The 230,686-nt window shown below is 36.0% G+C and carries 215 protein-coding genes and 1 pseudogene (2 of these 216 running past the window's edge); 118 read left to right on the top strand and 98 right to left on the bottom strand.

All coding sequences use genetic code 11. The features are described from left to right. The 5 genes in view from AC5P2S_RS05690 to AC5P2S_RS05710 are tightly spaced (at most 57 nt apart) and all read right to left on the bottom strand, a layout consistent with a single transcriptional unit that may run on beyond the window. Positions 1-648: the 5' portion of an alanine dehydrogenase gene (locus tag AC5P2S_RS05690; protein ID WP_283417467.1), read on the bottom strand. Its footprint begins 549 nt before the window's first position; only the first 648 of its 1,197 coding nucleotides appear in the window; it begins with the start codon at positions 646-648; its stop codon lies off the left edge, out of view. 57 nt (positions 649-705) lie between these two features. Beyond that, positions 706-1,113: a tRNA (adenosine(37)-N6)-threonylcarbamoyltransferase complex ATPase subunit type 1 TsaE gene (tsaE, locus tag AC5P2S_RS05695; protein WP_494556567.1), complete on the bottom strand. Its 408-nt coding sequence runs from the start codon at positions 1,111-1,113 to the stop codon at positions 706-708. A gap of 53 nt (positions 1,114-1,166) precedes the next feature. Then, complete coding sequence (locus AC5P2S_RS05700) at positions 1,167-1,817, bottom strand: hypothetical protein (protein ID WP_494556568.1); 651 nt, start codon at positions 1,815-1,817, stop codon at positions 1,167-1,169. 1 nt (position 1,818) lies between these two features. Next, on the bottom strand, positions 1,819-2,502 hold the full coding sequence (locus AC5P2S_RS05705; RefSeq protein ID WP_494556569.1) for a hypothetical protein: 684 nt from the start codon (positions 2,500-2,502) through the stop codon (positions 1,819-1,821). Between the two features lie 3 nt (positions 2,503-2,505). Further along, positions 2,506-3,180, bottom strand: a complete 675-nt coding sequence (locus AC5P2S_RS05710; protein ID WP_283417463.1) for a hypothetical protein — start codon at positions 3,178-3,180, stop codon at positions 2,506-2,508. 162 nt (positions 3,181-3,342) lie between these two features. Here AC5P2S_RS05710 and dnaG point away from each other — a divergent pair, with 162 nt between their 5' ends. The 10 genes from dnaG to AC5P2S_RS05760 all read left to right on the top strand — a co-directional run bounded on the left by dnaG (position 3,343) and on the right by AC5P2S_RS05760 (position 13,860). After that, positions 3,343-5,271 carry a DNA primase gene (gene dnaG, locus AC5P2S_RS05715; RefSeq protein WP_494556570.1) on the top strand — a complete coding sequence of 643 codons (1,929 nt, stop codon included), beginning with the start codon at positions 3,343-3,345 and terminating at the stop codon, positions 5,269-5,271. Between the two features lie 72 nt (positions 5,272-5,343). After that, complete coding sequence (clpP, locus tag AC5P2S_RS05720; protein ID WP_283417461.1) at positions 5,344-6,021, top strand: ATP-dependent Clp endopeptidase proteolytic subunit ClpP; 678 nt, start codon at positions 5,344-5,346, stop codon at positions 6,019-6,021. Positions 6,022-6,350: 329 nt separating this feature from the next. After that, on the top strand, positions 6,351-6,605 hold the full coding sequence (locus AC5P2S_RS05725; protein WP_494556571.1) for a hypothetical protein: 255 nt from the start codon (positions 6,351-6,353) through the stop codon (positions 6,603-6,605). Positions 6,606-6,742: 137 nt separating this feature from the next. After that, positions 6,743-8,125: a dipeptidase gene (locus AC5P2S_RS05730; protein ID WP_494556572.1), complete on the top strand. Its 1,383-nt coding sequence runs from the start codon at positions 6,743-6,745 to the stop codon at positions 8,123-8,125. Positions 8,126-8,182: 57 nt separating this feature from the next. After that, positions 8,183-8,884, top strand: a complete 702-nt coding sequence (locus tag AC5P2S_RS05735; RefSeq protein WP_494556573.1) for an SDR family oxidoreductase — start codon at positions 8,183-8,185, stop codon at positions 8,882-8,884. 266 nt (positions 8,885-9,150) lie between these two features. Next, positions 9,151-9,897 carry an electron transfer flavoprotein subunit beta/FixA family protein gene (locus AC5P2S_RS05740; protein WP_283417457.1) on the top strand — a complete coding sequence of 249 codons (747 nt, stop codon included), beginning with the start codon at positions 9,151-9,153 and terminating at the stop codon, positions 9,895-9,897. A gap of 116 nt (positions 9,898-10,013) precedes the next feature. Beyond that, positions 10,014-10,961, top strand: coding sequence for an electron transfer flavoprotein subunit alpha/FixB family protein (locus AC5P2S_RS05745; RefSeq protein ID WP_494556574.1), 948 nt, complete (start codon positions 10,014-10,016; stop codon positions 10,959-10,961). Between the two features lie 277 nt (positions 10,962-11,238). Further along, positions 11,239-11,841: a bifunctional nuclease family protein gene (locus AC5P2S_RS05750; protein WP_494556575.1), complete on the top strand. Its 603-nt coding sequence runs from the start codon at positions 11,239-11,241 to the stop codon at positions 11,839-11,841. Between the two features lie 27 nt (positions 11,842-11,868). Next, positions 11,869-13,248, top strand: coding sequence for a nucleoside permease (locus tag AC5P2S_RS05755; RefSeq protein WP_283417454.1), 1,380 nt, complete (start codon positions 11,869-11,871; stop codon positions 13,246-13,248). Between the two features lie 42 nt (positions 13,249-13,290). Next, positions 13,291-13,860 carry a hypothetical protein gene (locus AC5P2S_RS05760; protein WP_283417453.1) on the top strand — a complete coding sequence of 190 codons (570 nt, stop codon included), beginning with the start codon at positions 13,291-13,293 and terminating at the stop codon, positions 13,858-13,860. Between the two features lie 29 nt (positions 13,861-13,889). Here AC5P2S_RS05760 and AC5P2S_RS05765 read toward each other — a convergent pair whose 3' ends face one another. The 7 genes from AC5P2S_RS05765 to AC5P2S_RS05795 form a co-directional block, all read right to left on the bottom strand. Then, positions 13,890-14,216, bottom strand: a complete 327-nt coding sequence (locus AC5P2S_RS05765) for a DUF6804 family protein (protein WP_494556576.1) — start codon at positions 14,214-14,216, stop codon at positions 13,890-13,892. Positions 14,217-14,304: 88 nt separating this feature from the next. Continuing rightward, a complete protein-coding gene (locus AC5P2S_RS05770; protein WP_494556577.1) occupies positions 14,305-15,282 on the bottom strand; it encodes a chorismate-binding protein in 978 nt (325 codons plus the stop codon). Between the two features lie 14 nt (positions 15,283-15,296). Next, positions 15,297-15,728: a hotdog fold thioesterase gene (locus tag AC5P2S_RS05775; RefSeq protein WP_283417450.1), complete on the bottom strand. Its 432-nt coding sequence runs from the start codon at positions 15,726-15,728 to the stop codon at positions 15,297-15,299. 56 nt (positions 15,729-15,784) lie between these two features. After that, the gene (locus AC5P2S_RS05780) at positions 15,785-16,360 is read right to left on the bottom strand and encodes a 1-acyl-sn-glycerol-3-phosphate acyltransferase (protein ID WP_494556578.1); all 576 of its coding nucleotides are present in this window, start codon (positions 16,358-16,360) and stop codon (positions 15,785-15,787) included. Between the two features lie 243 nt (positions 16,361-16,603). After that, entirely contained in the window at positions 16,604-17,437 is an 834-nt protein-coding gene (locus AC5P2S_RS05785; RefSeq protein ID WP_494556579.1) for a GLPGLI family protein, read from the bottom strand. 97 nt (positions 17,438-17,534) lie between these two features. Then, positions 17,535-19,262 carry a PspC domain-containing protein gene (locus AC5P2S_RS05790; protein ID WP_283417447.1) on the bottom strand — a complete coding sequence of 576 codons (1,728 nt, stop codon included), beginning with the start codon at positions 19,260-19,262 and terminating at the stop codon, positions 17,535-17,537. A 4-nt stretch (positions 19,263-19,266) separates the two neighbouring features. After that, on the bottom strand, positions 19,267-19,608 hold the full coding sequence (locus tag AC5P2S_RS05795) for a PadR family transcriptional regulator (RefSeq protein WP_283417446.1): 342 nt from the start codon (positions 19,606-19,608) through the stop codon (positions 19,267-19,269). A 325-nt stretch (positions 19,609-19,933) separates the two neighbouring features. On the opposite strand from AC5P2S_RS05795, the gene AC5P2S_RS05800 reads away from it, so the two are divergent. The 6 genes from AC5P2S_RS05800 to rpsO all read left to right on the top strand — a co-directional run bounded on the left by AC5P2S_RS05800 (position 19,934) and on the right by rpsO (position 27,268). Further along, positions 19,934-20,923 carry an SDR family NAD(P)-dependent oxidoreductase gene (locus AC5P2S_RS05800; RefSeq protein WP_494556580.1) on the top strand — a complete coding sequence of 330 codons (990 nt, stop codon included), beginning with the start codon at positions 19,934-19,936 and terminating at the stop codon, positions 20,921-20,923. 27 nt (positions 20,924-20,950) lie between these two features. Next, positions 20,951-21,763 (top strand): helix-turn-helix domain-containing protein, encoded by an 813-nt coding sequence (locus AC5P2S_RS05805; protein WP_494556581.1) that lies wholly within the window; start codon positions 20,951-20,953, stop codon positions 21,761-21,763. Between the two features lie 226 nt (positions 21,764-21,989). Beyond that, entirely contained in the window at positions 21,990-24,434 is a 2,445-nt protein-coding gene (thrA, locus tag AC5P2S_RS05810) for a bifunctional aspartate kinase/homoserine dehydrogenase I (protein WP_494556582.1), read from the top strand. 89 nt (positions 24,435-24,523) lie between these two features. Continuing rightward, positions 24,524-25,450, top strand: a complete 927-nt coding sequence (locus tag AC5P2S_RS05815) for a homoserine kinase (RefSeq protein WP_494556583.1) — start codon at positions 24,524-24,526, stop codon at positions 25,448-25,450. Positions 25,451-25,604: 154 nt separating this feature from the next. Next, entirely contained in the window at positions 25,605-26,912 is a 1,308-nt protein-coding gene (gene thrC, locus AC5P2S_RS05820) for a threonine synthase (RefSeq protein ID WP_494556584.1), read from the top strand. Between the two features lie 86 nt (positions 26,913-26,998). Beyond that, the gene (gene rpsO / locus AC5P2S_RS05825) at positions 26,999-27,268 is read left to right on the top strand and encodes a 30S ribosomal protein S15 (protein ID WP_120213055.1); all 270 of its coding nucleotides are present in this window, start codon (positions 26,999-27,001) and stop codon (positions 27,266-27,268) included. A gap of 83 nt (positions 27,269-27,351) precedes the next feature. On the opposite strand, the gene AC5P2S_RS05830 is transcribed toward rpsO, so the two are convergent. The 7 genes from AC5P2S_RS05830 to AC5P2S_RS05860 form a co-directional block, all read right to left on the bottom strand. Then, positions 27,352-27,762 carry an RDD family protein gene (locus tag AC5P2S_RS05830; RefSeq protein WP_494556585.1) on the bottom strand — a complete coding sequence of 137 codons (411 nt, stop codon included), beginning with the start codon at positions 27,760-27,762 and terminating at the stop codon, positions 27,352-27,354. A 21-nt stretch (positions 27,763-27,783) separates the two neighbouring features. Continuing rightward, on the bottom strand, positions 27,784-30,321 hold the full coding sequence (locus tag AC5P2S_RS05835) for a YfhO family protein (RefSeq protein ID WP_494556586.1): 2,538 nt from the start codon (positions 30,319-30,321) through the stop codon (positions 27,784-27,786). 102 nt (positions 30,322-30,423) lie between these two features. Then, positions 30,424-30,654 carry a hypothetical protein gene (locus tag AC5P2S_RS05840; RefSeq protein WP_494556587.1) on the bottom strand — a complete coding sequence of 77 codons (231 nt, stop codon included), beginning with the start codon at positions 30,652-30,654 and terminating at the stop codon, positions 30,424-30,426. Between the two features lie 9 nt (positions 30,655-30,663). After that, complete coding sequence (locus tag AC5P2S_RS05845; RefSeq protein WP_494556588.1) at positions 30,664-31,707, bottom strand: DUF6263 family protein; 1,044 nt, start codon at positions 31,705-31,707, stop codon at positions 30,664-30,666. Between the two features lie 226 nt (positions 31,708-31,933). Further along, complete coding sequence (rlmB, locus tag AC5P2S_RS05850; protein WP_494556589.1) at positions 31,934-32,680, bottom strand: 23S rRNA (guanosine(2251)-2'-O)-methyltransferase RlmB; 747 nt, start codon at positions 32,678-32,680, stop codon at positions 31,934-31,936. Between the two features lie 208 nt (positions 32,681-32,888). Continuing rightward, a complete protein-coding gene (locus tag AC5P2S_RS05855) occupies positions 32,889-33,287 on the bottom strand; it encodes a hypothetical protein (protein WP_494556590.1) in 399 nt (132 codons plus the stop codon). 52 nt (positions 33,288-33,339) lie between these two features. Continuing rightward, positions 33,340-33,819 (bottom strand): DinB family protein, encoded by a 480-nt coding sequence (locus AC5P2S_RS05860; RefSeq protein ID WP_494556591.1) that lies wholly within the window; start codon positions 33,817-33,819, stop codon positions 33,340-33,342. A gap of 199 nt (positions 33,820-34,018) precedes the next feature. On the opposite strand from AC5P2S_RS05860, the gene AC5P2S_RS05865 reads away from it, so the two are divergent. The 5 genes from AC5P2S_RS05865 (at position 34,019) to AC5P2S_RS05885 (ending at position 39,231) form a co-directional block, all read left to right on the top strand. After that, a complete protein-coding gene (locus tag AC5P2S_RS05865; RefSeq protein ID WP_494556592.1) occupies positions 34,019-35,023 on the top strand; it encodes an AAA family ATPase in 1,005 nt (334 codons plus the stop codon). 275 nt (positions 35,024-35,298) lie between these two features. Then, complete coding sequence (locus AC5P2S_RS05870; RefSeq protein WP_494556593.1) at positions 35,299-36,159, top strand: DUF58 domain-containing protein; 861 nt, start codon at positions 35,299-35,301, stop codon at positions 36,157-36,159. 78 nt (positions 36,160-36,237) lie between these two features. Further along, entirely contained in the window at positions 36,238-37,194 is a 957-nt protein-coding gene (locus AC5P2S_RS05875) for a BatD family protein (RefSeq protein ID WP_494556594.1), read from the top strand. 152 nt (positions 37,195-37,346) lie between these two features. After that, positions 37,347-38,216, top strand: coding sequence for a VWA domain-containing protein (locus tag AC5P2S_RS05880; RefSeq protein ID WP_283417430.1), 870 nt, complete (start codon positions 37,347-37,349; stop codon positions 38,214-38,216). Positions 38,217-38,220: 4 nt separating this feature from the next. Further along, positions 38,221-39,231 (top strand): VWA domain-containing protein, encoded by a 1,011-nt coding sequence (locus AC5P2S_RS05885; RefSeq protein WP_494556595.1) that lies wholly within the window; start codon positions 38,221-38,223, stop codon positions 39,229-39,231. 17 nt (positions 39,232-39,248) lie between these two features. Here the strand turns inward: AC5P2S_RS05885 and AC5P2S_RS05890 are convergent, their stop codons facing one another. Continuing rightward, positions 39,249-39,683: a type I restriction enzyme HsdR N-terminal domain-containing protein gene (locus AC5P2S_RS05890; protein WP_283417426.1), complete on the bottom strand. Its 435-nt coding sequence runs from the start codon at positions 39,681-39,683 to the stop codon at positions 39,249-39,251. An 8-nt stretch (positions 39,684-39,691) separates the two neighbouring features. On the opposite strand from AC5P2S_RS05890, the gene holA reads away from it, so the two are divergent. Together holA and trxB are read left to right on the top strand one after the other, a co-directional pair. Further along, positions 39,692-40,729, top strand: a complete 1,038-nt coding sequence (holA, locus tag AC5P2S_RS05895) for a DNA polymerase III subunit delta (RefSeq protein ID WP_494556596.1) — start codon at positions 39,692-39,694, stop codon at positions 40,727-40,729. Between the two features lie 225 nt (positions 40,730-40,954). Further along, positions 40,955-41,923 carry a thioredoxin-disulfide reductase gene (gene trxB, locus AC5P2S_RS05900; RefSeq protein ID WP_494556597.1) on the top strand — a complete coding sequence of 323 codons (969 nt, stop codon included), beginning with the start codon at positions 40,955-40,957 and terminating at the stop codon, positions 41,921-41,923. Positions 41,924-42,041: 118 nt separating this feature from the next. Here the strand turns inward: trxB and AC5P2S_RS05905 are convergent, their stop codons facing one another. The 4 genes from AC5P2S_RS05905 to AC5P2S_RS05920 all read right to left on the bottom strand — a co-directional run bounded on the left by AC5P2S_RS05905 (position 42,042) and on the right by AC5P2S_RS05920 (position 45,702). Beyond that, on the bottom strand, positions 42,042-42,890 hold the full coding sequence (locus AC5P2S_RS05905) for a YoaK family protein (RefSeq protein WP_283417423.1): 849 nt from the start codon (positions 42,888-42,890) through the stop codon (positions 42,042-42,044). Between the two features lie 45 nt (positions 42,891-42,935). Then, positions 42,936-43,427 carry a hypothetical protein gene (locus AC5P2S_RS05910; protein WP_494556598.1) on the bottom strand — a complete coding sequence of 164 codons (492 nt, stop codon included), beginning with the start codon at positions 43,425-43,427 and terminating at the stop codon, positions 42,936-42,938. A gap of 178 nt (positions 43,428-43,605) precedes the next feature. Next, a complete protein-coding gene (locus AC5P2S_RS05915) occupies positions 43,606-44,997 on the bottom strand; it encodes a sensor histidine kinase (protein ID WP_283417421.1) in 1,392 nt (463 codons plus the stop codon). A gap of 3 nt (positions 44,998-45,000) precedes the next feature. After that, the gene (locus tag AC5P2S_RS05920) at positions 45,001-45,702 is read right to left on the bottom strand and encodes a response regulator transcription factor (protein WP_494556599.1); all 702 of its coding nucleotides are present in this window, start codon (positions 45,700-45,702) and stop codon (positions 45,001-45,003) included. 186 nt (positions 45,703-45,888) lie between these two features. Here AC5P2S_RS05920 and AC5P2S_RS05925 point away from each other — a divergent pair, with 186 nt between their 5' ends. The 3 genes from AC5P2S_RS05925 to AC5P2S_RS05935 all read left to right on the top strand — a co-directional run bounded on the left by AC5P2S_RS05925 (position 45,889) and on the right by AC5P2S_RS05935 (position 52,819). Then, positions 45,889-46,425 (top strand): TetR/AcrR family transcriptional regulator, encoded by a 537-nt coding sequence (locus tag AC5P2S_RS05925; protein WP_283417419.1) that lies wholly within the window; start codon positions 45,889-45,891, stop codon positions 46,423-46,425. A 23-nt stretch (positions 46,426-46,448) separates the two neighbouring features. Continuing rightward, positions 46,449-47,300, top strand: coding sequence for a tail fiber domain-containing protein (locus AC5P2S_RS05930; protein ID WP_283417418.1), 852 nt, complete (start codon positions 46,449-46,451; stop codon positions 47,298-47,300). 89 nt (positions 47,301-47,389) lie between these two features. Beyond that, positions 47,390-52,819, top strand: a complete 5,430-nt coding sequence (locus tag AC5P2S_RS05935) for a hypothetical protein (RefSeq protein ID WP_494556600.1) — start codon at positions 47,390-47,392, stop codon at positions 52,817-52,819. An 837-nt stretch (positions 52,820-53,656) separates the two neighbouring features. On the opposite strand, the gene AC5P2S_RS05940 is transcribed toward AC5P2S_RS05935, so the two are convergent. From AC5P2S_RS05940 to AC5P2S_RS05950, 3 genes are read right to left on the bottom strand one after another with little or no spacing between them, the layout of a single operon-like run. Beyond that, the gene (locus tag AC5P2S_RS05940; RefSeq protein WP_494556601.1) at positions 53,657-53,935 is read right to left on the bottom strand and encodes a hypothetical protein; all 279 of its coding nucleotides are present in this window, start codon (positions 53,933-53,935) and stop codon (positions 53,657-53,659) included. After that, on the bottom strand, positions 53,898-54,701 hold the full coding sequence (locus AC5P2S_RS05945; protein ID WP_494556602.1) for a transcriptional regulator: 804 nt from the start codon (positions 54,699-54,701) through the stop codon (positions 53,898-53,900). The genes AC5P2S_RS05940 and AC5P2S_RS05945 overlap by 38 nt, the downstream gene beginning before the upstream one ends. A 6-nt stretch (positions 54,702-54,707) precedes the next feature. Then, a complete protein-coding gene (locus AC5P2S_RS05950) occupies positions 54,708-54,965 on the bottom strand; it encodes a helix-turn-helix domain-containing protein (RefSeq protein ID WP_494556603.1) in 258 nt (85 codons plus the stop codon). Between the two features lie 420 nt (positions 54,966-55,385). Here AC5P2S_RS05950 and AC5P2S_RS05955 point away from each other — a divergent pair, with 420 nt between their 5' ends. From AC5P2S_RS05955 to AC5P2S_RS05990, 8 genes are all read left to right on the top strand, one after another. Beyond that, the gene (locus AC5P2S_RS05955; protein ID WP_002996078.1) at positions 55,386-56,231 is read left to right on the top strand and encodes an RteC domain-containing protein; all 846 of its coding nucleotides are present in this window, start codon (positions 55,386-55,388) and stop codon (positions 56,229-56,231) included. A 248-nt stretch (positions 56,232-56,479) separates the two neighbouring features. Further along, complete coding sequence (locus AC5P2S_RS05960; RefSeq protein WP_002996076.1) at positions 56,480-56,833, top strand: helix-turn-helix domain-containing protein; 354 nt, start codon at positions 56,480-56,482, stop codon at positions 56,831-56,833. Between the two features lie 11 nt (positions 56,834-56,844). Then, complete coding sequence (locus tag AC5P2S_RS05965; RefSeq protein ID WP_002996071.1) at positions 56,845-57,153, top strand: helix-turn-helix domain-containing protein; 309 nt, start codon at positions 56,845-56,847, stop codon at positions 57,151-57,153. A gap of 85 nt (positions 57,154-57,238) precedes the next feature. Continuing rightward, positions 57,239-58,702 carry a DUF3945 domain-containing protein gene (locus AC5P2S_RS05970; protein WP_002996066.1) on the top strand — a complete coding sequence of 488 codons (1,464 nt, stop codon included), beginning with the start codon at positions 57,239-57,241 and terminating at the stop codon, positions 58,700-58,702. 6 nt (positions 58,703-58,708) lie between these two features. Next, positions 58,709-60,793, top strand: a complete 2,085-nt coding sequence (locus tag AC5P2S_RS05975) for a type IA DNA topoisomerase (RefSeq protein ID WP_002996062.1) — start codon at positions 58,709-58,711, stop codon at positions 60,791-60,793. Continuing rightward, entirely contained in the window at positions 60,793-61,671 is an 879-nt protein-coding gene (locus AC5P2S_RS05980; protein ID WP_002996058.1) for an ORF6N domain-containing protein, read from the top strand. The genes AC5P2S_RS05975 and AC5P2S_RS05980 overlap by 1 nt, the downstream gene beginning before the upstream one ends. Before the next feature lie 145 nt (positions 61,672-61,816). After that, positions 61,817-62,254 carry a DUF1896 domain-containing protein gene (locus AC5P2S_RS05985; protein ID WP_024567727.1) on the top strand — a complete coding sequence of 146 codons (438 nt, stop codon included), beginning with the start codon at positions 61,817-61,819 and terminating at the stop codon, positions 62,252-62,254. Then, positions 62,241-67,667 carry a helicase-like domain-containing protein gene (locus tag AC5P2S_RS05990; protein WP_024567728.1) on the top strand — a complete coding sequence of 1,809 codons (5,427 nt, stop codon included), beginning with the start codon at positions 62,241-62,243 and terminating at the stop codon, positions 67,665-67,667. The genes AC5P2S_RS05985 and AC5P2S_RS05990 overlap by 14 nt, the downstream gene beginning before the upstream one ends. Positions 67,668-67,713: 46 nt before the next feature. On the opposite strand, the gene AC5P2S_RS05995 is transcribed toward AC5P2S_RS05990, so the two are convergent. From AC5P2S_RS05995 to mobC, 17 genes are all read right to left on the bottom strand, one after another. Further along, positions 67,714-68,541, bottom strand: a complete 828-nt coding sequence (locus AC5P2S_RS05995) for an RteC domain-containing protein (RefSeq protein ID WP_024567729.1) — start codon at positions 68,539-68,541, stop codon at positions 67,714-67,716. 75 nt (positions 68,542-68,616) lie between these two features. Then, a complete protein-coding gene (locus tag AC5P2S_RS06000) occupies positions 68,617-69,864 on the bottom strand; it encodes an MFS transporter (RefSeq protein ID WP_024567730.1) in 1,248 nt (415 codons plus the stop codon). A gap of 83 nt (positions 69,865-69,947) precedes the next feature. After that, entirely contained in the window at positions 69,948-72,350 is a 2,403-nt protein-coding gene (locus AC5P2S_RS06005) for a TonB-dependent receptor (protein ID WP_024567731.1), read from the bottom strand. Positions 72,351-72,422: 72 nt separating this feature from the next. Continuing rightward, a complete protein-coding gene (locus AC5P2S_RS06010) occupies positions 72,423-72,791 on the bottom strand; it encodes a hypothetical protein (RefSeq protein WP_024567732.1) in 369 nt (122 codons plus the stop codon). 57 nt (positions 72,792-72,848) lie between these two features. Continuing rightward, positions 72,849-73,172 (bottom strand): DUF6122 family protein, encoded by a 324-nt coding sequence (locus AC5P2S_RS06015; protein ID WP_024567733.1) that lies wholly within the window; start codon positions 73,170-73,172, stop codon positions 72,849-72,851. Between the two features lie 140 nt (positions 73,173-73,312). Continuing rightward, positions 73,313-73,735: a hypothetical protein gene (locus tag AC5P2S_RS06020; protein ID WP_024567734.1), complete on the bottom strand. Its 423-nt coding sequence runs from the start codon at positions 73,733-73,735 to the stop codon at positions 73,313-73,315. Positions 73,736-73,769: 34 nt separating this feature from the next. After that, complete coding sequence (locus AC5P2S_RS06025) at positions 73,770-75,608, bottom strand: heavy metal translocating P-type ATPase (RefSeq protein WP_024567735.1); 1,839 nt, start codon at positions 75,606-75,608, stop codon at positions 73,770-73,772. A gap of 240 nt (positions 75,609-75,848) precedes the next feature. Then, the gene (locus AC5P2S_RS06030; protein WP_024567736.1) at positions 75,849-77,039 is read right to left on the bottom strand and encodes an efflux RND transporter periplasmic adaptor subunit; all 1,191 of its coding nucleotides are present in this window, start codon (positions 77,037-77,039) and stop codon (positions 75,849-75,851) included. Positions 77,040-77,060: 21 nt separating this feature from the next. After that, complete coding sequence (locus AC5P2S_RS06035; RefSeq protein ID WP_024567737.1) at positions 77,061-81,455, bottom strand: CusA/CzcA family heavy metal efflux RND transporter; 4,395 nt, start codon at positions 81,453-81,455, stop codon at positions 77,061-77,063. 21 nt (positions 81,456-81,476) lie between these two features. Continuing rightward, complete coding sequence (locus AC5P2S_RS06040) at positions 81,477-82,085, bottom strand: hypothetical protein (protein WP_024567738.1); 609 nt, start codon at positions 82,083-82,085, stop codon at positions 81,477-81,479. An 11-nt stretch (positions 82,086-82,096) separates the two neighbouring features. After that, complete coding sequence (locus tag AC5P2S_RS06045; RefSeq protein WP_228050508.1) at positions 82,097-82,813, bottom strand: HupE/UreJ family protein; 717 nt, start codon at positions 82,811-82,813, stop codon at positions 82,097-82,099. 91 nt (positions 82,814-82,904) lie between these two features. Next, positions 82,905-83,168, bottom strand: a complete 264-nt coding sequence (locus AC5P2S_RS06050; RefSeq protein ID WP_024567740.1) for a hypothetical protein — start codon at positions 83,166-83,168, stop codon at positions 82,905-82,907. Between the two features lie 86 nt (positions 83,169-83,254). Beyond that, positions 83,255-83,608: a hypothetical protein gene (locus AC5P2S_RS06055; protein WP_228050507.1), complete on the bottom strand. Its 354-nt coding sequence runs from the start codon at positions 83,606-83,608 to the stop codon at positions 83,255-83,257. Positions 83,609-83,772: 164 nt separating this feature from the next. After that, positions 83,773-84,651 carry a helix-turn-helix domain-containing protein gene (locus AC5P2S_RS06060; RefSeq protein ID WP_024567742.1) on the bottom strand — a complete coding sequence of 293 codons (879 nt, stop codon included), beginning with the start codon at positions 84,649-84,651 and terminating at the stop codon, positions 83,773-83,775. A 27-nt stretch (positions 84,652-84,678) separates the two neighbouring features. Then, a complete protein-coding gene (locus AC5P2S_RS06065) occupies positions 84,679-84,927 on the bottom strand; it encodes a hypothetical protein (RefSeq protein WP_133147453.1) in 249 nt (82 codons plus the stop codon). A 79-nt stretch (positions 84,928-85,006) separates the two neighbouring features. Then, on the bottom strand, positions 85,007-85,207 hold the full coding sequence (locus tag AC5P2S_RS06070) for a hypothetical protein (RefSeq protein ID WP_024567743.1): 201 nt from the start codon (positions 85,205-85,207) through the stop codon (positions 85,007-85,009). 159 nt (positions 85,208-85,366) lie between these two features. Then, entirely contained in the window at positions 85,367-87,367 is a 2,001-nt protein-coding gene (mobC, locus tag AC5P2S_RS06075) for a conjugal transfer protein MobC (protein WP_024567744.1), read from the bottom strand. Positions 87,368-87,580: 213 nt separating this feature from the next. Here mobC and AC5P2S_RS06080 point away from each other — a divergent pair, with 213 nt between their 5' ends. After that, complete coding sequence (locus AC5P2S_RS06080; protein WP_024567745.1) at positions 87,581-88,138, top strand: hypothetical protein; 558 nt, start codon at positions 87,581-87,583, stop codon at positions 88,136-88,138. An 18-nt stretch (positions 88,139-88,156) separates the two neighbouring features. On the opposite strand, the gene mobB is transcribed toward AC5P2S_RS06080, so the two are convergent. From mobB to AC5P2S_RS06095, 3 genes are read right to left on the bottom strand one after another with little or no spacing between them, the layout of a single operon-like run. Beyond that, positions 88,157-89,443 carry a conjugal transfer protein MobB gene (gene mobB, locus AC5P2S_RS06085; protein WP_024567746.1) on the bottom strand — a complete coding sequence of 429 codons (1,287 nt, stop codon included), beginning with the start codon at positions 89,441-89,443 and terminating at the stop codon, positions 88,157-88,159. Further along, positions 89,440-89,886, bottom strand: a complete 447-nt coding sequence (gene mobA, locus AC5P2S_RS06090; RefSeq protein WP_002996037.1) for a conjugal transfer protein MobA — start codon at positions 89,884-89,886, stop codon at positions 89,440-89,442. Before mobA ends, mobB begins: the two co-directional genes overlap by 4 nt. Then, positions 89,883-90,116: a hypothetical protein gene (locus tag AC5P2S_RS06095; protein WP_138944202.1), complete on the bottom strand. Its 234-nt coding sequence runs from the start codon at positions 90,114-90,116 to the stop codon at positions 89,883-89,885. The genes mobA and AC5P2S_RS06095 overlap by 4 nt, the downstream gene beginning before the upstream one ends. Positions 90,117-90,607: 491 nt before the next feature. On the opposite strand from AC5P2S_RS06095, the gene AC5P2S_RS06100 reads away from it, so the two are divergent. The 3 genes from AC5P2S_RS06100 to AC5P2S_RS06110 are packed head-to-tail and all read left to right on the top strand — an operon-like array spanning position 90,608 to position 92,461. Then, positions 90,608-91,375 (top strand): ParA family protein, encoded by a 768-nt coding sequence (locus AC5P2S_RS06100; RefSeq protein ID WP_024567747.1) that lies wholly within the window; start codon positions 90,608-90,610, stop codon positions 91,373-91,375. A 4-nt stretch (positions 91,376-91,379) separates the two neighbouring features. Then, positions 91,380-91,814: a DUF3408 domain-containing protein gene (locus AC5P2S_RS06105; RefSeq protein ID WP_002996029.1), complete on the top strand. Its 435-nt coding sequence runs from the start codon at positions 91,380-91,382 to the stop codon at positions 91,812-91,814. A 59-nt stretch (positions 91,815-91,873) separates the two neighbouring features. Continuing rightward, the gene (locus tag AC5P2S_RS06110) at positions 91,874-92,461 is read left to right on the top strand and encodes a conjugal transfer protein TraD (protein ID WP_458102464.1); all 588 of its coding nucleotides are present in this window, start codon (positions 91,874-91,876) and stop codon (positions 92,459-92,461) included. 16 nt (positions 92,462-92,477) lie between these two features. On the opposite strand, the gene AC5P2S_RS06115 is transcribed toward AC5P2S_RS06110, so the two are convergent. The 5 genes from AC5P2S_RS06115 to AC5P2S_RS06135 are packed head-to-tail and all read right to left on the bottom strand — an operon-like array spanning position 92,478 to position 96,603. Next, entirely contained in the window at positions 92,478-93,290 is an 813-nt protein-coding gene (locus tag AC5P2S_RS06115; protein ID WP_002996025.1) for a hypothetical protein, read from the bottom strand. Further along, the gene (locus AC5P2S_RS06120) at positions 93,291-95,066 is read right to left on the bottom strand and encodes a DUF2326 domain-containing protein (protein WP_002996024.1); all 1,776 of its coding nucleotides are present in this window, start codon (positions 95,064-95,066) and stop codon (positions 93,291-93,293) included. Next, positions 95,056-95,346 (bottom strand): hypothetical protein, encoded by a 291-nt coding sequence (locus AC5P2S_RS06125; protein WP_002996022.1) that lies wholly within the window; start codon positions 95,344-95,346, stop codon positions 95,056-95,058. Before AC5P2S_RS06125 ends, AC5P2S_RS06120 begins: the two co-directional genes overlap by 11 nt. Continuing rightward, positions 95,343-96,209, bottom strand: coding sequence for a hypothetical protein (locus AC5P2S_RS06130; RefSeq protein ID WP_198001572.1), 867 nt, complete (start codon positions 96,207-96,209; stop codon positions 95,343-95,345). Before AC5P2S_RS06130 ends, AC5P2S_RS06125 begins: the two co-directional genes overlap by 4 nt. Positions 96,210-96,246: 37 nt before the next feature. Beyond that, on the bottom strand, positions 96,247-96,603 hold the full coding sequence (locus tag AC5P2S_RS06135) for a helix-turn-helix domain-containing protein (RefSeq protein ID WP_227533391.1): 357 nt from the start codon (positions 96,601-96,603) through the stop codon (positions 96,247-96,249). Positions 96,604-96,719: 116 nt separating this feature from the next. Here AC5P2S_RS06135 and AC5P2S_RS06140 point away from each other — a divergent pair, with 116 nt between their 5' ends. The 17 genes from AC5P2S_RS06140 (at position 96,720) to AC5P2S_RS06220 (ending at position 109,085) form a co-directional block, all read left to right on the top strand. Next, positions 96,720-97,025, top strand: a complete 306-nt coding sequence (locus tag AC5P2S_RS06140; RefSeq protein ID WP_002979435.1) for a DUF4134 domain-containing protein — start codon at positions 96,720-96,722, stop codon at positions 97,023-97,025. Between the two features lie 10 nt (positions 97,026-97,035). Further along, positions 97,036-97,368, top strand: a complete 333-nt coding sequence (locus AC5P2S_RS06145; RefSeq protein WP_002996016.1) for a DUF4133 domain-containing protein — start codon at positions 97,036-97,038, stop codon at positions 97,366-97,368. Further along, positions 97,365-99,869, top strand: a complete 2,505-nt coding sequence (locus AC5P2S_RS06150) for a TraG family conjugative transposon ATPase (protein WP_024567749.1) — start codon at positions 97,365-97,367, stop codon at positions 99,867-99,869. The genes AC5P2S_RS06145 and AC5P2S_RS06150 overlap by 4 nt, the downstream gene beginning before the upstream one ends. Positions 99,870-99,896: 27 nt before the next feature. Continuing rightward, entirely contained in the window at positions 99,897-100,529 is a 633-nt protein-coding gene (locus tag AC5P2S_RS06155) for a DUF4141 domain-containing protein (RefSeq protein ID WP_002996013.1), read from the top strand. Between the two features lie 2 nt (positions 100,530-100,531). Then, complete coding sequence (traJ, locus tag AC5P2S_RS06160; RefSeq protein ID WP_002996010.1) at positions 100,532-101,527, top strand: conjugative transposon protein TraJ; 996 nt, start codon at positions 100,532-100,534, stop codon at positions 101,525-101,527. A gap of 25 nt (positions 101,528-101,552) precedes the next feature. After that, entirely contained in the window at positions 101,553-102,176 is a 624-nt protein-coding gene (gene traK / locus AC5P2S_RS06165; protein ID WP_002996009.1) for a conjugative transposon protein TraK, read from the top strand. A gap of 11 nt (positions 102,177-102,187) precedes the next feature. Next, positions 102,188-102,622 (top strand): hypothetical protein, encoded by a 435-nt coding sequence (locus tag AC5P2S_RS06170; protein ID WP_002996007.1) that lies wholly within the window; start codon positions 102,188-102,190, stop codon positions 102,620-102,622. Positions 102,623-102,639: 17 nt separating this feature from the next. Beyond that, positions 102,640-102,924: a hypothetical protein gene (locus AC5P2S_RS06175; RefSeq protein ID WP_002996005.1), complete on the top strand. Its 285-nt coding sequence runs from the start codon at positions 102,640-102,642 to the stop codon at positions 102,922-102,924. Beyond that, positions 102,911-104,251, top strand: a complete 1,341-nt coding sequence (gene traM / locus AC5P2S_RS06180) for a conjugative transposon protein TraM (RefSeq protein ID WP_002996003.1) — start codon at positions 102,911-102,913, stop codon at positions 104,249-104,251. Before AC5P2S_RS06175 ends, traM (AC5P2S_RS06180) begins: the two co-directional genes overlap by 14 nt. Positions 104,252-104,274: 23 nt before the next feature. Beyond that, positions 104,275-105,168 carry a conjugative transposon protein TraN gene (gene traN, locus AC5P2S_RS06185; RefSeq protein ID WP_002996001.1) on the top strand — a complete coding sequence of 298 codons (894 nt, stop codon included), beginning with the start codon at positions 104,275-104,277 and terminating at the stop codon, positions 105,166-105,168. Between the two features lie 27 nt (positions 105,169-105,195). Continuing rightward, positions 105,196-105,756 carry a conjugal transfer protein TraO gene (locus tag AC5P2S_RS06190; protein ID WP_002995999.1) on the top strand — a complete coding sequence of 187 codons (561 nt, stop codon included), beginning with the start codon at positions 105,196-105,198 and terminating at the stop codon, positions 105,754-105,756. A gap of 13 nt (positions 105,757-105,769) precedes the next feature. After that, a complete protein-coding gene (locus tag AC5P2S_RS06195; protein WP_002995997.1) occupies positions 105,770-106,219 on the top strand; it encodes a DUF3872 domain-containing protein in 450 nt (149 codons plus the stop codon). A 232-nt stretch (positions 106,220-106,451) separates the two neighbouring features. After that, positions 106,452-106,988 carry a GNAT family N-acetyltransferase gene (locus AC5P2S_RS06200; RefSeq protein ID WP_002995995.1) on the top strand — a complete coding sequence of 179 codons (537 nt, stop codon included), beginning with the start codon at positions 106,452-106,454 and terminating at the stop codon, positions 106,986-106,988. Between the two features lie 52 nt (positions 106,989-107,040). Continuing rightward, positions 107,041-107,322 (top strand): hypothetical protein, encoded by a 282-nt coding sequence (locus AC5P2S_RS06205; RefSeq protein ID WP_002995992.1) that lies wholly within the window; start codon positions 107,041-107,043, stop codon positions 107,320-107,322. 174 nt (positions 107,323-107,496) lie between these two features. Beyond that, positions 107,497-107,808, top strand: coding sequence for a helix-turn-helix domain-containing protein (locus AC5P2S_RS06210; protein ID WP_002995989.1), 312 nt, complete (start codon positions 107,497-107,499; stop codon positions 107,806-107,808). A 28-nt stretch (positions 107,809-107,836) separates the two neighbouring features. Then, positions 107,837-108,082 (top strand): helix-turn-helix domain-containing protein, encoded by a 246-nt coding sequence (locus tag AC5P2S_RS06215; RefSeq protein WP_430827366.1) that lies wholly within the window; start codon positions 107,837-107,839, stop codon positions 108,080-108,082. A gap of 280 nt (positions 108,083-108,362) precedes the next feature. Beyond that, on the top strand, positions 108,363-109,085 hold the full coding sequence (locus tag AC5P2S_RS06220; protein ID WP_002995984.1) for a response regulator: 723 nt from the start codon (positions 108,363-108,365) through the stop codon (positions 109,083-109,085). Positions 109,086-109,335: 250 nt separating this feature from the next. On the opposite strand, the gene AC5P2S_RS06225 is transcribed toward AC5P2S_RS06220, so the two are convergent. From AC5P2S_RS06225 to AC5P2S_RS06275, 11 genes are all read right to left on the bottom strand, one after another. After that, positions 109,336-109,668: a hypothetical protein gene (locus tag AC5P2S_RS06225; RefSeq protein WP_002995980.1), complete on the bottom strand. Its 333-nt coding sequence runs from the start codon at positions 109,666-109,668 to the stop codon at positions 109,336-109,338. 23 nt (positions 109,669-109,691) lie between these two features. Then, a complete protein-coding gene (locus AC5P2S_RS06230; RefSeq protein WP_002995976.1) occupies positions 109,692-110,129 on the bottom strand; it encodes a hypothetical protein in 438 nt (145 codons plus the stop codon). Between the two features lie 4 nt (positions 110,130-110,133). Further along, positions 110,134-110,622, bottom strand: coding sequence for a DUF1281 family ferredoxin-like fold protein (locus AC5P2S_RS06235; RefSeq protein WP_002995973.1), 489 nt, complete (start codon positions 110,620-110,622; stop codon positions 110,134-110,136). 2 nt (positions 110,623-110,624) lie between these two features. Then, positions 110,625-111,035, bottom strand: coding sequence for a hypothetical protein (locus AC5P2S_RS06240; RefSeq protein WP_002995970.1), 411 nt, complete (start codon positions 111,033-111,035; stop codon positions 110,625-110,627). Positions 111,036-111,087: 52 nt separating this feature from the next. Next, positions 111,088-112,161, bottom strand: a complete 1,074-nt coding sequence (locus AC5P2S_RS06245) for a DUF932 domain-containing protein (protein WP_002995967.1) — start codon at positions 112,159-112,161, stop codon at positions 111,088-111,090. 42 nt (positions 112,162-112,203) lie between these two features. After that, the gene (locus tag AC5P2S_RS06250; protein ID WP_002995963.1) at positions 112,204-112,596 is read right to left on the bottom strand and encodes a single-stranded DNA-binding protein; all 393 of its coding nucleotides are present in this window, start codon (positions 112,594-112,596) and stop codon (positions 112,204-112,206) included. Positions 112,597-113,010: 414 nt separating this feature from the next. Further along, positions 113,011-114,261 carry a site-specific integrase gene (locus AC5P2S_RS06255; protein WP_002995959.1) on the bottom strand — a complete coding sequence of 417 codons (1,251 nt, stop codon included), beginning with the start codon at positions 114,259-114,261 and terminating at the stop codon, positions 113,011-113,013. A 319-nt stretch (positions 114,262-114,580) separates the two neighbouring features. Then, the gene (locus AC5P2S_RS06260; protein ID WP_494556604.1) at positions 114,581-114,895 is read right to left on the bottom strand and encodes a DUF3892 domain-containing protein; all 315 of its coding nucleotides are present in this window, start codon (positions 114,893-114,895) and stop codon (positions 114,581-114,583) included. Between the two features lie 81 nt (positions 114,896-114,976). Beyond that, a complete protein-coding gene (locus AC5P2S_RS06265) occupies positions 114,977-115,822 on the bottom strand; it encodes an RteC domain-containing protein (RefSeq protein ID WP_494556605.1) in 846 nt (281 codons plus the stop codon). Between the two features lie 100 nt (positions 115,823-115,922). Next, positions 115,923-116,378 carry a nuclear transport factor 2 family protein gene (locus tag AC5P2S_RS06270; protein ID WP_494556606.1) on the bottom strand — a complete coding sequence of 152 codons (456 nt, stop codon included), beginning with the start codon at positions 116,376-116,378 and terminating at the stop codon, positions 115,923-115,925. A gap of 20 nt (positions 116,379-116,398) precedes the next feature. Further along, the gene (locus tag AC5P2S_RS06275) at positions 116,399-117,295 is read right to left on the bottom strand and encodes an NmrA family NAD(P)-binding protein (protein ID WP_494556607.1); all 897 of its coding nucleotides are present in this window, start codon (positions 117,293-117,295) and stop codon (positions 116,399-116,401) included. A 96-nt stretch (positions 117,296-117,391) separates the two neighbouring features. On the opposite strand from AC5P2S_RS06275, the gene AC5P2S_RS06280 reads away from it, so the two are divergent. Next, positions 117,392-117,742: a winged helix-turn-helix transcriptional regulator gene (locus AC5P2S_RS06280; protein ID WP_494556608.1), complete on the top strand. Its 351-nt coding sequence runs from the start codon at positions 117,392-117,394 to the stop codon at positions 117,740-117,742. A 35-nt stretch (positions 117,743-117,777) separates the two neighbouring features. On the opposite strand, the gene AC5P2S_RS06285 is transcribed toward AC5P2S_RS06280, so the two are convergent. Next, on the bottom strand, positions 117,778-118,983 hold the full coding sequence (locus tag AC5P2S_RS06285; RefSeq protein WP_494556609.1) for a site-specific integrase: 1,206 nt from the start codon (positions 118,981-118,983) through the stop codon (positions 117,778-117,780). A gap of 773 nt (positions 118,984-119,756) precedes the next feature. Here AC5P2S_RS06285 and AC5P2S_RS06290 point away from each other — a divergent pair. Further along, positions 119,757-124,304: an AAA family ATPase gene (locus AC5P2S_RS06290; RefSeq protein WP_494556610.1), complete on the top strand. Its 4,548-nt coding sequence runs from the start codon at positions 119,757-119,759 to the stop codon at positions 124,302-124,304. Between the two features lie 141 nt (positions 124,305-124,445). On the opposite strand, the gene AC5P2S_RS06295 is transcribed toward AC5P2S_RS06290, so the two are convergent. The 3 genes from AC5P2S_RS06295 to AC5P2S_RS06305 all read right to left on the bottom strand — a co-directional run bounded on the left by AC5P2S_RS06295 (position 124,446) and on the right by AC5P2S_RS06305 (position 126,427). Further along, on the bottom strand, positions 124,446-125,024 hold the full coding sequence (locus tag AC5P2S_RS06295; protein ID WP_494556611.1) for a hypothetical protein: 579 nt from the start codon (positions 125,022-125,024) through the stop codon (positions 124,446-124,448). A gap of 121 nt (positions 125,025-125,145) precedes the next feature. Then, positions 125,146-125,760 (bottom strand): hypothetical protein, encoded by a 615-nt coding sequence (locus AC5P2S_RS06300; protein ID WP_494556612.1) that lies wholly within the window; start codon positions 125,758-125,760, stop codon positions 125,146-125,148. Next, entirely contained in the window at positions 125,750-126,427 is a 678-nt protein-coding gene (locus AC5P2S_RS06305) for a DNA-processing protein DprA (protein WP_494556613.1), read from the bottom strand. Before AC5P2S_RS06305 ends, AC5P2S_RS06300 begins: the two co-directional genes overlap by 11 nt. Before the next feature lie 795 nt (positions 126,428-127,222). Here AC5P2S_RS06305 and AC5P2S_RS06310 point away from each other — a divergent pair. After that, complete coding sequence (locus AC5P2S_RS06310; protein WP_494556614.1) at positions 127,223-129,859, top strand: KAP family P-loop NTPase fold protein; 2,637 nt, start codon at positions 127,223-127,225, stop codon at positions 129,857-129,859. Positions 129,860-130,153: 294 nt separating this feature from the next. Here AC5P2S_RS06310 and AC5P2S_RS06315 read toward each other — a convergent pair whose 3' ends face one another. Both AC5P2S_RS06315 and dinB read right to left on the bottom strand, forming a co-directional pair. After that, on the bottom strand, positions 130,154-133,234 hold the full coding sequence (locus AC5P2S_RS06315) for a DNA polymerase III subunit alpha (RefSeq protein WP_494556615.1): 3,081 nt from the start codon (positions 133,232-133,234) through the stop codon (positions 130,154-130,156). Positions 133,235-133,243: 9 nt separating this feature from the next. Then, the gene (gene dinB, locus AC5P2S_RS06320) at positions 133,244-134,386 is read right to left on the bottom strand and encodes a DNA polymerase IV (RefSeq protein ID WP_494556616.1); all 1,143 of its coding nucleotides are present in this window, start codon (positions 134,384-134,386) and stop codon (positions 133,244-133,246) included. A gap of 61 nt (positions 134,387-134,447) precedes the next feature. Here dinB and AC5P2S_RS06325 point away from each other — a divergent pair, with 61 nt between their 5' ends. Next, positions 134,448-135,224: an XRE family transcriptional regulator gene (locus AC5P2S_RS06325; protein WP_494556617.1), complete on the top strand. Its 777-nt coding sequence runs from the start codon at positions 134,448-134,450 to the stop codon at positions 135,222-135,224. A gap of 2 nt (positions 135,225-135,226) precedes the next feature. Here AC5P2S_RS06325 and AC5P2S_RS06330 read toward each other — a convergent pair whose 3' ends face one another. From AC5P2S_RS06330 to AC5P2S_RS06355, 6 genes are all read right to left on the bottom strand, one after another. Beyond that, positions 135,227-135,544 carry a T9SS type A sorting domain-containing protein gene (locus AC5P2S_RS06330; protein WP_494557009.1) on the bottom strand — a complete coding sequence of 106 codons (318 nt, stop codon included), beginning with the start codon at positions 135,542-135,544 and terminating at the stop codon, positions 135,227-135,229. Next, a complete protein-coding gene (locus AC5P2S_RS06335) occupies positions 135,505-136,896 on the bottom strand; it encodes a fibronectin type III domain-containing protein (RefSeq protein ID WP_494556618.1) in 1,392 nt (463 codons plus the stop codon). Before AC5P2S_RS06335 ends, AC5P2S_RS06330 begins: the two co-directional genes overlap by 40 nt. Positions 136,897-137,720: 824 nt before the next feature. After that, positions 137,721-138,026 (bottom strand): hypothetical protein, encoded by a 306-nt coding sequence (locus AC5P2S_RS06340; RefSeq protein ID WP_494556619.1) that lies wholly within the window; start codon positions 138,024-138,026, stop codon positions 137,721-137,723. Positions 138,027-138,076: 50 nt separating this feature from the next. Continuing rightward, positions 138,077-139,096, bottom strand: coding sequence for a S41 family peptidase (locus tag AC5P2S_RS06345; RefSeq protein WP_494556620.1), 1,020 nt, complete (start codon positions 139,094-139,096; stop codon positions 138,077-138,079). A gap of 95 nt (positions 139,097-139,191) precedes the next feature. Next, entirely contained in the window at positions 139,192-140,112 is a 921-nt protein-coding gene (locus AC5P2S_RS06350; protein WP_494556621.1) for a helix-turn-helix domain-containing protein, read from the bottom strand. 53 nt (positions 140,113-140,165) lie between these two features. Continuing rightward, positions 140,166-140,939, bottom strand: coding sequence for an SDR family NAD(P)-dependent oxidoreductase (locus tag AC5P2S_RS06355; RefSeq protein ID WP_494556622.1), 774 nt, complete (start codon positions 140,937-140,939; stop codon positions 140,166-140,168). A 248-nt stretch (positions 140,940-141,187) separates the two neighbouring features. Here AC5P2S_RS06355 and AC5P2S_RS06360 point away from each other — a divergent pair, with 248 nt between their 5' ends. Beyond that, entirely contained in the window at positions 141,188-144,130 is a 2,943-nt protein-coding gene (locus tag AC5P2S_RS06360) for a T9SS type A sorting domain-containing protein (protein WP_494556623.1), read from the top strand. 117 nt (positions 144,131-144,247) lie between these two features. Here the strand turns inward: AC5P2S_RS06360 and AC5P2S_RS06365 are convergent, their stop codons facing one another. Beyond that, a complete protein-coding gene (locus tag AC5P2S_RS06365) occupies positions 144,248-145,564 on the bottom strand; it encodes a T9SS type A sorting domain-containing protein (protein WP_494556624.1) in 1,317 nt (438 codons plus the stop codon). Between the two features lie 953 nt (positions 145,565-146,517). On the opposite strand from AC5P2S_RS06365, the gene AC5P2S_RS06370 reads away from it, so the two are divergent. The 3 genes from AC5P2S_RS06370 to AC5P2S_RS06380 all read left to right on the top strand — a co-directional run bounded on the left by AC5P2S_RS06370 (position 146,518) and on the right by AC5P2S_RS06380 (position 149,134). After that, positions 146,518-146,946: a JAB domain-containing protein gene (locus AC5P2S_RS06370; RefSeq protein WP_494556625.1), complete on the top strand. Its 429-nt coding sequence runs from the start codon at positions 146,518-146,520 to the stop codon at positions 146,944-146,946. A gap of 184 nt (positions 146,947-147,130) precedes the next feature. Next, positions 147,131-147,577, top strand: a complete 447-nt coding sequence (locus AC5P2S_RS06375; protein WP_494556626.1) for a hypothetical protein — start codon at positions 147,131-147,133, stop codon at positions 147,575-147,577. A gap of 276 nt (positions 147,578-147,853) precedes the next feature. Then, entirely contained in the window at positions 147,854-149,134 is a 1,281-nt protein-coding gene (locus tag AC5P2S_RS06380; protein ID WP_494556627.1) for a DUF3945 domain-containing protein, read from the top strand. 331 nt (positions 149,135-149,465) lie between these two features. Here the strand turns inward: AC5P2S_RS06380 and AC5P2S_RS06385 are convergent, their stop codons facing one another. The 6 genes from AC5P2S_RS06385 to AC5P2S_RS06410 all read right to left on the bottom strand — a co-directional run bounded on the left by AC5P2S_RS06385 (position 149,466) and on the right by AC5P2S_RS06410 (position 155,309). After that, positions 149,466-150,464 carry a nucleotidyl transferase AbiEii/AbiGii toxin family protein gene (locus AC5P2S_RS06385; RefSeq protein WP_494556628.1) on the bottom strand — a complete coding sequence of 333 codons (999 nt, stop codon included), beginning with the start codon at positions 150,462-150,464 and terminating at the stop codon, positions 149,466-149,468. Beyond that, complete coding sequence (locus AC5P2S_RS06390) at positions 150,449-151,174, bottom strand: DUF6088 family protein (RefSeq protein ID WP_494556629.1); 726 nt, start codon at positions 151,172-151,174, stop codon at positions 150,449-150,451. The genes AC5P2S_RS06385 and AC5P2S_RS06390 overlap by 16 nt, the downstream gene beginning before the upstream one ends. 335 nt (positions 151,175-151,509) lie before the next feature. Then, entirely contained in the window at positions 151,510-151,920 is a 411-nt protein-coding gene (locus AC5P2S_RS06395; RefSeq protein ID WP_494556630.1) for a hypothetical protein, read from the bottom strand. A 39-nt stretch (positions 151,921-151,959) separates the two neighbouring features. Beyond that, on the bottom strand, positions 151,960-152,376 hold the full coding sequence (locus tag AC5P2S_RS06400) for a group I intron-associated PD-(D/E)XK endonuclease (protein ID WP_494556631.1): 417 nt from the start codon (positions 152,374-152,376) through the stop codon (positions 151,960-151,962). 16 nt (positions 152,377-152,392) lie between these two features. Further along, positions 152,393-154,480, bottom strand: coding sequence for an ATP-binding protein (locus tag AC5P2S_RS06405; RefSeq protein ID WP_494556632.1), 2,088 nt, complete (start codon positions 154,478-154,480; stop codon positions 152,393-152,395). A 55-nt stretch (positions 154,481-154,535) separates the two neighbouring features. Then, complete coding sequence (locus AC5P2S_RS06410; RefSeq protein ID WP_494556633.1) at positions 154,536-155,309, bottom strand: DUF1883 domain-containing protein; 774 nt, start codon at positions 155,307-155,309, stop codon at positions 154,536-154,538. A gap of 381 nt (positions 155,310-155,690) precedes the next feature. On the opposite strand from AC5P2S_RS06410, the gene AC5P2S_RS06415 reads away from it, so the two are divergent. Together AC5P2S_RS06415 and AC5P2S_RS06420 are read left to right on the top strand one after the other, a co-directional pair. Next, on the top strand, positions 155,691-156,458 hold the full coding sequence (locus AC5P2S_RS06415; RefSeq protein WP_494556634.1) for a hypothetical protein: 768 nt from the start codon (positions 155,691-155,693) through the stop codon (positions 156,456-156,458). Positions 156,459-156,547: 89 nt separating this feature from the next. Then, positions 156,548-157,369 carry a hypothetical protein gene (locus tag AC5P2S_RS06420; protein ID WP_494556635.1) on the top strand — a complete coding sequence of 274 codons (822 nt, stop codon included), beginning with the start codon at positions 156,548-156,550 and terminating at the stop codon, positions 157,367-157,369. Between the two features lie 179 nt (positions 157,370-157,548). Here the strand turns inward: AC5P2S_RS06420 and AC5P2S_RS06425 are convergent, their stop codons facing one another. The 4 genes from AC5P2S_RS06425 to AC5P2S_RS06440 all read right to left on the bottom strand — a co-directional run bounded on the left by AC5P2S_RS06425 (position 157,549) and on the right by AC5P2S_RS06440 (position 160,785). Continuing rightward, positions 157,549-157,941 (bottom strand): hypothetical protein, encoded by a 393-nt coding sequence (locus AC5P2S_RS06425; protein WP_494556636.1) that lies wholly within the window; start codon positions 157,939-157,941, stop codon positions 157,549-157,551. A 6-nt stretch (positions 157,942-157,947) separates the two neighbouring features. Continuing rightward, complete coding sequence (locus AC5P2S_RS06430; protein WP_494556637.1) at positions 157,948-159,225, bottom strand: hypothetical protein; 1,278 nt, start codon at positions 159,223-159,225, stop codon at positions 157,948-157,950. A gap of 194 nt (positions 159,226-159,419) precedes the next feature. Next, the gene (locus AC5P2S_RS06435) at positions 159,420-160,004 is read right to left on the bottom strand and encodes a PM0109 family protein (RefSeq protein WP_494556638.1); all 585 of its coding nucleotides are present in this window, start codon (positions 160,002-160,004) and stop codon (positions 159,420-159,422) included. Positions 160,005-160,014: 10 nt separating this feature from the next. After that, positions 160,015-160,785, bottom strand: a complete 771-nt coding sequence (locus AC5P2S_RS06440; protein ID WP_494556639.1) for a hypothetical protein — start codon at positions 160,783-160,785, stop codon at positions 160,015-160,017. 248 nt (positions 160,786-161,033) lie between these two features. On the opposite strand from AC5P2S_RS06440, the gene AC5P2S_RS06445 reads away from it, so the two are divergent. From AC5P2S_RS06445 to AC5P2S_RS06470, 6 genes and pseudogenes are all read left to right on the top strand, one after another. Continuing rightward, complete coding sequence (locus AC5P2S_RS06445; protein WP_494556640.1) at positions 161,034-161,825, top strand: type I restriction endonuclease; 792 nt, start codon at positions 161,034-161,036, stop codon at positions 161,823-161,825. Between the two features lie 15 nt (positions 161,826-161,840). Next, a pseudogene (locus AC5P2S_RS06450) lies at positions 161,841-163,151 on the top strand (HsdR family type I site-specific deoxyribonuclease); the annotation flags it as partial. Positions 163,152-163,184: 33 nt separating this feature from the next. Then, on the top strand, positions 163,185-164,036 hold the full coding sequence (locus AC5P2S_RS06455; RefSeq protein WP_494557010.1) for a type I restriction endonuclease subunit R, EcoR124 family: 852 nt from the start codon (positions 163,185-163,187) through the stop codon (positions 164,034-164,036). Continuing rightward, positions 164,029-165,234 carry a restriction endonuclease subunit S gene (locus tag AC5P2S_RS06460; protein ID WP_494556641.1) on the top strand — a complete coding sequence of 402 codons (1,206 nt, stop codon included), beginning with the start codon at positions 164,029-164,031 and terminating at the stop codon, positions 165,232-165,234. Before AC5P2S_RS06455 ends, AC5P2S_RS06460 begins: the two co-directional genes overlap by 8 nt. A 3-nt stretch (positions 165,235-165,237) precedes the next feature. Continuing rightward, on the top strand, positions 165,238-166,308 hold the full coding sequence (locus AC5P2S_RS06465; protein WP_494556642.1) for an AAA family ATPase: 1,071 nt from the start codon (positions 165,238-165,240) through the stop codon (positions 166,306-166,308). 3 nt (positions 166,309-166,311) lie between these two features. Then, on the top strand, positions 166,312-167,934 hold the full coding sequence (locus AC5P2S_RS06470) for a type I restriction-modification system subunit M (protein ID WP_494556643.1): 1,623 nt from the start codon (positions 166,312-166,314) through the stop codon (positions 167,932-167,934). 18 nt (positions 167,935-167,952) lie between these two features. Here the strand turns inward: AC5P2S_RS06470 and AC5P2S_RS06475 are convergent, their stop codons facing one another. Continuing rightward, positions 167,953-168,444, bottom strand: a complete 492-nt coding sequence (locus tag AC5P2S_RS06475) for a hypothetical protein (protein WP_494556644.1) — start codon at positions 168,442-168,444, stop codon at positions 167,953-167,955. A 254-nt stretch (positions 168,445-168,698) separates the two neighbouring features. After that, on the bottom strand, positions 168,699-169,034 hold the full coding sequence (locus tag AC5P2S_RS06480) for a hypothetical protein (RefSeq protein WP_494556645.1): 336 nt from the start codon (positions 169,032-169,034) through the stop codon (positions 168,699-168,701). Positions 169,035-169,669: 635 nt separating this feature from the next. On the opposite strand from AC5P2S_RS06480, the gene AC5P2S_RS06485 reads away from it, so the two are divergent. From AC5P2S_RS06485 to AC5P2S_RS06495, 3 genes are all read left to right on the top strand, one after another. Beyond that, entirely contained in the window at positions 169,670-172,690 is a 3,021-nt protein-coding gene (locus tag AC5P2S_RS06485; RefSeq protein WP_494556646.1) for a SusC/RagA family TonB-linked outer membrane protein, read from the top strand. A 24-nt stretch (positions 172,691-172,714) separates the two neighbouring features. Next, positions 172,715-174,085: a RagB/SusD family nutrient uptake outer membrane protein gene (locus AC5P2S_RS06490; RefSeq protein ID WP_494556647.1), complete on the top strand. Its 1,371-nt coding sequence runs from the start codon at positions 172,715-172,717 to the stop codon at positions 174,083-174,085. Positions 174,086-174,200: 115 nt separating this feature from the next. Then, positions 174,201-176,567, top strand: a complete 2,367-nt coding sequence (locus AC5P2S_RS06495; protein WP_494556648.1) for an alpha/beta hydrolase family protein — start codon at positions 174,201-174,203, stop codon at positions 176,565-176,567. Between the two features lie 33 nt (positions 176,568-176,600). Here the strand turns inward: AC5P2S_RS06495 and AC5P2S_RS06500 are convergent, their stop codons facing one another. The 4 genes from AC5P2S_RS06500 to AC5P2S_RS06515 form a co-directional block, all read right to left on the bottom strand. Continuing rightward, positions 176,601-176,882 (bottom strand): DUF6520 family protein, encoded by a 282-nt coding sequence (locus AC5P2S_RS06500; protein WP_494556649.1) that lies wholly within the window; start codon positions 176,880-176,882, stop codon positions 176,601-176,603. Between the two features lie 75 nt (positions 176,883-176,957). After that, positions 176,958-178,409: a DoxX family protein gene (locus AC5P2S_RS06505; protein ID WP_494556650.1), complete on the bottom strand. Its 1,452-nt coding sequence runs from the start codon at positions 178,407-178,409 to the stop codon at positions 176,958-176,960. A gap of 19 nt (positions 178,410-178,428) precedes the next feature. Further along, positions 178,429-178,596 (bottom strand): hypothetical protein, encoded by a 168-nt coding sequence (locus AC5P2S_RS06510; RefSeq protein ID WP_494556651.1) that lies wholly within the window; start codon positions 178,594-178,596, stop codon positions 178,429-178,431. A gap of 23 nt (positions 178,597-178,619) precedes the next feature. Beyond that, entirely contained in the window at positions 178,620-178,835 is a 216-nt protein-coding gene (locus AC5P2S_RS06515; RefSeq protein WP_494556652.1) for a hypothetical protein, read from the bottom strand. A gap of 277 nt (positions 178,836-179,112) precedes the next feature. Here AC5P2S_RS06515 and AC5P2S_RS06520 point away from each other — a divergent pair, with 277 nt between their 5' ends. From AC5P2S_RS06520 to AC5P2S_RS06555, 8 genes are all read left to right on the top strand, one after another. Further along, the gene (locus tag AC5P2S_RS06520; protein ID WP_494556653.1) at positions 179,113-180,816 is read left to right on the top strand and encodes a helix-turn-helix domain-containing protein; all 1,704 of its coding nucleotides are present in this window, start codon (positions 179,113-179,115) and stop codon (positions 180,814-180,816) included. A gap of 45 nt (positions 180,817-180,861) precedes the next feature. Beyond that, the gene (locus tag AC5P2S_RS06525; RefSeq protein WP_494556654.1) at positions 180,862-181,713 is read left to right on the top strand and encodes an RteC domain-containing protein; all 852 of its coding nucleotides are present in this window, start codon (positions 180,862-180,864) and stop codon (positions 181,711-181,713) included. Between the two features lie 143 nt (positions 181,714-181,856). Continuing rightward, a complete protein-coding gene (locus AC5P2S_RS06530) occupies positions 181,857-182,120 on the top strand; it encodes a helix-turn-helix domain-containing protein (protein ID WP_494556655.1) in 264 nt (87 codons plus the stop codon). A gap of 10 nt (positions 182,121-182,130) precedes the next feature. Beyond that, a complete protein-coding gene (locus tag AC5P2S_RS06535; RefSeq protein WP_494556656.1) occupies positions 182,131-182,673 on the top strand; it encodes a hypothetical protein in 543 nt (180 codons plus the stop codon). Beyond that, a complete protein-coding gene (locus AC5P2S_RS06540) occupies positions 182,670-182,921 on the top strand; it encodes a DUF3853 family protein (RefSeq protein ID WP_494556657.1) in 252 nt (83 codons plus the stop codon). The genes AC5P2S_RS06535 and AC5P2S_RS06540 overlap by 4 nt, the downstream gene beginning before the upstream one ends. A gap of 1 nt (position 182,922) precedes the next feature. Beyond that, positions 182,923-183,534 carry a hypothetical protein gene (locus AC5P2S_RS06545; protein WP_494556658.1) on the top strand — a complete coding sequence of 204 codons (612 nt, stop codon included), beginning with the start codon at positions 182,923-182,925 and terminating at the stop codon, positions 183,532-183,534. 62 nt (positions 183,535-183,596) lie between these two features. Beyond that, a complete protein-coding gene (locus AC5P2S_RS06550) occupies positions 183,597-184,679 on the top strand; it encodes a hypothetical protein (RefSeq protein ID WP_494556659.1) in 1,083 nt (360 codons plus the stop codon). Between the two features lie 10 nt (positions 184,680-184,689). Beyond that, positions 184,690-185,538 (top strand): DUF8464 domain-containing protein, encoded by an 849-nt coding sequence (locus AC5P2S_RS06555; RefSeq protein WP_494556660.1) that lies wholly within the window; start codon positions 184,690-184,692, stop codon positions 185,536-185,538. 87 nt (positions 185,539-185,625) lie between these two features. On the opposite strand, the gene AC5P2S_RS06560 is transcribed toward AC5P2S_RS06555, so the two are convergent. Further along, entirely contained in the window at positions 185,626-187,146 is a 1,521-nt protein-coding gene (locus AC5P2S_RS06560; protein WP_494556661.1) for a hypothetical protein, read from the bottom strand. 28 nt (positions 187,147-187,174) lie between these two features. Continuing rightward, the gene (locus AC5P2S_RS06565; protein WP_494556662.1) at positions 187,175-187,468 is read right to left on the bottom strand and encodes a hypothetical protein; all 294 of its coding nucleotides are present in this window, start codon (positions 187,466-187,468) and stop codon (positions 187,175-187,177) included. A 1,038-nt stretch (positions 187,469-188,506) separates the two neighbouring features. Between AC5P2S_RS06565 and AC5P2S_RS06570 the strand changes: the two genes are divergently transcribed. The 33 genes from AC5P2S_RS06570 (at position 188,507) to AC5P2S_RS06730 (ending at position 219,867) form a co-directional block, all read left to right on the top strand. Next, positions 188,507-188,905: a single-stranded DNA-binding protein gene (locus AC5P2S_RS06570; RefSeq protein ID WP_494556663.1), complete on the top strand. Its 399-nt coding sequence runs from the start codon at positions 188,507-188,509 to the stop codon at positions 188,903-188,905. 41 nt (positions 188,906-188,946) lie between these two features. Next, complete coding sequence (locus tag AC5P2S_RS06575) at positions 188,947-190,020, top strand: DUF932 domain-containing protein (protein ID WP_494556664.1); 1,074 nt, start codon at positions 188,947-188,949, stop codon at positions 190,018-190,020. Positions 190,021-190,071: 51 nt separating this feature from the next. Continuing rightward, positions 190,072-190,521 (top strand): hypothetical protein, encoded by a 450-nt coding sequence (locus AC5P2S_RS06580; protein WP_494556665.1) that lies wholly within the window; start codon positions 190,072-190,074, stop codon positions 190,519-190,521. Continuing rightward, entirely contained in the window at positions 190,502-191,053 is a 552-nt protein-coding gene (locus tag AC5P2S_RS06585) for a PRTRC system protein E (RefSeq protein WP_494556666.1), read from the top strand. The genes AC5P2S_RS06580 and AC5P2S_RS06585 overlap by 20 nt, the downstream gene beginning before the upstream one ends. Before the next feature lie 12 nt (positions 191,054-191,065). Continuing rightward, a complete protein-coding gene (locus AC5P2S_RS06590) occupies positions 191,066-191,284 on the top strand; it encodes a PRTRC system protein C (RefSeq protein WP_494556667.1) in 219 nt (72 codons plus the stop codon). 54 nt (positions 191,285-191,338) lie between these two features. Next, a complete protein-coding gene (locus AC5P2S_RS06595) occupies positions 191,339-192,493 on the top strand; it encodes a hypothetical protein (protein WP_494556668.1) in 1,155 nt (384 codons plus the stop codon). Between the two features lie 17 nt (positions 192,494-192,510). Further along, positions 192,511-193,233: a PRTRC system protein B gene (locus AC5P2S_RS06600; RefSeq protein ID WP_494556669.1), complete on the top strand. Its 723-nt coding sequence runs from the start codon at positions 192,511-192,513 to the stop codon at positions 193,231-193,233. Beyond that, on the top strand, positions 193,230-194,039 hold the full coding sequence (locus AC5P2S_RS06605) for a PRTRC system ThiF family protein (RefSeq protein WP_494556670.1): 810 nt from the start codon (positions 193,230-193,232) through the stop codon (positions 194,037-194,039). The genes AC5P2S_RS06600 and AC5P2S_RS06605 overlap by 4 nt, the downstream gene beginning before the upstream one ends. Before the next feature lie 1,825 nt (positions 194,040-195,864). Continuing rightward, complete coding sequence (locus tag AC5P2S_RS06610) at positions 195,865-196,953, top strand: phage tail-like protein (protein WP_494556671.1); 1,089 nt, start codon at positions 195,865-195,867, stop codon at positions 196,951-196,953. Between the two features lie 22 nt (positions 196,954-196,975). Then, on the top strand, positions 196,976-197,299 hold the full coding sequence (locus tag AC5P2S_RS06615; protein WP_494556672.1) for a bacteriophage spanin2 family protein: 324 nt from the start codon (positions 196,976-196,978) through the stop codon (positions 197,297-197,299). Further along, positions 197,299-197,664, top strand: coding sequence for a hypothetical protein (locus tag AC5P2S_RS06620; RefSeq protein WP_494556673.1), 366 nt, complete (start codon positions 197,299-197,301; stop codon positions 197,662-197,664). Before AC5P2S_RS06615 ends, AC5P2S_RS06620 begins: the two co-directional genes overlap by 1 nt. Further along, on the top strand, positions 197,661-199,124 hold the full coding sequence (locus tag AC5P2S_RS06625; protein ID WP_494556674.1) for a relaxase/mobilization nuclease domain-containing protein: 1,464 nt from the start codon (positions 197,661-197,663) through the stop codon (positions 199,122-199,124). Before AC5P2S_RS06620 ends, AC5P2S_RS06625 begins: the two co-directional genes overlap by 4 nt. A 42-nt stretch (positions 199,125-199,166) precedes the next feature. Next, complete coding sequence (locus tag AC5P2S_RS06630) at positions 199,167-199,817, top strand: ParA family protein (RefSeq protein ID WP_494556675.1); 651 nt, start codon at positions 199,167-199,169, stop codon at positions 199,815-199,817. A 27-nt stretch (positions 199,818-199,844) separates the two neighbouring features. Continuing rightward, the gene (locus AC5P2S_RS06635) at positions 199,845-200,393 is read left to right on the top strand and encodes a hypothetical protein (RefSeq protein WP_494556676.1); all 549 of its coding nucleotides are present in this window, start codon (positions 199,845-199,847) and stop codon (positions 200,391-200,393) included. 119 nt (positions 200,394-200,512) lie between these two features. Beyond that, positions 200,513-200,833 carry a DUF4134 domain-containing protein gene (locus AC5P2S_RS06640; protein WP_494556677.1) on the top strand — a complete coding sequence of 107 codons (321 nt, stop codon included), beginning with the start codon at positions 200,513-200,515 and terminating at the stop codon, positions 200,831-200,833. Position 200,834: 1 nt separating this feature from the next. Continuing rightward, positions 200,835-201,149, top strand: a complete 315-nt coding sequence (locus AC5P2S_RS06645; RefSeq protein WP_494556678.1) for a DUF4133 domain-containing protein — start codon at positions 200,835-200,837, stop codon at positions 201,147-201,149. Further along, positions 201,121-204,192, top strand: coding sequence for a TraG family conjugative transposon ATPase (locus AC5P2S_RS06650; RefSeq protein ID WP_494556679.1), 3,072 nt, complete (start codon positions 201,121-201,123; stop codon positions 204,190-204,192). Before AC5P2S_RS06645 ends, AC5P2S_RS06650 begins: the two co-directional genes overlap by 29 nt. Then, complete coding sequence (locus AC5P2S_RS06655) at positions 204,179-204,832, top strand: hypothetical protein (RefSeq protein WP_494556680.1); 654 nt, start codon at positions 204,179-204,181, stop codon at positions 204,830-204,832. The genes AC5P2S_RS06650 and AC5P2S_RS06655 overlap by 14 nt, the downstream gene beginning before the upstream one ends. Before the next feature lie 10 nt (positions 204,833-204,842). Continuing rightward, positions 204,843-205,523, top strand: a complete 681-nt coding sequence (locus AC5P2S_RS06660) for a hypothetical protein (RefSeq protein WP_494556681.1) — start codon at positions 204,843-204,845, stop codon at positions 205,521-205,523. 1 nt (position 205,524) lies between these two features. Then, the gene (locus tag AC5P2S_RS06665) at positions 205,525-206,190 is read left to right on the top strand and encodes a hypothetical protein (RefSeq protein ID WP_494556682.1); all 666 of its coding nucleotides are present in this window, start codon (positions 205,525-205,527) and stop codon (positions 206,188-206,190) included. Positions 206,191-206,194: 4 nt separating this feature from the next. Further along, positions 206,195-207,025, top strand: a complete 831-nt coding sequence (locus tag AC5P2S_RS06670; protein WP_494556683.1) for a hypothetical protein — start codon at positions 206,195-206,197, stop codon at positions 207,023-207,025. Position 207,026: 1 nt separating this feature from the next. Beyond that, entirely contained in the window at positions 207,027-208,262 is a 1,236-nt protein-coding gene (locus AC5P2S_RS06675; RefSeq protein ID WP_494556684.1) for a TraJ family protein, read from the top strand. Between the two features lie 22 nt (positions 208,263-208,284). Further along, a complete protein-coding gene (gene traK / locus AC5P2S_RS06680; RefSeq protein ID WP_494556685.1) occupies positions 208,285-208,899 on the top strand; it encodes a conjugative transposon protein TraK in 615 nt (204 codons plus the stop codon). A gap of 1 nt (position 208,900) precedes the next feature. Then, complete coding sequence (locus AC5P2S_RS06685; RefSeq protein WP_494556686.1) at positions 208,901-209,254, top strand: hypothetical protein; 354 nt, start codon at positions 208,901-208,903, stop codon at positions 209,252-209,254. After that, the gene (traM, locus tag AC5P2S_RS06690) at positions 209,244-210,455 is read left to right on the top strand and encodes a conjugative transposon protein TraM (protein ID WP_494556687.1); all 1,212 of its coding nucleotides are present in this window, start codon (positions 209,244-209,246) and stop codon (positions 210,453-210,455) included. Before AC5P2S_RS06685 ends, traM (AC5P2S_RS06690) begins: the two co-directional genes overlap by 11 nt. A 5-nt stretch (positions 210,456-210,460) precedes the next feature. After that, positions 210,461-211,327 carry a conjugative transposon protein TraN gene (gene traN, locus AC5P2S_RS06695; RefSeq protein WP_494556688.1) on the top strand — a complete coding sequence of 289 codons (867 nt, stop codon included), beginning with the start codon at positions 210,461-210,463 and terminating at the stop codon, positions 211,325-211,327. A gap of 49 nt (positions 211,328-211,376) precedes the next feature. After that, the gene (locus AC5P2S_RS06700; protein ID WP_494556689.1) at positions 211,377-213,365 is read left to right on the top strand and encodes a type IV secretion system DNA-binding domain-containing protein; all 1,989 of its coding nucleotides are present in this window, start codon (positions 211,377-211,379) and stop codon (positions 213,363-213,365) included. A gap of 4 nt (positions 213,366-213,369) precedes the next feature. Further along, positions 213,370-214,239, top strand: coding sequence for a M23 family metallopeptidase (locus tag AC5P2S_RS06705; RefSeq protein ID WP_494556690.1), 870 nt, complete (start codon positions 213,370-213,372; stop codon positions 214,237-214,239). A gap of 13 nt (positions 214,240-214,252) precedes the next feature. Further along, positions 214,253-214,951 carry a hypothetical protein gene (locus AC5P2S_RS06710; protein ID WP_494556691.1) on the top strand — a complete coding sequence of 233 codons (699 nt, stop codon included), beginning with the start codon at positions 214,253-214,255 and terminating at the stop codon, positions 214,949-214,951. 38 nt (positions 214,952-214,989) lie between these two features. After that, positions 214,990-215,745, top strand: coding sequence for a hypothetical protein (locus AC5P2S_RS06715; RefSeq protein ID WP_494556692.1), 756 nt, complete (start codon positions 214,990-214,992; stop codon positions 215,743-215,745). Between the two features lie 79 nt (positions 215,746-215,824). After that, positions 215,825-216,505, top strand: coding sequence for a hypothetical protein (locus AC5P2S_RS06720; RefSeq protein WP_494556693.1), 681 nt, complete (start codon positions 215,825-215,827; stop codon positions 216,503-216,505). Positions 216,506-216,763: 258 nt separating this feature from the next. Further along, entirely contained in the window at positions 216,764-218,701 is a 1,938-nt protein-coding gene (locus AC5P2S_RS06725; protein ID WP_494556694.1) for a S9 family peptidase, read from the top strand. A gap of 140 nt (positions 218,702-218,841) precedes the next feature. Beyond that, complete coding sequence (locus tag AC5P2S_RS06730) at positions 218,842-219,867, top strand: NAD(P)-dependent alcohol dehydrogenase (protein ID WP_494556695.1); 1,026 nt, start codon at positions 218,842-218,844, stop codon at positions 219,865-219,867. Between the two features lie 135 nt (positions 219,868-220,002). On the opposite strand, the gene AC5P2S_RS06735 is transcribed toward AC5P2S_RS06730, so the two are convergent. From AC5P2S_RS06735 to AC5P2S_RS06750, 4 genes are all read right to left on the bottom strand, one after another. Then, complete coding sequence (locus tag AC5P2S_RS06735) at positions 220,003-220,269, bottom strand: hypothetical protein (protein WP_494556696.1); 267 nt, start codon at positions 220,267-220,269, stop codon at positions 220,003-220,005. A gap of 223 nt (positions 220,270-220,492) precedes the next feature. Then, positions 220,493-221,524, bottom strand: a complete 1,032-nt coding sequence (locus AC5P2S_RS06740; protein WP_494556697.1) for a serine hydrolase domain-containing protein — start codon at positions 221,522-221,524, stop codon at positions 220,493-220,495. Between the two features lie 165 nt (positions 221,525-221,689). After that, positions 221,690-223,081 (bottom strand): sensor histidine kinase, encoded by a 1,392-nt coding sequence (locus AC5P2S_RS06745; protein WP_494556698.1) that lies wholly within the window; start codon positions 223,079-223,081, stop codon positions 221,690-221,692. 2 nt (positions 223,082-223,083) lie between these two features. After that, the gene (locus AC5P2S_RS06750; protein ID WP_494556699.1) at positions 223,084-223,752 is read right to left on the bottom strand and encodes a response regulator transcription factor; all 669 of its coding nucleotides are present in this window, start codon (positions 223,750-223,752) and stop codon (positions 223,084-223,086) included. Positions 223,753-224,441: 689 nt separating this feature from the next. Here AC5P2S_RS06750 and AC5P2S_RS06755 point away from each other — a divergent pair. The 3 genes from AC5P2S_RS06755 to AC5P2S_RS06765 form a co-directional block, all read left to right on the top strand. Further along, entirely contained in the window at positions 224,442-224,780 is a 339-nt protein-coding gene (locus AC5P2S_RS06755) for a DUF6660 family protein (protein WP_494557011.1), read from the top strand. 155 nt (positions 224,781-224,935) lie between these two features. Beyond that, positions 224,936-229,300 carry a CusA/CzcA family heavy metal efflux RND transporter gene (locus tag AC5P2S_RS06760; protein WP_494556700.1) on the top strand — a complete coding sequence of 1,455 codons (4,365 nt, stop codon included), beginning with the start codon at positions 224,936-224,938 and terminating at the stop codon, positions 229,298-229,300. Positions 229,301-229,371: 71 nt separating this feature from the next. Further along, positions 229,372-230,686, top strand: partial view of an efflux RND transporter periplasmic adaptor subunit gene (locus AC5P2S_RS06765; RefSeq protein WP_494556701.1) — the 5' portion only. The gene runs 5 nt beyond the window's last position; only the first 1,315 of its 1,320 coding nucleotides appear in the window; the start codon lies at positions 229,372-229,374; its stop codon lies beyond the right edge, outside the window.

Raw genomic sequence — 230,686 nt, forward strand, 5'->3', positions numbered from 1 at the left:
AATCGCTGCTTTTGTTGCAAATTCGCCCACGATTCCTGCTCCCAATATTACTACTTCCGTTGGACGCACACCGGTAATCCCACCAAGCATCAATCCGTTGGACATGGCCAAAAGTTCTGATGCATAAAGAATGGAAACGGTACCTGCAATCTCGCCAATCAATCTTACCAAAGACAATTGTTTGTACTCATCCATTATGAATTCAAACGCAATAGCGTTGACTTTTTTAGCCGCTAATTTGATGAAATAATCTTTGTCCCTGAGATTGATTTGCAGAGCAGAAATCAGATATGTCATAGGTCTCAGGTACTCGATTTCTTCTTCTGTCGGTGGGTTGATTTTAAGCACCAAATCTTGAGAAAACGCCACTTTTGGATCGTTGGTAATTTCCGCTCCGGCTTCTGAATAAAGCAAATCTGAGAAGTGTGAGCCTTCGCCGGCGCCACTTTCTATAATCACTTTATGACCGTTATTGACCAATATCTGAACAGCATCAGGAATCAGACATGTTCTTTTCTCACTCAGACAAGTTTCCTTAGGAACACCAATGCTGAAGGTTTTTCCTTTTTTTACTACTTCTAACTTTTCTTCCTTGGGAATCAGTTCTTCTTCAGAAAAAGGCGTAAATATGGTTGACGTGCTGCTCATAAAATCAAAACATTAATCAAAAATATTAGGCAAAGATAACACAAATTACAGTATCTGTTAATTAAATTCGATTTCTCTTCCGGATTCGGTATTTTCTATGGTCATTTCGTGAAAATCATAGCCTTCCAGCTCATCCATATAGATTTCCGGCCATTCAATAATAGAAAGAAATCCGTTGTCCAGATATTCCTCAATCCCGAAATCATAGGCTTCGGTTACATCTTTCAGTCGGTACAAATCAAAATGATAAACTTTTCCTTTTGGCGTGTCATATTCGTTGATAATAGAGTAGGTTGGCGACGAAATCTCATCATCGCTCCCAAATTCTTTCAGTAAGTATTGAGTAAAAGTTGTTTTTCCAGCGCCAAGATTGCCTTTAAGCAAGAGAATGTTATGCTGAAGATTCGGAATGATTTGATTGACTACATCTTTCCATTCCGGAAGTGTATTGATTTGAAATACCATTTTTATTTTTCGCAAAATTAAAATATTTATTTCTACAAATCCGGAATTTGAAACTAGAATTTTTCACAGATCATCGTATAGAAATACTGAGTTGCTGAGCTGTTTCTGGCAAGAAAAGTTACTCTGTATAGGTTGTTATCACCGGGGTAAGTTATGTAAAGTTCATCCAATCCGTTGTTTGCATAAGTTGCATCCAGAGTTTGCCAACCGGTTGTACTGTTGTTTCCTGTTCCACTTCCAATGGTTACTGACTGTCCGGAAGCTAAGGTATTAGTTCCGCTAAAGCTGTCGGTAGATTTGTTGACTCTGTGGATGATCGTATAATATATTGTAGTTGAGTTTCCTGAGACAAGCTTGATTTGAGGAACGGGACCTGTATTAAACCTGAAGCTGAATTTTCCGCAATCTACGGTATTGCCAATGTTCGGAGAGTTGGAAACATAAGTCAGTTTTTTGTTTTCTACAGCTAATGTCTGGATTGTTGAAAGTAAACTGGCTTTGTCCCATTTATCAAATTCGCCGTTGGTATTTGCGACAATGACATTGTTGTAAGCTGCATCTGTACTTTTATCTGTTAAGGTTCTTACTCTGAGATCTCCGTTAACATCAAGGGCTCTGGTTGGTGAATTGGTATTAATGCCAACATTTTGACCATAAATGGATGTTGAAAAAAACACAATCGAAATAAATATAATCTTTCCCATATTATAAAGTTTGCATATAGAACCTTTCACAAACCAGAGCATATGCATAGGTTGTCGTGTTGTTGTTATTCGTTCTCGATAATGTAAGTCTGTATAGATGATTCTGTTTTGGCGGAATAATAGTATATATCCTTACCGTATTGCCGGCAGCATCATTTGTTGTAGGAAAAGCTGTGGCGTCGAGAGTCTGATAAGTTGCATAATTTGCTGTTGTGAATGTAACTGTTCTGTTAGCATAGCTGTACGCATTGTTTGACCAGCGTTTTATTCCGTAACCTAGATCAAATGTGGTGATGTTATTATTTGTAGCAAATATCGTTGTCGAATTCAGTTTGAATTCCGGCGTGTTGTTATTGTTGATCCTAAAAGTGATGTCACCGCAGTTACATTCGTTGGCAGTTACAGCTCCGGTTGCAAGATAAACCGAACGCTTTACTTCTACGTTATTGGTTGATGTCTGGAAAATAGCAGGAATGGTAATGTAATCTACATCACCTGTAGAATTATTGGCCGTAACTATTCTGTCATATGCAGAATTGTTAGTAACAATAGTTCCTGTTGTCACTCTCAGATCTCCATTAACATCCAGTTTTCTTGTAGGCGCATTGGTGTCTATTCCAACATTTGTATTCTGCGAGTATGCAAGACCGGAAATTAGAATCGTAGCAAAAAAATATTTTTTCATATTCTAGAATTTTTCGCAAACTGCTGCAAAGTCATAATTGGTTGTTCCTGTTCTTTGAAGAGCCCGGTAGATTGTTAATCTGTAAAAATCTGCATCACCGGGATATTGGAAGTGCATCACGTTTTGTTCAAAATCGGCAACATTAGCCTGGGCAAATTGTTGATAAGTATTCCAGTTATTGGCATCAAACGTAAATGCTACCGTTGCATCGTCCGAAGAAGCCTTGCCCTGATAAAACTGATATCCGTTGCCATCCCAGTTTTGTTCCATGCTCATATAAACACTTACGGCAGCTCCAGGATTTTGAGATAACTTGAATCTGATGTTAGAAGAAGCGCCTGTATCAAAAGAGAAACTGAATTTTCCGCAGGTTAGGGCTTTGTTTGGATCTCCACTTTCTGTTGTCATGTTATAAATCTGGCTGTAGCTTTCTTTATTGGAAGTTCCTGGTTGTGGAGTCGGCTGCAGGCTCGCTTTTGTTGTATAATCGATATTACCATTAGCATCGGTTACCAATATATTGCTGTATGCGGCAGATTCTGATTTATTGATTGTTCCCCGTACTCTCATAGAACCAGAAACGTGAAGTTTTCTTGTAGGTGATGCTGTATTAATTCCAACTTGAGCAAAGGATAAATTATAAATTAAAAGAGCAAATAGAATTGTCTGTAATTTCATAGAATTTAAATAATAATGTAAGCAAAAGGCCGTAAAATTAATGATATTTTTATTAATGATTCAGTCATAACAATTTATGTGCCTAATTATATTTAATAATAAATTGTTATGTGTGGAAAATTTGTTTTTTTTAAATTTCTATTTTTTGATTAGATTTACATTGTGATTACCAAAGAGACTATTGATAAAATATTTTCTACAATACGAGTAGAAGAGATTGTCGGCGAATATGTTCAGTTGAAAAGAGCGGGCTCTAACTTTAAGGGTTTGAGTCCTTTTCATGAGGAAAAATCGCCAAGTTTTGTGGTTTCCCCAAGTAAACAGATTTGGAAAGATTTCTCGACCGGGAAAGGCGGAACAGCCATTTCTTTCCTAATGGAAATTGAGAATTTTACTTATCCGGAAGCACTTCGCCATGCTGCGAAAAAATATGGAATTGAGATAGAGGAAAATGTCCGCGAATATTCTGAAGAGGAAAAGCAATCTCAGACAGAGCGCGATCTGCTTTACAAAATTCACGAAGTTGCCAATGATTTTTTCCAGGAGCAGCTTTGGGAATCGGAAGAAGGCAAAATGATCGGGTTTTCTTATTTCAAAGAAAGAGAACTTCGGGATGATATTATTAAGAAATTTCAGTTGGGATATTCGCCCGAAAAGAAAAATGCGTTTACGGAATTCGCGCTTGAAAAAGCATATTCAAAAGAAATATTAGAAAAATCTGGCTTATCCATTTTTCCGGAAAATACACCTTCAGGAATTGACAGATTCCGTGACAGGGTTATTTTTCCGATTCATAGTTTTTCGGGAAGAGTGCTTGGATTTGGAGCAAGGATTCTCAAGAATAATGTCAAAACGGCGAAATATCTCAATTCTCCGGAAACCGAAATCTATCATAAGTCCAATGTTCTTTACGGACTTAATCAAAGCAAACAATCCATTTCCAGGAAGAATCTTTGCCTTTTGGTGGAAGGTTATATGGATGTTGTGTCGCTACACCAATCCGGAATAGAGAATGTTGTGGCGAGTTCCGGAACTTCTTTGACAACCGAACAGATCAAACTCATCAAAAGATTAACGGAAAACGTCACGATTCTTTTTGATGGTGATAATGCAGGAATCAAAGCCAGTTTCCGAAGCATCGATATGTTGTTGTCAGAAGGAATGAATATCCGTGTTCTTCTTTTTCCGGACGGAGACGATCCCGATTCTTTTGCCAGAAAACATCCGCAGGAATTTGTTGAGAATTTTATTGACAAAGAAGCGAAAGATTTTATTGATTTCAAAGCAGAGATTTTACTCAGAGATGCTGGAAATGATCCAATCAGAAAAGCTGAATCAATCCGTGATATAGTAAAATCGGTTGCCTTTGTTCAAAATGCGTTAAAGCGTGAAGTTTATCTGAAAGAAGTCTCGAATAAATTCGGGTTGAGTGAACAAAGTTTATTCAATGAACTTCAGATTCAGACGAATGTAACACAGCAGCAGCAGGAATCAAAACCTAGATTTGAAGAAAAAAAAGCAGCACCAAAACTAGAAATCGTTCAGGAAGCTGGTTTTTCTGTTAATCCATTGTTGGTTCAGGAAGAAAAGCTGGTGGATCTGATGTTGAAATACGGCGACTTTGTTCTTGATAGAAAAGATGCTGAAGGTAATGATTATAGAATCACGGTTATCGAAGAAATCCTCAATCACCTGGACGAAGACGATTTCGAAATCCAATTGGATATCAATAAAAAAATCGTTTCCGAAATCAAAGAAGGCATTCTCCAGAACGAATTACGATCAGGTAATTTTTTCTTCGATTTTATGGATGAAGAAGTTTCCGGAAAATTGGCCAGTGCACTCATAGAAAACTATCACACAAGTAACTGGAACAAGTATAATATCTATTTCAGTTCAGAGGAAGAAGTGGTCCCTAAGTTAGTTTCTGACATCGTGTTAAGACATAAAAGAGAATATATTGTCAAATTAATTAATGACCTCAAAAATTCTCTTAGTAATGAAAATGATAATACAGAGATCTACCAAAAAATAATTCTTCTGACACAACTCAAAAACAAATTGGACAGCGAATTATTTCGTATTTTGTGACAGAAAGTCTTACTTTAGCAAAGGAACAGAAATTGCAAACTCAAACAAGATTTAAAAATAACCAAATATAATATGGACATTAAAAAAGAATTCAGAGATTTCTCAGTTAAGCATATGGGAAACAACGGTTTGGTAACCGATCAATATATGGGAATGTTCAACCCGACCAATCTGACACCTTATATTATGGAGGAAAGAAGAATGAACGTTGCACAGATGGACGTTTTTTCCAGATTGATGATGGACAGGATTATTTTCCTTGGAACAGGGATTGACGATCAGGTCGCGAATATCGTAACAGCGCAGTTGTTGTTCCTGGAAAGTTCAGATCCTAGCAAAGACATTCAGATCTATATCAATTCTCCTGGTGGTAGCGTTTATGCAGGTTTGGGGATTTATGACACGATGCAGATTATCAAGCCGGACGTAGCAACAATCTGCACCGGGATGGCTGCATCTATGGGCGCCGTGCTTTTGGTTGCGGGTGAAAAAGGAAAACGTTCTGCCTTGAAGCACTCCAGAGTTATGATTCACCAGCCAAGCGGTGGTGCACAAGGTGTAGCTTCTGATATGGAGATCAACCTGAGAGAGATGTTGAAACTGAAAAAAGAATTATACGATATCATTTCCAACCATTCCGGTCAAACTTACGAATGGGTAGAAAAAGCGTCGGACAGAGATTATTGGATGACATCAGAAGAAGCGAAAAGTTTCGGAATGGTGGACGAAGTTCTCGAAAGAAAAAAATAGATCACAAAACCTGATTCACCCGAATCAGGTTTTTTTATTGACCTAAATTCTCCAACTCTGTAACTTTCCAACTCACTAACTCAATAATTTGGGCGCCTTTATCCGTCTCCAGCTCCCGCTCTTTTTGCTCGGCATAGCCTCTCGCAAAAAGGAGCTCCGCCTACGCCGGGGCGCGCTTCGCGAATGAGAAACATTGGTTGAGTTAGCTGGTTTAGAAAAATCTGGACTAGGATAACTATGTAAATATGACATGTTGCGTACACTTTGCAAAAAAACATTTTGCAGAAAATCTCAATTTTTACTACTTTTGACACGTTAAATTATAAAAAATGAAAAAATCTGTTATATTGTTGGCTTCTGCTATTTTAGTTGTGTCTTGTGATCTTCCTGCAGGTGGGAACAAAAGAGTATTGAAAAAAACAGACGAAGTTATTGCATACGATGATCCGAATGCACCTCATGGTACATACAAACCTAAGGCAGATTCCGCAAAAACTGTTCAGCCAATTGTAACAGATTCCGCAAAGGCTATAAAACCGGAAGCCAAACCAGCAGTAGAAGAAGAACCTAAAGCTGCTCACTAATCATAAATTTATAAAAATATTATAACAAAAAATGTCTTGCGTTTGCAGGACATTTTTTATTTTTACGAACCTTACTTTTTCATCTTTGACAAAGTTTAAAATCATTTATCAATCATCATTTATTATTAATAAATAAAATGAGTAACACACAACAATACATCCAGGAGAACAAACAACGTTTTCTTGATGAATTATTTGATATCCTTAGAATAGCTTCAATCAGTGCCGATCCGGCTTACAAATCAGAAGTCCTGAAATGCGCGGATGAAGTGGCCAGACATCTCAAGGTTGCCGGAGCTGACAATGTAGAAATCCTTGAAACCAAAGGTTATCCAATCGTTTTTGGAGAGAAAATAATTGATCCTAATTTGCCAACAGTTTTGGTTTATGGGCATTATGACGTTCAGCCGGCCGATCCTTTGGAATTATGGACAAGCGATCCTTTCGAACCGGTTGTTAAAACAACAGAACTTCATCCGGAAGGTGCCATTTTTGCAAGAGGTTCGGCTGATGATAAAGGACAGTTCTTTATGCATGTGAAAGCTTTCGAAGCGATGATGAAAACCGACTCACTGCCTTGTAATGTCAAATTTTTGATAGAAGGGGAAGAAGAAGTTGGTTCTGCAAGTTTAGCAGATTTCCTTGAGGAAAATAAGGAAAAACTGAGCTGCGACGTCATTTTGATTTCAGATACTCATATTTATTCCAATGAGCAGCCGACAGTTACTACAGGCTTGCGTGGGTTAAGTTATGTTGAAGTTGAAGTTGAAGGTCCGAATCGTGATCTGCATTCCGGTCTTTACGGTGGTGCGGTTCCGAATCCGATCAATGTTCTTTCAAAAATGATTGGTGACTTGATTGACGATAAAGGTCATATTACAGTTGACGGTTTCTATGATAATGTTTTAATCGTTTCTGATGAAGACAGAAAAGAAATGAACAAACTAAAAGACGATCCGGAAGGCTACAAAAAATCAATCGGCCTCAATGATATCCAGGGAGAAGAAGGATATACTACTTTGGAAAGAGCGTCTATCAGGCCAACTCTTGATGTAAACGGAATCTGGGGAGGTTATACTGGTGAAGGCGCAAAAACTGTAATTGCTTCCAAAGCTTTTGCTAAGATCTCAATGAGGTTGGTTCCCAATCAGACTCCGGAAGAAATCACAGAAAAATTCACTAAGTATTTTGAAAAAATTGCCCCGAAAAGTGTGAAAGTTAAGGTAACACCACATCACGGTGGAATGCCTTACGTTTTGGAAAGCAATACCAAAGAATTTTTGGCTGCTAAAAAAGCAATGGAAAAAGCTTTTGGTAAAGAAGTTTTACCATATAGAAGTGGAGGAAGTATTCCTATTACATCATTGTTCGAGAAAGTTCTTGGCGCTAAATCTGTTTTGATGGGATTTGGTCTGGATTCGGATGCGATCCATTCACCAAACGAACATTACGGATTGTATAACTATTATAAAGGAATAGAAAGTATCCCTTATTTCTTTGAGTTTTACGCTCAAGGATGAGAAAAATTGAAGACAGTTTAGGCTGTCTTTTTTATTAATATTTAATCAAATACAATTATGTCAAAAGTAGTTTATATCACAGGCGGAACCAAAGGAATTGGTTTTGGTATTGCAGAAGTATTGTTAAAAAACGGTCACAAAGTCGCTATCAGTGGAAGAAAACAGGAAGATGTCGATAAAGCGGTTTCTGAGCTTAAGGTAATTTCAGAAAGTGTTTTCGGAGTCAGTTCTGATGTCAGGAGTTTTAAAGATGAGGAACTGGCAGTTCAAAAGATTGTTCAGAATTTCGGAAGCCTGGATGTTGTAATCGCTAATGCAGGATTGGGAGTCTTCAAACCGGTTGATGAGTTGACGATAGAAGATTGGAATGCGATGCAGGAAACCAATTTGACAGGCTGTTTCTACACACTGAAAGCTTCGGTGGAAGAACTTAAAAAATCTCAGGGTTATTATATTACCATTGCAAGTCTTGCAGGAACCAACTTCTTCGAAAATGGAGCCGGTTACAATGCTTCTAAGTTCGGCGTTGTCGGTTTTACACAAGCTGCGATGATTGACCTTAGAAAGTATAATATCAAAGTTTCAACCATAATGCCGGGTTCTGTTGCAACTTATTTCAATGGAAATGTTCCGTCAGAAAAAGATGAATGGAAAATCCAGCCAGAAGATATGGGGAATCTTGTTCTTGATATGCTGAATATGAATCCGCGTGTTTTGCCAAGTAAAATAGAATTCAGAGCAAGTCAGGTAAAGAAATAAAAAATTACTGATTGCGTGAAAATTGGATAATTTAACCTCAATATTTGTGATTCTTAAAATCAGAAAATTTTGATTAAAATCGTTGGAATTATTTATAGATAATCTAAATACCCCTCTATTAAAGCGGTTTCCGATGTTATTTAATAAATAACAATAAATTATGCATGCATAGTATTTTTTGTATATATTAGCCACACTTAGTAACATCAAAAGTTATCGTTAAGATTGATTCTTATTCGATAAAAAATTAAAAATATATTTAACAGATGAAAATATTAGTTTGTATCAGTAGCGTTCCGGACACTACAAGTAAAATTAATTTTACAGCAGATAAATCTGCTTTTGACAAAAACGGAATCCAATGGGTGATCAATCCATTAGATGAATTTGCTTTAACGAAAGCTATAAAATTACAGGAATCTCAGGGTGCAACAGTAACAGTGGTTAATGTTGGCGATGCAGGAACGGAAGCTGTTATCAGAAAAGCTTTGGCAATCGGAGCGAATGATGCCGTGAGAGTAAACACCGAAGCAAAAGACAGTTTCTCTGTAGCCAAAGAAATTGCGAAAATTGCTCAGGATGGAGGTTATGATTTGATTCTTACAGGAAAAGAATCTATAGATTACAATGGTGGAGCAGTTCCCGGAATGGTTGCTCAATTGTTGAATTATGCTTTTGTTAATGCAGCGGTTGGATTGGATGTTAATGGTTCAGAAGCAACTGCGGTTAGAGAAATAGAAGGTGGTAAAGAAACGATTTCGGTTAAGTTACCGGCTGTTGTTGCAGGACAAAAAGGTCTGGTTGATGAAAAAGATTTGATTATCCCAAATATGAGAGGAATTATGTCCGCAAGAACAAAACCTCTGAATGTTGTTGAACCTTCTAATTCTGAAGTGAAAGTGGAAGCCGTTTCTTTTGATAGTGTTGCGCCGAGAGCGGCGGTGAAATTGGTTTCTGCAGATAATCTGGACGAGTTGGTAAGATTACTTCACGAAGAAGCGAAAGTGATATAAGCAAAGACATTCAGAACATAGACAGATAGATAATAGATATTACATTGTTCTCAAATCATATTTCTAAAGTCTACCATCTTTCGTCTATTACCTTTTAATCTAAAAAAATTAAAATTATGGCAGTATTCGTATACGCAGAAAACATAAACGGAGTTTACAAAAAAGCAGCATTTGAAGCGGTTTCTTATGCAAAAGCTATTGCAGCAAAGACTGGAGATTCAGTAACTGCAATTTCTATCAATCCTACAGATTCTTCGGATTTGCTTTATAAATATGGAGCAGATAAAGTAGTGAATGTAAAAGACGCAGGTCTTAAAAACTTCAGTGCCAAGGCTTATGCAGAAGCAGTTAACCAAATTGCTGACGGAAACATTATTGTTTTTCCTCATACAACAGATGCATCTTCTGTAGCGCCAATGTTGGCAATTCAGAAAAATTATTCATTGATCACCAATGCGATAGATGTTCCGGAAAGTACTTCACCTTTCCAGGTTAAGAGAAAAGCTTTCTCCGGAAAAGGCTTTATGCACGCAAAAGCTGATGCAGCTGGTGTTATCGTAACAGTATCTCAAAACGCTTTCGGAGTTAAAGAAAATACAGCTTCAGGTTCAGAAGAAGTTAAGGAATTAAGCATCGCCAATGAGGATACAAAAGTGATCAATCACGAGCAGTCTTCAGGGAAATTAGATCTTAAAGAAGCGGAAATCGTTGTTTCTGCCGGAAGAGGAATGAAAGGTCCTGAAAACTGGGGAATGATTGAAGATTTGGCAAACGTTCTTGGCGCAGCAACTGCTTGTTCAAAACCGGTTTCCGATATCGGTTGGAGACCTCACACAGAGCACGTTGGGCAGACAGGAAAAGCGATTTCGCCTAATCTTTACATTGCAGTCGGTATTTCCGGTGCGATTCAGCATTTGGCGGGCGTTAACAGTTCCAAAACGATTGTTGTGATTAACAATGATGCAGAAGCGCCTTTCTTCAAATCTGCGGATTACGGCGTAGTGGGCGACGCTTTCCAGATCATTCCTGCATTGACAGAGAAAATCAAAGCATTGAAAGCTTAATCCAGTTTTCATAAAAATACAAACCTGAGTCATTGATTCAGGTTTTTTTGTTTCAACTAATGTAAGGATTTGGGCAGCTTAATCCGCCCTCCGTTCCCGCTTTTTTCTTTTTTTGCAAAAAAAGAAAAAGAGCTCCACTCAGGTCGGGCTGCTGCAATTCAATGCGTTATGAATACGGAAAAGAAAATGCTTAAAAATATAATGATTTTGTAACGTAAACAATGTAAAAATCTATAAATCCTAAATGAAAATTAACAAAAAATTTTATATTTGCTAAATGGATTATAAAAAATTAATCATTAGAGGGATCTCATACAGCCAGACTCAATCGGGAGCTTATGCGCTGTTATTGGAACATGAAGAAACATCGGTTAAATTACCTGTTGTTATTGGGAATTTTGAAGCACAATCCATTTCTTTAGGATTAGAAAAAGATATCAATCCGCCGCGTCCTCTGACGCATGATCTTTTTGCCCAATTTGTTAAAAACACAGGTTTTAAATTAGAATCTGTCATTATCTATCAGATCAAGGACGGCGTTTTCTTTTCAAATATTAATTTCAAAAATCCGTTAACGGAAGAAGAACTCATTCTGGATGCCAGAACATCAGATGCTGTTGCGATGGCTGTTCGTTTTGATTCACCAATTTATACTACTTCGGAAGTTCTTAATGAAGCAGGAATCTTACTAGAATTGGAAGAGAACCCAAAACTGGAAGTGGAGGAAACAGAGCAGACGACTTCTGATTTTAACGATCTTTCAGGAATTTCTATGGAAGAATTAGAGCAATTGCTTAATGATGCTGTAAAAGAAGAAGATTATGATACAGCACTCAGGTTGCAGGAGGAAATCAAAAGAAGAAATAAAAAAATAGAATAACAAAGACTTAACATCATTTTTTAACATATGAATCTAAAATTACGATTAACGATACTCAGCTTTCTTCAGTTTTTTGTTTGGGGAGCCTGGCTAATCACAATGGCTAACTTCTGGTTTGGAACAAAACACTGGGACGGAACTCAGTTTGGAGCTGTTTTCGGAACAATGGGGATCGCCTCTATCTTTATGCCAACTATTACAGGAATTATTGCAGACCGTTGGGTAAATGCGGAGAGAATATACTCGATTTTACAGATTCTTTATGGTGCAGTTCTTTTTATCTTGCCTCATACAGAGACACCAAACTCATTTTTCTCAATCATGTTGGTCGCAATGTGTTTTTATATGCCAACGATTGCATTAACGAATTCTATTTCTTACACAATATTGAAAAATAGTCATTTGGATGTTGTTAAGGATTTTCCACCAATCAGAGTTTGGGGAACAATAGGATTCATCGTAGCGATGTGGATTACCAATCTAACAGGAAATAAAGCTACAGAAGGACAATTTTATATTGCTGGCGGAGTCGCAATATTATTAGGCTTATATGCGTTGACACTTCCGAAATGTCCGCCTCAGAAATTGATTGATAAAAATGCGCCACTTTCTGAACAGTTGGGACTGAACGCTTTCAAGTTATTCGGGAATTATAAAATGGCTTTGTTCTTCCTGTTTTCAATGCTTTTAGGAGCCGCATTGCAATTAACCAATGCGTATGGCGATGTTTTTTTAAGTGAATTTGCTCATTTTCCAAAATATGCCAATTCGTTCGTGGTAGAAAAGTCAACAATTATTATGTCGATTTCGCAGATTTCTGAGACTCTGTTTATTTTGGCGATTCCGTTCTTTTTAAGAAGATTTGGAATCAAAAAAGTAATGTTAATCAGTATGCTGGCTTGGGTTTTAAGATTTGGGCTTTTTGCTTACGGAGATCCGGTTAATGGACTTTGGATGATTATTTTGTCCTGTATCGTTTATGGGATGGCATTCGATTTCTTTAATATTTCCGGTTCACTTTTTGTGGAAACTACGACAGATAAAAAAATCAGATCGTCTGCTCAGGGGCTGTTTATGATGATGACCAATGGTTTTGGAGCAGTATTTGGAAGTTATATTGCTGGCTGGGCGATTGATAAATTTTTTACAATCAAATTTACAACTGCAGCAGAATTATCATCATACTTGCAAACTACCCCGACAGATAGCACTTTCCTTGAGATTCTAAAGAACTCTTTTAATTCTGCGGTTAATCCGGACGGGACTTTATCCAATATTGTATTTGTAAAAAACTGGCCTCATATCTGGCTTTATTTTGCTGCTTATGCATTAATAATAGCTGTATTATTCGGGATATTCTTCAAACATAAGCATTCGGAAGCCGATGTTCAGAATATTGCACATTAATTTGGCATACATTTGAATGCAGTTATTTTAAAATAAAAGAAAATGAAAAAGTTAATTACAAATATTCTGGTAGTTTCGGCCTTTCTTATAAGTATTGGTAGCACCAACAGCTGCAGTAAAGTAGAAGACATAATAGATATTACGGTGCCGGTTCCTTTTGCTATCCCTGTTAATATAGAAACAACAATTCCTTTTGTTGTTTCAACAGAATATGTCAAATCACCGGAAATTCCTCTCAATCTTGATCTTGATGCAAAGATCAAAGAGAAATTTCCTTCAATGTCGATTAATAATTTGAAATCTGCAAAGCTCTCAAGCTTTAGTGTGGATTTTATGTCTTCTTCAAATAATAATGCCATTAAACTGGATAAAGTTAAGAATGCTGAGTTGCTGATTGTTGCGCCAGGTCTTGCTGAAAAAACAATAGCTACGGTTACCAATAATACAAGTCCGGATGCTCTTAATTTCACACCTAATGCAGATGTAGAGTTAATGGAGTATTTAAAATCAAAACAAAGCGCTGTCATTTTAAAAATGCAAGGTTCTGAAACGGCTGCTACTCAAATGAAAATCAGGATTAATGCGTCTTTCAAAATCCAGGTTGGATTGTAATCTGTATTAATAAAAACAAAAAAGATGACTTAACGGTCATCTTTTTTTATGTTGTAATCCTCGTAAGGATTTTCTTGTGCAAATAGTATGTTGAGAACCATGCCTATTATTACAATTATATTAATGATGACTTGTATTATGTAGGGGATTGGTAAACCGATAAAAGGATTATAAAGAATCGTAAGAATTACAAATATTTTTACATCCAGAGAATCTCTTCTTTGAAAAGCATCATAAGTTAACCATCCAAATCCTGCAAACAAAGCAAATCCGGAAATCCTGTAAAATATATAAGGCATTTTCAAAAAGCAAAGAATAAGAGTCCCTGTTAAAATTAACTTTAAAAGTTGATTCATTTTTATTGATTTATTGTAAAAATAATAAATTATTGTTTATAATTTACTAAATTTAATATCATTTGAATAATCAATAAAGAATCAAAAGTTATTCGAATACCAAATTATTCTGTATAGCCAGAGATTTCAATTCGGTTTCCTGCCATTCTTTTTGAGCATCACTTTTCAAGGTAATGCCGCCACCCACGAAGAGAAAAGCATAATTTTTGAAGAAGCTGGCACATCTTAAATTGACAAAATAATAAATGAAATCTTCGGTTTCCACTTTGATATAGCCAGCGTAAAATTCACGGTTAAAATGCTCTATGCTTTTGATACCCTGCGCACAAAGTTCTTTTGGAAAGCCACAAACGGCTGGCGTCGGATGAAGTTCTGAAATGATTTTATCCAGACTTTCCGGACTTATCTCTGCAGAAAAATCGGTTTTAAGATGTTTAATATTTCCGGAAATCAAATCTTTGGTTGAGGAAACTTTCAGATTGGATGAGAATTTTCTCAGGATGGATTGGATGTATTCTGTAACTGCTTTTTGTTCTTCGATTTCTTTATCAGTCCAGTGTTCATCAAGAGGTAGCGTTCCCGCAACGCTCATGGTTTCGAAGTTATTATTTTTCTTGTCGAATTTTCCTAGAATTTCAGAAAATCCGCCCATCCAGATCTCGCCATTTTTTTCGAATAAATAACAAAATGCAGAAGGATAGCTATCACAGAATTTCAGAAAGCTTTTTGTTAATGATAATTTTTTTTCAGAATCAATATCAATATACATTAAAAGTTTTCTCCTGGAAAGAACCAGTTTTTTAAGCTCGTTTTTCTCAATGAAATCTTTTGCCTGAGATATCTTTAAAGCATAAGATTCCGGAGTTTCTTTAGCGATTTCTATAAGCTGGCTTTTAGTTTTTGGAGAAACGTTTTGGTTTTCAATGTCTTCTCTGGAAATTTCTTTGATGCTTCCTTTGAGATCCAAAACCGTTTTGGTATCGAAGCTGACGAATGAAACCAGTTTTTCCTTAGAGAATTCCAGTCTATTGAAAATGTCTGAATCGGGTAGTCTGAAAATGAGCATTGATTTGAAATAAATTAAACTTTCCCGATTGGAACAATGTTATTGGTCATTGTAGTGTGATTAATAAGGTTTCCCTTTTCATCGCGGATTTCTATTTGAGAAACATGCATCGTATTACCTTTCCGGATAAATGTTGCTGTTCCGGTTACAATGCCTTCGCGTTTTGCTCTTAGGTGGTTGCTGTTGATATTGGTACCGACAGGAACAACTTTGGAAGTGTCAATATTAATTAATGAAAGACAAGAACCCAAAGTTTCCGCCAAAACACAGCTTGCGCCACCATGAAGAATCCCGTAAGGTTGATGAACTCTGGAATTAACAGGCATTGTCGCCTTTAGAAAATCATCTGAAACATCAGTATAAATAATTTCCAAAGTCTCGCCAAGTGTATTCTTGCTGGCATTATTGAGATGATCTAATATTTCTTTCTTTTTGGCTTCGTCCATTCTGGTTTGATGTTTAAGTTCAGTTTTAGTTGAAAATTTGGGTTTGAAACTTAAAATTAATATATTTTCGGATTCCAGTTTGCGGGAACTTTTGGCTGGATATCATATTTGATAAAGTAATTCTGGATTTCTTCCATCGTTTCCTCATAGGATTGTGATGCGATTTTATCGAAAGGGATTTTATAGCCCAGGTACATCGTTTTTCTTTTAAAATCTCCGGCTGCAATTACAATCGGAACTTTTGCTGCCAAAGCCATATGATAGAAGCCTTTTCTCCATTTTTCAACTCTGCTTCTTGTTCCTTCGGGTGTTATTACCAGACTGAAATCATCTTTTTTGAATTCATTGGCTACAAAATTAACCAGGTCATTTTTCTGGGAACGGTCAATCCCGATTCCGCCAATGCTTTTTACAATCCAGCCGTAAAAAGGATTTTTGGTGTGGGCATCTTTGATAATGACTTTAAGTTTTTTTCCAAGAGACCAATAGGCAAGGTTTCCAAGAAGATATTCGCTGTTGTGGGTGTGAGGAGCAACGACGAGGATGCATCTGTCAAGATTATCAACATCACCCTGAAGAACAACTTTCCATCCGATGATTTTAAGAATGGCTTTTGCAAAGAGTTTTTTCATAAAAAAAAAGTATAACCATAATGGCTATACTTTACAAATTTACAAAATATTTATTCTTAAGAAATATCTGGGTATTCTTTACGGCTCAAAACAGGTTGCTGATGAAATCTACGATTTTGATTGCGATTTCGATAACTAATTGAATCATTTTTGGTGGTTTTGTGATTAGAAGTTTATTTCTGAACAAATTTAATAATAATTTCGCTTTTCTTTTAATTGAAGCGTTAAAATTTTATTAAAATATCAATTTATTACAGGATATACCACCGCATTTTTCAAATCCATAGGATTGTTATTCTTTGCAATGAAATTCTGTATAACTTTTGCAGCTTCTTTGAACTGTTCTTTGCTGGTGATTTTTGTTCCTCCAACCTGGAAAGTTCCCGGCGGTACATCATCAAATTTTTCTCTCATTTCTTTTGTCGGGTCATTGTAGAACTGAAGCATCATTTTATGTATATTGGCAATGGAAACCAAAACTGGTTTTTTTCCTGCAAAGCTTTCAAGAAAGTCTGATGTGTCATACGTTTTCTCCAGTTTTTGACTTTTTGCCAATTTGAAGAAAAAGTTTTCTTTACTATCATTCAATTCGAATATCAAGCCAGGCAATCCTCGGAATTTGTAAGGACCTTCGGAAATGTTGATGTCTTTGCAAAACCAAGCCGTCCAGTGTCTTCCTCCAAAATCTGTTGTCGCTTTTTGAAGTGTGTATTGTCCGGAAGTTTTGGTTTCTTTCTCCAGCTTCCAATCCATTTTATCTTCGGTGTTGTAAGAGAAATAATCCATCATCATCTCGTAATTGGTATTCTGGTAGGAATTTTTGAGTCTTCTTAAGGTTGGGATATCTGGAGATGTGCTGTAGTTGTTGCCTCCTTTTTTATTTAGAGAATCATTGATGATATTTTCATAATTATAGAATTTTACATCTTTCGGATTGATATCAAGAGCCATATTCACATTTCTATAATTAGTAGAAGAAGAATCCGGCTTGAATTTGTACTCGTAAATAAAACGATGCGTTTGCGCTTTTGATAGAGTGGTGAGGAATATCAAAAGGAAGAAAGTATATATTTTCATATTAATATTTTGTGATTTGATGGTTGTAAGAGAACTAGGAGAAAAGCGGAAGCCCGAAGACTTTTTGCCCGCTTTTCAACTAATCCACTCTCAATTTTTAGTTAGTTTTAATATGGATTTCTTTTTTGCCGTCTTTGATATTGATGTTCATATCTTTGAAGCTTTTTTTCACCTGCTGGTCAATTTTCATTCTTTCCAGAACGACATCTGCTGAATCTTTGGAATAATTTTTCCCATTGATTTTGACTGAATCGCTGTCATCAGAATTATATTCGATAGTCGTCCCATTGATGTTGATTTTGTTTTTTTCAACAGTAATCCCATTATTGTTATAGTTATCATCTTCGTGGTCATCTTCATTTTGTCCATCATCGCCACGAGTACTAACTTCATATTCCTTTTCATTGATTACTTTCATTCTGGTAGGAACTACCAACTCATAATCCAATCTGTAATCTCTGAATCTGTATTCATAAGGATACTCAAAATAATTTGGAAGAAAAATTCTGTTACCTCTGATTTCTACCGGAACCTTCATCTTAAGAGGCTGGTTGTAACCTTCTGCCTCTTTTTTGATGATGATGTAAGGCGTTTTGATATCGTCTCTTCTAGTGATTTCCACACTTGGATAATCTCTTTTGTAAATCGTCGCCTTATCAGAATAGATATTATTAAAATAAGTATTGAAGTTCTCAGGGATATTTACCTTTTTGCTATCAAGGTAGATGGTGTCATTTGGAGCAGATATCGATACGTTTTCATAATCTTGATTATCTCCGCTGTATCGGAAGTTGAATCTTGATGCACTTGCAGCCAAAACTCCGATTAGAATGATCCAGATAATTCCTAATGTCCCTAAAACTGGTCCAACATAATTGAATTTTGATTTTGGAGAGAATAATTTGATTGATAATAATAAAAATGCTACTCCGAAGATGATTGTTGGCAAAGCTGCAATGGCAAGTAGTAAGTAACCAAGATTATTTTCTTCCAAATAGAATCCAAGATTATTGTCCATTCCGAACTTGTCAGAACCGTAAGCAAACATCATTGCAAACAATCCGATGAAACATCCAGCTGCCATCAACGCTAGCAAAATAGCAAGACAATATTTCAGAACTTTCAGGAAAGAGTCTCCTGCAGAACCGATTTTCGGACGATTCTCGTTATAGATTTCTCCTGCTCTTGTTGTTGTCTCATTGGCAAACTGCACTATTTTGCTGGATTCTTCCTTTAAGTTATCGAAGTTTAAAGGCTTTCCTTTCATCTTCAAAAAGTCAGAAGCTGATTCTGCTTTTGGTAAAACTGCCCAAAGAATGAAATATAAAATCACAACTAAGAATGATGAACCCGGAGCAACCCAAAGGAATAAAAATGCACCTACCCAAATTAGTCGCATCCAAGTGATATCCATTCCGAAATAAGCTGCTAAACCTGCGCAAACACCGGCAATCTTTTGTCTTTCAGGATCACGGAACAGTTGTTTCTGGGAATTGCTGCTGTAGCTGCTATAACTTGTAGAAGACTTTGATTTATTTTGTTTTCCTTCTGAGTAGTAAGCTTCTTCCTGCTCATCAATCTGTTCAGGTGTTCCGATTTGAGCAATTACTTTTTCAACATCAGAATCATTGATAACTTCTCTTTTAGCAAGTACTTCTTTGAAAATCTCGACCATTCGGATTTCAATATCGTGCATTACTTCATCTGCTTCCTGAGCATCCAGAGAATTTCTCAAGGCGTTCAGGTAATCGCTGAGCTTTATATAAGCGTGTTCATCTATCATAAAAGAGAACCCTGCGAGTGCTATAGATAATGTCTTGTTCATAGTATTAATTTTGAGAGTGAGAGTTTTTTGTAATTTGGTTCACAGAGTCTGTCAGTTCCTGCCAGGTGGTTTGTAATTCTGCAAGGAAAAGACTTCCTTTTTCAGTGATTTGGTAATACTTTCTTGGCGGTCCGCTTGTAGATTCTTCCCATCTGTAAGCGAGGAATTCGCCGTTTTTCAATCTTGTAAGGAGAGGATAAAGAGTTCCTTCCACTACATCCAGTTTTCCTTTTTTGAGAGATTCTATCAGGTCGGAAACATACATTTCGCGTTGTTGAATCAGACTCAAAATACAGAATTCCAGAATTCCTTTACGCATTTGCGCCTTTGTGTTTTCCGTATTCATATTAATTGTTTGGTTTTAAATCGGTTAATGTAAAGTTGGATGTCGTTAGTTTTTCTAATCAACTTCGAATCTGCTTCTCTAACTTTACATTGCAAAGATATATAAACAAAATGGTATTATGCAATACAAAGTAGTAAATATTTTTAAATGTATAATTTAAGTTGTTGATTATCAATAATAAAATTTTCATGATGAAAATTAAAGATTGTGAATAAATCTAACATTACAATAATAAATGAACTTTTAAACAAAGTTAATTCGGACGTCTAAACAAAATTGATGATGAATTTCTGTTCTAATTTTGCTTCAATAAAATATTAAAACAATGAACAATTACCAAGGAGCATTACAAAAGCCAATCAATTCCGGCTTCAATGCAAAATCAACAACAGAAGAGGTTATCAAAGGAATCAGTCTTGAAGGAAAAATAGCTATTGTAACCGGCGGAAATTCAGGAATCGGTTTAGAAACAGTCAAAACTTTGGCGAAAGCTGGCGCAAAAGTTATCGTTCCCGCAAGAGATATCGAAAAAGCAAAACGAAATCTCGATGGAATTCCTAATGTTGAATTGGAAGAGTTAGATTTAGCCAATCCAAATTCGATTGACACTTTTGCCGAAAAGTTTTTAAAATCAGAGAGACCACTTCATTCGCTGATTAATAATGCAGGAATAATGTGGGTGCCGCTTCGCAGAGACAGTCGCGGTTTCGAATCGCAATTAGCAGTCAATTATCTGGCGCATTTTCAGCTAACAGCAAGATTATGGTCCGCATTGAAAAAAGCAAACGGCGCCAGAGTAGTGAACGTATCTTCTGGCGGACATCAGTTCTCAGATTTTAATTTTGAAGACCCGAATTTTCTCCATCGTGACTACGAAACTCTGCTTGGCTACGGACAATCGAAAACTGCAGTTAATCTTTTCTCAATGGAATTGGACAATCACTCAAAAGAATTCAATGTCAGAAGTTATGCTTTATGTCCGGGTGCAGTCGGCGAAACCGAATTAGGGAGAGAAGCGCCATTAGATCTGTTTCAAAAATTAGGCTATGTGGATTCGGAAGGTAATCTGTTGCCAGAAGTTAAGGCTTCTCTGAAAACCATTCCACAAGGTGCTGCGACAACCGTTTGGTGTTCAGCAAGTCCACTACTTAATGATTTAGGTGGCGTCTATTGTGAAAATGTGGATGTTGCAGAATTGAATTCTGATGTCAAAATTATCGGTGGCATCAAGCCTTATTCTTTGGACGAAACCAATGCCAAAAGATTATGGAAATTGAGCGAAGAAATGACGGGAATACAATTCGATATCAATTGATATTTGTAACTTTGTGTGAGAAGCATTATGGATTACCAAGTCAATTATATCAATCCGGAAATCAAACTTTCCAGTTACGAAGGCAAGCTATTCAAAACAGAAGCAGCTTTTACAGACCATTTGCTGGTTTGGCTGATTTCCGGTGAGACCAAAATTATCCAGGCTGACGAAAGCTTTATTTTCGGTGCAGGAAGTACTTTTTTGATTCCGAGAAACCAGTTGGCGACGATTATCAACTATCCGAAAGACGGATTGCCGCATAAAGCCGTTGCAATGCATTTGTCGGCCGAAAGATTGAGAGCATTTTATAATGATAAACACTCAAAATCAAAAATTCCAACAGAGAAAATCATCAGTTTCGAGAAACATCCTTTATTGGAAAGCTGTTTGAATTCGTTGATCCCGTATTTTGAGATGCAAAATAATTTCCCGGAAAATATTGCCTCACTGAAAATTAACGAGGCAATTAATATTCTCAGAACAATTGACGAAAATATTGATGCTGTTCTTAATAATTTTGATGAACCGGGAAAAATTGATCTGGTAACTTTTATGGAAAAGAATTTTATGTTCAATATGCCGCTGGAGAAATTCGGATATCTCACGGGTCGCAGTTTGACAACTTTCAAACGTGATTTTTATAAGGCCTTCAATTCCACACCGCAAAGGTGGCTGACAAAAAAACGTCTGGAATTAGCCCATTATGAAATTGCAGAGAAACATAAAAAACCGGTAGGTGTTTATTTCGAAACAGGGTTTGAAAATCTGTCCCATTTTTCTTTTGCTTTCAAGAAACAGTTTGGATATGCTCCAACGAGGCTTGTGTCAAATATTCAATAAAATTCAAAAAATATTGAATAAAAATTTGCAAACGTAAAAAGTTTTCATACTTTCGTTAAAGATTTACAAAATAATGAATTTCACTTTCACAACAACAACGTCTACATCAACAACTACAAGATCTGTAAGTTGCAGGAAGGTGCGTTTGTGAATTTGAATAAACAATCATAACAAAAAGCCTTTCTGACTTCAGAAAGGCTTTTTTTCATTTCTAAAATAATAACAAATGAAAATATTAAAATTCGGAGGAACTTCGGTTGGAAGTGTAGAAGCATTGAGAAATGTAAAATCAATTGTTGAAAAAGAATTTAGCAAAAACGAACCTTTAATCATCGTCTGTTCCGCTTTATCAGGAATAACCAATGCGCTTTTATCATCGTCAGAAGAAGCCTTGAAGCAAAACGATTTTTCTGAAATCCTGAAATCTGCGGAAGAAAAACACTATCAGCTCATCTCAGAATTATTACCAAGAACCGCTCAGAATCCATTATTAATGATGGTAAAAGTAAGTTTCAATGAAATTGAGGATATTTTATTCAGTGTGAAAAATTTAGGTGAATTATCAAACAGGATCAAAGATAGATTGCTTTCATATGGGGAACAAATGTCGAGCAAAATTGTTGCAGCTTTCCTGCAATCTGAAAATTTTCCGGCAGTCTTTCAAGATTCCAGAGAATTGATTGTAACGGATTCTCACTTTGGAAATGCCAACATTGATTACAAAACTACCAACGAAAATCTAAAGAACTGGAAACCGGTAAATCAAATTTATGTCGTGACAGGTTTTATCGCCAAAGACAAAAATGATGACACAACAACTTTGGGTAGAGGTGGTTCGGATTACACCGCAGCGATTTTAGGTTCGGGTTTAAAAGCTGATGAGATCCAGATTTGGACCGATGTAGACGGTTTTCTGACTGCGGATCCAAGATTGGTAAAGAATGCATTTTCTCAATCGCAATTGAGTTATCAGGAAGCGATGGAAATGTCATATTTTGGCGCAAAGGTGATTTATCCGCCAACGATGATTCCGGCTATCGAAAGTCAGATTCCTATTTATATCAAAAATACTTTCCAGCCGGAAAATGTAGGAACTTTGATTCATCAGAAATCTGAAGTTTCAAAAGGTTTAATCAAAGGAATTGTGTCTATCGAAAAAACTTGTCTCATCAATATTACAGGAAACGGAATGATTGGAATGAAGGGGTTCAGCGGAAGATTGTTCAATGCTTTGGCTAGATATGAAGTTAATGTTATTCTGATTACGCAGGCGAGTTCTGAACACAGTATTTCGTTTGTGGTATCTTTTGATGATGAGAAAAAAGCAAAAAAAGCAATCTATGAAGAATTTGATTTTGAATTAAATTCTAACAAAATTGATGAACCGCAGTTCGATAATGAGTTAAGTATTATTTCTGTTGTTGGAGAGAATATGAAAAAAACGAGAGGAATCAGCGGAAAATTTTTTAGTGCTATGGGCAGAAACGGTATCAATATCATTGCAATTGCACAAGGTTCATCTGAGCTTAATATTTCTGCAGTCATTGAAAGAAATGAATTGTCAAAAGCTCTTAATGTTGTTCACGATTCGTTGTTACTTTCTCCGGTTAAAACCTTCAATGTGATGTTCGCGGGAACTGGGAACATCGGAAAAGAATTATTCCGTCAATTGGAAAGAGAACAGAAAAATCTTGAAGACAATCATCAGATTAAAATTAATGTTGTAGGAATTACGAATAGCAGAGAAATGAAAATTTTTGATCACCCTGAATCATATTTTGATTTAAATTATAACTTTAATATGAATTTGCAAAAATCAGATTTAAAAGAATTTATAAATATTATTTCAAGTATAAGTTTACCCAATTTGGTATTTGTAGATAACACTTCAAGCGAAGATGTCGTTGCTGAATATCCTTTATTATTTGATAACAATATCTCAATTGTAACCTGTAACAAAAAAGGCAATTCTTCTTCTTATGAGCAGTATACTAAATTTAAAAGACTGGCAAAGAAGAATAATGTCAATTTCTTATATGAAACCAATGTCGGAGCCGGACTTCCCATTATCAAAACCTTGAATGACCTTTGGATTTCCGGTGACGAAATTCTGAAAATCGAAGCCATTCTGTCAGGAACAATTTCTTATATTTTTAATAATTATGTTGGAGATAAAACTTTTGCTGAGGTTGTAAGAACAGCCCAAGAATTAGGTTATACAGAACCAGACCCAAGAGACGATTTGAACGGAATGGATTTCTCCAGAAAAATGCTGATTCTCGGAAGAGAAATTGGTTTGCCGTTGGAAATGTCGGATGTCAATATCAAAGATTTTCTTCCGGATGCTTGTCTCAAAGCTGAATCCATTCCTGCTTTTTACGAAGAACTGGAAAAACACGAACCTTACTTTTCATCGTTCAAAAAAGAAGCTGAAAATTCCGGTAGAAAATTGAGATTAATCGGTGTTCTCGAAGATGGAAAAATTAATATTGAAGTTCAGATTGTTGATGCTGATCATCCATTTTTCGGATTGTCAGGAAGCGATAATATTATCTCGTTCACAACTTCCAGGTACAAGAATACGCCGCTGGTAGTGAAAGGACCTGGCGCGGGCGCAGAAGTAACAGCTGCAGGCGTTTTTGCAGATTTGGTAAGAGTTACAGCGCAATAATAGTTGTTAATGATTAATTAGCAATGATTAATTTTTAACAAGAATCAATTAACAATTTACCATTTACCATTAACAATTAATAATCAAAAATGGATTCTATAAAAGTTTTTGCGCCGGCAACTGTTGCTAATGTTGTTTGCGGTTATGATATTCTTGGTTTTGCAATAGAAGAACCGGGCGATGAAATCATTTTAAGAAAGAACGATTTCAACCAAATTATTATCACAAAAATCGAGGGCGATAATGGAAAACTCCCAAAAGATCCGGCTAAAAATGTTGTTTCGCACGTCATCCGGTTGTTTCTCGAAAAAATAAATTCAAACCAAGGGATTGATATTGAATTATATAAAAAAATGCCGCTCAACAGCGGAATGGGTTCCAGCGCAGCAAGCAGTGTTGCTGCTTTGGTTGCGATTAACGAACTGATGGAAAAACCATTTTCCAAACAAGATTTATTACCGCTTGCAATGGAAGGCGAAAGAATCGCTTGCGGTAATGCACACGCCGACAATGTTGCGCCCGCACTTTTGGGAGGTTTGGTTCTAATCAGAAGTTATGAGCCGTTGGACGCGCTGAAATTGCCTTATCCACAGGGTTTATCGGTAGTTTCCGTTCATCCGCATGTGGATGTTCCGACTGGCGAAGCTAGGAAAATCATCAAGGAAAGAATCAGTCTCAAATCTGCTGTTCAGCAATGGGGAAATGTTGCCAGTCTGGTTGCCGGATTTTGCACCAACGATTTGGATTTGATTAGCCGAAGTATGGAAGATGTCATCATAGAGCCGGTTCGCGCGATGCTGATTCCGTATTTTTATGAGATGAAACAGCTGGCTTTGGACAACGGCGCGATTGGTTTTGGGATCTCGGGTTCTGGTCCTTCGGTTTTTGCTTTGTGTGAAAAGAAGGAAATTGCGGAAGAAATTTCATTGAAAATAAAAGAATTACTCAATCAAAAAAATATCGAAAGCGAGGCATTTGTTACAAAAATTAATGATTACGGCGCAAGAGTTCTTTAAACTACAAAGGCACAAAGGTTTTCACAAAGGTCACAACGAATTATTATTTTCTGTATTTCAGTAATTATCTGGCTTATTTAGAATCAAATTGGTGGTCTTTGTGGAAAAAAAATTGTGAAACTTGTGGTTAAAATATTTAACTTATCGAATAATAATGAAATACATATCAACAAGACAACAAGAAGAAACGAATATAAAAACTGCCATCCTAAAAGGTTTAGCGGACGACGGCGGACTTTTTATGCCAGAATATATTCCGAAATTAGATTCTGAATTTTTTGAAAATTTATCCAATTTTACTTTGCAGGAAATCGGTTTTCGGGTGGCAAAAGAATTTCTCGGTGAATCTATTTCAGATGAAAATTTAAAAGAAATCATCGATGAGGTTTTGAATTTCGAAATTCCTGCGGTTAAAATCTCAGACAATATTTATTCACTGGAATTATTCCACGGTCCGACAATGGCTTTCAAGGATGTTGGAGCGAGATTTATGGCAAGAATGATGTCCTATTTTTCAGAAGGAAAACCAATGAAAGTGATTGCCGCAACTTCCGGCGATACAGGAAGTGCGGTTGCGTCGGGCTTTTTTGGAGTTCCAGGGATAGAAGTTTATATTCTTTATCCCAAAGGAAAAGTGAGTCCATTACAGGAAAAGCAACTCACAACCTGGGGTGGAAATATCAAAGCTTTAGAAATCGACGGAACTTTTGATAATTGCCAGGCTTTGGCTAAACAAATTTTGTCTGATGAAGAACTGAATCAGAAATTTACATTAACATCTGCAAACAGCATTAATATTGCCAGATTGATTCCACAATCGTTTTATTATTTCTGGGCATTTGCTCAATTGCAGAAACTAGGAAAACCAATTGTGTTTTCAGTTCCGAGTGGGAATTTTGGAAACCTGACAGCCGGACTTTTTGCCAAGAAAATGGGATTGCCAATTCACCAATTCATTGCTTCCACCAACGAGAACGATGTTGTTCCAAAGTTCTTAGAAACCGGAAATTACCAACCAAAACCTTCCAGACAAACCATTAGTAATGCAATGGATGTTGGGAATCCAAGCAATTTTGAAAGGATGAAAAGCTTATTCAGTAATGATATTTCAGAATTCAGAAAAGAGATTGTTTCTTATTCTTTTTCGGATGAAGAGACAAAAAATACAATGCGAAAAGTGAAGAAAGAATTTAATTATACACTTGATCCGCACGGAGTTGTTGCTTATCTTGGATTGGAGAATCTTCGGCAAGCTCAGAGTGACAATATAAGTGAAAATTTTATTGGGATTTTATTAGAAACAGCTCACCCTGCGAAGTTTGTGGAAGTGGTGGAAGAGGTTCTGAAAGAGAAAGTTATAATCCCGGAAAAACTGGAAGCATTTAACAAAAAAGAAAAACAATCCTTAGAATTTTCTGTTGATTTTGAATCTTTGAAAAGCTATCTGATGGAGGAGAAGTGATAATTTTTTGATTTACAGTTTTTAATCCGAAAAATAATCCTATCTTTGCACCCGAATTACATAATAATTATTAAAACAATATTGGAATGTATCTAACAACAGAAAAAAAAGCAGAAATTTTCGCAAAACACGGTAAATCTGCACAAGACACAGGAAGCGCTGAAGGACAAGTTGCTCTATTCACTTTTAGAATCAACCACCTTTCTCAGCACTTAAAAGCTAACCACAAAGATTTCGCTACAGAAAAATCTCTTGTAAAATTGGTAGGGAAGAGAAAAGCTCTTCTTGATTATTTGAAAAATAAAGATATCAATAGATATAGAGCGATTATCGCAGAATTAGGAATCAGAAAATAATTCCAGGTTCAGGTAAAACAAAAAAGCAACTCAATTTGGGTTGCTTTTTTATTTGAATTTATCCTTGCTAAAATATAAAATTATTAATTTTCTATAACTTTTGTTTTGGCAAGTAAATCTCCTAATCTTTGACTTTCATTTGAATTTTTGATTATAATTATTGCTATCAATCCAAAAAAGAACATATCTAAAAAATCTACAATATGTCTCAAAAAAGATTGTTTTAATGTGATTTTATTCCCAGTTTGCAAATCAATAGGTTTTAATCTAACAATAAAATTTCCTAAAGTTGAATTAAAAGTGATTTCTATTATACAAAAATACACGAACCAAAATATTATAATTGGAAATGTTTTAATTCCATTAACAGAATATTCTCCTTCATTATTTGAACTTCCAAAATTATAAATGTAAAAATAGGTTAAAATCAATATTATTGAATAATCAATAAAACCAGCAATATACCTTCTGAAAATAAATTTTTCATTTTTCACTTTATTGATTTTTCAGTTTATTCAAGCTTCAGCAACCTCAGATTTCCTAGAATTCTTAAACAGAAAATATCCTCCAACCAAACTCAACAAAACAAACAAACCAAAACTTATCAAAGAGAATAATTTTCCTTTTTCGATAACGGCAGGCTCAAATTTCATTTCGATTTTATGCTTTCCTGCAGGAACGTAAAGCGCTCTTAGAAGATAATTCGCTTTGATGTAATCTACCTTGTTTCCATCCAAATAAACATTCCAGCCGTGCGGATAATAAATTTCTGAAAATACAGCTAACTGAGAAGTTTTAGAAGATGATTCAAATGACAATTCGTTTGGTTGATAAGTCTTCAAATCCAAATAAGCGGTTGAATCTTTAACCAAATTTTTTCCATTGAAATAAGCTTTGTCATCTTTCGAAATCACAGCAATAGTCTTGGTGTCAACATTTCCTGTCTCGTTAAGTTCTTCGTTTGGGTTGTTCACGAATTTAATATCAGAAACAAACCAAGCGTTGCCGTTGGCTTCTGGATTAGGTGTAATTTCTGGTTTTTGCTGGTCACCCACTAAGAAATATTTGGTATTCAGCATGTTCAGTATTCTAACTGTTTTCACCTGGTCAGTTGTTGAGAAATATTTGTTGATGAGATCATCATATCTTCTCAATTTCACGGCGTGATAACCACCAATCGAAGATTTAAAATAAGACGTATTAGTCTCGCTGAAAGTTGATAGAATATTATTAAAAATTCTGTAATGGTCTTTATCTTTTTCAGCAATAGTTTGAAGAGCTTTATTAACTTCGGTTTGTTGCAAAAGACTTTGAACAAAAGAATCGTTCCCAGCTTTGCTCATCAGATATTCCGAATTTTCGGTCTGGAATGGATAATCAGCAAAAGTTTTATCCACGAAGTTATCATCATTCAAATAACGTTTGTTAACGGTCCAAAGATCGAACAAACTCACGAATCCAATTATTAATAGAACAACATTTACATTCAGTTTTTTCTTTAATCCTAAAAACAAAGCGCCCGCAGTAATCAAAACATAAACAATCGCTTTGATTGCATCAGCCTGAAACATTGATGCTCTTTCACCTACCAAATAATCCAATAAAAATGGTGGAAGATAAGTTTTCTCATTCGCTGTATAGAATCCTAAAATTCCTTTTCCGAAAACCAGCAAAATCAGAGTAATTCCGAGAACCGTTCCCGAAACATAAAGCAAGATTTTCTTTTTGTATTCTTCTGTTAGATTTTCATCCGTAAAGAATTTGTACAATCCAAGAATTGCAATCAGCGGGAATAAAAACTCGACAACCACCAAGATAGAAGACGGTGCACGGAATTTATTATACATCGGAATATAATCGATAAAGAAGTCCGTAAGAACTGAGAAATTGCTTCCCCAAGCTAATAAAACGGTCAAAATCGATGCGCTTAAAATCCAATATCTGTACTTTTTTCCGGCAAAGAAAAACCCTAAAATCGCCAGGAAACAAACAACCGCACCTTGATAAGCTGGTCCAGATGTGCTCGGTTGGTCGCCCCAATAAGTCAGGCTTCCAAAACCTTTCATCATCATTTCGTATTCCTGTTGAGATTTGATATTTTCCTGAGCCAATTCCTGCACTTTTTCCATCATTTTGTCCGAGCCTGGTTCCTGACTTCCACCGCCCATTAATCTCGGAATGAATAAGTTAAGTGTTTCCAGTTTTCCATAGCTCCACATTGTGATGCTTTCTTTGTCCATTCCAGATTTTCCGGCGGTGTGAGAACTTGTGTTAAGGATTTGTTTTCCACGAACAGTTTCTTTTACATATTCGGCATTGGCCATAATTCTTTGGGAATTCATTCCAACACCAATGATCACTGCTAATCCGACCAATCCGGACGAAATCAGGAAATGTTTCCATTCAATTTTTCCTTTGATGGCTCTTATCAATTCGGATAGGAATAAGAATCCTAATCCAAGGAACAGATAATAAGTCATCTGTGGGTGGTTCGCACAAATCTGTAAACCAGCAAAAAGCGCTGTAACAATGAATCCGAGAATGTATTTTTTTCTAAAATAAACGAGTATGATTCCGGCTAAAAGTGGTGCGAAATAAGCAATTGTATGAACTTTCCCGTTGTGTCCGGCCGCAATAATAATGTAGAAATAAGTGGATAATCCGAAGAATGTTGCGCCTAATAAAGCATATTTCCAGTTACGTACCGCAACCATTCCCAGAAAGAAAAATCCTGCAAACAATAAGAATAAATAATTCGCAGGTTTTGGAAGGAACAAAAACAAATCATCTATTTTTTTGATGACATCACCACGGAATTGTGCTCCGGTTTGATAAGTCGGCATTCCGCCAAACATTGCATCGCTCCAATAGGTTTCTTTATCGTTATTCGCACGATATTGCAACAATTCTTCTGCGCCACCTTTGTAAAATACGATATCGTGCTGCATCAATCGTTTTCCTGAAATAACAGGATTGGCATAAACCACCGCCAGCAAAATGAAAATGACAAGACTTGCAAGAACGAATATTAGATTTTTGTTGTTTTTGAACATACAATGATTGCTTTAAATTTTCGAAATCCAAATTTAATATTAAAAAACCTTTCAGACTCAAAAATCTGAAAGGTTTTGTGTTTATTTTAATTAAGATTTAAACTAAGGTTTCTTCTCTTCCTTTATTTCTTCGTAATCTACAGTTTCCGCATCCCAATTTACTTTTTTCGCAGGCATTTTTTTAGAAGTGGCTTGCTGATGGTTCTGCTGTTGATTTTTAGGATTCAATGTTGGGAAATTTTTATAGAATGCATTAAAAAACAATCTTTTCAAAATATTCCAAACGAAGAATATAATAATAGTTGCTAATATGAATTCGAAAATGTATTTCATTTCCTGATTTTATTTATAAGAAGGATTAATGATGATAGACGTTGTCGAGTTTTTCGACATACTTTGCGTCTGTTTACCGTCTGACAACGATTCTTTCTGATTGGTTTTTACCGACAGATTCTGATTCAGAAGCCAGCCCGTATTCTCATCGACAATGATTTTTCCGCTTTCAGAACCGCCCATACTCATCGTGTGCGTCATTCCGTCTTTGGATTGCTTGTCGGATTTGGAAGGAATTGTTCCTTTCACATCTATTTCTGCCTTGCCGTCTTCCACTTTTATCAAAGTGAAAGTCAATGTTTGCTTCAGCTTTCCACTTGGGTCGATGTCTTCAGAAGTGGTCCATTTTTCTCCGATTTTAACACCCTTTGCCGGAATCAGTTTCAGATTTTTTCCTAATTGCTCCTTCATCATTTCTTCATTGAAGCCTGCTTTGAAGCTTTCAATAATCACGTCCTGCTGTTTTTTATCTTTAATTGTTCCTGCGATTGCTTTTCTCAGGTTATTATGAACAGTATCGAAACCAGTTATCGATTTGATGTTTCCGAAAGCGTCCATTTTTACATTCAGTTTGTTGCCGGCCAGGCCTTTGCTAACCATATAATCCATTTTCAGAGCATCTTCTTTTGGCGCAGATTGTTTGGTATCGATAACAACTGTTTTTCCGTTGGCAGAACTTGACATTCTTTTGCCCACCATATTGAGCGTCATATCATAAATGTTGTCTTTGAAATCGTTTACGGTTACAGACATTTCGTCTGTGGTTTCATTGGTTCCTGACATTGTTTTTCCGTCCGGTGAAGTAAATGTTTGGATTTCTCTCTGGTAAGACACCAAAGGATAAGTCACGCCTTTTTCCAGAATGAATTTTTGTTTATAAATGCCACTGCTGTCAGCAATCGCTTTTGGTTTTGCCGCTTCTTCCGGTGAAACTTCTACCGTTACGGTTTCTGTTTTTCCCGTTTTCGGGTCCACTCTTGTAATTGTTTTCGTTTCTTTTTTACAAGCTGTTAATGTTATTGCAATAAGCGCAAGCGCCGTTAATTTTTTCATAAATGATATTTGATAAATGATGAATGATTTTTTACCATTCTGTGTTTAATATAATATTTTGGGCAATCCCCTCGCTAGAGCTCAAGGCCACCGCTCGGGTCGGGCTATCCGTTACAATCTTTTTATTTCCCGAAGCTCAATGCCATCAAAAATAAAAGGGATTTCCACTGCTATCCCTATTGCAGTTGTACGTTTCAGAAAGTTGGGAAACTAACACTCAAGCTCTCTAACTCAACTTCTGTCTCACCGCTTCATAGAGAATGGCACCACAAGCTACAGAGACGTTCAGTGATTGGGTTTTACCTTCTATTGGAAGTTTTATTTTTTCATCAGCGTGATGAAGTACTTCTTTGGAAATTCCTGTCTCTTCGTTTCCCATCACGATAGCGCAGGGTTCTCGGAAGTCGACATCATATATCAATTTCTGCGCCTTTTCTGTTGCTGCAAAAACGGAAACACCACTTTGCTGCAGAAAATCAACGGTATGCGCAAGGTTTTTTTCTTTGCAGATTTTGATATTGTAAATGGCGCCTGCAGACGTTTTAATTGCATCAGAATTAATCGGTGCTGCACCTTTTTCAGGAATGACAACGGCATGAATGCCAACACATTCTGCAGTTCTGCAAATGGCACCAAAGTTTCTGACGTCGGTTAAACGGTCAAGAACTAAGATAAAAGGTGTTTTACCTTCTTCAAAAAGTTGAGGCAATACATCTTCGATTTTGTGGAATGGAACATCAGAAATGAAAGCAACCACACCTTGGTGGTTTTTTCTGGTAAAACGATTCAGTTTTTCTACAGGAACATAATTGGGACGGATGTTATGTTTTGAAAGAAGTTGTTTCAGTTCAATATAGATTTCGCCCTGCAACGCATTCTGCACAAATATTTTGTCAATAGTTTTTCCTGCTTCGATAGCTTCTAATATAGGCCTTAACCCGAAAATAAAATCGTCTTTTTTCTCTTGATTCATTAATGAGATTTTGAATTGACAAAAGTAAGGCTTTTGATTTTAGTTTTATCTTAAGAAAAATGTAAAATTTCTAACCACAAAAGGCACAAAAGGAAATTATTATAGAATTGATTTGGAATAAGTTGAAAAAGAAAAACTTATAAAGTTGTTTGAACTTTCAACGAAATATTAAGTTAAAAAACTTTTTAATTTTTGTAGTTTGTATAATTTAATCCAAAACAAAAACCAGAAATTCATTATTCTCCGTTTTGAATTTCAAATCACCGGTTTTTCTGAGATCTTCAAAAAGAGGTGTTGGGAAAGTATCATCAAACTGTTTGGTTTTGAAGAATTTGCCTTTCAATTTTAATGGAATTTTCTTAATCAATTGATCTGTCGTAACCGGAATTTTAAATTTTCGTTTTTCCGGAATTTTGGAATCGACGTAGAAACAATGGTCAATTAATTCCGCTTTGTCAACGAACTTATTGTAATCGGATGTTTTGATAAAGTTAGGCAAATTCATGTCCGCCCAGGTCAGATAAAGCACTTCGATTTCCTGAGTTTTGCTAATCGGCTGATAATATTTGAACCGCTCATTTTCCGACTTTGAAAAAGATAAAATCATTAAAGTTAAAATCGGAAAAATATATCGCAAATTCATTGAAATCATTTCTCAATTATAAACTACTCAATCCTTCGCCAATCAAAGCTCTTTTCTGTGCGAGAATATATCCGTAATGAATACTCTCGTGCATATTGTTGAAAATAATTGCATCCTGGATATTTTTCAAATCAATCCCAAAACTGGTGGAATAGGGTGTGTAATCCTGGAAAAAATCATTGTCAAAATCTTTCATCAGAATTTTTGAAGTTTCAATCAAAAGATAAGCTAAATCCTCCATTTCGGACTGCTTCACATCTACATTAGCAAAAGTTCCTTTTTTGTAAGTTTCCACCCAGTATTTATCAATCCGGAATTGGTTTCCGCTAAGGTAATAACATAACAATTGTTGTGTCGCAACACAATGGGCGATGTTCCAGTAGATATTATTATTGAATCCGTCAGGGATCGTGAGAAGGTCTTTTTCCGAAGTATTTTGTAAAATATCAAGCAGATTTTTTCTGACTTGTCTGTGATTGGCAAAATGATAATTCATTTTTTGAATAAAAGTTTATTTAGTTCAAAGTTATATTAATTATAAATAAACGACAAATAATCCATATTTATTAGAATCTAACGCAAAAGTTTGTAACATTTGGAACTTTACTTTAACAAATATTTAACGCAAGATTAGCAATTATTGTGTTTGCCGTTGCAGGTTTTTATATGAAATTTACCAATTATTAAGATTAACTATGTCAGAATTGAATCAAGCTGAAGATATCAGACAGCTTACAGAGAAAGTAAAAGAACAGAATTACTTTTTTAATATTCTAAAACAAGAAATCAACCGCGCTATTATTGGTCAGGAATATATGATTGACCGTCTCTTGATAGGACTTCTGGGAAATGGTCACGTCCTTTTGGAAGGCGTTCCCGGTTTAGCAAAAACTTTGGCAATCAAAACTTTGGCAGAAGCTGTTCACGGACAGTTTTCCCGGATTCAGTTTACGCCGGATTTATTGCCTGCAGATGTTGTAGGAACAATGATTTATAATGTCAAAGACAATGATTTTTCTATAAAAAAAGGGCCGGTATTTGCGAACTTCGTTTTGGCAGATGAGATCAACAGAGCACCAGCGAAAGTTCAGTCCGCACTTCTTGAAGTAATGCAGGAAAAGCAGGTAACTATAGGCGATGAAACACTTCCTCTGCCAAAACCTTTCCTGGTATTGGCCACCCAAAACCCGATTGATCAGGAAGGAACTTATCTTTTGCCGGAAGCGCAGACCGACCGTTTTATGCTGAAGTGTAAAATCGATTATCCTGAGTTTGAAGATGAAAGAAAAGTAATGCGAATGATTTCTACGCAGGATATTCCGCAAATCCGCCAGGTCGTTAATCTTGAGCAAATTGTTGAAGCCAAAAAACTCATCAATCAGATTTATCTGGATGAGAAAATCGAGAAATATATTCTGGATATGGTTTTTGCAACCCGTTATCCTGAAAAATATGGTTTGTCTGACCTTAAAAATTACATCAGTTTCGGTGCATCGCCGAGAGCAAGTATCAATTTAGCGATTGCTTCCAGAGCTTATGCTTTTATCAAAGGAAGAGCTTTTGTGATCCCGGAAGATGTGAAAGAAATTGCGAAAGATGTTCTGAGACACAGGATCGGATTGAGTTTCGAAGCGGAAGCGGAAGAAGTGACTCAGGACGAAATTGTCAATAGAATTCTTAGTAAAATTCAAGCGCCTTAGTCTGGTTCGAGTGTTTGTGAGTTATAGCGTTAAGGAGTTTTTAACTTGATAAGCTTTAAGCTGGAAAGTTACGTAGGAACGAAATGTTTTTAGAGAAAATCATACGTGAATGGAAACAGCTCCGTAGGAGCAGGACTAAATATTAAAATTTTTAAGACAAATTTCGTCTTAAAAATCTGGTTATCTGTTGATAGTGGTCAATTGTCGAATTGTTATGATAGGAGATGATTTGAAAACTATCAACTGATGACCGACAAAAAATATTAAAAATTAAATTGGAAATAAAAGACATTGTCAAAAAAGTAAAGCAGATAGAAATCCGGACTCGAAAGAAAACGGAAGCATCGCTTATGGGACAATATCACAGCGCTTTCAAAGGTCAGGGAATGACATTTTCCGAAGTAAGACAATACCAGTTCGGAGATGATACACGTCGAATCGACTGGAACAAAACAGCGCGTTTCCGTGAACCATTCGTGAAAGTAATGGAAGAAGAACGGGAACTGATAATGATGCTGGTTGTCGATATTTCTGCATCTATGGATTACGGGACAAAAAATCAATTGAAAAGAGAATACGTTGCGGAGATTTGCGCTTCTCTCGGATTTTCGGCGACGGGAAATAATGATAAGGTTGGATTGATTTTGTATGCTGATAAAGTGCTGAAAGTTGTTCCGCCACAAAAAGGCAGAAAGCACGTTTTGTCGATTATCAGCAATATCCTCACTGCAGATTATGTTCCTGCACAATCGGATTTGAATTCGGCATTCAATTATATGATGAGTGTTTTCAAAAGAAAATCTCTGGTGTTTGTTTTTTCTGACTTTGAAGATGAATTTGACCAGAAAATCCTTAACGTTACAGCAAGAAAACATCAGTTGTTGGGACTTCGGGTTTTTGACGAAAAAGATATGGAGATTCCTGATATCGGTTACGCACTATTCCGCGATGCAGAAACCGGAAAACAAGTCTGGGCAAATACTTCCAGTTCCAGGTGGCGTTATGAATTTGCGGAACAGCAAAAGCAGAAGATGCGCCAAATTAAAGAAGAATTTGAAAATTCTTCTGCCCATTTTCTTGATGTCAATACATCTGATGATTACAGCAAATTACTTTATCAATATTTCAGGAAATAGAAAAAGCAAGAGTAAAAGAACAAAGAATCAAAACACAATAGACTAACAACTATCAAACAACAACTGTCAATTATATAAATGCCTTACAGACTATTCAAAATATTTTTTTCGTTTTTTATATTCTTTTTTTCATTAGGATTTTCACAAACCTTGTCTTCGAATCTGGACAAAACCACTTTGGCTTTGGGCGAAGTGGCGGTTTTCAAGATTCAGATTCTGGATTTGGACGGGAAAGATGTTCAGATTGCACCAAGGAACGAGTTGCTGCCTTTTCACTTCGAAATGGTCAATGACAGTATTGCGAAACAGAAAGATATCTATCTGCGCTCCGTAAAATTTGCCATTTTTGAGGAAGGAAAATTTAAGATTCCCGAGATTCAGGTAAAAGTTGGAGATAAAATCCTTAAAACTATTCCGTACGAAGTGGAAGTCATTAATACCGCAAAAAAAGGCGACCAGATTAATGACATTATGAAGAACAAGGAAGTGGAGTTGGATGTCAAAGACTATTGGGATCTATACAAGTTCTACGTTCTTTTGGCTTTGATAATTATTGCAATTATTGTTTTGATTATTGGCATTGTAAAATGGAGTAGAAAGCGAAAAGATAGCCCTGTAGTTACTACGAATCAGACCTTAAAGGATTTGGAAAAACTTAGAAAGAAAAATTATATCGAGAACGAAAATTTCCGTGCTTTCTATGTTGAACTGATTGAAATTACCAGAGGTTTTATTACCAAGCAATATCAGATTCCTGCAGATGTTTTGCTGACCGATGATTTAATCGATTATATGAAAAATACGAACGCTATTTCTCAGGAAAATGAAAAAATAGTGGAAGATATATTTTTGCGTGGCGACTTGGTAAAGTTTGCGAAAACGATTCCGACCAAAGAGATAATGTCAAAAGATTTTACAGCAATTCGGGATTTCGTAAAACGTTCTACCAAAGACGTGGAAGCGGAGAATCTTCGAAATAATTCTGTCACAGAAATCTCAGCTGAAGACCAATCCAAATTACGAAAACTCAAATAAATCATTAATCAAAATTCAATTATAATCAACCCGTGAATTTCGAGTTTTACAGTCCGATTTTTCTATTACTTTTTTTATTGTTCATCCCATTATTGATATTGGATGCTGGCAAAAAAAAGAGTCGGGGAATTGCAGTGCCTTCTGTTAAAAATATGAAACCGACAGGAAGCATTTCTCTTGTGATGACTTTTCTTAAGATTTCGAAATATTTCATACTTTCCGCTTTGATTATTGCTTTGGCAAGACCGAGAACTTACACTATTTCTCAGGATAGAGATGAGTCCAAAGGAATTGATATTATGCTTTCCGTGGACGTTTCGCTCAGTATGTTGGCGAAAGACCTAGATCCGGACAGGTTGGAAGCGCTTAAAAAAATCGCTATTGATTTTGTTAATAAACGAGACAACGACCGAATTGGTTTGGTTGCATATTCAGGAGAAGCTTACACCAAGGTTCCTTTGACAACCGACCACCAAGTTGTAGTGGATGAACTGAATCAATTAAATCCTCTGGAATTACAACCTGGAACGGCGATTGGAGAAGGGCTTTCCGTTGCTGTAAACCATTTGAAAAAAAGCAAAGCTAAAAGTAAAATCATCATCTTGATGACCGACGGCGTCAATACCGTTTTGAATGCGATGCCGCCACAAATTGCTGCAGAATTAGCAAAAAATAACGGGATCAAAGTCTATACAGTTGGTATTGGAAGCAATGGGTTTGCAGCGTTTCCGACAGGTACTAATATTTTTGGAGATATTGTTTTTACAGAACAGAAAACCGAAATCGATGAAAACACGTTGATCGATATCGCACAATTGACCGGAGGAAAATACTTCCGTGCGACTTCCAACAGCAGCCTGCAGAATGTGTATGATGAAATTAATCAACTGGAAAAATCGGATGTCAAAACTTCCAAATTGTATAATTATGAAGAATATTTCAGGATTTTTCTTTGGGTGGCTTTAGGATTTCTATTGTTGGATGCGTTGCTCCGTTGGGTTATTTTTAAAATTTTGAATTAAGCTGATGAATTGGTATTTAGGAAATTACTGGTATCTGTTATTACTTCTTTTGTTGCCTGTCATTGGTTACTTCATTATTCATTATATCCGGTGGAAAAACCGCAAAAGAAACCTTTTTGCAGAAGGCAGATTTCAGGATGTGTTGTTTGAAAAAACATCTTGGTTTGCCAAGTTGTTTCCGGTTTTGTATCTGTTAGGTTTTTTATTCCTGATATTTTCGATTATTGACCTTTTGGGTGGAAAAGAGGAGATCAGTGTCAAGCAGAATGTCAGCAGTACGATGTTTGTTCTGGATGTTTCCAACTCTATGAATGCCCAGGATATCCAGCCAAGCCGGTTGGAGGAAGCAAAGAATATTATCATTAATTCTCTTCAAAAGCTGACGAATGATAGAGTAGGAATCATTGTATTTGCCGGCGATTCATACTCTGTGATGCCTTTGTCCAGCGACTATTCGGCGGCAGAAAACTACCTTTTGGGAATCGAAACCAGTGTAGTTCAAAACCAGGGAACCGATTTTTTGAAACCGATTCAAATCGCGGCTCAGAAATTCAAAAATATAACAAAAGGTTCTAGGAATATTGTATTAATAAGTGATGGTGAAGATAACGAAGGTCACGAGGATGAAGCGATTAACCTCGCAAAAAAAGAAGGAATAAGAGTTACAACAATTGGTGTCGGAACCGAAGAAGGCGCACCAATTCCGGAATATTATTTCGGACAATTAATGGGCTACAAATCCGATATGTATGGCGAAACGGTTGTTTCGAAACTGCAAACCAAAGCATTAAAAAATATCGCATCTTCAACCGGCGGAAGTTACCTTGACGGAAATAATCTGGACAACGCGATTAACAATCTTATTAATGAGCTACACAAATCTACAGCTGCCGGCACAACAAGCGTGATCAGTTCTCAATCTGCGGTGCATTACTATCAATATTTTTTGGGTATATCGGTTTTCTTTTTCCTTTTGATTTATCTTTTCAATCCGAAGAAGGATTTTAATTTATAGAAATTTTAAGAACCTCATTATACCTTCGCATTCAAAAACTGGTATTTACCATCTTTATAATCCGCAAAGATATGATGAAAACCATTGCTGATAATGATTTGCTCAGCACCAATTAAGCTGTTGTAGCGGGCAATCTGTTCAAAGTGGATTTCTTTTAAAACAATATTGGGCGCTTTACATTCGATAAGGATTTTTGGTTTTGTTTTTTCTGTAATAAGCAGGTCGATTCGTTTCGTAGTTCCATTCAGTTCCAGCTTTCTTTCAAGAATTAATGACGATGGATTTTTCTTTTGTACAAAACGATAATAATGCAGCCAATGCTGTCTTACCCATTCTTCCGGTGTCAAGACAAGCCAGCTTTTTCTTACCAGATCATAGATAAAAAATGTATCTTTGTCTTGTTTGATTTGAAAATCAAACTGATTTTCAAAATTTAGTTTCGGAACCTGCATACTTTAAGATGAAAGAAATAGATATTATCCTCAAAAATATTAAAAATAAAGAACTTTTACCGGTTTATTTTTTTCAGGGCGATGAGGCTTTTTATATCGATTTGGCGGTCAAACATTTTGAGCAGGATGTTTTGGAAGAAGACGAGAAAGCTTTCAATCAAACCATTGCTTACGGTCGAGATACCAATTATCTGGAAGTTCTTTCTTTGGCAAGGCAATATCCAATGATGGGCGACAAACAACTCATCATTGTGAAAGAAGCGCAGGATATGAAACTGAATGACGAGGAATCCAAGGCGTTGGAAACTTATCTGGAAAATCCTGTTCCTTCAACTATTCTGGTAATTGCCCACAAACACAAAAAGCTGGATGCGAGGAAAAAAGTGGCAAAAACTCTTGCTAAATCCGGAATGCTTTTCACAAGTGAGAAGATGAAAGATTATCAGCTTCCGACCTGGATTCAAGGTGAAATGACCGTAATGGGAATCAAATCTGCACCAAACATCAGTCATCTCTTAGCAGAATATCTTGGAAACGACCTTTCCAGAATTGCTAACGAATTGAATAAACTGAAAATCGTTCTCAAAGACGGCGCAGTTCTGGATGGAAAAATTATCGAAGAACACATCGGCATCAGCAAAGATTTCAACATCTTCGAACTGCAGAAAGCATTAGCGACGAAAGACCAGGCAAAAGCTTTCAGCATTGCTTATTATATGGGAAAGAATAAAAAATCAAATCCCGTTCAAATGGCTTTCGGAGCACTTTACAATTTCTTTTCCAATATTATTATTTATCACACTTTGTCGGGACAATCTCCGCAGACCATTGCTTCAACAATGGGTGTTAATCCTTATGCGATTAAAGATTATTCGGAGGCAGCGCGATTTTATCCGTTGAAGCACGCTACAAGAGTGATTTCTATTCTCCGCGAGATGGATTTAAAATCCAAAGGTCTCGGTGTAAGACAAATGGAAGATGAAGAAATCTATAAGGAAATGGTTTATAAAATCATTAAAGTAGATGAACTGAAAGTTTCAGTGTAAAAATTCCCTTTCAGTGAAGGGGTTTCAAAAGAAATTTTGCCGGAGTGGTTTTTTAGAAAGATTAATTATTTACCATTCATATATTTCACATCGACAGTTTAGATAGGTTCTGAATAATTAATTCCCGAAATTTGTACCCGATTTTTCAAACAAAGAATTATATTTGAAAATTGCTATTTCGAAAGAAATATTCATATCCTTAAAAAAAATAATTTAATAATAAAAATGGAGAACAATATCTTAGACTGTGTCATTGTAGGTTCCGGACCAGCTGGTTTCACAGCCGCAATTTATGCAGGAAGAGCAAACCTGAAACCTGAACTTTTCACAGGACTGGAACCAGGCGGACAATTAACAACAACAACGGAAGTAGAAAATTTTCCGGGTTATCCGGATGGAATTACCGGGCCGGAAATGATGCTTCAGTTGCAAAAGCAGGCGGAACGTTTCGAGACCAAAGTTCATTACGAGATGATTTCCAAAGTTGAGTTTTCCAAAGTTAGAGGTGGCATTCATAAACTGAGTACAGGTTCTCGTGAGATTTTGGCGAAAAGTGTCATTATCTCCACAGGTGCGGCGGCGAAATATCTGGGACTGGCTGATGAGAAAAAATATGCTGGCGGCGGCGTTTCTGCGTGTGCCACTTGTGACGGATTTTTTTACAGAGGAAAAGATGTAATAGTTGTGGGCGCTGGAGATACAGCTGCAGAAGAAGCCACTTATCTTTCCAAGATTTGTAACAAAGTCACATTGTTAGTAAGAAAGGACCATTTCCGAGCCTCCAAAGTAATGGTTGACAGAGTTTTGAGTACACCAAATATCGAAGTGAAATACAATCACGAACTCATCGGAATCGAAGGTGAAAACAACTTGGTAGAAAGAGCTAAAGTGGTTAATAATCTGACCAATGAGATTTCTACAATAGATGTTCACGGGATTTTTATTGCTATTGGTCATAAACCCAATACAGAACTTTTCAAAGGACAAATCGATTTAGACGAAAACGAATATATCATTACGGAAGGCAAATCTGCAAGAACTAATCTTCCTGGTGTTTTCGCAGCCGGAGATGTTCAGGATCACCATTACAGACAAGCAATTACAGCTGCTGGAAGCGGTTGTATGGCGGCAATGGATGCAGAAAAATATCTCGGTGAATTAGCAGGCGAAAATCATACTTGGGTTGAGCAATAATTGAAAGATTATTTAATATCATAAAATCAAAACCGTCCCGAAATTTTCCGGGACGGTTTTTTAATAAAGAACTATTACAAAAATTTGATTTATGATGAAGTGTTTTTTGGAGGAATAATTACTTGTCGCTAAAAGCCAATTTTGCATTAGTATTAGGTCTACTTACAGTTCTTTTCTCGTCTTTATTATGGATCTTGTAGTACAAAAATGCAATGAAGGTTGGTTTATGATAGATTTTATAATACCTGTATTCCGTATGGAAATGTCTGAGGTTAATTTTGTAAAAATCATAACCGATGACAACCAAAAGACAAATGCTTATCACATAAAATACCCGGAATTCCAAATGATAATAAGTCAATCCTGAGAACACAGCGCCAAGAACATAAGCCGTCATTATGCTTAGCAAAAGCTTAGCCTTACCCATCAATTCAGGGTTTTTTCTGAATTTTTTCTGCGTAAACATAGATGCTAATATCCCTAGATCAGTTGTTGTACCAGTTAAGTGGGTTGTTTTTACAGAGAAGTTGGAGATACTAGCTGTTAAACCGTTTTGTAAACCAGTTGCAAATAACATTAATGCTACCAAAGCTTCCGTTTCTTCCAGGGTCTTTCTGTAATAAAATTGTCCGTAGATTCCTACCGCCAAAAGACAAAGGATTTCCAGTATAATTGGCAATGCGTGCGCAAAATATTTACTCTTTTTATTAAAGTTGATGACACTCATATTGGCTACAAATCCACCAAAGAAGAATAGGAAAATCCATCCGCCCACAACGGCAACCTGTGTCCAGTTTCCCTGGCTGATTTCTGCTGCCAAGATTGCGTAATGTCCTGTTACGTTGGATGTAAAAGATAAGAATATCAATAGAGATGCTATATTTATAGTTCCTGCGGTGAATGCAGTCAGCGTCCCCAGTCTGATGTTGTCTCCCAACGTTCTGCTGTTACTATAATTTCTTAACATAATTTATTATTTAAAATTGATTTGATGTGTTTTTGAATATATTTTTTACAAGAAAACTTCTGCTAATCTTCCTTTTTCAGGAACAAATTCCGGCGCCTGTGTTAGAACTTCGACAGCATTGATATGCTTGCATTTTTTCAAATATGGTGTTACATCAAACTGACCTTTTTTCAGGTTTCTGCTTTTTGCTGATGAGAAGTAAGCTTCGTCTATCGCAGCAGTTTCGATATAACTGTTGAAAGTTCTCTGGAAGCTACCTGTGAAGATGTCACAAGTGATTTTGTTGATCAGGTTCGGATATTTGTTGTTGATAATGCTGTAAGCATCGCAAAATTCCTTAGATCTTATCTTTTCAAAAATCGAACTTTTGGTGGTGAATAAGAGATCTCTGATAGAATCGCCCATATCGTATCCCGAAACGAAAAGAATATTGTATTGATTCTCGTCATTCTGTTCAGTTTTATTTTTAAGAACTTTTTTCAGAATTTCAAGAGATTCCAGAGAAAAATCCGTAGCAATTAAAATGGTCTTGATCATAATATTGTGATTTAATTGGTTTTGTTACTTTTTGATGATACAAAACTATAATGACCAGATTAGAATACTTTTGGAACGAAATTAAAATGTAATTAAAGAGATTAAAATGAGATTAGAATTTCAAAAAAGAAATTAGTTGATGAGAAAAATATAAGCTTGCTGCGGACAATTCTACGTTTTATTCGGTCGGAACATAGATCGGAAAACGAATCTGAACTGTCGTTCCCACATTTTCTTTGGAATTCACGATCAATTCGCCATTATGGATTCGGATAATATTTCTTGCTAATGGTAAGCCTATTCCGTAACCTTCATAGTTTTTCGTATTCGAAGCACGGAAAAACGGATCGTAGATTTTATCCATTTCAGAATCCGGAATCCCGATTCCGCTGTCTTTGATAATGACGTAAACGTGATCGTCTGTTGCACCAAGGGAAACTTTAACCTGTTGAAAATTAGAATATTTGCAGCCGTTATTGATGATGTTTGCCATTGCAAGATGAAGAAGCTGCTCGTTACCCTGGACTTTCAGTTTTTTAGGATTTTCTGGCAACATACTGATATCCATAAAAACATTATTTTTGGAATTGATCCTTGTTGCCGTTTCGATAACGTCCCAGAGCAGCTGATCCATTCTTACTTTGTCCATTTTCTGGATTTTACCGTCAAATCCTGTTTGGGCGATCATCAGCAAAGCCTTTATTTTCTTGTCCAGTTTTTCGGCTTCATTAAGAATGATTTGAAGCGTTTCCTGGTAATGCTCTTCTGATCTGGGGATAGACAACGCAACATCAGCTTCTCCCATAATCGAAGTCAAAGGTGTTCTGAGTTCGTGAGATACATTTCCGATCAGATGATTCTGTGTCTCAAAGGATGTTTCTATACGGTTCAACATATCGTTGAAGGTGTCAACCAGTTCATTTAATTCTTTGTTTCCTGGCTGAGGTTCTAGTCTCAGATGCAGATTCTCTGAACTGATTTCTTTTACTTTGCCTGTGATTTTAAGAATCGGACGGAATAGTGTTTTTGATAGGTAAAAAGAAAAGATCATTGAGAAAAACAATGCCAGAATCATACAGGTAATCAAAGTTCTTTTCAGATAGCCAAGATAATAGACTACATAATGGTTTTGAGCAGATGCAATGGCAATGTATGTTTTATTATCAGATTTGAAAGACTGTCCTATGTAGTAGAATTCTTTGTCATTATAATTGGCTTCTCCTTTTTTGACAATACTTTTGAAAAAACTATCCGGAATATGGATTTGATTTGATATCTGACTGTAATTAGAATCCTTCGGAACCTCGAATACATAATCTTTTTCCATTGGGAGCTCTTCGTCATTCAGACTATTCAGAATATGATTTTTCGGGATGTCGAGATGTTCTTTACTTTTCTCGATTTGGACAATCGTCGTCGCCCGGATTTTCAGTAATTCATAAAAACGCTGATGAGAAAAATTAACAATGGAAAAATATACCAATCCACTGAACAGCAGAATGACGACTGTGAAAACAAGCATCAGGAGAAGCATTGTTTTGGTTTGATTGGTAGGATTTCCTTTCAGCATTGTTTATGATTTTTTGAGCACATAACCCATTCCTATTACAGTATGAATCAGTTTGTCATCTTCCTGATTATCGAGTTTTTTTCTGAGATAGTTAACGTAAACATCCACAACATTGGTTCCCAATTCATAATTAACGCCCCAAACTGCTTCCAGTATTTCTGCCCTTGATATTACTTTTTCCGGGTTATTCAGGAAATAGAGTAGGAGCTTATATTCTGTTGAGGTTAATGAGATTTCTATTCCGGCACGAGTCACTTTTTTGGTATAATCATTCACTGTCAGATCCGAAAATTGATAGGTGTTTTTATCATCAATTTCGTTTGGTTCTGTTCCGTTATTGTGGCCACTTCTTCTGAGAAGGGATTTTATTCTGGCAACTAGCTCTATGAATTTGAAAGGCTTGACAAGATAATCATCGCCGCCACTTTCTAATCCAAGCACAATGTTTTCGGATGAATCCAGCGCTGTTAAAAATAATATAGGAACAATTTTATTCTTCTTCCGGATTTCTTTGCAGACTTCCAAACCGTTGATGTCTGGTAACATTATATCCAGAATAATCAGGTCAAAATCGTTATCATCAACCAATTTGATACCGGTTCTACCGTCCAGAGCTACGGAAATCTCATAGTCAAGTTCCTGCAATCCTTTTTTGATAAAGGAAACAACACTGGATTCATCTTCTATCAGAATAATTTTTTTCATAACTAATTCTACAAAAATATAAAATTACTGTTAGCAGAGAAATTTGAGATTATATAAAGAAAATTATTTTATGTTATTAACTTTTTGAACAGTATATTTTTTTAGTCTAAATAATTATAACAGATTATTATTATGAACAGACTTGTCTGTTCATTTTTTATTTATATTTGTTACAAATCTTACAAAATGCATCCACCTCGTGAAAGAATCCTGAATACTGCCTATACTTTATTTCATAAGCAGGGTTATAATAATACCGGGATTAACCAGATTATTATGGAGGCAAACGTTTCCAAAGCAAGTTTTTATGCCCACTTCAAATCAAAAGATGACTTGTGTATAGAATTTTTGAATAAAAGATTTGATTATTGGGTGTCAGAACTCGAAAACTTCACGAAGCCTGCTTCTTCTTTGCGAGAAAAAATTCTCAGTTCCTTTGATTTTTTGATGTACATGAATGAAAAGGAAAATTTCAGAGGATGCAGCTTTCTCAACCTTCTCTCTGAAGTGCCAGAAGAAAAATTGGCTATACATACCACTATACGCGATCAAAAGAAAAAATTGAGAGATGCCTTCGATATCGAAATCAAAGATGAAATTTTGTCAGCACACATTTATCTCCTTTTTGAAAGCTCCATTATTACCAGCCAGCTTTACAGATCGAACGAATTAATTGTAAAATCCAAAACAATACTTATTGATATCATTAAAAATCTAAACTAAAAAACTCACAAAAACTACAAACTATGAAAAATAATATATCATTGGAATCCTCTGATTCCGCTATATTTAGATTTTGCATTTTAGTAATACTATTGATTGGTCCGTTTTTATTCTCACAAGTAGGCATTAATACAGTGGCTCCCAAATCGACTCTGGAAGTTGTCGCAAAAACTAATGGTGCTTTGCAGGTCGAAGGTCTTATGATCCCAAGATTAACCGGGGATCAAATCAAAACGATGACAGCCAACCTGGAATCAGGAACCGAATCTTTAATGATTTATGCCACATCAGCTCCTGCGGTTTCCAATGCAAGTGTTGCCAAAATTACCCAGGCAGGATATTATTACTGGAATGGGACAATTTGGGAAAATATTGGTGGATTGACGTCCAATATTTATACAGCGGACGGAACCATTACAACCGCACAAGCAGCCAGAAATGTAGAACTGAACGGCAAAAATCTTATTTTCTCAGGTGTCGGAAGTGTGGGAATAGGGACAGCTAATCCTTCTGCAAAGCTGGATGTTGCAGGGACAGTAAAAGCCAGCGCGGTGGATTATAATTCGGATGCAAGATTAAAGCAAAATATTACTCCAATTGCCAATGCGGAAGAAATTTTACTACAATTAAATCCTGTTTCTTATTTCTGGAACGAATTGGGTAAGAAGAAAGGCGGAAATGGGCAACTTCAATATGGCTTAATAGCGCAGGAAGTGGAAAAAGTGCTTCCGAACATTGTAAATACAGATTCGGAAGGCTATAAGTCTGTAAACTATAATGAATTGATTCCGCTTTTACTCAAAAATGTCCAGGAACAGGATAAGAAAATCAAAGAATTACAAAAAGAGATACAACAATTAAAAAAGGGAAAATAGTCCCGGATTTAATGCTCTCTTCGATGTATTTGTCAGGTTGAAGTCTGAAAAGACTTTCAATTAATCATCAACTTGTAATTCTTAATACAATGAAAATAAAATTATATTTCCTTCTTTTTTTGGTAATCTTTCAGCAGATTTTTGCACAAAGCGATTACTATTGGATAAACGGAACCGGCGACTGGAGCGATCTGAACCACTGGCGGATCGGCTCGTCAACGGGTCCACAGGCGACTATTATTCCTTCCAGATATGATAATGTATTTATTACCAATTCGAGTGGTTTTACCGCAACTATGGGGATTATCTCCGGCTCATCGCCTATTTGTAAAAATTTTACCGTTCAGGATGGCTTTACCGGTAATTTTAGACTAACCACTGGTATTAGTATCTACGGAAATGTACAATGGCGGAAAGGTGCTTATCTATCAGAGAATACTGGTATGACGCTAATGTATGATAATACACAGATCACACCCAATCTTATAGATATACCCTCGGATATCTACTGGATAAATAATACTTCTTACGACGATTATGGTGGTTGGGGTTATACTAAATCGGCTTATGTTTATCTCACAGGAAACGGAAAATGGAAACTGATCAATGATCTTGGCGGTGATCATTTCGATATGGCATTGACGATACAAGATAACGCTTCGCTGGATACCAATAGTAAAAATATTACTGTAAAGAATTTCAATTACAACTCAAGCACCGTTTCTGATTTCGGAAATATCGTCATTAACACAACCTTTGCCAACATCAACGATAAGGTTAATCTTTCTAATTCCATAATCAATAATACCACGCACAGCTATTATAATAATTACAATATTAATAGCCCCGGATTAACTTTTACAAAACAACAGACCGTAAAAAAAATTACTTCGAGCTCCAATATGTACAAGCCGGTAATTAGCTCTACAATAGGAGTTTTGAATGTTGATGAAATGGTAATGAACAGTAATGCAACATTTAGTGGTTTGATTTCTGTAAATAATCTGAACCTTAATAATTTGATTTATTCTTTAGACAATACTAATATTAATTACTATCTTCAGATAAACCAAAGCTTTACCGCCAATGTATCTTGTAAAGGAATATCACCGTCACTTGGGATTTCCAACAGCGGCTATACCTATAAAGGAAAAATAATAGCATCGGCAGGCGTGGCAATGGATTTTCCCAATTATACCATTACCAACATTAATGCAGGCGGAGGCGCTAACTATACTGCAGCAACAGACGGTGGCGGAAATATCGGCAACATTACCTATAACAATTACACTTCCAATACCTATTATTGGATAGGCGGAGCCGGCAACTGGTTCGATCCTTCTCATTGGTCTTTGACCTCAGGAGGTACACCTGCAAATTGCGTCCCGATGAGATGGGATGATGTCTTTTTCGATCAGAATTCCGGGACAGGGCTAATTGTTTCTGCAAGTAATGGTCAAAATACAGAATTCCGGAATATGAAATGGCTGAATGTTCCTGGAATCCCACAATGGAATGTATATACCGCAACCTCTTATGGCAGTGTTTACCTGCAAAAGAATATGCAAATAAATACAACCAATACCAGTTTTAATTTCTCAGGAACATCTTCATCTGCGAATTATTATATGAGCTTTGAAGGAAACACTATGGCATATATTACTGTTAACGGAGTAGGGAATTATTATCTGATTGCTCCCAATACAGCTGGTGATTATCATTTAAAATCCATTGGTGCCTTTAATTTCAGTTCCAGTGGTGCAGCCAATCTTTTTGCTGATAACAGTAAAATAAGTGTTCAGCAAATGACTTTGGGTGGGAATTCGGTTTCAATAAGCAATTCGGATATCACCGCAGTTAGTATTACCATTTCTTCCGTACAGGCTATTAATGCTCAGAATACGACTGCCCGAGTTGGCGGAGTTATGGTTAATAGTGATACCAATAATCATTTCATTGATAGTATTATTTTTAATGGCACTGGAAGTGTAGGTGTTCGGGGAAAAATTTCTGCCAATACGATGCAGGTCGTAAGCGGAACAGATTTTCTTCTTAACGGGTATAATACATCCAATTCTACAATTTCTACCAAAAGCTTTATTCACAACGGAACCGGAGGGATAATTTTCGGTAATTACGGTTACAGTCCGTCTTTCTCTGTTACCGATGTATTTCTTTTTAACAGAAATGCTTGTTCTTCTATGCAGAATATGAGCGGGATCTCATCTGCGCAAAAGGGAAAATTGGTATTGGGAAGTAATGTCAATGGTAACGGAATTGTTCAGCTCAACAGATTAAATATAACCAATATAACGGCGAGTGGAGCAACTGTATTAGCAGATAATTCTATTGACAATGGGAACAATACAGGAATAACATTTACAGCACCTACCGGAAAAAACCTGTATTGGGTTGGCGGTGCCGGAAACTGGGAAGATCCGGCACATTGGTCTGTGGTAAGCGGAAGTACTGATCCTGCTAATCGTTGCGGGCCGCCTACTATTTATGATAATGTCTTTTTTGATGCCAACTCAGGGTTGGTAACCGGCAGTAATATTATTCTTAATAATTATGCAAGAGTGAATGATATGACATGGACGGTTCCTGCTCCAGCTACAGGAATAATGTATATGAATAGTTTTTCCATGACGATCAATGGTAATCTGTCTCTGCAATCTAATTTTTCGGTCAGTGGTAATTTTGGAGATACTTACAAATACTGGTATTTTACGAACTTGGGTAAACCTACAGGCGCTTTAAAGACGATCAATATGTCGGGAGTCAATGGGATTTCCAATTTAGATTTTACAGGTAATGCCACATGGGCAGTGACCGGGACAATGAAAAGCGATTACAGTATTCGTCAGAATACAGGTGCTACACTGGATTTTACTAATGTAACAGCACAATCTCTACTGATGAATTTTTCAGGAGAAAAACTGATACTCAACAACAGTACTATTAATGTAAACTCACTAAGTGTAAATACCGTGCAGCCAATACAGGATGTTAATAGTGTTATTAATATCACTCCTATATATTATCAATATCTGGAATCCAGTTTTAATGCTCGTAACCATTATATTGAAAAAATAAATATTAAATCAACCTATCAGGATAACTCTTCTTATCCCGGATATTATGCCATTTTCAGTTTTCCTCAGGGAACCATCAATGAACTGAATATATTACCTTATTCAAGTTCGAATGCTTATACTGGACCTGGTTTCCGCACCCTTCATATCGCAAGCCTGAATAAAGTAAACACACTTAATATCAGCGGAAAAAATACGGTTTCTTTAGGAAGTAATATCTATGTTCAGCAAAAAATGAACATATTAGGAGAATGTAGCTCGGATAAGCTGGCAATCATAAGTTCTGATGCCACCTCAAAGCAAATTGTAATCCCAAGCTACAATGCAACGGATTTTAAAATTACAAATGCATACCTCAAAGGGCTTTCTTCATCAGGAGGACAGACCTATGAGGTGAGTAGTAGTATTGATGCGGGTAATAATACCGGCTTCAACTTTAATGCGGTTCCGGGAGGTCGTGATTTATACTGGATAGGAGGACAGGGTGATTTTGACGATGCACAACACTGGTCTTTAACTTCGGGAGGAACTCCAATCGTCGACTGTTTTCCACCGCGTGCTACGGATAATGTTTTCTTTGATGTCAATTCCGGATTTACAGCTGCACAAAACAGGATATATATATCAGGTAATAGGAATGTGAAGAATATGACGTTTGATAATGCTCCTAATAAACCCATTCTACATTTTGGAACAGATCCTTATCGGGTATATTTATTATCCATATACGGAAATCTTACATTACAAAGTGATGCAACTGTTAGTGTACCATCCGGATCTACAGTTCCTTTCAATATTATAATGCAACAGAGTTCAACTCCCGGAATTACCCGATATATTGATACCAAAGGGGTAAGTACATTAATCAGTATCGCTGCTACTCAGGATTATTTTGAACTTCAAAGTGCTTATAATGGCGGACTCGCAGGGACAAATGTAAAAGGTTTTAAAACTAATAATAATTCTTTAACGACTTTAAGCTCTTCTAAATTTGAATTAATTTATCCTCAGAATATAGGTCCTGTATTGAACTTTGGACAATCAGTTATTAATAGTCCAACCTTTACTATTGATTCCTACAACAATTATCCGGTAACGATAAATGCCATCGACTCTAAAATAACAACGGGTAACTTCTATGTTCGTGTAACAAATGTAAACAACTTCGGAGATGTGACGATAACAACTGCAGGTACATTAAATGGTGGAACTCCTGTTCATAATTTCAATAAAGTAACTTTCCTTGGAAGCGGTACACTATCATCAAAAGGCAATTACAAAACTTTATATTTCAATCCCGGAACATATACCATTGCCAGTGGGCAAACGGTAACAGAAAATCTTTTTATGACAGGAACTTCATGTAACAGGATTAACGTGAGCAGAACAGCTGCTTCCGGTCAAACTATCATCAATCTTGATCCGGCAGCTGCTTATACTATGTTTTACGCATCCGTAAAAGACATGAATTTTTCACGTCCTGTCAGTGCTTATGGAAACAGTCAGGATTTGGGAAATACTACTAATCTTACCATTGTACCTACCAATGTTCAGGCAGTTGGATTTGGCGGTAACAAAACATTGTGTTCGTCAGAGTTTCCTAAGACATATGATGCAGCAGCATTATACGGAACAGATCCAAATGCATCATATACCTGGACAAAAATTGGAGCACCGAATGCCGGAGTTATCAGCACTTCTCCAACGGTTACTTTTACCCAGCCGGGAAATTACAGTGTAAAAGTGGTGTATGCTCAGGATGGATGTAATATTACAGAAAACTTTACGATTTCGTCTGTTGCATCAGCGTTAGATAATACGTCTACTACTGCAATCAGTGCTTTGATTCAGGCTACGAGTGATGTTGTGGTAACTTTTAAAGGAAGCTTAACCAATCAGACTTATATTTTTACTTACAGCATCAACAATGGTCCTGATATGGAAATCACTTCCAATGCAAATGGTGTGGCAACACTTAATCAGCCAAGAAATATTGTAGGCTCATTTGTCTATCATCTGAAAGGGATTCGATTTGCAACAGGTATGGCTTGTCCTGTTGCGATAGCCAAAGATATTGTAGTGAACATTAATCCTGATTGTACAACACCAGGAGTTGTTCAGTTGTACGGAAGCGAATTGAGGGGCTGTACAGCAAGTTCCGGAGCAAGACGATTGGCGGAATTATCTTCAATTACTATTGCTAATCAACCTATAGATGTCAATGTGACACAATTGATCCCTGGAATAGGAATCGTCATCAAAGAAGGAACCGACATTTTCTTATTAAGAAATAAAGAAGCCTTACCGGAAGCGCTTACCTTACCCTCAAATAAGCCTTATATTCAAGGAGCAATCATTTATCATAATGATCATTTCTATGAAGGTATTGATAATGGTAAATGGATCAGGATTGATAATGAATAGAATATTTCAAATGAAATAATTAATTAAATAAAACACAAGCACAGATTCTATCAACACACTTTGAAAAAAGAAGGTCTTAATGATCTTCTTTTTTTTATATATGAATTCAAAAGTTATTAACTTATGGTAACTGCCTAAAAATGTCATCATTCTTTATGGAATGGATTAGATGCTCTGAAGTTTTAATGTGTAATAAACTTTAATTTCCTATAACTCAATTTTGAATCCCTGAAGTCTTCTCTGGTAATGATGCTGAGTGACATAATTTTGTTTTAAGATTATGGTTCAAAATTTTGGGATTTGAATGATTTCGTGGGCAAGAATTTGTATTTTAAAATCGTGTGAAGTCGTGAAATTGAGATCTGCTTCGTATTAGAAATTATCAAGGTTCTGTTTGATGTTCATTATTATAATATTTTTTCAATATTCTAATACTTCCGGACGGTTTTTTAGTTTCTATCCTAACCCTAAATCCTCTTTGATGTAAACAAGGGCTTCATTTTCTTGAAAAAATGTATCTCTTCATCTTCAGATTTAAACCAAAGATTTTAGTTTTTGTAATGCCTAAATAATTATCCATAGGAATTTTTCGCATTTTAGAACTATATTATCTATTTCAAGATCAATAAAATTAAGTTGTTCGGTATTACTTAGATCCCCCAGTCGTAGAATAAATTCTATTTTATTAGTGTCTTGTTTATGTTTTTTGGGTACGATGAATTAATTCTTTTTTATAAATAATACAATAAAAACTTAAACATTACGCTTCCTCTTTAAGCAAGGATGCGACACAAGTATTGTCAGACAGTCCATTGGCGTGTAGATACAATGCCGTAATTAGATGCGGAAACTGCAATGTCTCAAAATATTGAATAATGTTGTTTTTCCGCATCCAATTGGTCCGGATAATAAAATTCCTTTGTTAAGGTCAAAGTTCATTTCTTTTGCTACCAGATCATCTTTAAGCATCCACGCAACCAAGGCGAAAATAATTCCTTTTTCAGATTCGGAAATTACATATTCCTTACCGATCAATTTTGAGGCTTTCTTCCGGAACCAAGGAATAATTTCGTTGTAATCATAACGGCTCTCTATAACTTTTGCCGGTAGTTGCATTGAGATTGCTGTTTTTTGTTGTGGTGAGATTCTTCGCTGCGCTCTGAATGACAGATGAAATATTGAATTTTTTGGAATTCATTAACCAATTCCTTGCTGCTGCCTGCCAGTTTTTCATTTTGGATTTTCCGCCTACCAGCCAACCATTGCTTTCATAATGATTGAAAAATTTTTCTGCTTCTTCCGAATGTGCGTCTTTTTCTGCGAAATACATTTTGACTTCGGAAAGATGAGGTTTTTTAAAACCAGATTCTTCGACTGTGCCGCTTGAATTTTCTTTTTTGCCTTGTTCAAATAATTGATTACTTTCGGGTGGAATACCAATAGTTTTATTGTTTACTATGTTTGTATTGTTTATAGAAGGTGTCAATGCCTGTCTATCTCCTATATCGTTTTTGATATTGTGGCTGTTTATTTCTTGTTTAGAGGTTGTCTGTTTTTTCCTACGCTTCCCGTACAGATTCTGAACTTGTGAATTTTCGAAATTATAAAGGTTTACCAAACTGCCTTTATAGGGATTAAAGGAAGGAATGTATTCGATATAACCGAATAGTTGTAATTCTTTAATGCATTTATGATAGGTACCAAATGCTGATATTTTGCTTAACCTCATCATTTCGTTCCGAGAAATACTGATTGGATTTTGGAAGTGATTGATATTCCAAAACTGGAATAATGCAAGATATAAACTTATATGTGTCGGATTCAGGCGTTCGTCCTGCTGGATTTTGTCGTAAAAACCTGTCAGATGTTTAATGTAATTCATAATCAATTATTTCTGATTCAACATTTTTTCTATATCCTGATAGTTGTAATATAAGGTTCCGCCGACTTTGGAATATCTTAATGTTCCACTAATACGGAGATTCTGTAATGTTCCGGAGGAAATTTTTAAAAGCTCTTTTACCTCTGAAGAACGTAACCATAATTTTTGCTCTGTCGTTTTGAGGTGTAATAGTTTTTTGATATCTTCCAATAATTCATCTTTGAATTCGTGAAGATCTTCGCGTGTAAGGATATTAACCGCCATAGTGTAAGTTTTAAGAGTTAAGACTCCAAAATTGCAGGTTTTGTATGGAGTTACTTCACAAGCTTTACACAAGTTGTGAGCAATTTTAGTTTAAAAAGATTAATATAGCCCAAAGTGGCTAATAAAGAGTAGTTTACAAGAGTGGGAAATCCAATCGGTAACGATTTAGTAATGGTGCTTACTGCACTCGCTTTCATCTGATTACCTTGTAAATCAATACTGCAAATATAAAAAAATAAAGGGTAAAGTACATAGGTGCTTTACCCTTTTTTTCTTTCCTCTCATACAAAAATTATGAAAAAAAATTCCCCCACTGTGGGGAACCTGTGATATTTATTCCAGTATATTTTCCAAATTTTGGTTCATCATCAATAGATGTAATTCCGAAACAGATAGTGATAACTTTTAAAAGACTAAGCTATGGAAATCCTGTTGAGTAAAATATTATCGCAAATAAGGTATCAAGAAGATAAACTCGCTTCCGATTTGATGCCAACGGCGGAAAAGGCGTATCAAATGACCTTATTCCTGAATGAAATGCTTCTTAAAGTAAAAGCCAAGATTGTGCAAAGTGGGTTTAAGAACGAACAGCAGGAAATTAACTTTTTTAAGAACATCAAACCCCAAATCTTAGGAAAGCTCATCTACTACAATAAAGTATTTCGATTTGAAACGACCTGTCCGGTCAGCACAGGGAAAATACATCAGAGTTATTACGAGAATGAATTAAAATCTCTCAAATCAGAATATAAGGAGAGTATTTGCAATACCTATTTTTACAGGTACTACCGTGCAGGAAGAACAGACCGTGACCACAGCTATTTTATGCTCGGAAAAATTAATTACCACGATGGTTTAAATAGCGGAGTTTTTGAAATAGACCTTAGCTTTTCCACTTATTACGATAACAAAATAGCCCATATTATTGCCAATGAACTACTCTATACTTATTTGCTAAACAAAATCAATCCCGAAGAAAATCCTGACTTCGTTTTACTAAATGACGATGTGAATAAGGATATTTCGTGGACTAATTCGCAAAACGCACTTATCGAACTGATATATGCCCTGTATGCTTCCAGTTCTATCTCACACGGAAGTATCGGTATCAGAAAACTGGCTTTGATTTTTCAAATCCTGTTCCGAACTCCTGTAAATGATATACATCACGCTTTCCACAGAATGAAAACCCGTGCAGGTTCCCGAACGGCATTTTTAGACCAGCTTAAAGTTTCATTGGAAGAATATATGGATAAAGACCTTTGACTATTAAAAGGCATTGGTTCAAAGCAGTACATTTATGTGTACTGCTTTTTTTTACCCATATCTGCCAATTGGCAAATGAAGGCAAAATAACGTAGTTAATAATTCAAAAGCCCTCGAAACCCTTATTAAACAAGGGTTTTTCCCGATTGCAAAAATTTTCAAAAAACCGTCAAACCAATTGGCAGACATTGGCAGACAAACTTTGCCACCCTTAGCAATTTTGCATTGTGAACATTAATAGCAATGCAATGAAAATAATCACTATCGAAGAAGAAGCGTGGCAACAGCTCAACAGCCGTATCAATGCGATTGCCGATTATCTCAAAAGGTTAAATGATACAAGCTACGATGACTTGTGGCTGAACAACCACGAGGTATGCCAATACCTGCACATCAGCGAAAAGACTTTGTGGCGTATGCGTACCAAAGGCGAAATAGCTTATTCAAAACTTTACGGGCAATACTTCTATACGATTGGAGCAATCAAGGATATGCTCAATGCCAATGCTATACAAAGCAATGATGAATTTGTACAGGAGCTTATGGCAAAAGGCAAAAGCTATATCAAGAAAGGTAGAAAGCTGAAATCAGGTAAATCTTAAAACGTGCGGTTATGAACATTGACAGAATGGAATTTTTGGCGTGGATGGAACGCCTAATGGAACGCCTCGATATGCTGGGCGACAATATAGACAGCTTACAAAAGAAACGCAACAGCATTGACGGAGAGGAATTGCTCGACAATCAGGATTTACTGCAAATGCTGAAAATCAGCAACCGTTCCCTGCAACGGTATCGCTCCATCGGCAAGTTGCCCTATTACACCATAAGTGGCAAACTGTATTACAAACTGTCTGACGTGCATCAGTTCATCAGGGAAAGTTTTAATCCGCCTTTACCCAAACTGAACGCCAATGGATGACAAACACTGCCTTTGACTGCCATATCAGGCAAGTGAGCAAACGCTTCATATACATTCGGCATTTGAACTTTAAAATATTCAGATTATGAGCGAAGAAACAGAAAACAAACAGCAAACTCCCGAACAGTTATCGGATATATTACTGGTATTGGATAAGCAAAAGAATAAAATACAGGCGGTTACCGGCATAGACGAAAACGGCAAATTGAAGACTACTGACCCCACAAAGGAAAACCAAAGCCAGTTTATGCGTGTGGATAAGCACGGCGATTTGTTCTCCAACTTCTTCTCTAACTTTTGGAGGCAGTTAAAAAATCCGACCAATTTTTCATTCTTCAAAGTATCGGCTGATGAAGCCGTAGATAAGGCTAAGGAAATGCAAAAGCAGGTAGATAATCCTACACCCGAAGGCGAAAAGGAAATGAAAAAGAACGAGGTAAAAGCCGAACCCGAAAATGAACAAAAACAAGAAAATAAAAATGATATGGCAACAACACAGACAACACCGGATACCAGCGAATACCGCTACAAGCCGGAACAGATTGATTGGGAAACAATGAACAATCTCGGAATAGGCAAAGAACGCCTTGAAAAAATGAACCTTTTAGACCCGTTGCTAAGAGGTTACAAGACCAATGACCTTGTACCTGTAAGCGTAAACCTCGGCGGGGCTATTGTTCGCACAGATGCCCGTTTGTCTTTACAGACTGCACCGGACGGAACCGTAGTGGCAGCGATACACGGTATCAGGAAAGAGCCTAACCTGAACTTTGAGTTTTTCGGACACAAGTTTACCGATGAGGATAAGAAAAACCTGCTCGAAACGGGGAATATGGGTCGTGTGGTTGACTTGACCAATTCCAAGACAGGCGAATTGATGCCGTCAATTATCAGCGTGGACAGGCTAACCAATGAGCTGATTGCCCTGAAGACCGAATTTGTCAAAATTCCCGATGAGATTAAGGGTGTAAAATTGAACGATGAGCAAAAACAAACCTTGATGGAAGGCAAATCGCTTTATTTGGAAGGAATGATTTCTAAAAAGGGCGATGAGTTTAGTGCCAATGTACAGTTTAATGCGGATAAAAGATATGTTGAGTTTCTGTTTGATAGAAGTAACAATAATCAGCAAACACAAGAAAACCGGCAGAACAATCAGCAAAGCCAACCGCAGGAAGCTCCGAGAACTTTTAGAGGTAAGGAACTTGATGATGAACAATACAATAAGTTCAAAGCTGGACAAACTGTTTATATAGATGGTCTGATAGATAAAAAAGGACAAAAATATCAGGGCTACATCACGCTCAACAAAGAAACTGGCAAAACAGATTTCTCGTTCCAAAATCCCGACAAGCTCAAAGCCCAAGCGAAACCAACCGAAGCCCACAAAACGCAGACTGCGGTTAATTCCGAGGGAAAAACCAACGAAGCAACCAAGAATATCAAAGAGCCTTTGAAATCGGGGCAGCAAACACCCAAAAATGAAAAACAGCAGGAACAACAGAACAAACCCAAAGCACCTGCAAAATCCAAAGGCGTAAAAAGATAGTGAATAATGAAAACAATTATTGCAGAAAAACCAAGCGTAGCAAGGGAAATAGCCGGACTTGTGGGAGCATCCGATAAAAAGGACGGCTACCTTACGGGTAACGGCTATTTTGTTACGTGGGCATTCGGACATCTGATAGGATTGGGAATGCCCGAAGATTACGGCATTTCGGGGTTTGACAAAGCATCCTTGCCGATACTTCCAAACCCTTTTATGCTGACCGTTCGCAAAGTCAAAAAAGACAAAGGCTATCAAGCCGATGCTGGTGCATTGAAACAGCTAAAAGTGATTGAAAAACTGTTTAACCAAAGTGAAAGCCTCATCGTGGCAACCGATGCAGGTCGTGAGGGCGAACTCATCTTTCGGTACATTTATGAGTATCTGAAATGCTGTAAGCCCTTTAAACGGCTTTGGATAAGCTCGCTGACCGAAAAAGCCATTAAACAGGGCTTTGACAACCTAAAAGACGGAAAGGAATTTGACGGATTATATCAGGCGGCACAAGGCAGAAGCCGTGCCGATTGGCTCGTAGGCATCAATGCTACACAGGCATTGAGCATTGCCGCAGGCAACGGTATTTATTCGCTCGGAAGAGTGCAAACGCCTACACTGGCTTTGATTTGCAAACGGTATATAGATAACAAGAATTTCGCCGTACAGAAATATTGGCAGATACAATTATCCCACTCCAAAGAGCAAATTGATTTTAAAAGTATTTCTGCTACCAAATGGCAGGATAAAAAGCTGGCAGATGATACATTAAAATCTATTGAAAGGAATGGTAATACTGTAACAGTTACTTCCGTAGAAAATAAGAATATAACGGAGCAGCCGCCTTTGCTTTTTGACCTCACAGGCTTGCAAAAGGAAGCCAACAAAAAGCTGAACCTCTCTGCTGAAAAAACTTTGAATATTGCTCAAAGCCTGTACGAAAAGAAATTCATTACCTATCCACGTACCGGGAGCAAATACATCCCCGAAGATATGTGGGCTGAAATTCCCAACCTCGTGAGGGCATTGCAGAACAGGGAAACCTGCAAAGCTGCTTTATCCAAAATTAAATGGGGGCGTTTCAATAAGCGTATTGTAAATGATTTGCGTGTTACCGACCACCACGGATTGTTGATTACAGATAAAGTCCCGTCCGTTTTGAGTGCAGACGAAAATGCGGTGTATGATATGATTGCCTTTCGCCTGCTCGAAGCCATTTCGCAAGCCTGCATCAAAGAAATAACCGATGTTTCCTTACAGGCAATGCACTATGATTTCACCGTAAAAGGCTGTAAAATTTTGGAAGCAGGCTGGCGTATGATTAAGGGTAATTTTTCGGAAGATGATGCAGAACCTATACAGGATTTGCCCGAATTGAAAAAAGGCGATGAACTTAAAATAAAAGAAGCTGCCATTCTCGAAAAGAAAACCAAACCTCCTGTGCTTTATACCGAAGCTGGGCTTTTGTCGGCTATGGAAACCGCAGGTAAGGAAATCGAAAACGAAGAAGAACGGAAAGCCCTGCAAAACATCGGTATCGGTACTCCGGCTACAAGAGCCGCCATTATCGAAACACTGTTTACCCGTAACTATATCCAACGAGAAAAAAAATCTTTAATACCAACCGAAAAAGGATTGCAGGTTTACGAATTGGTTAAAGACCGAAAAATTGCGGACGTGGCTATGACCGCAGAATGGGAACTCGCTTTGCAGAAAATTGAGAACAACGAAGCGAATGCCGGAAGTTTTCAAAAGGAAACGGAAACCTTTGCAAAGTCCATTACCGATGAATTGCTGCAAACCTCCATTGCTCAAAACAGCCTCCCTAAATTGGTTTGTCCGAAATGTAAAAGCCAACAGCTTATTATCCGTGATAAGATTGTTAAATGCTCCGATGAAGTTTGCGGCTGGATACAGTTTCGCAATGTGTGCGAAGTGCAAATCAGTATTTCCGATATTGAAAACCTTGTGAATAAAGGGAAAACCAATCTTATCAAAGGAATGAAAAGCAAGGCAGGAAAGAAATTCGATGCTTATATCGTATTGGATGCCGATTGCAAAACCTCTTTTGAGTTTGATAATAAAAAGCCAAAAAGATAATGACCGATATTACCATATCCCAAAAGGAAATAGCACCGCTTATCCATACCATTAGGGATAAGCAAGTTATTCTTGATGCTGATTTAGCAATGCTCTATCAGGTAGAAACAAAAGCCCTAAACAGGGTTGTAAAGAGAAACCAAAACCGCTTTCCCGAAACTTTTTGCTTTCAGCTTAGCGAACAGGAAGTAAAATCTTTGAAGTACCAATTTGGCACTTCAAACGTTGGACGGGGCGGGAGGCGTACGCTACCCTTTGCATTTTGTGAGCAAGGAGTGGCAATGATGTCCGCATTGTTGCGAAGTGATATAGCGGTAAAGGTCAGCATTGAGATTATGAATGCCTTTGTAGAAATGCGGAAAATGCTTATCAGCAATGCTTCGCTGTTTCATCGTTTGAATAATATAGAACTGAAACAACTACAAGCCGACCAAAAATTTGAGGAAATCTTTAAGGCATTGGAAAGCGACAAGCTCCACAGCGAAAATGGCATCTTCTACAACGGTCAGGTTTTCGATGCTTACGCCTTTGTGTCGGATATTGTACGAAGTGCCAAAAGCTCCATTATCCTGCTGGATAACTACGTGGACGATACAGTGCTGACTTTGCTGGGCAAGCGCAAGGAAAATGTAACCGCTACAATCTATACCAAAACTATCAGCAATCAGCTACGGCTGGATGTACAACGGTACAACAGCCAGTATGCTCCGATTGAAATTGAGGTTTTCTCCGATGCTCACGACCGCTTTTTGATTATTGATAATGCAGAACTATACCACATCGGGGCATCTCTCAAAGACCTGGGCAAAAAATGGTTTGCCTTTTCGAGAATGGATATTGAGGTCGGCAGGATGCTCCAAATTCTAAACAATCCATAAAATGAACCTCTGAATTTTCAGAGGTTTTTTATTGCTCATTGCGACAAATCCTGCCACACAAAGCCAAACCCTGCCACTTCTTCAAAGGCACTTATCTACCGCTATAATTTTAGGCTTCAAGCAAAATTCTAAACAAAATTATAGTATGAGTACACAGCAAAAAGACTTGTCGTATTACAGATTACGACTACAAGAACATCTTAATTCAGGCTTTCCTGAAAAAGCCAGCGACCACAAATTTATCGACCAGCGTTCTTCGTGGGCTGCCAATGCTTACGAGGGTGCTTTCAGTTCGGGAAACGCTATTGAGCAGTGCAACGAAATAGCCAATTACATTCTCTTTGAGGGCTTACATTTTTCAAGGTTCGATACCATTTTTCAGGTGGTCTGCAATGAGTTCGATACCCTAATGGCAGACGAGGAACTTCGACCATTTGCCCTGAAAATGTTCCGTGTTTGCGAGCCTGTTTTTGCCAAATATAAACTGACCGATGATTTCGCCTACGGTTATGAGTTTGATGTACTCTACACCGAAATAACGGGAACCATCGCAATATGGATAACCGAAAATGGGCTTCAGTAAAAAGCAACATCTCCAACAGAATATTGATGCCCTGCGAATTGCTTTTAAACTGGAAAAGGAGAACCGACAAGCCACCGTAGGCGAAAGACTGCTAATGATGCAATACAGCGGATTTGGCGGTCTTAAATTCGTTCTGAACCCCGTTGAATATGAGATGGACATCAACAATTGGAGAAAGACCGAACACGACCTTTTCTCTATTACGCAGGAGCTGCATCAGGTTTTAAAAGAAAATGCCACAGACGAAAAGCAATACAAACGATTTGTGGACAGTATGCGAAGCTCCGTACTCACAGCATTCTACACACCGCCGGAGGTTATAGATGCCGTTTCTTCCGTATTGCGTGATAGCGGTTTGAAGATTGATAAATTCCTCGAACCCTCCGCAGGTATCGGCTCATTTATACAATCCTTTTCGGAAAATCAAAAAGCCAATGTTACTGCTTACGAAAAAGATTTGCTAACGGGCAAAATCCTAAAGCAGCTTTATCCCGCAAATAATATCCGCATAAGCGGTTTTGAGGAAATCCCCGAAAAGGAACAAAGCAGTTACGATGTTGTTGCCAGCAATATCCCGTTCGGTGATACCTCTGTATTTGACCTTTCATACTCCCGAAGTAGAAACCCCGCAAAGGAGCAAGCTGCCCGAAGCATTCATAACTATTTCTTTTTGAAAGGAAATGATATGCTCCGAGAAGGTGGTTTGCAGGCTTTCATTACCTCACAGGGGATTTTGAACAGCCCGAATAATGAGCCGATACGCAGGGCATTAATGGAAAACAACAATTTGGTTTCAGCTATCCGCTTACCCAACAATCTGTTTACAGATTATGCAGGTACAGAGGTTGGCTCTGACCTGATAATCCTGCAAAAGAATACAGCAAAACCAAATTTGACCGAAGCGGAAGAATTGTTTTGCCAAAGCAACAAAACAGGATATGGTACACCCAGCAATGCTTTATTTGAGGACGGTACAAGAATTATACATACGCATTGGAAAGTAGATACTGACCCTTACGGGCAACCTGCATTAATCTATACACACAAAGACGGCGTTGAGGGCATTGCAAATGCCCTCAAAGAGATGCTTTCCGAAGATTTTGGTAACCACCTGAATTTGTCTTTATACAAAGGCGAACAACACGATGAACCTTTTATACAAATTCCAACGCCGGTAATTCCGCCTCCCATTGTTGAGCGTGAAATCATTCAGCCCCAGCAACAGCTTTTTACGACACCTGTGATAAGACAGGAAAGTCCGCAGGAATTAAAACAGCTAAGCATTTTCGACCTATTTGAAAATACAGGTGAAACTGTGGCTGTCCTTGCTCCGCCAAAAAAAGCAACATCAGCCAAAAGACAGACCAGCCAGAGAAAACGAATGCCTATCAGTCGCCAGCCCGACCTGTTCAGTTCTGCAATGCAGCAACCTTACACGCTTCCTGTTTCAAATGGCAATAAAACATTTAATGGCAAAGAACAGGAAGTAATCGGCGATTTGTTTTCGCAACAAAACGGGAATGGCCAAGCTGATAAGCCAGCCATTCCCGTAGCCGTTCTTGCCGCCATTCCCGAACCTGCGCCGTTTAGTAACGAACTGCAATCGTTCCACCGAAACGATTGCCTTGTGGTAGATAATGGCTGGGTGGGTTATCTGCAAAGTGTAGATACCGCAGACGGTACGGCTGTCTTCCACCCGTTGCAATTACCTCCTACGCAAAAAGCAAGAGCCGAAGCGTATATACAGGTACGTGATGTTTACCAACAGCTTTATACCAAAGAAGCACAGCACCAAACTGAACACAAAGAAGAAAGGGAAAACCTTAACCGATTGTACGATGCCTTTATCAAAAGGTATGGCAATCTGAATAGCGCCGATAATATCAAGCTCATTAAAACGGACAGTGCCGGAAAGGAAATGCCTTATCTGGAGCGTGTGGTGGGCGGCGTGGTACACAAAGCGGATATATTCAGCCGTCCGGTCAGCTTTTCCATCACAACATTAGCTACCGACAATCCCGATGAAGCGTTGGCGGCATCGCTGAACAAATACGGAAGTGTGGATTTGGACTATATGTCCGAAGTGAGCAATATGACTGCCGATGTGCTGAAAGAAGCCTTACACGGCAGGATTTTCTATAACCCTTTGCAACAGGAATATGAAATCGCCGAACGCTGGATTGCAGGTAACGTGGTAGAAAAAGCGGCGGATGTAAGAAACTACCTCGAAAACAATCCCGATGATGCCCAAGCCAAAGAAAGCCTTACTGCTTTGGAAGAAGCCCGCCCAAGACGAATTGAATTTGAAGAGCTGGACTTTAACCTCGGCGAACGCTGGATACCGACTGGCGTTTATGCCCGTTTTGCTTCGCATCTTTTCGATACGGATGTGCGTGTACATTATTCCGAAAGCTCCGATGACTTTTCTGTAACCTGTGGACAGAAGAATGTGCATATATGGGACAAATATGCTGTTAAGGCAGAGAGCAGAACGTTTGACGGGATTAACCTGCTGAGGCACGCCCTTGTCAATACTACGCCTGATATTACCAAGAAAATCACAATAGATGATAAGGAAGTAAAGGTTAGGGATATGGAAGCCATTCAAATGGCAAACACCAAGATTGACGAAATCCGAACTGCCTTTACAGAGTGGCTCCACGCCCAAAACAATGAGTTTAAAAACAGGCTGACCGACCAATACAATGATACCTTTAACTGTTTCGTCCGACCGAATTATAACGGAACACATCAGGAGTTTCCGGGATTAGACCGCAAGGGGTTAAAAATCCAAGACCTGTATGATAGCCAAAAGGACACCGTTTGGATGATTAAGCTCAACAACGGTGCTATCTGCGACCACGAAGTAGGTGCAGGAAAAACGCTGGTAATGTGTACGGCAGCACAGGAAATGAAGCGGTTGGGGCTGGCTCACAAACCAATGATTATCGGGCTGAAAGCGAACGTACCCGAAATTGCCGAAGCATATAGAACCGCCTATCCGCACGCTAAAATACTCTATCCGGGCATTGACGATTTTACGCCTAAAAAACGCTTGCGGATTTTTGGTGATATTAAAAACAACGATTGGGATTGCGTGATACTCACACACGACCAATTTTCTATGATACCGCAATCGCCCGAAATGCAAAAGGAAATTCTCGAAATAGAACTGGACAGTGTGGAGCGTAACCTCGATGTGCTGCAATCGCAAGGAAATGAAGTTACCAGAGGGATGCTTGCCGGAGCGATAAAGCAAAAAGAAAATCTCGAAGTAAAGCTGAAAACCCTGCAACACGATATTGAGAACCGTAAAGATGATGTGGTGGACTTCAAAATGATGGGCATAGACCATTTGTTTGTGGATGAAAGCCACCAGTTTAAAAACCTCATTTTTAATACACGCCATTCAAGGGTTGCCGGATTGGGAAATATGGACGGAAGCCTAAAGGCTTTGAACCTGCTCTTTGCCATTCGCACTATCCAAGACCGTATTGATGCGGATATGGGTGCTACTTTTCTTTCGGGTACAACCATCAGCAATTCACTGACAGAGTTGTATCTGCTGTTTAAATACCTACGCCCAAGAGCATTGGCAAAGCAAGGCATTCATTCTTTTGATGCGTGGGCGGCTATTTACGCCCGTAAGACCACCGATTATGAATTTTCGGTGGCTAATAATATCGTGGCGAAAGAACGTTTCCGCTATTTTATCAAAGTACCGGAACTGGCTCAATTCTATTCCGAAATCACGGATTACCGTACAGCGAAAGATATTGGAATTGACCGCCCCGAAAAGAATGAGGTGTTATACAACATACCGCCAACTCCCGACCAGGAAGCATTTATCCAAAGCCTGATGCAGTTTGCCAAAACGGGCAATGCCACTTTATTAGGAAGAGAGCCGCTTTCTCAACGGGAAGAAAAAGCAAAAATGCTGATTGCTACGGACTACGCCCGTAAAATGTCGTTGGATATGCGAATGGTAAGCGATATTTATGAAGACCACCCCGACAACAAGGCTTCTCATTGTGCCGCTAACATTGCGAAGTATTACCACCAATACAATGCGCAAAAAGGAACGCAGTTCATTTTCTCGGATTTAGGTACTTATAAACCGGGTGAATGGAATGTATATTCTGAAATTAAACGCAAGCTCGTGGAAGACCACAACATACCTCCACACGAAGTCCGGTTTATACAGGAAGCTAAGAATGATAAGCAGCGTAAGGAACTTATCAAAGGAATGAACGAGGGCAAAATCCGTGTGCTGTTCGGTTCAACAAGTATGCTCGGCACTGGCGTAAACGCACAGAAAAGAGCCGTTGCCGTACACCATTTGGATACACCGTGGCGACCGAGCGACCTTGCCCAAAGGGACGGGCGGGCTATCCGAAAAGGCAATGAAATTGCAAAGCATTTTGCGGACAACAAAGTACAAGTAATTATCTATGCCGTAGAAAAATCACTGGACAGCTATAAGTTCAACCTGCTATTCAACAAACAGCTTTTTATCGACCAGCTAAAGAATAATAATCTCGGTAAGCGTACCCTTGACGAGGGTAGTATGGACGAAAAATCGGGTATGAACTTCTCGGAATATGTAGCAATTCTCTCAGGAAATACCGACTTGCTGGATAAAGCCAAAATAGAAAAGCAGATTGCCGGACTGGAAAGCGAAAAGCAGGCTTACAGTCGTTCTAAATACAGTGCCAAATATAAATTGGAAGACTATACAGCCGAACTTGACAAAGCCCAATCACGCTTTGACCGTATGAGCCTTGATTGGGGAAACTTAGAGCAACGGTTACAAAAACGGCAGGACGGTACGGTTGTAAATGCTCTTGTGCTGGACGGTTTATCGCCGAATGCCGATGTAAAACAGACGGGTGCAAAACTTAACCAGCTTGCGGACAAAGCACGTACAGGAGGCGATTATGAAGAAATCGGTAGCCTGTATGGTTTTCAGCTATTGGTAAAAACCGAAGTTTCCCAAAAAGAGGGCGTGGATATTCGTGTGAACCGATTTTTTGTACAGGGCGAGGGCAATATCAAATACACGTTCAATAACGGTGTTATGGCAAAAGACCCCGAAACGGCATCACTGAATTTTTTAAGGGCTTTGGAAAAGCTGCCTGTCTATATTAAAAAGGAACAGGAGAATATTGCCGAGTTCCAAAAAGATTTGCCTGTGCTTCAGGAAGTGGTTAACGGTACGTGGTCTAAAGAAACCCGTTTAAGCGAACTTAAAACTGAACTGGCTGCCGTAGAAAGGAAAATACAGCTTTCCATAGAACCTGTTAAACAAGTAGAAGAACCTGCGGAACAAACTGAAAAAAAGCAGCAAGCTCCAAAGGTGTCAGAAAGCATTATCAGAACTAAAGGTATCCATTTGCCACGAGGCGTACTATGAAAAGAAAACGGGGATCTGCAAGTCCCCGTTCCTTTTTTATCAATTTCTAATATTCATCTTCTTCCAGCTCATCCATCCGTTTTATCAGCGCATCACGCAGGCTGTCAAGAAACTTCGTCCGGTTTATTTTTCGGGCTTTCAGCTCCATAAATGTATGGTAAAAGTCGCCTAAATCAACATTAAAGATGCTTTCAAATGTTTTGGCGATTACTTTAATATCCGTATTGTCAAATACACCCTGAGCGTGAAGGGCATATATCAATTCTGTCAATGCAGTTTTACTGCCTCGCCAATTTAAGTTAGGTAATTCTATTGATTTGCTTTTATGTATCGGGCTGTGAAGCTGGTCTTCAAGATATACTTGTATCAGGTCATTGGCGATGATTTTTGCAGCCTTATAATCGTGGGAAGTGGAAAAATTATGGTCCGCTTCAAAATAATAGGTGTCCAGACTTAGTTTAATGTCATACTTTCCCCGTACAAATAGCTTATCATCTATAAAAGTATTATTGGTTCTGTAATATTTATAAAATTCGAGGTTATTGTCAAAATATCTTTTGAGTTTTTCCAATTCATCATTATAGTATTTCTTCACTGCCTTACCGCCATAAGGTTTCTTTGTTTCGATTTTATAGATAGCGTTATAATAGATGAGCTTTGAAACAATAGCGGGCTTTTGATGCTTGAAAAAACGAATTTCTTCCTCTACATTTTTAAATCCTCTGTTCAATACATATTCTTTCACATTAGACAGGCATTTGATGATAAGTTTTATTATCACTTCAATCTGTTGTATGGAGCAATCCGTTTCAGTTTCTAATTCTTTGATTGCGGCTTCCAGATTATTCAACGTTTCGTTATAAAATTTATCCATCCTGTTTATTTTGAAATTTCTATTGGACACCTACATTGAATTAGTTGATGTCATTACATAGGGTTAGCTAATCGGTCAAAGTGCCTTTTTACGATTTCCTTTCGATGATTTAAAGGTTAAAACAGCAATTACCGCCAAAGCCAACGTAAGCATACCTCCATACAAGAACTCTTTTTCGGGAAACCGTGTGCCTAAAAAACCTGCTATCGGGTATGCTATTGCCCACCACAAATGAGAAAACGCAAAGTGAGAACCGTACACCTTACCTTGATTTTCTGATGCAATGTTTTCGCCTATTAATGTTTCTGACGGCATATCGGCAAGCGTTTGACCTATACCTGCCAAAACCCATAAGAACAGCAAGCCGTTGTACGGAACAAAATTGGCAAAGCTGATAGCTAAACCTATCAGGACAGCCCCGCTTATCAGCGATATGCTCCGTGTTTTGGTTTTATCAAGGCTGCCTAACAGAAAAGCCGTGATAGCTGCGCCTACTCCGAAAATTGCCATTATCCAGCCGTAATGCTTATCATCTAAAGCTAAAGATGTTTTTACCAAACCAACGGTATTTACCAATACCATAGCTCCGGCAATAGCAGATATAAATTCAATACTTAAAGAGAACCTTAAAATCTTGTTTCCAAACAATAAGCGAATACCTTTTATTACTTCGCTCCACGTATTGCCGGGCGGTGTACTATCGGTATTCACTCCTTTTTGCAGTGCTGCCACCGGTATAGTCAATATCAGTAGTATGGCAATGAATAATGTTGCTCCATTGACAAAGAAAATCTGCTTGGCTCCTAACCATACCGCAAATATCCCCGCCAATGCAGGACCAAATACGCTTAACAACTGAAAAGTTGCCATTGATAAGCCGTTGGCTTCCCTGTATATTTCTTTGTCTACTATCTGTGGGATAATAGCCCTGTATGTTGGCGTGAAGAATGCAGCGAATACGTTCAATGCAAATATCAACCCATACACCTGCCACTCGGCATTTACAAACGGCAGCATACACACAATTGCCATTCTTGCCAGTTGCGTTATCAGCAATATGTTTTTTCGCTTTAATTTTTCAGACACTACGCCTGCAAAGGGCGAAAAAATGATATACGCCGTTACCCGCAAAGTGAGAGCCGATGCCAATATAGCTGCCGCATTATCGGGGCTGATTTCATAGGTAAGCAATGCCAATCCTAACCACGTAAAGGCATCCCCGAACAAACTTGCGATTTGGGCAAAATAAAGCCTTGCGAAAGTCGAGTTCCGTAATGTTTTAAATGGTTCTGTAAACGCTTTTTTTAATAATTGTAATTCCATTTTACATTTTTAAATTATTCTTATTAAGCGGATAAGCACCGCCGTCAGACGGTGCTTTTTTCTATCCGCTTCGTTATGGTTTCTTAAAAATTCATTATCAGTTTCACACTGATATTACGTCCCATATTGAAAACGCCCATTCTTCCCGTTGCCGGATTTTCAGGAGCATATTTCAGTCTGCTTAAATGACTTTGATAAGCCACATCAGCAAGATTTTCTCCACTAATGAACAAAGACATAAAGTCGCTCCGGTTGAACGCCTTAATATTTGTTCCGATACCTGCACTCAATAAAGTGTATGCGGGTGTTGCTGTTTCTGTTCCGTAAGCACTGAAAAACTTATCCTGCTGAAAGAAGTGGTTAATCCCAAATTTGATGTAAGCGTTGGAAAACGTTCTATTTACATTCCTTAATTCGGCTTTGATTTCGCCCCTGTATCTCGGGGCTGGGATAAACGGCAAGTATTTCGAGCTTTCGGGTTGGCTGCTTTGGGTAGCCTGTACATACGAAAATGAGTTTTCCAAATGCAGCCATTCTATCGGTTGCGGGTGTATGTCCAAATAAATTTCGCCACCAACTAAGGTAGCGTTGCCCGCTGTATATTGAAAGGCTGGCGCACCATCAACAGGGTCGGGAATAATTTCCGTTCCGTCTTCCGCAACAAGTTTTTCGAGATAGATATAATTTTGAATGAAGTTTACAAATGGCGTAAGCTCCAACGTAATGTGTTTGGAGTTCAGAAAATAGGCAACATCTATCTGGTGACTGATTTCTGATTTTAAATCAGGTGTTCCGAACAGATAACGAAACGTTCCCTCGTGTCTTCCGTTCGCTGACAGTTCCGTACTGTTCGGCGCTCTGAAACCTCTCGATACATTGAATTTTAACGTAGAATTTTTATCGACTTGATAAGACAATCCTAAGCTACCGGAAACGCCATTGTAGTTTTTATTAAAGGCACTGAACTTTAATTCCGCATCGGGGTCTGTACTTTGCACAGGCTCTTCGTCTTCATTAAGATAGAGTTCTTTTGAGTTCATAGACCTGTTGTCAAATCTAAGTCCTCCGGCTAAAGTGAGTTTGCCAAAAGTTTTCTGTGTAAAAAGAAATGCTCCGGCATCAAACAGATTATAGGCAGGTATCAAAAATTCTTCCCCTCTGTTGGTGTTGGATTGCCACATACCACCGATACCAACCGAAGTTTCCCAGCCTCTTGATTTTTCAAAATTATACCGCACATTATAATTAAGTGTGTTCAAATCAAAGAACAATGCCGGTTCATTGGGAGCGGCGGGGTTTTCATACTCTCTTCGTTTATTGTTCTGAAAACCGAAATCGGCATTAATTGTACCTTTATTCAATATGAAATAATTGTTGGAAGAAACGCCCAAATGGTTGATGGTCTGATGTGGAAAACCGACCTTATACCCTTTATAATCATTTCCGCTTGCAACTACTTCATCGCCATTGGCATTTTCATAGATAAATCTTCCTAACTCGTCCCTTTCGCCCTCTACAAGATTAAGCGTGTTGTTATAAGAGCTGACGGTGAGGTGCGAGTGTCCCCACCTTTTGTTTATTCCCAAGAACAAGCTGCCGTTAAGTTCCTTAAAACCCGAATTGAAGACTTTCCCATCGTAGGCATTTTGATAGTTGCCCGCAAATTTATTACTAAACCTGCCCAACCATTGTAAACCATCCTTATTGCCTGCATTGGAAAGGGAGTAGCCTATCAGGTTATTATTGCTTTGGTAATTCGTAGAAACCTGCGTTTTTATCTCACCTATTGGCAAGGCTTTAGGAGCAAGAAAGTTAAGCACTCCGGCAATACCGTCCGAGCCGTACATCAGGCTGCCGGGACCTTTCACTACTTCCACTCTGTCCACCGCATTCTCATCTATTTCAATACCGTGTTCATCTCCCCATTGCTGCCCTTCTTGACGAATACCGTTATTCAATGTAATCACCCTGTTGTATCCCAATCCTCTTATGGTAGGTTTTGAAATTCCCGTACCCGTTGTTATCTGGTTTACGCCCGGTATGTTTCTCAAACCGTCAATCAGGTTGGTAGCACTGTTTTGTTTTAAGGTGTTGCCGTCAACCGCTTTGACAATAACAGGGCTTAATCTTAGTTCTGTCGAGCGGGTTACACCTGTGATGATTAACTCGTTCAGCTCCGTAATGGCAGGACTTAATACAAAGTCCATAACCGTATCTTGTGCTATCGTTATTTTCTCGATTATTGGTTCATAACCTGTAAAACTTATCTCTAAAAGATATGTTCCCCGTTTCAGGTTTTTGATTTCATAATTACCGTTTACATCCGTTGTGGTTCCGGCTTTTAAATCAGCAATATAGACTGATACCCCGGCTAAATTTTTATTATTTTCCTGGTCTTTTACTGTACCGGAAATTCTGTTTTGTGCAAATATGTTTAAGGTTGCTGAAACAAAGGCAACCAATAGCAATACGCTTTTTAAATTCATAAATCTGATTTTTTAATTCTTATAATTTGAGCTGGATAAACAGACGCTCCGGCTGCTTACCTCTATAAAAAATCAAATTATTGGCGGACCTCTGTTTTGGGTTTCAGGAAGTGTGGCTTCGTAAAAATTTGCCTTATATAATGTATATTCCGAACGATGTTCAACATTAATGCAAACAAACTGTATAGCGGTAAAAAGATGAACAGATACACAATGATTGTCACAAAGAAAACACTTCTTTAATACTTTGCTAAGGTGGGCTTTATGTTCGCAGAAACTATTGCTGCCATCTGAATAGTAAACAGTTTTTTCACATTTGGTTGCTTTTTCAAATGCAATAATTTCATCGTGGTGGTGAAACATAAGTGCAGGGCTGTTGCCGAACAGGTATAACAGCAACAGAAAAAGTCCTGCAAATTTTATGTTTCTTTTATCTTTCAATTTTAGCTACGATATGGTTAAAAATGTTTTGGATTTTCCTGTAAACTCAACGGGTATCTACCAAAGACAATCCTGAAAATCGGTTGCCATATGTAACAATAAGCCCAGCGCAACAATCCTGACTATTTTGTTGCCGAACAGCAAGAGCAAGAAATACACTGCTATTGCATAATACGAATGCAGGTAGTGAAAGCCAACGCTGCATCTGTTCGGGTCGAATATCGGTTCTGCAAACAGGTGGTCTATATCAACAAGCATTGTTGCTAACAAAATTATCCAGACCATCTTCCATTCCTTTCTGAAAAACACGAAGGCAACCAATCCCGGAAAGAGAAGGTGCAAAGCGTAGTGGATAATATTTTGCAGTACGAATAAGGACATTTAGTTATTTTTCTTTGGTCGTTTTTTAGTCGGGTATGAAGCCTATTAATAGTTTATGTTGATTTGTTATGGAAATAAAGCCTTGCGGAAGTCTTATTCCACAAAGCCTTATTATTTCACCGCCAATTTTAGATGAAAAATTAGTGTTGATGTCCGTGTGCTTTGTCAGCAGCAGAAACCTCATTTTTAAATTTTCCAACCAACTTTTTGCCCTCATAGGTAATCGTAACGGTGCAATTCGTATGGATGCCATTTTTAGGCAATGCCACTGTCAATGCTCCATTTTTACCTGCGATAAGATTAGCTGTTGATTTACTGCCATTTTCAAAAGCAAATTCTACCGAGCCGGTAGCCGTTTTGGTTAACGTTTTAGCATTGGCATCCAGCACATAAAAAGTAAGCGCATTGTTGGCTTTTACCATTTCGATATGGTAGTTGTCAATATCTACCATTTTACCCCCGTGTGGAGCTGCACCGTGTCCGCTTTGAGCCATTGCAGGGCTAATTGCTAAAGTTGCAATAGCAACCACTAAAGCCATTCCGATTGATTTGATTTTTCTCATTTTTTTTGATTTTTAAAAAGTGAATAATTAAGAATTAAATTTTTACCCTAAGTAATTTGATTGAATTAAGAAACACCAGCGTATCAGGTAACAGGTGGATGATGGCTGCCTGCACCGGTCCTAAAACTCCCGTTAACACCAATGTGATACCTACAACGTGTACCACACCCACACCGCCGATGATATTTTCCTTAATTGTCCTGAATGCTTTTTTACTGATGGCTTTGGAACGGGCTATTTTTTCCAGCTTATCTTCCACCAATACAATATCAGCCGCTTCCATTGCAGCTTGTGTACCCACTATGCCCATAGAAATACCTACATTCGCCTGTACCAAAGCAGGTGCATCGTTAATGCCGTCACCAACCATTGCTACTTTTTCGCCTTTGGATTGTAGTTCCTGTATCGCCTTGATTTTGTCTTCAGGCAGCATATCTGCCCTGAATGATGTAATACCTAATTGTCCTGATACGTGTGCTGCCGTCTGTGGATTGTCGCCTGTGAGCATAATGATGTTTTCTACACCGCTTCTTTTCAATTCCTCAATCATTTCCTTTGCTCCCGGACGTATCGCATCTGACACATAAAACACAGATGCCGCATTGCCATCCACCGCCATATAGATAGCCGTATCGGTGAGGTTTTCGCTATTGACGGTTACGGAAATAGTATGGTCGTCCATCAGCGTTTTGTTACCTATCAGCACTTTTTTATTGTTGATGGTAGCACTGATACCTTTCCCTTTGAATACCTCAAAATCCGTAGGCTCTGATAACGAAGCACCCATATTGTCCGCATACATCAGTATAGCATTGGCAAGGGGGTGGCTGGAACGGTTTTCCGCTGATGCCGCTAATTGCACCAATTCTTTTTCAGTAAAGCTGTCATCGAGTATTTCAACTCTGTTTACGGTAGGCTTACCTATGGTCAATGTGCCTGTTTTGTCAAAAACAATGGTTTTTATCTTCGCCAATTCTTCCAAAAACTTACCGCCTTTTACAAGTATTCCTTCTCTTGCGGCTCTTGCTATGGCAGAAATGGTTACTAAAGGCGTAGCTAAGCCTAATTCGGCAGGCGAAGTGAAAATAAGCAGGGCTATCACGAGCTTTACATCTTTAGTTAGTAGGTAAACACCCAATACAAAAACGAAAACAACGGGTATCAGCCACGCCGCTACCTTATCCGTTAATTTTTCAATAGGGGCTTTACTGCTTTCTGCTTCTTCTACCAAAGCGATAATGCGTGAAAACACCGTATCTTTTCCCGCTTTGGTCATTTCTACGTCCAAAGCCCCTAACTCCAGTATTGTACCTGCAAATACTTCTGTACCGGAATTTTTTTCTACGGGTACGCTTTCTCCTGTTATGGGGGCTTGGTTTACAGACCCCGAACCCGCCACTATCTTACCGTCAACGGGTATTTTTTCGCCAGCCTTTACCACCACAATATCACCCACCGTCAGTGATGCAATAGATACGGGCTGCTCGTTACCGTCCTTTTTCAATATGGCTGTCTGTGGCACAGAACCGATGAGTTCCTTTATAGATGCTCTTGCTCTTTCACCGCTTGCACTGGCAATGTATTCGGCAATCAGGATAATCATCAGCACCACAGAACCCGCTAAATATTCTTTACCAACGACCGATACGATTACGGCAATGGAAATAAATAACTCCGTACCTATTTTCCGTTCCCTGATTAATTCGAGAATGGCAGTTTTTAGCAATGCGTATAAACCAAAAGCCGTAGCTGCCAGCAAGACGGGAAGTGGTATAATTTCTAAATAAAACAACAGGCTGGCAATACCCACTGTAATAATGCGTATGATTTCCCAAAAAAATTGCCGGGAAAAAAAGGTTTGTAAATAGTTCATATTGTTATGATATTAATGGGTATGCCCTTTGGATATACCCAAGTTTGAAATAACTACCGATAATATGAGCAATGCTATAAACAATACTACCCCAAGGGCAATCAAACCATACTTCATCTTTTTAGATAGGGGTCTGTTATTTGTACCTCCTTTTCTTTTCGGAGGAGGTACAAATTTTTTCCTCTTTCTTGTTTTCCGACTTCTATTTGTTCTTGATTTCATACAGTAGATAGCATTGTCTTATTCTTCCTCTTCAGCGTTTTTAATTGCCGAAAGAATGGTATAAGCATTTTTAGTAACTACCTTTAATGATTGCTGATTAACACTTTGAGGCAATTCGATAGCCGTATAGCCTTCCTGTTCCATACCTTTGGCAACTTGTACCAACTGGAAGGTATAGCCGTCTTTACTATCCGCTGTTTGAATAATGATGTAATCCAAACCGTCCAACTGAACAATGGCATCATTCGGTACTGCACTCTTTTGTTCCGTTCCTGTTTCTACCCACGCCTTTACATACATTCCCGGTAAAAGTTTTGCATCTTTGGTAAAGCGGCAAAGCACAGGTATCATTTTTTTGTCATCGGCTGCCTGACCTACCAAGTACACTTTTGCTGTGTGGCGGTAATCATTCTCATTAGATAATGAAAACTTAACCGTTTGCCCAACCTGAATTTTTCCCAAGTCTTTTTCAAAGGCATTTAAGGCAAGATGCAGGGCATCTGTACCTGTTATCTCAAACAGCACATCGGTAGGGGCAGCATATTTACCAATGTTGGTATTGCTGCTTTTGATATAACCTGAAATGGGTGCATAAATGCCCGCAGTTCTGGAAATTTTATTGCTGCTTTTTAAACTTGCGCTGCTGATGCCAATGAGTGCCATTTGCTGTTCTAATCCGGCAATACGGGCTTTCATTACATTATAATCTGAACTTACCTGTTGAAAAGTCTTTGCTGCATTCACATCCTCGTTTCTCAATTCCTGCTGCCTTTTGTATTCCTGCGATAAATATTCCAACCTGCCGATACTTTCCAGATATTCCTGCTGAATGGTAATAAATTCCGGGTTTTCAATGGTGGCTAATTGCTGTCCTTTTTTTACAGCTTGCCCCGGTAGCAGCCCTGCTGTTTTTATATAACCTCCCAATGGTGCTGACACTGTGGCTATACTGTTAGGGTCAGCTTCGATAGCTCCCGTCAGCTTGATGATATTACTTAGGTTTCTTAATTCGATAGCACCTGTTTGTATCTCTGATAGCTTATACTGGTCAGGAGTAAACGTAATTTGTCTGACCGAAGAAGCTGTGTCCGCCTTGCTTTCTGCGGTAGTCTGCTCCCCGGCAGCTTGCTCTTTTTTATCCTTACAGGATACTACCACTATTGCTGATAGCAGTAGGAGCGGTATATATTTTTTAAATGACCTATTCATTATTTTAATTTTTTTGAATGATTAATTTTTACCTGAAATTGCTTCTATGGAAATAACGACCCTGTTGAAATTATACAGGTTGTCTATATACTCCGAATGGATGTTATTGGATAGCGTAAGGTTTTGCAAATATTGTGTATAGGAAATATCACCGCTTCTAAAACCTTTATCCGAGTTGTTGATAATCAGGTCTGCCTGCGGCAATGCCTGTGTCTGATAATAGTTTATTGACTTCTGATATTTCACATACTCCTGCGCCAGCTCTTTTAATTGTCCGTTCAGGTTCATCGTTGTCAGTTCCACCTGTTTTTGTGCAATCTGCTCGTTGATTTTAGCCGCATTGATTTTGGATTTATAACCTCCGGGGAAAAGAGGAATAGCAACACCAATCTGGAAAAAATTAAACCGGTCTTTTCCGGTATAGGTTCTGTCTATACCGTTTATTGTTTGCAAGCCTTTGTAGGTTTGACCGTTATAACCTAAAATAATATCCGGTAGCATCTTGCTTCTCTCCAAAGAGATTTCTCTTTGGCTTACATTGATTTCCTGTTGCAGATATTGAATGATGGGATTATTGGCAGTAGATGCGTTATCCATAGGCAATAATATATCTCTTGGAACTAATGCGGTATCTGCTATACTGATATCATCGGTTGTGTTGAGCAATGTCTGTAAAAGCTGCTTGGCAATTTTTATATCGGCTTCGTTCTTTTCCAGCTCATTTTGAATTTGCCGGTACTGTACAGATGAAGTAGCATTTTCAAGGCTTGTACTTTCTCCTGTCCGGTATCTCACGTCGCTTGCTTTGCTTAGCTTACTAAAAATGGTGTCCTGCTCTAACAACAGCTTCCTTTTTTCCAAAATGTACTGGTATTGCAGGTAAGCCAGCTTCACGTCTTCTACAAGGTCGTTTTCGGTCACAGCTTTGTATTTTTCGCTGCTTTGTATTCTTTCCTGCGCCAGCTTTGACTGGTTGCCGTAAACCGTTGGAAAATCAAAACGCTGTGTAACACTGATTAAATTATCATTAATGGTAGGATTACTCACTACGCCCTGCGTATAGGAAATTTCTGTCTTAGGAATAGTAACGCTTCCTTTTTTTAAAGCCTGCTGGACATTGATGTTATACTCCGCTATCTTGATGCTGTTGTTGTTTTTTAACGCCTCGTCAATAGATTGCTGCAAGGTCAGCACTCTCGTTCCCGAATTGGATGGTACTTGCGCCTGCATTACAGATGGGAAACAGAAAAATCCCAATAGCAATATGGCGGTAGGTAAGGCTTTGTTTTTACGCATTTTGAAAGATGATTTAGTGAAGTAGATATACAGTACCGGCAGCACTACAAGGGTTAAAGCGGTTGCCGTTATCAGCCCTCCAATAACTACCGTAGCCAACGGGCGTTGTACTTCTGCACCTGATGAGCTGGACAAAGCCATTGGTAAAAAGCCTAAAGAGGCTACGGCGGCTGTCATCAATACAGGTCTTAACCTTACCCGAGTGCCAATACGCACCCTTTCGTAAATATCTTCTACACCGTCTTTTGCCAATCGGTTAAATTCCGCTATCAATACAATCCCGTTCAGAACCGCAACCCCAAACAACGCAATAAAACCTACACCTGCAGAAATACTGAAAGGCATATCCCTGATAAGTAGAGCAAATACACCGCCTATTGCAGACAATGGAATAGCTGTGAATATTAATAAGCCCTGCTTTACCGAACGGAATGTAAAGTATAAAAGCAATAGGATGAGCAATAGTGCGACAGGCAAAGCTACTGCCAGCCTTGCGTTGGCTTCTTCGAGATTTTTAAATTGCCCGCCATAGGTGATATAATAGCCTGATGGCATCTTAACCTTAGCATTCACAATATCCTGAATATCGTTTACGATGCTTTTTACATCTCGGTTTCTTACGTTGAAACCAAGTGTAATCCGTCTTTTCGCATTATCTCGCTGTATTTGTACCGGACCGGGTTTGTAAGCAATATTCGCCACCTCGCTTAAAGGGATTTGCTGACCTGTGGGCGTACTTACAAATAGATTTTGAACATCTGTAATGTCTGCTCTTGAAGCATTATCCAATCGTACTACCAAATCAAAACGTCTTTCTCCCTCGTACACCAAACCTGCTGCTTTACCGGCAAAGCCTGTTTCGATGGCACTGTTCACGTCCTCAACGTTCATTCCGTATTGGGCTATCTTATCTCGGTCAAACTGTATGCTGATTTGTGGTAAACCCGTAATTTCTTCCACATACAAATCTTCTACACCCTCAACATTTCTTATTTTCCGACCTACATCTGAAGCAAGGTCAGAAAGCACATCTAAATCTTCACCGTATATTTTTAAAACCACATCCTGCTTAGCACCGGTAAGCAATTCGTTAAAACGCATCTGTATGGGTTGCTGGAAACTGAATGTTGCATTGGGGATTACAGATAGAGATTGTTGCATTTTTTCAATCAGTTCTTCTCTGTCGCCTGCACTTGTCCATTCTTTTTTAGGCTTTAGCTTAACAACCATATCTCCCGCTTCAATAGGCATTGGGTCTGTCGGAATTTCACCCGAACCTATTTTGTTTACTACCTGTTCTACTTCGGGATAGTTCTTCAATAAAATGGTTTGTGCTTTTTGGGAAACGTCTATCATTTGGGTGATGGAGCTTCCCACGGGAACCCTTGTTTCCACTGCAAAATCGCCCTCGTCCAACTGCGGGATAAATTCACCGCCCATTCTGTTGAATGTGATAAGTGTGATGATGAACAATACCACTGCAACCGATACTACCAAAAGTTTTCGCTTCATCGCACCATTAATGATAGGTGTATAAACTTTCTGTATGGCTTTCATCATCCTGTCCGAAAAGTTTTCTTTGTGCGTTGTCTTTTTACTCAACACCAATGCAGACATCATCGGAACGTAAGTGAACGATAACAGGAATGCGCCTAAAATGGCAAAAGAAACTGTTTGTGCCATTGGTCCAAACATTTTACCCTCAACGCCTACCAATGCTAATAAAGGCAGGTACACGATTAAGATAATAATCTCGCCAAATGCTGCTGCGGAACGTATCTTACGGGACGACTGATAAACTTCTTCGTCCATTTGGTCTTGTGTCAGTTTAGCCACGCCACCGTACCGTTCCTTGCTACCTGTAATCCTATGCAACACCGCCTCAACTATAATGACCGTTCCGTCAACGATTATCCCGAAGTCAATTGCCCCCAAGCTCATCAGGTTTCCTGAAACTCCAAAAACCCGCATCATTGCTATTGCAAACAACATTGCCAGTGGAATTACAGAAGCCACTACCAATCCGCCTCGCAGGTTTCCTAAGAAAAGTATCAATACAAAAATTACAATTAATGCCCCTTCAATAAGGTTGGTTGAAACGGTTGAAATAGCTCCGTCCACCAATTTTTTACGGTCGAGGAAAGGCTCTATTTCTACACCTTCGGGTAAACCTTTCTGAATTTCCGCAATCTTTTCTTTTACATTGGTAATAACCTCCGATGAGTTAGCTCCTTTCAACATCATAACGATACCTGTAACGGTTTCGCCCTCACCGTTACGTGTGGCTGCTCCGTATCTTGGACCGTTGCCAAAACGAACTTCGGCTACATCTCTTAACAAAACGGGTACGCCTCCCTCGGTTTTTATAACAATTTTTTTGATTTCCTCAATGTTCTTTACCAAGCCTTCGCTTCGGATAAAGAAAGCATTCGGACCTTTATCAATATATGCACCTCCCGTATTTTGGTTGTTTTTTTCCAGTGCTGTGAAAATATCGGAGATATTAATGTTCTGGCTGGCAAGCCTGTCAGGTTCAATGGCGATTTCGTATTGCTTTACAAACCCTCCGAAGCCACTTACTTCCGCCACGCCGGGCGTACCTAATAGCTGCCGTTTAATAATCCAGTCCTGAATGGTTCTTAACTCTGTGGCATCGTACTTATCTTCATAGCCTTTTTTGGGATGGATAACGTATTGGTAGATTTCGCCCAAACCGGTGGTTACAGGAGCCATTTCAGGCGTACCCACCCCTTCGGGGATATTTTTAGCTGCAATAGTCAGCCTTTCCTGTACCTGTTGCCTGCCCCAATAGATGTCTACCTTTTCTTCAAATACAATGGTAACAATAGAAAGCCCAAAACGGGAAAAGGAACGCATATCCTTTATACCCGGAATGCTGACCATTGTCTGCTCCACGGGAAAGGTTACGAGCTGTTCCACTTCCTGCGCCGCCAGTGTAGGCGATACAGTAATGACCATCACCTGATTATCCGTGATGTCAGGTGTGGCATCAATAGGAAGTTTGGTAAGCGAATAGGAACCCCAGCAAATTAATGCCAGGGTAAATAATCCTATTACCAACTTATTCTTGATTGAAAAATGAATGATGTTATTTAACATATCATAATGTTATTAGAATATTTATTGTTTAAGAAGATACTGTCCTTTCATTTTGATTTTAACAGTAATGTTCTCATTGGAATTGTTTTTGAAATACCAGCCCTGCGGACCTTCAAACGGAGCGACTAAAGAGCCGACCATATTATTGGAATAGGCAATAGTATAGCTTTCAAAGTAGTTGCTGTTGTTCTTTACTTCGCCGTGAAAGTCAAAGTATAGCTCACCTTTATCGGTAATCCATTCATATTTCATCTGACCGTATTTCAACATATTTACTTTGTATTCCAATCCTTCGCCTGCCGGAATAACCACGCTTACCTCGTCTGTACGTTCTGCCAGTTGAGTGGCTGGTGGCGGGTTATCTGCCGCCGCTGGTTTGGCAACATCTGCCGGAGAGCCAACATTTTCCAGTTTTAGTATCTTGTGCGGTCCCGAAGCCAACGCTTCCGTACCTGCATCACCAACATACAGCTTGCTAAAGCCTGTTGCCTTGCCAATACCCAAAGGGTCTATCCCGTATTCAGCCGGGAGTACGGCACTTACCAAGAGTACCGCTCCAATAACCAAAGCAATAATGACCTGCTTTACAATGGATTTCTTATCTAAGATTTGATGTGCTATTTCTGCCATTTTGATATTTGTTAAGAGTTAAAATAACCGACTAACTGATAGCCGAATAATAAAAAGCCTGCTGCCATCAGCAACATATTTGTAACTGTTGAGAATTTTAGAAAACTCGGTGACCTTCTCCAATTAGTGATGATAAACAATACAAGGGCTAAGGCTATGAACTGACCTATCTCTACACCGATATTGAAGCCAAGCAGGTTGGTCAATAAGCCGGTTCGGTCAAAGCTCAATTCCTGTAACTTACTGGCTAAACCAAACCCGTGAAAAAGTCCAAAGATTAAGACTGCCGCTTTGGTATTGGGCTGACGTCCTAAAAACCTTTGAAAGCCTCCTAAATTATCGAAGCCTTTATACACGATAGACAATGCAATAATGGCATCAATCAGATAGGCATTGATTGCCATATCTGCCAATACACCCAGCAATAGGGTAATACTGTGACCAATGGTAAAAAAACTCACATAAAGCAGTACTTCTTTTGGGCGATACAGAAAAAAGATAACGCCTACAAGAAAGAGCAGGTGGTCATACCCGGTGAGCATATGCTTTGCCCCGATATACAGAAAAGGAACGAAAGCTACTCCCGAATTGCCGCTTAAAAATGTCTGGGTATCCTCATCTACTCCGTGAGCATACGCCGCCCCTGAAACCAATATCAGTAGGGCTATTGATAGAAAAATTTTGATATACTTCATTTCCGGATTTTTTGTTAATTGAAAGCATAGCATCGAGGATGTGCATAGGTGAATACACACATCTCACGATGTACAGTTTGTGAAATCAATTATGCACACGGATTAAGCGTAATCCCCAAAAGGATTAATGCTTGTGTCCGTGAGCTTTGTCTATGCTGTCCTGATTAACTTTAGGCTGCGCAGCAGATTTATCTGTGCTGTCAGCAGGTGTATGATTACCCGCAGGGTCGTGGGAATGACCGTGAGCCTTGTCAATGCTGTCCTGATTGACTGCCGGAGCTGTTAGTTCCTGTTCTGAATTTGAATTATCCGAAGAAGATTTTTCGCTGTTATTGCAAGCTGTAAACGCAAGTGCAGCAAATGCCGCTATAATGAATGATTTTTTCATCGTTAAAATAAATTTGATATTAAAAAAGAAATAATTCGCCCGTAGGATTGGGCGTAACTCAAATTTTAACTTTCAGAGAATGAAAGTTAAGCAACGATGAAAGAGGGAGGTCCCCGAAGGGTGTATGCTCCGAGGAGCGGTGGTAAATAAATAAAGTGTCCATCAGGTGGAAACGTGTGTTTCTGATAGACAACTATATATTCAACAGGCGGAATGAAATCAATCGGTAAAGCCTTGATTGATTTTACATCATCCTTTGAAATAACAATTCTGGTTTCGCTTGAATTAGTAAAAGATACGTGTTCGCCAGCGTGTATAAAACCCGAAAAGGCAAGCTCTAAAGGTGTTTCTTTACTATTGTTATGATGATTGTTGCCATTCTGATGCCCGTCATTGGCAATATCTGCGTGGTGGTGGTGCGATACAATGCCGTGCCCCAAAATAACTAATTGGGCAGCAATTAAAAACAATATGGCAATATATTTACGCAACATTATGGCAAAGATATACAAATAAGTTCATTTGGTAATAATTCGGTGCAAAAAAATGAATTTAGCCCCCAATAAAATATTACAATGGCAGATGCTTAAATTTAAAAAGCCTTTTACACAGGCTCAACAGGAATATGGATTGCTCTCTCCATATTTTCGTAAGGATTTGTCAGCGGGCTTTGCGGTAAAATCTCAAATGCAAAAGGTTGTTTAATCCTGTAAGGGCTTTGATGCAGCCATTCGTATAAGCTGTGAAAAGTATGGAATATTTGTTTTGTATCGCCTGTAATGCCACATACGGCAAACTTTCCGCCGTCAATGTTTAGTATATCAATGCCTTTGGGTATCTCCTGATGTGCCTGTAACGTTATTCCTGCCTGATATATGCCTGCGTGTGGATTGACAATGCCGACAAATTGCGTGTTCACAGTCAGTAAATCCCTTGCCTCTGCAAACTGAATAACTCTTTTGAAACTCTTATGAATTTCTCCGATGTCTGTTAAAGGTGCATTTACAAAAATGACTTTAAGCGATTGGGCTTTTTTTATTTCAATGCTCAAATCCTTTTCCCTGCCGTTATTATCATTTACGAAAAAGTTCCCATTGATTTTTATATGCTTCAGGTACTTTGTAATAGTCGTGTGGTCTTTTGACGGAATGTTCCGCAATTCCTCTGCCGAAATACCAAAGAAATTCCTAAAGCTCCTTGCAAATGTAGAAGATGAAGCAAAACCGTTATCCAGTGCAATTTCGGTAATGGATTTGTGCGTATGTGTGAGCAAATAATGGGCAACATTTATCATTCTTACCTTTATGATAAACTGTTTCGGGCTTTCGCCAGTTACCTGCTTAAATATTTTTTGGAAATGAAAAGGCGAATAATTAGCGATGCCCGCAAGTTGTGCTAACGAAAGCTCCTCTTGCGGGTTTTGCTGAATGAAGTTGATAACTGCATTGATTTTCTTTTTATGTTCCGTTGAAATATCAAACATCGCTTACAAAGGTAATCAAAATACAGGCTAATGGTTTGAGTGCTGCTCCATTCCGTTGTGGTGTGGCGGTGTATGATGCCCTGAATGAAAATGATGAATAATGCCGTGAACAATGGTTGCAACAAGGATGAGGTGAAGCATCACAAGAACGACTTTACTGAAATGGCGATACCATTTTCCAAGCGAATGCCTGTCTATGTAAATCCTCAAAAAAACGGCTGCAATCAACGTCAATAATTCAAAGGTCAAAAGACCTGCTAAATGTAAGTGAAACATAATTTTATATGTAAGCTGATTAAATTAAAAAAAGCAAAGAGCAACCTTATATTGTTACTCTTTGCTGTAACTGCGTTCATCATTTTTTAACAACAAGTTTTTCAGTTGCGGCATTAAACTCAATCGCCTTTTTGTTGCTTTCGGCAACTCTCGATTGTTTGCCGTGAATGATTTTTCCCAAAGGGCAAATACCGTCAGCAGGTGGTTGGTGTCCTACGTGCAATGCCGCTCCAAGTGTAAGAACAGAAGCCGCACTTAACATTACAATTTTACCTTTCATATTATTTTCGACAGTGATTATAGTGCTGTCCCCGCACTTCTAATAATTTACTAAGGCAAAGATTGAATGTTTACATTGCATACACTTTACAAAACGAGGGAAGTAGTTTGCATTTCTTGCGATTGTTGCCAAAACATTTAAAGAACTTTCACTATTCGGCTATTGTTCCTGCACCAAATGCTGTAAGTTCGGGTCGTTCTTGATACGCTCCATTTCGCTGACTACAATATTCAGTATATCAGATTTTATCTGTTTGTAATTGCTTTCAATTTCCTGCTTCATTTTATCCTCGCCCTGCTCATTTACAAAAGATAAGATTTGCGGTATCTTTTGATAGGCTTTGCTTTCTGCTGCTACCTTTTCATTATCTACCACAATTTCGGCGTGAAAAATCTTTTGCTCGATACGTTCATCAAAGTTATCTGATACAGAACCGACAAACATCCCTTGCGTTAAAGTTGAGATTTTGGAAGCGGGAATAAGGCTGTCTAACTGTGTGGAGATAGAGGTAGATTTATCGTTGCGGTTAATCGTCATACTTTGGCGTTTCTGCAACACTTTACCAAAGCGTTCTGATAGGCTCTTTGCCGTTTCTCCAACCACCTGACCACTAAAAATATTGCCTACGGTATTCTGTATTACCTTGCTTTCTTTATCGCCGTAATCCCTCGTCAATTGCGAAAAATCCTGAAAGCCCAAGCAAACCGCTACCTTATTACTTCTCGCCGTTGCGATAAGATTGTCCAGTCCCCGAAAATAAATGGTGGGCAATTCGTCTATGATAACCGAACTTTTAAGCTGTCCTTTTTTGTTGATGAGCTTTACAATTCTTGAATTGTATAAGCCCAATGCTGCGGAGTAGATATTTTGACGGTCGGGGTTATTGCCTACACATAAAATTTTCGGCTCTTTCGGATTGTTGATGTCGAGCGTGAAATCATCGCCTGTCATCACCCAATAAAGGCTCGGCGAAATCATTCTTGATAAAGGAATTTTTGCCGATGCAATTTGTCCCTGTAACTGGTCTTGTGCGCCGCCTTGCCACGCATCCATAAAGGGCGACAAATAATTTTCCAAATCGGGGTAAGAGGTTAAAATCGTGAACACGTCCGAATACTTTTTATTCAGCAATTCAATGGCGTGTGGGAACGTACAATACTTACCATTCTCGTAGATTTTCAGATACCAAATAATGGCAGCCAATAAGATAATTGGGCTTTCTACGAAGAAATCGCCCTGCTTCTGTATCCAGCTTCGGTTGAGGTTTAGCATTATGGTATAAGCCGCTTCGTAAGCATCGGATATGTCGGTCATAAAATCGGGATTGAGTGGATTGCAACGATGGCTCTTGCGTGGGTCGTCAAAATTTATCACGTAAAATTTTGGCTGTACTTTGTACTTGTCCCTGTGCTTCAGTAAATGATTGTAGGCAATGGTAGAAAGGTCGTCAAACTTGAAATCGTATATGTACATACTGAAACCTTTCTCTATCTGCTGCTTGATGTAGTTATTTACAATCGCATACGATTTACCCGAACCCGGAGTGCCTAACACAATTGATGCCCTGAATGGATTGACGATGTTAATCCAGCCGTTGTTCCATTTTCCTTTGTAATAAAACTTCGTGGGAAGATTGACAGAGTATTCGTTTTCCATCAACTTGGTTTCCTGCTGAAAGCTCTCGTTCTCGTTGTTGAAAACATCGTCCATCAGGTTGTTGCGAAGCAAACGGCTCATCCAAACGCCAGCGACCATTAAGGCGATATACCCTAAACCTGTGGTTAAGATATACAGAAATGTAGCGATTAATAACGGTAGCTTTAGTAAAGGGAAATTCAGAAAGAACAGGATAATACCGATTGCTAAAGCCACATAGATTTTAGACCAGGTTATCTTCTCATCTTTAACGCCCTTTGTTCCCAAACAGCTCAAAGCCAACAAAACCAAAGCGAAGACTTTGGTATATAAGGTATGCGAAAACAGCCCTGCCGTTCGCTGAAAGTTGCCTAATATTTTATTGATTAACTCCAATGTCCAGCCACGCTCTATAAAGAAACCGTAGCAGAACCAATAAAGGTGCATCAGCACTATGATGATGCTTACTGCCCGCATAAAAGCCATTATCTTGGCAAGTCCTCTTAAATCGTCTTCTCCCTGCATTTTTGTAAAATTTTAAATGTTCGGGCGTGAATTTAGAAGCTGTGTTGTGTGGCTATAAGAATGTGGCAGTGAATGGCAGTGTTTGGCATTAAGAGGCTATAAAGCCTTCAATACCGTTCAGGTAATCCAATGATTTTTTTTAAATTTATACTCGTGAAAACCATTTTGCTATTCTCGTCTGTTGGAACAAGCAAGATTTAAAAGAGGAATGCTATGAATTGGAATAATCCTGATGCTTATCCCGGAGAAACTGAAGAAGAATATGAAATTCGGAAAAGAGGTGAAAGCCAAGCTGCCACCGGATTAATGTCTGGGATAATAAAGTTTTTTCTTTTCGGCTTAAAAATAGCGGCTATTTTCGGCGTGTTCTTTTACGCCGGGTTTTTGCTGTCGCAAAAATTGTGGGGCAAAGAAACTGATAACTTTAAGATTTGGGCATTCTCCCTATTATTTGCCTACCTCATCTTCTGCATCGTTTATTTTTTGAAAGGAACTATTATAGGATTACGGAGAAAGAACCAGAGGCTATGGATATTACCGTGGGCTATCTGTGTTTTATTATGCTGCATTGTTCCTGCATTCATTATAAAATCAATAGTAGCTGGTATGTTCAGCGTGACAGAACGAGATAGTATATGGTGTATCGGGCTAAGCTGGGGAGCGTTTGTACTTTCCGCATTATACATCTACGGTATTTATCAATTCAAAACACCTACTGCACCTAAGATTTTGCATTGGAGCTATGCGTTGGGGCTGAAAGTTTCTACATAATAGGCAAAGAAAAACCTGTTACTGACCTCGTTTGCGCTTCCTTTTCTTTTTCATTCTATTGGCAAAATCCTGTTCCTCGTAATCCTCGCCCTGTGCTTCGGGAATGAGCAAACCGCCCAACGCTTCAACCAACCCGTCTTCATTTTTATCGGTAGTAACAAAATCAAACAAATGGTGGGGTTCTTCCGCAGGAAGATCTGCATCATTTGTCCTTGCTATTTTCGGTATTAGCTTATCAGGCTCTTTTATCTCCGGCTTAATGTTGTTATTCCAGTAATCATTAAAGGTATTGGCAGAAAGCTCTGTTGCTAAACGTGAACCGTTCCAAACCGTTTTGGAATTGTGGTCAATAAAAGTGATACCGTAAATACGTCCTGTATCATTCCGGCGCACTACTATGTTAATGCCCTGTTCTCCTAACTGCTTTTTAAATGCCTGTTCATCGCTTGTGGTTTTCAGGGCTATGGTAACGGCAGATTTTAGGGTCTGCTTGGTAGGATTGTCTTTCAATGCCGTTTTGCATTTCGCAAAATGCAATTCCAAAGCCGGAAGCCCTGCGCTCTTGCCAAACAAGGAAGCCTTGAACGGATGCCCGGCTCTTTCGCCTTTTTCATTCAACGGAATATATAATAAGCCCTGCTGCATTTTTCCTTGTAATTCGCCCTCTATTTTCTCGGTGGTAATATTGAACAGGGAAAGCAGGGCATTGTATTCGCCCAAAGTTTGGTATTGGTAGTAGTTCGGCAGGTGGCGAACGACCGAAGCTATTTGGCTTTTTACATCGCCCGCCCGATAATCTACCGGACGGAAAACCTTATCAGTCTGGTTACGTTCTTTGTCCGTAGCCGGTATTAAATGATATTGTTTTTCCAGTTCCCGGCATACATTCATCGACCGCATTTTCTCAAATTTGTCCGAAATCTTTTTGCCCTGCTCGTCCACACATACCGATACGATGTGAATGTGGCTGCGGTCAATATCAGTATGCTTGAATACAATAAAAGGCTGCTCGCCGTAACCCATTTCCCGCATATACTGCTGTGCCATTTCCCGAAATTTATCATCATTTACGATGTCTTTCGGGTCGGGATTGAGCGAAATATGCAGCGTATGTTTCTCGGTATTGCGGTTGGCTATCAGATAAGGAGCGAAAGATTGGGCTAATTGCGCAACCGTATATTGACCGCTTGCGGTTTCAATCATCTTATTGGCAAACAGAATTTGTCCGTTTTCTTTTTCAATTTTCAGGTTATTGTATGCCAATGCACCATATAAATTTCCGCTCCTACCGATTTTTGCTATCACTTTTTAGAATGGTTTTTGAGGTATTTTGCTTCAAATTCTTCGGTCAGTTCAATGATTTTTCTACATAACATCGCCATTTCAGCCGTCTGTTTTTCCAGCTTAAAGAGGTAAGCCGATGCTTTTTTCTGTGAAAAATTCTTGTAAAGCAGCTTAATAATCTGGTTGTAATTCACGCCAACGTTGCGGAACTGGCTGTGAAAAGAGGTCAGCCGCATATAAAAATCAACCGTTCCTTTGTCAATCTGAATGGTCTTTATCGTCTTGTCAAAGATGCGGGATTTGATAAAGTGTGCCTTTACATCCATATTCGACTGGTCAAACAGGGCAAGAAACTTGGCGTTTTCCTCTTCGTTAAGAGAAAGCGAATACCTGAATATCGCTGGGTCTGTTTTAAGTGGACGACCAATGGGTTTTCTCACTTGTCTTTTGTTGTTCTCGTTCATAATAAATCCATTTTTAACCTATACAAAACCCTGACTTCGGAAGGTGTTTTCCAGCCCCCTGCAAGGGCAAGTTGTTCTGCATCGGAAAATACTTTTGAGATGCTGAGAACACAACTTGCCGTGTTCTGTTGAACACAAAAATCCGCCCTGCGGGACGGATTGAATGTAACAGGGAAAAACGGCTCGATGCCGTTCCCCATTTTTTCCGATTTGTCAAAATATGCTTGCATAAATCCGTTAATAAAAATCATTCTACAAAGTAACTACCTCTTATTAAGAGTATTGCAATGCGATACCCGGACAAATACTGCCTTTGAACGCCAAACACTGCCACAATGAAATAAGCACCTATCTATCTGCATTTCTTTGTACATAGAAACAGAGATAAGGGCGCAGATAAGTATGCAGGTAACAACATAAGTACCTGATTAAAAAAGTAGCTAAGTGCAATTGTACGGAGATAGAAAAATACCTGCCGACATACCTGAACAGATAGTTGAGCAAGTAAAAATGCAGGTACGCATATCGGCAGATATGCAGATGCAAACCTGCATATCTGCATACAATCCTAAAGAAGTATTCAGGTACATCGCTAATGGAGCGCATACCTGCCTAAGTAATTACATACCTATATGCCTATGTACAGGATGATATAGGTAGAAGCCTGCGGAGATACGGACATAAGTAATTGAGTATATAAATAAGTAAAAACAGTTGTAATATGAACGAAAAACAAAAACCAGTATTTATCGCCTTTTCATCCCAAAAAGGCGGTGTAGGTAAAAGCACCTTTACTACGCTTGTTGCAAGTACAATGCACTACCGGTTAGGCTACAATGTTGCCGTATTCGATGCGGATTTTCCACAGCACAGCCTGATGAAAATGAAAGACCGTGATTTGAAAATGATAATGGAAAACGAGGCTTTGAAAAAGCTGGCGTACAAACAATTTACCACTATCAACAAAAAAGCCTATCCAATAATACAGCACAAGGCAAACAGCGTACTGGAAGAAGCCCACGAATTTGTAAGCAGCTCTTCAGTGCCACTTGATGTGGTATTCTTTGACCTGCCCGGAACGGTGAACACACCCGGCATCCTGAAAGCACTGGCAGGAATGCACCACATTTTTACGCCCATTACGGCAGACCGTGTGGTAATGGAAAGTACGCTCATTTTCACACAGCTTTTGCAGGACGTGATTATGAAGAAAGGAGAAACCGATATAAAAACCATTAACCTGTTTTGGAACCAAGTGGATGGAAGGGAAAGTACCCCGCTATACGGTATATATAATCAGCTTATCGAACAGTTAGGGTTAAGCCTGATGCAAAGCCAAATCAAAAACAGCACACGCTTCCGCAAGGAAAGCGAAGTAAACAGCAAAACCATATTTCGCTCAACCCTGATGCCGCCCGATGAGCGGCTGATGAAAGCCTGCCAGTTGGACGAGTTTATGAGCGAATTTTTAAAAATCATTCAATTATAGTCCTATGGAGAAAGACAATAAGAAAAAAGTAACGCCCGATATTAACGAGGAGCTGATGATGAACCTGATGGTAGATGGTGTAAAAAAAGAGGGCTTACAGCTTCCGCCAGAAACCGCCGATGAACCGGAGCAGAAAGTAAGTGTGCGGGAAGAACCGACAAGGGAAAAGCCTGCGGTTAAAGAGAAGAGCAGGACCAAAAAGGCAACCGAAGCCGATTACGAAAGTATCTTTTTCAAAAAGTCGGAAACCAATGCCCGTGATGGGAAAACGGTCTATATCCGACCAGAGTTTCACGAAAAGCTGACACGTATTATACAAGTAATTGGTGAAGACAAGATTAGTATTTACGCTTATTTGGATAACCTGTTGGATTATCACTTTCAGGAATTTGGCGAACAGATTACCAAGAGCTATAACGATAAGTATAAACCCATTTAATAATTGGAGCTATGGAGATTGTAATTGTAATATGCCTGCTGATAGTCATTGCCTTGCTTTTGCAGGACAAGATTGTCATTAAGAAAAGGTCGGAGCAAAAGCCGACAAAGGGAAAAATCAATCCGCACCTTCCCGATATTATGGGGCAGCCTAAACCGAAATTAAGCCATTCAGTGCCAAACACTGCCAATGAAAGCCAAATAGAGGAAGTGGAGATAAACCTTGATAATTTAGACATTGAATATGACGAAAACGAAAACGTCAGCATTCAAATTCCGCAGGAAGAACTGGACGAAGTTTTCAGCAATATACCTGATTTGGAAGATGAGGAAGAAGACTGGAACAGGTACGGAATACCCAATGGCGATGACGGTTTTGCCCAAGGGGTTACCTTCGAAGAACTAAGCTCCGTGGGGGTATTGCTCCAAAAAGAAAAATTGGAAACAGCCCAAAAGGAAACAGCGGTAGCCATAGTTCAGAAATTACAGGGAACCGAACTATTCAGCCTATTGGAAAATTCTGTGGCGGATGCTTCCCGAAAGATAGCCGAGCTTTTGGATAGTAGCCTTTCAACTGAAACAGAACCCGGTTCTTCCACCTTGCGGAAAAATGATTTGGGGAATTTTGACATTGGGGAGTTCTTATAGACTTCCCTTTGTCTTTTTAAATTCCGTTTTCCGAGAACTCTTCAAACGCAGAATAGTTTTTTATTCCTTTAGACTTGTTCACTTTTCCCATAATTGTGCAATCAATCCGGCTTTTTAGATAGGATGCTAAATCATCAAAATGCCGAACATCAATATAATTAATTCCTGATGCTTTATATCTTTTAGATAATGAAATAGTAAAAGCAGCCCAGTTGAATTTTTCTCCCTTTTTACTTAGTTCAATTTGTTTCCAATCGCCATATCTTTTTTTTAAATAATCAATATAGTTCTTCTTAGAAAGCTCTTTCCCCAATGCTCCGTCAGGTAATTCAATTTTTGCTTTTACAGGCTTGGATTTTTTTACAAACTTTGGAAAATACTTATGTAGCAAAGCCTCTGATTGTTCAATATGCTTTGTAACGGTGTCCCATCCCCAATAATATAAATGAAATGGAAGTTCCTTTTCTTTTCTGATTTGATTGAGGTATTCCTGTATTTGCACATCGTCACGGAAGGTAGAAACAAAAACAAATTTGTCGAAATCAATAGCTAAGTCCCTCGATTTTTCTAAATCGGTGTTTATATCCTGAATTAGATTTTTCCTGATAGTTTCATCCTTTCTTCCAATGCTCTTCAATTTGCATTGAATAACCGTTTTGGTTTTAGTAGAAAAGACATCAATTCCTTTCTGATTTTGTCCTTTTACACCAAACGTCTGAAAGTCTGTATTCTCATATGACGAAGTATTCTCTACAAAATTGAATAAATCACAAGTAAGTTCCTCAAATAACCTTTCATCTTTTAAAGGAGGTAGTTGATAGTTCGCCATCTAAAAAAATCGTTTAAAAATTGTTTCCTGTTCGGTATCTGAATATTCAGCAATCACTTGTTTTGACCAATCAAAATCAAACTTTCCAAACTTATTTTCATCGCCGTTTAAATCAATTTCATCTTCATTGAAAGTAAGTATATATTGAAAGTTATGCAGCTCGTTCGATTTGTGGTACATATAGTTCAGGACATTGGATATTGTTTTGTATGATATGGCGTGAAATACACCATCGTGTACAAGAAAATCAGGGATATTGCGTTTATCAATCCTGCTTTTTAAGAATACCATTAAATCATACGCTACAATTTTCAAACGTTCCTGTCCCAAAGCATCTGCTTTTGGAATTTCCAGACTTATTTTAAATGGCAACTGATTTCTTGGCGAAGTAGAGTTTAATGTGATATTAAAATAAGAATTATCAAATTCTTCATCCAAATAGATAGCATTTTCAAGAATTTGCTGAAATAATAATCTCAACTCATCAAGATAGGTTTGTTGCTTATTTAGTTCACTAACAATATCTCTCTTTAATTCTGCAATGACAATATTGGAATTTCCTAATATTTCCTCTATTTCGTCAATTTCCCTTACAATTGAGGTGTTCCGTTCTAAAAGTGTTTTTTCATTCACTAATCTTTCGTAGGTACTCTCAATCCTGTCCAATGCACCTCTCTCTTTTAGCAATGAAAATAATTGGCTCCTGTTCTTTTCTAATTTTTCAAGCTGTGTTAAACTTTGGTCTATTGATGATTGTAATTTCTTTTCTTCTTCCAATAAATATTTATTTCTATTCGCCAGAAGTTGTTTTTTAAAGTCTATAACTTCATCTAAACTCTTTTTTACAAAGTTGCCAAATGTAGATACGGTTTCATTGTAGAGCTTACGAATTTTGTCCAGGTCGATAGATGTTACATCATTGTAAGAGGATTTGAGTTTTTCTAATTTACGGTTTGTATTATGATAGATGACAGATTGCTCGTTAATTTCAGATATAACCTGATTTAGCTTTTGCTCTATCTCTTTGTGATTAGCAAGAAAGTTGTACTCTTTCAGGCTATTCTCAAGTGCTACAATATCTTTTTCGATTTTTAGCCGCTCGGTTCTAAACTCCTGAATATCTTTCCCTGTATCTGCCTTAACCTTTTCTGATAATGATTTTACTGTATTATTGTATCTTTCATATTCAGAAGAAACTTCGTTATATTTTAAAAGTGTTTTAGTCGGGAGATTAAGCAAATAAAAATTATACAACGCCTTTTCTCTTGCATTGGCGTTATAAGAAACAAAATTTAAAGGGTCAACTCTCTGCTGACTTTGCAAGTCATCCTTAACAAAAAATTCCATCAACGTTCCATATCTTTTTCCCTCAAAGAATACTTCGTTGTTCTCTGTCGGAAAAAATATCCCTTCCAGCAATTTCGGCATTTCAGATTTTTCATATTCATCGAGAGCATCCGGTCGCTTCCCGAAAAATATTTTTTTTGTATCGGCAAAGCCCCTCTTGAGAAAATATTTTTGTTCCTGTACTTCAATTTCTAAAGTAATCGTGTGTTCATCCTCACGTAAAAAGTCATACTTTTTTTGAGCAAATCTTTTTTCTGCTTTACCGCTTAGTAAGGTAAAATCAACAAGCCTGACCAACGTAGATTTGCCAATACCATTAATCCCTCGTGCTTCTTTATCCCCAGAGTATTTGCCCAATATGATGTTTATTCCATTGTGAAATGGAACAGCATCTATAAGGTTGGTTTCTGAATATATTCTAATTAACATTGTCGAATAAACTTGTTTGATTTTCTTCTTGGCTTTCTTTCTTTACCAATTTAATTTTATATCCTTTTTTCTCAATACTGCCAATTGTATGCAAAAAGGTTAAAGCATACAGAAAAAGGTCGGGTGTTCTATCTTTATCCCTGTTTAAAAACTTATTCATTATATCATCCACGATGGTATATTTGTTTTTAAAAGGGGAATTGCCCATAATACTAATAATATCTGCTCCCAATACCATAAGATTGGTTTTAAGATTGCTTTCTGGCTGCGGTAATATCATAGTTCATTTTCTGTTTTTCTGCCTATTAAACACTGCTCAAACATATAAAGCAATATAGATTTTACACACTTCACATATTCATCATCTTTAATGTTTCCATATGCTGTTGTATATTGGTCGGTTAGATTATATAATCTATCCTTGAAATTTCCTGAAAGTTTATTGTAATCATTTATAACTCTTCTTTTCAGGGTATTAATCTCATCATCGTTATATCCCGAAAGTATATTGGTAATCGTGTTAAATTCTGCCATAACCAGTACCATTTCCGAGTTCATTCCATCCCAATCTTCCTGCTCAAAGTTGAGTTCGATTTTCTTTTGGGGAGGGACTAATGATTTCCTGTCGAAATGCAGAGCCTTATCTTCTTCGCTTGAAGCATTCAATAAGTCATTAATAATTTCCTGAATATAGTCCTGTATAAAAAAGTTCTCAATCCCCAAATAAGCTGCAAGTTTTCTTTTTTTACTTGATACAAGTTCATCAACAATAGAAAGAATTTGGTCTATACCCTTAATCGAAGTATCGCCGTCCAAACTCTGAATTAGCGTAAATTGTTCCGGTGATACTTCGTGGTTTACGTACATTTCCCAATTTGGAAATTTGTCTTTCCAGTTTTTCTGGTATTTTTCGAAATCTCCTTCTTTGTTTGTTGCCCCTAAAACTTTCGTTTCAAAATCAGTTTTGCTATATTTTCTTGGTGCGTAACAAGCCAATATTTTTTGTTCGGGTAAAATAGTACCGTCATTGCCTTTATCCTTATTCCTTCTAATGGGCGTATAGTTATCAACGCCATATTTCAAAAGAAACAGTTCATCAATAAATTCTTCGAACTCAAATCCTTCTTTGGATTGAATTTGCATTTTAAAAGCGTTCTTCAATAATTTATCCATATACAAATCAGAGTTCCAAATTAATTTTAACTGTACCGTCAAATCCCTTTTCTACTATCTCTTTAAGGGTTTGAAGTTTGATATTATTGCCATAATCAGTTTCAACCTTAGAAATGTAACTCCTTTTCTTACCCACTTTTTGGGCTAATTGTTCTTGAGTTAGCTGTCTTTGTTCTCTGGCTTCCTTCAGCATTTCTCCAATATGTCTGCCTGATATTTTCATCTCAAAAAGGATTAAAATTGACTTTATTACGAATGTACAAATGTAATTTAAAAGTTGCATTGAACCAACTGTAAATTGTATAAAAAGCATTTGAAAATTTCCACTCTCGTTCTGAAAATTCCCACCAACAAAGCCACTCACAGCCAAACACTTCCTTTGACTGCCACTTTCTCATAACGCCTCTTTTTCCACAAGACATTTGTCCCGAAAGCTCGCAAGGTGCGGGATAAACAGTAACAAATTAATGTGTTTCAATTATGGAAAAACAGAGAAAAAAAGTTTTACTGGCAGCCGTGGCAATGCTGTCAGGAATTGGTGCGTTCGCACAGGGAAACGGCTCGGCAGGTATCAACGAGGCTACCCAAATGGTAACAAGTTATTTCGACCCCGCAACGCAGTTAATCTACGCCATCGGTGCGGTGGTTGGGCTCATCGGAGGCGTTAAGGTGTATAACAAATTCAGCTCCGGCGACCCTGACACGAGCAAGACTGCGGCAAGCTGGTTTGGTGCGTGTATCTTCCTGATTGTTGCCGCTACCATCCTGCGTTCATTCTTCCTGTAATCCTTTGCTTATGAATAGTTACAATATTAACAAAGGCATTGGGCGTACAGTAGAGTTCAAAGGATTGAAAGCGCAATACCTGTTCATTTTCGCAGGCGGACTGCTCGGTACGCTTATTCTCGTGATGATACTGTATATGGCAGGCGTAAACTCTTACATCTGCCTGTTCATCGGAGCAGGGGGTGCTTCGCTCATCGTATGGCAGACCTTTTCACTGAACCAAAAGTACGGCGAACACGGGCTGATGAAAGTGGGTGCAAGAAAACGGCATCCTCGATACATCATCTGCCGCAAGCCTGTACACAGGTATTTAAAATTCACTTCTAAACCAAAAGCCGTATGAGAAATGTAGCAAAGACCTCCACTTTGGAAAGCAAATTTCCATTGCTGGCAGTAGAGAACAACTGCATACTTTCCAAAGATGCGGACATTACCGCCTGTTTTGAAGTGCGTTTACCGGAACTGTTCACGGTAGCTTCTGCGGAATATGAAGCCATTCACTCCGCTTGGCACAAGGCGATTAAGACCTTACCCGATTTTACGGTCATTCACAAACAGGATTGGTACATCAAAGAAAGCTACGCCCCCGATTTGGCACAGGAAGATCAGAGTTTTTTATCGAAATCTTATCAACGCCATTTCAACGAGCGACCATTCCTGAACCACTATTGCTACCTGTTCCTGACAAAAACCACCAAAGAGCGTATGCGTATGCAAAGCAACTTCAGTTCGCTTTGCAAAGGCACACTCATACCAAAGGAAATCAGGGATAAGGAAGCGATACATCGCTTTATGGAAGCCGTAGCACAGTTTGAGCGTATTGTGAACGATAGCGGTTTTGTGAGCCTGCAACGATTGAGCGAAGAAGACATCATCGGTACAAATGAAAAGCAAGGATTGCTGGAACAGTATTTTACCCTTTCGAGGGAAGCAGGAACGCCGATGCAGGACATCGCACTCGGTGCTGAAGAAGTCCGTATCGGAAACAAAAGGTTGTCTTTGCACACCCTGTCCGATACGGACGATTTGCCCGGAACGGTATCGGCAGATACACGTTTTGAAAAGCTATCTACCGACCGTAGCGACTGCCGTTTGTCGTTCGCTGCACCTGTGGGGTTGTTGTTGAGCTGCAACCATATCTACAACCAGTATTTGTTTTTGGATAACAGCGAAGCGAACCTGCAAAAGTTTGAAAAATCAGCAAGGAATATGCACTCATTGGCTCGGTACAGCCGTGCCAACCAAATCAACAAAGAGTGGATAGAAAAGTACCTGAACGAAGCACATTCGTTCGGGCTTTCCTCTGTTCGTGCGCATTTTAATATTATGGCGTGGTCGGAAGACCCTGCCGAACTCAAACAGCTAAAGAATGATTGCGGTAGTGCGTTAGCACTGATGGAGTGTAAGCCACGCCACAACACTACGGATGTTGCCACGTTGTATTGGGCTGGAATGCCGGGCAATGCCGGCGACTTTCCGGCAGAGGAAAGTTTTTACACGTTCATAGAGCCAGCCTTATGCTTCTTTACCGAAGAAACCAATTACCACAATTCGCCGTCCCCATTCGGGGTAAAAATGGCGGACAGGCTTACAGGCAAGCCTATCCATTTGGATATATCAGATTTGCCAATGAAGCGTGGCATTATCACGAACCGGAACAAATTCATTCTTGGTCCGTCAGGTTCGGGTAAATCGTTCTTCACAAACCATATGGTAAGGCAGTATTTCGAGCAGGGCGCACACGTACTGTTGGTAGATACGGGTAATTCCTATCAGGGTTTGTGCGAATTGATTAAGGGGAAAACCAAAGGCGAAGACGGGGTTTATTTTACCTATACCGAAGACAATCCCATTGCCTTTAACCCTTTTTATACCGATGACGGCGTGTTCGATATTGAAAAGCGTGAAAGTATCAAAACTTTGATACTAACGCTTTGGAAAAGGGACGATGAACCGCCGACCCGTTCGGAAGAAGTGGCATTATCCAATGCCGTTAGCGGTTATATCGAGCGTATCAAAACGGAAAACGTGTACCCATCATTTAACGGCTTCTACGAGTATGTAAAAGGCGATTACCGCAAGGTATTGGAGCAAAAGCAGGTAAGGGAAAAAGACTTTGACATTGCCAATTTCCTCAACGTATTAGAGCCTTATTACAAAGGCGGCGAATACGATTACCTGCTGAACTCAAACAAGCAGTTAGACCTGCTTTCCAAACGCTTTATCGTGTTTGAAATTGATGCCATCAAAGACCACAAAATCCTCTTTCCCATAGTCACGATTATCATTATGGAGGTGTTCATCAACAAGATGCGCCGACTGAAAGGTATCCGTAAGCTCATCCTGATTGAAGAGGCTTGGAAAGCGATTGCCAAAGAGGGAATGGCGGAATACATCAAGTACCTCTTTAAGACCGTTCGCAAATTCTTCGGAGAAGCGATTGTCGTAACGCAAGAGGTCGATGATATTATCCAGTCGCCCATTGTGAAAGAAAGTATCATCAACAACTCCGATTGTAAAATCCTCTTAGACCAGCGCAAGTATATGAATAAGTTTGACGATATACAGGCAATGCTGGGGCTTACCGATAAGGAGAAAGGGCAGGTACTTTCTATCAATATGAACAACGACCCATCAAGGCTTTACAAAGAAGTCTGGATTGGTTTAGGTGGTACGCACTCGGCAGTCTATGCCACCGAAGTTAGTTTGGAGGAATACCTCGCCTATACCACCGAAGAAACCGAAAAAATGGAAGTAATGCAGCTCGCTGCTGAACTGGACGGAAACGTGGAACTCGCCATTAAGCATATCGCTATGCAACGGCGTGACAATTCAAATCAATAGTCATTAACAATTTAAAATTTCAAGAAAATGAAAAAAATCCTTTTTATGGTGTGTACGGCACTAATGCTTGCCGTTGCACCGTCCGCAAAAGCCCAATGGGTAGTAACCGACCCCGCAAACCTTGCATCGGGCATTCTCAACAGTGCGAATGAAATCGTACAGACTTCTTCCACCGTAAGCAATGTGGTTAAGAACTTCAACGAAGTGAAGAAAGTGTACGAACAGGGCAAGGAATATTACGACAAGCTGAAAGCCGTCAACAACCTTGTGAAAGATGCCCGTAAGGTGCAGCAAACGGTTTTGCTGGTAGGCGATGTTTCGGAAATGTACGTGCAGAATTTCGGCAAGATGATGAACGACCCCAATTTCTCGCCGCAAGAGCTGACCGCTATCGGTAACGGCTACTCCGCATTGCTCAATGAAAGTACCGAACTGCTGAAAGAACTGAAGCAAATCGTAACCTCATCCAGCCTTTCGCTGAACGACAAAGAGCGTATGGACATCATCGACCGTGTGTACAAAGAAGTAAAAGACTACCACAGTCTTGTACGCTATTACACCAACAAAAATATTTCTGTAAGCTACCTGAGAGCGAAAAAGAAAAACGATGCCAAAAGGGTGCTTGACCTATACGGAACTGCTAACCAAAAATACTGGTAACAATGGAATGGGATAATCTTCACGAACTCCTGCGTTCGCTTTATGACGATATGATGCCGCTTGCAGGCGATATGGCGGCAGTGGCTAAAGGTCTTGCGGGATTGGGTGCATTATTCTATGTGGCATTAAAGGTTTGGCAGGCTTTAAGCCGTGCCGAACCTATTGATATGTTCCCATTGTTACGCCCGTTTGCTTTGGGGCTTTGCATTATGTTTTTCCCAACCATTGTATTGGGAACTATCAATGCAGTGCTAAGCCCCGTTGTAACGGGAACACATTCCATACTCGAAGACCAGGTGCTTGACCTGAACAAGCTGCAACAGCAGAAAGACCAACTGGAATATGAAGCAATGGTCAGAAATCCCGAAACCGCCTATATGGTATCGGACGAAGAGTTTGACAAGAAGCTGGATGAATTGGGCTGGTCGCCCTCCGACATCGGCACGATGGCGGGTATGTATATGGACAGGGGTGCTTATCAAATAGAAAAAGCCATAAAGGATTGGTTTCGCAATCTACTGGAGATACTCTTTCAGGCGGCGGCTTTGGTTATTGATACCATAAGAACATTTTTCCTGATAGTCCTCTCCATACTCGGACCGATTGCCTTTGCAATTTCCGTATGGGACGGCTTTCAGTCCACGCTCACGCAGTGGCTCACGAGGTATGTGAGCGTTTACCTGTGGTTGCCTGTTTCCGATTTGTTCAGTTCGATGCTGGCAAGGATACAATCGCTGATACTGGAAAAGGATATAGCAATGCTTTCAGACCCGACCTATATACCCGACACCTCCAATACGGTGTACATCATCTTTATGATTATCGGCATCATCGGGTACTTCACTATCCCGACAGTAACAGGCTGGGTAATCCAAGCTGGAGGCGCAGGAAACTTTACCCGCAATGTAAACTCAACAGCAATGAAAGCAGGAAACCTTGCCGGAGCCGGAGCTGGTTCAACGGTTGGAAACATCGGCGGTCAGTTACTTAAAAAATAATGTAAAACAATAATCATTCTTAAAAATGGAATTTAAAACGCTAAGAAATATAGAAAACAGCTTTCGGCAGATACGTTTATATGCCATCGTGTTTGCCGTTCTCTGCATAGGCGTAGTAGGATTTGCCGTGTGGAAATCGTACAGCTTTGCAAATGAACAAAGGCAAAAAATCTATGTGCTGGATAATGGCAAATCACTGATGCTTGCCTTGTCGCAGGATGCCAGTATTAACCGACCTGTGGAAGCAAGGGAACACGTCAGGAGATTTCACGAATTGTTCTTCACGCTTGCACCCGATAAGAACGCTATTGAAAGCAATATGAGCAGGGCGTTCAACCTTGCCGATAAATCAGCTTTCGACTATTACAAAGACCTGTCTGAAAAGGGCTATTACAGCCGTATCATTTCGGGTAATGTTCAGCAACGAATTGAGGTAGATAGTGTGGTGTGCAATTTCGACAATTACCCCTATGCAGTGCGCACCTATGCCAAACAGTTCATCATCCGTTCGAGCAACGTAACACGCCGTAACCTGATTACTTCCTGCTATCTCGTCAACTCCGTTCGTTCGGATAACAACCCGCAGGGATTTAACATCGAAAAGTTTGCGGTAGTAGAAAACAAAGACATCGAAGTTATCGAACGCTAAAAATTAAGGATATGAAACAGTTACTTGATTTAGACGCATTCGCAAAAACGCTGACCGATAAAGGGTATGACGGTTATTTCCAAACGGAGGCAGCTTATGCCGACAAAATCAAAGACAGCATCAGCAGGTTTTTAGAGGCTTGTAAAAATGGGATGGATAAACCGATGTTGCCCAACATTATGATGCTGACAACTTACCTGCAATGGAATGGCGATGATAAGCCAAAGGTTGAATGCAATATGTGGGTAAAGTATGAAGACGGTCTTTTTGATGTACAGAAGATGAATATTGAAAGGATAGACCAATACGGGCAATTATTGAAACAATCCAAACTGACAGACCTCTCTACAAGCTCGGTTCCGACAAGGAAAGAAGCCATTGCCCAAGTGTCTGACAAACCTAAAGAACAGTTGTCTTCCCCGAAAAGGCGGTTTAAAATGCGATAACCGAAAATCATTAAAGTATGAAAAAATTAAGAGCAACTATGGACAGGTTTTTTGATAAGCTCGATGAGCGTTGGCGGGCTTTGCCAGTGCGCAAGCAGCATCAATACACGTTGTACTTTTTTGTGGGTTATCTCTTGCTTACGGCAGGGGTTATTGGCAAAGTAGTGTACGATACGGGCAAGCCGAATGATACCATCAACATCAGGCATATCGAGAACCCTGTCCTCAAAAGTAAAAATCCTGCAAGGTTGCAGGATAGTGTATCAACAATTTTAAAAAATCAGTTTTATGAAAGAAAATGAAAAAAGGGTCAGCATTCTCGTTGAGGAAGGCGACCAAAGTAAAGCATCCAATCTGCTGGATGATAAAAAGAACAGCAAAGACCGCCTTAAAAAGCCCTTGATATTCGGTTTGATGGCGATTGTCTTCTTAGGCTGTATGTACCTCATCTTTAAACCGTCAAAGGATAAAAAAGAGGTCGAAAACATCGGGCTGAACGATGCTGTTCCACAAGCTACCGGGGCAGGAATGCCCGACAGCAAAGGCAAAGCGTATGAGCAGGAAATGCTGGAACAAAAAGACCAGGAGAAACGCAATGCCCTTACCACGCTATCCGATTATTGGAATGAGGACAGCTCATCTGCCAACGCCAAGAGCGAAGAAGATTTTGTAGAAGAGGAAGAAAGCAACGGCTATGGCAGTGGCAGAAATTCGGGACGTTATGGCAATCCTGCCTTGAACAGCTACCGAAATACACAAAGCACGTTAGGCTCATTCTATAATAACGACAATGCAGAAACAATGGAACTCCGCAGGCAATTGGATGAGCTAAAAGAAAAACTGGCTGATAAAGATGTACCTAAAGCAACAACAGTAGATGACCAGCTTGCCCTGATGGAGAAATCCTATCAAATGGCTGCAAAATATCTTCCGCAAGGTAATAGCAGCAATGGAGAAGCCACACCCACAAACGGTACAGCTTCGGGAGCTTCGACTGCCAGCCAAAAAGAGCATTTTGTATCATTTACGCCCACAAGGAAAAACACCGTATCAGCCTTGTATCGTGAGCCAACAGACAGCGAATTTTTGAACGATTTAAACCAGACCAAAAACAGGGGCTTCTATACCGCAGGTTCTACTGAACAGGTGGTACAGCCGAAAAACAGCATCAAAGCCTGCGTACACGATGCACAAACCGTTGTTGGGGAAACGGGCGTAAGGCTTCGTTTATTAGAGCCTGCCAAAACGCCTAATCGTACCATTCCCAAAGGAACTATCGTAACGGCGAATGCCAAGTTTCAGGGCGGTCGTTTACAGCTAAAGGTTACTTCGGTAGAACTGGAGGGTAATATCATTCCCGTAGATATTACCATTTACGATTTGGACGGGCAGCAAGGCTTGTACGTTCCGTATTCGCCCGAAATGAACGCACTTACCGAAATGGCGGGCAATATGAGCCAGACAGGAGGAACGAGCGTGATGCTTACGCAGAATGCCGGACAACAGGTTGCTGCCGATTTAAGCAGAGGCATTGTACAAGGAATTTCGGGCTATTTCGCAAAGAAAGTACGTACACCAAAGGTTACGCTCAAAGCAGGGCATCAGGTCTTCCTTGTATCAAAACAATAATGTTAAACTAAAATAATTTTATAATGAAAAATCTTTTTAAAACACTTTGGGCATTTGCTCTGACTATCGGCTTAGCCGTAAATTCTTTTGCGCAGGACAGCATCAGAACTCCGCTTGCATTGGGCAAGATAGAACCATACAAAATGGAAGTAACCTACGATAAAACTTCGCACTTGATTTTCCCGACTGCCATTCGTTACGTGGATTTGGGAAGCGAATACCTGATTGCAGGTAAAGCCGAAGATGCGGAAAACGTACTACGAGTAAAAGCATCGGTAAGGAACTTTGAACCGGAAACGAATTTTTCAGTAATTACCAATGATGGACGTTTTTACAGTTTCAGTGTGTATTACAGTTCCTACCCTGAAGCAACAAGCTATGACCTGCTAACAATGCAAAAATCAGTAGATAGAACCAACGGAAACGATGTGCTTTTTGAAGAATTGGGCAACAATTCGCCCTCACTGGCAGGCTTGTTACTGGAAACCATTTACAAGAAAGACAAGCGCATTGTAAAGCATATCGGGGCTAAGAGTTTCGGCATTCAGTTTATCCTCAAAGGCATTTACATACACAACGGCAAATACTATTTCCATACCGAACTGCGTAACAAAACCAATGTTCCGTTTGAGATTGATTTTATCAATTTCAAAGTGGTGGATAAAAAGGTTGCCAAACGTACCGTAGTGCAGGAAATTCCTTTGACACCGCTTAGGACTTACAAACCATTGGACGGCATAAAAGGAAAATCTACCGAGCAAAATGTATTCCTCTTAGACCAATTTACCATTGCCGATGATAAGATACTTCTGATTGAGATTTTCGAGAAGAACGGCGGCAGGCATCAAACATTGCAGGTGGAAAATTCGGATTTAATCAAGGCTCGTTTGATTGACGATATGCACCTGAAATTTTAATAACCCATTTAAAACAACAGTAATAAAATGAAAAAGTATATCTATACCGTGATGCTCGTTTTAATGGGTATCACAACGACACAGGCACAGCGAATGCTGCCGAAACAGAAAGGGTTGGAAGTAAATGTTGGTGTGCTGTCCGATGATAAAATCGGCAACGATTATTATATCAATATCGGTATGACCGTGAACGGTAAGAACGGCAATTACCAGCTTTGGGCGTTGGAATATACGCACCAATACCACGATTATAAAGACCTCCGCATCCCGCAGGAAACTTTTACAGCCGAGGGCGGTTACAGCTTCTTCCTTTTGGGCGATGCCCGGAAGAACATCACGCTGAATGCCGGAATAACCGCCGTAGCAGGTTATGAAAGCATCAACCGTGGCGAACCGATGTTGTATGACGGAGCGAAGATATTGGACGAGGACAATTTCATTTACGGAGCTGGCGGACGACTGACCTTTGAAACGTACCTTTCTGACCGATTTGTATTAGTCCTGCAAGGGCGTACAAAAGTCTTTTGGGGTACGGATTTACGACAGTTCCGACCGTCGGCAGGTGTGGGATTAAGGTTTAACTTTTAAAACGTAAAAAACGATGATAGCAATATTCAATAAATTCAGAACAGGGCTACTGCCATTATATATATTCCTGGCAATCCTCACAGCTTCGGTTACGTTGGTATCTTGCAGCAAAGATGATGAACTCGAAATACAGAACAATTTTCCTTTCGAGGTCAATGTAATGCCAGTGCCTAAAGATGTTGCCAACGGACAAACCGTAGAAATACGCATTACCATACAGCGTACAGGCAATTACAGCAACACGCAGTATTTTCTTCGCTACTTCCAGTTTGATGGTCAGGGAACGTTGCAATACTACAATGAGCCGCCGTATCAGCCCAACGACCTGTACCAGTTACCAACGGAGCAGTTCAGGCTGTATTACACGTCAACGTCTGCCGTATCACAATCTTTTGATGTTTGGATTTCGGACAGCTTCGGGAACGAAAAGCAGATAACTTTTCAGTTTAACAGCAGCGATTAAGAGCAGTATTCCAATTCATAAATAACGGCTTATCTGATGGGTAAGCCGTTTTTAATTTTAAATTCGATAGTTGCTAAAGAAATAATTTCTTATCCTTGCAATAATGAAAAAGGGTATTATCCTTTCGGTTTACCAAATTTGAGTAAGTTATTATTTCCATAAACAATGAAAGCGGCTTGCCTTTTTGGGTAAGCCGTTTTCGCATTTTATAAAACTGCTGATTTTACAGACTATGGAAATAAAAATTAGAAAGGAAGAAAAGGAAGATTTCAAAAAAGTTTTTGAACTCATTCGCCTGGCTTTTGAAAACGAGGAATTGAGCGACCATAAAGAACAGTTCTTGGTGGAACGGTTACGCAATTCTGATGCGTTTGTCCCCGAATTATCACTTATTGCCGAAGTAGATAATCAAATTGCGGGATATATATTGCTCACAAAAATTAATATTGAAGACAAGGATAAAAACACTTACACCTCGCTTGCGTTAGCCCCTGTTGCTGTGTTGCCGAATTATCAGGGAAAAGGTATTGGCGGCAAACTCATACAAGCTGCCCACGATATAGCAAAAAAAATGGGCTTTGGCTCTGTGATGCTGTTAGGACACGAAAACTATTACCCTAAGTTTGGCTATAAGCTGACCAAAGAATTTGGGATAAAGCTGCCATTTGAAGTTCCTGAAGAAAACTGTATGGCAATAGAACTATCGCAAAATGCGCTGCAAAATGTAAGCGGTGTAGTTCGGTATCCGAAAGAGTTTGAAATTGAATAATGCCACGGATATTTTTCGTAAATTCAAACAGTGGAAATAAAGTATTTTTGGTATGGTTGCATCATTGGTAATAGGTATTATATTTTTGGTTGCAGGACTGGGACTTCGCTACTGGATTAACCGGAGAAAGTTTTACAGGCGCAGCCCTATGGGAGCAGAGGGCTTCTCATCTTATGAAAGTTCGGTTTTCATTAAATTCGTGGAAAGGGTCGGTAAATGGATAGCTTACGGGCTGATTATTTTCGGTCTGTTGTCGCTGTGGGTTTATTGGCGTGAGAAAAAAGAAAAACAACAACCTGAAGTAAAAATAGAACAACCTGCCGAACGCAGATAGTTATTACAGCATACATTTTTTAAGCAAATCGGATAGCCCAAAAGCTATCCGATTTTTTTATTTACGGCTTAGTAAATCGCCAAACGCTACCTCTCAAAGCCAAACCCTGCAACTTTCCCCAATGCCGTACTAAGCCTTTATAAATTCAACTTCCATAGCAAAATTGAGCAAACAATGGAAGTAATCGCAATACAAAAATCCGCACTGGACGGAATGAAGAATGAGCTGAAAGCACTTTTGGAACTTACCGAAAATGCCACGCAGAAATACACGCCAATTTTTGCGCAAGAGCAATGGCTCGATAACCAGGAAGTGTGTTTGATGATGAACATTACCAAGCGGACTTTGCAGACGTATAAGGACAAAGGGTTATTGCCTTATTCCAGACTGAACCGTAAAAATTATTATAAACGCTCGGATGTACAGGCTTTGCTCGAAGCCGGACAACCGTACAATACTGCCGAAAATGGATTTATTCACGAATGACAATGAAGAAATCATTGCCCATCAGGAAATGATAACACAGCTAAGAACCCGTATCGAAAGCATATTGAAAAACTACCGCCCTGTAATGAACGGAGAAATTTACCTTTCGGGCGAAGATGTGTGCAAGCTGCTCCATATCAGCAAACGCACTTTACAGCAGTACCGTGATGATAATATACTGCCGTATATACAAATAGGCGGTAAGATTATTTATAAGGAAAGCGATATCCTGACTATACTGGAGCAAAATTACATTTCACAAAAAATTGTTTGACTGTAATCTTTTTTGTATTATATGCTGTCAAAAAAGGACGAGTTTAGTATCTTTGTTGTCGAAAATATAGAAAATACTTAAAGTTGTTTTTGCTTTAAGTTCCGCATTAGAAACTGGTAATTTTTAAAACCCCGGAACGAATAAGTAAGAACGCTCACGTTATGGCGTGGGCGCTCGCTTATTTGGGGGTCAGGCGTACCAGTGCCTTAATGCCAGTAAGTGTGGTTGCCTGCGCCTCTTTTTTTTGCAGGTTCCACTAACTTGATAAACATTAAGAGTTATGGACGGCAAGGATATTTTTTACCCCGAATTTGACCACCCTGCTACGCAATTATCAGCGTTCTCTCTCTGCATTGATGTTTTTATCATATCCCTTAAAAACGGGGAAATTGTACATTTTAAACCTAACGAGATAGCACACTTTAAAGATTGGCTTGACCGTTTTAAAGTCAGGGACATTGAGGTCGATAAAGGAATACCTTACGTTACTCGAACTCCGAATTTATCTAAAGCTCCCAACGGATTTTTTAACCTCATCAAACTAAGCAAAAAGAAAATGAGCAAAGAACAAATAATAAAGGTAGGGATGATAGATGACCACGATATGCTTAGAAAGGGTATTTGTGATTTTCTAATGGGTTTCGGTTTTGAAATACTTTTTGAAGCCGAGAATGGAAAAATGGCAATGAAAAAAATGGAGGAAATCGAAGTTGTTCCCGATGTAATGGTTGTTGATATAAATATGCCGGTAATGAATGGTTTTGAAACCGCTAAAGCATTGAATGAAAAATATCCGCAAACCAAAGTCCTGGCTTTTAGCATTAATGATGATGTACAGGATGTAGTAAAGATGCTTCAGCGTGGCGTAAAAGGGTATATACTGAAAGGCGCAGACCCCGAAGAACTTAAAAAAGCCATAACCGTTATAAATGATGGAGGACATTATTTTAGTGCTGGCGTAGCCGAAATTGCAAAAGAATACTATAAACAGTTTCCGCAATAACAGGTTTCTTTGTTACTTTCTTTTCCGCAGAACTCACGAAAGAAAGTAATCCCCCAATAATAAATTATGGGATAATGAATATCCCAAGCAATAATGTCGCAACCTGTTTGGTAAAATGGAAAAGAAAGGATTTGTGTAAGGGCGCATTTTGCTAAAGGGGATTGCACCAATTTAAAGCAAAAAGACTGCCCAACCATCGGGAGGATCTGTCTTTTTGCCGCCCGACTTTTCGGGTCAGGCGGCTGCTATTTTAGCTTATGGTTTTTAAATACTCGTCATAACGTTCCGTTATATCCTTGCCTTTCCTGAACGTGTCTTTTGTGTAGCTGTAATGCTCTTCAAAGAACTTTACTTCTTTGGTGGTAAGGTCTATTAAATAGCGGTAGTCTGCGTTTATCCGCCTTTCATCCATTGTACAATGCTCCGTAAGCATTTCGAGTTCTTGCTCACTGTTGTCAAGGGATAACAAAGGCAAAAAAAGCCTTTCAACGATATATCCCTGTTCGGGTGCGCTGCTGCTGTCGGCAACGCAAATAAGAGATTTGCCGTTGCTCAATTTGATATGAAGATTTGAACGTGTCATAAATTGAAATTGGGGTTTATTGATTAAGCCGTTAATTGGATTAATGAAAATTCTTCCGTCCAAAATTCCTCGCTGGTGTGCTTGCCGTATGCTGTATAGTAGCCTGTACCGTTTGCACGCAATACAAGCCTGTAACAGTCCAATCGGTTTTCGGGTGCGGTAAACATTTCCTGCTCCCCCTCGTCAAGCTCCACAAATGCCCATTCTTTATCGTTTAGCATTTCTTCAATGTTCGGGGTATCGTCTTCGCCTGTGCAATAAAAATCTACTGCCGTATCATAGTAGTTCATTGAGCAGAAATAATGATTGCCCTCTAACGGCTTAACCAATGCAAGCCGTTTTGCCTGTTCCTGTTTCCATTCTTCGGATAGATGGATAATTGCAAACTCGCAATTATCCCATTCGCTATTGGTGTTGGCTTTAACCAAAATATGTGCTGTCGCTTTATCGGATAGTTTCATCGTTCTAAATTTTAATGGTGTTTAACTGATTTTCGATTTTACGTTCTAATAGAGTGTCGAGTATTTCCCATTCGCTGTCGTACTCCTTGCCCTCAAAATGGTAGGTGTCTGTTTCCTTGTCTAATTCGTAGCTGTCAAAATCTTCGTCTTCCAGATAAATATCTATGAGTAGCTTGTCAGAAAACATTGTCCTGCCATATACCAAACAACCTAATTCCTCATAATCCAATTGGAAATCTATGTTGTAATGCTCGGCTATCTGCTTAACTGCTTCCGCATTTGGCGACCATTTTGTTTGATAATTGAATATTCCCGTATCGCTTTCGTAAACCTCAAAGAAATATCCGCCGTTACTGTCGTCTATGAAATCGGGCAGTTGTCCGCAATTCTCTTTCCTTTCTCTTTCAGCCATTGATTTGAATAGCTGTGTTACCTGTTCGATTGCTTCAGGCTTCCCCTCGAAGACAACCGTATTGTTGCACCAATTTGGCATAATTATTTATCGTTTAAGGTTATTTTTAATAAAGGCTCACTTCCGAATATTAGGTGTATAGCCTGTTTTAGATTGGGTTTACAGTCCTCTGTCTGTGCATATTCGATAAGGCAGTGCATCGCAAATATTGCGTTGTATCCGTCAAAAAAATGGTCTGCAAACCAGCGTGGTTTTTTGAGAAGTTTGTCCTCGTTCTTCTCGATTATCCTGTGTGCATCCTGCACAAGCCTGTACCAAAATTCTGCGGTAAAAAAGCCCTTTTGATACCAACCCTCACGAATGGTAATTTCATTTTTCAGAAAGTATTCGCACTGCTTTTTTACGGCGTTCTGAATGTTCGCCATTTCTTCGGGGAATAGCCTGCAAAGCAATTCGCCTTTATCTAAGTTGTCCATTTTATGTAATGCTTTCATATTGTTGTTTTATAGTAGGCTACCACCATTTAAGGCGGTAGCCTGTTGTTATCTAATTAAGGTTTAGGATTTCCGCACCGTCCAAAGCAAATGCGGTACACAATTCAAATGCTTTCTGTGATTTGAGTTGGGCAGTACCACCCAATACAATGCTCTGTAATTTGGCTTCATCATCTTTGTAATTGCGTACATTCTGAAAGTAGCCTGTAACAGCGTTGTATGCTCCGAACAAAGTCCCTTTGGTCGTGTTCATCTGTTGTGCATCATCTGTCATAGCATATAGAAGCGCATTATCAACCACGTTTTTGAACACGGTGGAAACTTCATCGTCAGCCCCTTTGTTGATAAGGTCAAGTGTTTCTTTGTTCGGGCAAAGTGCCAACTGGATTAGCTTTCTTACTTCTCGGTCTGATACTTTTACCTTTGTCCAATTATTGAAAATGCCCTCTAATTGGTTGCTCAATGTGTTGGCAAGCCCCATAATCTTGTGGGCGTTCTCGATACGTTGTTTTGCTCCCGAAGTATGTTTGATACGGACTACATTGGTCATACTGCGTAGTGAGGCATTCAGCGTGTTTTGGCATACGATACGGATAGGCGTAAATGCTGCGGTAATACTTCCGCTACCATCGTGCGAAGTGGTTAGAAAAATGTACTTTTCCGTTACATCATCGCCATTGCCTACACGGATATAATCGGGCAGTTTGGCAGTGATAAAGATGCGTTCCCCTTTGCCCAATGCCCCTGCGGTTTCGTACAGGATACCTTCGCCACCACCTACAATAGCATCAAAAAAATTAAAGGCTTCCCGATTTTGTACAATGTGGTAATCCTTACCGACTACACCCAATACTGCATTGTTATCGGTGCGTATGTTAGCGAAATAGTTAGGTACTTCTAATTCGGTGCTACCTATTTCTATACCGTTGGCAGTTTCGATAATGCCCGAACCTTTGGTAAACAGTGGGGATTTTACGACATCGTAATCTAACCCTGCGTATTTGATAGCTTCCTCGCTCGTTGGGTATTGCTCTACGATTTGCCCCAAACCGTGCCACGCTTTTTGCTGTACTGAAAAGAAACTGTGCTTTCCTGTTTGCTCGTTGAAATGAATGTTATGTGCCATTTTGATAAATTTTGATGTTAAAAAATGATTGAATACTCGTTGTTAGAATGGGAGGTCGTCATCTGCTCCCTGTGCTGTAACCTTGTTGTTCTCGGCTTGTGCAGTAGCTTGTATGGTTTCGGCTCTCCTGCTACCTCCGTGCAGTTTGATTTGTGAGGTATGAAAGTTCAGCCCCGAATGTGCTTCGCCGTCTTTGCCTATCCACGCTCGTGTATTCACTCGCCCTGTGAGTTCTACCAATGTGCCTTTTGTCAGCAGTCTTGCCACGTTTGCAGATAGCCAGTAGGCACAATCGAAGTAGGTCGTTTGCTCTACACGCTCGCCTTGTTTGTTCTTGTAGCTTTCGTTGCTCGCTACCGAAAAGTTTACTACTTGCTTGTCGTTGTTAAGGGTTCTTACTTCCGCATCCCTTGTTAGTCGTCCGATGATGTTCATAATCGTTCTGTTTTAAAAGTTTGACATTTTGTTACGTTCGCTTTTCTCGCTTCCTGCTTCCTGTTGTGGTCTGCTCCGCTTCGCATAATATTTTCCAAAAGAAAAACCGGAAAAAAGAAAGCAGATAATCCAAGCGGGCAACAGCGATGACCAAGAAAAAAAATGATTTAATGGGGGTTCCTTTAGGGGGAAACCGTTCATTCGTTTTTTTTATTGGTGGGTGTGTGCGATGGCTGCCCGCTATAACTTAGCTGCCTTTTTACCGGTTGATTGTGGAAATTTTCTATTCCTAATTTTTATGTCAATTATGAACAGGCTTCAATAGTCTGAAACAAAGGAGGAGTAATAAAAAAGTATGGGCATAAAAAAAGCAGAACCGTTAAGTTCTGCTTCTTGTGGTTAGATAAAAGCGGATTAGATTGCCATCATAAATGCCTCTTCCATTGCTTTGAATTTCGGTGTAACCAAATCCATATCCTTGCTGATTTTTTGGCTTGTGATTTTAGCATAAATTTGTGTGGTGGAAATGTTTTTATGCCCCATCATTTTGCTAAGGCTTTCAAGCGGTACGCCCTCGGTCAGAAACATTGTTCCAAAAGTATGTCTTGCGGTGTGAAAGGTTACTTTTTGCTCCGTGATAATCTCTGCCTTTTCAACCAATTTACCTATGTGCGTATTGCAGGTTGCATTGGTAGGAACCGGAAAGATAAATTCATTCCTTGTTGTACCCTGATATTTCTCAATGATACGTTTAGGGATTTCCATTAACCGAACATTGGAAGCAACATCAGATTTCTTTCTCCGGCTGATAATCCATTGATGACCGTCAAAGAATGATTGAATATTGCTTCTTGTCAATTTCTTAATATCAGCGTAAGCCAATCCTGTAAAGCAACTGAAAATAAAAATATCTTTTACAAGTTCATATCTTTTATGCGGAACCTGACACATCATCAGCTTTTCAACGTCTTCTTTCAGTATGTACCCTCTGTCGGTTTCTTCCATACTTATTTCGTAATCCTCAAAAGGATTATCACGTATCAGCCCTTTTTTGATAGCCAGTTCAGCCAAAGCAATAACAGGCATTGTGTAAATCCAAACCGTGTTATGGGCGCATTGCTTATCGTAGCGGAGGTAAAAGTCAAACTCACGGATAAAATCTGCCGTCAGTTCCCGAAATGCCATATCTTCCCTGTGATAACGCTCTTTTATAAATTCCGTAAGATGATTGTAAACAGTGATGTATTTGTTGTAAGTTCCTTGTGAACGCTCCTCTTTATCAACCAATCTTTTAAATTCAACATTCTGGTCGTTAAAAACTTTCAATATGGCATCATCCATTACACCAACACCGAGAAAAGAGAGCTTTACTTTTTGGGCAGTTGCAAAGCCCTCGTGCTTCAGCATATCTTCATAAATCTTGTCGATACGTCCCCGTATATTGTCCAGCTTTTGGTTGATGCTCAAAGCTGTGGCACTTTTGCCCTGAACCCGTCCGTGTTTTAAATCCCAACTATTAGGGTTAATTTCTAACTTTGTCCCGAAAGTTTTCGGTGTTCCATCAATGGTAATACGTGCCATAACCGGGGCATTACCGTTCTTTTTCAGTTCGTTCTTTTTCAAATAGAAAAGCAGTTTGAACGTCGATTTTTTTGTCTGCTCCATAACTCAAATGTTTAACGTTTAAAATTAAATTACATTGAGTTACAAGGGAATATAAAAAAGGGTGCAAAAGACTGAAATATAATCAGTTAAGCTATATAGTTGCCTTTATCAATCGGTAACGAATTAGTAACCTAACCTTGTCAATTTAAGCCCAAAACCTATCAGACACCGAGTTCCAAACTAAGACTACACATTTATAAAGCATTGTATAGTAGCGGTTTTAATCGCTTTGCGTACTTTTGCTTTTTATTAATCTTTTTATCATAAAAAATACCGAATGATTTTCATTCGGTATTCTAAATATGGAATTTTTAATCAGTTATGGTGCTATCCAATCAAAATCAATCAAATGTTCCAAATTATTGGTTTCCTTTTTATCTGGGTTTGATCTAAGGTATTTACCATTAGAACCATTAACTACCGTTACATTTTCACCAATATCCCAGGCACATCTGTTATAGTTCCACACCCAAGTTGTTGCGCTATTCCCGACTGTTTCCAGTAATTTTATTGCTTCATCTTTAGTTTTTTTTGACGCTCGAGAATTACTATTCTCACTCACTGTATGAAATGCATAATGTGTTATCACATTGCTTGAGTTTTTCCAAACTCCGGAAATCCTGTACTTTGCCATAATTTTTTATTTTTAATTTATGTACAGCTAAATTAACCCTATGAGAAATTTACTCCTTACGGTTTTCCGTAAAGAGAATAATTATTTTTCGTCTGCATTATTTATTCGCTTGGTTAATGTTTCTTTTAGGGAATCTAAAAATTTTGTCTGTGAAGATTTACGGATTCTGATTTCTAAAAATACACGATTAAACTGACCAAGATCTATATTGAATATCTTCTCAAAATAGCCCGCAATCTCTTTAAGATCTGCATTACCATTATTGAAAACTCCTTCAGTTTGCAAAGCATATAATAATTCTATAAGTGCGACTTTCGAACCAGTCCAAGTAAGTTTTGTGTTAGAATTTTGTTGTATATGATACTTTTGATTTTTATTATCCAATAATATCAACTGATCTTCCAGATACAACTGTAATAGATCATTTGCTAATATTTTTGCAATTTTAAAATCGTGGGATGTGGAAAAACTTTGGTCTGCTTCATAATAAAAGCTATCCAGACTTAATTTAATATCAAACTTACCTCTAATAAAATATTTATAGTCAAGATAAGTACTTCCTGTTCTATAATATTTATAAAAATCGAGATTATTATCAAAATATCTTTTCAATTTATCAAGCTCATTATTATAATATTTTTTAATAATCCGAGATCCTCCAAATGGTTTTTTGGTTTCAATTTTATAAACGGAGTTATAATAAATAAGTCTTGATGTGAATAGCGGTTTTATTTCTTTGAAAAAGTTAATCTCCTCCTGTTCGGATTTAAATCCGGATTTAAAAATGAGAGTTTTAACTTTATGAATTACTGTTGTTATAACCTCAATCGACTTCTCACATTTCATCACATTATCATTTATCTCAAGATCTATAAAATTGAGTTGTTCAGTAAGATTTTGTAGTAAAGCCTGTAGCTTATTTCTCATTGGATTTTAATTAAAAAGGAGGCAAAAAGCCTCCTTCACTGTATAAAAATATTCTTCTTCTTTGTTATATTATTAAAATGACTCACTCTCTTGTCGTTATTTACTCTTTTGCTACTGAAAGCATTACGGCCAGTGAATCCATATAATCACGCCAATGTGTTATTTTCCGGTCTTTTATAGTAATAATAGAACAAAAACGATTATCATAATCTTTTCCCGTAAATGGAACAATACCGTGAACCTGATATTCTAATATAATGATATTTTCAGGATTCGTAGATTTATAAACTCGTAAGTTATCGGCTGAATGAAGTTCATTACTATATCCGCCAAACCAATCCATATAGGTTTTTCGTCCTTCAATTTTATTGGTGAATCCCGGGATATTATATAAAAATTCGAAAACTGCATTTTCTGCCACTGCATCCCAAAAGTGCTCTCCGTCAACTTCACCTTTTAACCCTTCCATTATGATACTGTAAAAAGGTTCTGAATTTTTATTGAATGCAGGATGATTTCTGTCTACCTTATTCGGATTATCTGTTTTCTTTTCCATTCTGATAAATTTAGTTTAATTTACAAAGAGTTATATAATGGTACTAATGATTCTTTCACAAATACTTCAGCTGATGTGGGCGACGAATTTGATGAGACTCGTTGCTCATAATTCATAATTCCGTTTTTGAGTGAAGTTTCCATCGATGTAATATCATTTGCTACGTCTTCCGACAGCCCTTGGTTCATCATCGCCTGTTTTGCATCTTCAACAGAAAACTGTACATATTTCAAGTCAGGTTTACCAATAGCATTTCCTATAATAGCTGTAAGCTCTTCAAATGAATAATTTTTGTCACCCAAAATCGGCTGAACACTTTTGCCGCTAAAATCTAATTTTGATAAATGTTTTGCTGCTATAGTAGCGATGTCTTTAGTTGCTACCATTGGTATTTCGTGCTTTGCATCTGCTGTTGCACCATTAATACCCATTTGTTTGATCAAAGGAATATTCAGCAAAGCATTATCTAAAAAGTAAGCCGGACGAAGATGTAATACATTAACATCTTTTAACTGATTCAATTTTACTTCTTGTTCAGCAAGCCCAGCAATAAGACCATTGCCTTCGTGTTGATGTGCACCGGCGCTACTTAAATTCACCACATATTTTATCCCAGAGTTCTGAATAGCTGTAATAACAGAATCTCCAACTTTTCTTTGAAATTCTCTGTAATTACTTGCTGTAAAATCAGGCGGAGTCATTACGTAAACACTATTTGAACTTTTAAATGTTTCTATTAATACTTTTACATCTGTGATATCCGAAGATATTACTTCAGCTCCCATATTTTTAAATTTTTCCAGATTATCTGCCGTTTTTGCAATGAGCTTAAGGTAGTGTCCTTCTTGTAAAAGGATTTCGGCAATCTTTCCGCCGACTTTTCCTGTTGCTCCTAATAATGTGATTGTTTTTTTCATTTTATAATTTGTTTAAATCCTGATACAAATTTCTATATTTGCTTTATAAATACATAGTAGATACATAATTGTATTATAGTGTCAAAAAAGTAAGTAATGAGAAAAACAAACTCCACAAACTTCATAAATGAAACAGAATTGGCTGCTATTTGTCCAATGCATAAAGTTATGAGTGTATTAGGCGGACGTTGGAAAATAGCTTTGCTTTATTTTATATATCAGGAACACAATCGTTTCAGTTTATTACAAAAAAAAATGCCTTTTATTACTACTAAAATGCTTAGTTCGCAGCTAAAAGAACTGGAACAGGATGGAATGATAAACAGAAAGATTTATGCAGAAATGCCTCCTCGTGTTGAATATTCATTAACCGAAATGGGAAAAACGCTTTTGCCTGTTTTAGAAGATCTATATAACTGGGGAGAACAACATATACAAGTTAATTAGTTTTATATTTTACGAAAGTATTTAGCTAAATGTACTTATCCTATCTCCTTAATTTTTTTCTTATCCTGAAACCTATTTCTTAAAATCAACATATCCTCACTTATCTTTCTATCCAATATCTTCGCATAATGCTGAGTCATTCTAACATTGGTATGTCCGAGCATTTTACTTACAGTTTCCAATGGGACACCATTGTTTAGAGTTACCGTTGTAGCAAAAGTATGCCTGGCTGTATGAAAAGTAAGGTCTACTTCCAGTTCACAAAGAGCTGAAATCTCCTTGAGATATTCATTCATTTTTTGGTTGCTTAGGATTGGGAGGAGTTTATTTTCATTAAAGCATTTTGGATGATTACTATACTTATTCAAAATATTTTCAGCAATTGGAAGAATAGGAATGCTTGCTTCAACTTTTGTTTTTGTTCTTTTCATCTTTATCCATTTTCCGCCATCAATCCCAATGCTAACAGCATCCCTGCTGAGGTTTTGAATATCGATATAAGCTAGGCCCGTAAAACAACTGAATAAGAAAATGTCTTTGACTAAAGTAAGACGATCTGTTTTAAAAACTTTGCTTTTGATAGTTTCAAGTTGTGATTCCGTGAGGAAATCCGGAACTACAGGTGTAAGTTTTGATTTGTAATTGGAGTAAGGATTTTTATCCATCCAATCATTTGCCAGGCAAATATTAATAATCTTCTGAAAATTCTTTAGATATTTTACTGCAGAATTATTTGCACATTTTCTAACCGTTCGCAGCCAAAATTCATAATTGGAGATAAATGCCGGATTAATCTCGTGTACATCCATATCAGTCACATTATATTTCCATTTCATAAAAGAGATTGTATGTCGAAGGGAGGTTTCGTAGCGTTCCAATGTACCTTTTGAAAATGATTTGCCAATCAGGTCTTTTACCTGCTGGTTATGGTCTTTAAAAACTTCAACAATTGTCAATTTTTTATCGGCGGTCCCTAAATAACGATTTTTAAGCATTTCGCCTGTGATTTCCTTTTTAGCAGCTATTAAATCATTGTTACACTGAAGTATTTTCAGACGAATATTTTCAAGAAATGTATTAATAGATTTTGCTTTTTTGCTGTTTCCAGAAACTTTACTTGCTTCAGGATTCCAGGAGGATGTTAAAATAGTCTGACCGGTAGAAAGTTCTGTGCGCTTTCCATTAACAGTAAGACGTAAGTAGATTGCAGAAAACTTAGGATTACCTTTTGTTTTTTGCATAGAAAAGTAAATTGTAATTACTCATTTGTGGTGACTTAAAAGGTTAATAAAACTATTTATGAACAATAAGCCTACAAGATGTTCAATCTTTGAAAAGCCTATGTATAGGCTTTTCCAGAAAAGTAGGTGAGTATTTAGGATAATTTTTACTACTCACCGAACTACTCACTTAAAGAATGAAATAATCTGATATATTTTAGCATTCCGGCAAATAAAAAACCCTTTAAAATATATATCTTAAAGGGTTTTAGTAATTTTTGAGATTTACTCTGCGGAGAGTGAGGGATTTTGTAACCTCCCTTCATTCCTTTATTGATAAGCGTTGCGCTGTAGCATCTTTTAATTGGCCCTAAATAGGTCACCTGCAAAAAAGCGGTAAAACCCTAATTTAAATTTTACTTAGTAAAACTAGGAATTTCCGTCGGAATTTACAAGTAATGATTGCTAAATTTTGAACAAGATATTTAGAAATTTAAGTTCTGCTAAGTGACCTTGATAGGACTCTATCCAAACCATTTATTAGTAGATGTAGATAATATCTTGAAGGTGTTAGCTAGTAATTAAATCATAAAAATGAAATCAGAAAAGGGTCTATTTATAAATAATAATTTTCTGATTAATAAAAACATATCATAATATCTTCTTCTCATAAAAGGCCTATTGAAAATTAACGTGGTATATAAAAGTATATTATTGCCTAATTTTTATTTCTGAATTGTAAAAGCTTATTTGAATTGCTTTGATTTTAAATCTATTCCTTTTATTTTTATAAAATGAATGAATTGATAAGATTTGAAAGAAATCCAGTAATAGAGAGCGGTATTATCAATCCTCTTAGTTTAGCCAATCAGCCCTTTCCTTACAACGGATTGGCAAATCCTCGAAGATTTGAAGAGCTTTTATATTCTATATTTAATATTCAAATCAAAAATGGTAAGATTAACGATTATACTGAGGTTAATCTCCTGACTGGAGTCCGAGACAAGGGGCGCGATTGCGCTCTTTTGAAAGATGGTAAGAATTATGGTCTTATTCAATGCAAAAAGTATGATACTAATTATGGAAAAAATGATCTCTGTCTAGAAATAGTCCGTTTTGTTCTTTATAGCATGTCAGATAATCGACTTGTTTATGACTATGATGATTTCACTTATTATATTTGCGTTTCAACAGGTTTGACCTCTGATTGTATAGAGTTTATTAATCAGTTTTCTGAAAATATCCTCCATGAACCCAGCTTAACGGAATGGATCGATAAAAACCTGCAAATGCCAAGTCTAAGTCATTTAAAAAAATGCTTTGATTTATCCGACTTTAAGCGAAAGATTTCACGGATAAAAGTTAAAAAAATAACTCCTGCTGAATTAGATATTTATCTCAATAGTGACGAATGCAGAGATCTTATCTCTCTCTTTTTTGAAGTCCGAAGTGTAACTGACAATACTAAGATAGATCAACTTATTGACATTATCTCAAATCAAGAAGTTTTTGAGCCTGCTGATCTGCTGGGTCAGCTAAAAATTGGGTCAGCGAGATTACAATCTGAAAGGAATTTCTTCCAGGATATTGAACAAACCCATGTGGATCGAATTGAGACCAAACAGTTATTTGACTGGATTGTTAAAGAGACTCCCGATATAGATCACAAAAATATTTGTCTGTTGGCAGGAGAAGCTGGTTATGGAAAAACGGTTGTGATTAAAGATCTTTATAATCTCTGCATAGCTGATGATATTGCAGTACTTGGGCTTAAGGTAGATAAATTGTATTCTAATACACACGCGGCATTGCAGCAAAGCTTAGGACTATCCAAACCGGTTTTTAAGTTTATTGAAGACTGTAAAAAACACTTTAATAAAATCGTTATACTGATTGACCAAATTGATGCATTATCGCAATCCATGTCTTCTGATAGAAGTTTTTTGGAATTCTATAGAAGTTTTATAGAGCATTTTTCTTATGATAAACAGATACGTATTATAATTTCTGTTAGAAATAGCGATTTACATTATGATCCCTCTCTAAAAATATATAAGGATATGGATAGGGTTGTGATCGGTCCGCTGGAACTACAAAAGGTTATAGAGCTTCTCAATATAATTAACGTCAATCCTAACGAATTATCTGCGAAACTACTAGAATTGCTGCGAATCCCTAATTATCTAAATATATTCTCCCAAATTGTTTCTAACAAAAATATCTTTAAAGCAGATAGTGTTTTAGAACTATATCTGGAATTATGGGATCAGAAAATTTCCAAAATAAGCAAAGATTTTCCTGTATTGAAAAGTAAGTTAAAAGAACTTTTATACAAAATTGCACAACAGATGTTTTATGAACAGCGAATATCTGTTTCCAGCCTCAACTATGATGATTACTACCAAGAAATCCAATATCTTAAAAGTGAAAGACTTCTTAAATCAGATGGCAGACAGCTGCAATTTTTTCACCAGTCTTTTTATGATTTTGTTTTTGCTAAATGTTTTGTAGAAACCAATGAAAATTTATTCGATTATATTATCGAAGGGGATCAGTCTATACACATAAGGTCTGCGGTAAAGATGATTATCTCTTATCTGCGAGAAAGCGATCCGAATCAGTATGAAAAATCTTTGAAACAGATTTTTTTTAATACTGAAGTTCTTTTTCATATCAAACATATTATTCTTGTCGAAGTATTAGGGCAGGGACAGCCTGCGAAAGAGGAATTTGAACTGGTGAAGTCTGCGTTTAAAGAATCATTTCAATGGCAAACTGTTTTTTTTGATAATGCGTTAGCGCCATGCTGGTTAAGTTTTGCAGTAAAGAATGATCTTTTCGAAGTCATTAAAGAGAATTACCATATTGATTCTAAGGATTCAGAAATTTTCACAAAAGATCATATCGTAAGAGCAAGGTTTTCCTGTATTTATTTTTTAAGCCGCTATGTTAATCAAAATTTAGATTTAGCGTGGGATACTGTGATGAAAATTGATGATCCCGAAGTTGCAGCCGATATACTCTTTTCCTTAAATAATTGGGAACATCCCTCAGCTTACATGTGTTTCGAGTTTTTTGAACAGCACCTTAAATTGGATACTTACAGGTATTTTCATATCTTAAGTAATATTGCTCATATTAATCCGGAATCTGTATATCAAAGAATGATTCCTGAATTTAAGAAATTTGATGGCAAAAATAATAAGCATAATGATCATTATATCAAGGAAGTTCTAAAAACCCTAGGTCATAAAATTCCTCATCTAATGATCAATTCTCTTTATGAATCAATCAATTTTAATGAAGAAGATTGCTTGATTAATGGCCATCAGATAATTAAAGATTACAGGTTTTACGCAATAGATTTTAAAGATAATGATTTAAAAGGCTCCGAGATCATATATCAGCTTTTGGCCCAGTGTCTAAGAAGATCGGCAGGGCAGGAGAAGATTATTTTTAAGAAGTTCTTATCTGATCATAAAAACTCTCATCTACAATCTATTCTTCGACTATTGTTGTATGCCCTCAAAGGGTCTGAAAAAATTTATTCTAAAGAAATTTTTGAGTTGTTCTGCATCTTTAATAATAAAGACCTTCTTTTATTTGTTGATGATATTGAATATGATATGAGAGTACTTTTGGAAAGAACATTTGTACACTTTAACAGCTCTCAGCAAAAAATTGTTCTAGACACCATCAGGAATTTTACTAGTGGTAAAGAAATCTATATTAGAAAATTAGCTCCAAATTCTAAGAGATTGGTTTCACATTGGGGACTCAGCAAATATTATCTGATTAAAAGACTGCCTTCAAGTGTAATTAGTAAAGAGTTTCAAAAAGAATTTGGGGAGCTTGAACGAAAATTTGAAGGAAGAAATGCTGATGTTAGACAGAGAGAGTCTACGATGGCAGGCCTTGTTGTAAGCCCAATTCCTATTGAAGTTTGTGCAAAAATGAGTGTGAAGGAATGGCTGAAAGCTTTTAAGAAATATAATAATGATGATAGGAAATGGGGTCGTGATTATTTAAAGGGAGGACTTCAGGAACTTGCCGCTGTTTTCAAAACAGTAGTTTCCCAGTCGTTAAGTGATGATAAACTCAATATAATTTCAGAGGCAATAAGCAACGATGAAGTAAATTTAAGATATGCCGTATATGGTCTGTGGGGATGGCTGGAAGGCGGTGGAGATACAGTCAAAATCAAGGAGTTTGTTAAAACTGTTTTGACGCAGGCATCTTCATATGAAAATAGACTGCTTGTAACGATTGCTTCACAGATGACAAGGGAAGATTCCGTAGATCCTGATTTTGTACAATTCCTGATCGATAATGCTTTAAAATTTGAAGAAGGTAATAATAATGTTTGTCAATTGCCTTCCAATGAAGAAACTTCGATTTATGGACTTGTAACGAAAGCTATTAATACAGATTATGGTGCTGCAATTAATGCTATAACTCTGATACAGAACCGGTACTATGATGATTTAATTTTTGAAACTCTTAATACAGTTATCAATTTTGGTCCCAGAGAGGCCCGTGCTGCGGTCTATTTTAGATTTGCTTACCTCAAGAAGCTTAATATAGAGAAAGCTGAAAGCTTTTTTGTAGATGGTCTAGAAAAAGAAGAGGACATTTACGTAGTAGCATCTTCGATCCATTCTTTTGAATATTTTAGGGGTCGTAATTATGCCAGGCTATTAAAAGTTTATGACAGACTTATTACATCGGGTCTATTAGGTTCGGAAGATAGGAAAATGTTATTTCTATGCATTTACGGATTATATCTGAATAATGATCAGGGTGTGCTGAAAACGCTCTTAGATTTAATTAATCATTATGGGAACAGTCTGGGTATATACTTTGGTGAAATTTTTAAAAATTATTACCTGATACCAGATTCCAAGGATAAAAATGATTTTCTTTTGAATTATATTCTTGATGCAGCCATTGCTAAAGATGCTGATGATCTTAATTTCAGTTTTATACACGCAGAAGATGTTCTTTTGAAAGATGTTTTCCCTTTCTTTAAGAGATTTGTAGAGTCGCCCATATTTAAAATTTCAGACTATTTTATTGAATATCTGCTAATTCAGGTCGCCAATTCACCAGATGAAGCGATTGAACTTTTTGATCTGGCAGTAAAGCAGAATCAAGATATCATTAATTCAGCATGGAGAACTGAAGAAAAATCGATAAAGTTTATTATTAATGCTTATCATAAGATGAGTATGAATGATGAAAAATCAAGAGAACTGCGTAGAAAACTGCTTTTTCTTTTTGATAACTTATTAAAGAATTTAACTGTTATCAATGTCAGTGGAAGAATTCTTAAGGAATTATAATGTTTCGCAGCCGTTATCAGTTATGTAGAAGGTTTATATTAATTGACTGCAAATTAACTGCTATTATTTTATTATTTTAGGCATTCCTGATACTTAAAATATAATCGCAGAAAAAAATATTTTAGCAATGAAAACTGTTTTTCATCTCAATATATTTTGGAGAGTGTCGAACTTTATATAATCATTTTCTTTGATGACATATATAATTCTATCTTTATTAGTGAATTCATTTTTTTTCTTTTTTAAGTAAGCAAAATTATTTTCAGAGATCTTTTCGTTATCTTTTATCTGTATGAAAACACACTGCTCATAGTTAAGATGATTAATAAAATGCCCTAATTTCTTTAAATCTTTCTTTACGTTGAACTTGCCTCTTGAGCTCGATATACTACTAAGGGTCTTAATTTCACATGCCAGAATTTGCTGATTTCTGTTGTTTTGTTCCTGATGTAGAATTAAATCAGGATAAACAATCCCGAAATTTTCTTGTCGATATGGTGAACAGTCTTTTCTAATCTCTCCATTGATTAGCAGGTTGTCATATTCATAAAAATCCGCAGTCATTCTCCATTGATGATATAGTTCATAAGCAAATACGCGCTCACACATTTGCTTTTTGATCCCGTATGGCCATAGTAAGTATGTGCTTTCAACTTTCAATAACGATATGAAAAAATCATGTAAATAATTATTTTCAACATTATCTCTGTTGTTGATCATGGTGTTTAATTGTTCATTATAAATAATAATCATCAGCTGATAGAGTGTAAGCAAGCATTTCAGATTTCTTTTAGTCTGCTATTCATACTAATTTTCCGAAGCAATCATTGAAATTGTTATTTTAGTCAGGTAAAATTACTTTACCATATGGCGATAGGATCATTGTCCCTTTATTTATTTTCTCTAGTATGTCAAGGTCTTCAAAACTCTTTGTTCTAAAAGGACAGAACACCTTAACATTTTTTTCAGGAAACATCGATTTGATTTTTATTGCAGAGGCCATTGCAGTTCTTCCCAGTGTAAAAACATCATCAATAAGAATGATTTCAGGCTCCATAATTAAGATGTTCTCCACTTCCAAGCTGTTTAAATGTGTTGCCACACTGTTTCTTGTATTTGCATCTGACTGACTGCTGGATTTAGGAATGGCTTTAGTCCTCTTAAGACAGCTGCTGACACTGATTCCAATTTTATTTTCTAAGAGCTTATCTGCGATAACTTTTGAAGGCACTAATGACCCGTCCAAGGTTGGCGAGCTTCTGGGAATAGGAACCAAAGCGGCTTCGCTGAAATAGGAATCCAATCCATTTTGTTTGATAAAGACGGCCAGCGACTGACTAAAATTGGGATTTCCATTTTTGCAGAGTCCTAAAAGCTGTTTGGATTTAAGGGCATTCGCAGAAGTACCTTTTCCAGCGTAAACCAAAGCTGTCAGATACTCGAATTCAGAATGCATAATCGACTTTCGCGGTTAAATAAGGAATTTCAGAGATTAGAAACTGATAATTGTCGTTGGTCAGTACTTGAGCTCCATACTTTAGCATTTCTTGTGCCCAGCTGATCTTCTTTTCAGTAATAATATTCTCCATTATAAACAATTCTCTGCCTAAACGAAGTGCCTCCCAGCCCTGATGTTTTGTTCCGCTTTTTTCACCGGCCTCTATAATAATCGTTGCATCACTTATTAACGCCATGGTTCTATTTCTAATAGGGAAATTTTTTGGAGTAACAGGATACTTTTCTGAAAATTGGGACAGTAATAGGTGATCTCGAGCAATAATTTCCTGTAGATTTTTATTGCTTGCAGGAAAATATTTGTCTAGCGGTGTGCCAATAACCGCAATGGTTTGACCTTCGTTGTCAATTGCTGTTTGGTGAGCAATAGTATCTACACCTTCGGCTAAACCACTCACAACTGTAAAATTATTTTCAACCAAAAATTTCGTGATCTTACGAGCTCTTCGAATTCCAAGATCTGAAATATCGCGGGAGCCCACAACTGCAACCCTTCTTTCCAATTCTAACAAAGAAAAATTACCTCTGTAAAATAATTCCTTAGGGCTGTTCTTTTTTTCGATGTCAGTAAGTTTGTCGAAATAATTTTGAAAGTGGTTTATAGACATAGTTTTACAAAATTAAAAAAAACTGTTTTAAAAATATGAATTTTCAATTTAAATACCAACTAGATTTAAGTGAATTAAGTTTATAATTCCAATTGGCGTCGCTGTTTTTTTACAAAATATTTATTTCGAAATACTATGCTGGTTACATAAAAATGATAAGTTTGTTTTACTAAACTTTGTATCAAAATTAAAAACTAATACATAAAGATGAAACCAATTGATATTCTGGGATTAAAAAACTTCAGATTTTTGATGTTCATATCGGTATGCTTGAAGACTTTTCAAATATTAATATCATCACTTGTAGTAACAATGCCGGAAAAAGGTCCTTGATAAAGGCTCTGCAAATGATTAAAAATAATGTCGGCGACGGTCTTTTTCAATTCACATTCGATCTTAATGAATAAGGACCTCTTATGTACTGTGGAGCTAATTAATACTAAGATTTTTTACTATCATAATCCAGTTAAAGATGTTCTAAATATCGTTGACTAGAACTGAAAAAAAGGAAGCTTTAATTTAAGCGATTTAAATACAGGTGTTTATATTGTAAAGATTAGATGTTGCAACGAAGACATTTAGAATTATTAAGAAATAAGAGTGTTTGATAATAATTTAGTTAATCTAACAACCGTCCAAATGGGACGTTTTTTATTTTGCCATAAGTTGAAAATGATTGAATAGTAAATTATCCATATAATCACTGCTCCAATGGAATTATTTAATCATAAATCCTAATTGCATTATGTAAATTTGTTGTTTAAAAAATAATAATCTACGATTTAAGCAATTAGTATGGATTTTAATAAAATATTAAAAGCATTTTTTTTCATTTTAGTTGGTGTGCTATTTCTAATGATATTTAAGCAAATTATCGAATCATCATTAGTAAACAATGAATATTTAAATTGGTATTATAGTATTGAAGCATCTCTTAAGCTTGATATCCTTGTTTTCCTTATGATAGGAGTTTACAGTGCAATTTCTATTAACAATTGTAAACTTGAAAAACCAAATTTAAAAGTAAGTTACTTGTTTTTGTTGATACTTTGTCTTTATACTTTTGAAAGGTTTTTTAATAATTATTTTGAATTCCTACCTCTGAAAATGAGTAGTTTTTCAAAACATTCTTTTCAAATTGCGTACCTCGACTGTGTTTATTGGATAGCTTTACTCCATTTCAGTTTATATTTAAAAGATTTGATCCCAGCTAAGAGTCTTATTGCTGAAAATCAATTACTTGAAGATAAGCCAATTGATGAAAAAGAGGAGGATGGGCTGGATGGTCTTTTTGAGATACCCGCAGAGAAAATACTAAAAATAATAGGTAACAATACATTTCAAAACTCTCTTACAATTGGTCTCAATGGAGAGTGGGGGTCGGGAAAAACTTCAGTTTTTAATTTAATACGAAATAGACTTGATAAGGAAGGAAGTATTATAACAATTGATTATAATCCGTGGATGGGATTTGATAAAAAAGTTCTGGTAAAAGATTTTTTCAATTCATTGTCAGAAGCTTTAGGAGGGAGTTTTTCAGAAGAACTTACAGTATATTCAAATGAGATTCTTGATAATAGCGATACACCTAGTAGCATTAAAGTTATTCAATCGATCTTTTTTAAAAGAGAAAGTAGTTTAGAGTCAATTTTTACAAGCATTAATAAAAAAATAGAAGCACTAAACAAAAAGATTGTTGTTTTCGTTGATGATGTGGATCGATTGGATAAGGACGAAATTTTTGAAATTTTAAAATTAATACGAAAGACCGCTAATTTCAAACATACCTTCTTTGTTTTAGCATATGATAGAATTTACGTCAATAATAGTATTAAAGATCAAAGCGGTAATTCTGTTATTAAATACTTGGACAAAATAATAAACGTCGAAATTGGTCTGCCTTACTATGATAAAAATATTTTAAAAACCTTTTTTATCAAAATTCTGAGACAGATTTTGCCCGCAGACCTAGAGTATAAAGTGGATTATTTCGTCAAAAGTTATGAAAAGGATCCGTTCGTAATAGACCTGGGGTTTAAAAAGGACGATTTATTTTTGTATTGGATGAGTAATTTCCGAGAAATCAAAAAAGTTGTTAATGCTATCCAAATAAATTATTCAGAAATCTACAGACAGGTAAATTTTGTAGATGTTATATATCTTGAAATTTTAAAATTAAAGCATCCTCAGCTTTATTCTTACTTGTACTCAAAAAGATATGAATTGCTTGCCGTAAATGGAAATGTTGATGCTTACTATCTACGACAAAATGGGGAAAATAGAAACTCAAAAATTTTAGATGGCTTAATAAATCAACATAATACACCAACAATAAAACCTAATTCTGCTGTTAGCAATGCTAAGATTGAAACAATATTAGATATCTATTTAAACATTTATGTTAAAGAGAACGGTATCAGTGATATTGAAAAACAAAAAATATTAGACCTTATAGAAATGATGTTTAGAAGATGGGAGGGTGATTATTGGTTTTCGGAAACTGTTAATGATGATGAAGCAGAACTTTCAGTAAAATTTGTAAATAAATTTGAACGGTATTTTTCACATACAGTTTTTGGAATCAATCTTACAGAAGAAGAATTTGAAGAATTTACTCATTCTAAAACCGATAATCTCCAAAATTTAATTCTAAAGTTAATTGAGAATGGTCAATTGAAAGACTTGTGTTTTAGGCTTAATCGTAAATTCTCATATGATTCTGAAATAGAATATGTTAATACTGTTAAAGGATCAATGCTTTTGCTTAATAATCCTCAAAATACTATTGATGAGCAAATGTTGACCTCCAAAATGTTTGGAGCTGAATTCTTAAATATTTTCTCTACAAAAGAATCTCCAAAACTATTTTTTAAAAATCTTTTTAATTCTAACGCCGATTCCGGAAAACTACTTACTTATGCAAAAATGCTGGTTGGTTTGAATGAAAGAAATAGAAGAAGGGATGAAAATGATACAGCAAGATTTCCATTATCAGAAAATGATATAAATGATATTCTTGAACAATATGCAATAGCGGTAGTAAGGAGTGAAGATTTATTTTCTCCAAGTTTTTGGCACTTGTATTTGATGTGTCAGAAATTACAAGTTGATAAGCCCAAAGAGGCATTTGAAAGTGTTAATCAACTAATTATTAAGAAACTGGATACACTATCCGCTAAACTAAAATTTTTACAAAGTTTAATTATTTATGATGGTTATGGTTGGGAATCAAGGCTCAGACAGGAAGTCATCTTGAAATTGTATTATAGTTTTGAAAATTTTGAAGAGCAAATGCTAAATACATTACCTGATAATGATCAAGATGGTTACTTTGTGGATTTTAAAAAATATTATTATGAGTCTAAAAGTAAAGATTGGACATACATTCGATATGACTATGATTTTATAAAACTATCACTGTCTGATGATTAAATGTATCTGTTTTAAAAGAATTTTTTTCGGAGTAAATCTTATTGGTTAAAAAAATGAGCTTTGAATAAGAAAGAGATTTGAAAATAGTTGTCGTTGAATTTGAGAATTAAATTTGATTTCTCAAATTCTTACCATATTCTTCAAGAGTATGATTTTAATAACTGAAAAATATTTCCTAACTTTTTAATTATATGCTTTTGAATTACAAAACTTTGAAATAGTTAACCCTTATATTGTTTTTGAAAAAACTCTCATTTTTAATAATATGATAAGGAACCCTTCTTTAAAGAGTTTCTATAAATCTATCATTGGTTGCCTTGGAAGTCCAATTTCATGCTCTTGTGGATATGGCTGTCTAAAAGTTAAACTGACATCTTCTCGAAGACTTCGTTCCATTTCTTTAGACTTTTCCTCATCCATCGAGTATCTTGGATCAGCAATGAGAGGCATTTTTGCCATTTTGGTAATAGTAATGGTGGGGAAGTGATAATCCACTTCAACTGTTCCCAATAAAAGATAAATGCCTCCTTCCTTGAAAGGAAACCGTCTTAAACTATCGGGAAAATGGGCGGTGTCAAAATATTCACCTTCAGCATCAATCCAAGTTCCAAAATACATATCATCCTTTTTTCCAGGATGATTTTTCATTTTGATAGGAACATGTTTTCTGGAAATTAAATAGGCCAGCATTTTTACCTGCTTCTTATGGTATTTCAGAAGATCCTTAACCAACACATCACCTCTATATTTAGTCTTTAATAAATCAAAAATAGAATAGGAGACAGGGAATCCTAGTATTTCAATTTCATCAAAAGCATCTTCAAAAGGATTTCTATCGATAACAGGCAGCTCATAATCTTTTTGAGGTTCTTCAAACAGGGATATACTCTTAGTTTTATATTGGTTTGTTGATAGCAAAAATCTGGCTTCAATCAAGAGTTCATGTTTCTGTTTTCCTGTGAATCTGAAAGCACCCACAAAAATCAAGATTTGCAATGCTTCAATTCCTATACTTATTCTTTTGACAAAATCTTCCAACGATTTATAATCACCATTTTCTTTTCTTTCTTCTGGAATAAACAGCTTAGTAGATGCTTCCAGTCTTTCAATATGCATTAATCCCAAATAGACATCAGTTCCATAGACTGTTGTATGATATTCACTGAGGTTAATACAAGGATTATAAATCACAGCACCAGCCATTTTAGCTTCGTGAACATACACTTCAGTACGATAAAATCCACCACCATTATTAATAGCGGATACCATAAATTCAATGGGGTAGTAGGCTTTGAGATACAGACTCTGATAACTTTCTACTGCATAAGATGCGGAATGAGCTTTACAAAATGAATAGCCGGCAAAAGATTCAATCTGCCGATAAACCTCTTGTGATAACTGCTCCGGATGTCCTTTTCTTTTGCAAGATTCAAAGAAGTCATTCTGTACTTTTTGTAATGCAGAAAGAGAACGTCCTTTACCACTCATGGCTCTTCGGAGGACATCACCATTAGCTGCGGATACGCCTCCAAAGTGCATCGCTATTTTAATCACATCCTCCTGATACACCATAATACCATAGGTTTCACCCAGTTCTTTTTTAAAGACATCGTGAAAATATTCAAATTGACCAGGATGATTATGACGAAAAATATATTCCCGCATCATACCGCTTTGAGCCACCCCAGGACGAATAATAGATGAAGCAGCCACCAAAACTTTGTAATTATCACATTTCAGTCTTCTCAAAAGTCCGCGCATAGCTGGTGACTCGATATAGAAACAGCCAATTGTATTTCCAATGCTCAGCATCTCATTGCATCGAGTTTCATCTTTAGAAATTCTGGTATCCTCAATATCTATGACAATTCCTCTTTTCTCTTCAATCAGGTTAACTGCATCCTTAATGGTACCCAGTCCTCTCTGCGATAAAATATCAAATTTTTCCAGACCGATATCTTCTGCCGTATGCATATCAAACTGTACAATGGGGAATTCTTTTGGAGGAAACTCCAAGGCTGAATAATTAGTAATGGGTTCTTCAGAAATGAGAATACCACAAGAGTGCATACTTCTCTGATTGGGAAATCCAACCAATAACTGTTCAAACTTATAAATCTGCTGAACAACAGAATTCTGGTCATGTAATTCTTTCGGTTTTTTAGATAGCTGATCGAGTTCATCTTTCGGTAATCCAAATACTTTTCCCAATTCTCTGAATCTTGATCTCTTTTTGAACTCCACATTCGTTCCACAAAAGGCTACGTAATCCTTACCATATTTTTTGAAAATATATTCTAAAATAGTATCTCTGTTTTTCCAGCTCCAGTCAATGTCAAAATCGGGAGGCGACTTACGGTTAAGATTGAGAAAACGCTCAAAATATAAGTCCAACTCTAATGGGCATATATCAGATATTCCCAAACAGTAAGCAATAATACTGTTGGCTCCGCTTCCTCTGCCCACGTGCATAAACCCTTTGCTATTACTGTATTGAACAATATCCCAAGTGATTAAAAAATAGCCGCAAAAGTTCAGCTGATCAATCACCGTCAATTCTTTTTCAACTCTTTCAACTGCTTGTTTGTTATTATCAGGATATCTACGAACTAAACCTTCATAAGCCAGTTGGGATAATAGTTTAAAATCATTTTCCTTGCTGTCAGTATAATGTTTTTTATTCTTTGGAGTTTTAAATTCAAAATCAAAACTGCATTCATTGACTATATATTTGGTATTCTCAATGATTTCAGGGTAATGTTCGAATTGATTCAACAGTTTTTTCTTATCTACAAACGATTCATTTCTATTGCAATAATCTTGTTCAGTCAGCTTGGTAAAAAGAGTATTACTGTCAATCGCACGAAGTACTTTATGAAGCTCATATTCTTCATCGCTTTTAAAAGTTACCGGATGAAGAATGACCATTTTAGATATTAAGGATTTGAGTTCAGGATTAATCAATAGATTGAGTTCATCCTGTCGGATTCCAATAAATTCGTGTTCCAATAAGATTTCAGGTCTATTCTGTAAAGTATAGATCACAAAACAATTGTCTATTGTAGGATTCACTTTAGGAATTTCTATACCATCGCAATTATAATCAGTCAGCAGTTTATTAACCTCTGCAATACCTTTAGGGTTCTTTGCTAAACAGATATAATACTGTATATTTTCAACACGGACATCAACGCCGACAATTGGTTTGATATCATTTTCCTGACACAATTTATAAAACTGATAAATTCCTGTAACCGTGTTAATGTCGGTCAACGCCAGAACTTTCAGCTTACAGTTCACAGCAATTTGAACCAAATCTTCAACAGAAATAGTCCCATAACGTAAACTATGATAAGTATGGCAGTTAAGAAACATAGAAAACAATTAATTTAAAAAACCTGAAGCTCTTCCCACACTTTTTGTTCCGAACCGGTCTTTGATTTTATCCAGCGCATTATAGAGTGATATCAATTCTTCAGTATCTTCAAAAAGATCCATCTGATGATTTCCGTGAACAAGACCTGTAAACTTGACCCCAATCAGGCGAATTCTCATCCTTCTGGTATATACTTTTTTAAACAGTTCTAAAACATATTTTAGCAAGGTATGATCGGCTGAGGTATAAGGAATCTTACATTGTTTTGTTTCCGTATCAAAATTGGGGTATCGAATTCTTACTGATACCGTTGAGGTCAACCATTTTTCATTTCTAAGCTGGTAGCAGAGTTGTTCCACCATTCCTGAAAGAATGCTCCTGATATTTTGAAGATCGATGGTATCTTCAGCAAAAGTGGTTTCGGTCGAAATTGATTTTCGTTCTGAATATTGAATGACGGGATTGTTATCAATCCCGTTGGCTTTCTTCCAAAGTTCAATTCCATTTTTACCGATCAATTGCTGTAAAACATCAGCAGGCATTTTGGAAAGGGTTTCAATTTTTCTTACGCCCAACCTGGAAAGCAGTTCGAAAGTGACATTGCCAACCATTGGAATTTTCTTAACTGATAGTGGATTTAAAAACGGTTGGATATATTCAGGCTTTACTTCAAATCTTCCGGTAGGTTTTGATTCACCGGTTCCTATTTTAGAGACGGTCTTATTCGTTGACAAAGCAAAACTGATGGGAAGTCCTGATTGTTTCGTCACAGCTTCAGCAATTTCTATGGTCCATTGATAGCATCCAAAAAACTTGTCCATTCCCGAAAGATCTAAATAAAATTCATCTACACTGGCTTTTTCTAAGACAGGTACTTTTTCCTGAATGATTTCTGTTACCATATGCGACATATTGGAGTAGTATTCCATATCACCTTTGATGACCTGAGCTTCGGGACATAAACGTAAAGCCATCCGAATTGGCATAGCGGAACGCACACCAAATTTTCTGGCTTCATACGAGCAGGATGCCACTACACCACGATCTCCGCCCCCTATGATGATGGGCTGATTCTGCAATACAGAGTCTCTCAGCCGTTCACAGGAAACAAAAAATGTATCCAAATCCATATGTGCAATCGCTCGTTCCATTTGACAAAATTATTCTGTTTTGTAGCAAAGTTTTGTATATTTGTTGCTATAAATTATAGCAATGTCAATTTTTTCAGAAAACATGCGGTATTTAAGAGGTAAGCTAAATCTTTCACAACAGAAGGTTGCTGATGATCTTTTAATTACCAGAGGCAGATATGGTAAGTATGAAGACGGTGCCACAGAGCCTCCTCAAGAGATTTTGATCAAGATTTCTAAATATTATAATGTCAGTATCGATTTACTTTTGACAATCAATGTCAGCAAATTTTCTATCGATGAGATTATGGAACTTCCGGATAATAGGATTGTTCTGCCTATCAGGGTAGATCAAGATGGAAACAATGAGATTGAGATTATTCCACAAAAAGCTTCTATGGGCTACTTGAATGGCTATGGAGATCCGGAATACATAGAAAGTCTGGAAACCATATCCTTACCCTTCTTGAAAGGGGGCAAATTCAGAGCATTTCCGGCTTACGGAGATTCAATGCCTCCCTATAAGAACGGAACATATATCGTAGGAAAATATGTCGAAAATCTTTCGGACTTAAAGACAGATAGAACCTATGTTTTCATCACAACCAATGATGGCATCAGTTACAAAAGATTTCAATTTCACGAAGCAGATAGTATCTGGGTTAAGGCTGATAATAGTTTTTATGAACCTTATAAAATACCACTAACTGAAATTAAAGAAATCTGGGAATTTGCATGCAGTATTAATACTAAGGAATATGAAGCAGATGAGTTTTCAGAAAAGAACATTCAAAACCAGCTAACAGAAATAAAATCTGATATAAAACAACTCAAACAAAGTTTTGGTGATAAACGATAATGTTATTTTTTAATAATTTTAAATAACTCTATGTTGCCATTGCTCGATAGTATATTGATATAATATACTCCTGATTTAAAGTTGTTAATATTAATTTTCTTTGTTTCCGGATTTTCAATTTTTTTTATAATTCTTCCAGAAGCATCTGAAATGGTAATGTTTTTAATTTCATCAAAACTAGTGATATTAAATATACCATCTGTTGGATTAGGATATATAAGAGATGATTTTTTATGGATGTCGGAAGTGCTTAAACTTTCATCTTTTTCTAGTTGTAAAGTTATTGTCCAACTATTATTGTCAATCTTAGAGTAAAGAATGCTGCATCCTTCACCGCCCCAGGTTCTTCAAAATTGACAGTTCCTTTTAGTCCATTGGCAATATCTAACCCTGTTCTTTCATAATTAAATGTACCTGACTTTGGGCCGACTCCTGATGTTATAGATGACTCAGATTTATTATTGGTTGTACAGAGTAATATGCTTCTCTGTTCGTCCATATAGCCGGAGTTTGCTGACGTCATGTTATAAGCGACTGTAGCAGATTGAACTTTATAGCCCTGAGGGACATCAATTGATATTGTGCCAGGACAGCTATTTGTAGAATTTATTGATAGTGCTGTTGCTGTATATAGTGTATTGATATCTCCTCCGGAATAAGTTTTGTTTATCTGACCTGCTCTAAAATATTTCATTTTCCAAAATCCTTTTGATATTCCACAGTTTGATCTTATCCAGAAATAGTAGTCTTGTCCAACTATTAAGTTGCTAAGTATTTTTGAAGTTGCACCTACAGGAATACTGCCTGTAGGATTGGTTGTTTCAGATGGATAATCCGAAGATGAACTTAGATAATATTCATAGCCGAGGCTAAATATGATACCCGGGGTCGTCCAACTTAATTTAAATTCTGTAAGGCTCACGGTAGTAGCGCTTATATTAGTTGGTGCCGGACAAGTCGTATACATTTGTGCAGAAGCCGCAAATATATTAATAACACCAGTTCCTGTATCTGTCTTTTTCACTGTGATACTCGTAATGGATTTATTGATATTACTATTATCAAGAGTCAATGGAATCTGATATAATCTTGGATTTTCGCTATTAGGCTCTAAAGTATTAGTTATTCTATTTACTCTTCCTAATCCTTTGATGGCATAGTTTGATCCTCCATACCATTCAGAAATAGTAATATTATTAAATGTCTGTTTTGTTGAATTAGAAAAATTCACGGTTATTTCAGCAGTACTATTACCTGATCCGCTTGTAGCTAAAAGATAAATACTGGATACGCCGCTAATAGGACTAAATGATAAAGTTCCTGTAGTATTTGCTCCGGCTAATCTCATTGAATTATTTCCACTGTAAGGAGCCAACTGATAATAAACTTCCGGAGTCGAATCTACTTGTGATATTATTTTACCATCATTTGGAAGTCCATAGGCAAGGTCTGCGCTGGAGGATGTCAGTTTGAAGTCTCTCGCCACTAAAACATAATTAACTCCATCCACATCATTAGTTGTTGAAGTCACCGGAGAACCAATACCATTAGCAATGACATCTGCATTGTAACCACTTTGAATAGATAAGGATCTGAATTCCTGAGCTTTTATAGAGTTAATACAAATAGTTAGTAAAGAACAAAATATTTTTAATAATAGATTTGTTTTCATAATCGATAGAATAGTTTTTAGAGATTAGAAAATGTCTAATCAAAATTAATGAGCATTCTATCTCCTTGATAAAAAATGTTCTGAACAGTTACTTTTTTGTTCTGAATCAAATATCGTTATGATATTCCTGATTGTAAAGAATGGACTAAAAAGAATGAAAAAAGTCTAAGGAATTTAATTGTTTATTTTTTTGTTGGTTAAAATTTAGGAAACAAAAAATCTAAATAATTTTTTAGCTCAATTATAATAATGTTCCTGTTATTATTTTTATTTATGATAGTTGTAGTGGTATTTTAATATTTAACTTCAAGTCTGTAAAAAAAAATCCCCGACTTTCATCGAGGATAAAAACTAATAACCATGAAAACTCAAGTATGATTGAGAATCTCTGCAAATGTATGTGATATCGGCTTTATTACAATAAGTCATTGTGTTTTTTGTAATATATTTAACTTAGATAAAAATACTCTTAAGATTTAATTTTAATCGGAATGCTTTAATCTAAGGTGTTGTATCTCTTTTTTAAGAAAAATCGCAATTGATTTCATTTGGATAATTCTTAAAATTATCTAATATTTTTACTATAACCGTAATTTGATATTGTAGTCATAGCTATCCTGGTACTTTTATGGACATTTTGGGTAAGCCATTACCAAACTCAACTGAAAATTTCTGAAGGGATAAATGGAAAATTATGAAGTAAGAGGCATAGCAGTTTTTAGTTTACCAAAACTTTAATTGAAAACCTTCTTGAATAAGACAATTTTTAATTTAGTACATTAATTATCTAGAAAGTTGTTTAAGGTTTGGCAAGATTCGCTTTATTAGAAGTAGATATGGGTAATGATTCCGTATCCTATCATCAATGAATTGATAAGAAGGTCAAAATCCTGTCCGGTATATATTTTTTCTAATATTTCTTCGGCTTGCAACAGATAGATGTCCGCATTCACAGTATCTCCGGGGAAGACAATTTCTGTATCGATAAATGTTTGGTTAGCTATGATCTCTCGGGTGTCATTAGGGAATTTAATAATTGTTCTGAACCCTGAGGATACGGGCGTTACAATACCACCATCCTCTGTTTTTAGATAGTTGAGTGTGGCTTTAAAATGAGGCTTTTTTTCCATTATTTTATTTTTTACTTAATAGTATTTTTTACTTTGATGATTTAAAAATACTATTGTGCGCTGCTTTTCAAAAGTTCCAGCGCCTTTATTATCTTTTTATCCTTCATCAGATTTTCCAGATCATCACCTCCTGTAACTTCAAAGTCAGGTTTGATATGTTTTTTATAGACTTTTGAGTTCCTATCCAACACATAATCCGTTGAAAGATTCAATCCAGCATCCGCATTAATCCTAAAGCCTTGCACAGCCGTTGTATAATCTGCTGTTGGTTCTCCAACTACATACGTGTTCTTTCTTCCAATCAAAGATATGGCAGTCATTTCACCAGCACTGGCAGTATAACAACTTGTCAGAATGACGATGGGAATATCTTTATTAATTGGATTATTTAATTCAACCTTTCTAGTCAGTTCAGTACCGTCGATCAGCATTTTTCCGTCTTTGATTTCCCATTGTCCGGAAGATTCACCTCTAGAATTTTTAAAACCTCCAAAAACAACATTGTCACTTCCGATAAACTCTTTTAATCCCAATAAGATTGGATACATATTACCACCTGTATTAGTTCTCAGGTCTATAATCCAGGTCTTGATCTTAGCTGAATTAATATTATTAATATGAGAAGTAATATCATTAGCAATACTATCCACTTTCTTAAATGAAAAATCACTATTACCAGGGATTCTTATGTAGCCTGTATTTTTATTAATTACCTGACTGACTACCGCCTTCTCAGACTTCAATTTAGCTTTCAGATAAGTATTACCAGCGGCCAAAGCTTTGTTCCATCCATAAGATTTGCCTTTATATTTGAGGCCGCCGTGATAATCACCCAGCAGTTCAAAGACTTCGGCATATAATGGAGCCAGCTCCCATACTTGATCCAGATTCTGACCTTTGCTGTACAATCTACTTTTGATTATCTCTATTTTAGATGTATCAACAGCATTTGTTTTTATCAAATCAATAGATTTATCAACAAACTGTTTAACACTGTCGTTTTTGAACTCTTGAGAAAAGAATGAAACGGGAAGGAATAAAGAGAGAAATAAGAAAGAATATTTATACATAGATAGGGTTACAAGCTACTTTAATTCTCAAATATAATTAATTGTTGACAAACAGTTTCCTGAAAGAGTATTACGTCAAATTATATGTATAGATATCATTCAAACGAGTTACGAAATTCCAGAGGAGAGAGACCCGTCCTTACCCTAAACATCTTGCTGAAAGACTGTGGATGCTCAAATCCCAATTCATAAGCGATCTCAGCTACCGTCAGATTGGTGTTGGTCAGTCGCTCCTTTGCTTTTTCGATGACTTTGCTTCGGATATACTGCTGGGCATTCTGTCCAATTAATGAGCGCAGCAGGTCGCTCAGATATCCAGATGAGATTTTAAGCTGATCCGCCACATATTGTACAGTCGGAAGACCCTGCTGCAACGATAGCTGATTATTGAGATAATCCTCAAGGATACTTTCAGTTTTTTGAAGTATATCGTTATTAGCCACTTTTCTGGTGATGAACTGCCTTTTATAGAACCTGTTGACGTAGCTGAGCAACAACTCCAACTGAGCAATTACAACTTCCTGACTGAACTCATCTACGCGGCTGTTCAGTTCCCGCTCCATGATTCGATAAACTGACAGGATAATTTCTTTTTCACTATCCGAAAGATGCAGCGCCTCATTGAAGGCATAAGAGAAGTAGCTGTATTGCTTTATTTTTCGTGCGATAGGATGACCCAGCAGGAAGTCAGGATGGATCAGTAAAATATAGCAATAGGTCTCACTATTATAATCGGTGCTTCCCACCAGTTGGTCAGGTGCTAGGAACAGCATACTACCTTCATCGTAATCATAATAATTCCTGCCATATTTTAATCTTCCTTTATTCCTGGTGATAAAGGTAATCTTATAAAAACTCAGGATATCGTAGATCGGTGCCATAGCCGTATTAAAAGGATTATCCTTGTTAAAATGGACAAGACTGATCAGCGGATGTTGCGGTGCAGGCAGTCCGAAAGCCTGATGACTTTCCGATATCGAGATGAAGCGTACCAATTTATCGTCGTTGGATTTCATATTATAAATGTATAAAAAACCTATGACCATAGATCATAGGTTTTGTGTTAAAATTACCAAGGAAGAATATTATCTTCCCCGCTGAAATCGGCAGGTCCGGTAAAGCTTCCTGTCGGAAGATCTTCAGACAAAGCAACTCTAATCGGTTCTTTTGAACCTTCTTCTACAGAATCCGTTCCCTGAAAATTATTAAGCGCTGTGGCCGTAAATCCAGGGCTTACCAAATGAACTTTGATATTAGTGTCTTCCAATTCTATCGCTAGCGAAAGAAAAATTCCATTAAGCGCCGTTTTGGAAGCACCATAGACTGCATCAAAATTTGAGCGGTAAGGATTTTCCGGATTAGAATTAATGCCCAATGATCCCAAAGCACTGGAGACTGTGACAATACGTGCGTTGTTTGCTTGATGCAACAGAGGCAAAAATGATTGCGTCAACGCTAATGTCCCGAATACATTTGTGTCCCAAACTGTTTTAAGCTCGCTGATTGTTGCAATACTCGCACGCTGCGCACCCAAAACTTCCTCCATCGTACGTCCTAATGCACCTGCATGAGAAACTGCTGCATTGTTGACCAATAAACTTAGGTATCCCTGTTCTTTTTTAACGGTCTCTAAAGCTGTATTAATAGAATCAGAATCTGTAATATCCAGATGGATGGCTTTTGCTGATCCTCCCAGCTCTCTAGCCGCAGCTTCACCCTTTGCAAGGTCACGAGAACCTACATATACAGTATAGCCATTTTCCACAAGAGCTTTAGCAATCTGAAATCCTACACCAGTATTCGCACCTGATACCAAGGCTACTTTATTTTCATTGTTTTGCATAATATTCTGCTTTAAAAGTTATAAAGCAAAGTTCAGCATTGAAAGAAGAATTAATGTATCTCAATCAGGACTAGTTGAAGCCTAATCGAGGATTTACACATAGAATAATAATTATTACCATTATTTAATTTCAGAACAAAAAGGCACAATTTCAGAACATTTTTTTTTTTTGATGTATGAAGTGATTATAATTTTATAAATCAGATATGCTTTGTAAATATTTATAATTAAGCCATAAAAAAATACCTATGAAAAAAATAGCTTTACTTATTTCATTCATTATCAGTGTTTTATTTTTCGCACAAGCAGGTGTTGCTGATAGTGATTTTGATCCACAAATTACAGGCAACTATGGATTTAACAGTTCTGGTTACCCTGTAAACAAAATATTGATCCAATCTGATGGAAAAGCAATAGTGTGCGGCAACTTTACGACCTTCAGAGGAGTATCCAGAAACCGCATTGCTAGATTGAATGTTGACGGAAGTTTAGATACAGCATTTAATCCCGGTGCAGGCGCCAATCTTGTTATCAATGCATTAGCACTTCAGACTGACGGAAAAATTGTAATTGGGGGAAATTTTACAAGTTATGACGGTGTTTCTATAATCAAGCTCGCCAGATTGAACACTGATGGCAGTCTTGATAGTACTTTTAATCCCGGAAATGCCATAATTAACAATGTCAATGGTGTTAATGAGCAAGTAAATGCCATAGCAATTCAGGAAGATGGTAAAATATTAGTTGGAAAATTTACTAATCCATACGAACCAACAGCAAAACAAAATGTAATTGTTCGATTTAATTCAGATGGGAGTATTGATAATTCTTTCGATAGCGGTCTTGGATTTTCAAACTCCAATCTGGAGCCGGTCTTTATATACTCTATTAATATTTTAAGTAACGGACAAGCTTTAGTTGCTGGAAAATTCGCGTCTTATAATGGATCATCGGTTAAAAATATTGTTAGATTGGACAGCAACGGAATTCTGGATACTACCTTTACTTCAAATTCTGTTGACGGATATATCTTTTCAACAGTGATTCAGCCTGATGGAAAAATAATTGTTGTTGGATCTTCTAAAATATCCAGATTAAACAGTGATGGTACTGTGGACACAACATTTAATGCTGGAACAGGAGCAGATAACTACATTATGTCTATAAGTAGACAAACTGATGGTAAATTCATAATTGGAGGCTGGTTCAAGAATTTCAATGGTTATACTAGAAACTATTTGGCAAGGTTAAACAGCAACGGATCATTGGATACATCTTTTGATGTGGCTAATGGTCCTAATACTTGGGTTTATACAGTGCCTATACAACAAGATGGAAAAATTTTAATAGGGGGTACTTTTACATCTTTCAATGGAACGGCAAGAAATTATATTGCACGTGTCAATAGCGACGGGTCATTAGATACAAATTATAATTTAGGTGAAACGGACAATATACAAACGATTACGGCAGAATCTGATGGTAAAACAATAATTGGAGGAAACTTTACCGCTCCTTTAAATCAAAGTTCTTCAAACAGGATTGCCAGACTTACCTCTGATGGCCAGTTTGATCCAGATTTTAATGCTGGAGGAGCAGGAGCTGATAACATAATTTTGACGTCCAAAACACAAGAAGATGGAAAAATTTTAATTGGTGGTCAGTTTACTTCATATAATAATATTAACATTAACCGATTGGCGCGTCTTAACAATGATGGAACTTTAGATAACAGCTTTAACATCGGGACTGGAGCTAATGGCACCGTTAATGCTATTGGATTAACAGCCGATCAAAAAATCCTTGTAGCTGGTGAGTTTACAACGTTTAACGGAACTAATAGGAACAAGATTATTAGACTAAATTCAGTAGGAAGTATTGATAATTCTTTCAATACAGGCTCTGGTCCAAATGATATCATTAATGCCTTGGCAATTCAGCAGGATCAGAAAGTCATTATTGCAGGATGGTTTACAATGTACAACGGTACAACAGCTAACCGTATTGCCAGACTCAATAATGATGGGACATTAGATACCTCTTTCAACATTGGCTCAGGTTTTAACAGTACACTGCGATGTTTGGCAATACAGTCGGACGGAAAAATTATTGTTGGTGGCGGCTTTTCTTCTTATAACGGAAAATCAGTAAATAATATCGTTCGCTTAAATACAGATGGAACCCTAGATGATTCTTTTACTGGAACTGGTTCTAATAGCACTGTCAGGAGTATTACCATTCAACCTGATGGAAGAATTGTTATTTCTGGCATTTTTACATCTTACAATGGAGTAGCGGTCAATAAGATTGCTCGCCTCAATAGGGATGGAAGTCTGGATACGACATTTAACACAGGTGGCAGCGGAGCTAACGATATCATCTACACATCTGCAATTCTACCAAATGGTAAAGTAGTGTTTGGAGGCGGATTTAGCAGTTATAATGGAGTAGCTCATAATCGAATAGCAAGAGTGGGTTCTTATGCAGTACAGCCCGAAGCTGAATCTGTACAAAATTTCTGTGGTAGTAATACGCTCGGAGATCTCAATGTATCAGGACAGAATTTAAAATGGTACCAATCGGAATATGGAGGAGCATCAATTCCAACGTCAACACTATTGGTTCATAACCAGACCTACTACGTTTCACAGACGATTGACAGTGTAGAAAGTGCAAGAATTGCCATCAAAACACCTAATGAGAAGCCTTCTGTCCCAACTGGTGAAACGGTTCAGAGTTTTGAAGCTGGCGATGATTTAAATGTTTTGGTTGTGTCAGGAACTAAGATTAAATGGTATGCCAGTGTGGGTGACGCAACAAACCATACCAACGTACTACCGGTGACCACTAAAATTATTAATAACACGATCTATTATGCTACCCAGACCATCGGGATATGTGAATCTTCATTATCATTGGCGGTAAGAGCTTATAATGAAATATTAAGTTCAAATGAAGTCGAAGATTCTCAATTAAAAATATTTCCAAACCCAGTTAAAGATGTTATCAACTTTGCTGGACAGGAAAACATCTCTAAAGTTGTAGTAATCTCCATCGATGGTAAGAAAATCATTGAACAGATGATGAATGGGGTGAGATATCTTAACGTTCGGTATCTAATTCAGGGAACTTACCTCATTCATGTTTTTACAGAGAAAGGTGTTCAGTCATTTAAGTTTATTAAGAATTAACTGTATTTAATTTTAACTTCTGACCATCATATTTAATATGATGGTCTTTCTTTTTAAAATGTTTTTACACGCGTTTGATTTTTTGATGTATTTAATTTCAGTATATAGTTGCAAAAGCTAATTCTTCACAATTTTTTTTGTTACGCTTTCTCCATTTCTATTACTGAATGTTACAAAGTATGCACCTTTTCTAAGTTTACCTATGTCGATAGATGTTCCATTAACGAACATTTCCGTAACAAGCTTACCTGAAGGTTCTGTTATTTTTAAACTGGTTATTACTTCGGAAAAATTAAGTATATCTCGTACAGGATTAGGATAGATATCAATCTTTGCAATTTTAATATCATGGGCTGATAATGTAGCTCCGGTTAAGCGTGCTAGTCTGTTTTGTGTCACTCCTTGATATTTCTCAAAGTAACCTCCAGCCACAATTTTTCCATCGGACTGTATTGAAATGGCTTTTATATTTGTTATGATACCGCTAAATCCTGCTCCAATGTTGAATGTAGTGTCAACACTGCCATTATGATTAAGACGTGATATGCATCTTTGGCTTGTTCCATTAATACTAATAAAATTTCCTCCCAATACAATTTTTCCATCAGACTGTAAAGCAATTGTCCCAACAGAATAATTTTCAATTCCCGTTCCGACAGCAAATGATGTATCCAAAGACCCGTTTGTATTTAGACGTGCGATCCTGTTTTGAGTGAGTCCTTTGTAAGTTGTAAACCAGCCGCCAACTAGGACTTTACCATCAGGTTGTAAGACTATCGATTGAATTATTGGATTGGTTGGGGCTCCATCAAATCCTGTCCCAATCTCAAAAGAAGGATCGTGTGTTCCATTGGCATTTAATCTGACTATATCATTTTGTTTTCCTAAGATGTAATTATAGGTAAATGCCCCAGCTATAATGATTTTACCATCAGATTGTATTGCTATAGATTCTACCATATCAGCAGAACCAAATCCCGCAGAAAAATTATCTAATGTCCCATTGGTATTTAGACGGGCAATAGCTGCTTGATTTTTACCGTTGTAGGATACAAATCGACCACCTATGAGAATTTTATCATCAGATTGTACAGCTATTGAATTGACACTGTTGAAACTGCCAACATCGAATCCGGAACCGATATTAAAAGATGAGTCCATAGTTCCGTCCGCATTCAAGCGTGTTATGAGGTTTTGATCTACACCATTGTATGATGTAAATCTGCCACCAATAAGGATTTTGCCATCTGTCTGCACAGTGATCGTATCAACATAAGTATTTCCGATGCCACTAAAACCCAAACCTGTGTTGAAAGATGTATCAATGCTTCCGTCTATATTTAAGCGGGTGATGTGGTTTTGTTCTGTTCCCTTATAATATGTAAACCAACCGCCTACCAAAATTTTTCCATCCGACTGTACGGCAGTGGCCATGACAGCTTGGTTAAATCCTGACCCAATGGCAAAAGAAGTATCAAGAGTTCCATCTATTTGAGCTTGCGCTTTACCGCCAAATAAAAGCAGGACAAGGATAATCTTAAAAAATAGAAATTTTTTCATTGTAAAAAATGATTTAACTGGTTTATAGTTTGTTAGCTTCGTATTCAACAAATATAATCAACATCTGTAGAACTTTGATCTTTCAATAATGTTTTTATATACTTCTTTACGATTTTTGGTTTATACTATAGAATCATAGCGTTATTTGATTGTATGCTAAAAAATAATTGTTAAAGCTTGTAAATAATCAAGAAACCCAATTAAACTGTGTCTTATTCAAATTACTCCTGTCATCATACACTCTACATTTTAATCTATCATTCCCAGAACATAATTCATGATTACCTCTGAGTCTGTCTCATTTTCTATAGCAAATCTATTCCGTTGTCACTGCTGAAAAAAATCTTTTTAGGTATCCGGAATCGGAGATTCCAAACCCTCCGCAAAAATATTTCAAGTTTTCATCGATCTTCTTTCTTATTGTTTTCAAGGAATTGATTGCAGTTTTCATTGTGTCTGCCTGAATGGTAATCCGCATAGAAAAGTCAGAAACCTCACAAGGTGCAAATGCAGTTCATTGAAATTTTGATTCTTATTTATTCTCTCAGTATAAATCATTTGATATGATGTTATTAAAAGATAATTACTTCACGGTATTGATCAATCAGTTTGTCCAAATGTATTAGAAATCAATTCAACTAATCCAATTATAAATGTTTTGCATGATCAAATTGTAAATCAGTCTTATGGATTACAATCAAGTAAAGAATAGAAAAGGTCAAAATTTTCTTCAAGTTGCAATTACAGAATCTACAGGTTTTTAATGGTAGGTGCGGGAAAAACAGGTCTCCGCCGCACTCGGAGCGGATTACATGAATTTTAATATTGTGAACGAAATTAAATTGAGCTATTCAAGAAAAGGAAATTGTGAAAGGTTAATCTCATCTTCAAGGGATGCCGTGAAGATTTTTAGAGAGCATTTTGATTCTGATGAAATGGATTATCGGGAATCGTTTTTTGCATTGTATCTGAATCAGGCGAACAAGGTTTTAGGAATTAAGAAAATATCAGAGTGCGGAATTTCTTCAACTTTGGTCGATGTCAGAATTGTGATGCAGGCTGGTCTTCTTTGTAATGCTTCGGGAATTATTGTAGCTCATAATCATCCCTCCGGAAATCTCAAACCTTCAAGTGCTGATATTAAAATGACCGCTCAGATTAAAGAGGCTTGTAAGGTTATGAGTATGTCTTTGCTGGATCACGTGATTTTGACTTCGGATTCGCATTATTCTTTTGCAGATGATGGGATGATATGAGGTTTTTAGGTTTTTGATTACAAAGGGATGGTTGCGGTTGTGAATAGTTGTGATGAATCTTGAGGGTTTTAATTTTACTCTTTGGAGGTTTGGAATTTTCTTCCAAAAAATGAAATCTAAAGAGCATTCAGAATTTCAGCAATGGCTCTAGATGTTTAAGTTTTAAAAAAATTAACAAAAAAATATGAAAAGTACAGTTTTATCAAGTGTTGAACCTTTATTGTATGGTTTAGAAAGCCCTAGAGGTGCTATTGAATTGGTAATGTTTGCTAAAAAGATGGCAAATAGTGAAGGTATAGAAAATTGTAATCGGCTTGCAAAATTAAGCTTTAACAACTCTAACATACACAAAGCTTTTCCTGATGAATTACCTTTTGATGAAACTCTTTTAATAGGTTACGAGGGATGGAGTGAATTGATATTGTATTTGTGTATTAAGTGTAGTCGTAAGGCTGTCAAAATAGCAACCTGTCAATTCCCCAATGGTGAAATTAGGTTTTATGATGATTATAGAAATACAATTATGCTCAGGAAACTTTCTGAGAATGAGATTAAGGAGATTTTCTGTTTTGTATGGGATAATTTAGAATTGATACAACCGAAACCTTTGTATATGATGAAAGACGAGTAGGTCTTTATTCTGTGTTTTTATGAAGTGATTAGCAAAGTAAAAGTCATATTTCTTACAAGACAAGGTATAGAGAACGGACGAAACAGGAGATATAGAAGGCACACAAGACATAGAAAACAGACAAGATGGACAAGAGAGACGAGATAAAAGAAACAGGAACAAGCAAGGCTGGCAGGACAGAGAATGCAGATAAGATATAAGAGACAGTGAGGATAATCAAGAAATAATGTCATCTAATTATAAATACAACAATAAATAACTTCTAAAATAAGCATTATGAGTAATATAGTAAGCAATACGGGAATTTCAGAATTGAGTACTTTATTGGTACTTCGTCACAGTAATAATTCTGTCGGGATTGTACAGAGTGTGAATGAGCAGGGAAATCTCATAGAGGTTCAGCCCGACGGGAGTGGGAATGATACAATGCTTAGTATTGATTCGTCGGCAGTATCTTTTTTAGACTTTTATACGGATTTTTATTATCAGCTTAAAGAACCTGCTGATTATTCATTTTTTAAAGTGAACGAATATGAAGCGAGAGAAACTGCAATTGGACTGCAGAAGTATGTAGAAGCTTCTTCGGATAGTGAGAAAAGGGATTTGATTGACTACGCAGTTTCTATCGAGAGAGTTGAAGCCATCAGAAATCAGGCAAAAGCTGGAAAAGATTCTTTTAAAGTAAATGATAATTTTTATCAAAAGCCTTCTGAAATCAACTCTTTCCAGTACCGCTTTCAGATGGAAGATGTACCATGGAAACGATTAGCAGATATAGGTCTTGATAGGGATAAGTTGGATCGGTTGGGCGTGTTGGATTGTTTGCTGAAAGGCTATAAAACGCCCAAGCTGATTCCTATATTAATGAAGAATGGAAAATCAGTAATTAAGGCTGATGCAAGGTTACAACTTAGATTGAATAATGATGGGGAAGTGGTTGTTTGTATTCATAAAATACAGGATAAACCGAATTTTGAAGAGCTGTTTTTTGGTCATAGATTTAGCAAAGAAGATGAATTGAATCTTTTAAATTCTGAAAATATGGGCAGGGTTGTAGAGCTTCTTGATGAAGCAACCGGAGAATTGATTCCTTCTTTGATTAGCATGGATAAGCTAACTAATGAATTATTTTCTTTGAGGTTGGATTTTGTCAGAATTCCTGTTGTGGTTTGCGGTGTTCAGCTTGATAAGGAACAACAGAGAACTCTGAAAGAGGGAAAGTTGTTGTTTGTTGATGGGATGATTTCAAGAAATGGTAAAGAGTTTTCTGCTAATCTTCAATTTAATGCTGAGAAACAATGTGTTGAGTTTTTGTTTGAAAGGGATTTGAAAAGTTCTGAGTCGAGGATTTCTAAAGATGAGATTTTGGTTGAGATTCCGAAGATGTTTAGAGGGAAGCGGTTGTTTGGATGGCAGATGAAGAAATTGGTAGTAGGAGAGTGGGCTTACATCAAAGGACTGGTTAGTAAGAGCGGAAAGAATTATCAGGGGTATATTCGTTTTGATGAGCTTTCTAAGAGGATTGTATTTTCGTTTAAGAATCCGAAGAAAGTATAATTTATGTGTTTGAGTAAGATTATTGATTACTCTATGGATTATAGTGGTAAAAACCTCCAAAGTATTTAAACTTTGGAGGTTTTTATTTGTATTCAAACTTATGATGTAGTTTTGGAATTTTATGTCTGATAGTTTATAAATTTAAGCTTTGTCTAATTGTTGAGGTAGCTTAAGGTTTTGTATCTTGGGAAAAATTGGCGGCAAAAATGCAATTCCTCCCTGTTGTCGGAAACGCATTTTTGCTGAATTTTGAAGCAACCCTATTTCTTTTGAAAAGGTTGCGGAATAGTTTATAGTTTTAGATAATATTTTAAAAGTATAGAATTAGTGCCTACTCATTAATTGTAATATTCCATTCTATTTTTTTCATTCTTTCTTTCAACAATTTTATTGTTTTTAGTACTTCATTTTCATCGGGCAATTGACCATGCACTAATTTACTAAATTCTTGTTCATACGTTGGTACTAAATCTTTCTTCCATATATCATCAATTTCTTTGAAAAAGAAACTTTCGTTGGGATGATTATTAAGCCATTCGTTATTATTTCTAAAGCTTTTTATATCGTCTTTAGCAACCTTTAATAGCATGTTTGTAAAATCTTCTGATTCAACAAAATTTTTAAATTCTGGTTGTATTATCAGCTGATGAAGGTCATAGGGGTGTCTAATTTTCTTTTTTAAATCTTCAATGGGATTTTCCGAGTAAGAAAATCTTACTAAACTCATTATTTTTTCACAAATAGTTCTTGAAGGTTCAAGTACATTCATTTCGAATGCTTGTAATCCAAATTTCTTGACAAGATCAATTTGTTTGTCTTTTTCTAATGTCTCTCCAATTAAGGATTGGATACTTCTTTTACTATAGGGTTCATGATGCCCGAGCCAGCTGGATTCTAATACTATAAAATCTCTTACCTGTCCGAAGTCTCCCTTGAATAGTTTATCATAGGAATGAGCTGTTTTTCTATTCATTCCCATTTTTCGTGTTATTCCATAAACTTCAATTTCTGGAAGCTCATCCTCTATTGCCAGACTTATTTCTTTGAGTTTAGTCTTCAGTTTACTATCTGTCTCATTTTCGTTTCTTAAAACAACTAAATCTATGTCTTCTGAGAATCTCTCTATTAATTTGTAACATTTTGAGAGTGCGGTTCCTCCTTTGAAGACAACATCTTTTCCAATAGTATTCTGATGGATTTTATATAGAGCCAAAGTAACCCAGTAATCCTTTTCCACATAAATAGAACGTATCTTCATTTTATCAGCAGTAAATCGTATGGCTTGTTCAAATAGTTTTTTATCGTGATGCAAATTCATATGAGATTCCATTTTTTTGATTGTCCTAAAATATTTCCAATTCCCATAAAATTATATTTTGTGATTGGATTCAAGGTTTTAAGAATACTGTCAGAATAGGTTTCCAAATGAAGTTCATCCAATAATGCTCCTAATAATGATCGGGTAGAAGGTGGGTACTTTTGAACCAGTCTTACTAATTGTTCTATATCTTTTATTTTGTAATCAGAAGCTATAGATAGTAAACGTCCAATTGCTTTCTCATTTGAAGTGTCGGGGATTTTTTTAATGAATTTTAAACAATCCAGAAACTGTAAATAGGGGATGTTTTCTTTGTTAATAACATTCGGTTGTTTGATGAAATTAATTATATATCTCTCTCTTCTTAAAAAGGGTCTTGTGTTATTTTTTCCAATTTGTATGGTGTTACTTACTTGAGACGTAAGACCCAAAGAATTGTAGATGCTATAACCGGTAAGATATCCAGTGATTTTATTGTTTTCCTCTAGTAAATCTTTTACAATCTGATATTGATCTGGGAGTAGCTCTCCAAATACAGTTGACTCTGGTTTATAAAATTTTCCCTTTGATATTTTTTTTATTTTGCCCTTTTCTGCTAATCTATTTAAAGCTTTTATAACAGCTTCTTTATTTTTTACCGATAGGGTGAAATCCTTATAGGTGAAAATATATCCCGTGGCTAATCTGTCAATCTTATCTTTAACAATATCAGATGTTTTCATCTATTAATACTTTTAACAAATATAATAAAATGTCCAGTTATTTACTAAAAAAACTGGACAAAATTGATAGATTATTTGGAGTTTATTGGTAGTCACTGTACCTTTGCAACATTAGTTGCAAAGGTACAGTGACTACCTAATCTTCTACTACTGGGCGATGAATTTTATAGAACTTATTACTTCAAAATCTGAAATCTTATAGTCATCATAAAAGAAAAGTCCATTAATATATCTCTTTATTGGATGGTATAAATCTTTAGGAAATAATCCATTTTGAATGGTCTTATAGTCATTGGAAATACTGAAGTATCCTCTAAATTTTCCTCTGCCATGTTTTAAAAACCAATTCTGGTTAGATATTTTGTTATCTTATGTCTATTAAAATTAGGATTTTTATTGTTATTGGTAATTAAAAAATAGTCTTTAACATAAAATGTTCTAATATTACTGATTGCATTGCAACTATTATCTTTCCAAGCTTCTAAAGTAGGTTTCTGTATGTACGAAACATTATGAAGTTCACATTCTATTTTAATCACATCATTTAGACAAATAAAATAATCACCATCAACTAATAAAGTTTTTTTGTGCAAGTAAATTCCAAATGCCATTTCGGAAATTTCTTTATCTGTATAATCAAGAATGTTTTTTGATTTTCCGTAAAGTTTATAAGCTAATCCAGATGATTCAGGATTATTCTTAATTTTATCTAATTTAGATTTAGTTAGAATTTTGATTTCATTCATGATTTGCTTTTTAATTCTTTATATATAATTTGTACTAATTTATATCTTATCTAAAATGTGCCAATTGTCTATAAATAATTTTAGTGAACCATAATTAATTGTTTCTCTTTTAGAACCAATACTTGATCCATAAAATTTTTCCAAGTTTAATAGAATAGATTCACCATCAATGATGTAGAAAGTAGGCTGTTCTCCAATATTATTCAAAACGACAAATATGAAATAGTGACCTTTTAATTTACTTTTGTCTACTGTATATGAATTATGAGAGCGTAGCGTCTTGACTTGTATTTTAATAGGTTTTGATTCGTCTTTAAAAGCTATTAAATCGACAGATTTAGCATTACCAAATGTTAAAGAGACTTGAAAATTTCTTTTTAATAATTCTGCGGCAACGAAAAATTCTCCACTAAGACCTACTTTTTGTTTGTCAAAAATTTCATTTCCTATATCCATTATTGAGACAAATATTTTAAGAAATATTAAGTTTGTCAAAAAGTATTTTATTCCTTTCTTTAGCATTTTTAATGACTTTCTTGAACGGAATAACTTCTACATATGCTTTATACTTTAATTCATCAGATGTGTAAAATCTAAAATATCCTATGTTGTCAGGCATTTTAGTGAACATTTCTTCCCTTAGTATATATTCCAAAGTACTTGTGATGTCAGCTATGATATAGCAATAAAAGGGAGTTGTCTTATCAGCTTCGATACTTCTTCCTTCGCTTTTGATTTCTTTATCAATAATTTCATTGATATATTTTCTCACTTGTCTGATAGGATCCTTTTTGGGATCTCCTAAGACATAATCATTTCTATATGGTTTTTTAAATTCAACTATTGTAAATGATTCATTTGGAAATTTATCTTCGGAAAAAAGTGTTGCTTTATCAAAAATTTCTTCTTGTCTAATAATCAAATCAATTCTATCTGTAGAATTAGAATTTAATTGTTGAATTTGATTAAATGTTTTATCAGAAGCCAACAAGTTGTTAAAGGTTAGTCTTTCGTCTAAAAGCCACAGGTTCTGCTTTTCATGTATAACTGTTCCTTTGTCTTCTTTTATTGGAAAGAACAAACTGTGAAGTATATCTTCATTATAAAATTTTTGGGTTGAATCCCATTTTATAAGTTTATCCAGCATGTCAATTACAGAGCGTCTGTGAACAACATATCTTGCTAGATCTGTTTTACCAACTTCATTAAATTCTGACCAAAATCTATCATACAATTTTTTATAATCTTCTAAGGATGTAATGTCTTTTTTTTCATCTAGCAACTTGATACCTTCTATTTTTACCTCCAATTTCCATTCACTTTCAATTTCATATAGTTTTACATCGAGTTCTTTAGGTGTTAAGCCAGCAGGGATTTTTTCAACTTTATCTCTATTATATTCTATTACACTGGCATAATTTGGAAACTCGCTTTGTATAATAGGTATATATTGTTCGACTTTTTCCTTTCGAGTTTTACTAAGAAAGCTGGATAGTAATTCTTCAACTTTAAGTAATGTTTCTCTTCTTATTCTTGCAAGGGTTATATCATCATCACTTTCTGAATTTCCCTCTTCGTCATCGGAAAAATGAAAGTTTGTTCTTTCCTCATTAACTTTTTCATCTAACAATTTACTTAGCACAAAGACTTGATAATGATAACCTAATAATGAGTCGTTATCTTTAATTATATATCTTAGGTCTTCTATGTATTTTGATAGTCCCTCATCTTTTACCGTTCTTTCGTGAGCACAATAAAGTATTTTGTGACTAAGTGAATTAAAAGATTTTGTTATATAAACTTTAAACTCATAACTTCCAATATTAAAAGTGTCATCTAGAATCTCTGATTCAAATTCTGATTTAAATAGATTGAGCAAGTTTATCTCTTCATTATTTTGATTTCTAATTATAATTTCAGGAATGACTTTTTCTATAAAATATAATTGAAAATGAGTGATTATTTGCCTTGCAATATCTAAAAGATCTTTTGGGGCTTTCTTTTGGTATTCTGTTTCAAAATTTTCTAAAATTACTTTTGTACCTGTGATAGTTTTTTCTGATTCGGGATTTTCATACTTATCAAATCCTTCTTTTATATTTTTTTTATATTCGAAATTTCTACTATAAAATTTTCCATTTTCTGTATAAATACTTTCAACGACCATTTTAGAAAAAAGTTTTAAACAAACCAATCTTCCAATACCCTTACCTCCAATTTTAGCTTTTTTCTCGGAATCAAATTCTTGAAAGGAAATGAAATTTTCGTTGTTTAAACCTATCCCATTGTCACTTACTTCGAATGATTTTAGAGGATATTTATCAATAAAATCAAGTTCTTTTAGAGTGGATTCATCACCATTTCTTATAAGCTTAATAATAATTTTTCCTTGAAAATTTTTTTCGATATCTCGTTTTTCAAAGATAGCGTGGATGCTATTACTTACAACTTCGAATAGGGGAAGCAATGATTTGGTTTTAGGTATGTATAGCTTGTTTACTCTACTTCGTAAATTAGTTATATTTGATACTATAAAAGGAGTTGTTTTATCCGTGATCATGTGATTAGTTTTTTACAATTTACAGGTGTATTAAATTTTTAATTTAATCAAATTATTAGGCTTCCTGTATAAGCTCGGCAATTTCAGATGCGATTTCTTCAACTGTATATGAAGATGTATTTCTTGCTACTTTGTCGGCTATTGAAGGACTAAAATCTAAAACTTCTTTCTTTGTAATATTATGCCATATTGGTAATACGATTTGTTCACCACTTACGGATTTTGTTATAATTCCATCTAGTTCATAGTTAGTCCATCCTTTCTTGATGAAATCTTTAGATAAAACAACAATTCCAAAATTGCTGTTGGCTAGACCTTTATCAATTTTTCTTCTTAAACTATCTCCAATTTTCAATTCGAATTCATCATACCATACTTTTAATCCTTGATTGATAAGAGCTTGAGCAAGAGGCCTGACAACTTCATCTTTATCTTCAGAAGCGTGAGAAATAAAAACATCATATGTCTTTTCAATTTCTGAATCAGTCTCTGCTCTGTAGTCATCCTTATGAACTAAACTAGGAACGGTTGATAAGGCAGGCTCCCGTAGAGTGGGTAAAGGGCTTGGCAAAATTCTTATACTTGATTTTACATTTCCTCTTAGTCCTTGTAAATCAACAGTAACATGCCAATTTCCTGAAGTAGGAATTTGCAATCTTACAGGGGATTTTTTTGCTAATCCACCATAGTAAGTATGTCTTCTACCGTTTTTATAGTTTTGGAAATTTGAATTGTCCATTAAACGAACATTTGCGGCACTTCCTTGTAGATTTATTTCAACAATCTGTCCTCTTTCTTTTCTGCCTAAGTTATAGTGTGTGAAATTCATATGATTATAGTTTGAATCAAATGTAGTTAATTTTTGTGCTTTAAAACTATTTTTTTTAAAACAAAAAAATCTTAATTCTAGTTAAGATTTTTAATTTGATTTTTACTTAATGTAACTCAATTTAAGTCTTTAGGTTAGAGTTTTAAAAAATACAATGAGAATAAACTTTTTTATTCTTTTAGCAATTACTGTTACGTTCTAATTTTTAATTCGACAGACTTTTTTTAGGCCACCCCTTCTTTTAAATATCATTTCTAAAATTAGTTAAGAGCTTTTACTCAAAAAATTTAGTAATTTTAATTTCCTACAAATCAATAAAATCATTGAAATATGAACACCTCCAATAACGATATGTTTAATAAAACGAGAGTGTCTAAATCAATGAGTGAAAATGAAGTCATTGACCTTTTGTTAAATTGGAATAATGACCGTGAAAAAACTGATTTGAGATCATTCTTAAGTGGGATTTATTATCCTGATCCAAAAGCCTATTTTGATTTTCAGGGCTTTTACGTTACAAAAATAATCCTAAGAAATGAATTAAAACTAGAAGCAGGTAAAAAACCAGGCGATATTGATGTATTGATTATTCCTTTTAGTAAAGATAAAATATACTTTGAGAAAACTTCAGTGTACGAAATTAAAATTATCCGTCCAACAAGGAAAAACCCGGGCAGAAACGCAAATTCGTTAGGTGTTACTCAGGTTCAAGGCTTAGTAGAAGATGGCTTTCCCTTGGTGGGATTAATTCATGTCTCAATCACGGAACCTTTACCAGAAGCAGAAAAGCAAAGTATAAAATTTTCGACATTAAAAGCTAACAGTGGATCAGGATTAGAAGAAGGTAAATCTTTTGATGATTATCTTATTGATGTAAAGCTAGACCAGTTTGCTTGGTGGTCTTGTGATAATCAGCTAAGACGATTAATGACCCAGCAACTTCCGGATTTTATCGGAGTATCTAGTTATGGATTAGAATTCTATGAAGACAATCGTATTGTTATCTGTACTTCAGATGTTTGTCATCAAAAGTTAGCAACTTGTAATTTTAATCCTCAAACCTCAAATTTAACTATTCTCAAAATAAAACATCATTTTCTTCAAAATAGGAATAAGTATAAAGTGATAATAAATAAAGAATGTTCCTAGAAATAATTCTATCAATTTTTGATAAATAGGTCGGCTGTTTTATTTAGATCTGTTTTAGTTTTTCTTTACTTTTGTGAAAACTTACAATCATGAAAAAACTAATGATTTTATTTGCAGTTTTGTTTCTGCATCTGTGTTATTGTCAACTTAAGATGGATTCTATGGTAATTATGTACAGTAAGAATTCACTTATTTATCCAAGTATTAGTACTTCCTGCTACGGAAGTGGAAGTTATGATAGTAAATATCAAGATCACAATATGCTTTTTGTATCTGAGATTTCAGAATGTAAAAGTTATTCTGCTACAAAAGACATTATAGGTTTTTATTTTGATGGTAAGAAGTACTACATGGCTGACGAAGAAGAGCATAATAATGCATTTTTTCTAGATGGTCATCGAAAGCAGTTTTCAGAAATAAAAAATAAATTCGCAAACTATACAAGTTCCGAAAAAGACAGTCTTGATGATTGGTCAAGAAGGTTATCGGAAGTCTATATGCTTCAATTAAGAAAAGAAGCTTCAAATAAAGTTTTCAGCAAAGAAAAAAATGGTATTGCTATTCTTTCTGCACATCCAACTGAACAGTATTCGTTTACCGGTGCGGAATTTAAAATATTGAATTTTAGCAAAAAAACAATTAAATATATCACTTTCAATTTTTACGGAAAAAATGCTGTGAAAGACAGAGTTGGTAAGAATATAAGTAGAAAAGGTATTGGTCCGGTCGAAAGTTCTGCTACTGGTTCGTGGTCTTTCGATAGTGTTTGGTTAACAGATATTGTACAGACAATGAAATTAGTTTCAGTCAATATAATTTATATGGATGGTTCAACAAGAGCTATTCAGATTACTGACAACCATTGGCTGGATGAAGATGATTTAGACTATTTAGATCGATTGCTTGAATAAGGATTTCAAAAATCAAAAGTTTTCAAAGACAACAGTTTGGTTAATTGATTTAATTTCCAAATCAACCTCTCTTTGTCCCCACTTCCCGTTGTCGAAAACCTTGATAACGGAATTCTATACTTAAATAAAAAGACTCTGAGTTTAAGAAAAACAGAGTCTTTTTATTTGTTTGGAATTTATTAATGTATAACCAAATCCACATTTAATTTACCATATTTTCTTATAGCTTCATTTGTAGTGATATCTTCTTTAAAGAGATTTTTTTCCTGAATGCTATCTTTTATAAAAACAGTTAGTCTTTCTTTATTAGGAAGCTTGCTAAATTTTGCATTATTTACAAAACCAATTATAAAAGTGTGGACACCAGACTCAGGATTATTAGGCATAATTCGAATCATTTTTATCTCAGGTAGATCTAACAATAAATCTTTAAATTCTTTATTTTTATATTGATTGTAATTCTTTTGTACACTTTGAATTTGCGTTACTTCCTTTTTGCTTAGATTTTGACTGTATATAGAAAGCGACAAAAATAAAGTCAAAAACAAAAATGGTTTTTTATAATTTTTCATATTATTTTAGTTACAAGTTGATTGAGAATAGGTAGTACTACCATTTGAACTATTTTTTGCTGTATTTATTTTCTTAAAATTACCGTTGCTATCCATTTTTGTTAAAGCAACCCCTGCGTTGTATTTATCTAAAATATAGGATAAAGCGTTTTCATATCCTTGCTGATTACTCGTATTTGAATCAAACGCAATATCATTATATTCATCATTTACTGCAGTTGGAAAAATTGGGCCATATGGTGTTGACTTAGGTGGGTAATTACTAATAAAACTTTCAAAAAGTCCAGAGTTAGTAACAACTAATGCATAAGTTGAACCATTTGACGCTACAACATACATAGTCTGAAAAGTTGGATATACATTGTTTAGGCTTATTAGGCTATAAACATCACCTGCTGAAGGAGGGTTGGTTGATGGATGATTGTGAATATTTCCAACGGGATAGGGATAAGGATTGTTTATTTTGCCATTGTGCTCATCAAGAACCTGTACTCCAGTAGATTCAAGTGGTCCGTCTGGTGAGTTTGTTCCAAAAGCAACGCCGTTTTCTCCTCCATTTTGGTTATAACTATTTAACACCCCTTGTTTAGCTGTTCCGAATTTAGCATTTTTTGACAAATCTGTTGCTTTTTGTGAGCCAGCTTTAGCCTTGTTACAAGGGTCATTAGGGTTATTAGGATTAGGTACTGTCGTAGTAGGGGGAAGGGGAGGGTCTGGGTTTCCACCAGTACCTCCAGTGCCAGGAACCGTAATTATAACTTCAGGAATCTCCCCATGACAGATATTACAGAATGCACCAGGATGACTTCCTTTTAAAGCTTCATCTACCAATAACTCACCATTTACTATTTTCTTTTCAAAACGAATGGATCCGTCTAATGAAACATAAGAAACCACACCTGTCATATCAGCCATAATCTCATGGGCAGGAAGTTTGTAATCGGTTGCTGAAAAATTTTGGGAAGTGAATTTCCAAAGATGACCGCTAATTTTATTATTGTCGATTCTAAAAGTTAATTCTTCAATAACATCATTAATTTCACTTTTAATTGGAACAGAAATTAAATTGATTACATCTTCATTTTTGTATATCCTAATATTTTCCCATTCAATTTTTTTTCCTGAGACCATATACTTATCTTTTAAGTACACATTTTTAAGATAAGTAATAGGATTAGTACTGTCAAAAGTATCTGATTCTACTGTCTCATTGATACAGGATTGCAGAGAAAAGAGAAAGGTAGTACAAATAGTAATTAAAAACGATAAAAAAGTTTTCCTCATATTTTCATAGGTTTTAGTTTGGCCAAAAATAGGAGGATAAATAATTAAAAAAAAATAAAAAAGCCTTTGAAAAAAAATAATATTTACTATGGAATACCCTATAAATACTACAAAAATGGATTGGTATTATAAAGAAATTATTTAGTGTTATCAGATGTCGGAAATTTATTTTATTTAAATAAGGTCATAAGTGATTATTGAAGTTCTTTCTCTTTAAACTGAATAAAGATTTCATTTTCTTGACAGAATTGTTGAAAGTCTCTCAATGAAGAAATTGCTGAACCTTCATCTATGAAATGTTCTAAAGTATATTCTTTAAAAATGAACTTTCCGCCATTCTCGGAAATGAAAATATTGTTTTTCTGAAAAAGAATTTTCTCCCAATCTCTTAATTCAGTTTCTTGCCTCCACATCTTTTTCCCAATAACAAAAAAAAGCTTGGTTTCAGCTTTATCAACTGGAGTAAAGGTTTCCGTGTTTAATTTATTTGGCGTATTTTCATTCTGTTTAGAAGCATCATAATAACCGCTGTCATTTAAAATGAAAATTGAAAATGTTAAATCATTTTTTTTTGCAAATTTAAAATGGTAAAAATACATACCTAACCAATCCCAAGCCCAGTGATCCAAACTAACCCTTGTTCCATTTTTAAGGTGATCAGAAAAAACAGGATAGCCTTCATTAAACTCAAAATCATAATGACCTCCTATAAATGCAATTAGATTTTTTACTCTATCTTGATATTCAAAAAGTAATCTGTAGGCTTTTCTTACATCCAATAATGTATTGTTAATGTGGTTTTGCATATTCAAAAAGATTATTTGTTGTTGTATTAGAAATTGATACTCGAGAAAGATTTTTTAGTGGTGTGATTAGTCTTTCTTTCCCACAATTAAAATTTTTAGTAAACTTAAAAAAGTCAAATCTATGAGTGTCTATTTTATGCGTTTTAAAATCAACAATCCATTTTATAGTGTAGAATTGATGAAGCTCAAAACCTTTTATTATATCTTCCAAAATTCTTTTCTGAGGATTGAACAATTTTAAATTGAGTCGGTCAAAATTTTGATAATGTCTAACAATTGAAGATAGGAGCTGAGTCCAATTGGTTTTACAAGTAATAACTTCTAAATTTTCGTAGATGTAACTACTCTCAGGATTGTTATTATATAATCCGCCTAATTCTATATAGTATAATGGCTTATAGCTTTCATAGAACTCATTGTGATATGCTTTTATCTGATCATTTTTTTGATGTAGCGACTGCTGGTTCTTGTCCCATCTTTTAGCTTCTATGATAACATCAAAATTGTCGGTTCTAATAAAGATATCGGGCTCTATATAATTTTTGTTTGAGGTTCCTTCTGCACTCCAATGCTGCCAAAAATGAATTTCATTGATGGCAGTGACATTAGGTAGGTTACCTGCAATTAAAGAATTTCTTAAAATACACCAAAATATTTCATCTGGTAGGTATTTTAAGCCGTCGAAAGTAATAGAGACTAAACTATCTTCTTTAGTCTGTAGCTTGCTTTTCCTTTGGTAAAAATGAGATATCACAGTGCAATATAATTTTTAATATTTTATTTTACATCAATACTACATGAAAAAATATGTATTCTTGCTGTTAAATAGCAATTACTTGCTTTTATCGTATTCTAAGTAAGCTTCAAATTATAGTAAGATCTATTAAATATGAAGGAAAAGTAATGATTTAGATTTTCTGTATTATCTAGTGTTGATATTTCCTATTTCGGTTGCTAGTTGTATATTTGAAAGTTAAAACTGTTTACTCATATCAAATAAATATGACCAAAGAACAACATATTGAGGATGATTTAATAAAGCAACTAATTGAAGAAAAATATAACTATCGTCCAGATATTCGAAATCGTGAATCATTAGAAAATAATTTCAAAGCAAAGTTTGAAGCACTTAACCGTGTGAAGTTAAGTGATAGCGAATTCAACCGTTTAAAGGAAGAAATTATACAGCCTGATGAGTTTAAGGCTGCTAAATTATTACGCAATAGAAATACATTTTATCGCGAAGATGGTACGCCTTTACAATATACTTTGGTTAATATCAAAGATTGGTGTAGAAACGAGTTTGAAGTTATCAACCAATTGCGCTTGAATACCGAAAACAGCAATCATCGTTATGACGTTATTTTGCTTATAAATGGTTTACCTTTGGTACAAATAGAGCTTAAAACTTTCGAGATAAGTCCACGTAAAGCGATGCAACAAATTGTGGAGTATAAAAATGATGCAGGTAACGGATATAAAAACTCGTTGTTGTGTTTCATGCAATTATTTATTGTGAGCAACCGTAATAAAACCTATTATTTTGCTAATAATCGTTCACAGCATTTTATTTTTAATGCAGATGAACAGTTTTTACCTATTTACCAATACGCAGATGATCAAAATATTAAAATTAATGCGTTAGATAAATTTACCAGCAAGTTTTTGGCTAAATGCACGCTGGGTGAATTGATAAGTCGCTATATAGTCTTGGTAGAAACAGAGCAAAAAATATTAGTGATGCGACCTTATCAGGTTTATGCAGTTGAAGCTATTGTCAATTGTATTGATTAAAACCGCGGCAATGGTTTTATTTGGCATACTACAGGATCGGGTAAAACATTAACCTCTTTTAAAACTTCTACTTTATTAAAAGGCAATCCAAATATTGAAAAATGTTTGTTTATAGTAGATCGTAAAGATTTGGATAGACAAACAAGACTAGAGTTTAATAAATTCCAAGAAGGAAGTGTTGAAGAAAATACCAATACGGAGAGTTTAGTTCGTCGCTTATTATCTACAGACTATGCCGATAAGGTGATTGTAACAACGATTCAAAAATTAGGCATTGCTTTAGACCCTAAAAATAAAAATAACTATACAGAGCGATTGGCTCCACTCAAAGACAAACGTGTGGTATTTATTTTTGACGAATGTCACCGTTCGCAATTTGGCGATAATCATAAGGCTATAAAAGAGTTCTTCCCGAATGCACAATTGTTTGGCTTTACGGGTACGCCTATTTTTGACGATAATGCGACTTATAAAAAAATCGATGGCCAAGAAGGGCGTTACCAAACCACAGTAGATATTTTCGAGAAACGACTGCACGCTTATACCATAACGCACGCTATTGATGATAAGAATGTTTTGCGCTTCCATATCGATTATTTCAAAGCGGATGGCGTTCCAAAAGAGTTAATCACCGAAGCAGGGGCACGTAATGCCGTAGCAGAGGCGATTCTAAAAAAACACGATGGTGCTACCAATCAGCGCAAATTTAATGCAGTATTGGCTACAGCTTCTATAAACAATGCTATTGCGTATTATAAACTATTCAAAGAACTACAGGCGGAACGCAAAGCCTTGGACGAGGATTATCGTCCCTTAAATATTACTTGCGTATTTTCGCCACCAGCCCAGGTCATTGCCCAAAGTGGGGATGCTAATGCACAAAAAAATGCTGCCGATATCAAACAATTGCAGGATGATTTGGTCCAGGAAGCAGCAGACAACAAGGTGAATCCTGAAGAAAAGAAAGAGGCTTTAAAGGAAATTATTGCCGATTATAATAAGCAATACAAAACCAATCATACCATCAACGAATTCGATTTGTATTATCAAGATGTACAAGGACGTATCAAATTACAAAAATACAGCAACAAAGATGTTCCGCATCATGATAAAATAGATATTATTATTGTGGTAGATATGTTATTGACAGGCTTTGACTCACAATATTTAAATACATTATATGTAGATAAAAACTTAAAATACCACAGCTTAATACAAGCTTTTTCTAGAACCAATCGTGTACTGAATGATACCAAACCTTATGGTAACATCTTGGATTTTAGAAATCAGGAACAAGCCGTAAAAGATGCGATTGCGCTATTCTCTGGTGAGGATATTGGAAGAGCTCGTGAAATTTGGTTGGTAGATGAAGCACCGGTGGTCATTGAGAAGTATCAAGATGCTATTACAAAACTAAGCGATTTTATGGCGGTACATGGCTTAGACTGTACCCCAGACCAAGTAAGTAATTTGCGTGGTGAAGTAGCCAAAGTAGCATTCTTACAGCAATTTAAAGAAGTACAAAGGCTAAGAACTCAGCTTGAACAATACACGGACTTAGACGAGGCTCAAGTACAGCAAATAGAAACCGCAATGCCCGAAGATACTTTGCGTGGCTTTAGAGGAATGTACCTAGAAACAGCTCAGCAACTGCGCCAAGCTGAAAAAGGAAAAGATGAACCCGAAGATTCACCCGCTGAGCAATTGGATTTTGAATTCGTGTTGTTCTCTTCTTCCTTAATAGACTACGATTATATCATGGGGTTAATTGCCGAGTACACACAACGCGACCCTAAAAAACAAAAAATGTCTAAGGAAAAGTTAATTGCTTTACTGAGTTCTAGTGCTAACTTATTAGACGAACGTGATTTGATGATTGCCTACATCAACCAATTGCCATTGGATGAAGCATTGGATGAGCAAGCGATACGGGATGGTTACCAACTCTTTAAAAAGCAACAGCAAGACGCACAACTGGTTGCTATTGCAACAAAGCACGATATCCCATTAGACCTTTTAAAGCCTTTTGTAGAGCTTATTATACTTAGAAAGGTATTTGATGGGGAAAAACTAAACGACTTGACCGACCATTTGGACTTAGGGTGGAAAGCACGTGCGCAAAAAGAATTAGCGTTAATGGAAGATATAGTTCCTTATTTAAAACAATTAGCCGAAGGGCAAGAAATAGCGGGATTGATAGCATATGAATAACGATAATAAATTAATACCTAATTATAGATTTCCAGAGTTTAAAAATGATGGAAGTTGGCAGATATCACCTTTATCAGAAAAAATTGATTATGAGCGACCTGATAAATACATAGTTAAAAATACTAATTACATAAGTAAAGGAACTCCTGTATTAACAGCAAATAAAAGTTTTATACTTGGTTATACTGATGAAAATGATGGTATATATGACAATAATTTACCCGTAATCATTTTTGATGATTTCACAGTTGATAATAAATATGTTGATTTTCCTTTTAAGGTTAAATCATCCGCTATAAAAATTTTAAAAAATAAAAATGAAGATGATTCTTTAAAGTTTTTCTATGAACTTATGTCTCAAATAAAATTTGAGGCTAAAGAACATAAGCGTTATTATATTTCAGCATACCAAAAAATTGAATTACCAGTTCCTACAAACCCAGCCGAACAACAAAAAATAGCGGCTTGTTTAAGTAGTGTAGATGATGTGATTGCAGGACATGAGGAAAAACTAACGACATTAGAAGAGCATAAAAAAGGCTTAATGCAAAACCTTTTTCCACAAGAAGGAGCAACACAACCGAACTACCGCTTCCCTGAGTTTGAAAAAGATGGAGATTGGGTGGAGAAGAAAATTGGGGATATTGCGAACAGGATTACTTTAAAAAACAAGAATTCCAATATAAGACAGATTTTCACTAATTCAGCCGAACATGGAATAGTCAATCAAAGAGATTTTTTTGATAAAGATATTGCTAATCAATCTAATATTGAAGGATACTATATTGTAGAACCAGGGGATTTTGTTTATAATCCTCGTGTATCTAGTTTTGCTCCTGTTGGTCCTATTGCTAAGAATAATAAAGATTACCCGGGTGCGGTTTCTCCGTTATATACAGTGTTTAGATTTATAAATCCAAAAAATGATTTTTATGTATACTATTTTAAAACAAAACATTGGTTTAATGCGATAAGAAAAATTGCAAATATAGGAGCTAGATTTGATAGAATGAGTATTACATCTAGTCAATTTATGGAAATAGAAGTATTAATGACTGGCATAAAAGAACAACAAAAGATTGCCGCACTTTTATCTTCAATTGATGATTTGATAGTAGCGCAACGAGAAATGATAGAAGCCTTAAAAGAGCATAAAAAAGGATTGATCCAAGGCTTGTTTCCAAAAATTGAGGGTTAAGATATGGCAAAAAATATAAATGAAATAGCAAAGAAATTAAACGAATTACATGAAAATATAATTCTAATTTATGCTTTTAATGGAACTGGTAAAACTAGATTATCTGTTGAGTATAAAAATCACACCAAATCAATCAACGAGGACAAACATCTAGGTGTTTACTATAATGCATTTAGTGAAGACTTATTTGTATGGGATAATGATGAACCCAATAACAATGAAAATATTAAATTAGATATTCGCTATAGTAGTTTAAATCAGTTTCACTCATTATTAACTGAGGATGATGTTTATGAAAAATTGAAATTATACAATCATAAATATAAGTTTGAATTTATTACGAATGTTGATCCAGAAAAAGGAATTGATTATGTATCTTTTTATATTTCTGAAGAAGATAGAACGCCCATTAAAATATCTCGAGGAGAAGAACGTATTTTCGTTTGGTGTTTCTTTTTAGCTTTATTTGATTTAGACGCATGGGCAGGTGAACAAGATGCACATTTTTATATAGATGATCCTGTTTCGAGTATGGATGAGCACAATGTATTCATTACTTGCAATTCTATTTTCGAACTTATAAAAACGCATTATTTAAAAAAAAGATTTATCATTACAACTCATCACATTGGTTTATTTTCAATATTAGGAACTCGATTGAAAGAAGTAAATACTGATAGCGGATATGCTAATCTTACTAAATTATTTACATTAAATAAAAAGGATGATGAATTAAAACTATTAAACCCTAATAAAGATGTATTCTTATTTCATTTACATTTATTAAAGACATTAGATGAGGCAAAAGAATCAGGTTTATTTTTATATCATTTTGTCCTTCTTCGTCAATTATTAGAAAACATATCATCATTTTTAGGGAAAAGAGGTTTTAATTTTACACTTTCTCAGATTGGTGTAGAACCTGATAAAGTGGATGATGTAGCTAATACCATAAATTCACATTCACATAAAAACGCTTATCAATTACAGTTTGACGGTATGTCACCTGTAGAAGAGGAACTATTTATCGACCTTTTAGAGAAAGTAAAAGTAAAATATCAGTTTAAATATTAAACGATGACACAAAAAGAACAACAAGAACTGGGTAAAACCCTTTGGAATATAGCTGACGATTTACGCGGTGCGATGAATGCAGATGACTTTAGAGATTATATGCTTTCGTTTTTATTTTTACGTTACTTGTCAGCTAATTATGAACAAGCTGCAGCCAAAGAGTTACGTGGTGATTATCCTCAATTGAATGATGAAGATATGCGTACACCTCTAGCTGTATGGTATGAAGACAATGCCGAAGATGTTTCGTTCTTCGAAAAAACGATGCGCAAAAAAGTGCATTATGTGATTCAACCAAAATATTTATGGAACAGTATTTATGAATTAGCACGCACACAAAGTGATGATTTATTGAAAGAGCTAGAAGCTGGTTTTAAACATATCGAAAACGAAAGTTTTAGCGGAGAGTTTCAAGGTTTATTCTCAGAAATTAACTTAAACTCTGAAAAGCTTGGTAAAACGTACGAAGCCCGTAACGAACAACTGTGTAAGATTATTACCAAAATTGCTGAAGGTATTGCAGATTTCAGTGCCGATAGTGACGCGTTGGGTGATGCTTATGAGTATTTAATCGGTCAGTTTGCCGCAGGTTCGGGTAAAAAAGCAGGCGAATTCTATACGCCACAACGTTTATCGGACATCTTATCAGAGATTGTAACGTTAGACGGTCAAGAACCTAAACTTGGGCGCAAAAAAAACTTAGATCGTGTGATAGACTTCGCTTGTGGATCAGGGTCCTTGTTATTGAATGTGCGTAAAAATATTGTAGATGATGGTGGTACAGTTGGACAAATCTATGGACAAGAGAAAAACATTACCACATATAACTTAGCACGTATGAACATGCTTTTGCATGGCGTGAAGACAAATGAGTTTGAGATTTTCCACGGAGATACCTTAAAAAACGATTGGGATATTTTAAGTGAACCCAATCCCGCTAAAAAAGTGGAGTTTGATGCTATTGTAGCCAATCCTCCTTTTAGTTTAAAATGGGATGCGTCGGAAGAAATGGGCGAAGATTTCCGTTTTAAAGGCTATGGTTTAGCTCCTAAATCAGCAGCCGATTTTGCTTTCTTATTGCATGGTTTTCATTATTTAAGTAAGCAAGGTACGATGGCTATTATCTTACCTCATGGTGTTTTATTTCGTGGTGGAGCTGAAGAGCGTATTCGTACCAAACTATTAAAGGATAATAATATTGATGCTATTATTGGTTTACCGAGTAACCTTTTCTATTCTACAGGTATTCCGGTGTGTATTATTATCTTGAAGAAATGTAAAAAGGAAGAGGATGTTTTGGTAATAAACTCGAGTGATTACTTTGAAAAAGGTAAACGCCAGAATTATCTACGTGATACAGATATTGAAAAAATTGTAGATACGTATCAATACCGTAAAGAGGAAGATCTTTATTCAAGACGAGTATCACTAGAAGAAATTGCAAAAAATGATTATAACCTAAATATTACGCGCTATGTAAGCACCTCAGAAGCAGAGAAGCAAATTGATTTACAAGAAGTAAATAAAAGATTATATGGTCCTGAAGGAATCAATGCTAAGATAAAAGAAGCAACTGATTTACATAATTCATTTTTAAGAGAATTGAGTTTACCAGAAATAAACTAATCAAAAAGAGGCTTATATTTAAGCCTCTTTTTTTGTAACATAATCAAACAACTCACCTGCTATTTTTTGCAAACGAACACCTTTCCAGGGTTTCGGATTATTTTGATCAGATTTGATAAAAGCTTTAAGCGGTTCATCTATTGTTATATTATGAAAGCTGAATTGTAATCCTTCTATTTCTATATACGCACATTTTTCTTGCTGGTTGATGTAAAAATCAATCTCAAATTTTTGTTGGTTTTCTACTAGATTATTAAATAATCTAGAAACACGTGGCTTCAATAAGCCGTAATGAATTAATACGTCTTTGTCTCCTTTTTTACTTTTGAATTCTTTTCGTTTTAATGCAGCATTGATTAAATTCATAGACACTAAAACTCTATATAATTCTTTATTGTTTTTTGGTGACGTTACCAATATTTTTTTTGCATATTCTAATTTTTCAATTGTTATATCACTTATATAGTCGTCATTGTGTGATAATTTAATAATATTTTCAAGTTCTAACATTCTTTCATAATGTTTGATTTTTGTTTTACTTTGGGCCGTATAATTTTAGTTCTAAAAATAATACATTTTATTCTTTTCCAGAGTGAAACAAAACTTAATAATTATAAGAATAAATTAAAACAAAATAAAAAGAAACAGTATTACAACAAAAAGCAAAACTATTAAAAGAATCAGAAGAAGTTCTTGATCAATGTTCCGATGGTTATTACAAGGAGGTTAGCACGTAAAACAAAATCCCAACTACTAGTCAGTATTTAGTAATTTTCGTATATAGAATAGAGTCTTATTAGCTTCCTCTTAGAATTTATTGCTTTGTCAATTTCATCTTCGCTAACATTCTTGACTAAGGTAAAATATCTACTGATGTCTATTTTGAAATATTCACAAATAAGATAAATGTTTTGCAGAGTTGTATTGGGAAGCGATTCTTCGCGAGCGCAGTTCCAATCAACATCATATTTTTCTTTAATATCATTATTTAAATATATTTGAGTCATAGGTTTATTATTGATGAAAATTGCTTCTCTCAACTTTTTGTTTATAATACCTACAGCTACCTTATATCTAAAAATTTTTTTCTGATATTGCATTACTGTAAAATAATTTATAAAAAATTGCAAATTCAACGACGTATATGTCGTTATTTTGTTATATTTGCTTTGGTTACATTATAAATGTAACTTTGCGATACTTCAGAGAATAATAGAAGCTATTGCTTAGAATCTTGTATTAGAAAACTGGTAATTTTTAGGAAACAAGAGGATAAGTATTAAGCTCACGACCTAGGCGTGAGCTCTCTTATCTGTTTCCAAGGTATACCAGTACCTCTAATACTGATAATGTAGAGTTTCACGCCGTTTTATTCCAATGCAGTTCGCTTTATCTCTACATTATAAATCTAAGCCCGCTTCCTAAAAATAGTATCAGATTAATAGATACAATAGGAGGGTACGACCTATTGAGGCTTTCGATAGCTTACTTGGGAACTTAGATTTCATTCATATTAAATTCTTTCCGGTGCCTTGTGGTCACTGCTTTAGAGCCTCACCAGTCCTTTTTCATACTTAAAGGCATCAGGAAAGTTTTTCATTGATATGAAGAATCAAAACTATTAAACTTGAAATAAAAATGAAAAAAGCCCATTCCCATACAGTTTGCAGACCAAAGGGAACGAGCTAGGCTCAGTATTTAATTCAGTTAAGAAATTAAAAACTTTTACAAATCTATGAAAAAATCCTATTATTTAATAGGGGGTATTTTCTTTGGTCTTATGTTGAGCACCGCAGGTATTACTGTTAAGGCTCAGTCTCAGAATCAGACCCGAACCATTTCAGGGACAATAACTGCTGATGGCAAACCTCTTTCTGGTGTTGTTATCTCACAAGAGGGCAGCGATCAGGTTACGACTTCCACTTCTAATGGTACTTATCAATTACAGATCATGTCAGAAAATCCTATTTTATTATTCAGGCATCCTGAATATGCTGATGAACGTATTACGGTCAGCAATAAGTCTGTTGTTAATTTTAATTTAAAAACAAAGGTAAAAGGTATTGAGGAAGTTATTCTTAATGCTGGTTATTACAAGGTTAAGGAGAAGGAGAGTACTGGCAATATTGCTAAGGTTACCGCAAAAGATATTGAAAATCAACCTATTGGAAATGTTCTCTCTGCCGTGCAAGGAAGAGTGCCTGGGGTTACTATTGTTCAGAACTCAGGAACACCGGGTGGTGGTTTTGACGTGCAGGTCAGAGGTAGGAACAGTCTTAGGACTTATTTAACAGCTGGTTACGATGGTAATGCACCACTTTATGTGATCGATGGTGTACCTCTGCCTTCTCTAAATGAATATAAAACAGGGCTGTCTGCCGCAGTATTACCTTATGGGGATATGAATCCACTAAATGGTATCAATCCTGATGATATTGCTTCTTTGGAAATTCTTAAAGATGCGGATGCTACTGCCATCTATGGATCGAGAGGAGCGAATGGAGTGGTTCTTATTACAACCAAGAAAGGTAATACTGGAAAGACGCAGGTCAAAGTGAATACCTCATATGGAATTTCTCAATATGCTAAGCTGCCTAAGGCTATTTCTACTCAGGATTATCTTAAGATGCGGGCTATTGCTTTCAGCAATGACGGCATTACGGCTTATCCTGCTAATCAATATGATATCAATGGAACTTGGGATAAGAATAGAGAAACGGACTGGCAGAAATACTTTGTAGGAAACAGGGCAGAGCAGTCAGAGACTCAGATCAGTGTTTCTGGTGGGAATGCTAATACAAGGATCTTGGTTTCTGCATCTCACAGGGATGAAACAACTGTATTTCCAGGTGATTACAGATACAAACGAAATACTTTTAATGTTAATACTGAACATCAGAGTACAGACAGAAAGCTGAGATTGTCTTTTAATGGTTACTATACAATGGAAGATAATGTACTCCCGCCTAGTGATTTTAAATCAATCTATAGTAACATTGCGCCTAATGCGCCTGATCTTTTTACACCTTCCGGCGGATATAATTGGGAGAACGGAACTTTCATTAATCCGATGGCGATTGCAACACAGACTTTTACCACACAGGGTAAAAATCTTAATGCTAACCTTAATCTGAGTTATGCGTTTGGAGCTGGTTTTAGCTTTAATGTGAGTGGCGGATATGGGCGTTATCAAAGAAATGAGCAGCGTATTTACCCTAAAACGTATTATAATCCAGCATCCAATATCGGCAGTGAAAGGTCTTCTCTAAGAACAGCTGATATGGTAAATGAAAACTGGATTGTTGAACCTCAACTCAACTATGATAAATCATGGGGCTCGCATAAAGTTCAGGCATTGATAGGAGCGAGTTTTCAGGATCAGAAGTCTGATAATATTACTTTATTCGGAACTAAGTTTCCTTCTGATGAATTAATCTATAATATAGCATCCGCAGCGACTATAACTGCTGCTGGAAGTTATCAGTTCCAATACCGCTATCAGGCATTTTATGGAAGACTTCATTATGCATTTAAAGACAAGTACTTTCTAAACCTGACGGCCAGAAGAGATGGTTCGAGTAGGTTTGGTGATGGGAAACGCTTTGGGAATTTTGGTGCTGCTGGTGCTGCCTGGATATTTTCTAAGGAATCTTTTCTGAAAGATGTTAAGTGGATTAGTCACGCTAAACTTCGTGGAAGTTATGGTATTACAGGAAGTGACCAGATTGGTGACTACCAGTTTTACAACACATATTCTGCGACCGGGGGTACTTATGATAACAATAGTGCTATTATTCCTTCTCGTCTTTATAATAAGGATTTTGGCTGGGAAACAACCAAAAAGCTAGAAGCAGCTTTGGAGCTGTCATTATTTGATAGCCGGATTACACTGAATGGTGCTTGGTATAGAAACATTAGTACTAATCAGCTTGTGGGCATCCCTCTGCCTGCGACTACTGGCTTTGCTTCTTATCAGGCAAACCTTGATGCTACGGTTATGAACAAGGGTGTAGAGATATTAGTTGGTGGTCAGATTTTGCGTGAGAACAATTGGAAGTGGAATGCTTCTCTTAACCTTACGCTTCCTAAAAATAAGTTGCTTGAGTTTCCAAACCTTGAAACCTCAACCTATGCTAATTCTTTTGTAATAGGTCAGTCTACTACTTTGCTTAAGCTTTATCATTATACGGGAATTGATCCTGTTTCTGGTCTCTACACCTTTGAAGATGTCAATAAAGATGGTGTCATAAATACTTTGGATAGAACCGTTATAAAAGAGCTAAAACAGTATTGGTTTGGTGGTATTCAGCAAAACCTTCAGTACAAGAACTGGGGACTGGATATTCTTTTTCAGTTTGCAAAACAGAGTCAGACAAATATGTTCACTGGAGATAGTTATGTTGGTTCTGTAGGCACAAAGTCAGTAGTTTATCTCGACTATTGGACACCTGATAATCTTAATGCACAGTTTCAAAAGCCTACTGCAGGATTTAATGCTCAAGCAGTGAATGCGAGCAATTTCTTTAAACTGAGTGATGCGACAGTATCTGATATTTTCAGCTTACGCCTTCGAAATGTAGCCTTAAGTTATAAGATTCCTTCTGTTGCAGGTAGCAAGATGGATGTAAAACTTTTTGTACAAGGACAAAATCTTTTACTGTTCTCGAACTACAAAGGGATAGATCCTGAATTCAACCTATCAGGTTACTCCAGTCCTTTGCGCACCATCTCTGCAGGAATGAATTTATCCTTTTAATCCAATTATTAAAGCACTAAAAAAATGAAACTTTATATTATTTCATTGCTGTTGATTTTGTCAGCAGCATCTTGTTCCGATTTTACAGATGTTGGTCTTCCGAAAGATCAAGTGACCAGAGATATGGTCTTTAAAGACGATGGTTTAGCTAACTCAGCGATGGCAGGTGTTTACAGAACTATTGAATCTTCTGGCTTCTTATCAGGTGGTTCTTCTGGTACATCCGTCTATCTTGGATGTTATACTGATGAACTGATGTCACACTCAGCAGCAACATCTGATGTCTCGACTTTTTACTTATTAACCCATAATGCAGCTTCTACAAGGGTTCTTAACATCTGGACAACCTCGTACAAACAAATCTATTACATTAATTCAATGATTGAGGGTTTGAATCAGTCACCAATGATCAGTACGACTGTAAGAGATAGATTGATGGGAGAGTGTTTGTTTCTAAGAGCTATGATTCATATTTATCTGATGAAGACGTTTTCTGATATTCCATATATTAAAACGACAGATCACTTGATTAATCAGAAAGTAGGTCGAAACTCAGAAAGTGAAGTCTATCAGATGGCAATGGCTGACCTCAACGAGGCGCTTCAAATACTACCCGATAGTTATACCAAAGGATTAAGAGTTAGACCATCAAAAATGGCTGCGAAAGCCTTAATGGCAAGATTATCCTACGATCAGAAGAAGTGGGATGATGCGATATCGTATGCTTCTGATGTTATCAATAGTCCTCAATATGTGATGGAAACTTCCATTGACAAGACTTTTTTAAAAGACAGTTCTAGTGCTATATGGCAGTTAATGCCTTACGATGCGGGCTATAACAGTCAGGAAGGAAATTATTATATTCTTCGTACTGCGCCTCCTACTTCTATTTCTTTAACTGCAGATTTTATATCGAATTTTGAAGCCAATGATGCAAGGCGCAGTAAATGGGTGGGAGAAATCAAAGACACCTCGCAAAAGAGCTACTATTATCCCTTTAAGTACAAGCAACAGACTAATACTGCTTCTACGTTGGAATATTCGGTGATTTTAAGGGTTGAGGAACTGTACCTCATCAGGTCAGAGTCCTATCTTGAAAAAGGACAGACTGCTCAGGCATTGGCGGATCTCAATATGATTAGAAATAGAGTCAATCTGCCTTCAGTTACTGCCACGGATAAAAATGCTTTGCTTGAAATCCTGCTTAAGGAAAGACGCTACGAACTCTTTACTGAATGGGGACAGCGTTTTTATGATCTAAAACACTTTGACAAATTAGATCAGAAGATACTTAGCATCAAACCTTCCTGGAAAAGTACTTTTAAATATTTACCAATTCCTGAAAAGGAACTTATGATTAATCCTGCATTAAATCCACAGAACAATGGTTATTAGAATTATTACAATATTCATCTGTATCATATCATACTGGGTTTGCGGGCAAGACTCTGTGACAGTGAGCAAAATCAATAAAGAATATAGCACCTACTATTATTCTACCATTAAAAGTATGAGCCCTTCGGAGCGATACTTGGTTCAGAACGATTTTAACAGTTATGGAAAAAATGATTTTCTGCTTAAGGATATTAAGTCTGGTACTGTTAAAAACCTTCCGATAGCAAAAAGTTTTAGCTTTTTAAATGATGATTTTTTGTTAATAGAAACCCTTAAAGGGCTTATATTTTATAATATAAGTAATGGTATGCAAACTGAGATTTTAGGTAAGACCGTGAAAAAGACTTTGAATGAAAAGCTTATACTAGCCTCAACCTTCAAGCCTGATGAGCTGGCATTGTATAATACCAAAGGTGAAGAGTTATGGAAGAGAAGTGGTGTGCTATTATATGATTTTCAGGAAAAAGGCGAATACGTTTCTTATACGACTAAGGATAGTCTTGTATTGATGAATATGATGTCAAGGCAGGAGCTGAAGAATAAACTACCAAACATTACATCGTGGCTTAAAATAATAGACGGGCAAGTCTGGACCTATGGCTTGGAAGGAAATAAAATTCTTTTAAATTCTTACGGTAATCGACTAGATGTACTTTCTTCTAATGAAATTGATATTCCTAAGAATTATGAGATGCTAAAAGATTTTAATTTTCGGGTAGAAATCCGTGAAAACCGTTATTTTATTATCCCGCTTTTTAAAATTGAAGAAGCGAAACCAAGCAATGTTAAAATTTCTTATACCAATAAAAACTCAACATTTCCTTTACCACAATTAGCTATCTATAATACCTTGACGAATTCATGGCTTTGGAAACCAAAGAGCGTAGAAGAAAATCAAGAGTCTTATTTTTTAAATGATAAAGGAGACTTTATAACTTTTGATTTGACGAAGGATACTATTGAAAACAAAAATAATCCACTATTGGAAATAAAATTAGTTCGAGACTATGGACGAAAAGTTTTGTCGCTCGGTAAAATGCATTCGCATAAGGATAATTACTATTTTGATGATATTTCCAATCAACTGCTTTTTTTCAAAAACCGCCAATGGTGGCTTATGGATTTGGTGAATAGTGAGACAATGCCAATCAGTTTGAATTCTAAGCAGAGCTGGGCTGACAGTCGCTATAATGGACTAACTGAAAAGCCTTTTCAACCGGTAATTAAAACATCCGACCCTTCAAAAGTTATAATTTCAAGCAACTTTGATTTGTTTATGTTGGATTTTAAAAATCGAAAATTAAAAAGGCTGACCTATGGAGAAGCAGAAGGTATTATATATCAGTTTGTATTTGATAAAGAGTTGAGAGAATCTGAATGGGGTTTGAATCTTAAAACAGTCGATTTGAAAAAGGAATCTATTTTAAAAATGTTTAATACTCAAAACTATGATTCTGGATTTGCGAAATGGAAGAATGACAAACTGCCAACACCGATTATTTATGGAAAGTATAATTTTGCTTCAATCTTTCATATACGTCCAAATATATATGCCACATCGCAGATGTATCAACAGCCTTTGCAAATTATTAAGCTGGGAAATAAAAAAGCGGAAATGATTTACCATGACAGCAATTTAAATCCAGCATTGAATAGTAATTTGAAAATGGAAAATTTTCAATACAAAACCTCTTTGAAGCAGAGTAATGCAGTCCTATTGTACCCTGAAAATTATGATCCTAATAAGAAATATCCTATGATTGTTAATATTTATGAAGATACAGCAAAGCGTATGTTGGAAAATACGGTTGCTAATCTTCATCCAACTGATGGTTTCAATTCGATGCATTATGTTAAACAAGGGTATTTTGTACTTTTACCACAACTTCAATATGCTGAAAAAAAGGTAGCAGAACAATTTATAATATCATTGGAAGCGGCTGTCAACATGGCACTATCAAAGGCTAGTATAGATAAAGAAAATATGGCAGTATTAGGAATGTCCTTTGGTGGATATGAAGCAGGATTAGCAATTTCACAGTCAAATTTATTTAAGACTGCAAGTCTAGGTGTGATGATATCAGATCTTATATCATTTAGCCATAGTTATGCAAATATTCTTTGGCAACCTAATTATATAAGGACTGAAACACAACAATTTTCCATGGTTGACAGCCCTTTCGATGATTGGCAGCCATATCTTGAAAGTTCTCCCATTTATCATATGAAGAAAGTAACACAACCTGTTTTGATATGGGGTGGCACTAATGACAAAAACGTTTTACCTACTCAATCTGCAGCCTTCTTTATTGGATTAAAAAGATTAGGGAAAAAAGCGGTTTTCTTGGAGTACATTAATGAACAGCATCAAATTGTAACTCCAGCTAATCAGCAGGATCTTGCTGTGAAGACCTGGCAATGGATGGAGTACTTTCTAAAAAATAAACCACCGGCAGAATGGATTCAACCTCTTATAAAATAAAAAAGCTCCCTTTTAGGGAGCTCATTGTTTAAATTATTTTCTACTTAGAACTACATCACATGTCAATGGATGTTCTGTATCGGCACCATTAGAGCCGAAAGCTTGCTGTGCGCCTTCCAGGCCGTTGACTGTACAAATTGGTCCTGGATCAGTAGAACAAATTGGCTCTACACGATCACACTCGTTTGTACTAAAATTGTAAATATAAGCTTGTCTGTCGACTAACTTACTTTTGTTAGCTTTTGCATTTTGTGTAGCAAATGCACTTCCTGTTGCGATCAAAATCACAAATGCAGGTAAAATGAACTGTTTCATAATAATTAAAATTTGGTAATAGTGCCTACTCTGGATAGCAGGTTTTCGGCTTCCCCTGTTTCTGTGGCCAACAGATTATCTTCTACGTTGGTATCGTACCAATTCGTTTCCGATTAATGCGTATAAATATTTTTTTGTCACTAGGATGCTTCTTGCATTAATATTATTGCGGTTATGGATGTAGAAGCTGTATTTGTATGTTTTTTCGTGGTAGTCGTAAACATCAATAACCTTGGAGTTTTTCCATCTGCTATTGGACTCGTGCTTACCTCTTAAAGCAGACGCATTAAATAATAGTCCATCATAAGCCATTTGAAACTGATTTACTTCTAGTGGAGGTGCTGCCATTTTAATAGTTCCATCTGATAATTTATGGAGTTTAATATTGGCTTTCTTAATTGTGTCAATAGTATTCCCAATATTTTTATTTTCAAGATCTAGATCTGTCACTAAATATTGGTTTTGGTAGAGATAAGTGTAAATGATTTTTTGCTTTATCGGATCAACTGTGTAACTTCCATCTGTATCAAAGAGACCATCAATTTGTTCTTCAAGTAAATTATGATTGAATTGGACTCTGTTTTCTAATGTGTTGACAGTACCTAAAACTGCCTTTTTGTCTTTAGTCAGAACAGCTTTAAAAATGTAATTATGTGGACTGGTCAATTTTATTGCAGTGAAAAATGACGGTTTGAAATTTACTTGCTTTGCTAACAAATTTGGAAGTTGACCTTCGAAAATGACAGGAACCGTACCGTCTGTCAGCGAAATAAAAGGGTAATTGATGTTGACCTCCACACTCTTAAATGGCAATTGGTCATTGGATAGTTTTAATGTGTCTTTTTCTGCCGTTTTGAAAGCTGGTGAAACGGTTGTTAATAGCAAAGGAGCTTCTCTGTTGCCTAAAAATATAGTGTCTCCGTTATTGCCTGCAAAGTAAAATGAGTTTGCGGTTAGATTTAATGCCGTTTCGTCTGATATTGGATGGGGTAAAAATCTTCTTGTAAAGTTATTTTCCTTTTTAATGATATGTTCAGATAATAAAAAAAGAAATATTGTTAATCCATTACTACCAATAAAAATTGTAATAAGGGAATACAGAACCTTTTTATAAATTTTACCTTCTTTAACGGTAAGAATTGCTACCAAAGATACGATACATCCGACATTAAATATCAAATGCTCCTTCCATCCTAATTTCTCAAGTATACCACCACAGGAACACGGTACAAAATCACTGTAATTGAGAATTAAATAAATGTAAGCTGTGAAAGCAGTCATCAAACCGAATGAGCAATACAGTCCCAAGAGCCGCCATTTTTTTACCGAGAGCATTAAGGAGATAATTAGTTCAACAGCTATTACTGCCCAGGAAATAAATCCTGCATAAGCGCTTAACAGTGGTGACTGTGCTATCTGAACCTGAAAGTTTTCAAAATCAATTAATTTACTGATGCTGGCGTAAACAAATAATAAGATAAAGAAGTAACTTATCGATGTAGTGAAGATGTTTGATGGCTTTTTCATGGTTATGTTGTTAAAAAGTTTAACAGACTTGAACCAATCTCCATTTGATTTTCTTACCGCAATAGTCTGGCATTTTGATCCCTTTTGATAAGGGACGCTGTGTTTTAAAATTCCCCATACTTTCCCAGATACCACTTTTAGGACATGGTGAGCCGGTGGAAACTGTAATGGATGTATGAGGAATCATCTTTTCAATGTTTATTAATTATTTTAATTATTTGGATTGATTCTCCAATTGTCTCCATCTCTTACTGGTGGGTCAGGATCAACAATCGATGTTTTTTTTATTGTTGAATCACTGATTGACTTATTGGAAAATGCTTCGCTGTTGTAATTTTCCGTAGCTAAATCTTCATCTCGATTGTTACAATTTTGTACGGCAAATGTCAATGCCGTTAAACATAAAATTGGGATAAATTTTTTCATTTTAATTAGGTTAAGTTGAAATTATCCCGGCCGGATTATTAAGAATTCTGAGACCAAAGGTAGAAGGGTTGTAGGCTCTAAAAAAGCCTTTGTAGAAGCGATTTTAAAATTAATACGAATCAATTTTAAAATTGATACGACAAAAAAAACACTTATAAATGCTGATAACGTATGATTACGAGTGATTTGTATTTAAAATTAATGCAGAGTCTTCGTAAATCGCCCATTTAAAGGCAAATTGACTATTTTTGACTTGGTGAGGTTCTAAATATAGTATATGCAAAAAGGTAAATTCTTTCTTATCTGTTTTTTTGCTTTTTCACAGCCAATTTTTTCGCAGAATATTGAAGAAAAAGTCTTCAATGAGATCAGAAAAGGTTATGAAAAAAAAGCAATTGATGATGTCGAGGCAATGATTCAAGTGCGACAATTTATTGAACATGCAAAACGTTCATCCGATATGAAGAGATTATTGCAAGGATATCGAGATGGAAGACAGTTTGATAAGGACAACAAGTTAGCTTATGCAGATAGTGCTATTGCTGTTAGTCTAAAATATGGAACTAAAAATGATGTCAGTAGAGATTACCTGAGCAAAGGCATTATTTATTATTTTTATCAGAAAAAGTACAAATTAGCCCTAGATGAATACCTCAAAGCATACAATTATTCAAAAGGTTCGAAAGATCAATATCTTCAGCATAAAGTTATTTATCATTTAGGTGTTGTCAAAGTTCATTTAGGCTACTATGAGGAAGCTCTGGAGCATTTTCAAAACTGTACCTCATACTATAAAGGTAAGATAGGTAATGCACTTCATGAAAATGAACAATTTAACCACAAAAAAGCGTACTATAATAGTCTGCATCAACTTACTGTTGTTAATAGATATCTGAAAAATTTTAAAATCAGCGACAGCTTAATTAACGTAGGATATAACTTGACATTAAATGATAGCGACTTTAAATTGGAAAATAGCTATTTTTTGAAGTGTGAAGGGATTTCAAAATATTATAAAAGAAATTATTCTGAAGGACTGAAGGATCTAAAACAGTCATTAAATATCATTCAGCAAAAGGGTGACTTTGCTTGGGCCTCAGTTATTTATTATTATGTGGGGAAGATATATGAGGCGCAAAATGATAAAAAAAATGCAATTGCCAATTATAAATGTATAGATTCAATCTTTGTAGACCATAATTATATCTTACCTGAGGTTTATGGTAGTTATAATTTCCTCATAGCGCAGTATAGCAATAAGGATATAAAGAAACAATTATATTATACCAGTCAACTGCTGAAGGCAGATAGTATCATCGCAAAGGACTACGTATACTTATCCTCAAAGCTTCATAAAGATTATGACAGACAAAGCTTAATTGATAATAGCGAAGCACTTGAATTAGCAGGCAAAAATAGATTTAGAATGGCATTAGTCGTTATTTTAATAGCTGTTTTACTTCTGGTCTTTTTTATACTTCGATACCGTAAAGGTTTAAAAATTGAAAATCAATATCACCTGCTCCAGAAAAAGCTATCTGAAAAAATTATCGAAAACGCTGAGTTAGTAGATGAAGAAGCTCCTCAATATTCTTTGAGAAAAACTTTTCTTACCCCCGAGATAGCATCACATATTGAAGCTAAACTTAAAAAGTTTGAAACAGATTTGCAGTTCAGAAAGAAAGGGTTGACTCAGAAAAGTATTGCTGCAAAACTGGATACAAATTCGCACTATTTATCAATATATATTAATGAAAATAAAGGAATGAATTTTAATAAATATATGGCAGAGCTTAGAATTAATTATATTACACATCTTTTAAACAGTGAAAGCAAGTATCTTAATTACCGTATGGAAGCGCTCGCTGAAGAATGTGGAATTGCTGCCCGCGCGAATTTTTCAAACTTATTTTATGAGATTAACGGAATTAGACCAGCTGACTTTATAAAAAAGCGAAAAGCTGAGCTAGGGATTAGTTGATTAAGCCTACCACATAGGATTTTTGTAAATTTCTAAAAAAAGGACATGGTAACAAAAACTATTTTTAGAAAAACAACTCAGCTGTATGAAGACCTGGAGCTAAAAATTAATGACTTATGTAATGAAGAAAATGACAATGTTTTAAAATCTGAAAAGTCACTAATCTTTGTGGACGAATATATCAGGGCATTGAAAGCAATGATATCTGTGCATCAGTTTGAAAATATGGCAGATGAAATCTATTTTTTTAAGGAACTCAAGCCGCTCTTTATTTCAAAGTTTATCTATTATTCTAAAGTGCTGGAGATTGAGTCACTAAAGCCAAATGCTGACAGTAAAACTTTAAAAGATTTTTATGAGGGAGAGCAGGTTAAATTGCAGCTATTTTACAGTGATAATTCTGAATTTTACGGCTATTACAGACGTTCAGCTACTTATCTGGATCATAAATATTTCACTAGAAAATCCAATGATCTTAAAATGAGATTATCACCAAACCTATATGATTTGGATGAACAATTTACAACTTCACACGACTTTAAAGTTTCTATTATTAAAGCAAATGAACTTCTACAAAACTATTTGACCACAGAAATATGGAAGATCGATAATCCCTCATATGATTTAACGGAAAGGAAGTCAAAACTGTCATGGTCATCTTCAAAAGTTTCTCTCTTGGAAATACTGTATTCACTACATCTTACAAAATGTTTTAATGGTGGAAATATTGATTTTATTGAAATTGTGAGAGAGACAGAAAAGCACTTAAACATCGATCTGGGTAATTTTTACAAAACATTGGGCGAAATCAAAAACAGAAAATATAACCCAACCAAATTTTTACAGCTTCTTACTGAAAATCTTAGTAAAAACCTCTACGAAAATGATAATTCTTGAGATTTTCTTTTTCTAATATTAAATTTAAATTTCTAAATCCTCTGTTAATAGGCAATATTGAATAATCGTTCGGTAGGTACGAAAACCTACCGAACTTTTTTTTTGACTTTTTCTAAACTTTGTCGAAGAAATATTCAAGTATTATGGCAGTTTCAATTATAACCAAAGAAGATCTCCAAGAGTTCAAAATTGAATTACTAGAGGCTATTGAAAAATTACTTCTAGGGAATGTGACCGAACAGAAATTATGGTTACGTTCCTCTGAGGTAAAAGAATTATTAGCTATTTCTTCTGGAACGCTCCAGACTTTAAGAAATAACGGGACAATTTCTTTCAATAAAATTGGTGGCATTATCTATTATAATTTTAAGGATATTGAAAAACTCATCAATAAAGGTAAATCTTAAATCGAATGGTATGAATGTCAAAGTATCCCCATTTGATCTTCTTGGGCATATTACAGAAGATGAAAGTTTTTTTCCTACTCACATTTCTCTTTACATCGCTCTTTTAAAATTGTGGCACTTAAATCATTATAAAAGTTCATTTCGTATCGATAGAGAAGAAGTAATGAAGTTGAGTAAAATTAAATCGATTGCTACTTATCATAAATGCATGAAAGAATTGGATTACTCAGGCTTTATTGTTTACTCTCCAAGCTTTAATACATACAGAGGAAGCTTGATAGATATTTTATCACCTAGTCATAAAAAAGAACAAAAGTTAAGTCGAGAAGATAATCAATGTTGTCATATTGATGCTCCGAAGTTTATATCACCATCATTCTTTGAAGTAGAGCTTTATTTTAATGAAAAAAGTCTCTCTTCCATTGATGCTAAGGAATTCTTTGATTTCTATAATCAAAGAGAATGGCGAAGGATTAATGATAAAGCAATGAGAAGTTGGCAATCAGCTGCGAGAAATTGGATTATGAATTCTAAAAATAAAAAGCACAAATGATTAATATAGATCCACAAACACCACTCTGGAAATTGACTGTTCAGGAATTTTTAGAAGTAGCACAGAACATTAGTTCTGAAAAAAAGTACGAATATGGGCTTAAAGGCTTAGCGAAAATTCTGGGTTGTTCAGTGTCAAAAGCTTCGGAAGTTAAATCATCGGGGATTTTGGACGGTGCGATTATTCAGAATGGTAATATTATCATAATTGATAAAGTAAAAGCACTGGAACTTTTTGGAAAGAAATAATATGTATTACTTAGAGCTTATTCAAAGGTTTTGGCTATTTAATCAAAATAATCCTCTTGGTGCTACTGCCGTCTCGATGTATTTGTATCTGCTGAAAACCGGATACGAAAATGAAAATTATGAATTCAAAATCTCAGATATTATAGTTGGCAATGAACTTAAAATTACAAGAAAAACTGTAAAGGTTGTAAAACTTAAACTAAAAGATTCTGGATTAATTGATTTTTCTAGTAAAAATGGTGCAGCTTGTATATATAAGCTTTTGCTTAATTATCCTACAGAAGCGATTCTTCATAAACAAAACGATTTGAAGGTTGATGAGAATAACATCACTAAATTGATTGTTGAAGAAAGTGTTTGTTTACCTAAAAATGCTCCCTCATTGAACGAATTTCTAACCTATGTGAAAACATTGAAAACTTATGAATCTCAAATTGAAACTAAAGTTATAATGAAGTATAATAGCTGGCTGCAAAACGATTGGTGTAGTGATAATACCAATAGACCGATTAATAATTGGAAAGCGACTATTAAAAGTGTTTTACCTTATTTGGACAAAGGTGATACAAACGAAATTATTTTGAATGATGTTCCGAATATCAACAGACCATAACTAAGTGAGATTTAAAGAATAAAAATGATGTGTAAACATCACTATAGATTTAAGAATAATTGATGGAAAAGAATTTAAGATTAGTTCGAAAGGAGTTTGAGTATGAAAATAAACACGATAGAATTCGACTAGGTAATCAGTTTGTTGACGATTTTATATTTGAAAATCAAATAGCGGCTGACATTCCAATCAATGCACTTCGAGTCATTTTCAATATTATATCAATTATAAGTTCTGAACAATTTCGTCCTGAAGATCGCCCTCGTCAGCTTTCGTTATTCGATAAAGACTTTGAAACAGAAAATAACACGTTTGCTTTAATGAAAATCAGAAATAGCAAGATTTCGCCAAGTGGTTCGACGAAGCAGGTTATTGAAGCTTATGAGTTTTTAGCAAAATTTAAAATGGGGTGGTATGTTTCTGAGAATTCTGTTGGTAAAGAGATTAAAACTTTTGGTGGATTGATTGTAGCTCCCAGCTATGAAACCAGAGGATATACATCATTTCTCATCAGTAGTTACTGGCTGAAAAAATTGATTGTTATACCTGAGTATAATTACATTCTTTATCATTTGGTATATAATGTTAAAAACAATAAACATATCATTTTTGCAATATGGCTCTCGAAGTTACCAACTATTGGAACTAAAGCAAAGCTTAGTACTTTAAATAGGAGATTTGGATTAAACTACAAATCTGCTAATGACTTTTGTTTTAAGTTTCTAAAGTTGGTAAGAATCAATCTTAATCTTTTTGGCAGTCTATCTTTTAATTTTAAATATAATAAAGATAGTATTACTATCATTCCATACGAAACGAAAAAAATACCAGTGGAAAGCATCTCGCTTAAAGCTAATGAACATCTTGTAATTTCATACCGCTTAAACTATTTTAAGAAGAGATATCAAATAAAAGATCAGGAGTTTTCTCAGTTTTCCTATCAGTACAGAAATATCCCACAAACGAGAGAATTGATTGAAAAAGCCTATCGTTACTTTGTCAAAAGAAATCGTTTACAAAAGCTTAAATCCTCAAATTTTGCCAGCCAATATTTTCTGAAAGAGATTCAAACCATTATGATTGAATTCTACAGAACTACAAGGATAGGCAGTCTTCTTCCTAATGGTTATCCGGTAATTGTTTAAATGTAGATCAATGAATAATTGTGAAGAATTAAAAAAAAGAGTAGGAATCAAAACTGTTTTAGAATCCTTTAATCTATTTCCAATTAAGGATAATCCTAAAAGTGCTTTTTATTTTGCATTAGATCGTTTGGAAAGAACTGCTAGTTTATCAGTAAATTTTGTGACAAACGTGGCATTTGATTTTGGTACTGGTAAAAGCTATGATATCATATCCATCGTTCAAACTATCAATAAATGTAATGTTTCTGAAGCTTTAAAATATTTATCTGCTCTTGATATTTCTGTGAAGCTTGATCACTATAGTTCCCTTCCTGCTACAACTAAAAATTATAAGATTACCAATGTTTGGGATCTAAAGCATCCTTCACTAATTAATTATTTAAAGAGTAGGAAGGTATATGAACAAAAACAATTGGTTAAAGAGATACATTACACTTTCAATCATAAAAAATATTTTGGTATTGGTTTCAGAAATAACTCCGATGGATTTGAAATACGAAATCAATACTCTAAAATGTGTTTGGGGAAAAAAGATGTAACTATTATTTGTAGTCAGTCAAATTCTGGGAAGGAAATTCTGGTCTTCGAAGGTTTTTTTGATTTCTTATCATTCAAAAATAGTTTTAATGAAATTACTGATGTGGACTTCTTGGTTTTAAATTCGACAGCAATGTTCTTTAAGGCTGAAAAAAAATTGCAGGATTACAATAAGATTTCATTATTTCTAAATAACGATAAGACTGGCGTTACTTTGAAATCGAAAATTCAGCAACAGTTTGACAATGTAGAAGATTGTTCAATGTTATATGGAGACTACAATGATTTAAATGAATGGCTATGTAATGACGCAAGATTGTAAAATATTCAATTAGTACATAAAGTTAGTTTAACCTCAATAGAAAATTTAAATACAGTTAGAATATCTGAAAAGTAAATGAATCAATTATTACTTTCTTCCATATTTTCGGAAGGAAGCTACAAATTGATAGGTGAAAAAACCAATAACGACTTTATTTATATAGTCAATAGCTAGACTTGATCCACTAAGTTCTTTAGATTTCACTAAAAAGTCAGTTCGATGAGTAATATCTAAGAATGAAAAATAATATCCAACTAATTTCCAGTCTATACTACTATTACAATTGAATTCTTTTCCCAATGTCAATAAATACATTATATAGAAAATGACTGAACACACTATTAACCCAATAAATGGTCTTGAAATTGAAAGCCCATGGTTATTAGAGAAACTATTGACCCATAAAATTAATTTGTCTTGTAAAGGTATAGAATCAATCTGTTTCAATGCGTGATTTGATACCATTTGAAATTTTTGAGCTTCATAGAAATTGCCTGAATTTTCTACTACTTTTTTTAATTGGAGAAAAGTCTCATACCTTGCCTTATAATAATTATCATCTTTTCTATCTGGATAGTGAATGTTTTCAATAGTGATGATTTTTTCAAAATCTTCATAACTATCTGGAAAATCACAAGATATAAAATTTGTTGTTTGACCAAATTTATTTCGATAGAGGGAAATTGAAGAGTATTTTGAAAATGAAAAATTGTCAAAAGTTACTTTGTCTAAGTTACATTTATGAATTTCTAGTTTAGTATCATTTCTATCTAAATTCTTAGGTTTTATACCAAAAAAGACACCTTCATCGACGACAGAAAAGTTTCGCAAATATAATTCATCAATCTTTGAATTTTCTATCTCTATTCCTCCTTTACAATTTCCAGATATTTGTAAACTGGAAAACATTCCATTAGTGATTTTTGTACTTGTGTGCTCGATAGAGGGCGTATAGTTAAGATTGAGGCTTATATTTAATCGTCTTTTGTCTTCTAATGTCAAGTAATAATTAAGACTGTTTTGGCCTGAATTATTTAATGAAGATAAAACTAAACCTTGCCTGTTTTTATCATCATTTTCGTTAAAATGAAAAGTAATTTCTTTACAATCATAAATATCAAAAGAACATTTTTCTTGTAACAAACGTTGAAAGTTTGTACCTAATTTATTGAATAATTTCTGCCATCTTTTTGCAAATATATTTTCTTCCGTATAGCTTATATTTACCTTCTGAACGTTTATTAGAAAAATGGAACTACCGAAGAAGCAATTGTTTATTCCAACATATTTAATATTTGCGTTATTCAAAATTGCAAAATCAATTATTGAACTTCCAAAATGAATTGAGATGTTTTGCGAAATTATATTTTCAACCTTAATTTCCTCTATATAACAATCAACAAATTGGATGCTTATATCTTTAAAATCAATTATTTCCGAATTCTCTATTCTTATTTTTTTGAAGCGACATTTTACAAATGATATAGCAATTCGTCCATCTATAAAATCTACACCTGTAAAAGATGTGGCAACAATTTTAATTATTGTCTCACCAGAAAAGTCCTGATTTTCAGTTACAGTGTAAGGAATCGGTTGAAGTATTGGCATTTACTAAGTATTTTACGAATGATATATTCTAATTTAAAAGACTTTTACAATAATGTATTTCCTCTTCTGTAAATAGAGTTTTATATTTTACATCTATCACAAGATTTTCAATAGCTAAATCCTTTCTGCCAGCTTCCAGTAATTTAATAAATCCATCTGTTGGAATCTTATTCAAAATTACTTTTTTAGTTGCTATATAATAGTTGCTTTCTGCAGCCATATTAATAAATCTAATTGGATTGTATACTTCTTTCTTTATTTTTCCAACTAATTTAGCGGCATCTTCTTCAAAATCTAATTTGAGTTTTTCTATATTATTCATAATTAAAAGTTATACAACTAATTTAAAATAAAATCTAAATTAAACATCAAGAAAATTTTCAATTTTACTGCTTCTTTAAAATTAATGTTCTCTTTTTAGAAGTAAACATTTATGGTAGTAAGTATGTTTCGGAAGTCCACTCATTTTATTACGGAATACTACTCATTCATACATCGGAAAATCACTCGCTGGAGTTAAAATTTAGCCTGTAAAGTTCTTAAGTCAAAGATCTTTTCGGAAAATCACTCTTTGATTGTATTTATATTTTAATTTCTCTAATGAGTTTTCTTTATTTTCAAAACATTTTCGGAATTAAACTCATTTTAAATAACCACTTTCTACGGAATTCTGCTCATCTGTATCTCGGAAAACTACTGATCGATGATTCGTAATTACAGTCGTCTCAAACTTTAGTGATTCTTTTTATTGGTGGGAGAATTAGTTCATAGGTAAAAGTATAACTGAAAAGAATATGAAAGTTTTTTCTTATTAAAAATTGGAGAGCAGAGATATTGCTTTTTAAGGAAAAAAAATCTTATTAATAATTTCAGAAAAGCGGTTTTACAATGGTTAATTATAGGTTTTTAGTTCGATAAAACCTTCTGTTATACTGATTCTTACTGATGTTTTGCTTTTCTAGTTGCAAATGTAGAACAGTATCATTCACTCAAAAAAATCTTGTTGGGTTTCTACAAAAATTCCTTCCACTTCGTTCCTGAAGTTTTTCCAGACACTCCTGAATCTAGCGACAAAAAGATTTCAAGCCCTCTTCAAACTTTGTTTCAAGAGGGTTTTGTGTGCCCAATACTGTTCTTTGATCATCGGCAAAGAAAAAGCCGGAACCTCAGTTATACGAATCAATTCAACTTTAGAAGCTCTTTGACATCGACGGAAAAAAAAATTTAATCAAAATATAAACAGCTTTTCCAATTTGGAAAAGATAAAGAAAAGCCGAGTGTCCTCGATATCAAATCAATTCACTCGAAATCAGTAACGAAATATTAAAAAATAGAATATCAACATTTAAAACGAAACATTATGAACATCGTAGGCAGAATTACAAGAAACGCAGAAATCACAGTCTTGAAAAATGAAAAGAAAGTGGTCAATTTTACAGTTGCAATCAATGACAGTTACAAAAACAAACAAGGAGAAAGGGTAGAACAGATAACATACTATAATTGCGCTTATTGGATTAGTCCCAATGTAGCAAAATCATTAACCAAAGGTACTTTGGTAGAATTGACAGGTAGAGCAAGCTCAAATGCTTGGATAGGAAAAGATGGGGAAATCAAGTCAGGTCTCAATTTCCATACTTCCAATATCAGATTTCACGGAGGTGGAACAAAATCGCAAATCATCGAAGAAAAACAGAGTGAAACTTCTCTAAATGGAAAACAACTTCTCAATGATGAGAAAGACGACCTCCCATTTTAATTTTTAACCAATTAGTATTTATAATCTAAAAAACAAACAATATGTCGCATAATATCAATTTCAATCAGAGAACTGGAAACTATTCTTTCTTTAGTGTAAAACAAAAAGCGTGGCACGGCTTAGGGCAAATCGTTGAAGATTATCCAACAAGTGAAGAAGCCATTAAATATGCTGGTTTGGATTATGAGGTCGTAAAATCTCCCTTATTAACAAAAGCATCAAGCCTTATAGAAACTGAAGAGGGCATTGTAATTGGCTCAAATGATTTAGATGTTCCTAATTATTTTGCCAACATTCGGACAGATAACAATATAGTCTTAGGTGTTGTTGGTAAGGAATATCAAATTGTTCAGAATAAGGAAGCATTTAATTTCTTTGATTCTATCGTAGGCAGTAATAAAGGGATTAAATACGAAACCGCAGGAGCATTGGGGAACGGTGAGCGCGTCTTTATTACAGCAAAATTACCCGATTACATTAGAGTCGGAAGTGGGGATGATATAACCGAAAAATATATTTTTCTTACTACTTCACACGATGGAAGCGGAAGTATAACAGCCGCTTTTACACCTGTAAGAATTGTTTGTCAAAATACACTCAATGCTTCACTAAAGAATATGACCAATGTTGTAAGGATTAAACATACTTCTGGAGCAAAGCAACGTATCGAAACAGCTCATAAAGTGATGGGATTAGCTAATACACTCAGCAATAAATTGGAGGATGTTTTTAATGATTGGACTAAAGTTAAAGTATCAGATGATGAAGTGAAAAAACTGATTCAAATCTCACTTTGTCCGAATAAAAAAACTTTGGATTTTTTGAAGAAAGGCGAGGAAGATGAGATTTCTACAATGTTTAAAAATACTGTAGAAGATGCTTTTGCTTATGCTATGATGAGTGACACTCAACAAATGGAAACTACTAAAGGTAATTTGTTCGGAGCGTACAATGCTGTAACAGGTTATTTTCAAAATGTCCGAAAGTATAAAGACAACGAAGCAAAATTACAAAGTATTGTAATGGGAGGAACAGCACAATTAAAGTCTCAAAAAGCATTTGAACTATGCACAGCTTTTGCCAGAGAGGGTGCTGAAATATTTAATCTTAACTAATTAATTAAGGCTGACATTGTTGAAATGTCAGCTTTTTAAAAAATCTAAACAATGAAGAAATCTTTAAAACCCACAGAATATTTAATTATTAAAGCTATGAGCGAATGGGAAAGCTGTGATTTTGCATTGATTCATATCACAGAAGAATGGCGAAATATCGTAAAGACAAGGCTTGAGAGAGTCAAAGCCTTTGAAATGGACGAAGACTTGAAATGGTTGAATTATGCTGATACAAGCCACGATTTTTTTCAATTCTCAAACGAAAATTATCCCGAAGTACAAGAATGGCTTTTGGAAGAAGAAATGGTTTACTTGTCAATTTCAAAAGAAGAAATTGATAAATTCCAAAAACCCGATTACAAACTAAATTGTTATCAAATGCAGGTCTTTAAGGATGGTGATGCTATTTTCAATGCTTTTGGAAAAGATACTCAAGAGGAATTTTGGACAGTGCAGTTTTCTTTATCTAAACTTATCAATAATGAATTTTATGCAAACTAATTTTTTTAGACAATTAGTCAAATTAGGTTTAAGGGGTGATTTACAAATCACCCTTAGACGAAATAACAACGATAGCTTTGTTTTGTCGGTTTTGCTCAATAATGAAGAGTGTGGAGATGAAGCAAGAAAAATGATTCCTCCGCTTAACTTACGTGGTACTGCAGAAGAATTGGATAATGGTTTTTTTGAGAAAATTTCAGAGCCATTACAGTCAGCTTCGGGATTAATGGTAGATATGGAGAGTTTTATGAAACAACTTGAAGAAACTAAGAAGAAATCTGCAATGGAAAAAGAAAAGTCTGAAAAAGACAAAAAAGAAAAGGATGCTAAGCAAAAAAAATATTCCGATGCAATGCAAAAGGCAGAGGAACTCGAAAAGGAAGCGAAGTTTAAAGATGCGTGGTCAGCATTACCCAAAATAGCAGAGTTTCCACAGTATGCCGACAATATCAGTAAAAAACAGGAGGAGTATGAAAGACATTTTGCACCAAGTCTTTTTACTGATGCTTCTAAAGATAATGTACAATCTTAAATTTCCCAAACTATGCTATTAGCAACACATTTAGAAAGAGTTTTTCTTTTAATTGACAATAGTCGGGAAATCAAACTCACCGACCCCGAACCGAAGTGGAGCGTGGAAGCTGTAATGAGTTTTTATGCTAATACCTATCCAATACTAACCACTGCTAAAATATCAGCACCTCAAATCAAGGACGATACTGTACAATATAAATTTGAAAGTGTTGTAGGTACTAAAGGATAATCTATGTTGCAGTTGAAAGTTCTCAACTGCAACTTTTACAAACTAAAAAATCATATGAATGCAACAACAAACTATATTGGGAACAATAAGATTTCCCGAAGACAAAAATCAAAAGAAACTCTACAAACAGTTAGAAGAGTTCACGGATTGGATGAAACGCCCCAAAGATATGGGGGAAGTACGAAAAGACAAGCAGAAGTCCGTTCCCATTTCAATGCTTCCAATGCCTTTTTAAAATGTAATTTTCTTCCAAAGTTAGAAGAGACAAAAGAGGTCAGCAATCAATCTAATCCAAAAAAAATAGAAATTGATTTCTACAATTCTTTATCATTGTTAGCCGATCATTATAGCATCGCGCCAAAGCCAACTAAAGATTTTGTTTTTCCGTATAACATTGCGTTGGCTTTGGAAGATGTAAAAAAGCATTTAAAATCAAAGGTTAACGATTGGGAAGAAGTTCGATTAATTAAACATCAGTCTAAGACTTCTTTTGCAAGTGAAGAGCGTTACAATACTGGTACAACTTTATATTTTATTCCGGTAATTCCTTTATACCTCTTATCCAAAAATCCAAAAAGAAAGACAGCTTATCAACTCTTTTTATCGGTGTTTTCATATTTATATCATATTGCTGAAATCCCATACTACAGACAAAGCAACAGTTATCTGTATTGGATGTATGATATGGTGGGAGAGTGGTTGACTTCTGATGATAACGACGAAGAAAAATCCAAATATGTGAGCCAAGTAAGTCAAGCAGAATGGATTGGTGAAAAGATGGAACAAAGGATTTTCAATGATGAAAATTTGAAACGCTTTGAATTTCGATTGATGAATTTTAAAATTAGAGAACAATTTGACAAAGATTGTTTTGACTTGGCAACATCCTTTTTTTCTCTTTGGAAGCAGTACCCCAATGAAACGCCTTTCCGAAATGCACAACCTAATCAAGACATTGATGAAGAAGACGAAGAACGAAATGTAATCACAATGCATCAATACATTTCGTTTTGCGCAGATACAAAAGGCTCACTTTTTCAAATGTTGGAAGAAACTATTAATTGTGAATTTCAAGAATGTACAATTATGGAAGAACCCCATATTGTTAAACATTTTGACGGCAGAGAAATTTCTTCTAAAAGCCTTGATTTTGAAAATAAAATCTTTCCGCTTCTTGATGAACTTACTTTTTTACTTAACAGTTTATAATATTTAATAATTAGGAAATGAAAGATATTACTCAAAATTTTGGTCCGCTTTACTATCCTACATCTGCTTTGGTTTTTTATAAATCAAATGAAAGAAACCAAAATGTTTATGTTGAACATTTTGATATGGACATCAACGGAAATCCTATCAACGCTCACCCTTTGACTGTAAACGAATCTAAAAACTTATCCAAAGCCTTAACTCTTAATTTGAAAAAAGAAAAAAGTATGCAGTTTCTGAAACCTCAAGGTATTTTACCAACGAATGTTCTGCATTTGAATGTAGGCGAGAAAGCTTCCTTGATTTGGTTCACAAAGCAACGAAGACAGCAACTATACTTTATTAATAATCTTGAAATCCCCAATGGAACTGCAGAAGTGCCTGCCTTGGTTTGGTTTGCTAACAAAAAAAGTTTAAGATTATTTGCTGTAAAAATTAACAGTCGACCATCTGAAAACACATTATTGTTTAATGCGCCTTTTTTTAATGTTTATCAAAATGGAGTAGTATGTATGGGAACGGTGGATGTCAACATTAGAAAATCCGCTTCTTTGGAAGAGTTTATGAAATGTTGGGAAGATTATTTCTTTAATTCCTATTTCAGCCACCTAATGAATGGGCATAATTTAATTAATGGAAATTGTGTAAGCCTTTGGAAAAGTCTTATAAATACAGATAAGCAATTTCCAAAGAATGTTCTGAAAAAGACCAATCTTAAACTTATAGATTTGATAAAATGATTTTAGAAAAGATACAAAAAAGGGTTCATTTCACAGATAATGATTTGCTTTTCCCTACCAACCCTATTTTAATTAATGTAATCGGAGCAGGTGGTACGGGGTCAAAACTGATGTCTGCTTTGATGGAAATGAATCACAGTTTAGTGGAATTGGGACACGCAGGATTACAAGTGAGACTTTGGGATGATGATTTGATAACTGAAGCTAACTTAGGAAGACAGCGTTTTGCGGAATGTGAAGTCGGGCTTTACAAATCTGTAGCAATCATTAACAGAATTAACAGATGGGCGGGTACTAATTGGAAAGCCGAAACTAAGAAATTTAAATTGGATAGCTTTCAAAGCTTACCTAACAATGTAGGAGCAAGTATTTTTTTATCCTGCGTAGATAGTGTACAGGCAAGATTTGAAATTGCTGATATTTTACGCAGGTTGAATAATAAGCCTGGATATTCAAACAGACCTCGATATTGGATGGATTTTGGAAATAGTCAGCAAACCGGGCAGGTTATTTTATCTACTATAGGAACTATCAAGCAACCTAATTCAGAAAAATATGAAACGGTTGAATCATTACCATTTATAACCGATGAATTTGGAGAATTACTGAAGCAGTCGGAGCATCAAGATGATACCCCAAGTTGTAGTCTGGCAGAAGCTTTGGAAAAACAAGATTTGTTCATTAATTCAACTTTGGCGCAAATGGGATGTTCTCTTTTATGGGGTTTATTTCGGAATGGACTTACAGAAAACAGAGGTTTTTTTCTTAATCTTAAAAATTTTCAATCTCAAGCAATTAAGTTGTAGGTTTTTGCTGTCTGATGAAAATCGGACGGCAAAAATGCAATTCCTCCCTACGGTCGGAAACGCATTTTTGCATATTTTGAACAACCCAATTAATTAAACTTATTGTCTTTAACTTCAAAGTTTAATCAATATCGTTGTAAACGTTTTTTTAAATTGGCAAAGTAAGATACAATATGAAAGCAATCTTATTTTGTAAATCTCTTTCATTTTTTAATAGTACGAGGAAGAATTACTCTCAACACAATTTTAGTCTTTTGTTTTAAAAGTAAAATACTTAGATAAGCCAATCTCTATATTTTTGTTCTTGTATAATGAATACATAGCTATAACAAATATCATTACAATAATCAATAGTATTATTGCCAATAATATCCAAGGGCTGATATTTGAAACTTTTGTTATTATTTTCATAATTCCGCTGGTAGATATCTTTTCCATCTTTATAAATATTATGTTCCTGTAAAATTACTTTGCATTTTTTTTATTTCTATTTTGTCATTTATAGGCGAAAATAGAGGAATATCGCACATTTTATACTTGTTTAATTACCCGCTTTAAAAATGAAATAGTTAGGTATCTGTACTTCGACATTATTTTTGAGAAATAGTGCACCTAAAGTTGCAATCAATATCGCCAGTACAATGATGATAATTGTATTGGGACTGGGCTTAAAAAAATCAATTATTTTTTTCATATTTTATATTTTATTGTTTTGTTCTATAAATTCTGTTTGTCTAAAGATAAAATCAAAGAATTCCATCTTTTTTTTCCTATTTAGTCTATCATCTTTTGCTATTATTTCCAAAGGTAAGCTCCTACTGTACCTAACCTCTTTTTGCTTAATCTTCATAAAATTTGATCAAATAGAAATCGCAAATGTTTATTAGTTAGATCATTTATGTTTTCTTGTTTCTGTTTTGCATATTTAACTTCTAATTAAAAAATAATGTGTTACACGAAAACAGAAAATACTCTTGTCTTTTTTTAAAGATAAAATCGAAGATTTTCATCTTTAAAAAGTCTCATTTATTTATACTGGCAAAATTAAATTCAAACCTTAATTAAAGTTGTGACACAAGAAATAAGTGTTTAAAAATCCTATACACTTTAACATAAGGCACAAAAAAAAGCCCCTCGCTTAGCGAGAGACTTTGTCTTCGAAAACGAAGGTAAAGAAAAATTTAATAGAATGCAAAAGCATTGATTTTTAAATTAAAACTCTTATAACACTAATTAAACTTTCATTATGAGTTGTTTATGCTAATTGAAGAAGAAGTTCTTTAACTACCTGTATATTTTTTTTATTTGCTTTAGATATAAAATCAGAAGTTTAATTATATTCAAAAGCAGATCATTCTGAAATTGTATTTGCTTTTGTAATTCTTTAGCAAAAAGGTGAGCAAAAGAGAGCTAAGTCAAATCAATAGTTGAGTAAAATAGATAAAGCTTGAAATTACACCTGTGTAAATTACTTCATCATTGTGAAAAATGTTTTTTAATATCGGTCTAATAAAATTTATCCCTCTGAGAATTCAAAAGGATAATTTAGCAAGATGTGTCTTTGTATATACAAACTTTGCAAGTTTGATATCCAAAGACTGTCTTGCCTTTTTTCAAAAGGGGAAAAAACTGCGGAACTTGTTTTTTTATTATCCAACTAAGGAGTATTTCTAAATTATACCACTTTAACTTTTTTTAATCTTCCCAAATTTCATAAGATTCTTTATAGGTCTTCTTTAATCCATAGCCTTTGAATACTATTGTTTTGGAGGCTTTTTACACTCAACTTTGTCTCAGAAATTTTAATCAAACACTGATGAAAAAAATGAGTTATTTTTTATTGGTCTTGTCAATAACTTTGATTCAAGGTCAAGTAGGAATTAATACTGAAACTCCTCAAGCTACTCTTGAAGTTGTTGGAAAACCGGATGATATCAATCATTATGATGGGATAATTCCACCAAGGATTTCAGGTAATCAGCTTTCGGCTAAGGCTTACACTTTATCAAAGAAAGGTTCTTTTGTATATGTGACCGAGCCTTTTGATGGAATCATTAATAATACTCAGACTTCATTAATCACAAAGCAAGGATACTACTTCTTTGATGGTACGCTTTGGAAGTCTTTTACACAGGAAGACCCTCTTAACTCTGTTGTACTTAGAGGCAATTCCTCAACTGTTGAACTTGTGGTTAAAAATAACCTGCATCTAGATTTTGACCAAAAGGAAAATTATGTTCTTGGAAATTCCAGAAGTACAATATTAGGAGAATACAATTCTATTGTTGCTTCAGATACTAAGATTACTTCAGGAATAGGAAACTCTGTAAGTGCTTATGCAATGTCTCAAGGAACTGTTACGGGCAAACTGAATTATGCTGCAGGTGTTTCTGCATTAAATGGTATTGTTAACGGTACAATATCCGGAAGCAGAAATATTGGAATTGGTGCTGGCGCAATGTCCTACATAACTGCAGGTAATGATAATATCTCCATAGGTTACTTATCGGGTACAGGTAATCGAACAGGTTCTAATAACATTTTTATTGGAATAGGTGCAGGAGGTCCTGCTACAGGAAATAGAAGCATCAGTAATAAACTAGCTATACATTCAACCCCCGTTACAACAAGTTCAACCAACTTTTGGGATAGTATAACCAATAATTATACGGATTACAAGTTTGCTTTGATTTCGGGGGATTTTTCTGAAAGATGGCTAAACATTAATGGTAAATTAAGTGTAACACCTTCTCAAATGCCAAATGCTGACGGTGATTCATCTTACAATAAGAAAGTAGTTGCAAAGGAGGATGGTTCGTTTGGCTTTGCTAGTGAAACTGTACCGCAACCTCCAAGCACGGGGACATACATTTTAAAAAGTGTAAATGGCATAACAAGCTGGGTTGAGAATTGAATCTTTGATAAAGAATCTAACGATGAAAAAGACGTATTTAATTTTAAGTGCATTGGTGATAGGCTCAGTAATTTCTTGCAAATCAATAATTGCTAATCCGGGAAAGCCTTTAGATGATAATCTTTTGGATATTGGGAAGAAATACGAAATTCAAGATTATCAGGCTAAAGTTCATCAAGTAAAAATTACTTCAGTTGATAGCATCAATATCTATGGTATTTCAAAAAATGAAGAATACATAGTTATAAATAAAATGCAGATAAGAGAGGTAAAGCAGGTTAAAGTCGGGGCTTCAATTATTGTAGCTATTTCAGCACTTGCTGCTTTAATCTTTATTCCAATTTGATGGAAAAGAAATATTCAACTAAAGAAGAATTTATTGTTATCAGAATTCAAAAAAGTAGAAAAAACAAGTGGAGAAGTATATGTTCCGATAAGAAAATCTCTCTTAGTAGTTTGATAATTAATTCAGTTGAAAATAGATTGCAGGATAACGAGAGACGTGAAATTCTTGAATTTATAGAAAAGCAAGATAATGTTTTTATCAAAATTGAAACGAATATCAACCAAATTACAAAAATAGCTAATGCTCAAAAATTTATCAAAGCAAATGAGTTAGAGAAATTTTCAGAATTACTCGTAGAAATAGTTTCTCTTAAGCATAAACAAAATAAAATATTTGAAAACATCTATTCTTTGTTATCAAAATGATTGTCAAGATAATGGATTCGGCAGGTTCCGATTTTCCGGGAGTCAATTACAATGATAAAAAAATAGACAAGGGAAAGGGAGAGCTGATGATGATGAAAAACTTTCCCTCCTTCATCAATGAAAATAGCGATAGACAACAAGTAAGGGATTATTTGAAAGCTACTTCAGTAGGAAACAAGAAAGTTAAGAAGCCACAGTTTCACGCAACGATCTCAACAAAGTTCAGGGAACATTCCAAAGAAGAACTTGCCAAGATTGCCGAAGGCTTTATGGATGAGATGGGATATGGGAAACAGCCATTTGTCACGGTTTTCCACAATGATACAGAGAATAATCACATTCATATCGTTACGACCCGTGTGGATAAGCAGACAGGAAAAAAGATCAATGACAGCTATGAAAAATTGAAAGCTCAAAAAGCTTTGGCTGATACTCTGGAAAAACTCTACGGAATCAAATCAGAGGAAGTATTGAACAAGCTGTTAAATTACAAGATAAGCTCTCTTAATCAGTTAGAGATTCTGTTAAACAGAAGCGGTTTTAAGTTAGGCAAAAACACAAATGATGCAAAATCTTTGACCATTTTAAAAAACGGAGTAATCCAGAGAACATTATCAGGAGAGCAGCTTGTTTATGATAACAGAAAGAATGAAAGAAGAACAAAACAACTGAAAGCCATTTTTTCCAAGTATAAAGATATTTATTCCAACAAGGTTTTCAAAGTCGAGGATTTTAGAAAGCAGGAAGCGATGCTTCCCGAAGAAAAGCAAAAAGCTGATTGGACACCGAAAATTGATTTTGAAAGTGAACTTCAGAAAAAGCTGAGAGATGTCTTTGGGATTGACTTGGTTTTCCATCATAAAGATGAGTTTAAACCTTTTGGATTCACTGTGATTGACCATAAAACAGGTGCCGTTTTTAAAGGAAGTGAAGTGATGAAAATGAATGAGTTATTTGAGTTCACTTCGGAGACAATGGATAAAAGACTGTTTGAAAGTCTTAAAGATTATAATATTATAAACGATGAAACTAAAGTTATACTCCAAAGGTTTTTGAAAGATAGAATTCCAAAAAATGAAATCCAAGACTTTATGCTTTTTGAGAATAAAAAGCTGAAAAATAAGGAAACATTCACAGCTATCAGAAACGATGTAAATGAGTACGTGAAAACCCAAAATAATGAAGATGTCAGCATTGTAAAATCAGAAGATGGAAAACATTTCATCATTCATTCGAGACTTCATTACATCGGGGAACTGGAATCTATGATTGGCGAAAAGCAATATCAGGAATTCCTAAATCCTCAATTAGAAACCACGCAGGAAAATGGAAGTAAAGAAGGGAATGAATTGAAAAAAGCTGTTAATGAAATGTTTTTTGAACTGATGAAAAGTTCAGGCAATTCTAAAGACCCAGCAGAAAATGAATTAAAGAAGAGGAGGAAAAAGAAAGGTAGATAAGATGAGTAATGGGTTTCAAAAATCTGTAATCAATGTAAAATTATGATAATCACATTTGCCACACAGAAAGGAGGAACTGGTAAAACAACATTGGCTATAGCTTTTGCCAATTATGTTTCTGCTCATTCTAAAAGAAAGATCAACGTCTTCGATTTCGATTTTCAGAAGTCGTTTTACCACAAATGGAAAGAAGATGAATCGTTGGAAATTCCCAAACTATATGATGTAGAAATCATTGCTGAAGATAATGAGCAGCCCTTCTCGGACTTTGATAGTTTGATTGCATTGAAAGAAAGTGAAGAGATCAACATATTCGACCTTGCAGGAACATTGGATGTAAAGTATAGCGACCTACTTATTTACAGTGATTTTATTGTCATTCCCTTTGAATATTCCAATGTCTCAGCAAAATCAACTTTGGTCTTCATTAATTTTTTGGGCCTGTTGGAAAGTCAGGCAGAAAGGGTATTCATTCGCTCTAGATATGATAAAGGCTATGTATACCAAAATCAAGAAGGAATGGATGCCGAGATCAGCAGGTATGGATTGCTATTGAAGAGTCCTGTATTCAAAAGAAATTGTCTGCAAATTCTTGATACTAGGAAATTAACCAATCAACAGAAATATGCTGTGGAGAAATCATTCAACGAATTAATTGACCACATTAACAAATGCCTTGAAATTAAATTATAACGGATTACTATAAATTCATTACAAAATATGATTAAAATAATTACCTCTATCATAGCCATTTATCTGCTTTATTATGCAGGCAATGTATTGTATGACCTTTTTTTGAAAAAAGACAGTTCAAAAAAAACGGATGAAACTGAAGAGTATTCTTTAACGGAATTTTCAGAAGAGGACAAAAACGAAGTACATAGAATAGAGATCGATGATGTAGAAAGTATCAATACTCCTAATTCTTTCAACAAGAAAGAGCTATTTCCGGCTAATGAGGAAGAGCAGCAAGATGAAAGTCGTAACCTTGATTACATTCGAAAGAAGTTCGAGTCTGAGCAGGATATTGATGATTTTTATAACATTCCAGAAATACAAGAAAAGCCAAATGAAAAAGAACAAAAGGAAACTGTTTCACTTGATTCCCAACAGGAAGAGATTATTCAAGAGCAAGAAAAAAAAGAGATTCCATCCCCAAACCACGACGCCATACATAAACAGTTTAAAAACTTCTTAAATCTTGCTGAAACCAGCGTTCAGGTTCTTTCCGAGCGCAATGGCTATAAGGTCTATCAATCAATGATCTAAGAGCTTAATCAACACTTTTTACTACTAAAATGATCCGCCCATAAAAGGCGGATAGCACACCCCTTATGCCTAATTCTAAGCAAAATAAACACAATTCTAAACATAAATTCTTAATCATTATGAACCACAAATCGAAACATTACAAGCTGTTTAAAAAGTTATTAACTGCTTGTGTAATTCTCCTTGCTGTAACCCCTGCATTTGCACAGGGTGGAGCAACGGCAATCTCTAATGCAGCCAATGACATCAAAGACTATTGGGATCCAATCAAGCTTATCCTAAAAGCAGTTGGAGGATTGGTCGGTTTCATCGGCGGTCTCAGAGTGTACAACAAATGGACAAATGGCGATCAGGATGTCAACAAAGAAATCCTGGGCTACGGAGGTGCTATGATCTTCCTATTGGTAGTTCCGGAATTCGTAACAGCATTCTTTGCTTAATATGGGGTTCTATCTCTACAAGGGGCTTAAAAAACCCCTTGTTTTCTTCGGGCTTAAAGGCAAATACATCTTTTACGCAGTAGGCGTCATTGGAGTCGGTGTCATCGCAGCACTGATATTATCCAAATTCGGATTGCTGGGTTCTCTTTTAGGACTTGCAGTTACAGGAGGAGGCGTCTATTTCATCTTCAAAAGACAGGATAAATATGGTTTGTACGCTAAGACCAAAAACTTCAATCAGGTATTGATTTTCCCAAAAAAAATAAACAATAAAACACTTTTAGCTTATGTCCAAAATAAAGAAACAAGCATTTGATATTCCTTTTATCGGTTTTGATATTGGAAAAGATTTCGGGTGGGACTTTGATGTTTTATTTGGGCAATACGGAAATCCTATTATGGGAATCAAAATAAAAAATCCTGTTGAGCAGTATTCGGCAGATCCTGACAATTATCTGAATTTCCATACGATTTTAAATCAGGTTGTATCCATTATAGGAGAGGGGAGAATCGTTCAGAAACTCGATTTCTTTTCCAAGAAAAAATACACTGCTGAAGAGTCGAATCAATTTTTACAGCAGAAATACTCAGAACATTTTGAAGGGCGGCTTTTTAAAACCATTGAAACTGTTCTTCTTTTCACAGATATTGTGGATGATAAGCTGAAAAAGAAAATGAAGCACTATCATTTCTCTGATAAGAGTTATAAAGAGCTTCGTGATAAATGCCAAAAGGTATTTATGCTTTTAAAGCAGAATGATTGTGAACCACAGTTTTTGTTTGAAAAGGATTTTGAACATTACATATCCGGCGTATTGTCGATGCAGTTTTCAGATGTTCCCGTTTTTGATAACATCAAATCAACCAATGAATACCTGCAGATAGGAAATAAATTCGTTAAGAATATTTCCTATGTCGATGTTGAAAACATTGATCTTCCTTCTGAAATAGAGCCTTATTCCATACTTGGAGGAAATGGCGCAGCATCGGAAACGGCGGTCGATAATTTTACATTCATCAATGATTTGGAGGATTACGAAACCATCATTTACAATCAGGTAATTACGATTCCTCTTCAGGCACAACAGCAGAGAGAGCTCGACAAGAAAAAGAAAAAGCACGAAGGTGCAGCCAATAATTCTCCTTCCAATGCTATTATAGCGGAAGAAATCCAATCTCTTCTGCATAACATCGCTATTGATGGGCAATTGGTCGTCAATGCGCATTTTTCCCTGTTATTTTCAACTGACACTCTGGAAAAAATGGAGGGGATACAGTCCCTGATTGAAAACAAGCTGTTCACGAAAGGGATTATCGTTTCCAAGAATGCCTACAATCAGCTAGAGCTCTTCCGGTCAGCCATTCCAGGGAATGCCACAGAGCTCAGGGAATACGATCTATTTATGACGACAAGCGAAGCGGCCTTGTGTTTTTTTTTTAAAGAGAGTTACCCCGTGAATGAAGAATCCAATTTCTATCTGAGGTTTACGGACAGACAAGGAGTTCCATTGAAAGTAGATCCTGCTGACCTGCCTATGAAAATTGGCAGAATTAACAATCGAAACAAGTTTGTTCTTGGACCCAGCGGATCTGGAAAGAGTTTCTTAATGAACAATATTATTGAGCAGTATCTCACCTATAATTATGATGTTGTTATCGTCGATACCGGAGATTCCTATTCAGGAACCTGCAAATACAAAGGGGGAAGATACATTCAGTACACTGAAGAAAAGCCGATCACAATGAATCCTTTCCTGATGGATAAGAAAGAGTTCAATATCGAGAAAATAGAGTTTTTGACCAATCTGATCTTCCTTATCTGGCAAGGTCCTGATGCATCAATGACGTCAGCGCAGAAGTCGATTTTGGACAATGTACTGATGTCCTATTATCATCATTATTTCAATTCGGGAACTCAATGGTATGAGAATAAAACGTCAGAAGAATTAATTATTTATTTGATTAAATACAACATTCACGAAGAAGATATTTATGCTCAGTATGAGAATGAAGTTAATGAACAGCGGACTTACTACGATGTTTTAGGAATTGCTTTCAATGCAAGTTCTGAAGAAATCAAAGATGCAGGAAGAAGACTATTAAAATTCTATCATCCTGACAAGAATATCAATAATCCTGATTATGACAATGAAAAATTTTACACGGTCTATGAAGCTTATGAAACGTTGGGAGATGAAGAGAGAAGGAGAATTTACAATGAAACCCAATTGATTCTTATCAAATCCAATGAAATCATCAAAAAGGACAAAACAGAAGAAAACTGGAACGAATCGTTTAGAAAAGCCATCATTAAAAAAATTAAAGAACTTGAAGAGAAGTTAAATGCAAAAGAACTTTCCTTTAATGGTTTCTACGATTATTGTGACAAATTTCTTCCTCTTTATCTGAATAATAAGAAACACAGTATCACAGAAAGAGAATTCAACCTGAGAACTTTTCTATTTGTTCTGCGGGATTTCTATAAAGGAGGACGATATGGAACAACACTCAATGAATCTGCTGATAATACTTTGTTTGATGAATCATTTATCGTGTTTGAGATTGACAATGTAAAGGATAATCCCAAACTTTTTCCCATTGTGACCCTTATCATTATGGATACGTTCATTCAGAAAATGAGGCTTAGAAAAGACCGAAGAAAAGCTCTGATTATTGAAGAAGCGTGGAAAGCAATTGCAAGTAAGCTGATGGGAGGTTACATTTTGTATCTCTACAAAACAGTCAGGAAATTTTGGGGAGAAGCAGTGGTGGTAACGCAGGAACTGGATGACATCATTGGAAATGCAGTTGTAAAAGACTCCATTATAAACAATTCGGACACTTTCATTCTTCTTGATCAGACCAAATTCAAGGACAATTTCGATAGGATAGCCGCATTACTTTCATTGAATAAAGTCGAGCAGAACAAAATATTCACGATCAATAACCTCAATAACAAATTCGGAAGAAGCAGGTTCAAGGAATTTTATCTAAAGCGAGGTTCTAAAGGAGAAGTGTATGGTAATGAAGTTTCAATAGAGCAGTACTTGACCTATACGACAGAGAAACCCGAGAAATCGGCAGTAGAGTATTATGTGCAGGAATATGGAAGCTATGATGAAGCATTGATGAAGATTGTCTCTGATTTAAAAGTTTTTGGAGACAGTCTTGAAAATCTTGTTTCGCTGGTCAATTTGTATCAAAATCCTTTAGACCAAAAGATTGTGTCTTATTACCGCAGGATGAAAAATGAGAACAAAGGTAAAAATATTTTCAAGGTCATTTCACAGGAGCTCGAAGATCATCAAATCAGTTTTTCAGAATTAATCACTAAAAATTATCAATATGAAAAAGCTTAGTCTCCTATTTCTAGGATTCGGTAGTTTTTTATTCGCTCAGAATACCTACATCGATCCTACAGTAACGGCTGCAATGATATTGTATTCAGAAAATCTGAAAGCCAAGCAGAACGAGGTCATCGAAGAAACATCAAAATTAAAAGATGCTCAAACCTGGGTTGGAACCCAGATGGTAGCTGCCAATGATATTCAGAATAAAATATTAAAAGGTTTGAAGGAAGTTTCCGGAACACTACAAAATGGAATTCAGGTACAGCAGATCTACACTGAGCTGAACAAATGCTATGATTATTCTGCTCAGGTTGTTCAACTGGCTTCCCAACATCCACAGTATGCCATATTTGGAACTAAAGCTTCACAAAAAACCTATGAGCAAAGTTTGAAAATAGTAACGGATATCACTGATATTCTGGCATCGGGAGAATTGAATTTAGCTACTGCTGGAGACCGGTATAAAATCCTGCATAACATTTCCGGCAATGTGAAAAATCTAAAACTGTGGCTTTTGGCAATAAAGCTAAGACTTGAAAAAGCCAACCGATTGGGATTCTGGAATTCCATCAATCCTTTTGCGGGATACATCAATACCGATAAAGGTATTGTAGAAAATATAATGAACAAGTATAAGAGGAATTTTTAAAAATCAAGATATGAGAAAGATTTTTCTGATTCTAATTATTCCAATTTATATCGTGATGACTTCTTCAGGTGGCAGTTCTACACCTGCGTGGCAGCAGGAAAATGTTTCTTTTCCGATGATGGATCTGGAGATCAATGCTGCAATGAAGGAGCACGACCGACAAAAAGAAATGAGAAAGAAGCAGACTGTAAATGCTACTGTGGAAACAGTTAATCAATCACAATGGAAAGATTTCAAGGAGAAAATTACAAAAGTACAGGACAGGTTACGAATTGTATCATTTGCTGTTCAGGCAATACCCACAGGAATTGCTATGAGCAGAGAGATAACGAAGATTACAGATAATCAGACCGCGATTATCAATGAGATCAGCACTGCACCCTATTCAATCATAACCGTTCTGCCATCACAAGTACAGTTTGTTGATGACCTCCAAATGGTCACTCGGTTAGTAACTGGAATCATTCTGTCTTATGGAGCTATTAATCAGATGGAAAAATCGGAACGAAAAATTTTGCTGGATTATGCATTGGGAGAAGTCAAAGCAATCAGTAGAAATTCAACTCATATGCTTTTAAAAATAAGAGATATCAAAGCAAAGGTCTTACGGAACAAAAGAGCATTTCAGTATTACGTCAACAGGGATAAACAAGTTGTGGAAAGTATTATGAACAATATCAAATCTTTTTAAAATGAAGAAAATTTCAATACTTGGTAGCATTGTATTTTTAAGCGTTTTCGTTAAAAGCCAGCAGATTGTCATCAATGATAAACTACTGTCACAGATCACGCTCAATCACGGTGTTCGACTGGCAAGTGAACAGGCTTTTTTGGATTCTTACGAAAAACAAAAGGAGCTGTATGATGATATCAACAACAAGACAACTCAAATTATTGCGCTTCAGGAATACATCTACCAGCAACTTAAAAATGTCAATTCAGCACTTACACAAAGCAAAAAATTAATCTATCTGTATCAGTATTTAGGAAAGATAGTGACCAATTCAAATAAGATGCTGGATTTGTCATCACAGCATCCTGAATATGCAGTATTGGTGTCAAAATATTATACAGAAATAGGTAAACAGGTCATTAAACTCCAGCAGGAGGTTACCCAAGATGTCTTGAACGAAGACAAAGATTTCTTGATGGATGCGATGGACAGAGAAATGCTGATTGAGAAAGTATTTACAAGAGTTAGAAATATTAATGGGAATATCCTATACATCATTTTACGATTGGAGAATGCCAAGAAAATCCCATACCTGTTCCAAGTTCCTGTACTTAGAAATTACCTCAATGTCGATAAAGCCATCGTTGGAGAAATAATTCAAAAATACAAACACCTATTCAATTAGACTTATGAAAAATCTATTTAAAAAAGGAAAAATTTTCCTCTTCCTATTTGCTGTAATAAATGTTTTAGGTCAGGTCAGTGTAAAGAGATTGAATGACCCTGCTATAGTTGCACAGCACAAACGGATGACTTTTGAAAGCTGGGGAGACTGGCGACCTTATCCAAAATACTTTTTAGGTATTCAAACCAATTTTGCTTACGCTACGGTCTGGGGAATGTGGGCTCCTAAAATCAATAGGGATTATAAGGATGGGGATGATATAAGACCGCTGAAACCAACAGGCGAACAGAATCTACGATTTGCTCAGCTAAAATTTCAGGAAGAAGAAGCGAAGAAAATCAAAGCTGCTTCCGATACTATTTATAAGAGAAGCGTTCAGGATCTTGCTCATTGGACTTCTGCGACTGTCGATGCCGACCATCTCTGGCTTTTGTACTACAAGCGAATGCTGAAACCAATCACTGAATTTCCGGACACGCCACAGAATTTTATTGAATGGAGACTGAAAGATCAACAGACCTATGAAACGCTCAATACGACCGGTACATTAAAAAGACTGCAGGAAGAACTGGATCTCATTAAAGATAAGTACTCAATGTCCCGCTCTATGGATATGCCAAGGGGAAAGCGATTTGTAATGTATCACGAAACGCTTATCAAATGGAGAAAATTTGTTCAGGAATTAAGAAAGCATAATAACAAAACAACGCTCCTGCTGGATTACAAAAATATTCTGAATAGCCATTTGCCCACAGCTTTACCAACACAATGGACGCCTGCCTCAGATAAACAGATCGTTCAAAATGTAATGCAGCAATACAAACACAGATACTAAGATGAATAGAAAATTAACATACTTTTTTTGCCTTTTTGCAATAGGGTTGCCGATAATGGGCTTTGCCCAGACCGATAGTGATTACAGCAATCTATTACAGTTTTTAAAAGGTGATGGTGCTTTTGAAAAATGGTTTATGGAAGTCTTCACTAAACTGGACAACAGTGTACAGGACAGTGCACAAGGTTCAGCATTAGTAGGAAGAGCGATAGGTGGTTTAGGGGCATTGATGTATCTCGGATATATGGGATGGCAGATGGCAGCCGGAGATCGCGAATGGGAGATTACCCCAATGCTCAAACCTATTCTTATCGGGTTTACACTCATTTATTGGATGGGATTTGTCAATATGCTGCAAGCCCCGTTCGAAGCACTTGCAGAACCGGGAATAGCCATTTTTAGTGATATTGAATCAGAAGTAAATGACCTAAGAATTGAAAGGTTCAAGAAACAACAGCAATTATTGGATGCAGTCATTAAACTCAATGCCGAAGAAGATGCCAAGCAGGAGGTAATTAATAATACCAGCGAGGATGCTGATGATTCGTGGTTTGATATCAGCGAGGGTATAGACAAATTATTGCAGCCTATCAAGGAATGGCAGATCAGAATGGAATTCCAGCTGCAAAAAATAGTGGCAGAAGTTATTGAATTTATCTGTCTTTCTATTCTGAGAATATGTGTTTATCTCATTTTCTTTCTGCAAAAAATTTGGGCATATATATTAATCATTCTTGGTCCTATTGCTGTAGGAATGGCTTTGGTTCCAGGATTCGAAAGTTCCTTGTACAGCTGGGTTTCCAAATTTATCAACATCAATCTATACACGTTTGTCGCCTATACCATCATCAACATCGGACAACAACTGATTGCTTCAGGTTACACAATGGAAATCGAAAGATATGATACGCTTTTAACCAACGGAACCATTACCAATTTAGATGCATTGATGGTCTATGTTTCAAATTCAGGAATGATCTATAATCAGCTCTTTACCTGTGTGGCTTATATCGTTACGGGAATCGGAGTTCTGATGACCCCAACTATTGCTGATACGATTGTAACTGCAGGTGGAGCAGGAGCGATGACCAAAATGAAGAGTGCTGCAGGCAGAATTGCAAGTGGAGCAAAAACAGCGGTTTTGGCAGTTAAGACAGGCGGAGCATCAGCAGTAAAATCTGCCGCTTCAGCTTCTGCATCAGGAAAGGTAAATGATGCCATGAAAAATAAAAAGTAATCAGATTAAAAATATTTAAGGAATGCTTATAAAAAATATAGAACAGAGAATCAAGATCAATAAGGTAGTCTCATTGGGAGCTATTTCATTTGCAGTCTTTATCATCATTGCAGGTTTCTTCTTTGCTTACACAATGATTCAGGATTCGAGAAAGTCAATTTATATTCTGGATAATGGAGTTCCGGTTCTTGCCAAGCAGACCGATGTACTTCTGAATAGACCTGTAGAATATAAAGCACAGATTGAACTATTCCACAGACTATTTTTTACGCTCGCTCCTGATGATTCTTATATCAAAGAAAATATCCAAAAATCATTATACCTTATTGATGACAGTGGGAAAAAGGAATACACCAACCTGAGAGAAAAGGGATTTTATAATCAGATTGTTGCTTCAAGTTCAATGGTCAGTATCCACACGGACTCGATTACCCTGAATATGGAAAACAAGAAGTTCCAGTTTTTCGGAAAACAGATGATAACAAGAAAATCTTCTGTCATTACCCGAAAACTATTTACTGAAGGATTTTTTGATGACATCATAAGAAGCCCTAACAATCCTCACGGTGTACTTCTCAAAAACTGGCGAATCATCAACAACGAAGAATTGTCTAACCAAAATAAAAACTCATACTAAAATGAATGCTTTTGTTAAAAAAAATGGACAGAAATGGTTAGGCTGGGCAGTCAGAAATCCTAAGAAGTTTTTTATGTATTCAATGGCTTTCTTATCTGTTTCCTTCATTATATCCATTGTGCAAGGTGTCTTCTTTCCTTCAGATATGACATTCAAAATAAAGCCTCCTGTTATTTATTCCAAGAGTTCAGTCATTCAAAATACTTTACCCAATAATGACAAGGAAATGGAGAAAATAGTAGCTGAGCTCCAATCATTGAAAGTAAAAAGAGACAGACAGGACTTAAGAAAAGAAGACAGCCTGAGAATAGAATTTCTGTTTAACCAATACCAACACTTAAAAAATGGACATTAAGAAAATCAACTTTAAAGAAAAAAAATATGTTCTGCCTCTCCTTGCTCTGCCATTCATTTTACTGTTCGCGTATGTAGGAGCTCAGTTAACGACGGGTAATAAGCCAAAGGAAAAACCCAAAGAACTTTCCTTATCACTTGGGGAATCGCAGGATTCCATTATGACTAAAAATGATGCGTATGATGCATTCTTCAAAAAGGATGATAACAGAACAATGCTTGGAGGATTGGATAAGGAACAGGACAGCCTGCTTAGCTATGATGACCAATTGTCGTTAGCTCAGAAACGAAGGATCGATTCTTTAAAAGCTGTCAATTCAAGGCAGAGTCAATATCAGGCAAACGGAAATCCATCATCCTATTATAATCCTAAACAGGGTAAAGAAGATCAGGACTATAAAAGATCGACTGAGATTATTAAAATGCTAAATGACAAATCCTACGGAAAAGCAGAAGATAATATTCAGACTGAAAAGCATAAAACAAAAGAACAAAATACACAGCAAGATCCTGTAAAATATCTGAAACAGCAAATGCTTGTGATGGATTCTTTGGAGAAAGCAAGAGATCCTGAATATCAAAACAAGCTGATGGCTGAACAAAAGCTTAAAGCGAATAAAGAAAAAATGGAGGAGTTTCTTAATTCTACTTTCAATGTCAGCAAGTCAGGTATCAATAGCGACTTCAATGCCATTTATAAAGACAGGGAAAATGGTTTTATCAAGGCAGTAATCGATGAAAACAACAAAGGTTTTTTAGGAAGCAGAATCAGATTTCGATTGTTGGAAGACATTTTTGTTGGAAACAGGAAAATCAGTAAAGGTTCCATTTTGTATGGTCAAATTTCAGGATTTACAATGCAGCGAGTTGACCTGAAAATTATCTCAGTGTTTGCGAAAGGAGAGATTTTTCCAATTAACCTTTCGATTTACGATGTTGATGGAATGAAAGGTCTATATGTTCCCCAAAGTGTATTTAGGGATATGATCCGTGAAATGGGAAGCAACTCGGTTCAAGGAACCCAAATGGATATGGGAGGAGAAGGATTTTTTACCACCATCGGTTCCAAACTATTTACATCCACTTCAAAGTCGATCGCCAACCTGATTAAAACCAACAAAGCCAAGTTGAAATACAATTCTTATGTATTTCTGATTGACGAAAAACAATTGAAAGCTTCACAAAACCAAACAAAACCTTAATAGCGATGAAATCATTTTTATATACACTTTTATTATTTACAGCGACTTTTAAAGCACAAACAGCAACGAAAGAACAGATTATTTCTGACTTGCCTGAAATAGAAATTACCGAGGGGATTAACCTGCATATTATTTCTCCGGAACCTATCCAATATGTCGATTTATCAACTGAAAAACTGACCGGAGATTTACCGACGACCAATATAGCAAGAATCAAAATTACAGACAACCAGACATCTGAAGAAAAGGATAAAAAGAAGAAGTCCAGCATTTTTTTCAATGGAGATCAAGTTGGAGTTATTACTGTTGTGGGACAGTCTTTTATTGCACAGTACAAAGCGGTTTACAGAAATTCTGAAAACTTGAATACAATCACCAATATTCATATTCAGCCTGAAGCGATGCAGCCTATTGAATTTGACAAAATGGTCTTCTCTAATCTTGAACTCAGAAGATTTGCAATGGGAATCATTCAGAAAAAATCTGAAACCAACCCCATCAGAGAGGAGAAAAATCTTAAACTAAGTTTCCAGCTCAACAATGTCTATGTAATCAGCGATTATATTTTTCTTGATATGACCTTTAAAAATAATTCTAATCTGAGCTATGATATTGAGGCGTTAAAATTTTCCATAGAGGATAAAAAAATCCATAAGGCGACCAATAACCAAAGCATCGAGATGACTCCGCTTTTTCAGCTGAATCCCCAAAAACATTTCAAAAAGAATTTCAGAAACATTTATGTCTTCAAAAAGTTCACTTATCCGAATTCTAAGGTAATGATGATAAGATTAATTGAGGAACAGCTTTCGGGAAGAGCCATTGAAATGAAAGTCAATTATTCTGACATTCTTAAAGCAGACACTTTCTAGGCGGAAGTTCCGCTTCCCATTAATTAAAATGAACCTATAATAAACTTTTATGCAAGAGCAACAACATCAAATCAAAATCTATGGATTCCTTCAAAAGGTAGTCTATGCTGTGGTTGCATTGGATTGTGCTTCGCTGTTTTACCTTGATGCTGATGTTCCGGTAGTTTCCAACTTATTGAAGAACTTCTCAAAAATGAGCTTCATCTATCCTCCCATCAATGCAAAATTTGCCACGGTGATTTTGATTGGATTAGTTGCGATTGGAACAAAAGCTAAGAAGAAAAAAGATCTCAATATCTATACGGAGATAGGGATTCCTATGGTGTTAGGATTATTGATGATTTTCTCATCCTTGATCTGGCAGAATGAAGCAGGAAATAAAGAACTACCTCATATTTTCCCTGGACTTAATCTGTATCAAATAATTTACGCAGTTCTTTCTTTTTTAGGAGCAGTTATCCTTCAGATGGGAGCAGACAGTATTTCAAAGCTGATGCAGCAGAAAATGGGAAAAGATCGGTGGAATGTGGAAGAAGAGTCTTTTGATCAAAACAAGGGACTTGTAAATACTGATACTTCAATTAATATCCCATATGTTTTCAGGTATAATAACAAAACCTATAATGGCTACATTAACATAGACCCTTTTAGAGGAACTATTGTAATTGGAGTTCCAGGTTCTGGAAAATCTTTTGGAGTAATTAATCCTTCCATTAGACAGATGATCGCTAAAGGTTTTTGTCTTTGTATTTACGATTTCAAGTTTCCTGACCTTGCTCAGATTGCTTATTATCATTACCTGCTGAAAAAAAGTAAAGAGTCAGATTATAACTACAGTTTCCATATCATCAATTTGAATGAAGTAGAAAAATCTAGAAGAGTTAATCCATTTCACAAAAAATACATCCAAACCTTGGCTGAGGCTCAGGAAATGGCAGAATCAATGGTTTCTTCATTACAAAAAGGAGGAGCAAGTTCAGGAGGTGGTTCAGAAGCATTCTTTACCCAATCGGCAATTAATTTCTTGTCTTCTTGTATCTACTTTTTTGCAACGCTGGAAAATGGTAAATATTCAGATCTGCCTCATATTCTATCTTTTATGAACCGCAGCTATAAAGAGATCTTTGATACACTCTTTACCAATGAGGAGATTCTTTCTTTGCTTTCACCATTCAAAACAGCATATGACAACAAGGCTTTTGACCAATTAGAAGGACAGATAGGAACTTTGAAAATCTTTCTTTCCCGATTGGCTACTAAGGAAAGTTTTTGGGTGTTTTCAGGAGATGAAGTTGAGCTAAAAATAACGGACAAGAAAAATCCTTCGATTCTGATTTTAGCATCCGATCCGAGTACACAGGATATTAACTCAGCTCTGTATTCATCGATATTGAACAGGACGTTACGCTTAATCAATTCTAAACACAACTTGCCAGGTGGAGTAGTAGGTGATGAATTTCCAACCATCTATATCCATAAAATTGACAACGTAATTGCAACAGCAAGAAGTAACAAGGTTGCTGTTTTACTGGGGCTTCAAGAAATTCCACAGCTTAGACAGTTTTATAAAAAGGAAGTTGCAGATACTATTTCTGCAATTGTAGGAAATGTTCTTTCCGGTTCTGTAAGAGATAAAAATACTTTGGACTGGCTTGAAAAATTATTCGGAAAAATTAAACAGAAGTCTTACTCCCAATCCATTTCACAGCAGGGAACATCGACAAGCATCAATGAAAAAATGGACTTTATGATTCCTGCAGGAAAAATCGCTGCCCTCAAAACTGGCGAAATGGTCGGAATGATTGCACAGGGTGAAGAGAATAGTGTTGAAGAATATAAGACTTCTGCAATAAAAGGAAAAATCAATCTTGATATGAAGGCCATTAAGGAAGAGGAAAAAAACTATGTTGAGATGCCTAACTACTATTCATTTATAGACAAAAAAGGTACCAATCGAAAAGAGGAAGTCTTAATGACGAACTTCAGAAAAATCAATCGAGAGGTGGAGCTTATCGTAAACGAAAATATTAAAGAATAATAAAATGAAATTGATAAGAAAATACTTGATGACAGGGTTTGTTCTGGCTTGCCATTCGTTTGTTTTTGCTCAGTTCAATACGCTTACCCGAAACGAAATTAAAGCCAATGAAATCTCTAATGAAAAACAAAATTTTCAAAATGAGCAAAGGGGCAGAAAAGGGATAGAGAAAAAAAATATCATTAGTAAATTTTTCAATTCTCCCGCGAAAACAGACTTAAAAAAGGAAATTGATTCTTTGAAAACAATGATGCTTCGTTACAGTGTATCAACTTCGGAGGGAAAAGAAGAAAGTTATATAAACAATGATGATTCTCCTGTGAAATTGGAAAATGATAAATTAAGTAATCAGGGAAACGTAAGCATAGAAAAGTCGATTAAAAAATTTGATTTCATTGATGAAGAAGAACTTATCTCAAAAATAAGTATGCCATTGAATAGGAAGATTGTGGTTACATCTCCTTTCGGAAGGCGAACACATCCAATTTTCGGAACAGCCAAAATGCATACGGGAACGGATTTTAAAGCCAACTATGAAAATGTATATGTTGTTTTGGATGGAATTGTAATTGCGGCAGGCTGGGATTCAGGAGGAGGAGGGAATTATATTAAAGTCAGACATTCCAGTACGTTTGAAACGTCCTATCTACATCTTTCCGAGGCCTATTATAGAACCGGAGAATCCGTAAAAGCAGGATTCATTATCGCAAAAAGCGGAAATACCGGAAATTCTACAGGTGCGCATCTCCACTTTTCTGTTACTGAAAACGGAAAGTACATCAATCCAATTCGATTTCTAAATGATCTTATCAAAGCGAATAATCTAATTGCCACCTATTATGAAGCAGGAAGTAACTCAAATGTCCAATATTAAAATACTTAAAATTATGAAAGAACACAATTTGCCAACTGATGAACTTAAAAGTTTTGGAATCATTAATGAAGACCTTACATTTTCTAAGAAACTAAGCGATGATGATATTCAGAAGTTTCTTCAGGGATATACTATTGTCGCAGACAATGATAGAAACAGGGCGACTTTTCAGCTCACTGATGATAATACTAAACTTAAGGTCATTTTTCTTGAACGTGACAAAAGTCTTTCAAAAATTATTGAAGACAGCAAAGAAAAAGTTCAGTACACCAATGTAAAAGAACTTTCAAATGAAAATCCTTCTTTTGAAAAAAAAGCTTTTATCTATGACAGTGAGATAGGAAAAACAGTTGAATTTGATTTTATCAAAAATGCAACAGAGCTAACTGCCATCATCGCTGATAAAAAAGACTCTGAAGAATTGACCCGCTATAAAAATGAACTGTTAAAACTGAAAGCTTATTTACAAGATAAGATAGATCAGTATCCTGAAATAGCTAAGAAAATCAAGAATGATATGAATATCGTTTCCAGAGAAATTAATTCTGTCAATACCATTTCTAAAAACCAAAAATCACTCTCCAAAAACGACAACTCAGATGTTCAACTGAATGTGAATGATAGGGATTTGTATGAAGATGCCAACACAAACAGGAAGGAGCAGGAAGAACAATCCGAGGAACAAGAAAAAAGAAAGGGATTTAGAAGATAATCCTCAATCGTAATATTAACAAGCAAAATCCACACATTATGGAAACACAAAAAGAATTTGACCAGGTAAAGTACTTGAAAGACCAGATGAAATATCTTGGTTTTGGAGAAGATGAAAAACTTCACAAAGATTTGGAAAAAGGTATTAATTCAAAGAAGCAGGAATTTGAAATAAAGACAACCTCAGATAAAGCCCTACCCGAAAATAAGGTTGATTTTATATTAAAATTCAATAAAACCGAAAATGGAGGTGTTTTTCTTAATTCTTACAATGCGAAACTGACCAATGAAAAAAGTGAGCAGTTCTCACATAATTTTTCAATCAGTAAGGACAGTTCATTCACGGCAAAAGAAGCAATTAATCTATTGGAAGGTCGGAGTGTGAAAATAGAATTTCTTAATCCTAAGAAGAACAATGAATTAGAACCTGCATTTGTTCAATTTAATTTTAATGAACCGAAAACTGATAAAGGAAATTACCTGTTCCAGAATTTCTACAAAAATTATGGTGTAGATACCGAAAAGATTGTTGAAAAATCAAATCTCATATTTGATAAACCTGAATGGAAGGATAGTGCTATAAAATCATTGGAGAAAGGAAATATATTAAAAGTGAAGTTCAAAGAAAATGATCAAATCATAGAAGGAAAAGCTGTACTTGATCCCCAAAACAGAAACCTTAAGCTTTATGATAATGATATGAACAGGCTGAATACCAACAAACCTTTAGAAGGTTTGGAACAAGACAATAAGCACGAAAAGGCTAATGTGAGGGAACAAAGCATTAAACGATAAAGATTTTACTTACTTATATTTTCATCAAGAGCGGTAAATCTTTTAAAGATTTACCGCTCTTTTTATAAACTCACCTGAAATGAAACTAAAATTATTATTCCCATTTTATCTGTTTCTCGTCATCTTAAACTCCTGTCAAAAAGAAATCGTATCGGAACAAGGTGGAATCGATCTTATTTCCAATGTCTATTTTGATGCTTCCAAAGGTTTGGACCAAATGGAGAGTTTTCATTTATCAAAAATAAATTATTCTCAGAATCAACTTATAGAATTAGTTCCTGATAAAATGTTTCCGGAAATTAATAAGAAGTTGTTTTACATTGAAGATTCCTTGTATTTCCAAATTGATGAAGCACAGAACAACTTTATCTTTTCAGATACTTCTAAAAAGCAAAAGCCTTTATTGGTTTGGAATAAAAAAGATGGAGCTGTATTTTCAAAAGATTGGATTCTGAATTACAGAAATAGAAGAAATTTGTCCGATACCATTCTTTTCACAAAGAAATATAAACGATTTGAAATTAATTCTCCCTGGAATTATACTCGTTTTTATATTTATCCCACAGATACTATTTTACCATACTCCTTTTACAGACACGCTGAAAAAGATTATCACGGGAGGTTGGAACGCATTGATTCTTATAATAAGAAGAATGACATTTTTGTAACTTTACAACTATTACCAAGGAAAAATTGGGATGAACAAGCGAAGGAATTATTTGAATTTAACCAATTCGTCAATAATAGAAAAATTAAATAATTATGTCATTGGGTTCTTTAAAATATAAAGATGATGTTTCTGTTATTAATGATGAGATGTAGCAACACTTAAATTAAGTAGAAAACCATAAAAGATATGCAATGTATCTATGGGATAGCCAATATTGAAACATCCAACTATATAAGTAAAGAATTTTTATTTTTACATATAAGTTTTAATGTTTATTTTTGACAATCAATGCTTTATGAGCATGTGGAGCTTATGGTAAATAAAACTTCACTATTTAAACTAATAATAATGTTAACGAATTTGATGAATTTATATATTTTTGATTTTAAAAAAGTATCTAGATTTTTTCTTGGTTCTTTAATCCTAATTTCACAATTAGTATTGTCGCAAGATAATCTTACTATTTACGGACTTCCCGATTCATTGAGTACTAAACTAAATCCAGACATTAATAAATATAAAAGCAACGTTGACTTTCCCGCATTTATAGATTGGAAAAATAATGCACTTTTATTGGATGGCGGTTCTGTGATTTACCAAATGAAAAAAAATGATGGAAGTATTAAAGAAAAATACACAGTAGAGGAAAGTCCTGATCTCCTATCACCTGATAAAACTAAATTCCTGTTTCTGCAAGATGAGGATGGCAAAGAAGATTTTCAGTTGTTTCTTTATGATATTAAATCAAAAAATACAATTGCCATTACAGAAAAGGGTTCAAGAAGTTCTAACCCTTTTTGGAAGCCTGATGGAAAGCAGATTCTTTATAAATCAAATAAAAGAAAAAGTGATGAAGCTGATTTATATATTCGTAATACGAGTGAACCATACAATGATAAACTACTTTTAGAGAATATAACTGATGAAGCTGTTATTTATGATTGGGATACCAGCTCCAATAATATTCTATTTGTGAAGATTATTTCAGAGAATATAAAGCAATTATTTCTTTATAATATTACAACAAAATTGCTAGAAGAAATTAATCCACAAAAAAATGATGTTGCTTATTCTGATGCGAGATTTCTCCCTGAAAGAAATGGCTGTTTAATTGTATCTGATGAAGATTCGGAGTTTCTGCAGTTAAGACTTTATGACTTTAGAAGTAAAACATCAAAAAAAATAACAACTGATATTAATTGGAATATTGATGAGTTGTCGATCAATAAAAATAAGCAATATTTGATATTTACAGTCAATGAAAATGGAAGTTCCATTCTTTACAGAATGGATTTGAGAGACTTTTCTTATAAGAAAGTGAGTTCGATTCCTGAGGGTATAATTGATGATTTGAAAATAAATAAAAGCGGAAATAAAGCAGCCTTCAATTTTTATGGAAGTACTTTTAGAAGAAAAGTTTTTTCTTATGATTTTAACAATAATAAGCTTAGTCAGTTCATTAATAAAAATGCCACTCCTAAACCTGAATTTGATTTTATTAAAGCTGAAAAAATCACAATACCAGCAACCGATAATAACAAAATCAACTACCAGATTCCAGCTTTTATTTATAAACCTAAAACGAGTGGAAAACATGCCGTTTATATAGATTTTCATGGAGGTCCTGAATACCAGGTCTTACCAAAATTTAATAAATGGTATCAGTATTTGGCCAACGAACTTGGAGTTGCTGTTATAATCCCTAATATCCGAGGATCTAATGGTTATGGAAAAACTTACATGAAAGCTGATGATATTCTTAAAAGAGAAAATGCTATCAAAGATGTTGGTGTTTTAATAAACTGGATTGCAGATCAAACTTATTTGAATAAAAGCAGGATTGCTATTTTCGGAGAATCTTATGGTGGATTTATGGCTCTGTCAGCAGTCGTGAATTATTCTGACAAAATACGCTGTGCAATTGATGTAGTAGGTATATCAAATATTGTAAACTATCTTGAAAAAACTAGTAACTATCGTCAAGATCTTCGAAGAGCTGAGTTTGGAGATGAGAGAAATCCACAGGTCAGAGATTTTTTATTGAAAATTTCACCTATTAACAATTCTGACAGAATTAATTCACCTTTATTTATTGTTCAAGGTTATAATGATCCTAGGGTGAATTTTCAAGAATCTGAAAAGATGTTGCGTTCTCTTCAAGAGCAAAATAAAACAGTGTGGTATCTTGGAGCAAAAAACGAAGGACATGGCTTTCACAAAGCCGAGAATATTGCTATGCAGAAAAATGCTGAAATAGAATTTTTGAAAAAATATTTACTTGAATAATTTCGGCTATTTAAGTGTAGTAGTTTATTAATTAGAAGATAAGGCATGGCAATATTTATGAAAATATTAAGAGTCTACTAACCCCGATTAACACTAGCTCTCCTTAAATTGCATATAGTAAAATCAATAAATAAAGTATTATGAAAGCAGTACGTTACTTTGGACACAAAGATGTAAGAATTGTAACCGATATCGAAAAACCAACACCAAAAGGTGATGAGGTCTTACTAAGAATAGGAGGCGCAGGTGTTTGCCACTCTGATTTGCATATCATAGACGAGGGTACAGTAGGCGATATGGTATTCACACTCGGTCATGAGAATGCAGGATGGATAGAAGAAGTAGGAGAGTCAGTGAAAGATTATAAAAAGGGGGACGCTGTTCTGGTCTATGGACCTTGGGGATGCGGACATTGCAAACCTTGCCAGCAGTCCAAAGAAAATTATTGCGACCATCAATCTGAGTTAGGATATGGTGGAGGATTGGGACTCAATGGAGGAATGGCGGAATATATGCTCGTGCCATCTTCACGATTGCTTGTTCCGATTCACGATTTAGATCCTGTTATTGCAGCACCATTGACAGATGCGGCGCTTACACCTTATTCTGCCATCAAGAGATCATTGCCTAAGCTGATGCCTGATGAATTTGTAGTAGTAATTGGAATAGGAGGTTTGGGTCATGTGGCGGTACAGCTTCTGAAAGAAACTACCGGAGTAGCTATTATTGCCTGCGATGTTACTGAGGATAAATTGGCTTTTGCAAAAGAACTGGGAGCTAACTATACGGTCAACTCCAAAGATCCTGACGCAGCGGAACAAATCCTGAAAATCACAGGACTGAAGAAAGCCAAAGTAGTATTGGATTTTGTTGGGGCATCACCAACTATAGATTTGGGAACAAAAGTGGTTGGAATGGATGGAGATCTTACCATTGTTGGTTTAGGTGGAGGCTATTACCAGTACACTATGAATGGTTTGCCGTTTGGAGTAACAATGACCAACCCTTATTGGGGCTCTCGCACCGAACTGATGGAAGTTGTAGGTCTCGCAAGACAAAACAAAATCCATATAGAGATAGAAAAGCATCCTCTTGACGAGGCTAATCTAGTTTATGATAAGATGCGCGAAGGTAAAATAAAAGGTCGTGCTGTATTAGTGCCTTAATTTGTTTTGAAAATTAAAATATGCAAGGAAGTCTTTGTGATATTCCTTGTGTATTTTTCTGTTTAAAATTTTCAATACCTGTTAACTGTAATTTATTTTGGAAATGGCTAAAAGCTTAATTTAAAAATAAGCATTTCATTTAGTTACATTATCTTTTTGAGGTATTAATGTTCTATCAAATCCATTTTGAAAATAAATCCGATTTGTAAAATTATCTCTGTAAGTAACCTCTTTTTCTTTTCCAAGAGAAAAACTAAAGCCGCTCTTTTTTTGTGGTTTTTTTAAATGTATAGCTATTTCCCTTTTGTTACCTAAATTAAGAGAATCAGTGTACTTTGGAAGTAACTGTGCATTAATTTGTGATGATATCAATAAAACTACTGTAAACAAAACTACTCTCATAAAATATAAATATTAAAACAGCCTATATATGGATTGCATTAGCTGTTATTTTGATACTACCTCCAAAAGTAGTAATATTGGTTTAAATTGTTTCACTTGACACTAATGGATAAAAAAAGTTCTTTCATAATTCACTTTATATTTTGAGCTTCCTTATTTTGACAGTAAAGGGCTTAATTGACTCTGTAAATAATAAAACAGTATTTTTTCCTGGAGAAGTCTTTTATTGCCACAAAATCTTTTCAACAATTTTTTTCATTGAATGGCACTGATCTGCATTGGTAAAAAAAACATAGCCAAATTTTTTATCAGGATTGATTGTAAATGAATTGGTGTAACCCAAATTATTTCCTCCGTGCCAATAGTTTTGAGAACCATTAATCTCTTCAACGGCTAATCCTAATGTCCAAGACTTAACTCCAAAGTATTGTTTGATGATATTATCATCTTCCAATTTTATAAATGGCTTAAACATATCTTTGTATTCCGATTTGTGGTTCATTAACTGGATTAAGAACTGAGCATAATTCGTGGGATTGGAGTAAAGTCCTCCTGCCGGATCAAAACTTAATCGGTCTCTTTCATCTTTAACTTCACTTTTTCCCTGATAAGCTGATGTTAGATCCTTTTCTATTTTGGGAGTAATTACAAAATTAAAATTGTCTAATTTAAACTCCTCGGCGATTTCTTTCTGAAAAATTCTATCCAAATTTTTGAGATCAGTATTATAAATCTTGGCAACAACTTTGGCAAGATAAACAAATGCTTCACCTGAATAAGAAAAGCTGGTTCCCGGTTCAGATTCTAAAGTTACCATTTTGGTCTCGCTCCAATTTGGAAGACCGGTAGTATGGCTTAAAACCATTCTTGCTGTAATCTTTTTATAGCGTTCATCGCTAATATTATCAGCGGGAAGATACTCATAAAGGGGTTTGTCAAGATTGATTTTTCCCTGATTGGCAAGTTTAAGAACGAATAAGCAAAAAACAGGTTTGGACAATGATGCAGCCTCAAAGTAAGTTGAAGTAGTAATTCTTTTTCCAGATTCTACATTAGAATAACCAAAACCTTTATTGTAGACAATCTTTCCATTATTAATTACCGCAATGCTCATTCCGTTAACCTGTAAAGAATCCATTGCTTTAAGTAATTTTTTTTCAAATTCTTTTGTATTGATTGTCTTATTGCTAAATGTTTTGATTTGTGCAAATGATAGCTGTGCAACTAGTAATAAGAATAGGGTTTTTATCATCATTTATAATCTGAAATTTTAGAATTTAAAAATATCAATTATTTACAACAGTCTATATTTCATAATATTAAATTTTAAATATATAGAGTAATAAGAAATTATAGGTATATCTTTTTTCACCTCTTGTTCAAATTAAAAACCTAGTAACACTTTGTAAATATTTAATGTTTACTTATTAACTTTGGGTATCTTTAAATAAATATCTGTGCCCATCCCTTTGATAGACTGTATGTTAATATGTATATTTAAAAGGTCACTTATCTTTTTGACAATTGAAAGCCCCAAACCACTGCCTTTAATATGACCATGCTCACTAGCTTCCGACCTGTAAAATTGATCATAGATTTTATCAAGATCATCAGATAAAATCCCAATACCCTGATCGCTTATTCGGCATAATATCTCATCGTGTTTATCTTCAAGTTCAATATTGATCATCGTATTTTCTTGAGAATATTTAATGGCATTTGATATAATGTTGTCAAAAACGATAGAGAGCGTTGATTCGTGAGATAGAACCATACAATTTTGAATAGTAGAATGGTTGATTGTTATATTTTTTTCTGTTATTCTCTCTTTATTTCTTGCTATAACACTGCTAATAATCATGTTCAGTTCCACAGGAGCCAATTGAAAATTTTTATCGGCATTTTCAAAACGTGCAAGCATAAGTAACTGGCTCACCATCCCATTAATTCTATTAACCTCTTCAATACAAGATTTAATTTTTTCGACATATTCCTCCGTGTTTCGAGGCCGGCGAATAAGTATTTCAAGGGTTGTATTGATGATTGCTAATGGAGTCCGTAGCTCATGTGATGCATCAGAAGTAAATTGTTTTTCACGGTTGACAGCACTTTCGATTCTGTTAAGTAATTCATTTATATTATCTGATAATATATACAGCTCATCTTTATTGGAAGGAAGTGTAATTCTTTCTCTAAGATTATTTGCTGTAATATTTTTGGTCGTTTCCATAATGGCAAGCGCAGGACGAATACTTCTTCCGGCAATAAAACGTGTCAGAAAAAATAGAACAAGTAAAACAAGAATATAAGTAATTATCAAAATGTATTGCAAACTGCTCAAAATACGATATTGAGGTTTGATTGACATCGCAATTACCGTATGCCCGAAACTTTGATTATCTTCTTCAAGCTTAAGTTGAATCTGCCTAATTGGAACAGAGTTTAAATGGGAATCTATAAATTTTTCGTCAGAGGTTTCAGGTTGCAGTATAAGCTTATTTTTACCCAGATTAGGAGATTTGTCAATACTTTTTCCTGCATTGTCAAAAATTTGGATGAAAACAGGATTCATATCCGTTGTATTATGTTCTGACTCTTGCCACTCTTCCTTATGAACCAAGGTTACCTTTCCATTTATCTTGGTGCTTCTTTCCCGATGTACATTAATCTCACGCCTTAATTCTTCGTTGATGTCATTATTGACGGTAATTGAAACAGTGATATAAATCGCTGAAAATACAATGAGTATTAGGACTGCAACTCCCAGTAAGTTGTAAAGAGAAATTCTATCTTTAAATGATAAATTCAGCATAATTATAGATCTTTTGCAATAAAACCACGGCCTCTTATCGTTTTTATTCTTTCATCATTAGGCTTAATTCCAAGTTTCTTTCTTATTCCGTTGATGAAAACGTCGATGATACCTGCATCATATTCATAATCAATTCCCCAGACGTGGTGCAGGATTTCGATTCTGGACATGACAACTCCTTTGTTTTTTATCAAAAATTTTAATAACTCATATTCAGTTTGTGTTAATGAAATTTCCTCTTTATTTCTAAACACTTGATAGCTCTCAGAAAGAAGGGTAATGTCTCCAAGATAATACGCTTGCTGTTCTTTGGCAATACTTCTACTGTAAACATTGATTCGTGCAATTAGCTCTTGAAAACTAAAAGGTTTTTTTATATAATCGTTGGCTCCGGATTCCAATCCTTTTACTACATCTTCAAGTGTATCTCTTGATGTAAGAAAAATAATAGGTGTTTCGCTATCATTCTTTCGTATTCTTGTACATACTTGCAAACCAGATATCTCAGGAAGCATCCAGTCGAGGAGAATAAGATCAAACTTATTATTCACAGCCTTTATCAACCCGTCATTCCCATTTCCGGCAGTTTCTATATCATGACCCTCTTCTGACAAACCTTCCTTGAGAAGCTGTAATAATTTTTCTTCATCTTCAACAATCAAAATTTTCATGTTTTCTCTTGCTAATTTTTATAAAATCTGTATGGTAAAAATCTCTGATTCTTTAAAGAATACTAACAAAAGTAATAATTATTGATGGCTAATACTTTCAATTTTTATAAAAAAAGCAATTATTTTATCAGAACTTATTATTAAGGAAATCTTAAGTTTTCAAACTGAAGATTGTGCATGAAATATAATATTTTTGTTATTAATAGTTTGGTTTCATAACTTCTCGATTACAGGTTAGATACTTGTAATTATCTTGTTGAGGCTATGGTATGAAAATTAGTAAAACGTAAAATAAAATGCTTTTTCGTAATTCATACATAGTTATTTTTGAACCGGGAGACGTGTCTTCCGGTTCTTTTTATGATTAGAAGACAAAAACGATATCAAGACTTTCGGGGTACAACTTACTAAGGAGCTTGCTTAAGCCTTATTTTTTTTTTAACTTTTAGTTTCCTTAAGATTTCCTTAAGAATGCCCCCATTGTGATTTTCAATTGGTTGAATGTCTTAATTTTGTAAGTGGTAAAAATGCGTTGTACAATCCGCATTGATCCGGAGATTATAAATAGTAATTTTTATTTTCCGGCTCATTATCACTTTTTTGTTTAGCATTGGTTTACAAACCAATGCTTTTTAAAGTTTTTGTTTTTGGCAGAATCTTGTGTTTTTTTAAAAATAAATATTTGTCACATGAAATTTGTGAAACTGTTTTTAACGATCTATTTTGTGGTGCTTTCATTTGTACCATGTAGTGATGTTCATGCTCAGTCTGCCAATTTTACAAATGATAATAAATCCTTCACAATTGCTAATACTAATAACAGTAATCATTCTAAGGACCATGGAGATATCTGTTCTCCTTTATGTTCATGCAATTGCTGTAAGATTACAGTTGCTTCTTTTAAAATAGAACCTTTAATACCTTTTCAAAAAAAGGTAACTGAATACTTCTCAAAAAAAATTCATTTTCAGAAAAATGATTTCGCTTATCTGGTTTACGACCAGATCTGGCAACCTCCCAAAATATAGTCATTATTGATGTATATGGAAGACGTGTGTCTTTCATCAATTTATCATGGAAAACATTGCAATATCATTGCATGATATTCCTGCTCATCTTTGTCGTTCTTTCGGGTATCTTCTTTTAATGATACCTCATAGAAGTTCAATAAAAATTATATTTAATGTTAGATAAAATCATAAGATTTAGCATCAAGAATAAGATCATTATAGGAATAATGACCTTGATGTTAGTCATTTGGGGAGCGTGGAGCGCTACCAAACTGCCAATAGATGCCGTACCTGACATCACTAATAACCAGGTACAGATTATAACCGTATGTCCTACACTTGCCGGACAAGAAGTTGAACAGCTCGTCACATTTCCAATTGAACAAAGTATTGCAAATGTTCCGGATATTGAAGAAACAAGAAGTATTTCAAGGTTTGGACTTTCGGTAATTACAGTTGTTTTCAAAGAAGATGTCGACGTTTATTTTGCGCGCCAACTAATTAGTGAACAATTAAAAAGAGCTGCAGAAGAAATCCCTAAAGGTGTTGGAACACCTGAAATGGCTCCTGTGAGTACAGGCTTGGGCGAAGTTTATCAATATATTCTTCACCCTAAAAAAGGTAGTGAGAAAAAATACAGCAGTAAGGAGCTTAGAACAATGCAGGACTGGATTGTCCGCAGACAGCTTAACGGAACTCCCGGCGTTGCAGAAATTAACAGCTTTGGAGGAGAGTTGAAACAATATGAAGTTGCAGTAAATCCAAACCGTCTAAAAGCAATGGGAGTAAGTATCACAGATATATTTACTGCTCTAGAAAAAAACAATCAGAATACCGGAGGTGCTTATATTGATAAAAAGCCAAATGCCTATTTTATTCGTGGAATCGGAATCGTTACTTCGATTGAAGATGTTAAGAATATCGCTGTTAAAAATGAAACGGGTAGTGTTCCGATTTTCATTAAAGATGTAGCCAATGTTGGTTTAGGTCACGCAGTCCGCTATGGTGCTTTGACATACAATGGAGAAGTAGATGCAGTGGGAGGTGTAATTATGATGTTGAAAGGAGCCAATAGTAATGAAGTCGTTCAAAGGGTTAAAGAAAAAATTCCAACTATTCAGAAATCGCTTCCGGCAGATGTTGTGATTGAGCCTTTTTTGGACAGAACAGATCTGGTAGGAAGAGCAATCAGCACTGTTGAAAAAAACCTGATTGAAGGAGCATTGATCGTAATCTTTGTTTTGGTTCTATTCCTTGGAAATTTAAGAGCAGGTTTGATTGTTGCTTCAGCAATTCCACTTTCATTGCTATTTGCTTTAGGAATGATGAATGTTTTTGGGGTAAGCGCCAACCTGATGAGTTTGGGAGCTATTGATTTTGGTTTGATTGTCGATGGGGCAGTGATTATTGTCGAAGCCACCCTTCATCATCTTGGAATGAGAAAAAGTATGAAAGTAATGACTCAAAATGAAATGGATGAAGAGGTTTTCCTTTCTGCGTCAAAGATTAGAAGCAGTGCTGCGTTTGGAGAAATTATTATTCTAATCGTTTATATTCCGATTCTAACTTTAGTGGGTGTTGAAGGTAAAATGTTCACACCAATGGCTAAGACAGTTGGATTTGCAATTCTAGGAGCTTTGATTTTATCATTGACCTACATTCCTATGATGAGCGCCTTGATCTTATCAAAAAAACCTTCTCATAAAGAGACTTTCTCAGATAAGATGATGAACAGACTCCAAAAAATCTATCAGCCTCTTCTGGAAAAAGCTCTGAAAATTAAATATTGGCTTGTAGGCGTAACTGTTGCCATATTTGCTGTCGCAGTTTTGATTTTTGGCAGAATGGGTGGAGAATTTATTCCTCAATTACAGGAAGGGGATTTTGCTTTTCACTGTATTTTACCACAGGGAAGTTCTTTAAGTCAAAGTATAGAAACTTCAATGCAGGCTTCAAGAATTATCAAGCAATTTGATGAGGTGAAAATGGTTGTCGGAAAAACAGGAGCTGCAGAAGTACCTACTGATCCGATGCCGCCGGAAGCCACGGATATGATTGTCGTTTTAAAACCACAGGATGAATGGAAAACCAAGAAATCCTATGAAGAATTAGCGGATGAAATTTCTGAAAAACTAGAGACTATTCCAGGAGTTTTCTTTGAAAAAAACCAGCCGATCCAAATGCGTTTCAACGAGCTTATGACGGGTATCAGACAGGATGTTGCGGTGAAGATATTTGGTGAGAATCTAGATTCATTGGCAATTTATGCAGATAAAACAGCAAAAGTTATTCAATCTGTTCAGGGAGCAACTTCCCCACAAATAGAACGTGTTAGCGGGCTTCCTCAGATTAATGTGGAGTACGACAGAACCAGAATGGCCAACTATGGACTGAATATTCAGGATGTCAACAGTGCTGTAAGTACTGCATTTGCAGGACAGGCAGCAGGACAGGTTTTTGAAAATGAAAGAAGATTCGATCTTGTTGTCCGTTTAGACAGTTTGAACAGAACGAATATCGATGATGTAAATAACCTGATGATCTCCACCAATTCAGGAGTGCAGGTTCCTCTTTCACAGGTGGCAAATGTCAGTTATAAATTAGGTCCCGCACAGATCAGTCGTGAGGCAGGAAAAAGAAGAATTGTTATCGGTTTCAATGTGAAAGGCAGAGATGTTGAAAGCGTTGTGGAAGATATTCAGAAAAAGCTGGATCAACAGGTTAAACTTCCATCGGGATATTATTTCACTTATGGTGGTCAGTTTGAAAATCTAAAGGCTGCGAGCGCAAGGTTGATGATTGCTGTTCCTGTATCGTTGCTACTGATCTTTATGCTTTTATATTTCACATTCCATTCCTTTAAACAGGCAGCATTGATTTTCACAGCCATTCCAATGAGTGCTATCGGTGGTGTTTTCGCTTTACTATTAAGAGATATGCCATTCAGTATCAGTGCAGGAATTGGATTTATTGCTTTATTTGGAGTTGCGGTTTTGAACGGTATTGTTTTGATAGGTACTTTCAACCAATTGGAAAAAGAAGGTGAAACTGATATTCTAAAGCGCGTGATGGAAGGTACAAAAACCAGATTAAGACCTGTTTTAATGACGGCAACAGTAGCTTCATTAGGATTTTTACCAATGGCAATTTCTACGGGAGCAGGTGCGGAAGTTCAGAAACCACTGGCAACAGTTGTTATCGGAGGTTTGGTTACAGCTACATTCCTTACTTTGTTTGTATTGCCTATGCTCTACATTATTTTTAATACTAAAATCAATTTTAAAAAAATAGGCAGTAAATCTGTTACAACAATTGTTGTTTTAGGGTTCCTTTTTTTAGGTCAGACTTTTAAAGCACAACAGGGTAATCCTTTGAGTCTTGAGGAGGCTACCAAGATGGCACTAACCAACAATAATTTGATGAAGTCGAAAGATCTGGATATCAAAGCCACGGAAGCATTATTGCCTACAGCTAAAGAACTTCCTAAAATGAATGCAGATATGCAATTAGGACAGTATAACTCGAAAAAGTTTGATCAAATGTTCTCCATTTCCCAAACGATTCCATTTCCAAGCTTATTTAAGGCAAAAAGAGACCTTATTAATGAGCAGGTTAAAGGTAAACAGATCAGTAAGGAAGTTTCTGCGAATGAGCTGGCTAAACAAGTTAGAACATATTATTATCAGATAGAATATCTGCAGTATAATCAAACAAAGCTGGAAAATTTGGATAGCTTATATACCGATTTTATTAGAATAGCAACAGTTAGGTTTAAAGCAGGAGATGTCAAAAAAATTGAGATTAATACAGCTGAAACTCAGAAAGGAGAAATTAATCTGTTGCTCAAACAAAATTGGGTGTATTTAGTTAATGCTTACAAAAATCTAAAAGCGCTTCTGAATACTTCTGAGGATTTTACCATATTATATGATGAGAATTACCATCCTTTGAAAGCAGATTATGTTTTGGACAGCGCTGTAGTAGCAAAACACCCTACCGTAAGAGCTTTTTATCAGGATATGGAGATTGCTGAAAAAAACAAAAGGGTTGAAAAGTCCCTCGGTTTACCAGATTTCACAATAGGTTATACGAATCAGTCACTGATTGGTTTTCAGACTGTAAATGGGATGGATCAATATTTTAACAGTGGAAACAGGTTTCATTCTGCGACAATAGGCGTTTCAATTCCTTTGACTTTTGGCGCAACCAAGGCTAGAATACAATCATTGGAATACCAAAAGCAAATGGCTGAGTCCAATGCAAAGTTTCAGCAAAAACAATTGGAAGCACAGCTTGAAAATGCTTTGAACCAATATCAGCAGAATGTAAAACAATATGATTACTACGTCAATCAGGCTATTCCAAATGCTGAGAAGATTACGAAAGCAGGACAGTTAGGATATAAAACTGGGGAAATATCATATGTGGAATATCTTTTTGCATTGCAGACTTCAACCAATATTCAGTTGAAATATCTGCAATCCATTCAGCAGGTCAATGAATCTGTCATTATCATTAATTCAATAATCAATCAATAAAATGAAATGCCTGTAATGCTATTAATTAATCGGTATTACAGGTACTTCATCTGATAAATAAATTTATAAAGATGAAAATCAAATATAGTATTGTATCTCTAGCTTTAATTTCACTTTTTGCCATTAGTTGCGGAAAGAAAGATACAGCGGAAGCAACAACAGAAAAACCCAAAACAGAACAAGCTGAAGAGGGTGCTCACGAAGAAGGACCGAAAACTATTGCAGAACTTACAGAAGAACAGATGAAATCGGTAGGTGTTGTATTAGGGCAAGTTGAAATGAAAGACTTAACATCAACCATAAAAGCCAACGGATTGTTGAGGGTTCCTAATGATAAAAAAGCTACAGTGACCTCTTTGTATGGAGGTGTTATTAAGACCATTAATTTTCAGATTGGTGATTACGTAAGAAAAGGGCAGGTGTTGGCAAGCATCAGTAATCCAGAATACATTCAGCTGCAGGAGCAATATCTAACCATAAACAGTCGAATATCTTTTGCAGAGCAGGAATTCAGAAGACAGAAAGAGCTATTTGACAATGATGCAGGAGCTAAAAAGAATCTTCAGAGTTCTGATGCCGAACTTAAGAGCCTGAGAACACAAAGAGCGTCTTTACAAAGACAGCTTCAGCTGATGGGTATAAGCCCGGGAAGAGTCAACAATGGCAATCTCCGTTCAGGATTGGTTATTACTGCTCCTATCAGTGGTGTAATTAGTAATATCAATGCACAAATAGGAAGTTATGTAGATGTTTCATCTCCGGTTTTGGAAATGATAGATAACAGTTCAATTCACCTGGATCTTCAGATCTTCGAAAGAGACTTACCTAAAATGAAAGTAGGTCAGAAAGTACAGTTTAAATTAACCAATAATCCTGAAGTATTTTATAATGCAACGGTTTACAGTATCGGTTCTTCTTTTGAAAATGAAAGCAAGACGATTTCTGTTCATGCTAATGTTACAGGTAATAAAGTGGGATTGATTGACGGAATGAATATCACAGGTGTAATAAATCTTGAGAGTGCTACAACACCTGCTGTTCCTGATGAAGCAATCGTAGAGGCTGACGGTAAATTTTATGTTTTTGTACAGACAGACAAAAAAGATGAGGAGCATGAGGCTATAGAAAAGGCAGATGATGATCATGGACATGGACATGATGAAGGAGAAGCTGAACACGGTCATAAAAATGAGCAGGAAGCTGGAAATCATGCCAAGGAGCAGGGAAAGAAAATGAATTTTGAAAAAGTTGAAGTGGCTAAAGGTTCATCAGAAATGGGCTACACCGCTATTACTCCTGTTACCGAAATTCCAAAAGATGCAAAGATTGTCGTTAAAGGAGCTTTCTTCGTGAATGCTAAATTATCGAACGCTGGGGATCACGGGC

It is taken from the genome of Epilithonimonas sp. 33E, assembly GCF_059372615.1.

Bases quoted from the DNA above. Each gene is read 5' to 3' on its own strand.
- AC5P2S_RS06660 (WP_494556681.1), top strand. From the start codon at position 204,843: ATGAGAAAGATTTTTCTGATTCTAATTATTCCAATTTATATCGTGATG.
- AC5P2S_RS06460 (WP_494556641.1), top strand. From the start codon at position 164,029: ATGAATAACGATAATAAATTAATACCTAATTATAGATTTCCAGAGTTT.
- AC5P2S_RS05710 (WP_283417463.1), bottom strand. From the start codon at position 3,180: ATGAAATTACAGACAATTCTATTTGCTCTTTTAATTTATAATTTATCC.
- AC5P2S_RS06375 (WP_494556626.1), top strand. From the start codon at position 147,131: ATGAAAAGTACAGTTTTATCAAGTGTTGAACCTTTATTGTATGGTTTA.
- AC5P2S_RS05855 (WP_494556590.1), bottom strand. From the start codon at position 33,287: ATGATTTTATCTTTTTCAAAGTCGGAAAATGAGCGGTTCAAATATTAT.
- AC5P2S_RS06235 (WP_002995973.1), bottom strand. From the start codon at position 110,622: ATGCCAAATTGGTGCAACAATACGGTTGTCTTCGAGGGGAAGCCTGAA.
- AC5P2S_RS06645 (WP_494556678.1), top strand. From the start codon at position 200,835: ATGGGGTTCTATCTCTACAAGGGGCTTAAAAAACCCCTTGTTTTCTTC.
- AC5P2S_RS06015 (WP_024567733.1), bottom strand. From the start codon at position 73,172: ATGTCCTTATTCGTACTGCAAAATATTATCCACTACGCTTTGCACCTT.
- AC5P2S_RS06620 (WP_494556673.1), top strand. From the start codon at position 197,299: ATGGAAAAGAAATATTCAACTAAAGAAGAATTTATTGTTATCAGAATT.
- AC5P2S_RS06735 (WP_494556696.1), bottom strand. From the start codon at position 220,269: ATGAGAGTAGTTTTGTTTACAGTAGTTTTATTGATATCATCACAAATT.
- AC5P2S_RS06175 (WP_002996005.1), top strand. From the start codon at position 102,640: ATGAAAAAATTAAGAGCAACTATGGACAGGTTTTTTGATAAGCTCGAT.
- AC5P2S_RS06380 (WP_494556627.1), top strand. From the start codon at position 147,854: ATGAGTAATATAGTAAGCAATACGGGAATTTCAGAATTGAGTACTTTA.
- AC5P2S_RS06125 (WP_002996022.1), bottom strand. From the start codon at position 95,346: ATGATATTACCGCAGCCAGAAAGCAATCTTAAAACCAATCTTATGGTA.
- traM (WP_494556687.1), top strand. From the start codon at position 209,244: ATGGACATTAAGAAAATCAACTTTAAAGAAAAAAAATATGTTCTGCCT.
- AC5P2S_RS05760 (WP_283417453.1), top strand. From the start codon at position 13,291: ATGAAAAAGTTAATTACAAATATTCTGGTAGTTTCGGCCTTTCTTATA.
- AC5P2S_RS06715 (WP_494556692.1), top strand. From the start codon at position 214,990: ATGGAAACACAAAAAGAATTTGACCAGGTAAAGTACTTGAAAGACCAG.
- AC5P2S_RS05745 (WP_494556574.1), top strand. From the start codon at position 10,014: ATGGCAGTATTCGTATACGCAGAAAACATAAACGGAGTTTACAAAAAA.
- AC5P2S_RS05975 (WP_002996062.1), top strand. From the start codon at position 58,709: ATGAAAACAATTATTGCAGAAAAACCAAGCGTAGCAAGGGAAATAGCC.
- AC5P2S_RS06565 (WP_494556662.1), bottom strand. From the start codon at position 187,468: ATGAATAATATAGAAAAACTCAAATTAGATTTTGAAGAAGATGCCGCT.
- AC5P2S_RS06210 (WP_002995989.1), top strand. From the start codon at position 107,497: ATGGAAGTAATCGCAATACAAAAATCCGCACTGGACGGAATGAAGAAT.
- AC5P2S_RS06365 (WP_494556624.1), bottom strand. From the start codon at position 145,564: ATGGCCACTGCCGTACAGTCGGATGGAAAAATTTTGGTAGGCGGTTGG.
- AC5P2S_RS05980 (WP_002996058.1), top strand. From the start codon at position 60,793: ATGACCGATATTACCATATCCCAAAAGGAAATAGCACCGCTTATCCAT.
- AC5P2S_RS06130 (WP_198001572.1), bottom strand. From the start codon at position 96,209: ATGCAAATTCAATCCAAAGAAGGATTTGAGTTCGAAGAATTTATTGAT.
- AC5P2S_RS06475 (WP_494556644.1), bottom strand. From the start codon at position 168,444: ATGTTAGAACTTGAAAATATTATTAAATTATCACACAATGACGACTAT.
- AC5P2S_RS06575 (WP_494556664.1), top strand. From the start codon at position 188,947: ATGTCGCATAATATCAATTTCAATCAGAGAACTGGAAACTATTCTTTC.
- traK (WP_494556685.1), top strand. From the start codon at position 208,285: ATGCTTATAAAAAATATAGAACAGAGAATCAAGATCAATAAGGTAGTC.
- AC5P2S_RS06050 (WP_024567740.1), bottom strand. From the start codon at position 83,168: ATGAAAAAATCATTCATTATAGCGGCATTTGCTGCACTTGCGTTTACA.
- AC5P2S_RS06045 (WP_228050508.1), bottom strand. From the start codon at position 82,813: ATGCTATGCTTTCAATTAACAAAAAATCCGGAAATGAAGTATATCAAA.
- traN (WP_494556688.1), top strand. From the start codon at position 210,461: ATGAAATCATTTTTATATACACTTTTATTATTTACAGCGACTTTTAAA.
- AC5P2S_RS06390 (WP_494556629.1), bottom strand. From the start codon at position 151,174: ATGAAAACATCTGATATTGTTAAAGATAAGATTGACAGATTAGCCACG.
- AC5P2S_RS06115 (WP_002996025.1), bottom strand. From the start codon at position 93,290: ATGGCGAACTATCAACTACCTCCTTTAAAAGATGAAAGGTTATTTGAG.
- AC5P2S_RS06470 (WP_494556643.1), top strand. From the start codon at position 166,312: ATGACACAAAAAGAACAACAAGAACTGGGTAAAACCCTTTGGAATATA.
- AC5P2S_RS06230 (WP_002995976.1), bottom strand. From the start codon at position 110,129: ATGAAACTATCCGATAAAGCGACAGCACATATTTTGGTTAAAGCCAAC.
- AC5P2S_RS06105 (WP_002996029.1), top strand. From the start codon at position 91,380: ATGGAGAAAGACAATAAGAAAAAAGTAACGCCCGATATTAACGAGGAG.
- rlmB (WP_494556589.1), bottom strand. From the start codon at position 32,680: ATGAATCAAGAGAAAAAAGACGATTTTATTTTCGGGTTAAGGCCTATA.
- AC5P2S_RS06570 (WP_494556663.1), top strand. From the start codon at position 188,507: ATGAACATCGTAGGCAGAATTACAAGAAACGCAGAAATCACAGTCTTG.
- AC5P2S_RS06290 (WP_494556610.1), top strand. From the start codon at position 119,757: ATGAATGAATTGATAAGATTTGAAAGAAATCCAGTAATAGAGAGCGGT.
- dinB (WP_494556616.1), bottom strand. From the start codon at position 134,386: ATGGAACGAGCGATTGCACATATGGATTTGGATACATTTTTTGTTTCC.
- AC5P2S_RS05960 (WP_002996076.1), top strand. From the start codon at position 56,480: ATGAAAATAATCACTATCGAAGAAGAAGCGTGGCAACAGCTCAACAGC.
- AC5P2S_RS05970 (WP_002996066.1), top strand. From the start codon at position 57,239: ATGAGCGAAGAAACAGAAAACAAACAGCAAACTCCCGAACAGTTATCG.
- AC5P2S_RS06215 (WP_430827366.1), top strand. From the start codon at position 107,837: ATGATAACACAGCTAAGAACCCGTATCGAAAGCATATTGAAAAACTAC.
- AC5P2S_RS05990 (WP_024567728.1), top strand. From the start codon at position 62,241: ATGGGCTTCAGTAAAAAGCAACATCTCCAACAGAATATTGATGCCCTG.
- AC5P2S_RS06275 (WP_494556607.1), bottom strand. From the start codon at position 117,295: ATGAAAAAAACAATCACATTATTAGGAGCAACAGGAAAAGTCGGCGGA.
- AC5P2S_RS06120 (WP_002996024.1), bottom strand. From the start codon at position 95,066: ATGTTAATTAGAATATATTCAGAAACCAACCTTATAGATGCTGTTCCA.
- AC5P2S_RS05930 (WP_283417418.1), top strand. From the start codon at position 46,449: ATGAAAAATAATATATCATTGGAATCCTCTGATTCCGCTATATTTAGA.
- AC5P2S_RS06150 (WP_024567749.1), top strand. From the start codon at position 97,365: ATGAGAAATGTAGCAAAGACCTCCACTTTGGAAAGCAAATTTCCATTG.
- AC5P2S_RS05920 (WP_494556599.1), bottom strand. From the start codon at position 45,702: ATGAAAAAAATTATTCTGATAGAAGATGAATCCAGTGTTGTTTCCTTT.
- AC5P2S_RS06665 (WP_494556682.1), top strand. From the start codon at position 205,525: ATGAAGAAAATTTCAATACTTGGTAGCATTGTATTTTTAAGCGTTTTC.
- AC5P2S_RS06310 (WP_494556614.1), top strand. From the start codon at position 127,223: ATGGATTTTAATAAAATATTAAAAGCATTTTTTTTCATTTTAGTTGGT.
- AC5P2S_RS05790 (WP_283417447.1), bottom strand. From the start codon at position 19,262: ATGAACAAGACATTATCTATAGCACTCGCAGGGTTCTCTTTTATGATA.
- AC5P2S_RS06080 (WP_024567745.1), top strand. From the start codon at position 87,581: ATGAATTGGAATAATCCTGATGCTTATCCCGGAGAAACTGAAGAAGAA.
- AC5P2S_RS06340 (WP_494556619.1), bottom strand. From the start codon at position 138,026: ATGGAAAAAAAGCCTCATTTTAAAGCCACACTCAACTATCTAAAAACA.
- AC5P2S_RS06490 (WP_494556647.1), top strand. From the start codon at position 172,715: ATGAAACTTTATATTATTTCATTGCTGTTGATTTTGTCAGCAGCATCT.
- AC5P2S_RS05755 (WP_283417454.1), top strand. From the start codon at position 11,869: ATGAATCTAAAATTACGATTAACGATACTCAGCTTTCTTCAGTTTTTT.
- trxB (WP_494556597.1), top strand. From the start codon at position 40,955: ATGGAGAACAATATCTTAGACTGTGTCATTGTAGGTTCCGGACCAGCT.
- AC5P2S_RS06760 (WP_494556700.1), top strand. From the start codon at position 224,936: ATGTTAGATAAAATCATAAGATTTAGCATCAAGAATAAGATCATTATA.
- AC5P2S_RS05770 (WP_494556577.1), bottom strand. From the start codon at position 15,282: ATGCTCATTTTCAGACTACCCGATTCAGACATTTTCAATAGACTGGAA.
- AC5P2S_RS06350 (WP_494556621.1), bottom strand. From the start codon at position 140,112: ATGAAATCCAACGACGATAAATTGGTACGCTTCATCTCGATATCGGAA.
- AC5P2S_RS06430 (WP_494556637.1), bottom strand. From the start codon at position 159,225: ATGAGGAAAACTTTTTTATCGTTTTTAATTACTATTTGTACTACCTTT.
- AC5P2S_RS06740 (WP_494556697.1), bottom strand. From the start codon at position 221,524: ATGATGATAAAAACCCTATTCTTATTACTAGTTGCACAGCTATCATTT.
- AC5P2S_RS05865 (WP_494556592.1), top strand. From the start codon at position 34,019: ATGTCAGAATTGAATCAAGCTGAAGATATCAGACAGCTTACAGAGAAA.
- AC5P2S_RS06025 (WP_024567735.1), bottom strand. From the start codon at position 75,608: ATGAACTATTTACAAACCTTTTTTTCCCGGCAATTTTTTTGGGAAATC.
- AC5P2S_RS06280 (WP_494556608.1), top strand. From the start codon at position 117,392: ATGAGAAAAACAAACTCCACAAACTTCATAAATGAAACAGAATTGGCT.
- AC5P2S_RS06720 (WP_494556693.1), top strand. From the start codon at position 215,825: ATGAAACTAAAATTATTATTCCCATTTTATCTGTTTCTCGTCATCTTA.
- AC5P2S_RS05875 (WP_494556594.1), top strand. From the start codon at position 36,238: ATGCCTTACAGACTATTCAAAATATTTTTTTCGTTTTTTATATTCTTT.
- AC5P2S_RS06385 (WP_494556628.1), bottom strand. From the start codon at position 150,464: ATGGAATCTCATATGAATTTGCATCACGATAAAAAACTATTTGAACAA.
- AC5P2S_RS06250 (WP_002995963.1), bottom strand. From the start codon at position 112,596: ATGAACATCATCGGACGACTAACAAGGGATGCGGAAGTAAGAACCCTT.
- AC5P2S_RS06545 (WP_494556658.1), top strand. From the start codon at position 182,923: ATGTATTACTTAGAGCTTATTCAAAGGTTTTGGCTATTTAATCAAAAT.
- AC5P2S_RS05735 (WP_494556573.1), top strand. From the start codon at position 8,183: ATGTCAAAAGTAGTTTATATCACAGGCGGAACCAAAGGAATTGGTTTT.
- AC5P2S_RS06510 (WP_494556651.1), bottom strand. From the start codon at position 178,596: ATGATTCCTCATACATCCATTACAGTTTCCACCGGCTCACCATGTCCT.
- AC5P2S_RS06145 (WP_002996016.1), top strand. From the start codon at position 97,036: ATGAATAGTTACAATATTAACAAAGGCATTGGGCGTACAGTAGAGTTC.
- AC5P2S_RS06190 (WP_002995999.1), top strand. From the start codon at position 105,196: ATGAAAAAGTATATCTATACCGTGATGCTCGTTTTAATGGGTATCACA.
- AC5P2S_RS06590 (WP_494556667.1), top strand. From the start codon at position 191,066: ATGCTATTAGCAACACATTTAGAAAGAGTTTTTCTTTTAATTGACAAT.
- AC5P2S_RS05725 (WP_494556571.1), top strand. From the start codon at position 6,351: ATGAAAAAATCTGTTATATTGTTGGCTTCTGCTATTTTAGTTGTGTCT.
- AC5P2S_RS06630 (WP_494556675.1), top strand. From the start codon at position 199,167: ATGATAATCACATTTGCCACACAGAAAGGAGGAACTGGTAAAACAACA.
- AC5P2S_RS06725 (WP_494556694.1), top strand. From the start codon at position 216,764: ATGTTAACGAATTTGATGAATTTATATATTTTTGATTTTAAAAAAGTA.
- AC5P2S_RS06555 (WP_494556660.1), top strand. From the start codon at position 184,690: ATGAATAATTGTGAAGAATTAAAAAAAAGAGTAGGAATCAAAACTGTT.
- AC5P2S_RS06530 (WP_494556655.1), top strand. From the start codon at position 181,857: ATGGCAGTTTCAATTATAACCAAAGAAGATCTCCAAGAGTTCAAAATT.
- AC5P2S_RS06685 (WP_494556686.1), top strand. From the start codon at position 208,901: ATGAATGCTTTTGTTAAAAAAAATGGACAGAAATGGTTAGGCTGGGCA.
- AC5P2S_RS06560 (WP_494556661.1), bottom strand. From the start codon at position 187,146: ATGCCAATACTTCAACCGATTCCTTACACTGTAACTGAAAATCAGGAC.
- AC5P2S_RS05775 (WP_283417450.1), bottom strand. From the start codon at position 15,728: ATGGACGAAGCCAAAAAGAAAGAAATATTAGATCATCTCAATAATGCC.
- AC5P2S_RS05740 (WP_283417457.1), top strand. From the start codon at position 9,151: ATGAAAATATTAGTTTGTATCAGTAGCGTTCCGGACACTACAAGTAAA.
- AC5P2S_RS06295 (WP_494556611.1), bottom strand. From the start codon at position 125,024: ATGATCAACAACAGAGATAATGTTGAAAATAATTATTTACATGATTTT.
- AC5P2S_RS06550 (WP_494556659.1), top strand. From the start codon at position 183,597: ATGGAAAAGAATTTAAGATTAGTTCGAAAGGAGTTTGAGTATGAAAAT.
- AC5P2S_RS06600 (WP_494556669.1), top strand. From the start codon at position 192,511: ATGAAAGATATTACTCAAAATTTTGGTCCGCTTTACTATCCTACATCT.
- AC5P2S_RS06730 (WP_494556695.1), top strand. From the start codon at position 218,842: ATGAAAGCAGTACGTTACTTTGGACACAAAGATGTAAGAATTGTAACC.
- AC5P2S_RS05800 (WP_494556580.1), top strand. From the start codon at position 19,934: ATGAACAATTACCAAGGAGCATTACAAAAGCCAATCAATTCCGGCTTC.
- AC5P2S_RS05785 (WP_494556579.1), bottom strand. From the start codon at position 17,437: ATGAAAATATATACTTTCTTCCTTTTGATATTCCTCACCACTCTATCA.
- AC5P2S_RS06140 (WP_002979435.1), top strand. From the start codon at position 96,720: ATGGAAAAACAGAGAAAAAAAGTTTTACTGGCAGCCGTGGCAATGCTG.
- AC5P2S_RS06520 (WP_494556653.1), top strand. From the start codon at position 179,113: ATGCAAAAAGGTAAATTCTTTCTTATCTGTTTTTTTGCTTTTTCACAG.
- holA (WP_494556596.1), top strand. From the start codon at position 39,692: ATGAAAGAAATAGATATTATCCTCAAAAATATTAAAAATAAAGAACTT.
- AC5P2S_RS06535 (WP_494556656.1), top strand. From the start codon at position 182,131: ATGAATGTCAAAGTATCCCCATTTGATCTTCTTGGGCATATTACAGAA.
- AC5P2S_RS06755 (WP_494557011.1), top strand. From the start codon at position 224,442: ATGAAATTTGTGAAACTGTTTTTAACGATCTATTTTGTGGTGCTTTCA.
- AC5P2S_RS05750 (WP_494556575.1), top strand. From the start codon at position 11,239: ATGGATTATAAAAAATTAATCATTAGAGGGATCTCATACAGCCAGACT.
- AC5P2S_RS06640 (WP_494556677.1), top strand. From the start codon at position 200,513: ATGAACCACAAATCGAAACATTACAAGCTGTTTAAAAAGTTATTAACT.
- AC5P2S_RS06000 (WP_024567730.1), bottom strand. From the start codon at position 69,864: ATGGAATTACAATTATTAAAAAAAGCGTTTACAGAACCATTTAAAACA.
- AC5P2S_RS06335 (WP_494556618.1), bottom strand. From the start codon at position 136,896: ATGAAAACAAATCTATTATTAAAAATATTTTGTTCTTTACTAACTATT.
- AC5P2S_RS06220 (WP_002995984.1), top strand. From the start codon at position 108,363: ATGGACGGCAAGGATATTTTTTACCCCGAATTTGACCACCCTGCTACG.
- AC5P2S_RS05835 (WP_494556586.1), bottom strand. From the start codon at position 30,321: ATGTTCAAAAACAACAAAAATCTAATATTCGTTCTTGCAAGTCTTGTC.
- AC5P2S_RS06700 (WP_494556689.1), top strand. From the start codon at position 211,377: ATGCAAGAGCAACAACATCAAATCAAAATCTATGGATTCCTTCAAAAG.
- AC5P2S_RS06325 (WP_494556617.1), top strand. From the start codon at position 134,448: ATGTCAATTTTTTCAGAAAACATGCGGTATTTAAGAGGTAAGCTAAAT.
- AC5P2S_RS06615 (WP_494556672.1), top strand. From the start codon at position 196,976: ATGAAAAAGACGTATTTAATTTTAAGTGCATTGGTGATAGGCTCAGTA.
- AC5P2S_RS06205 (WP_002995992.1), top strand. From the start codon at position 107,041: ATGGTTGCATCATTGGTAATAGGTATTATATTTTTGGTTGCAGGACTG.
- AC5P2S_RS06065 (WP_133147453.1), bottom strand. From the start codon at position 84,927: ATGTTTCACTTACATTTAGCAGGTCTTTTGACCTTTGAATTATTGACG.
- AC5P2S_RS06270 (WP_494556606.1), bottom strand. From the start codon at position 116,378: ATGGAAAAGAAAACAGATAATCCGAATAAGGTAGACAGAAATCATCCT.
- AC5P2S_RS06155 (WP_002996013.1), top strand. From the start codon at position 99,897: ATGAAAAAAATCCTTTTTATGGTGTGTACGGCACTAATGCTTGCCGTT.
- AC5P2S_RS06585 (WP_494556666.1), top strand. From the start codon at position 190,502: ATGAATTTTATGCAAACTAATTTTTTTAGACAATTAGTCAAATTAGGT.
- AC5P2S_RS06465 (WP_494556642.1), top strand. From the start codon at position 165,238: ATGGCAAAAAATATAAATGAAATAGCAAAGAAATTAAACGAATTACAT.
- AC5P2S_RS05700 (WP_494556568.1), bottom strand. From the start codon at position 1,817: ATGGGAAAGATTATATTTATTTCGATTGTGTTTTTTTCAACATCCATT.
- rpsO (WP_120213055.1), top strand. From the start codon at position 26,999: ATGTATCTAACAACAGAAAAAAAAGCAGAAATTTTCGCAAAACACGGT.
- AC5P2S_RS06035 (WP_024567737.1), bottom strand. From the start codon at position 81,455: ATGTTAAATAACATCATTCATTTTTCAATCAAGAATAAGTTGGTAATA.
- AC5P2S_RS06625 (WP_494556674.1), top strand. From the start codon at position 197,661: ATGATTGTCAAGATAATGGATTCGGCAGGTTCCGATTTTCCGGGAGTC.
- AC5P2S_RS06635 (WP_494556676.1), top strand. From the start codon at position 199,845: ATGATTAAAATAATTACCTCTATCATAGCCATTTATCTGCTTTATTAT.
- AC5P2S_RS06750 (WP_494556699.1), bottom strand. From the start codon at position 223,752: ATGAAAATTTTGATTGTTGAAGATGAAGAAAAATTATTACAGCTTCTC.
- AC5P2S_RS06360 (WP_494556623.1), top strand. From the start codon at position 141,188: ATGAAAAAAATAGCTTTACTTATTTCATTCATTATCAGTGTTTTATTT.
- AC5P2S_RS06355 (WP_494556622.1), bottom strand. From the start codon at position 140,939: ATGCAAAACAATGAAAATAAAGTAGCCTTGGTATCAGGTGCGAATACT.
- AC5P2S_RS06265 (WP_494556605.1), bottom strand. From the start codon at position 115,822: ATGAGAAATAAGCTACAGGCTTTACTACAAAATCTTACTGAACAACTC.
- AC5P2S_RS06200 (WP_002995995.1), top strand. From the start codon at position 106,452: ATGGAAATAAAAATTAGAAAGGAAGAAAAGGAAGATTTCAAAAAAGTT.
- AC5P2S_RS06745 (WP_494556698.1), bottom strand. From the start codon at position 223,081: ATGCTGAATTTATCATTTAAAGATAGAATTTCTCTTTACAACTTACTG.
- AC5P2S_RS06485 (WP_494556646.1), top strand. From the start codon at position 169,670: ATGAAAAAATCCTATTATTTAATAGGGGGTATTTTCTTTGGTCTTATG.
- mobA (WP_002996037.1), bottom strand. From the start codon at position 89,886: ATGAACGAGAACAACAAAAGACAAGTGAGAAAACCCATTGGTCGTCCA.
- AC5P2S_RS05805 (WP_494556581.1), top strand. From the start codon at position 20,951: ATGGATTACCAAGTCAATTATATCAATCCGGAAATCAAACTTTCCAGT.
- clpP (WP_283417461.1), top strand. From the start codon at position 5,344: ATGGACATTAAAAAAGAATTCAGAGATTTCTCAGTTAAGCATATGGGA.
- AC5P2S_RS06540 (WP_494556657.1), top strand. From the start codon at position 182,670: ATGATTAATATAGATCCACAAACACCACTCTGGAAATTGACTGTTCAG.
- AC5P2S_RS06415 (WP_494556634.1), top strand. From the start codon at position 155,691: ATGAGTGAAAATGAAGTCATTGACCTTTTGTTAAATTGGAATAATGAC.
- AC5P2S_RS06255 (WP_002995959.1), bottom strand. From the start codon at position 114,261: ATGGAGCAGACAAAAAAATCGACGTTCAAACTGCTTTTCTATTTGAAA.
- AC5P2S_RS05815 (WP_494556583.1), top strand. From the start codon at position 24,524: ATGGATTCTATAAAAGTTTTTGCGCCGGCAACTGTTGCTAATGTTGTT.
- AC5P2S_RS05890 (WP_283417426.1), bottom strand. From the start codon at position 39,683: ATGCAGGTTCCGAAACTAAATTTTGAAAATCAGTTTGATTTTCAAATC.
- AC5P2S_RS05880 (WP_283417430.1), top strand. From the start codon at position 37,347: ATGAAACCGACAGGAAGCATTTCTCTTGTGATGACTTTTCTTAAGATT.
- AC5P2S_RS06305 (WP_494556613.1), bottom strand. From the start codon at position 126,427: ATGTCTATAAACCACTTTCAAAATTATTTCGACAAACTTACTGACATC.
- AC5P2S_RS06505 (WP_494556650.1), bottom strand. From the start codon at position 178,409: ATGAAAAAGCCATCAAACATCTTCACTACATCGATAAGTTACTTCTTT.
- AC5P2S_RS05935 (WP_494556600.1), top strand. From the start codon at position 47,390: ATGAAAATAAAATTATATTTCCTTCTTTTTTTGGTAATCTTTCAGCAG.
- AC5P2S_RS05840 (WP_494556587.1), bottom strand. From the start codon at position 30,654: ATGAAATACATTTTCGAATTCATATTAGCAACTATTATTATATTCTTC.
- AC5P2S_RS06060 (WP_024567742.1), bottom strand. From the start codon at position 84,651: ATGTTTGATATTTCAACGGAACATAAAAAGAAAATCAATGCAGTTATC.
- AC5P2S_RS06260 (WP_494556604.1), bottom strand. From the start codon at position 114,895: ATGGCAAAGTACAGGATTTCCGGAGTTTGGAAAAACTCAAGCAATGTG.
- AC5P2S_RS06675 (WP_494556684.1), top strand. From the start codon at position 207,027: ATGAATAGAAAATTAACATACTTTTTTTGCCTTTTTGCAATAGGGTTG.
- traN (WP_002996001.1), top strand. From the start codon at position 104,275: ATGAAAAATCTTTTTAAAACACTTTGGGCATTTGCTCTGACTATCGGC.
- AC5P2S_RS06030 (WP_024567736.1), bottom strand. From the start codon at position 77,039: ATGAATAGGTCATTTAAAAAATATATACCGCTCCTACTGCTATCAGCA.
- AC5P2S_RS06100 (WP_024567747.1), top strand. From the start codon at position 90,608: ATGAACGAAAAACAAAAACCAGTATTTATCGCCTTTTCATCCCAAAAA.
- AC5P2S_RS06070 (WP_024567743.1), bottom strand. From the start codon at position 85,207: ATGAAAGGTAAAATTGTAATGTTAAGTGCGGCTTCTGTTCTTACACTT.
- AC5P2S_RS05845 (WP_494556588.1), bottom strand. From the start codon at position 31,707: ATGAAAAAATTAACGGCGCTTGCGCTTATTGCAATAACATTAACAGCT.
- AC5P2S_RS05860 (WP_494556591.1), bottom strand. From the start codon at position 33,819: ATGAATTATCATTTTGCCAATCACAGACAAGTCAGAAAAAATCTGCTT.
- AC5P2S_RS06285 (WP_494556609.1), bottom strand. From the start codon at position 118,983: ATGCAAAAAACAAAAGGTAATCCTAAGTTTTCTGCAATCTACTTACGT.
- AC5P2S_RS06240 (WP_002995970.1), bottom strand. From the start codon at position 111,035: ATGAAAGCATTACATAAAATGGACAACTTAGATAAAGGCGAATTGCTT.
- AC5P2S_RS06005 (WP_024567731.1), bottom strand. From the start codon at position 72,350: ATGAATTTAAAAAGCGTATTGCTATTGGTTGCCTTTGTTTCAGCAACC.
- AC5P2S_RS06655 (WP_494556680.1), top strand. From the start codon at position 204,179: ATGAAAAAGCTTAGTCTCCTATTTCTAGGATTCGGTAGTTTTTTATTC.
- AC5P2S_RS06515 (WP_494556652.1), bottom strand. From the start codon at position 178,835: ATGAAAAAATTTATCCCAATTTTATGTTTAACGGCATTGACATTTGCC.
- AC5P2S_RS05705 (WP_494556569.1), bottom strand. From the start codon at position 2,502: ATGAAAAAATATTTTTTTGCTACGATTCTAATTTCCGGTCTTGCATAC.
- AC5P2S_RS05955 (WP_002996078.1), top strand. From the start codon at position 55,386: ATGGAAATCCTGTTGAGTAAAATATTATCGCAAATAAGGTATCAAGAA.
- AC5P2S_RS06525 (WP_494556654.1), top strand. From the start codon at position 180,862: ATGGTAACAAAAACTATTTTTAGAAAAACAACTCAGCTGTATGAAGAC.
- AC5P2S_RS06580 (WP_494556665.1), top strand. From the start codon at position 190,072: ATGAAGAAATCTTTAAAACCCACAGAATATTTAATTATTAAAGCTATG.
- AC5P2S_RS05940 (WP_494556601.1), bottom strand. From the start codon at position 53,935: ATGCAACTACCGGCAAAAGTTATAGAGAGCCGTTATGATTACAACGAA.
- AC5P2S_RS06315 (WP_494556615.1), bottom strand. From the start codon at position 133,234: ATGTTTCTTAACTGCCATACTTATCATAGTTTACGTTATGGGACTATT.
- AC5P2S_RS06595 (WP_494556668.1), top strand. From the start codon at position 191,339: ATGAATGCAACAACAAACTATATTGGGAACAATAAGATTTCCCGAAGA.
- AC5P2S_RS06040 (WP_024567738.1), bottom strand. From the start codon at position 82,085: ATGGCAGAAATAGCACATCAAATCTTAGATAAGAAATCCATTGTAAAG.
- AC5P2S_RS06425 (WP_494556636.1), bottom strand. From the start codon at position 157,941: ATGAAAAATTATAAAAAACCATTTTTGTTTTTGACTTTATTTTTGTCG.
- AC5P2S_RS06170 (WP_002996007.1), top strand. From the start codon at position 102,188: ATGAAACAGTTACTTGATTTAGACGCATTCGCAAAAACGCTGACCGAT.
- AC5P2S_RS06650 (WP_494556679.1), top strand. From the start codon at position 201,121: ATGTCCAAAATAAAGAAACAAGCATTTGATATTCCTTTTATCGGTTTT.
- AC5P2S_RS06495 (WP_494556648.1), top strand. From the start codon at position 174,201: ATGAGCCCTTCGGAGCGATACTTGGTTCAGAACGATTTTAACAGTTAT.
- thrC (WP_494556584.1), top strand. From the start codon at position 25,605: ATGAAATACATATCAACAAGACAACAAGAAGAAACGAATATAAAAACT.
- AC5P2S_RS06605 (WP_494556670.1), top strand. From the start codon at position 193,230: ATGATTTTAGAAAAGATACAAAAAAGGGTTCATTTCACAGATAATGAT.
- traK (WP_002996009.1), top strand. From the start codon at position 101,553: ATGGAATTTAAAACGCTAAGAAATATAGAAAACAGCTTTCGGCAGATA.
- AC5P2S_RS05780 (WP_494556578.1), bottom strand. From the start codon at position 16,360: ATGAAAAAACTCTTTGCAAAAGCCATTCTTAAAATCATCGGATGGAAA.
- AC5P2S_RS06705 (WP_494556690.1), top strand. From the start codon at position 213,370: ATGAAATTGATAAGAAAATACTTGATGACAGGGTTTGTTCTGGCTTGC.
- AC5P2S_RS05965 (WP_002996071.1), top strand. From the start codon at position 56,845: ATGAACATTGACAGAATGGAATTTTTGGCGTGGATGGAACGCCTAATG.
- AC5P2S_RS06300 (WP_494556612.1), bottom strand. From the start codon at position 125,760: ATGCATTCTGAATTCGAGTATCTGACAGCTTTGGTTTACGCTGGAAAA.
- AC5P2S_RS06400 (WP_494556631.1), bottom strand. From the start codon at position 152,376: ATGGATATAGGAAATGAAATTTTTGACAAACAAAAAGTAGGTCTTAGT.
- AC5P2S_RS05795 (WP_283417446.1), bottom strand. From the start codon at position 19,608: ATGAATACGGAAAACACAAAGGCGCAAATGCGTAAAGGAATTCTGGAA.
- AC5P2S_RS05925 (WP_283417419.1), top strand. From the start codon at position 45,889: ATGCATCCACCTCGTGAAAGAATCCTGAATACTGCCTATACTTTATTT.
- tsaE (WP_494556567.1), bottom strand. From the start codon at position 1,113: ATGGTATTTCAAATCAATACACTTCCGGAATGGAAAGATGTAGTCAAT.
- AC5P2S_RS06195 (WP_002995997.1), top strand. From the start codon at position 105,770: ATGATAGCAATATTCAATAAATTCAGAACAGGGCTACTGCCATTATAT.
- traM (WP_002996003.1), top strand. From the start codon at position 102,911: ATGAAAGAAAATGAAAAAAGGGTCAGCATTCTCGTTGAGGAAGGCGAC.
- AC5P2S_RS06345 (WP_494556620.1), bottom strand. From the start codon at position 139,096: ATGTATAAATATTCTTTCTTATTTCTCTCTTTATTCCTTCCCGTTTCA.
- AC5P2S_RS06480 (WP_494556645.1), bottom strand. From the start codon at position 169,034: ATGCAATATCAGAAAAAAATTTTTAGATATAAGGTAGCTGTAGGTATT.
- AC5P2S_RS05910 (WP_494556598.1), bottom strand. From the start codon at position 43,427: ATGATCAAGACCATTTTAATTGCTACGGATTTTTCTCTGGAATCTCTT.
- AC5P2S_RS06225 (WP_002995980.1), bottom strand. From the start codon at position 109,668: ATGACACGTTCAAATCTTCATATCAAATTGAGCAACGGCAAATCTCTT.
- traJ (WP_002996010.1), top strand. From the start codon at position 100,532: ATGGAATGGGATAATCTTCACGAACTCCTGCGTTCGCTTTATGACGAT.
- AC5P2S_RS06710 (WP_494556691.1), top strand. From the start codon at position 214,253: ATGAAAGAACACAATTTGCCAACTGATGAACTTAAAAGTTTTGGAATC.
- AC5P2S_RS06095 (WP_138944202.1), bottom strand. From the start codon at position 90,116: ATGCAAGCATATTTTGACAAATCGGAAAAAATGGGGAACGGCATCGAG.
- thrA (WP_494556582.1), top strand. From the start codon at position 21,990: ATGAAAATATTAAAATTCGGAGGAACTTCGGTTGGAAGTGTAGAAGCA.
- AC5P2S_RS05905 (WP_283417423.1), bottom strand. From the start codon at position 42,890: ATGTTAAGAAATTATAGTAACAGCAGAACGTTGGGAGACAACATCAGA.
- AC5P2S_RS06405 (WP_494556632.1), bottom strand. From the start codon at position 154,480: ATGATCACGGATAAAACAACTCCTTTTATAGTATCAAATATAACTAAT.
- AC5P2S_RS06670 (WP_494556683.1), top strand. From the start codon at position 206,195: ATGAAAAATCTATTTAAAAAAGGAAAAATTTTCCTCTTCCTATTTGCT.
- AC5P2S_RS05915 (WP_283417421.1), bottom strand. From the start codon at position 44,997: ATGCTGAAAGGAAATCCTACCAATCAAACCAAAACAATGCTTCTCCTG.
- AC5P2S_RS05985 (WP_024567727.1), top strand. From the start codon at position 61,817: ATGAGTACACAGCAAAAAGACTTGTCGTATTACAGATTACGACTACAA.
- AC5P2S_RS05765 (WP_494556576.1), bottom strand. From the start codon at position 14,216: ATGAATCAACTTTTAAAGTTAATTTTAACAGGGACTCTTATTCTTTGC.
- AC5P2S_RS06245 (WP_002995967.1), bottom strand. From the start codon at position 112,161: ATGGCACATAACATTCATTTCAACGAGCAAACAGGAAAGCACAGTTTC.
- AC5P2S_RS05950 (WP_494556603.1), bottom strand. From the start codon at position 54,965: ATGGCGGTTAATATCCTTACACGCGAAGATCTTCACGAATTCAAAGAT.
- AC5P2S_RS06395 (WP_494556630.1), bottom strand. From the start codon at position 151,920: ATGAATGAAATCAAAATTCTAACTAAATCTAAATTAGATAAAATTAAG.
- AC5P2S_RS06500 (WP_494556649.1), bottom strand. From the start codon at position 176,882: ATGAAACAGTTCATTTTACCTGCATTTGTGATTTTGATCGCAACAGGA.
- AC5P2S_RS05885 (WP_494556595.1), top strand. From the start codon at position 38,221: ATGAATTGGTATTTAGGAAATTACTGGTATCTGTTATTACTTCTTTTG.
- AC5P2S_RS06410 (WP_494556633.1), bottom strand. From the start codon at position 155,309: ATGAATTTCACACACTATAACTTAGGCAGAAAAGAAAGAGGACAGATT.
- AC5P2S_RS06610 (WP_494556671.1), top strand. From the start codon at position 195,865: ATGAGTTATTTTTTATTGGTCTTGTCAATAACTTTGATTCAAGGTCAA.
- AC5P2S_RS06445 (WP_494556640.1), top strand. From the start codon at position 161,034: ATGACCAAAGAACAACATATTGAGGATGATTTAATAAAGCAACTAATT.
- AC5P2S_RS05995 (WP_024567729.1), bottom strand. From the start codon at position 68,541: ATGGATAAATTTTATAACGAAACGTTGAATAATCTGGAAGCCGCAATC.
- AC5P2S_RS05730 (WP_494556572.1), top strand. From the start codon at position 6,743: ATGAGTAACACACAACAATACATCCAGGAGAACAAACAACGTTTTCTT.
- AC5P2S_RS06020 (WP_024567734.1), bottom strand. From the start codon at position 73,735: ATGAGAAAAATCAAATCAATCGGAATGGCTTTAGTGGTTGCTATTGCA.
- AC5P2S_RS06420 (WP_494556635.1), top strand. From the start codon at position 156,548: ATGAAAAAACTAATGATTTTATTTGCAGTTTTGTTTCTGCATCTGTGT.
- AC5P2S_RS05945 (WP_494556602.1), bottom strand. From the start codon at position 54,701: ATGAATTACATTAAACATCTGACAGGTTTTTACGACAAAATCCAGCAG.
- mobC (WP_024567744.1), bottom strand. From the start codon at position 87,367: ATGCAGGGAGAAGACGATTTAAGAGGACTTGCCAAGATAATGGCTTTT.